This window comes from Parasaccharibacter sp. TMW2.1882, from assembly GCF_023337635.1.
In the GTDB taxonomy this organism is placed as follows: domain Bacteria; phylum Pseudomonadota; class Alphaproteobacteria; order Acetobacterales; family Acetobacteraceae; genus Bombella; species Bombella apis.
Window position 1 is genome coordinate 571,217 of record NZ_NWUT01000001.1, and the last position, 230,686, is coordinate 801,902.

At 60.4% G+C, this 230,686-nt stretch carries 192 protein-coding genes and 2 tRNA genes (2 of these 194 cut by a window edge); 66 read left to right on the forward strand and 128 right to left on the reverse strand.

Going from position 1 to position 230,686, the window contains the following annotated elements; translation table 11 throughout:
• From CO583_RS02725 to CO583_RS02735, 3 genes are all read right to left on the reverse strand, one after another.
• Positions 1 to 273, reverse strand: partial view of a site-specific DNA-methyltransferase gene (locus CO583_RS02725; RefSeq protein ID WP_086431081.1) — the 5' portion only. The gene continues 567 nt to the left of window position 1, outside the view; the window shows 273 of its 840 coding nt (coding positions 1–273); it begins with the start codon at positions 271 to 273; the stop codon falls past the left edge of the window.
• Positions 270 to 1,505: a murein transglycosylase A gene (locus CO583_RS02730; RefSeq protein ID WP_227449642.1), complete on the reverse strand. Its 1,236-nt coding sequence runs from the start codon at positions 1,503 to 1,505 to the stop codon at positions 270 to 272. Before CO583_RS02730 ends, CO583_RS02725 begins: the two co-directional genes overlap by 4 nt.
• 95 nt (positions 1,506 to 1,600) lie before the next feature.
• The gene (locus CO583_RS02735) at positions 1,601 to 2,296 is read right to left on the reverse strand and encodes a Tim44/TimA family putative adaptor protein (protein ID WP_081563043.1); all 696 of its coding nucleotides are present in this window, start codon (positions 2,294 to 2,296) and stop codon (positions 1,601 to 1,603) included.
• A 276-nt stretch (positions 2,297 to 2,572) separates the two neighbouring features.
• On the opposite strand from CO583_RS02735, the gene secB reads away from it, so the two are divergent.
• Positions 2,573 to 3,091 (forward strand): protein-export chaperone SecB, encoded by a 519-nt coding sequence (gene secB / locus CO583_RS02740; RefSeq protein WP_043560554.1) that lies wholly within the window; start codon positions 2,573 to 2,575, stop codon positions 3,089 to 3,091.
• A gap of 69 nt (positions 3,092 to 3,160) precedes the next feature.
• Here secB and CO583_RS02745 read toward each other — a convergent pair whose 3' ends face one another.
• Both CO583_RS02745 and hemC read right to left on the reverse strand, forming a co-directional pair.
• A complete protein-coding gene (locus tag CO583_RS02745; protein WP_248630424.1) occupies positions 3,161 to 3,841 on the reverse strand; it encodes a uroporphyrinogen-III synthase in 681 nt (226 codons plus the stop codon).
• Between the two features lie 5 nt (positions 3,842 to 3,846).
• The gene (hemC, locus tag CO583_RS02750; RefSeq protein ID WP_043560559.1) at positions 3,847 to 4,896 is read right to left on the reverse strand and encodes a hydroxymethylbilane synthase; all 1,050 of its coding nucleotides are present in this window, start codon (positions 4,894 to 4,896) and stop codon (positions 3,847 to 3,849) included.
• A gap of 69 nt (positions 4,897 to 4,965) precedes the next feature.
• Between hemC and tsaD the strand changes: the two genes are divergently transcribed.
• The 4 genes from tsaD to murJ are packed head-to-tail and all read left to right on the forward strand — an operon-like array spanning position 4,966 to position 9,127.
• Complete coding sequence (tsaD, locus tag CO583_RS02755; protein WP_248630423.1) at positions 4,966 to 6,093, forward strand: tRNA (adenosine(37)-N6)-threonylcarbamoyltransferase complex transferase subunit TsaD; 1,128 nt, start codon at positions 4,966 to 4,968, stop codon at positions 6,091 to 6,093.
• Complete coding sequence (locus tag CO583_RS02760; protein ID WP_043560562.1) at positions 6,090 to 7,061, forward strand: NAD(P)H-dependent glycerol-3-phosphate dehydrogenase; 972 nt, start codon at positions 6,090 to 6,092, stop codon at positions 7,059 to 7,061. Before tsaD ends, CO583_RS02760 begins: the two co-directional genes overlap by 4 nt.
• Before the next feature lie 8 nt (positions 7,062 to 7,069).
• Positions 7,070 to 7,567 (forward strand): glutathione peroxidase, encoded by a 498-nt coding sequence (locus CO583_RS02765; RefSeq protein ID WP_043560564.1) that lies wholly within the window; start codon positions 7,070 to 7,072, stop codon positions 7,565 to 7,567.
• A 3-nt stretch (positions 7,568 to 7,570) separates the two neighbouring features.
• Entirely contained in the window at positions 7,571 to 9,127 is a 1,557-nt protein-coding gene (gene murJ / locus CO583_RS02770) for a murein biosynthesis integral membrane protein MurJ (protein WP_248630422.1), read from the forward strand.
• A gap of 18 nt (positions 9,128 to 9,145) precedes the next feature.
• Here the strand turns inward: murJ and CO583_RS02775 are convergent, their stop codons facing one another.
• Positions 9,146 to 9,613 carry a GAF domain-containing protein gene (locus tag CO583_RS02775; RefSeq protein WP_081563459.1) on the reverse strand — a complete coding sequence of 156 codons (468 nt, stop codon included), beginning with the start codon at positions 9,611 to 9,613 and terminating at the stop codon, positions 9,146 to 9,148.
• Between the two features lie 185 nt (positions 9,614 to 9,798).
• Between CO583_RS02775 and mutS the strand changes: the two genes are divergently transcribed.
• Both mutS and CO583_RS02785 read left to right on the forward strand, forming a co-directional pair.
• Positions 9,799 to 12,516 (forward strand): DNA mismatch repair protein MutS, encoded by a 2,718-nt coding sequence (gene mutS, locus CO583_RS02780; RefSeq protein WP_248630421.1) that lies wholly within the window; start codon positions 9,799 to 9,801, stop codon positions 12,514 to 12,516.
• The gene (locus CO583_RS02785) at positions 12,506 to 15,382 is read left to right on the forward strand and encodes a [protein-PII] uridylyltransferase (RefSeq protein WP_248630420.1); all 2,877 of its coding nucleotides are present in this window, start codon (positions 12,506 to 12,508) and stop codon (positions 15,380 to 15,382) included. Before mutS ends, CO583_RS02785 begins: the two co-directional genes overlap by 11 nt.
• Positions 15,383 to 15,428: 46 nt before the next feature.
• On the opposite strand, the gene CO583_RS02790 is transcribed toward CO583_RS02785, so the two are convergent.
• The gene (locus CO583_RS02790; RefSeq protein WP_248630419.1) at positions 15,429 to 17,690 is read right to left on the reverse strand and encodes a TonB-dependent siderophore receptor; all 2,262 of its coding nucleotides are present in this window, start codon (positions 17,688 to 17,690) and stop codon (positions 15,429 to 15,431) included.
• 205 nt (positions 17,691 to 17,895) lie between these two features.
• Here CO583_RS02790 and CO583_RS02795 point away from each other — a divergent pair, with 205 nt between their 5' ends.
• The 7 genes from CO583_RS02795 to CO583_RS02825 all read left to right on the forward strand — a co-directional run bounded on the left by CO583_RS02795 (position 17,896) and on the right by CO583_RS02825 (position 25,888).
• A complete protein-coding gene (locus CO583_RS02795) occupies positions 17,896 to 19,350 on the forward strand; it encodes a PepSY domain-containing protein (RefSeq protein ID WP_248630418.1) in 1,455 nt (484 codons plus the stop codon).
• Positions 19,347 to 19,667, forward strand: coding sequence for a hypothetical protein (locus CO583_RS02800; RefSeq protein ID WP_043560575.1), 321 nt, complete (start codon positions 19,347 to 19,349; stop codon positions 19,665 to 19,667). The genes CO583_RS02795 and CO583_RS02800 overlap by 4 nt, the downstream gene beginning before the upstream one ends.
• Complete coding sequence (locus CO583_RS02805) at positions 19,664 to 20,701, forward strand: hypothetical protein (RefSeq protein WP_192848060.1); 1,038 nt, start codon at positions 19,664 to 19,666, stop codon at positions 20,699 to 20,701. Before CO583_RS02800 ends, CO583_RS02805 begins: the two co-directional genes overlap by 4 nt.
• A 26-nt stretch (positions 20,702 to 20,727) precedes the next feature.
• Positions 20,728 to 22,125, forward strand: a complete 1,398-nt coding sequence (thrC, locus tag CO583_RS02810; protein WP_043560577.1) for a threonine synthase — start codon at positions 20,728 to 20,730, stop codon at positions 22,123 to 22,125.
• 163 nt (positions 22,126 to 22,288) lie between these two features.
• Positions 22,289 to 23,557, forward strand: a complete 1,269-nt coding sequence (locus CO583_RS02815; protein WP_248630417.1) for a pitrilysin family protein — start codon at positions 22,289 to 22,291, stop codon at positions 23,555 to 23,557.
• On the forward strand, positions 23,554 to 24,903 hold the full coding sequence (locus CO583_RS02820; RefSeq protein ID WP_248630416.1) for a TldD/PmbA family protein: 1,350 nt from the start codon (positions 23,554 to 23,556) through the stop codon (positions 24,901 to 24,903). The genes CO583_RS02815 and CO583_RS02820 overlap by 4 nt, the downstream gene beginning before the upstream one ends.
• A gap of 7 nt (positions 24,904 to 24,910) precedes the next feature.
• A complete protein-coding gene (locus CO583_RS02825) occupies positions 24,911 to 25,888 on the forward strand; it encodes a TIM44-like domain-containing protein (RefSeq protein WP_043560579.1) in 978 nt (325 codons plus the stop codon).
• A gap of 234 nt (positions 25,889 to 26,122) precedes the next feature.
• Here CO583_RS02825 and CO583_RS02830 read toward each other — a convergent pair whose 3' ends face one another.
• The 3 genes from CO583_RS02830 to CO583_RS02840 all read right to left on the reverse strand — a co-directional run bounded on the left by CO583_RS02830 (position 26,123) and on the right by CO583_RS02840 (position 29,065).
• Positions 26,123 to 27,088, reverse strand: a complete 966-nt coding sequence (locus CO583_RS02830; RefSeq protein ID WP_081563033.1) for a heme o synthase — start codon at positions 27,086 to 27,088, stop codon at positions 26,123 to 26,125.
• 11 nt (positions 27,089 to 27,099) lie between these two features.
• Positions 27,100 to 28,239 (reverse strand): hypothetical protein, encoded by a 1,140-nt coding sequence (locus CO583_RS02835; protein ID WP_248630415.1) that lies wholly within the window; start codon positions 28,237 to 28,239, stop codon positions 27,100 to 27,102.
• Between the two features lie 169 nt (positions 28,240 to 28,408).
• Positions 28,409 to 29,065 (reverse strand): class I SAM-dependent methyltransferase, encoded by a 657-nt coding sequence (locus CO583_RS02840; RefSeq protein ID WP_103765432.1) that lies wholly within the window; start codon positions 29,063 to 29,065, stop codon positions 28,409 to 28,411.
• A 181-nt stretch (positions 29,066 to 29,246) separates the two neighbouring features.
• Between CO583_RS02840 and CO583_RS02845 the strand changes: the two genes are divergently transcribed.
• Entirely contained in the window at positions 29,247 to 29,552 is a 306-nt protein-coding gene (locus CO583_RS02845) for a hypothetical protein (protein ID WP_248460483.1), read from the forward strand.
• 40 nt (positions 29,553 to 29,592) lie between these two features.
• Here the strand turns inward: CO583_RS02845 and gshB are convergent, their stop codons facing one another.
• The 4 genes from gshB to uvrB are packed head-to-tail and all read right to left on the reverse strand — an operon-like array spanning position 29,593 to position 34,174.
• Complete coding sequence (gene gshB, locus CO583_RS02850) at positions 29,593 to 30,579, reverse strand: glutathione synthase (RefSeq protein ID WP_081563030.1); 987 nt, start codon at positions 30,577 to 30,579, stop codon at positions 29,593 to 29,595.
• 59 nt (positions 30,580 to 30,638) lie between these two features.
• A complete protein-coding gene (gene greB, locus CO583_RS02855; RefSeq protein ID WP_043560592.1) occupies positions 30,639 to 31,139 on the reverse strand; it encodes a transcription elongation factor GreB in 501 nt (166 codons plus the stop codon).
• Between the two features lie 6 nt (positions 31,140 to 31,145).
• Complete coding sequence (locus CO583_RS02860) at positions 31,146 to 32,054, reverse strand: aldose 1-epimerase (RefSeq protein WP_248630414.1); 909 nt, start codon at positions 32,052 to 32,054, stop codon at positions 31,146 to 31,148.
• Positions 32,055 to 32,056: 2 nt separating this feature from the next.
• Positions 32,057 to 34,174 carry an excinuclease ABC subunit UvrB gene (gene uvrB / locus CO583_RS02865; RefSeq protein ID WP_052349096.1) on the reverse strand — a complete coding sequence of 706 codons (2,118 nt, stop codon included), beginning with the start codon at positions 34,172 to 34,174 and terminating at the stop codon, positions 32,057 to 32,059.
• A gap of 182 nt (positions 34,175 to 34,356) precedes the next feature.
• Between uvrB and CO583_RS02870 the strand changes: the two genes are divergently transcribed.
• Entirely contained in the window at positions 34,357 to 34,713 is a 357-nt protein-coding gene (locus tag CO583_RS02870) for a hypothetical protein (RefSeq protein WP_081563028.1), read from the forward strand.
• 63 nt (positions 34,714 to 34,776) lie between these two features.
• Here CO583_RS02870 and CO583_RS02875 read toward each other — a convergent pair whose 3' ends face one another.
• From CO583_RS02875 to CO583_RS02890, 4 genes are all read right to left on the reverse strand, one after another.
• Positions 34,777 to 36,135 (reverse strand): AarF/ABC1/UbiB kinase family protein, encoded by a 1,359-nt coding sequence (locus CO583_RS02875; RefSeq protein WP_043560600.1) that lies wholly within the window; start codon positions 36,133 to 36,135, stop codon positions 34,777 to 34,779.
• Between the two features lie 72 nt (positions 36,136 to 36,207).
• Positions 36,208 to 38,067, reverse strand: coding sequence for a M3 family oligoendopeptidase (locus CO583_RS02880; protein ID WP_248630413.1), 1,860 nt, complete (start codon positions 38,065 to 38,067; stop codon positions 36,208 to 36,210).
• A 93-nt stretch (positions 38,068 to 38,160) separates the two neighbouring features.
• Complete coding sequence (gltB, locus tag CO583_RS02885; RefSeq protein WP_408902052.1) at positions 38,161 to 42,720, reverse strand: glutamate synthase large subunit; 4,560 nt, start codon at positions 42,718 to 42,720, stop codon at positions 38,161 to 38,163.
• Positions 42,720 to 44,150, reverse strand: a complete 1,431-nt coding sequence (locus tag CO583_RS02890) for an NAD(P)-dependent oxidoreductase (protein ID WP_248630412.1) — start codon at positions 44,148 to 44,150, stop codon at positions 42,720 to 42,722. Before CO583_RS02890 ends, gltB begins: the two co-directional genes overlap by 1 nt.
• 324 nt (positions 44,151 to 44,474) lie before the next feature.
• On the opposite strand from CO583_RS02890, the gene CO583_RS02895 reads away from it, so the two are divergent.
• The 7 genes from CO583_RS02895 to CO583_RS02925 all read left to right on the forward strand — a co-directional run bounded on the left by CO583_RS02895 (position 44,475) and on the right by CO583_RS02925 (position 48,986).
• Positions 44,475 to 44,561, forward strand: a tRNA-Leu gene (locus CO583_RS02895).
• Positions 44,562 to 44,621: 60 nt separating this feature from the next.
• A complete protein-coding gene (locus tag CO583_RS02900; protein WP_043560607.1) occupies positions 44,622 to 45,272 on the forward strand; it encodes a ribonuclease D in 651 nt (216 codons plus the stop codon).
• A 12-nt stretch (positions 45,273 to 45,284) separates the two neighbouring features.
• The gene (locus CO583_RS02905; RefSeq protein WP_043560609.1) at positions 45,285 to 46,262 is read left to right on the forward strand and encodes an SIS domain-containing protein; all 978 of its coding nucleotides are present in this window, start codon (positions 45,285 to 45,287) and stop codon (positions 46,260 to 46,262) included.
• The gene (gene lptC, locus CO583_RS02910; protein ID WP_249103121.1) at positions 46,259 to 46,999 is read left to right on the forward strand and encodes an LPS export ABC transporter periplasmic protein LptC; all 741 of its coding nucleotides are present in this window, start codon (positions 46,259 to 46,261) and stop codon (positions 46,997 to 46,999) included. The genes CO583_RS02905 and lptC overlap by 4 nt, the downstream gene beginning before the upstream one ends.
• 7 nt (positions 47,000 to 47,006) lie before the next feature.
• Entirely contained in the window at positions 47,007 to 47,936 is a 930-nt protein-coding gene (locus CO583_RS02915; protein ID WP_227449644.1) for an LptA/OstA family protein, read from the forward strand.
• Positions 47,937 to 47,938: 2 nt separating this feature from the next.
• Positions 47,939 to 48,679: an LPS export ABC transporter ATP-binding protein gene (gene lptB, locus CO583_RS02920; RefSeq protein WP_227449645.1), complete on the forward strand. Its 741-nt coding sequence runs from the start codon at positions 47,939 to 47,941 to the stop codon at positions 48,677 to 48,679.
• A 70-nt stretch (positions 48,680 to 48,749) separates the two neighbouring features.
• Complete coding sequence (locus CO583_RS02925; protein WP_249103123.1) at positions 48,750 to 48,986, forward strand: hypothetical protein; 237 nt, start codon at positions 48,750 to 48,752, stop codon at positions 48,984 to 48,986.
• A gap of 46 nt (positions 48,987 to 49,032) precedes the next feature.
• Here CO583_RS02925 and CO583_RS02930 read toward each other — a convergent pair whose 3' ends face one another.
• On the reverse strand, positions 49,033 to 49,296 hold the full coding sequence (locus tag CO583_RS02930; RefSeq protein WP_227656560.1) for a DUF1150 family protein: 264 nt from the start codon (positions 49,294 to 49,296) through the stop codon (positions 49,033 to 49,035).
• On the reverse strand, positions 49,283 to 49,798 hold the full coding sequence (locus CO583_RS02935; protein ID WP_043560630.1) for an Hsp20 family protein: 516 nt from the start codon (positions 49,796 to 49,798) through the stop codon (positions 49,283 to 49,285). Before CO583_RS02935 ends, CO583_RS02930 begins: the two co-directional genes overlap by 14 nt.
• Before the next feature lie 182 nt (positions 49,799 to 49,980).
• Between CO583_RS02935 and def the strand changes: the two genes are divergently transcribed.
• From def to truA, 3 genes are read left to right on the forward strand one after another with little or no spacing between them, the layout of a single operon-like run.
• On the forward strand, positions 49,981 to 50,532 hold the full coding sequence (gene def / locus CO583_RS02940) for a peptide deformylase (RefSeq protein WP_052349200.1): 552 nt from the start codon (positions 49,981 to 49,983) through the stop codon (positions 50,530 to 50,532).
• 3 nt (positions 50,533 to 50,535) lie between these two features.
• Positions 50,536 to 51,468: a methionyl-tRNA formyltransferase gene (fmt, locus tag CO583_RS02945; RefSeq protein ID WP_248630410.1), complete on the forward strand. Its 933-nt coding sequence runs from the start codon at positions 50,536 to 50,538 to the stop codon at positions 51,466 to 51,468.
• Positions 51,461 to 52,252, forward strand: a complete 792-nt coding sequence (gene truA / locus CO583_RS02950) for a tRNA pseudouridine(38-40) synthase TruA (RefSeq protein ID WP_248630409.1) — start codon at positions 51,461 to 51,463, stop codon at positions 52,250 to 52,252. The genes fmt and truA overlap by 8 nt, the downstream gene beginning before the upstream one ends.
• Positions 52,253 to 52,265: 13 nt before the next feature.
• Here the strand turns inward: truA and CO583_RS02955 are convergent, their stop codons facing one another.
• The gene (locus CO583_RS02955) at positions 52,266 to 53,084 is read right to left on the reverse strand and encodes a sulfotransferase (RefSeq protein WP_248630408.1); all 819 of its coding nucleotides are present in this window, start codon (positions 53,082 to 53,084) and stop codon (positions 52,266 to 52,268) included.
• A gap of 254 nt (positions 53,085 to 53,338) precedes the next feature.
• Between CO583_RS02955 and rfaE2 the strand changes: the two genes are divergently transcribed.
• Entirely contained in the window at positions 53,339 to 54,829 is a 1,491-nt protein-coding gene (gene rfaE2 / locus CO583_RS02960; protein WP_043560640.1) for a D-glycero-beta-D-manno-heptose 1-phosphate adenylyltransferase, read from the forward strand.
• Positions 54,826 to 55,959 (forward strand): AGE family epimerase/isomerase, encoded by a 1,134-nt coding sequence (locus tag CO583_RS02965; RefSeq protein WP_248630407.1) that lies wholly within the window; start codon positions 54,826 to 54,828, stop codon positions 55,957 to 55,959. Before rfaE2 ends, CO583_RS02965 begins: the two co-directional genes overlap by 4 nt.
• Before the next feature lie 24 nt (positions 55,960 to 55,983).
• Here the strand turns inward: CO583_RS02965 and CO583_RS02970 are convergent, their stop codons facing one another.
• The 28 genes from CO583_RS02970 to rpoZ all read right to left on the reverse strand — a co-directional run bounded on the left by CO583_RS02970 (position 55,984) and on the right by rpoZ (position 83,027).
• Positions 55,984 to 57,762 carry a chloride channel protein gene (locus CO583_RS02970; protein ID WP_249103126.1) on the reverse strand — a complete coding sequence of 593 codons (1,779 nt, stop codon included), beginning with the start codon at positions 57,760 to 57,762 and terminating at the stop codon, positions 55,984 to 55,986.
• 113 nt (positions 57,763 to 57,875) lie between these two features.
• Positions 57,876 to 59,021, reverse strand: coding sequence for a succinyl-diaminopimelate desuccinylase (gene dapE, locus CO583_RS02975; protein ID WP_081563017.1), 1,146 nt, complete (start codon positions 59,019 to 59,021; stop codon positions 57,876 to 57,878).
• 8 nt (positions 59,022 to 59,029) lie between these two features.
• Positions 59,030 to 59,860, reverse strand: coding sequence for a 2,3,4,5-tetrahydropyridine-2,6-dicarboxylate N-succinyltransferase (dapD, locus tag CO583_RS02980; RefSeq protein ID WP_081563016.1), 831 nt, complete (start codon positions 59,858 to 59,860; stop codon positions 59,030 to 59,032).
• Between the two features lie 54 nt (positions 59,861 to 59,914).
• A complete protein-coding gene (argB, locus tag CO583_RS02985) occupies positions 59,915 to 60,811 on the reverse strand; it encodes an acetylglutamate kinase (RefSeq protein WP_043561420.1) in 897 nt (298 codons plus the stop codon).
• Between the two features lie 72 nt (positions 60,812 to 60,883).
• Positions 60,884 to 61,549 carry a ribosome biogenesis GTP-binding protein YihA/YsxC gene (yihA, locus tag CO583_RS02990; protein ID WP_408580063.1) on the reverse strand — a complete coding sequence of 222 codons (666 nt, stop codon included), beginning with the start codon at positions 61,547 to 61,549 and terminating at the stop codon, positions 60,884 to 60,886.
• A complete protein-coding gene (yidC, locus tag CO583_RS02995; RefSeq protein WP_249103128.1) occupies positions 61,549 to 63,333 on the reverse strand; it encodes a membrane protein insertase YidC in 1,785 nt (594 codons plus the stop codon). The genes yihA and yidC overlap by 1 nt, the downstream gene beginning before the upstream one ends.
• A gap of 124 nt (positions 63,334 to 63,457) precedes the next feature.
• Positions 63,458 to 63,688 carry a membrane protein insertion efficiency factor YidD gene (gene yidD, locus CO583_RS03000; protein ID WP_248460467.1) on the reverse strand — a complete coding sequence of 77 codons (231 nt, stop codon included), beginning with the start codon at positions 63,686 to 63,688 and terminating at the stop codon, positions 63,458 to 63,460.
• Positions 63,685 to 64,035, reverse strand: a complete 351-nt coding sequence (gene rnpA, locus CO583_RS03005; RefSeq protein WP_043560650.1) for a ribonuclease P protein component — start codon at positions 64,033 to 64,035, stop codon at positions 63,685 to 63,687. The genes yidD and rnpA overlap by 4 nt, the downstream gene beginning before the upstream one ends.
• A gap of 2 nt (positions 64,036 to 64,037) precedes the next feature.
• Positions 64,038 to 64,172 carry a 50S ribosomal protein L34 gene (gene rpmH, locus CO583_RS03010; RefSeq protein WP_081563011.1) on the reverse strand — a complete coding sequence of 45 codons (135 nt, stop codon included), beginning with the start codon at positions 64,170 to 64,172 and terminating at the stop codon, positions 64,038 to 64,040.
• 174 nt (positions 64,173 to 64,346) lie between these two features.
• Positions 64,347 to 64,742 (reverse strand): lactoylglutathione lyase, encoded by a 396-nt coding sequence (gloA, locus tag CO583_RS03015; protein WP_043560652.1) that lies wholly within the window; start codon positions 64,740 to 64,742, stop codon positions 64,347 to 64,349.
• Positions 64,743 to 64,748: 6 nt separating this feature from the next.
• The gene (locus tag CO583_RS03020) at positions 64,749 to 65,600 is read right to left on the reverse strand and encodes a UDP-2,3-diacylglucosamine diphosphatase LpxI domain-containing protein (protein ID WP_248630405.1); all 852 of its coding nucleotides are present in this window, start codon (positions 65,598 to 65,600) and stop codon (positions 64,749 to 64,751) included.
• The gene (lpxA, locus tag CO583_RS03025) at positions 65,597 to 66,451 is read right to left on the reverse strand and encodes an acyl-ACP--UDP-N-acetylglucosamine O-acyltransferase (protein ID WP_086431108.1); all 855 of its coding nucleotides are present in this window, start codon (positions 66,449 to 66,451) and stop codon (positions 65,597 to 65,599) included. The genes CO583_RS03020 and lpxA overlap by 4 nt, the downstream gene beginning before the upstream one ends.
• 5 nt (positions 66,452 to 66,456) lie before the next feature.
• Positions 66,457 to 66,876 (reverse strand): 3-hydroxyacyl-ACP dehydratase FabZ, encoded by a 420-nt coding sequence (gene fabZ / locus CO583_RS03030; RefSeq protein ID WP_154981692.1) that lies wholly within the window; start codon positions 66,874 to 66,876, stop codon positions 66,457 to 66,459.
• Between the two features lie 174 nt (positions 66,877 to 67,050).
• Entirely contained in the window at positions 67,051 to 68,082 is a 1,032-nt protein-coding gene (lpxD, locus tag CO583_RS03035; protein ID WP_043560663.1) for a UDP-3-O-(3-hydroxymyristoyl)glucosamine N-acyltransferase, read from the reverse strand.
• A gap of 11 nt (positions 68,083 to 68,093) precedes the next feature.
• A complete protein-coding gene (locus CO583_RS03040) occupies positions 68,094 to 69,038 on the reverse strand; it encodes an OmpH family outer membrane protein (protein WP_408863024.1) in 945 nt (314 codons plus the stop codon).
• Positions 69,039 to 69,122: 84 nt separating this feature from the next.
• Complete coding sequence (gene bamA / locus CO583_RS03045; RefSeq protein ID WP_043560665.1) at positions 69,123 to 71,618, reverse strand: outer membrane protein assembly factor BamA; 2,496 nt, start codon at positions 71,616 to 71,618, stop codon at positions 69,123 to 69,125.
• Positions 71,619 to 71,842: 224 nt separating this feature from the next.
• Positions 71,843 to 72,928, reverse strand: coding sequence for an RIP metalloprotease RseP (gene rseP / locus CO583_RS03050; protein ID WP_103765399.1), 1,086 nt, complete (start codon positions 72,926 to 72,928; stop codon positions 71,843 to 71,845).
• Entirely contained in the window at positions 72,921 to 74,105 is a 1,185-nt protein-coding gene (dxr, locus tag CO583_RS03055) for a 1-deoxy-D-xylulose-5-phosphate reductoisomerase (RefSeq protein WP_249103131.1), read from the reverse strand. Before dxr ends, rseP begins: the two co-directional genes overlap by 8 nt.
• A 95-nt stretch (positions 74,106 to 74,200) precedes the next feature.
• Positions 74,201 to 74,971, reverse strand: a complete 771-nt coding sequence (locus tag CO583_RS03060; RefSeq protein ID WP_043560672.1) for a phosphatidate cytidylyltransferase — start codon at positions 74,969 to 74,971, stop codon at positions 74,201 to 74,203.
• Positions 74,968 to 75,705: a polyprenyl diphosphate synthase gene (gene uppS, locus CO583_RS03065; protein ID WP_227449647.1), complete on the reverse strand. Its 738-nt coding sequence runs from the start codon at positions 75,703 to 75,705 to the stop codon at positions 74,968 to 74,970. Before uppS ends, CO583_RS03060 begins: the two co-directional genes overlap by 4 nt.
• Before the next feature lie 11 nt (positions 75,706 to 75,716).
• The gene (gene frr, locus CO583_RS03070; protein WP_043560677.1) at positions 75,717 to 76,283 is read right to left on the reverse strand and encodes a ribosome recycling factor; all 567 of its coding nucleotides are present in this window, start codon (positions 76,281 to 76,283) and stop codon (positions 75,717 to 75,719) included.
• Positions 76,284 to 76,357: 74 nt separating this feature from the next.
• A complete protein-coding gene (pyrH, locus tag CO583_RS03075) occupies positions 76,358 to 77,095 on the reverse strand; it encodes a UMP kinase (RefSeq protein WP_043560680.1) in 738 nt (245 codons plus the stop codon).
• Positions 77,096 to 77,188: 93 nt separating this feature from the next.
• Complete coding sequence (gene era, locus CO583_RS03080) at positions 77,189 to 78,115, reverse strand: GTPase Era (RefSeq protein ID WP_192848040.1); 927 nt, start codon at positions 78,113 to 78,115, stop codon at positions 77,189 to 77,191.
• Positions 78,108 to 78,860, reverse strand: a complete 753-nt coding sequence (gene rnc / locus CO583_RS03085; protein WP_154981595.1) for a ribonuclease III — start codon at positions 78,858 to 78,860, stop codon at positions 78,108 to 78,110. Before rnc ends, era begins: the two co-directional genes overlap by 8 nt.
• A complete protein-coding gene (gene lepB / locus CO583_RS03090) occupies positions 78,857 to 79,699 on the reverse strand; it encodes a signal peptidase I (RefSeq protein ID WP_043560682.1) in 843 nt (280 codons plus the stop codon). Before lepB ends, rnc begins: the two co-directional genes overlap by 4 nt.
• 123 nt (positions 79,700 to 79,822) lie before the next feature.
• The gene (acpS, locus tag CO583_RS03095; protein ID WP_081563005.1) at positions 79,823 to 80,227 is read right to left on the reverse strand and encodes a holo-ACP synthase; all 405 of its coding nucleotides are present in this window, start codon (positions 80,225 to 80,227) and stop codon (positions 79,823 to 79,825) included.
• A 4-nt stretch (positions 80,228 to 80,231) separates the two neighbouring features.
• Positions 80,232 to 82,553, reverse strand: a complete 2,322-nt coding sequence (locus CO583_RS03100; RefSeq protein ID WP_248630404.1) for a bifunctional (p)ppGpp synthetase/guanosine-3',5'-bis(diphosphate) 3'-pyrophosphohydrolase — start codon at positions 82,551 to 82,553, stop codon at positions 80,232 to 80,234.
• Positions 82,554 to 82,661: 108 nt separating this feature from the next.
• Positions 82,662 to 83,027 (reverse strand): DNA-directed RNA polymerase subunit omega, encoded by a 366-nt coding sequence (rpoZ, locus tag CO583_RS03105; protein WP_043560688.1) that lies wholly within the window; start codon positions 83,025 to 83,027, stop codon positions 82,662 to 82,664.
• Between the two features lie 340 nt (positions 83,028 to 83,367).
• On the opposite strand from rpoZ, the gene CO583_RS03110 reads away from it, so the two are divergent.
• The 3 genes from CO583_RS03110 to CO583_RS03120 all read left to right on the forward strand — a co-directional run bounded on the left by CO583_RS03110 (position 83,368) and on the right by CO583_RS03120 (position 85,764).
• Entirely contained in the window at positions 83,368 to 83,973 is a 606-nt protein-coding gene (locus CO583_RS03110) for an NYN domain-containing protein (protein WP_043560690.1), read from the forward strand.
• 140 nt (positions 83,974 to 84,113) lie between these two features.
• The gene (locus CO583_RS03115; RefSeq protein ID WP_248630403.1) at positions 84,114 to 84,989 is read left to right on the forward strand and encodes an NAD(P)-dependent oxidoreductase; all 876 of its coding nucleotides are present in this window, start codon (positions 84,114 to 84,116) and stop codon (positions 84,987 to 84,989) included.
• 166 nt (positions 84,990 to 85,155) lie between these two features.
• Positions 85,156 to 85,764, forward strand: a complete 609-nt coding sequence (locus CO583_RS03120) for a superoxide dismutase (protein WP_043560695.1) — start codon at positions 85,156 to 85,158, stop codon at positions 85,762 to 85,764.
• Between the two features lie 106 nt (positions 85,765 to 85,870).
• Here CO583_RS03120 and yajC read toward each other — a convergent pair whose 3' ends face one another.
• Positions 85,871 to 86,227 (reverse strand): preprotein translocase subunit YajC, encoded by a 357-nt coding sequence (gene yajC / locus CO583_RS03125; RefSeq protein ID WP_043561439.1) that lies wholly within the window; start codon positions 86,225 to 86,227, stop codon positions 85,871 to 85,873.
• An 85-nt stretch (positions 86,228 to 86,312) separates the two neighbouring features.
• On the opposite strand from yajC, the gene CO583_RS03130 reads away from it, so the two are divergent.
• Complete coding sequence (locus CO583_RS03130; RefSeq protein WP_081563002.1) at positions 86,313 to 87,188, forward strand: ATP-binding protein; 876 nt, start codon at positions 86,313 to 86,315, stop codon at positions 87,186 to 87,188.
• Between the two features lie 56 nt (positions 87,189 to 87,244).
• On the opposite strand, the gene CO583_RS03135 is transcribed toward CO583_RS03130, so the two are convergent.
• Positions 87,245 to 89,782: a TonB-dependent receptor gene (locus CO583_RS03135; RefSeq protein ID WP_248630402.1), complete on the reverse strand. Its 2,538-nt coding sequence runs from the start codon at positions 89,780 to 89,782 to the stop codon at positions 87,245 to 87,247.
• 218 nt (positions 89,783 to 90,000) lie between these two features.
• On the opposite strand from CO583_RS03135, the gene mutT reads away from it, so the two are divergent.
• On the forward strand, positions 90,001 to 90,420 hold the full coding sequence (gene mutT, locus CO583_RS03140; RefSeq protein WP_043560701.1) for an 8-oxo-dGTP diphosphatase MutT: 420 nt from the start codon (positions 90,001 to 90,003) through the stop codon (positions 90,418 to 90,420).
• Positions 90,421 to 90,483: 63 nt separating this feature from the next.
• Here the strand turns inward: mutT and CO583_RS03145 are convergent, their stop codons facing one another.
• The gene (locus CO583_RS03145) at positions 90,484 to 91,383 is read right to left on the reverse strand and encodes an SMP-30/gluconolactonase/LRE family protein (protein ID WP_086441246.1); all 900 of its coding nucleotides are present in this window, start codon (positions 91,381 to 91,383) and stop codon (positions 90,484 to 90,486) included.
• Positions 91,384 to 91,515: 132 nt separating this feature from the next.
• On the opposite strand from CO583_RS03145, the gene CO583_RS03150 reads away from it, so the two are divergent.
• Positions 91,516 to 92,277, forward strand: a complete 762-nt coding sequence (locus CO583_RS03150; protein WP_248630401.1) for a molybdopterin-binding protein — start codon at positions 91,516 to 91,518, stop codon at positions 92,275 to 92,277.
• Positions 92,278 to 92,338: 61 nt separating this feature from the next.
• On the opposite strand, the gene CO583_RS03155 is transcribed toward CO583_RS03150, so the two are convergent.
• The 3 genes from CO583_RS03155 to CO583_RS03165 all read right to left on the reverse strand — a co-directional run bounded on the left by CO583_RS03155 (position 92,339) and on the right by CO583_RS03165 (position 94,561).
• Entirely contained in the window at positions 92,339 to 93,307 is a 969-nt protein-coding gene (locus tag CO583_RS03155; RefSeq protein WP_043560709.1) for an acetyl-CoA carboxylase carboxyltransferase subunit alpha, read from the reverse strand.
• An 81-nt stretch (positions 93,308 to 93,388) separates the two neighbouring features.
• Positions 93,389 to 94,342, reverse strand: a complete 954-nt coding sequence (locus CO583_RS03160; protein ID WP_081562999.1) for a tyrosine recombinase — start codon at positions 94,340 to 94,342, stop codon at positions 93,389 to 93,391.
• A 12-nt stretch (positions 94,343 to 94,354) separates the two neighbouring features.
• The gene (locus tag CO583_RS03165; RefSeq protein ID WP_043560710.1) at positions 94,355 to 94,561 is read right to left on the reverse strand and encodes a hypothetical protein; all 207 of its coding nucleotides are present in this window, start codon (positions 94,559 to 94,561) and stop codon (positions 94,355 to 94,357) included.
• Positions 94,562 to 94,712: 151 nt separating this feature from the next.
• Here CO583_RS03165 and aroB point away from each other — a divergent pair, with 151 nt between their 5' ends.
• The 6 genes from aroB (at position 94,713) to CO583_RS03195 (ending at position 103,079) form a co-directional block, all read left to right on the forward strand.
• The gene (gene aroB, locus CO583_RS03170) at positions 94,713 to 96,389 is read left to right on the forward strand and encodes a 3-dehydroquinate synthase (RefSeq protein WP_248460454.1); all 1,677 of its coding nucleotides are present in this window, start codon (positions 94,713 to 94,715) and stop codon (positions 96,387 to 96,389) included.
• A gap of 211 nt (positions 96,390 to 96,600) precedes the next feature.
• Positions 96,601 to 97,758, forward strand: coding sequence for an OmpA family protein (locus tag CO583_RS03175; RefSeq protein ID WP_043560711.1), 1,158 nt, complete (start codon positions 96,601 to 96,603; stop codon positions 97,756 to 97,758).
• Positions 97,759 to 97,972: 214 nt separating this feature from the next.
• Entirely contained in the window at positions 97,973 to 98,389 is a 417-nt protein-coding gene (locus CO583_RS03180) for a GtrA family protein (protein ID WP_166651622.1), read from the forward strand.
• Positions 98,390 to 98,532: 143 nt separating this feature from the next.
• Positions 98,533 to 101,172 carry an alanine--tRNA ligase gene (gene alaS, locus CO583_RS03185; RefSeq protein ID WP_249103135.1) on the forward strand — a complete coding sequence of 880 codons (2,640 nt, stop codon included), beginning with the start codon at positions 98,533 to 98,535 and terminating at the stop codon, positions 101,170 to 101,172.
• A 280-nt stretch (positions 101,173 to 101,452) separates the two neighbouring features.
• Positions 101,453 to 102,145, forward strand: coding sequence for a carbonic anhydrase (locus CO583_RS03190; protein ID WP_043560716.1), 693 nt, complete (start codon positions 101,453 to 101,455; stop codon positions 102,143 to 102,145).
• The gene (locus CO583_RS03195; protein WP_248630399.1) at positions 102,138 to 103,079 is read left to right on the forward strand and encodes an endonuclease/exonuclease/phosphatase family protein; all 942 of its coding nucleotides are present in this window, start codon (positions 102,138 to 102,140) and stop codon (positions 103,077 to 103,079) included. The genes CO583_RS03190 and CO583_RS03195 overlap by 8 nt, the downstream gene beginning before the upstream one ends.
• A 64-nt stretch (positions 103,080 to 103,143) precedes the next feature.
• Here the strand turns inward: CO583_RS03195 and CO583_RS03200 are convergent, their stop codons facing one another.
• Both CO583_RS03200 and rpsD read right to left on the reverse strand, forming a co-directional pair.
• Complete coding sequence (locus CO583_RS03200; protein WP_043560717.1) at positions 103,144 to 104,685, reverse strand: peptide chain release factor 3; 1,542 nt, start codon at positions 104,683 to 104,685, stop codon at positions 103,144 to 103,146.
• Positions 104,686 to 104,775: 90 nt separating this feature from the next.
• The gene (rpsD, locus tag CO583_RS03205) at positions 104,776 to 105,393 is read right to left on the reverse strand and encodes a 30S ribosomal protein S4 (RefSeq protein WP_043560719.1); all 618 of its coding nucleotides are present in this window, start codon (positions 105,391 to 105,393) and stop codon (positions 104,776 to 104,778) included.
• Positions 105,394 to 105,723: 330 nt separating this feature from the next.
• On the opposite strand from rpsD, the gene CO583_RS03210 reads away from it, so the two are divergent.
• Entirely contained in the window at positions 105,724 to 106,926 is a 1,203-nt protein-coding gene (locus CO583_RS03210; protein ID WP_248630398.1) for an MFS transporter, read from the forward strand.
• A gap of 16 nt (positions 106,927 to 106,942) precedes the next feature.
• Here CO583_RS03210 and CO583_RS03215 read toward each other — a convergent pair whose 3' ends face one another.
• The 5 genes from CO583_RS03215 to CO583_RS03235 form a co-directional block, all read right to left on the reverse strand.
• Positions 106,943 to 108,640: a TolC family protein gene (locus CO583_RS03215; protein WP_052349106.1), complete on the reverse strand. Its 1,698-nt coding sequence runs from the start codon at positions 108,638 to 108,640 to the stop codon at positions 106,943 to 106,945.
• Positions 108,640 to 110,517: an FUSC family protein gene (locus CO583_RS03220; RefSeq protein ID WP_081562996.1), complete on the reverse strand. Its 1,878-nt coding sequence runs from the start codon at positions 110,515 to 110,517 to the stop codon at positions 108,640 to 108,642. The genes CO583_RS03215 and CO583_RS03220 overlap by 1 nt, the downstream gene beginning before the upstream one ends.
• Positions 110,495 to 111,547, reverse strand: coding sequence for a multidrug transporter subunit MdtN (mdtN, locus tag CO583_RS03225; protein WP_081562995.1), 1,053 nt, complete (start codon positions 111,545 to 111,547; stop codon positions 110,495 to 110,497). Before mdtN ends, CO583_RS03220 begins: the two co-directional genes overlap by 23 nt.
• Before the next feature lie 15 nt (positions 111,548 to 111,562).
• Positions 111,563 to 111,859, reverse strand: coding sequence for a YtcA family lipoprotein (locus CO583_RS03230; RefSeq protein WP_081562994.1), 297 nt, complete (start codon positions 111,857 to 111,859; stop codon positions 111,563 to 111,565).
• A gap of 272 nt (positions 111,860 to 112,131) precedes the next feature.
• A complete protein-coding gene (locus tag CO583_RS03235) occupies positions 112,132 to 113,529 on the reverse strand; it encodes an MATE family efflux transporter (protein ID WP_232086312.1) in 1,398 nt (465 codons plus the stop codon).
• A gap of 92 nt (positions 113,530 to 113,621) precedes the next feature.
• Here CO583_RS03235 and cysS point away from each other — a divergent pair, with 92 nt between their 5' ends.
• The 3 genes from cysS (at position 113,622) to CO583_RS03250 (ending at position 116,857) form a co-directional block, all read left to right on the forward strand.
• Complete coding sequence (gene cysS, locus CO583_RS03240; protein ID WP_248630397.1) at positions 113,622 to 115,010, forward strand: cysteine--tRNA ligase; 1,389 nt, start codon at positions 113,622 to 113,624, stop codon at positions 115,008 to 115,010.
• Positions 115,011 to 115,018: 8 nt separating this feature from the next.
• Positions 115,019 to 115,801: an RNA methyltransferase gene (locus CO583_RS03245; protein WP_043560726.1), complete on the forward strand. Its 783-nt coding sequence runs from the start codon at positions 115,019 to 115,021 to the stop codon at positions 115,799 to 115,801.
• 72 nt (positions 115,802 to 115,873) lie between these two features.
• Positions 115,874 to 116,857: an ion channel gene (locus tag CO583_RS03250; protein WP_248630396.1), complete on the forward strand. Its 984-nt coding sequence runs from the start codon at positions 115,874 to 115,876 to the stop codon at positions 116,855 to 116,857.
• 27 nt (positions 116,858 to 116,884) lie between these two features.
• Here CO583_RS03250 and gltX read toward each other — a convergent pair whose 3' ends face one another.
• The 4 genes from gltX to CO583_RS03270 form a co-directional block, all read right to left on the reverse strand.
• Positions 116,885 to 118,222 (reverse strand): glutamate--tRNA ligase, encoded by a 1,338-nt coding sequence (gltX, locus tag CO583_RS03255; RefSeq protein WP_081562991.1) that lies wholly within the window; start codon positions 118,220 to 118,222, stop codon positions 116,885 to 116,887.
• A gap of 60 nt (positions 118,223 to 118,282) precedes the next feature.
• Complete coding sequence (locus tag CO583_RS03260) at positions 118,283 to 118,732, reverse strand: hypothetical protein (protein ID WP_043561474.1); 450 nt, start codon at positions 118,730 to 118,732, stop codon at positions 118,283 to 118,285.
• Between the two features lie 107 nt (positions 118,733 to 118,839).
• Positions 118,840 to 120,015, reverse strand: a complete 1,176-nt coding sequence (locus tag CO583_RS03265; RefSeq protein ID WP_086431121.1) for a nicotinate phosphoribosyltransferase — start codon at positions 120,013 to 120,015, stop codon at positions 118,840 to 118,842.
• A gap of 59 nt (positions 120,016 to 120,074) precedes the next feature.
• A complete protein-coding gene (locus CO583_RS03270; protein WP_043560743.1) occupies positions 120,075 to 121,454 on the reverse strand; it encodes a class II 3-deoxy-7-phosphoheptulonate synthase in 1,380 nt (459 codons plus the stop codon).
• 286 nt (positions 121,455 to 121,740) lie between these two features.
• Between CO583_RS03270 and CO583_RS03275 the strand changes: the two genes are divergently transcribed.
• On the forward strand, positions 121,741 to 122,187 hold the full coding sequence (locus CO583_RS03275) for a hypothetical protein (RefSeq protein WP_043560745.1): 447 nt from the start codon (positions 121,741 to 121,743) through the stop codon (positions 122,185 to 122,187).
• Positions 122,188 to 122,263: 76 nt separating this feature from the next.
• On the opposite strand, the gene CO583_RS03280 is transcribed toward CO583_RS03275, so the two are convergent.
• The 3 genes from CO583_RS03280 to CO583_RS03290 form a co-directional block, all read right to left on the reverse strand.
• A complete protein-coding gene (locus CO583_RS03280) occupies positions 122,264 to 124,357 on the reverse strand; it encodes an FUSC family protein (RefSeq protein WP_249103137.1) in 2,094 nt (697 codons plus the stop codon).
• 28 nt (positions 124,358 to 124,385) lie between these two features.
• Complete coding sequence (gorA, locus tag CO583_RS03285) at positions 124,386 to 125,777, reverse strand: glutathione-disulfide reductase (RefSeq protein WP_249103139.1); 1,392 nt, start codon at positions 125,775 to 125,777, stop codon at positions 124,386 to 124,388.
• A gap of 203 nt (positions 125,778 to 125,980) precedes the next feature.
• Positions 125,981 to 126,874 (reverse strand): ferredoxin--NADP reductase, encoded by an 894-nt coding sequence (locus CO583_RS03290; protein ID WP_081562988.1) that lies wholly within the window; start codon positions 126,872 to 126,874, stop codon positions 125,981 to 125,983.
• Between the two features lie 194 nt (positions 126,875 to 127,068).
• Between CO583_RS03290 and CO583_RS03295 the strand changes: the two genes are divergently transcribed.
• Entirely contained in the window at positions 127,069 to 129,555 is a 2,487-nt protein-coding gene (locus CO583_RS03295; protein ID WP_248630395.1) for a helicase-related protein, read from the forward strand.
• Between the two features lie 69 nt (positions 129,556 to 129,624).
• Here the strand turns inward: CO583_RS03295 and CO583_RS03300 are convergent, their stop codons facing one another.
• The 9 genes from CO583_RS03300 to CO583_RS03340 all read right to left on the reverse strand — a co-directional run bounded on the left by CO583_RS03300 (position 129,625) and on the right by CO583_RS03340 (position 139,564).
• Positions 129,625 to 130,731 carry a hypothetical protein gene (locus tag CO583_RS03300; protein WP_052349118.1) on the reverse strand — a complete coding sequence of 369 codons (1,107 nt, stop codon included), beginning with the start codon at positions 130,729 to 130,731 and terminating at the stop codon, positions 129,625 to 129,627.
• A 195-nt stretch (positions 130,732 to 130,926) separates the two neighbouring features.
• Positions 130,927 to 132,192 (reverse strand): serine--tRNA ligase, encoded by a 1,266-nt coding sequence (gene serS, locus CO583_RS03305; RefSeq protein WP_248630394.1) that lies wholly within the window; start codon positions 132,190 to 132,192, stop codon positions 130,927 to 130,929.
• 79 nt (positions 132,193 to 132,271) lie between these two features.
• Entirely contained in the window at positions 132,272 to 133,051 is a 780-nt protein-coding gene (gene tatC, locus CO583_RS03310) for a twin-arginine translocase subunit TatC (RefSeq protein ID WP_249103225.1), read from the reverse strand.
• A 118-nt stretch (positions 133,052 to 133,169) separates the two neighbouring features.
• The gene (gene tatB / locus CO583_RS03315) at positions 133,170 to 133,793 is read right to left on the reverse strand and encodes a Sec-independent protein translocase protein TatB (RefSeq protein ID WP_052349119.1); all 624 of its coding nucleotides are present in this window, start codon (positions 133,791 to 133,793) and stop codon (positions 133,170 to 133,172) included.
• Positions 133,794 to 133,809: 16 nt separating this feature from the next.
• The gene (scpB, locus tag CO583_RS03320) at positions 133,810 to 134,442 is read right to left on the reverse strand and encodes an SMC-Scp complex subunit ScpB (RefSeq protein WP_081562985.1); all 633 of its coding nucleotides are present in this window, start codon (positions 134,440 to 134,442) and stop codon (positions 133,810 to 133,812) included.
• Entirely contained in the window at positions 134,435 to 135,196 is a 762-nt protein-coding gene (locus CO583_RS03325; RefSeq protein WP_081562984.1) for a ScpA family protein, read from the reverse strand. The genes scpB and CO583_RS03325 overlap by 8 nt, the downstream gene beginning before the upstream one ends.
• An 18-nt stretch (positions 135,197 to 135,214) precedes the next feature.
• Positions 135,215 to 136,393: an SPOR domain-containing protein gene (locus tag CO583_RS03330; protein WP_248630391.1), complete on the reverse strand. Its 1,179-nt coding sequence runs from the start codon at positions 136,391 to 136,393 to the stop codon at positions 135,215 to 135,217.
• A gap of 3 nt (positions 136,394 to 136,396) precedes the next feature.
• Entirely contained in the window at positions 136,397 to 138,208 is a 1,812-nt protein-coding gene (gene argS, locus CO583_RS03335; RefSeq protein ID WP_408902051.1) for an arginine--tRNA ligase, read from the reverse strand.
• Positions 138,209 to 138,388: 180 nt separating this feature from the next.
• Positions 138,389 to 139,564 carry a deoxyguanosinetriphosphate triphosphohydrolase gene (locus tag CO583_RS03340; RefSeq protein WP_248630390.1) on the reverse strand — a complete coding sequence of 392 codons (1,176 nt, stop codon included), beginning with the start codon at positions 139,562 to 139,564 and terminating at the stop codon, positions 138,389 to 138,391.
• Between the two features lie 145 nt (positions 139,565 to 139,709).
• Here CO583_RS03340 and CO583_RS03345 point away from each other — a divergent pair, with 145 nt between their 5' ends.
• Together CO583_RS03345 and xth are read left to right on the forward strand one after the other, a co-directional pair.
• Complete coding sequence (locus CO583_RS03345; RefSeq protein ID WP_248630389.1) at positions 139,710 to 140,045, forward strand: iron-sulfur cluster assembly accessory protein; 336 nt, start codon at positions 139,710 to 139,712, stop codon at positions 140,043 to 140,045.
• Between the two features lie 27 nt (positions 140,046 to 140,072).
• Positions 140,073 to 140,843: an exodeoxyribonuclease III gene (gene xth / locus CO583_RS03350; protein WP_248630388.1), complete on the forward strand. Its 771-nt coding sequence runs from the start codon at positions 140,073 to 140,075 to the stop codon at positions 140,841 to 140,843.
• On the opposite strand, the gene CO583_RS03355 is transcribed toward xth, so the two are convergent.
• The 5 genes from CO583_RS03355 to CO583_RS03375 all read right to left on the reverse strand — a co-directional run bounded on the left by CO583_RS03355 (position 140,840) and on the right by CO583_RS03375 (position 147,639).
• Positions 140,840 to 141,655, reverse strand: a complete 816-nt coding sequence (locus CO583_RS03355; protein ID WP_248630387.1) for a nucleotidyltransferase domain-containing protein — start codon at positions 141,653 to 141,655, stop codon at positions 140,840 to 140,842. The two genes, xth and CO583_RS03355, sit on opposite strands and share 4 nt — an antisense overlap.
• A gap of 135 nt (positions 141,656 to 141,790) precedes the next feature.
• Positions 141,791 to 143,611 carry an aspartate--tRNA ligase gene (gene aspS / locus CO583_RS03360; protein WP_248630386.1) on the reverse strand — a complete coding sequence of 607 codons (1,821 nt, stop codon included), beginning with the start codon at positions 143,609 to 143,611 and terminating at the stop codon, positions 141,791 to 141,793.
• Positions 143,612 to 143,803: 192 nt separating this feature from the next.
• The gene (locus CO583_RS03365; protein ID WP_081562980.1) at positions 143,804 to 144,754 is read right to left on the reverse strand and encodes a GNAT family N-acetyltransferase; all 951 of its coding nucleotides are present in this window, start codon (positions 144,752 to 144,754) and stop codon (positions 143,804 to 143,806) included.
• Positions 144,755 to 145,086: 332 nt separating this feature from the next.
• Positions 145,087 to 146,703 (reverse strand): FAD-dependent oxidoreductase, encoded by a 1,617-nt coding sequence (locus CO583_RS03370; RefSeq protein WP_081562979.1) that lies wholly within the window; start codon positions 146,701 to 146,703, stop codon positions 145,087 to 145,089.
• 150 nt (positions 146,704 to 146,853) lie between these two features.
• Positions 146,854 to 147,639: a DUF2076 domain-containing protein gene (locus CO583_RS03375; RefSeq protein ID WP_043560769.1), complete on the reverse strand. Its 786-nt coding sequence runs from the start codon at positions 147,637 to 147,639 to the stop codon at positions 146,854 to 146,856.
• 278 nt (positions 147,640 to 147,917) lie between these two features.
• Between CO583_RS03375 and CO583_RS03380 the strand changes: the two genes are divergently transcribed.
• Together CO583_RS03380 and glyS are read left to right on the forward strand one after the other, a co-directional pair.
• The gene (locus CO583_RS03380) at positions 147,918 to 148,814 is read left to right on the forward strand and encodes a glycine--tRNA ligase subunit alpha (protein WP_081562978.1); all 897 of its coding nucleotides are present in this window, start codon (positions 147,918 to 147,920) and stop codon (positions 148,812 to 148,814) included.
• On the forward strand, positions 148,807 to 150,912 hold the full coding sequence (gene glyS, locus CO583_RS03385) for a glycine--tRNA ligase subunit beta (protein WP_248630385.1): 2,106 nt from the start codon (positions 148,807 to 148,809) through the stop codon (positions 150,910 to 150,912). The genes CO583_RS03380 and glyS overlap by 8 nt, the downstream gene beginning before the upstream one ends.
• A gap of 77 nt (positions 150,913 to 150,989) precedes the next feature.
• Here the strand turns inward: glyS and CO583_RS03390 are convergent, their stop codons facing one another.
• The 8 genes from CO583_RS03390 to CO583_RS03425 all read right to left on the reverse strand — a co-directional run bounded on the left by CO583_RS03390 (position 150,990) and on the right by CO583_RS03425 (position 160,603).
• On the reverse strand, positions 150,990 to 151,646 hold the full coding sequence (locus tag CO583_RS03390; protein ID WP_043561507.1) for a LysE family translocator: 657 nt from the start codon (positions 151,644 to 151,646) through the stop codon (positions 150,990 to 150,992).
• Between the two features lie 88 nt (positions 151,647 to 151,734).
• On the reverse strand, positions 151,735 to 152,889 hold the full coding sequence (rodA, locus tag CO583_RS03395; protein ID WP_052349127.1) for a rod shape-determining protein RodA: 1,155 nt from the start codon (positions 152,887 to 152,889) through the stop codon (positions 151,735 to 151,737).
• A 16-nt stretch (positions 152,890 to 152,905) separates the two neighbouring features.
• Positions 152,906 to 154,741, reverse strand: coding sequence for a penicillin-binding protein 2 (mrdA, locus tag CO583_RS03400; protein ID WP_227449652.1), 1,836 nt, complete (start codon positions 154,739 to 154,741; stop codon positions 152,906 to 152,908).
• 172 nt (positions 154,742 to 154,913) lie between these two features.
• Positions 154,914 to 155,480: a hypothetical protein gene (locus tag CO583_RS03405; protein ID WP_043560774.1), complete on the reverse strand. Its 567-nt coding sequence runs from the start codon at positions 155,478 to 155,480 to the stop codon at positions 154,914 to 154,916.
• 230 nt (positions 155,481 to 155,710) lie between these two features.
• Positions 155,711 to 156,643, reverse strand: coding sequence for a rod shape-determining protein MreC (gene mreC / locus CO583_RS03410; RefSeq protein ID WP_043560775.1), 933 nt, complete (start codon positions 156,641 to 156,643; stop codon positions 155,711 to 155,713).
• A gap of 67 nt (positions 156,644 to 156,710) precedes the next feature.
• Complete coding sequence (locus CO583_RS03415) at positions 156,711 to 157,757, reverse strand: rod shape-determining protein (RefSeq protein ID WP_043560776.1); 1,047 nt, start codon at positions 157,755 to 157,757, stop codon at positions 156,711 to 156,713.
• Positions 157,758 to 158,012: 255 nt separating this feature from the next.
• The gene (locus CO583_RS03420; RefSeq protein WP_043560779.1) at positions 158,013 to 159,584 is read right to left on the reverse strand and encodes a 2-isopropylmalate synthase; all 1,572 of its coding nucleotides are present in this window, start codon (positions 159,582 to 159,584) and stop codon (positions 158,013 to 158,015) included.
• 194 nt (positions 159,585 to 159,778) lie between these two features.
• On the reverse strand, positions 159,779 to 160,603 hold the full coding sequence (locus tag CO583_RS03425) for an N-acetylmuramoyl-L-alanine amidase (protein ID WP_043561514.1): 825 nt from the start codon (positions 160,601 to 160,603) through the stop codon (positions 159,779 to 159,781).
• A gap of 597 nt (positions 160,604 to 161,200) precedes the next feature.
• Here CO583_RS03425 and CO583_RS03430 point away from each other — a divergent pair.
• Positions 161,201 to 163,999, forward strand: coding sequence for a ribonuclease E/G (locus tag CO583_RS03430; RefSeq protein WP_181005191.1), 2,799 nt, complete (start codon positions 161,201 to 161,203; stop codon positions 163,997 to 163,999).
• A 91-nt stretch (positions 164,000 to 164,090) separates the two neighbouring features.
• Here CO583_RS03430 and CO583_RS03435 read toward each other — a convergent pair whose 3' ends face one another.
• On the reverse strand, positions 164,091 to 164,492 hold the full coding sequence (locus tag CO583_RS03435) for a hypothetical protein (RefSeq protein ID WP_052349135.1): 402 nt from the start codon (positions 164,490 to 164,492) through the stop codon (positions 164,091 to 164,093).
• An 85-nt stretch (positions 164,493 to 164,577) separates the two neighbouring features.
• A complete protein-coding gene (gene xseA, locus CO583_RS03440; RefSeq protein ID WP_248630384.1) occupies positions 164,578 to 166,029 on the reverse strand; it encodes an exodeoxyribonuclease VII large subunit in 1,452 nt (483 codons plus the stop codon).
• Between the two features lie 75 nt (positions 166,030 to 166,104).
• Between xseA and purD the strand changes: the two genes are divergently transcribed.
• Entirely contained in the window at positions 166,105 to 167,343 is a 1,239-nt protein-coding gene (gene purD / locus CO583_RS03445; RefSeq protein WP_248630383.1) for a phosphoribosylamine--glycine ligase, read from the forward strand.
• Positions 167,344 to 167,424: 81 nt separating this feature from the next.
• Here the strand turns inward: purD and CO583_RS03450 are convergent, their stop codons facing one another.
• Genes CO583_RS03450 through polA form a run of 3 tightly spaced genes read right to left on the reverse strand, consistent with a single transcriptional unit; the run spans position 167,425 to position 171,599 of the window.
• The gene (locus CO583_RS03450) at positions 167,425 to 168,102 is read right to left on the reverse strand and encodes an HAD family hydrolase (RefSeq protein WP_103765371.1); all 678 of its coding nucleotides are present in this window, start codon (positions 168,100 to 168,102) and stop codon (positions 167,425 to 167,427) included.
• An 18-nt stretch (positions 168,103 to 168,120) separates the two neighbouring features.
• Positions 168,121 to 168,783 (reverse strand): SCO family protein, encoded by a 663-nt coding sequence (locus CO583_RS03455; RefSeq protein ID WP_043561521.1) that lies wholly within the window; start codon positions 168,781 to 168,783, stop codon positions 168,121 to 168,123.
• A gap of 35 nt (positions 168,784 to 168,818) precedes the next feature.
• Positions 168,819 to 171,599, reverse strand: coding sequence for a DNA polymerase I (gene polA / locus CO583_RS03460; RefSeq protein ID WP_248630568.1), 2,781 nt, complete (start codon positions 171,597 to 171,599; stop codon positions 168,819 to 168,821).
• A gap of 97 nt (positions 171,600 to 171,696) precedes the next feature.
• On the opposite strand from polA, the gene CO583_RS03465 reads away from it, so the two are divergent.
• Positions 171,697 to 172,677: an alpha/beta fold hydrolase gene (locus tag CO583_RS03465; protein ID WP_249103141.1), complete on the forward strand. Its 981-nt coding sequence runs from the start codon at positions 171,697 to 171,699 to the stop codon at positions 172,675 to 172,677.
• A gap of 70 nt (positions 172,678 to 172,747) precedes the next feature.
• Positions 172,748 to 172,824, forward strand: a tRNA-Arg gene (locus CO583_RS03470).
• A gap of 366 nt (positions 172,825 to 173,190) precedes the next feature.
• On the opposite strand, the gene CO583_RS03475 is transcribed toward CO583_RS03470, so the two are convergent.
• From CO583_RS03475 to CO583_RS03490, 4 genes are all read right to left on the reverse strand, one after another.
• Entirely contained in the window at positions 173,191 to 176,928 is a 3,738-nt protein-coding gene (locus CO583_RS03475; protein ID WP_249103142.1) for a hypothetical protein, read from the reverse strand.
• A gap of 524 nt (positions 176,929 to 177,452) precedes the next feature.
• Positions 177,453 to 178,649 (reverse strand): Dyp-type peroxidase, encoded by a 1,197-nt coding sequence (locus tag CO583_RS03480; RefSeq protein ID WP_249103144.1) that lies wholly within the window; start codon positions 178,647 to 178,649, stop codon positions 177,453 to 177,455.
• A gap of 10 nt (positions 178,650 to 178,659) precedes the next feature.
• Positions 178,660 to 179,826 (reverse strand): hypothetical protein, encoded by a 1,167-nt coding sequence (locus CO583_RS03485; RefSeq protein WP_249103147.1) that lies wholly within the window; start codon positions 179,824 to 179,826, stop codon positions 178,660 to 178,662.
• Positions 179,827 to 179,836: 10 nt separating this feature from the next.
• Entirely contained in the window at positions 179,837 to 181,324 is a 1,488-nt protein-coding gene (locus CO583_RS03490) for a carbohydrate porin (protein WP_081562965.1), read from the reverse strand.
• Positions 181,325 to 181,571: 247 nt separating this feature from the next.
• Between CO583_RS03490 and CO583_RS03495 the strand changes: the two genes are divergently transcribed.
• Positions 181,572 to 182,000 carry an EamA family transporter gene (locus CO583_RS03495; RefSeq protein WP_043561539.1) on the forward strand — a complete coding sequence of 143 codons (429 nt, stop codon included), beginning with the start codon at positions 181,572 to 181,574 and terminating at the stop codon, positions 181,998 to 182,000.
• Positions 182,001 to 182,119: 119 nt separating this feature from the next.
• On the opposite strand, the gene CO583_RS03500 is transcribed toward CO583_RS03495, so the two are convergent.
• The 6 genes from CO583_RS03500 to CO583_RS03525 form a co-directional block, all read right to left on the reverse strand.
• Entirely contained in the window at positions 182,120 to 183,535 is a 1,416-nt protein-coding gene (locus CO583_RS03500; RefSeq protein WP_052349139.1) for an amino acid permease, read from the reverse strand.
• A 134-nt stretch (positions 183,536 to 183,669) separates the two neighbouring features.
• Positions 183,670 to 185,199: an alginate export family protein gene (locus CO583_RS03505; RefSeq protein WP_248630375.1), complete on the reverse strand. Its 1,530-nt coding sequence runs from the start codon at positions 185,197 to 185,199 to the stop codon at positions 183,670 to 183,672.
• Positions 185,200 to 185,447: 248 nt separating this feature from the next.
• Positions 185,448 to 186,896 carry an alginate export family protein gene (locus tag CO583_RS03510; RefSeq protein ID WP_227449654.1) on the reverse strand — a complete coding sequence of 483 codons (1,449 nt, stop codon included), beginning with the start codon at positions 186,894 to 186,896 and terminating at the stop codon, positions 185,448 to 185,450.
• Between the two features lie 201 nt (positions 186,897 to 187,097).
• Positions 187,098 to 187,280: a hypothetical protein gene (locus CO583_RS03515; RefSeq protein WP_348984442.1), complete on the reverse strand. Its 183-nt coding sequence runs from the start codon at positions 187,278 to 187,280 to the stop codon at positions 187,098 to 187,100.
• Entirely contained in the window at positions 187,277 to 187,678 is a 402-nt protein-coding gene (locus CO583_RS03520) for a hypothetical protein (protein ID WP_081562962.1), read from the reverse strand. The genes CO583_RS03515 and CO583_RS03520 overlap by 4 nt, the downstream gene beginning before the upstream one ends.
• A 237-nt stretch (positions 187,679 to 187,915) precedes the next feature.
• The gene (locus tag CO583_RS03525) at positions 187,916 to 189,184 is read right to left on the reverse strand and encodes a glutamate-5-semialdehyde dehydrogenase (RefSeq protein WP_248630567.1); all 1,269 of its coding nucleotides are present in this window, start codon (positions 189,182 to 189,184) and stop codon (positions 187,916 to 187,918) included.
• Positions 189,185 to 189,365: 181 nt separating this feature from the next.
• Between CO583_RS03525 and CO583_RS03530 the strand changes: the two genes are divergently transcribed.
• Positions 189,366 to 190,571 carry a multidrug effflux MFS transporter gene (locus CO583_RS03530; RefSeq protein WP_248630374.1) on the forward strand — a complete coding sequence of 402 codons (1,206 nt, stop codon included), beginning with the start codon at positions 189,366 to 189,368 and terminating at the stop codon, positions 190,569 to 190,571.
• Between the two features lie 15 nt (positions 190,572 to 190,586).
• Here the strand turns inward: CO583_RS03530 and CO583_RS03535 are convergent, their stop codons facing one another.
• The 3 genes from CO583_RS03535 to CO583_RS03545 all read right to left on the reverse strand — a co-directional run bounded on the left by CO583_RS03535 (position 190,587) and on the right by CO583_RS03545 (position 195,375).
• Positions 190,587 to 191,243, reverse strand: coding sequence for an invasion associated locus B family protein (locus CO583_RS03535; protein WP_043560795.1), 657 nt, complete (start codon positions 191,241 to 191,243; stop codon positions 190,587 to 190,589).
• 81 nt (positions 191,244 to 191,324) lie between these two features.
• Positions 191,325 to 194,012, reverse strand: a complete 2,688-nt coding sequence (acnA, locus tag CO583_RS03540) for an aconitate hydratase AcnA (RefSeq protein ID WP_408902057.1) — start codon at positions 194,010 to 194,012, stop codon at positions 191,325 to 191,327.
• Between the two features lie 52 nt (positions 194,013 to 194,064).
• Positions 194,065 to 195,375, reverse strand: a complete 1,311-nt coding sequence (locus CO583_RS03545; protein ID WP_052349211.1) for a citrate synthase — start codon at positions 195,373 to 195,375, stop codon at positions 194,065 to 194,067.
• A gap of 279 nt (positions 195,376 to 195,654) precedes the next feature.
• Here CO583_RS03545 and CO583_RS03550 point away from each other — a divergent pair, with 279 nt between their 5' ends.
• On the forward strand, positions 195,655 to 196,713 hold the full coding sequence (locus CO583_RS03550; RefSeq protein WP_086431147.1) for an isocitrate/isopropylmalate dehydrogenase family protein: 1,059 nt from the start codon (positions 195,655 to 195,657) through the stop codon (positions 196,711 to 196,713).
• Positions 196,714 to 196,781: 68 nt separating this feature from the next.
• Here the strand turns inward: CO583_RS03550 and CO583_RS03555 are convergent, their stop codons facing one another.
• Entirely contained in the window at positions 196,782 to 197,321 is a 540-nt protein-coding gene (locus CO583_RS03555) for an HdeD family acid-resistance protein (RefSeq protein ID WP_081562957.1), read from the reverse strand.
• A 182-nt stretch (positions 197,322 to 197,503) separates the two neighbouring features.
• On the opposite strand from CO583_RS03555, the gene gpmA reads away from it, so the two are divergent.
• Positions 197,504 to 198,241 (forward strand): 2,3-diphosphoglycerate-dependent phosphoglycerate mutase, encoded by a 738-nt coding sequence (gene gpmA, locus CO583_RS03560; RefSeq protein WP_283163459.1) that lies wholly within the window; start codon positions 197,504 to 197,506, stop codon positions 198,239 to 198,241.
• Here gpmA and CO583_RS03565 read toward each other — a convergent pair.
• From CO583_RS03565 to CO583_RS03590, 6 genes are all read right to left on the reverse strand, one after another.
• Positions 198,203 to 199,105, reverse strand: a complete 903-nt coding sequence (locus tag CO583_RS03565) for a GIY-YIG nuclease family protein (RefSeq protein ID WP_086431210.1) — start codon at positions 199,103 to 199,105, stop codon at positions 198,203 to 198,205. The two genes, gpmA and CO583_RS03565, sit on opposite strands and share 39 nt — an antisense overlap.
• Positions 199,106 to 199,239: 134 nt before the next feature.
• A complete protein-coding gene (locus CO583_RS03570; protein WP_081562955.1) occupies positions 199,240 to 200,469 on the reverse strand; it encodes an SMP-30/gluconolactonase/LRE family protein in 1,230 nt (409 codons plus the stop codon).
• Positions 200,470 to 200,543: 74 nt separating this feature from the next.
• Positions 200,544 to 201,680 (reverse strand): asparaginase, encoded by a 1,137-nt coding sequence (locus CO583_RS03575; RefSeq protein ID WP_248630371.1) that lies wholly within the window; start codon positions 201,678 to 201,680, stop codon positions 200,544 to 200,546.
• Positions 201,681 to 201,696: 16 nt separating this feature from the next.
• Positions 201,697 to 202,920, reverse strand: coding sequence for a hypothetical protein (locus CO583_RS03580; protein WP_086431148.1), 1,224 nt, complete (start codon positions 202,918 to 202,920; stop codon positions 201,697 to 201,699).
• 127 nt (positions 202,921 to 203,047) lie between these two features.
• The gene (locus CO583_RS03585) at positions 203,048 to 204,253 is read right to left on the reverse strand and encodes a hypothetical protein (protein ID WP_154981628.1); all 1,206 of its coding nucleotides are present in this window, start codon (positions 204,251 to 204,253) and stop codon (positions 203,048 to 203,050) included.
• A 79-nt stretch (positions 204,254 to 204,332) separates the two neighbouring features.
• Positions 204,333 to 204,848 carry a hypothetical protein gene (locus CO583_RS03590; protein WP_043560806.1) on the reverse strand — a complete coding sequence of 172 codons (516 nt, stop codon included), beginning with the start codon at positions 204,846 to 204,848 and terminating at the stop codon, positions 204,333 to 204,335.
• Positions 204,849 to 205,298: 450 nt separating this feature from the next.
• On the opposite strand from CO583_RS03590, the gene CO583_RS03595 reads away from it, so the two are divergent.
• Positions 205,299 to 206,810 (forward strand): globin-coupled sensor protein, encoded by a 1,512-nt coding sequence (locus CO583_RS03595; protein WP_249103150.1) that lies wholly within the window; start codon positions 205,299 to 205,301, stop codon positions 206,808 to 206,810.
• A gap of 257 nt (positions 206,811 to 207,067) precedes the next feature.
• Here the strand turns inward: CO583_RS03595 and CO583_RS03600 are convergent, their stop codons facing one another.
• Both CO583_RS03600 and panC read right to left on the reverse strand, forming a co-directional pair.
• Entirely contained in the window at positions 207,068 to 208,186 is a 1,119-nt protein-coding gene (locus CO583_RS03600; protein WP_081562951.1) for a glycerol dehydrogenase, read from the reverse strand.
• A 284-nt stretch (positions 208,187 to 208,470) separates the two neighbouring features.
• Complete coding sequence (gene panC / locus CO583_RS03605; protein ID WP_248630369.1) at positions 208,471 to 209,301, reverse strand: pantoate--beta-alanine ligase; 831 nt, start codon at positions 209,299 to 209,301, stop codon at positions 208,471 to 208,473.
• Positions 209,302 to 209,439: 138 nt separating this feature from the next.
• Between panC and CO583_RS03610 the strand changes: the two genes are divergently transcribed.
• Together CO583_RS03610 and CO583_RS03615 are read left to right on the forward strand one after the other, a co-directional pair.
• Positions 209,440 to 210,681: a TIGR03862 family flavoprotein gene (locus CO583_RS03610; protein ID WP_081562950.1), complete on the forward strand. Its 1,242-nt coding sequence runs from the start codon at positions 209,440 to 209,442 to the stop codon at positions 210,679 to 210,681.
• Complete coding sequence (locus CO583_RS03615; RefSeq protein WP_086431152.1) at positions 210,678 to 212,147, forward strand: ATP-binding protein; 1,470 nt, start codon at positions 210,678 to 210,680, stop codon at positions 212,145 to 212,147. Before CO583_RS03610 ends, CO583_RS03615 begins: the two co-directional genes overlap by 4 nt.
• A gap of 142 nt (positions 212,148 to 212,289) precedes the next feature.
• Here the strand turns inward: CO583_RS03615 and CO583_RS03620 are convergent, their stop codons facing one another.
• The 7 genes from CO583_RS03620 to tkt form a co-directional block, all read right to left on the reverse strand.
• Positions 212,290 to 212,850, reverse strand: a complete 561-nt coding sequence (locus CO583_RS03620) for a gluconokinase (RefSeq protein ID WP_043561569.1) — start codon at positions 212,848 to 212,850, stop codon at positions 212,290 to 212,292.
• Positions 212,847 to 213,536: a ribose-5-phosphate isomerase RpiA gene (rpiA, locus tag CO583_RS03625; RefSeq protein WP_043560820.1), complete on the reverse strand. Its 690-nt coding sequence runs from the start codon at positions 213,534 to 213,536 to the stop codon at positions 212,847 to 212,849. Before rpiA ends, CO583_RS03620 begins: the two co-directional genes overlap by 4 nt.
• On the reverse strand, positions 213,533 to 214,273 hold the full coding sequence (pgl, locus tag CO583_RS03630) for a 6-phosphogluconolactonase (RefSeq protein WP_043560822.1): 741 nt from the start codon (positions 214,271 to 214,273) through the stop codon (positions 213,533 to 213,535). Before pgl ends, rpiA begins: the two co-directional genes overlap by 4 nt.
• Before the next feature lie 21 nt (positions 214,274 to 214,294).
• Positions 214,295 to 215,131, reverse strand: a complete 837-nt coding sequence (locus tag CO583_RS03635; RefSeq protein ID WP_248630368.1) for an HAD family hydrolase — start codon at positions 215,129 to 215,131, stop codon at positions 214,295 to 214,297.
• Between the two features lie 71 nt (positions 215,132 to 215,202).
• Positions 215,203 to 216,207 carry a phosphogluconate dehydrogenase (NAD(+)-dependent, decarboxylating) gene (gene gnd / locus CO583_RS03640; protein WP_043560825.1) on the reverse strand — a complete coding sequence of 335 codons (1,005 nt, stop codon included), beginning with the start codon at positions 216,205 to 216,207 and terminating at the stop codon, positions 215,203 to 215,205.
• A 2-nt stretch (positions 216,208 to 216,209) separates the two neighbouring features.
• Complete coding sequence (locus CO583_RS03645) at positions 216,210 to 219,059, reverse strand: bifunctional transaldolase/phosoglucose isomerase (protein WP_248630565.1); 2,850 nt, start codon at positions 219,057 to 219,059, stop codon at positions 216,210 to 216,212.
• Between the two features lie 20 nt (positions 219,060 to 219,079).
• Entirely contained in the window at positions 219,080 to 221,131 is a 2,052-nt protein-coding gene (gene tkt / locus CO583_RS03650; protein WP_232086305.1) for a transketolase, read from the reverse strand.
• A 371-nt stretch (positions 221,132 to 221,502) separates the two neighbouring features.
• Between tkt and CO583_RS03655 the strand changes: the two genes are divergently transcribed.
• From CO583_RS03655 to CO583_RS03675, 5 genes are all read left to right on the forward strand, one after another.
• Entirely contained in the window at positions 221,503 to 222,006 is a 504-nt protein-coding gene (locus CO583_RS03655) for an ankyrin repeat domain-containing protein (RefSeq protein ID WP_043560832.1), read from the forward strand.
• A complete protein-coding gene (hisC, locus tag CO583_RS03660) occupies positions 222,003 to 223,067 on the forward strand; it encodes a histidinol-phosphate transaminase (RefSeq protein WP_086431155.1) in 1,065 nt (354 codons plus the stop codon). Before CO583_RS03655 ends, hisC begins: the two co-directional genes overlap by 4 nt.
• 44 nt (positions 223,068 to 223,111) lie before the next feature.
• Positions 223,112 to 224,350 carry an aminopeptidase gene (locus CO583_RS03665; protein WP_248630367.1) on the forward strand — a complete coding sequence of 413 codons (1,239 nt, stop codon included), beginning with the start codon at positions 223,112 to 223,114 and terminating at the stop codon, positions 224,348 to 224,350.
• Between the two features lie 22 nt (positions 224,351 to 224,372).
• Positions 224,373 to 224,825, forward strand: coding sequence for a hypothetical protein (locus CO583_RS03670; RefSeq protein WP_081563440.1), 453 nt, complete (start codon positions 224,373 to 224,375; stop codon positions 224,823 to 224,825).
• A 483-nt stretch (positions 224,826 to 225,308) separates the two neighbouring features.
• The gene (locus CO583_RS03675; RefSeq protein ID WP_248630366.1) at positions 225,309 to 226,052 is read left to right on the forward strand and encodes a response regulator transcription factor; all 744 of its coding nucleotides are present in this window, start codon (positions 225,309 to 225,311) and stop codon (positions 226,050 to 226,052) included.
• 101 nt (positions 226,053 to 226,153) lie between these two features.
• Here the strand turns inward: CO583_RS03675 and glmM are convergent, their stop codons facing one another.
• The 3 genes from glmM to tilS form a co-directional block, all read right to left on the reverse strand.
• Positions 226,154 to 227,518: a phosphoglucosamine mutase gene (glmM, locus tag CO583_RS03680; protein WP_248630564.1), complete on the reverse strand. Its 1,365-nt coding sequence runs from the start codon at positions 227,516 to 227,518 to the stop codon at positions 226,154 to 226,156.
• Positions 227,519 to 227,715: 197 nt separating this feature from the next.
• A complete protein-coding gene (gene ftsH / locus CO583_RS03685) occupies positions 227,716 to 229,602 on the reverse strand; it encodes an ATP-dependent zinc metalloprotease FtsH (protein ID WP_043560846.1) in 1,887 nt (628 codons plus the stop codon).
• A 149-nt stretch (positions 229,603 to 229,751) separates the two neighbouring features.
• On the reverse strand, positions 229,752 to 230,686 hold the 3' portion of the coding sequence (tilS, locus tag CO583_RS03690) for a tRNA lysidine(34) synthetase TilS (protein ID WP_249103152.1). 355 nt of this gene lie beyond the right edge of the window; the window shows 935 of its 1,290 coding nt (coding positions 356–1,290); its start codon lies beyond the right edge, outside the window; its stop codon occupies positions 229,752 to 229,754.

Below are 230,686 nucleotides of genomic sequence, written 5' to 3' on the forward strand. Positions count from 1 at the left end.
CCATGGCTGGGCAGATGACCCGGCTATATTGAGAAAAAAAGACCCATCATCCCGCATCACACGGGCTACCTTGGAGCAGATGATCTCCATCCAGTCGAGATAACTCTCCTCGGAGAGGCTGTCCCTGTAGCTGCGGTAAGCAAGCCCCAGATTATAGGGAGGGGATGTCACCACCACATCCACACTGCCTGCGGGCATACGCCGCATGACACTCAGACAGTCTCCCCGGATGAGCGTATGCATCCCCAGCGTCTCACGACGCGCACGAATCATCTGGCTGTCTGCCCCGCCCCTGCTGCCATGACCTCCGTTGCCGTACCGACGACCGGCTGCTCACCAGCCTGCTTTGCCTCAGGCAGGGGGACGAGAACCATCATCTGACCGTGATTCTTCATGTCCCCAGCAATCCTGGCGGCCTTCTCACCCCACCCGAGGAACAGGTCCCCACGCGCTGCACCCCGTATGTCGCTCCCGGTATCCTGCGCAAAGACCATCCGGGACCATGTCACGAAACGCCCCTGCGCATCCTTGCCACTGATATTCACCCAGACAGGCATCCCATACCCCACGAAGCGCCTGTCCACGGCAAGAGAACGCTGAGGAGTCAGCGGCAGGCCAAAGCCCCCTGTCGGTCCTTCATCAGCCGTGCGCTGCGTACGGCGGAAAAAGACATAACTGGGGTTTGCCTCCAGGACAGAAGCAACCTGATCCGGATTGTTGGCCAGCCAGTCCCGGATGCTCTGGGCATCCACATCTTCCGACTTCATCAGCCCACGTTTGACCAGCACGCGGCCAATCGGAACATAAGGCCGCCCATTGCGGCCATCATAACCAAGAAACACCTGCTGGCCGTCCGGCAGGCGCAAACGGCCAGAGCCCTGCGTCTGCAGGAACAGCAGATCGACAGGGCTTTTCAGCCAGGCCAGCTCCAGCCCCTTCCCCTCCAGAGAACCAGAATTGATGGTTGCCCGGTCATCATAGGGCCGGAACACGGAATTCACCCAATGGCCATATTCCAGCTCGCCATTTTCATCCCGCCCCCGCAGGAGGTCTTTCGGGCGGGCATAAACAGGAATCTGATACTCTCCACCCTGTGTAAGCGAGGCAGAAACCTCAGGGTCATAGTACCCCGTATAGAAAGCATCCTGCTGGACGAGGTAGGGCTGGAACCAGCTCTCGAAGAACTGTCTGGCCTCCGTCCTGTTACTCCGCACCGACGAGGCTGCCACGCAGACATTCTTCCAGTCTTTCATGTCACGGCCATAAGGCAGGGTAACGGCGCCTCCAAGAGAAGTCCCCGCAGGCAGATGGGCGATACGCAGGCACTCCAGCCGCACCATGTTGACCAGCGCCGTATGGTCCTCTCCCTCCCAGCCGGGGAGCTGGCTGAAGCTGACAGGAGCAACATCCATCCTGCCCTTGGGAGCGCCGGGCATACACCCGGCAAGAAGAAGCATCAGAGGGCCCAGCACCAGACCAGCAGAGGAGAAACGACGTTTCATCATGACAGAGTTACCCCACCCCGGCATGAACAAGCACCGGGTCTTCATCATACCCGGCCTCCCCGTGCGGGAGACCAACCTTACCCAGCGGGGTAGCCTCAGTCCGCTTCTGTGGCAACCACCTTCCACTGGCCATTTTCGCCCTGTTCAAAGGTCCAGCGATCACGAAACTCCGTCAGGGCTTCCGTTCCCTCGACGAGCATCCCCTTCTCATCCCGGCAGTAGCTGACCTGCCACGACACGATGCGGACACCGAGACGGCAGGCACCACCCTCCCCATCTCCCGGATGCACGGATGCATAATCCAGCCGCTCGATCCGTCGCAGTTCCAGATGAACCTGCTCATGACGCTTCTTCCGCTCCTCCAGAACGTGACTGAACGTTTCCAGCACGGCGGGGGAGAGAACCTTCTCCAGCGCAGGAAGATCAGCGCAGGCAAAGGCCTTGATGGTACGGGCGAAAATATCCTCAGCCTTCTTCAGGAAATATTCTGCCGAGAACCCACTGACATCCGTTCCGACTCGGGCCAGAGCCTGTCCGAGCTGCGTATCCGCCTCCGGGAGCCTGTATTCCGTCGCTTTCTGCTCTCCGCCGACACGGCCGGGCAACGGCGGCGGCTTGGGGGCATCGGCCACGCCCCCCTCCTGCCGCTGGCCAACAGCACGGGCTGCCGGCATCTGTTCCTGCCGGATGGCCTGCGCCCCCATGCGGCGCCCCAGAACAAAAAACACGGCACTGCCCACGGCCACGGCCAGCAGAGCCCAAAAAACGATATCCCAGGGGAAATCCGTCATCTCAAGTCCCAATCATCACACCCGGAGCCGGCCTGCACGGCCCTCTCCTCATCATGCCCTAAAGGTAGGCCGCCCCGTCGGCAATCTCAAGAGTGACCACCCTCTCGCACCGCAGCAGCAAAAGAAGAACCGCATCTGCTTGGCCCCTTCTTCAAGACATGCTACCGCCATAAAAGACGTGCGTACGCAGGAGGCGGGCCCATCCCCCCGTCGGAAAGCGGCTTCATCCCTGCGGGCGCCCCATCTAGAGTTACGTTCACGCAAGGATGATCCCGAATGTCCGACAAGACAAACCCTGAGGCCCCGCAGGACAACACCCCTCCCTCCCTGCCGCTGGCCATCAACCTGCAATATACCAAGGATCTCTCCTTCGAAGTTCCCCGTGGTGCGTCAACCTTCACCTCCCTTCAGGCTCCGCCGCAGGTTGGCGTGAACATCGACGTGCAGGCGAACCGCATCGAAAAAGAACAGTCCATCTATGAGGTCACGCTGATCATCCGCACCGAGGCCACCGAGGCCCCCGCAGAAGGAAGCCAGACCCCCGGGCCAGTGGTGTTCATCACGGAGCTCGCCTATGCCGCCATCGTCACGCTGGACAACCCGCCGCAGGAAATCATTGAGCCGATCCTGCTGGTGGAAGTACCCCGCCTGATCTTCCCCTTCGCCCGGGCCATCATCAGCGATGTCACACGGGATGGCGGCTTCCCGCCGGTGGCTCTCCAGCCCATCGACTTTGCCGCTCTGTGGCAGGCCAAGCAGGAGCAGAATTTCCCCGAGCCGGAAGGCGAAGCCTGAAGCCGGGAAACACGCTGTGGCCAGACCACAACAAGGAAAGGCGGACCCAATGAGGGTTCGCCTTTTTTCTTATCCTCTTCCCAGCAGCCTCAGAGGAGGACCAACCTCAACCTGCCCCCACAGGCCGCTCTCCCTGACACGCCCGGCGATGGCCTGGGAGAGACAGATGGCCCTGCAATGGCCAAGCTGCCGGTACAGGTCCGGCGGGCACAGCTCCATGAACAGGGAAACCGTCTCACTGGAATAAAAAAGGACAGCGCTCACCTCTTTGCTCGCCAAGGCGGTCCTTGCCGCCGCAGCAAGCTGTCTGACAGGCTGTACCTGATAGGCCTCAACACGCTGCGCCCCCAGATTGGCCGCCAGATCGGCCCCGTAGGGCTGTCCATGCCGCCCCCGCCCGCAGGCCAGCACAAGGCCGGAGCCAGACAACCCCTTCTGGCGGCAGAGCGTTTCCAGACCGGCCTGTGTCCCTGATGCCGCCTCGACACGCCGGAACCCCATCGCCACAGCCCGCTCCGCCGTACGGTGGCCCACTGTCAGCAGCAGCCTGTCACGGTCCTGATGGACCAGAAAAGGCAGGGCCTGACCGCTCGTTACCAGCAGAGCGTGACAGGACCGGTCCGCCATTGGCGGTTCCTGCCGTATGGTCATGACAGGGCTGGCAACAGCCCGCCAGCCCTGCGCCTGCACGGCACCGACTGTCTCGCTCAGCCCCGGCTCAGGCCGGGTTACCAGCACAGTCTGACGCATGGTCGTTATGGCTGGACGATCTTCGCAAAGATGGCAGGCGGTGTATCCCGCCGCAGCTCACAGGCCAGCTCATAGCCCAGACGAGCCGCATCTTCCGGCAGTCCTTCAGTTTCCCGGCGCAGCAGGAAGGTACCATCTTCGCTGGCCACGAGGCCGGAAAGATGAAGCCGCCCTTCCTTCAGCTGGGCATAACCGCCAATCGGAGTCCGGCAGGAGCCATCAAGTTCCGCCAGCAGGGCACGTTCCGCCGTGGCCACGGCACGGGCCTCCGGGTCCTCAATGGCAGAAAGCAGCTCCCTCAGCTCATGGTCGCTCTCCCGTACCGTCACGCCCACGATTCCCTGCCCGGAGGCCGGAAGCATCACCTCGGGGGAGAGCGGCACGTCGATGCGGTCTTCCATGCCGAGGCGTTTCAGCCCGGCGTAGGCCAGCAGCGTCGCATCGCACTGTCCTGCCCCCAGCTTGTCCAGCCGGGTCTGCACATTGCCCCGCAGCAGGGTGAAGCGGAGGTCCGGCCGGACATGAAGCATCTGCGCCTGGCGGCGGACAGACGCACAGCCCACGAGTGCTCCTTCTGGCAGACAGTCGAACGGCCTTTCAGGATCAACCGTCACGCCCCGTTTGCGCAGCATCAGCACATCACGGGCATCCTCACGCTTCATCGTGCAGGCCAGCACCAGTCCCGGCGGCAGGTGGGTCTCAAGGTCCTTGAGGCTGTGGACGGCAAAATCGATCCCGCCCACGGCCAGAAGTTCATGAATCTCTTTGGAGAACAGCCCCTTCCCACCGATCTCGGCCAGACGGTCCTTGAGGTTCAGGTCCCCGGAGGTCTGCATCTGCTCTTCCTTGAAGGCCCCCATGTCCCGCAGAACGGGACAGAAACGGGTCAGCCGGGTCAGGAAGTGCCGCGTCTGCACCAGTGCCAGCGGGGACGCCCGTGTCCCGACCCGCAGGGGAAGTTTGCGCCGGTCCGGTGGAGCCTGCGCATGGGAGCGGCGAGCCGCTTCGGCAGCAATTTTCTGAAGTGCTGCGGAGGAAAAGTTTGAAGCATTCATGGTGTTCCCTCCATAACCGATTCTGGAAGGGGTGTCATGCTCCGAAGAATCCGCCATAATGAACCAATCATGTCTGACATTTCCCACCTGACGCCGCTTCTGGCCATCGAGACCTCATGCGATGACACCGCCTGCGCCCTTCTGGACGCCCACGGAGCCCTGCTCGGGGAAAGCGTCCTCTCGCAGGAGGATCATGCTGCCCTGGGCGGTGTCGTGCCGGAGCTGGCCGCCCGTGCCCACCTGAAGGCCCTGCCGGAACTGGTGGAGCTGACCCTCCAGCGGGCCGGACTGGAGCTGGAGGACATCGCCCTTTTTGCCGCCACGACCGGCCCCGGCCTGATTGGCGGGCTGATTGTTGGCAGTTCCTACGCCAAGGGGCTGGCCATGGCCTGCGGGAAGCCTTTCATGGGCATCAACCATATCGAAGGCCACATCCTGACCCCCCGCCTGCCTGCGGCCCTGCGGCCGGATGAAACGGCCCCGGCTTTCCCCTATCTCGCCCTGCTCGTCTCTGGCGGGCACTGCCAGTGCATCACCGTGGAGGATACCGGCCAGTATCGCCGCCTCGGAGGCACGATTGACGATTCCGCCGGGGAAGCCTTCGACAAGGTGGCCAAGATGCTGGGACTGGGCTGGCCCGGCGGCCCGGCACTGGAGAAGCTCGCCAGAGAAGGCGACCCGCAGGCCTACAGCCTGCCTCGCCCGCTGAAAGGCCGCCCCGGCTGCGATTTTTCCTTCTCCGGCCTCAAGACGGCCGTCGCCCGCCACATCGAACCATACGGACGTGAGGCCCTGCCCCGGCAGGTGGCCGCCGACCTCGCCGCCTCCTTCCAGCAGGCCGTGACGGACGTGATGGCGGACCGCATCCTCAATGCTCTGGCTCTGGCACCGCAGGTCACCTCACTCGTGGTGGCCGGTGGCGTGGCGGCCAACAGCGTGCTGCGCCAGAGGCTGGAAGAAATTGCCAGCCAGCACGGGATCACCTTCCTTGCGCCCCCGCTACGTCTCTGCACCGACAATGCCGCCATGATCGGCTGGGCTGCGCTGGAACGGCTGAAACAGGGTGAAGTGCCGGACGACATCACCCTGGCCCCCCGCCCCCGCTGGCCGCTGAGTGAACGCCAGCCCTACCGGCCACATGCCACACAGGAAACGTCCTCCACCGGACACAGCTCTCTGATGGAACCATCCGCATGACCGTCCAGCCACATATTGCCGTCATCGGTGCCGGAGCATGGGGCATTGCTCTGGCCTGCACCCTCTCCCACATCGCCCGGATCACCCTCTGGACACGCACTCCCGTTCCGGCAGGCATCCGTGCCCTGCCGCACCTGCCACAGGTCACCCTGCCAGAGGCCGTCACCGTCACCAGCGACCTGCCGACGGAAGCCGACATCGTGGTGCTTGTTGTCCCCACGCAGGGGCTGCGGGATGTCACCATGGCCCTCCAGAAGCATCTGAAGCCTGACGTGCCGGTCATCACATGCTGCAAGGGGATGGAGCGGGGCACCTTCCTGCTCCCTCTCCAGATCGTGGAGCAGACCATGCCCGGCCGACCGGCTGCCGTTCTCTCCGGCCCCAACTTCGCCATCGAGGTGGCCCGGGGCATGCCCGCCGCAGCCACGCTGGCCGCGCATGATCTCGCCTTCGTCACGGCGCTGACCGAACGCCTCACCACCCCCACCCTGCGCCTTTATGCCAGCACGGACCCGCTGGGCGTGCAGATCGCCGGGGCAGCCAAGAATGTCATCGCCATCGGGGCGGGCATCAGTGTCGGTGCCGGGATGGGTGAAAATGCCAGAGCCGCCATCATCACCCGTGCGCTGGCCGAAACGGCCCGCCTTGTCGATGCCATGGGGGGGCAGGGCCGTACCATGTACGGTCTGGCCGGGATGGGCGACCTGATCCTGACAGCCACGGGGGCTGGATCCCGCAATTACAGCCTGGGCGTGGCCATGGGGAAAGGCGAGAACATACAGGACATCCTCGCCCAGCGTGACACGGTGGCCGAGGGCGTTCTGACAGCCCCGACATTGCAGGAGCTTGGCCAGCGTTTCGGCATCGAAACCCCCATCATCAATGTCATCACCCGTCTCCTGTCCGGGGAGCTGACCCCCCATCAGGCCCGTGACGAGCTGCTGGACCGCCCCACCCGTTTTGAATAGGCCCCATCATGACCAGCTTTTATGATTTCCGGCTCCCCGCCCTTGAAGGCGGCGAGATTGACCTCTCCCAGTGGCGGGGCCGCCCCGTACTGGTCGTCAACACAGCCTCCGAATGTGGCTTCACCAAACAGTATGAGGGCCTCCAGACCCTGTGGCGTGACATGGGACATTCCACGCCGGATGGCCTCATCGTGCTTGGCGTGCCCAGCAATGATTTCGGCAGACAGGAGCCGGGGACATCGGAGCAGATCAGCCAGTTCTGCCAGCGTCGTTATGGCGTGAGCTTCCCTCTGGCGGCACGCTCCGTCGTCCGGGGAACGGAAGCCATTCCGCTGTTCCGCTGGCTGGCGAAGGAAGGAGGCTTCCTCTCCCTGCCCCGCTGGAATTTCTACAAATATCTCATCGACCGTCAGGGAAAGCTGCACCGCTGGTTCACCCCGCTGACAGACCCCCAGGCCCCCCGCCTGCTGGAGGAGATCCGCCGGGTAAGCCGGAAACACGCCTGAACGATGCTGCGTCACCTTCTCACCGTTGGCAGCTGGACCATGCTGTCCCGCCTGCTGGGGCTGGTGCGGGACCAGCTTCTGGCCATGTTTCTGGGGGCCGGCCCCGTGCAGGATGCGTACCAGATCGCCTTCCGCCTGCCCAACATGTTCCGCCGCCTCTTCGGAGAAGGGGCCCTGAACGCCGCTTTCGTTCCGCTTTTCACATCCCGTTATGAGAAGGAAGGCCCACCGGCTGCCCTTCTGCTGGCCGGGCAGGCCTTCTCCCTCCTGCTGCTCTGGCTGAGCCTGCTGACCATTCTGGCAGAAATCTTCATGCCGTGGGTGATCGACCTCATCGCCCCCGGCTTCCGCTCCCACGGCACGGGCCGTTTCGCCATCGCCGTGCAGCTCACCCGCATCACCATGCCCTATACGGTGCTGATCTGCGGGGCAGCCCTGGTCGCCGGCATCCTCAATGCCCGCAACCATTTCGCAGCCGCCTCGGCGGCGTACATTTCCTTCAACATCGTCGGGATCGCCGCCATTCTTGTGGGGGCCTTCTGGGGGCACCAGCATGTCGCCCCGACCAGCGCATGGGGCATCACCCTCTCCGGTATCGCCCAGCTTGCCGGGCTGCTCTGGGCAGCCCGAAAGGCCGGACTGACGGTGCCACTGGTCCGCCCGGCGCTGTCGCCCGACATCCGGCTGCTACTCCGCCGGATGCTGCCGGGGCTGGTCGGCTCCGGCGTCACGCAGATCAACCTGACCATCGACACCATCATCGCCACCCTGCTGCCAACAGGCTCCATCTCGTGGCTCTATTTTGCAGACCGGGTCAACCAGCTTCCTCTTGGCGTGCTGGGGGCGGCCCTCGGCACGACGCTGCTGCCGCTCTTCACCCGTCACGTCGCTGCCAATGACCGCTCCGCCCTCCAGACCAGCCTGAACCAGGCCCTGAACTACGCCCTGCTGCTCAGCCTCCCCGCCATGATCGGCCTGTTCAGCCTGGCACCGGAGATCATGGCCACCCTGTTCGGCTATGGGCATTTCACACCCCATGACGTGCAGAATTCCGCCGCAGCCCTCCGCATGTATGCGCTCGGGCTGCCCGCCTTCATCATCATCAAGCTGCTGGCTCCGGCCTTTTTTGCCGAAGGCGACACCACGACACCGGTCCGCATCGGCTTCGTCACGATGGGGATCAATCTGGCCCTCAACCTGCTGCTGTACCGCACGCTGGCCCATCTGGCTCCACCACTGGCCAGCACGCTGGCCGCCATCGTCAACATGGGGGCACTGGCCCTGCTGCTCTGGAGACGGGACTCGTTCCGCCCCACCGTCACGAGCCTGTCACGGGCCATCCGCATCATGGTGGCCGCTCTCATCATGGGCGTCTGGGCCTGGGGCTGTGCCCGCTTTCTGGCCACCGGCCTGCCGGAATGGCACGCCCTGCCCCGACTCTGCGCCCTGATCATCCTGATCGGCAGCAGCGCCGCACTTTATGGCGGGCTGCTCGTGGCCCTGCGGGTGCTGGGACTGGAGGAGCTCCGTACCCGCCTGCTCCGGCGTTTCAGGCGCTAGGCAGGCGGAAAAACAATTTCAGAGATGCGATTCCAGAAGCCGGACAAGGGCTTCCAGCTGTGCCTGATCTTCTGCCGAAAAGCGATTCTTCACGGGACTGTCGATGTCCAGCACGCCATGCACTTCCCCACCCTTCATGATGGGCAGGACGATCTCCGATTCCGAGGCTCCATCACAGGCGATGTGACCGGGGAAGGCATGAACATCCGCCACACGCTGCACGGCCCGTTCTGCCACGGCAGCCCCGCAGACACCCTTGCCCACGGCAATCCTCGTGCAGGCCACCCGGCCCTGGAACGGACCAAGGACCAGCTCACCACCTTTCATCAGGTAAAAACCGACCCAGTTGACCTGCGCCATCGCCTCGAACAGCAGGGCAGCAATATTGGCCAGATTGGCGATTTCGTCCCGTTCGGCTTCCAGCAGTCCCTGAGCCATCGGGAGAACATCTTCAAAAACAACATGATTTTCCGGTGCAGTACTCATGAGGCCACCATGCCGCCCCGGGGCAGGTTGTGGCAAGGGAAACCACTCTACCCTGCCCTGCCATCATGACTCTGGCCTTCCCCTCACCATTTCATGATAATAAGAAGCATCGCATCTCAACTTAACCTTCTATTAATCTTCATGGGCTGCCCAGCCACGACAAAGCGGTGAGGTCTTTTTTCTGCATGGTCGACCAGAAACCATCCGTCCCTCCCATTCCCCCGCAGGTAACGGGGAAGGTCACGCCGACCATGGAGCAGTGGTTCACCCTGAAAAAGCAGGAACCTGATGCCCTGCTCTTCTTCCGCATGGGAGACTTCTACGAGCTTTTCTTTGGCGATGCCCATGCGGCCGCCCTTGCGCTGGACATCACCCTCACCCACCGGGGAACTCATGATGAGGAACCCATCCCCATGTGTGGCGTGCCCGTGGGCACGGCGCAGGTCTACCTCTCCCGGCTCATCCGCCGGGGCTTCCGGGTAGCCGTGGCCGAACAGACGGAAATCCCCCGCAAGGGCCAGAAAGGCCCGCTCCGCCGGGAGATCGTCCGTGTCATCACGCCCGGTACCCTGACGGAAGATGAGCTGCTGGAAGCCGGACGGGCCAACACGCTCCTGGCCATCATCGCCCCGGACAGACGCCGCAGGCACTGCCTCGGTGCGGCCTGGATCGACATTTCCACCGGTACGCTGGAACTGCTCCGGCTGGAGGCAGACACCCTGGCCGAGCTGCTGGCCCGCCTCGCCCCCTCGGAAATTCTCTCCGACCCGGCCCTGATCCCGGCGGACCATGCCGGAATCATCACCCCCTCCACGGCCGCCCCCAGCCGGGAGGCCGCAGAACGCACCGTGACAGACGCCTATCAGGTCGCCCAGATGGATGCGCTGGGGGATTTCCGGGATGAACAGATCATCGCCTGTGCCGTGCTGCTGGACTATGTCCGCCGCAGCCAGGCGGGCAGGCTGCCCCGGCTGGCCCCTCCCATCGACCACGGGCTGGACAGCATCATGGGGCTGGACCCGGCCACCCGCAGCAGTCTCGACATTCTCCAGTCCCGGGATGGCGGCAGCAGGCACACGCTCTTCACCAGTGTCAATCAGACAGCCACAGCGGCCGGTACCCGCCTTCTGTCCCACTGGGTCAGCACCCCCAGCACGGACCTCACCCTCATCACGCAACGGCAGGAGGGCTGGAGCTGGCTTCACCAGCATCCCCAGCCCACGGGAACATTGCGGGACATCCTCCGGCAGGCTCCCGATTCCGCCCGTGCCCTGGGGCGCATCTCCAGCGGCCGTCCCCTGCCACGGGACCTTGCCGCCATCCGGGACACGCTCCGGGCAGCGGATCAGATCACCGGGATACTCGGCGGACTGACAGAAACCGGCATGCCCGAGCGCATCCGCCATGTCGGAGCCAGCCTGTACGGGCGGGCCGACGCCCTGCTGGAACGGCTTGAGGCCGCCCTAAATGCCGAACTGCCCGTCAAGATCGAGGATGGTGGGGTCATCGCTCCCGGCTTTGATGCCGAGCTGGACCGCCAGCGGGACCTGCGGGACAACAGCCGCCGCCTGATCGCCCAGCTGCAGGTCCGCCTGTCGGAAGACTATGAGATTTCCAGCCTGCGCATCCGCCATCACAACCAGCTCGGCTACGTCATCGAGGTTCCTGCGGCGGCAGGCCGGAAGCTGCGCCAGCATGAGGGGCTGAGCCTGCGGCAGGGCACGGCGAGTCTCGCCCGCTTCTCCAATGAAGAACTCTCCTCGCTCAACCAGGCCATTCTGGAAGCATCGGAAAAGGCTGACGAGCTGGAACGTCACCTCTTTGCCGACCTGGCCCAGCACTGCCTCAACACCCCTGCCCTTGATGATGTCGGCCGTGCCCTGGCCGAGCTGGATGCGCTGATCTCCTGCGCCCGCATCATGGACCGTGGCACATGGTGCCGCCCCACCATGACGGACGGGCAGGACTTCACGCTCCGTTCCTGCCGTCACCCCGTGGTGGAAGCCGCCCTGCACGATCAGGCCGCCCATGACACGGCCTTCATCGCCAATGACTGCACCCTGCCACCGGAAAAACACGCCATCCTGCTGACAGGCCCCAACATGGCCGGGAAATCGACCTTCCTGCGCCAGAACGCCCTGGCCGTCATTCTGGCACAGGCCGGGCTGCCCGTCCCGGCACAGGAGGCAACGATCGGCATCGTGGACCGGCTCTTCTCCCGTGTGGGGGCGGCCGACGATCTGGCCCGTGGGCGTTCCACCTTCATGGTGGAAATGACGGAGACCGCCGCCATCCTCAATCAGGCGGGGCCACGCTCCCTTGTCGTGGTGGATGAGATCGGGCGGGGCACCTCGACGCTGGATGGCCTCTCCATCGCCTGGGCCACGCTGGAGGCCCTGCACTCCCAGCTGCGCTGCCGCACCATCTTCGCCACGCACTTTCATGAGCTCGGTGCCCTGCTGGAAACCCTCCCCCGGCTGGCCCCCTGCACCATGGCCGTGCGGGAATGGAAGGGGCATGTCGTCTTCCAGCACGAGGTCCGACCCGGGCTGGCCCAGAAAAGCTGGGGCCTGCATGTGGCAAAGCTGGCGGGCATTCCAGCTTCCGTCCTCCAGCGGGCACGGGTCCTGCTGGCACGCCTCGAAAACGAACGGGGACAGACCCGCCAGCCTGCCAGCCTGCCCCTGTTTGAACAGGCCGCCATGGAAACCCCTCCACCGGATGCCCCCCTGCCCACTGGCCATACCTCCACCGACGGACTGGCCACCCTCCATGCCCTGCGTGACGAACTGGCAGGGCTGGACCCGGACTCCCTCTCCCCCCGGGAGGCCCATTCAGCCCTCTATCAGCTGAAAAGCCTGATGGATGGCCTTGCCAAAAAGGATGTTGCGGATGCAGAATGACGCAACGGGTACCCTGCAAAACCTGCCAGAGCCTGCCGCCAACAAGAGAGCTGTCATGTCTGCTCCCCTCACCTCCACCCCTCCATCACACATGAGCCAAGCCTGGCAGCCCGTCGTGCCCCGCCAGGAAGCTCTGGAACGGCTGAGAACAGAACTCGGCCTGCAACGGGAGCGTATCCGCCAGCAGTTTGAAAAACGGGAAACGAGCGGTGTGGAAACAGCCCGCAACCTCGCCCTGCTGATGGACCATGTCATTGCAGAACTGGCCCGCCATGCCGGGCTGCCCTCTGCTCCACAGGAAGATGGAACAGGTGAGGCCTTCTGCCTCTGTGCCACGGGCGGACATGGTGCGGGACTGCTGGCTCCCTTCAGTGATGTGGACCTGCTCTTCCTGACCGAGGCCCCTCCCTCTGCGAACCTCATCAAAGCCATCGAGTACATCCTCTATACACTGTGGGACCTCGGGCTGCGGGTCGGCCATGCCACACGCACCATCGACAGTGCCATGGAGATGGCCAGAACAGACCAGACCTCCTGCACGACCCTGCTGGACATACGCCCTCTCCACGGACAGAAATCACTCGTCCTGGCTCTCCAGGAAAAGCTGGAAGCCTATCTGAAAGGCCCTGCACTGGAGCGCTTCGTCCTCCAGGCCATCACCCAGCGGGAGGAGCGGCACCAGAGGTTTGGTGATACACCCTATCTGGTCGAGCCACACATCAAGGAAGGCAAAGGCGGGCTGCGGGACCTTCAGGTCCTGAACTGGATTGGCTATGCCGTGCTGGGAAATGGTCTTTCAATAAAATCCAACCTCCAGCGTGCCCAGGGGCTGGCCCCGGCCTGTACCCTGCTCGGCCTGCTGACACAACGGGAAATATCCCGTACCCGCAGCCTCTGGAACTTCCTCTGGACGGTGCGGCTCAACCTTCATTACATCACCGGCCGGAATGAAGAACGTCTGACATTTGATGTCCAGCCCATTATCGGGGCCAGGATGCGCTATGGCAATCATGGTCATCAGCGAGGGGTGGAGCGCTTCATGCGCCACCATTTCCTCATGGCCCGGGCCGTGATGCGGCTGACCCATGTCTTCCAGCCTGCCATCCTTCTGCACCTGCGCAACCAGCTCCAGCAGCGCCCCCCGCGGGTGGAACCGGGGCCAGACGGGTTCCAGCGCATTGATGGCTGCCTCAGTTTCCCCAACCCGCTGGCCCTTGTCCGGGAACCTGTGACCGTCCTGCGTTTTCTGGACTGTGCACGCCGCCATCAACTGGCTCTGCACCCTGCTGCCATACAGCATATCATCCGTTTTGAACGGCACAGCGCCTTCCTCCGCCATGATGATGAGGCCTCCGCCCTCTTCATCAGGCTGCTCTGCGAACCGGCTGCTGAACTTCCGGCACCAGGCACAGCTACTGTACCGGAGCAATATCCCGAGCAGTGGCAGGACCGCCTCTTCTGGCTGCCACTGCTCAACGAGACGGGCATCCTCTCCCATCTCCTGCCTGGCTGGTCCCGCATCCTCGGTCGGACGCAGTTTGATGGCTATCACATCCATACCGTGGATGCCCATACGATCGAAGCCATCCGTATCCTGCGGATGATTGAGCAGAACCGCATGGCAGACGAGCTGCCGCTGGCCTACAGGCTGGCCCGTACCATGACACAACGGCCCCTGCTCTATCTTGCCACGCTGATGCATGACATCGGCAAGGGCCGGGGCGGCAACCACTCCGAGATCGGGGCCGAAATCGCCACACATATCTGCCAGCAGCTTGGTCTCTCCGCCAGCGACACGGATACGGTCTCATGGCTGGTGCTCCACCACCTGCTGCTGTCCCGCACGGCTTTCAGCCGGGACATTGATGACCCCCAGACCATTCTTGACCTCGCTGACACCATCCAGTCCCCCAAGCGGCTGCGGATGCTGCTCCTGCTCAGCATTGCCGACATCCGGGCCGTTGGCCCACGGGCATGGAACGCATGGAAGGCCACCCTGCTGGGCCGCCTCTATGCCCGCATAGCCGATGTGCTGGAAGGCGGCCTGCAGGCCCGGGAAGATGATGAACGGGTGGAACACAACAAGGCCTTCGTCCGGCAGGAGCTGATGGACAAAGACATGGCCCCCGCAGACATCGCCTCCTTCATGAAGCTTGGCAGCCCCGGCTACTGGCTGAGCTTCGACCCGCAGAGCCATGTCCGCCATGCCGGATTGATCAGCCAACACCGTGAGGACGGGCGTGACAACGCCATCATCATGGACATCGTCCCCCTCCCGAGCCGGGGAATCACGGAGCTGACCGTCTTCTGCAAGGACAAGCCGGGCCTCTTCTCCCGCATCACGGGGGCACTGGCCCTCTGCGGGGCCACCATCGCCGATGCCCGCATCCATACGCTCCACAATGGCATGGTGCTGGACACATTCTGGTTCCAGACCCCCCACGGCGAGGCTTTTCTGGAGCCGGAACATGTAGAACGCCTGCGTGAGACAATCAGGCAGGTCATGGAAGGGGATGTCAATCTGGACGAGACGCTCAGTGCCGCCAGCTTCCCCCTCGTCCGGCGGCTGGAAGCCCTTCCCATTCCCTCCCGTGTTCTCATCGACAATGATGCGTCAGAAAATCACAGCATCGTCGAGGTCAACGGGCGGGACAGACCGGCCCTGCTGTACAACATCACCGCCACGCTCAGCCGCCTGAAGCTGCACATTTCTTCCGCCCACATCATGACCTACGGGCTGCGGGCCGTGGACGTATTCTATGTGACGGATGCGGAAGGTCACAAGCTGGCAACGCCAGAGCAGGAAGAGGCCCTTCAGACGGCCCTGCTGGAAACGCTCCGCCACACGGAGGCGGACATCTCCTGACGGGAACAGGGCCGTGCCTGCATGGCATGGCCCCGTCCGGTTCGACTCACATGTCGGTCGAGAAAGACGCCTTGAAGGTCCGTGGCAGCCCCTGGGTCAGATAACCGTTCACGCTGCTGAACGCCGTGTAGGATGAAGCCCAGTAATGGCTGTTGGTGAGATTTTCCACACCAAAACGGAAGGTCATCGGGCGTTTCGGTGTCATCATGAAGGTGTAGCGGGCTCCGAGATCGTAGGTCGTCCAGTTCGGAATCCGCAGGGAGTTCTGGACATTGACCCACTGATGGCCCGTATGGGTGACACGCCCCGTCAGGGTCAGTCCCTTCACGAAAGGAATGTCATACTCCAGATTCCCGTTGATCGTATAACCGGGAATGCCGACAGCCCTGTTGCCGACATAGTCCCCCTTGACCTGCTTGGCCTGGATGAGGGCACTGCCCCCGTTGAAGCGCAGCCCGTGAATGATCTCACCATTGACGTTCAGCTCGATGCCCTGGTTGCGCTGCCTGCCACTGGCCTTGAATATCTGTTCCGTCCCATAATCCTCGACCAGCCCTGTCGGCCGGTCCAACCGGTAAAAGGCCAGGGACGCACTGAAACGGCCAATGTCATATTTCCCGCCAACTTCATACTGGACGGTCCGTGTGGGTGACAGGAACTGCTGCGCATTGACCAGATTGGGATAGAGGGAACTCCGTGCCGGGGCCTGAAGCCCCTGGTTCAGCCCCTCCACCCGGTTGAAATAGAGAGAAGCATGGCGGGCCACATGCACCACCAGCCCAACCACAGGCGTGATGGCATCCCGGGAATAATGGGTCGGCGTGTACTGGTAGCTGTTCTGGAGAATGTGCTGGTACCGGAAGCCTCCCGTCAGGGCGATGCGGTCATGCCAGAAAGACATCGTATCCGAGAAGAACAGGCTGTAAAGCTGCGTCTTCGTGGCTGGCGTTGCCGAAACGTGATGGACCGACGCCGGCTTGGCCTGGACCCCGGGAGCATACAGGCTCGTATCGCCGACCATTCCGCCCGCATAGCCCGTGGAGGCCTCCGACCACAGGGCCGACCCACCGGCATTGACCTCATGCTTCAGGAAACCTGTCCTGAAATGCGCCCGCACGCCACCCCGGGTGCTTTCATTGGTCTGCTGGTAGGGGATGTAGGACCCGTATCCAAAGCCGGTGCCCTTCAGCCCGTCCGAGACATAGACCGTATCGTAATTGCCTTCCTCATGGCCTGTCATGCCCCCGAACGTGCCATAGAGCATGACATGGCTGTTCAGGTCATGCTCGACATTGAGCAGCCCGAACACATAGTGCATGTCCTCATAGCTCCAGCCCTGGCTCCAGTTGCGCCCCGGTCTCGTGGGTCTGGGAACGGCCGTCAGACCGGAATTCAGCACCACGGACCCCCGCCCCTGCTGGACGTTCTGGTTCTGGTAGTTGATGTCGAGGCTGATCCGGGTGTCGTCATTGTGCCAGTCCGTATCCAGGCCCAGCGCAACGGAATGACGCCGCTCACCAGAAATGGAGGTCTGGCCATCCATGCCCGCCGCATTGAAACGGATGCCGAACTGGTCATTCCTGCCAAAGCGACGCCCCACATCCAGACTGCCGCCTCCCTGACCCCTGCTGGTATAGTCGCCCGTCAGACGAGCGAGCGGTTCGCTCCCCGCATGTTTGAACTGGAGGTTGATGTTGCCACCGACCGACGTTCCCCCCGGAGCGGCCCCGTTGATGAAGGCACTTGCCCCATTCAGCACCTGCACCGAATCATAGAGCTGGGGAGAGATCAGCTGGCGGGGGCTGATTCCATACAGGCCGTTGATGGCCACATCATCCCCATAAACCGGCATCCCCCGGATGATGAACGTCTCCGAGAAATTGCCAAAACCATAGGTCGTCCGCACGGACGGGTCGTTCTGAAGCACCTGCCCCAGTGTCTGGGACTGCTGGTTCAGGATCATGCTGGACGTATAGCTGCGCAGGTTGAAGGGCAGGTCCAGCCCCTTCTTGTTGCCCAGCACGCCGGCCTGCCCGCCCAGCTTCACTTCCATCTGCTCCCGCCGCCGTGCCTTGACGAGGATGGTTTCCACCGGGGGGGCGTCCGCCTGCTGACGGTCCTTTCCGACGCTCTTCTTCCTGATGTCAGCCTTGCCGTCCGGCTGGCCGGGCCGGGCCATCTGGCCCTTTGCCGTCTGTTCTCTGCCCTCATCTCCGGCAGCCCAGACGGGATGCCCCGTCAGCATGCTGCCTGCCAGAAAGCACCAGAGAGTGACGGTTCTGCGGGAAAAACGGAAAGGAATAACCATGCGTGCCCATCCTGAACTGTGAAACTGAATGAGTGCCGCTTTATATGTTAACGATAATTATTCTCAACTTTTTTTCATAAAAAAACCTTTTTCCTCTTACCGTTTTTTACACCCCTGTCATTTTTGCGTCCTGCCCCATTTACAGAACTGCCAAAACCCCGTAATAAATGAGAATCATTCTCATTTATGCCGTGTTGCGTCCATCATGTCTCCAAGGCTCCGCACCGCACTGCGCCTTTTCCATCGCTGGATCGGCTTCCCGGCTGGCCTTTTCCTGTTCGTTCTCTGCTTCACCGGCTCGCTGGCCTGTTTTTCTCCGGAAATACAGGGCTGGATGCAGCCCCGCACCGCCCTCCACAGTCCCCTGCCCGCCATGACACGCACCGGCCTGCTGAAGGCCGGACAGAATCTGAAGACACAGCTCGACACGGGCATCTTCGCTTTCCTGAAACTTCCCTCTCCACGGGACCCCGTTTTCCGCCTCTGGCACTATGATGGGCGCATCTTCCTCGGCCCGGCCCTTGCGCCTGACACGGGCCTGCCGCTGACAGACCATGACATCACCGGCGGCACGTTTTTCGTGACCCTCCATGCCAGCCTTCACCTGCCCAACCCATGGGGGCAGATACTGACAACCACCGTAGGCATCGGTCTGCTCGTGACACTGTTGACCGGCCTGTGGCTCCAGCTGCGCCGCTTCCTGCCGGACCTGCTGCTTTTCCGCCCCCGGGCTGCCTCCCAACGCCGCTGGCTGGACCTGCACCTGCTGTGCGGCACGCTGAGCCTGCCCGTCCTGTTCATCATCGGCCTGTCCGGCGTGATCCTTCAGTCCCAGAAGCTCATCCACATGATGAACCCGCCCCATCACCCCGCAGGCCATGCCAGTCGCCATCAGGCCCACACAGCCATACCTCCGTCCCTGTCTCCCGCCATCATCAGCAGCCTGACCGAAAACGGCCTGCGGCAGTGGGGCACGGTAGCAGATGGATTCTTCATGCAGACCGGCAGGGAAATCGGCCTTTATGGCCCTGACACCCTGCATTTCTGCCTCCAGAGGCAGGCCCTGACACCTTCCCACCCCACCCTGCCGCCCCGGTCCGTCTGCCCGACCGTACACAGCTTCTTCGTGGGACTGCACAACCTGCGCTGGGCCGGACTGGCAACACGCTGGTTCTACTGCTTCAGCGGTCTGATGGGCTGCATCATCATCGGGTCCGGCCTGGTCCTCTTCCTGCAGTCGGAAAGGAACAGCATCACCCATCACCCTGTTTCCTCCACAATCCGGCAGCGCCTCCAGCGCAGTCATGAGGCCGTCACCATCGCCACCACACTGGGGCTGCCCCTGGCCACGCTGGCCCTGTTCTGGAGCACACGCCTCCCCACGCCGTTTTCCCTGTCGCCCATTCTCTGGGAAGAAAGTGTTTTCTTCGGTCTCTGGAGCCTCTCACTGCTCCATGCCTTCATCATCAGACCGGCAACCTGCCAGCAGCTCGCCCTTGTTGCTGTTCTGGGCACTGGCACTACAGGACTCGACCTGCTGACTCGCCCTTTTCATACGGGGCGACCTCTCCTCTTCGGCGCCGTGGACCTTCTGGCAGCCTGCCTTGGACTGGCTGCCCTGTCCGTTCTTCTGCATCTTTTCCGAAAGCAGGCGGCATGATCATCCTGTTCCTCATGGGCCTCTGGGCTGCTGTCTGGCTGCTCCATCTCAACAGACTGCCCACCTACAGGCGACAGAATCCCTGCCATCTTCCCCCTGCCGGAACGCTACAGACGCTTCTCCGCCTGGCCCTGCCTGCCGCCGGCCTGACCGGAGCCTGCCTTCTGGAAGGACTGGACGGACTGTTCCTCTGGGCCTTCACAGCTCCAGCCACGGGCTTTCTGCTCGGCCTGACCCTCCCCCATCTGCCACACTCACCAGCTCCCAAAGGCCGGAACTTGCAAAACCATCGGGGAACACCCAGATACCTGCCATGAAAATACGTCTGTCCTCACTGCTGACCTCAGCCCTTATCATGTCGGCCGCCGTTCTGGGGCTCAGCCCCGCTGCCAGAGCAGACCGCCCCTGGCAGGACGCCCATGTGCAGGCCCGGATTGTTGGCGAACATGAGCTGAGCCTGCCGCTGGCCCCCTCGCTGAATTCCCTTCCCGATGGGTCCCCCTTCGCCTTGGGTATGACGGGCAAGATCTATCGTCTGGACCCCGTGGACAGCCGCCTCACTCTCCTGATGGACGAGTTGCCCGCCATCACGGCCCTGACGGCGACATCCCAGGGCCTCTGGGCCGTAACACAGGCGCCCACGCCCGCACTGCTCAATATCGCACCGGATACAGGGGTCATCCTCAACCATATCGGCTTCAGCAACGCCCTGGCCGTCGGCAGCCACATTTCGGCCCTTCAGGTCACGGACAGCAAGGCTTTTCTGGTCGATGACGGCGTTCCGGCTTTCGTCATCATCGACCTCAGGAGCGGTCATGCAGAGCGTCTGCTGGAAGGCGCCCCCTCCCTCAGCAGCCATGCCCCTCTCATCCGGCATGGCCAGCCCGTCACGACGGCACAGGGGCAGCCCAAAACGGGGGGCAACGTACGCTTCCTTCTACTGGACCACGGCAAAAACTGGCTGTTTTATCAGACCCCGACAGGACCACTTTACCGAATCGGAACTGACATTCTGACCGATTCCAGCCTTGGCCCGGCGGAACGGATAGAAGCCATGACAAACTGGCGCCGTACCCCCAGCCTTGGCGGCATGACCATCAGCCGGGATGACACGATCTACATGATCGACATCGAACATGGAGACCTGCTCGCCTTTGGTGCCGACCGCCTGCCCTGGCGCCTGCTTCATGATGAGAAACTCTATGATGCCCAGGCCGTCACACTGCTCAAAGGCCGCTCAGGCGTGCCGGGACGACTGGCTGTCCTGACCGGTTCCGCCATGCCGGAAAACGGCACGAATCCGGCCCCAATAACCAATCACCAGCATCTTCTGGAAATTACCCTGCCCTGATGGCGTTTCGGTGATATAGTGAGGGCATGCGTTATCGATCTACCCGCGGCACACTGGATGCCGCTGCCCCCGACTTTTCCGATATTCTGCTCAGCGGTCTGGCTGGTGATGGCGGGCTCTACATGCCCGATCACTGGCCGCATATCCCCCGCGAGACCCTGACAGGCTGGCGCACCCTCTCCTATGCCGACCTTGCGGCAGAGGTCATCGGCCTGTTCACCGAGGGCAGCATAGACCGTGACACACTCCGTACCATGGCGCACGACGTCTACGGACAATTCGACCACGCCGCCGTAGCACCGCTGGTGGAAGTGGAGGATGGTCTCTTTTCGCTGGAGCTGTTCCACGGCCCGACGCTCGCCTTCAAGGACATGGCCATGCAGATGCTTGGCCGCCTCTTCGAACATGTACTGAAACAGCGCAACCACCATGTGACCATTGTCGGTGCCACATCGGGCGATACAGGATCCGCCGCCATCGAGGCCTTCCGTGGCCGGGAACATGTGTCCATCGTCATTCTCCATCCCCATGGCCGGACGTCGGAAGTCCAGCGCCGCCAGATGACCACAGTGCTGGAGGACAACGTCCTCAACATCGCCGTGGAAGGCGACTTTGATGACTGTCAGGACATGGTCAAAGCCATGTTCGCCGATGAATCCTTCCGTACGGACTGCGCCCTCTCCGCCGTCAACTCCATCAACTGGGCCCGCATTGCAGCCCAGATTCCCTATTATGTCCGCTCCGCCCTCGCTCTTGGTGGGCCGGACCGCCCGGTTTCCTTCGCCGTGCCAACCGGCAACTTCGGCAACATCCTGGCCGCCTGGGTGGCCAGCCAGATGGGGCTGCCTGTCGATCATCTCTGTGTCGGCTCCAACCGGAACGACATCCTGACCCGCTTCCTTCTGAACAACGACATGACGAAGCGGCAGGTGGAGCCGAGCCTCTCCCCCTCCATGGACATTCAGGTTTCGTCCAACTTCGAGCGTCTGCTGTTCGAGATGCTGGGCCGTGATCCCAACCGCTGCCGTGCCATCATGGAAGAATTCCGGCAGACGGGCTGCATGGCCGTGCCACATGACGCCTGGGAGCAGATCCGGGAAACTTTCCACGGCGTTGCCCTGAGTGACGAGCAGACGACCGCCACGATGAAGGCACTTTACGCTGAAAGCCATTATCTGGCAGACCCTCACTCCGCCATCGGCTTGGCAGCGGGGCGGCGCTTCCGTGAAGCAGGCGTGCCGATGGTGGCCGCCGCCACGGCCCACCCGGCCAAGTTCCCCGATGCCGTAAAGAAAGCAACCGGCATCCATCCGGAGTTGCCGCCGCATCTGGCAGACCTCTTCTCCCGCAAGGAACGTTATGAGGTTCTTCCCAACGACCTCGAAAAGGTCAAAGCGGCTGTCCGGGCGCATCGCGGACGCTGAGTCCTGCGCTGGCTGCTACACATGGGCAAAAGGGGATGGCCCTGTCAGGCTGTCCCCTTTTCCGTCTGCCCCGTGAAAAACGGGGGGACTGGAAAAAGACTCCCGGCACCCCATATTGCAAACACTTTCCGCTTCTTCTCACATCATGGACACGCAGAACTGCATGAGCGAACAGATCAGACGTACGACTCTTGAAAATGGCCTCAACATCGTGACGGAACGGATGGAGCGTGTCGAAACCGTCTCGTTCGGAGCCTATGTGGCTGCTGGCACCCGCCATGAAAGCGAAGCCACCAATGGAGCAGCCCATTTTCTCGAGCATATGGCCTTCAAAGGAACAGGGCGTCGTTCTGCCATCCGCATTGCCGAGGAAATCGAAAATGTGGGCGGTTATCTCAACGCCTACACGGCCAGGGAGAATACAGCCTATTACGTCAAGCTGCTGAAGGATGATCTGCCACTTGGCGTGGACCTCATCGGCGACATCCTCACCCACAGCACCTTTCTGCCAGAAGAAGTGGAGCGGGAACGTGGTGTCATCCTTCAGGAAATCGGTCAGGCGAATGATACGCCTGATGACATCGTCTTTGACCATTTCCAGGAATGTGCCTACCCCGATCAGCCCATGGGCCGCCCCATCCTTGGCACGGAAGATGGCATCGCCAGCATGAGCCGGGAGACGCTCATGGCCTACATGCATGAGCATTACAGCACGCAGAACATGGTCATCGCCGCAGCGGGCAATCTCCACCATGATGAGGTTGTCGACCTCGTCCGTACCCATTTTGCCGACCTGCCCACGCACACGCCACCACAGGCCGTACCGGGCCGGTATGTCGGCGGGATAAAGCAGACGGACCGCAAGCTGGACCAGGTCCACCTCCTGCTGGGTTTCCCCGCCCCCGGCTATCGGGAAAAAGGCTATTACAGTGCCATGATCCTCTCCACCCTGCTGGGAGGTGGCATGTCGTCCCGTCTGTTCCAGGAAATCCGGGAGCGGCGCGGGCTCGTCTACAGCGTCTACACCTTTGCCAGCCCCTTTGCGGACAGCGGCATGTTCGGCCTCTATGCCGGGACCGGGCCAGACAAGACGGACGAACTGATTCCTGCCGCCCTGACTGAGCTCAGCACCCTCCAGAAGGGAATCAGCAAGGAAGAACTGGACCGTGCCCGCACGCAGCTCAAGGCCTCGCTGCTCATGTCGCTGGAGAGCACAGGCAGCCGCTGTGCCCAGATCGCCCGCCAGATCCAGGTCCATGACCGCATCATTTCCACCAGCGACATGATCCGCAAGATCGATGCCGTAACGGAAGAGGACGTCCTGGCCATGGCCCGGACCATCTTCAACGGGGCTCCGACGCTGACCACCATGGGACCAGCCCGCAACATCCCCGGGCCAGATGCCATCCACGCCGCACTGAAATCCGCATGACCGATCTGCTCCCCCATCTTGAGGCCGCCCTGAAGTTTGCCCGCCAGCACGGTGCCGACCATGCCGATGCGGTCATGCTCCGTGGCCGGAGCCGCTCCGCCATGATCCGGCAGGGTCAGGCGGAAGGCCTCCGCCATGCGGAGAGCCTGTCCCTCGGGCTGCGTGTCTTCCATCAGGGCCGTGTGGCCACGGTCTCCGGCAATGACGTAACGCCGGAAGCCCTCTCACAGCTTGCAGAACGGGCCTGTGCCATGGCCAGGGTCGTTCCTCCATCCCCTGATGACGGTCTGGCAGACGAACCGCTCATGCCTGTTCCTGCCAGCACGATTGCAAAGCTCGACCTGCTCGACCCCTCTGGCACGCCGGATACGCCGGCCCTGCTGAACAGAGCCCGTGAGATGGAAGACGCAGCCCTCTCACATGCAGGCATCACCAACAGCAGTGGTGCCTCAACCAGCACGACCCTTCAGGACATCGCCCTGGCCACCAGTGCCGGCTTTGCCGGCCAGTATCAGCGCAGCGGCCACAGCTGTGGCGTCAGCGTCCTGGCGGGAACAGGAACAGGGATGCAACGGGATTATGCCCTGCACAGTGCCGTGCATCAGGCCGACCTAGAAAATCCTGCCCGGCTGGGCCATGAGGCGGCCCGCCGTGCCCTTGCCCGGCTGAACCCTACCCGCCCCAGAACGGGCCTCTATCCGGTCCTGTTCGCCCCCCGCGTGTCCGGCTCCCTGCTGGGGCATCTCGCTGGGGCGATCAATGGATCCGCCATCGTGCAGGGGACTTCCTTCCTCAAGGACAGGCTGAATGAAGCGGTATTTGGGTCTGGCGTCACCATCACCGATGACCCGACCCTGCCCCGTCTTGCCGGTTCCCGCCCCTTTGATGGTGAGGGCACGGCCTGCCTGCCGCTGGACCTTGTGAAAGACGGGCAGCTTCGCCACTGGCTGCTGGACAGCCGCTGTGCCCGCAGGCTGGGTCTGCCCGCCAGCAATGGCCGGGCCAACCGGACCGGCGGGGGCAATGTCCACCCCGGTCCGTCCAACCTGTTCCTTCATGCGGGCACCCACTCCCCTGAAGAACTGAGACGTGATATCAGGGAGGGTGTGCTCATCACCGAACTGATGGGCAACGCCATCAACATGCTGACAGGCGATTACAGCCGGGGCGGTTCAGGCTTCATGATCCGCAATGGCGAGATTGCCGAGCCTGTATCAGGCATCACGGTGGCAGGTAATCTGCTTGACATGTTTGCGCGGCTCATCCCCGCCAATGACCTCAACCTGATGACGGGCCATCACGCCCCAACCATCCGTATTGACCAGATGAGTCTTGCTGGAGACTGACCAGATTATGCGTATTCGTCTTTTCCCCCTAGCAGCGGCAGCCCTGTGCCTGCCACTCTTTGCCCTTGCTCCGGCTGCCGATGCCAGAGCTGGCATGGGGTCTTCCCTGGGCAGCCGGGGCTCCCGCACCTATAGCCCCCCGCCCCGCACCAGCCTCACCCCCAACTGGACCCGGCCCATGGACCGCAGCATGACGCCCCGCACGCCGTCCTATGCCTCTCCGGCACCGGAGAGCGGCTTCAGTCGGCCAAACTTCGGCAACAGCATGCGACCACCCTTTGCCATGCGGCACCCCTTTCTGACCGGGCTGGCTGGTGGCTTCCTTGGGGCCGGGCTGTTCGGAATGCTGAGCGGGCATGGCTTCTTCAGCGGTTTCAGCGGGGGCGGCGGGTCCTTCTTCGGCTTCCTCATTCAGGTGCTGGTCGTTGCCTTCATCATCAATTTCCTCATCAAACTCTGGCGGAAACGGTCTTCCAACAACACCATGTCCAGCAATGCAGGTGGCTCTGGCCTGTTTGGTGCAGCCGGTGGCGCTTCCTCCCCCTTCACCAGCCAGCCGCAGCAGGCTCCTTCGCAGGGCGTGACCCTGACGCCTGATGATTACAGCACCTTCCAGCAGTTGCTGATAAACGTACAGGCTGCCTGGAGCGCACAGGACATGATGTCCCTCCAGCGCATGGCGACGCCTGAAATGGTCAGTTACTTCAACAACCAGCTTTCCGAGCTGACAAGCCGTGGTGCCCGCAACATCGTCTCTGATATCCAGTTCCTGCGGGGTGACCTTGCCGAAGCCTGGCGGGAAGGCACAATCACCTACGCCACCGTGGCCCTGCAATATTCCGCCATTGATGTCACGACCGACAGCATGGGCAATGTTCTGGACGGCAGCAAAACCGAACGCCAGACCATCACGGAACTCTGGACCTTCCTCCGTGCCGATGGCCGGGGCAACTGGATCCTCTCCGCCATCCAGCAGGCCGGGTGACCACTCCCCTGGGCGAGAGGCAGCCACCCTGCCTCTCAGCCGCCCTCACCTGAAAGAAAAACCCCGCTTGCCTGAACCTTTCATGGACAGGCAGGCGGGGTTTTTCTTTCCCATCTACGAGAAGACGTCACAGTCGGTACAAAGCCACCACGAACAGGGCCAGCGTGAAAAAGGAAAGCCCGAGAACGATGCCGAAGAGACGGCCCTGGCGGCGGGAAGGAGTGTTATGATCGCTCATGCCAGAAGAACCCTGTCAATCAGAAGGCCACAGAAGAGGAAGAACAGATAGGCCAGTGAATAGCGAAACGCATGACGGGCCGGTTTATCTTTCGTCAGGCTGTTCCCCTTCTCATCCTGTCTGTCGAACAGGACCCGCAGGCCGTAATAGATGAAACCGAGGTCCAGCAGGCTGGCACAGACCGTGTAGAACCAGCCACACTGCCCGACCACGCTCGGCACGAGAGACACGGCGCCCAGAATGAAAGTGTAGATGACGATCTGCCAGCGTGTATGGCGTGCGCCCTTCACGACTGGCAGCATGGGGATGCCCGCACTCTCGTAATCCTTGCACGCATAAAGGGAGAGCGACCAGAAATGCGGAGGCGTCCACAGAAAGACGATGGCGAACATCACCACCGGCAGCACGTCCAGCGATCCCATCGTCGCTGCCCAACCGATCATGGGGGGAAAAGCTCCGGCTGCACCGCCAATCACGATGTTCTGCGGCGTGCTGCGCTTGAGCCACATGGTGTAGATCACACCATAAAAAAAGATGGAAAAAGCCAGAATCCCTGCCGCCAGCAGGTTGGTCGCCAACCAGAGCAGCACAACGGAGGCTACCGACAGCACAACCGCATAAACCAACGCACTCGTTGGTTCGACCCGCCCTCCGGGAACAGGACGGATGCGGGTCCGCTTCATGATCGCATCAATGTCACGATCATACCACATGTTGATGGCACCCGCCGCACCGGCCCCGATGCAGATGCAGGCAATGATAACCAGCCCGACAGGTACGGACGGCCATTTCGGCGCTACGGCCATGCCCGCCAACCCGGTGAAGACCACAAGTGAAATCACTCGTGGTTTGAGCAGCGCCACCCAATCTTGCAGAGCCGTATCACCAGCATGTCCCTCGACACGCAGCGCCCCCAGAAAACGGGCCAGTGGAGAGGCCGAAAGACCGGATGATGCCTGCATGGAAAAACACCTTACTCTTCAGGAAAAAGCCCCATTGTCCCCTGGGTCCGCTCTACCAGCAGGCCATACCAGACCATTCCGGCAGACAGGGCGAACATGAGCAGGCTGCAGCCCATCAACAGCACGGCAGGCACGACCAGCTGCGGCAGAATGGAACAGAGCGCCCCGACAAACGTGATGAAAGCATGAATCATGCCAAAAATGGAAAAAGATCGCCCCCACCGTGCCAGTCTGGCCCCGCACCAGCCATAGAAAGCTGCACTGAGAGCAAGAAGGCTGCCGAACATCACAAGCTGATGCCCTGCCGCCCCCAGAACGAAGGCCCCCGGCGGCACCCCCTGTATGCCCCAGACTGGTTCGGTCAGCATGGCGGCCCAGCCAGCGAGCAGCAATACAAGCCCACCGGAAGCCCAGGCCGCCACTGGCCCCGATGGCAGGGCAGTACGCCATATATCCCTGGCAAAGGCTACGAGAAGAACCAGACAGGGAACCCCTAGCCCGATGCTCAATCCAGCACTGTAAACCGATGACGGAAACCCGCCGAAGAGATGGTCAGCCCAGAGCAGAACAGGCACCACACCCATGACGCCAAACGCATGGGGAGCACAGCGGGGTACCCACCCCTGCTTCTTCTGCCCGGGCAGAAGAGCAGCCATGATGATGCCAAGCGAAGGCACGCTCAGCAGGGTCATTTCCACACTGCCACGCAGAACCGTCAGAAGGGCTTCAGGCCCGGCACCAGCCAGACCACTCCGCAGCAGAAAAGCCAGCAGAACGGGAGCGATGATGAGCACAGACAGAGCATTGGCCAGAAACGCCCAGACCAGCGGCGGACAATCACGGAAGGGGATGGACCGCATCTCCAGAACCGTGGCCAGCACATTGAAAGCCAGCGCCAGCACGCCAATGCTCCAGAGAGCCAGCCCGACAAACGGCATGACCGGCAGCAGAAAGGCACCTACAGCCAGCACGCCAAAACCGGTACGGACCGCAAACGGCAGAGCCATGCCCTCGCCTTTCAGCAGGTCCGGCAGGAACCAGCGGGCCATCCCGCCCAGAAAAGCCGGGCATACAACATAAAATGTCATCAGCACGGCATGGGACACAACGACACCAGGAGACGGATGCACATGCAGGAAAGGCAACCCCATGGCGCCCCCCAACATGCCAGCAAACAACGCCAGCAGAAAAAACGCCCCACCGCTTCTCCCATGACGGGATGAAGATACTGTCTGAAATAACGGCCTTGAAGTCACTCTATTCCGCCAGCCTGTTGCCACCATGAAACATCTGCCTTTCTCGAAGGCAGATGGATTTCCCCTACTTAGTCTTCTCAGGCGGCAATGTCACGAGGGTGAACAGACCCGCCGGAGGGACGGGCACGATGGTCGCCCGGGCCATATCCTCCGGTGGAAGCAGGGATTCAATGGCAAAATCAGGATGCCAGCCCAGCGCACGGGAGGCCCGGGCCATGACCTTCTCCACCTTCAGCCGAAGGCCCCCACGGGCAAGGAAATGGTTGACAAAAAGGATGTGTCCCCCCGGTTTCACCACCCTCTTCAACTCTGCCAGAAGCAGGTCCGGATGAGGCACGACAGAGGCCACGAACATGCCGACGGCGATATCAAAGCTGTTATCGGCAAAGGTGGTATGTTCGGCGTCCATCACCATAAGTTCATCAACATTACGGAGACCTTCCCTCTTCACACGCTCCCGGGCAAGGGCCAGCATGTCTTCCGAGAGGTCGATTCCTGTAATGCGTTTGTCGGACCTGTAGGAAGGAAGGGCCAGCCCGGTTCCAACTCCCACCTCCAGCACACGCGTGCCCGGAAGCGCATTGACAGCCGCCACGGCCCGCCGTCGCCCGAAAGCAGATACACCGCCAAAAACCTTGTCGTACATGCGGGCCCAACGGCGATAGGCATCACGTACGCTGTCAGCATCGAGGGAAGAACGGGGTTTAAGGGAAGACACCATGAAAATGCAGCCTCAACTGTCTGCCCCCAACAAAGCGGGGAGCATTATCGCTACTGATACCGATCAGTCCGCCCCTTTCTTGCCCCCCAACGCCCTTGGCTGACAAGGTATTCTGACGATATTATGCGAAAAAATTTGGTCTACCTGTCCAGAACAGAACCAGAACTCATGACTGGATCACATGATGAAGCATCTCGATCTCATATTGGCCCTTCTCTGCCTGTTTTTCTGGGTGGCCCTTTATGTCGTCTATTACCATGAAAGACTGTTTCCATGGCTCATCAACAGGTTCAGCCGGGACAGACCATCCAGGGACCTGAAGGTGGAAAATGGATATTTCTCTGATGGCGTACCCATTCCATTCCGGGACAATCTCTATCCTTCCGACCCTGAAAAAGATGCCAGGACAGAGGACGGCTCCACATCACCGGAAGAGCCTCCCCACGAGACCGTAACACGGAAAACGGACCAGACACCAAACAGGTGAAAGGCCTGACCATAGGGCCAGGCCGCTTCCATGTTTCCTTTCAGGAAAGACGGGCCTCGATGCAGTCCCAGATCATCCCGGCACTGTTGATGCCATCAAAACGGTCCAGTTCCTGTAGGCCCGTCGGGGAGGTGACGTTGATCTCCGTCAGCCAGTTCCCGATCACGTCAATCCCCGTGAAAATGAGGCCATGTTCCTTCAGGTACGGACCAATGGTCCGGCAGATTTCCCTGTCACGGTCCGTCAGTTCCACACGCTCGGCACGGCCGCCGACATGCATGTTGGACCGGGCATCACCCTGCGCAGGAACACGGTTGATTGCCCCGATCGGCTCGCCATCCACAAGGATGATGCGCTTGTCCCCCAGCCGCACGGCAGGCTCATAACGCTGCACCATCAGCGGTTCACGGGAGCGGGAGAAGTGCATCTCCAGCAGGGAGGAGAAATTCTCGTCATCCTCCTTCACCCGGAAGATGCCCGCTCCGCCATTGCCATAAAGCGGCTTCAGGATGATGTCCCTGTGCTTCTGCCGGAAAGCGGCAATCGCCTCCCGGTCCCACGTCACCAGCGTTGGCGGCATGAGCTGGGGAAAATGCGTGACCAGCAGCTTCTCCGGTGCATTGCGTACGGATACCGGATCATTCACCACGAGGGCCTGCCCCTCGCCCGTGCCATGAACATGCTCCAGCATGTGGGTGGCCGTGATGTAGCCCATGTCGAAAGGCGGGTCCTGCCGCATGAGCACGACATCACATGAGCCGATGTCCAGAACCTCCTCCGGGCCAAAGGCAGCATGATCGCCTTTCTTCCGCTGTACGGTCACCCTGCGGCTCCGGGCCTGAAGACGGCCTGCCGTGCCCTTTCCTTCCAGCAGGGACAGGGTGGTGGGGTGATAGACATGCAGCTCGTGCCCACGTCGCTGGGCTTCCAGCATCAGGGCAAAGGTGGAATCACCATCAATGTTGATGTCTTCCAGCGGGTCCATCTGCACGGCAACACGCCGCCGGGAGGAAGAGGACTGGACCATAAGAATAACTCCGCAAAAGCAGTTCAGGACCGAACGGTTTCTTTCAGGCCCCCACCATATCAGGCCGGGTCTGGATAGGCGATGGACAGCACTTCCACAAGGACAGGGCCGGATGGTGTCTGCATGGTGACCTCATCATGCACGGCAGCTTTCATGAGAGCACGGGCCACCGGAGCCTGCAGGCTGACCTCCCCATGCTCCAGCCGGGACTCATCCACGCCAAGGATCGTCACGGTATAATGACGGTCCTCCTCATCCGCATAGCAGACGGTGGCGCCGAAGAAGACACGGTTCCGGTTGGTCTGGGCTGCCGGGTCCACAATCACGGCCTGATCCAGCCGTTTCGTCAGGAAGCGGATGCGCCGGTCGATCTCCCGCAGGCGGCGTTTGCCATACTGGTAGTCCGCATTCTCCGAACGGTCGCCATTACTCGCCGCCCATGAGACGACCTCCACGACCTGCGGCCGCTCCTTCTGGGTCAGCTCTTTCAGCTCAGCCCGCATCCGGGCCGCACCCTGTGGGGAAAGATAACGGTGCAGGGCAATCTTCTCGGCGGCCATGCGGCGTCAGCCTTCCGCCGGACGACGTGAGACATCAGCACGGAAGCGGATCATGCCGCCAAGGCTCTGCCCCGGTGCCAGCACATGCACGCCACGCCCGGCGATCTCCGGCCTGTTGAGGGCATCCGTCATGCTCGTGACCGGCTCGATGGCCACATAGCCCTCCTCCGGCTGGGAGAAGACCACCAGATGCGAGAAAATCCGGTCCGCTTCCACCGTCAGGTCTGGCAGCCCCCCGGGCTGCTCCAGCCGGGCCTGACCGGCAAACCCGGCAAACCCGTTATCCAGCTTCAGCTCCTCAAGGGCCTGCCCTTTCGAAAAATCCCACTCACCTTCGCAGGATTTTTTTTCGGTCGGCAGGCCGTGACCGTCCGTCAGCCAGACCGAGTCCGCTGCGAATTTCAGGCGGGATTTGGCCTCCGAATGGAAGAAAGGATGGAACCCCAGACCGACCGGCTGATCGACCGTATCGCTGTTCCGGATCACGATGGAGACATGCAGCCCGTCCGCCCGCAGCTCGTAGGACATGACGGCCCGATAGGCATAGGGCCATTCCCCCCGACCGGCTTCATCATCAGAAGGCGTGTGATCGAAAGTCAGGATGGCGTGACTGTCCGTTCTGTGCGCCACCTGCCATTCATGCTCCCAGCCATTGCCATGGATGGGATGCGGGCAGCCCTCCATGTTGGGGACAAGCCTGTGCTCCTCTCCCCCGAAGGCAAAATGGCCGTCTGCAATCCTGTTGACATAGGGCAGCAGAGGATAGGCCCCCACGGCCACGCCCTTCTGGTTCCGCAGGGCCGGATTGGCGACCGGACGGAGCATGTCATGCCCCTGCACCTGCCACTGGCCAAGGGCAGCCCCCGTCTCCGGCAGGATGGTCAGGCTCTGCCCGTCTCTCTTGAGTTCCAGCATGGTCAGTCCTTCTTTTTCCGTCTGGTCGTCTTGCGTTGTCTGGCCTGCGAAGCTGCCGGGGCCGGAGCAATGAGGCCAATGTCGCTGGCCTCCCGCCGGTGAATCTCGTCCCGCAGGGCGGCGGCCTGTTCAAAGTCCAGCTCAGCTGCTGCTTCACGCATTTTCTTGCGCAGATCGTCAATGGTGAGCTGTGGATCAGACTCCGGCGGAGCTTCCTTGCCCGCCAGCTCTTCCTGAAAGAGCGTGTCGCTGATGCGGCTGCGGACCGTCTGCGGCGTGATGCCGTGCGCCTCGTTCCAGGCCATCTGCTTTTCCCGGCGGCGGGCCGTTTCCTCGATGGCGTAACGCAGGCTGTCCGTCTCCTTGTCCGCATAGAGCAGGACACGGCCATTCACGTTGCGAGCGGCTCGGCCGATCGTCTGCACAAGAGAGGTGCGGGACCGCAGGAAGCCTTCCTTGTCTGCATCGAGAATCGCCACAAGGGCACATTCGGGAATATCCAGCCCTTCCCGCAGCAGGTTGATGCCCACAAGAACATCAAAGGCCCCCAGCCGCAGGTCCCGGATGATCTCCATGCGCTCCAGCGTATCAATGTCGGAATGGAGATACCGCACCTTCACGCCATGTTCGGAAAGATATTCCGTCAGGTCCTCAGCCATGCGCTTGGTCAGGGTCGTGACGAGGACACGGCCATTCTCGGCAATGGTCGCCCTGGCCTCATGCAGCAGGTCGTCCACCTGCCCTTCCACGGGTCGGATGATGGTGATGGGGTCTGTCAGGCCGGTCGGACGGATGATCTGCTCGGCAAACACGCCTTCCGTCTGTTCCATCTCCCACGGCCCCGGCGTGGCGGACACGAAGATGCTCTGCGGCCGGAAGGCATCCCACTCCGAAAAAGACAGGGGCCGGTTATCCAGACAGGAGGGAAGACGGAACCCGAAATCTGCCAGCGTTTCCTTGCGGGCACGGTCTCCCCGTTCCATCCCGCCAATCTGGGGCACACCGACATGGCTTTCATCCACGATCAGCAGGGCATCTTCCGGCAGATACTCAAAGAGGGTTGGCGGCGGATCACCGGGACGGCGACCTGAAAGATAGCGGGAGTAGTTCTCAATTCCCTTGCAGACGCCTGTCGTTTCCAGCATTTCCAGATCAAAATTGGTCCGTTGAAGGATGCGTTCTTCCTCCAGCGGCTTTCCCTTGTCCCTGAAATACTGGATGCGGTCCTGCAGTTCATCCTTGATGCTGACCATCGCCTGATTGAGCGTGGGGCGGGGCGTCACATAATGGGAGCTGGCATAGAGGCTGACCTCTTCCAGATCAGCCGTCTTCTCCCCCGTCAGCGGGTCGAATTCGGTGATGCTTTCCACCTCATCCCCGAAGAGCATGACACGCCACGCCCTGTCCTCGTTCTGGATGGGGAAAATGTCCACCTGCTCCCCCCGCACCCGGAATGACCCACGCTCGAAGGCCAGATCATTCCGCTGGTATTGCAGCTCCACCAGATGGCGGATCAGGTCGTCCCGATCGATGATCTCCCCCGGCACGAGGCGGATTTTCATGCGGGCATAGGATTCGGGCGAGCCGATACCATAAATGCAGGACACGGAGGCCACGATGATGACATCGTTCCTTTCCAGCAGGGCCTGCGTGGCAGCATGGCGCATCCGGTCTATGCGCTCGTTGCGCTGGCTGTCCTTCTCGATGAAGGTATCCGAGCGGGGCACATAGGCTTCCGGCTGATAGTAATCATAGTAGGAAACGAAATATTCCACCGCATTGTCGGGGAAGAACTGTTTCATCTCACTATAGAGCTGGGCCGCCAGGGTCTTGTTGGGAGCCATGATGAGCGTGGGCCGCTGCGCCGCCTCGATCACCTTGGCCATGGTGAAGGTCTTGCCCGACCCTGTCACACCCATCAGCACCTGATCCCGCTCCCCGGCCTGCAACCCGTCCAGCAGGGCGGCAATCGCCTGCGGCTGGTCCCCGGAGGGTTCGTAATCCGATTTGACGACAAACCGGTTGGTCTTCGGTTTGGCGGGCTGTTTTTCAGGGAAAAAATCCGTCTGACGGGGCGCGACCGGTTTTTTCTTTTTGCGGGACGACGAAGAAACTGCCATGGCCCCTAGATGGGAGCATGTTCCTGCCACCACAAGATGCCTCTGACGGAATAAATGGAGCCACCCGTTTCCGGCTGTTCATTCCTCATAAAAAGACTGGCAGTTTTTACAGGGTCGTTTACCATCACACCGCCTCTTCACTGCCCAATGAGGCTCCACTTCCACAAAAAGGTCAGAACCTTATGGATATCGAACAGATCGAGCAGAGCTACACGCAGTTCCGCAACACGGCGCAGCAGGCCTTCCAGCTGATTGACCGGCTGATCGGCCAGATGCAGGACGCCTCGCAGAATGGCGACGCACAGGCCGGGGAATGGGCTGCGAGCCTCCAGCAGATTTCCTCCATCTTCCAGAATGGCCAGGGCCATGCCGGAGACCTCGTCGGCCAGCTGGCCGGTCTGGTGAGCCATCTCGGCGAGAAAAACGGGGGCGAAAGCTCCGGTGAGCAGAGCAGCGGCTTCGCCAGCTTCGGCAAGGCCCTCCAGCAGGACGTGATCCAGGAAATCGGCGGCAACCTGCTGAGCAAATTCTTCCGCTGACAGTTCCCTGCCCATCCTGACAGGCAAGGCCGGACCGGTATGCTCACCCGTCCGGCCTTGCCTTCATCTGGCGGGCTGGACCTGCGCCTTCCGCAGGGCATCCTTCTGCCGGGCCGCCAGAACATCCACATTGAAATCCTGCGTCAGCTCCATGAAGAGCCGGTGCCAGTTCACCCGTGCTCCCAGCCGCAGGAAGGCACTGCCCAGCCCGATGGCCGAGCGGTCCAGCATAACGAATTCCCGTGGCAGAGTGATGCCGCCCGTGCGCTTCAGCCCGTCATAGACATGCTCCAGCACCCGGCGGGCCTCCTGCGGGTTGTTGCTCTCTTCCACATTGCAGATTTCATCCGTCATGAGAGGACGATAGAAGAAGCGTGCCCACTCATTGAGCACGGCAGCCCGCTCCCGTGAAATGTCCCTGAAGCCCCAGTCATGATAGGCCTCGTAGGCCCGTTCCTCATCGCCATCCCGCAGGGCATCGAAGAGAGACAGGACACCACCGACAAACCGGGGCGAGAAAATGCGTACGGAACCGAAATCCAGCAGGTTCAGCCCACCATCCTGCCGCACGGTGAAATTGCCCATATGCGGGTCACCATGCACGACACCATAATGATAGACGGGCCTGTACCAGGCCTTGAACAGCGCAATCGCAATGGCGTTGCGCTCTTCCTGCGGGAGCTGTTCCTCCAGCACGGACTTCATGGAGCGGCCCCCCACCCAGTCCATCGTCAGCAGCCGTTCCGTGACCAGCCCGGGTACGGGGGCAGGCACGGTAACTTCCGGCACGTCCGCCAGCATGAGCCTGTAGAGCCGCAGGTGGCTGGCCTCCCGTGTGTAATCCAGCTCTTCCCGCATCCGTTCGGCCAGTTCGGCATAGACCTCATCCTGCCGGATGGCATTACCCACGAGGCTGAACACGCCCAGACCCCGCTTCAGCTGCCGGAGGTCCTGCTCCATGGCTCCCGCCATGCCGGGATATTGCAGCTTGCAGGCCACCTCCCGCCCGTCGGCCAGAGCCGCACGATGCACCTGCCCCAGTGACGCCGCCGCCACGGCCTCATGGCTGAAAGACCGGAAGCGGGATTCCCACCCCGCCCCCAGCTCGGCCCTCATCCGCCGCTGGACGAAGTTCCATCCCATTGGCGGCGCATTGGCCTGGAGATGGGCCAGCTCCTCGGCATAGTCATCAGGCAGGGCACCGGGAATGGTCGAGAGAAGCTGGGCAGCCTTCATCATCGGGCCTTTCAGGTTGCCCAGAACGGCCCGCAGCTCCTCCGCATGGCTGGTCGTGTTGCTCCGCAGGCCCAGCTTGTGCCCGGCCATGCGGGCCGCAACACCCCCCACCATGCTGGAGGCCCGGAACATGCGCTGCATGTTATCGACAAAGCCCGTCCTGTCGATGTCACGTTCACGTGCCATGATCTCAACCCTTACCTGTTGCCCTGTCAGGCAGTGTGCCAGCCTGCATGGCGTGCAGGCCGGCTTTCATCCTCATGCAGCCGGTTCAGCCTCAAGCTGGTCGATCAGCCCGGAAATGACATCCAGACCACGGTTCCAGAAGGACGGATCACCGGCATTCAGCCCGAACGGTGCGAGCAGCTCCTGATGGCGCAACGTGCCACCGGCGGCAAGCATCTCCTTGTATTTTTCCGCAAAGCCTGCCGGGCTGTCCTGATACACGCCATAAAGCGCATTCACCAGACAGTCGCCAAAGGCATAGGCGTACACGTAGAAGGGCGAGTGGATGAAATGCGGAATGTATGACCAGTAGAGGTCATAATCCGGGGTGAAGCTGAAGGCCGGGCCAAGGCTGCGTGTCTGCACGTCCCGCCAGATTTCACCAAGACGCTCGGCAGGGATTTCTCCCCTGCGGCGTTCATCATGCACCTGCACCTCGAACTGGTAGAAGGCGATCTGCCGCACGACCGTGTTCAGCATGTCCTCCACCTTGGAGGCCAGCAGATGATGACGGCGTTTCGGATCACTCTCCGCATCCAGCAGGGACTGGAAGGTCAGCATCTCCCCGAAGACAGAGGCCGTCTCGGCCAGCGTCAGCGGCGTGTCGGAACGGAGATAGCCCTGCTTCTTCCCGGCCAGCATCTGATGGATGCCGTGCCCCATCTCATGGGCCAGCGTCATGACGTCACGGGGACGGCCATGATAGTTCATCAGCAGATAAGGATGCACGGAGGGCACGACCGGATGGGCAAACGCCCCGGAAGACTTGCCCGGTACGGCTGCCGCATCGATCCACGGGTTGTTGAGGAACGTGCTGGCATGGCGGCCCATCTCCTCATCAAAATCCTGATAGGCACGCTGGACGATCGCCTTGCCCTCATCCCAGCTCAGCCGCCTGTCCTGCACATCGGGCAGCGGGGCATTGCGGTCCCAGTGTTCCAGCTTGTCCAGCCCCAGCCAGCGGGCCTTCATGCCGTAATAACGGTGGGAGAGACGGGAGAAGGACGACTGCACGGCATCCACCAGCGCATCCACCACCTCGTCTTCCACCATGTTCGCCCGGTTGCGACTGCTGACAGGCCGGGGGTAACCCCGCATGGTATCAATCGTGGCCTTGTCCTTGGCCAGCGTGTTGGTGATGCCCACCAGCAGCTTGTTGTTGGCTGCCAGCGTGGCACTGATGGCCCTGGCCGCCCCTTCCCGCTTTTTCCGGTCGCTGTCCGTCATGTAATTGAACACGTCGCCCAGCGGCTGCTCTTTCCCCTCGAAGGAGACCATCAGCCCGGCCATGGTCTCGTCAAACAGCCGCACCCACGCATTCCGGCCAGAGACGGCCATGTCCATCAGAACACGCTCAACCTCATCGGAAAGCTGATAGGGGCGGAAGACCCGCAGGTCCCGCAGATAAGGCTTCCATGAGGCCAGCTCCGCATTCTCGCTGAAGCCTTTCTCAAGGGCTGCATCATCCAGCCGGTTCAGCTCCAGCGGGAAGAACAGCAGAAAGGCTGAAATGGCGGTCAGACGTTCCCGCACGCTCTGGGCGAAACGGCCACAGGCGGGGTCGGTCGTGTGGGCTGCAAAGAGAAGCTGGGAATAGGAGCCGATCTTCCCCAGCCCCTCCTCGATCACCTCATAGCCCTGGAGGGCATGGGCCAGATCGGCCGGAGAGGCCTTGCCCAGCGTACCCTTCCAGCGGCTTTCAAATGTCCGGGCCTCATGGTCCAGCCGGACGAAATCCGATTCAATGGCTGGGTCCTCCGGGGAGGCATAGAGGTCGGAAAGGTCCCAGCGGGGGGCGGCCACGGGCGCAGCCGCCTCACCTTCCGGGGCGGAAACCTGCCTGCCTTCCGGCAGACGGGCAAAGGAGCGTGTCTTGAGAAATGATGTCATCATCCCTGCAGACTAGCCAAGCGAGGGGGCTGTGAAAACTCCCTTTTCTGTCACGGTCCATCCTCCAGCCCCGCAGCCCTGCCCGGGTGGCCCCTGTCAGGCTGACAGGCTTCTGAGATCGGCCTCCTCATACCCGATGATGCGGGCATAATCCTTCGGCACGACATGCCAGAATTTCGGCAGAACCTCCTCCCAGTGGTGCAGGATATCCGCCGCATAGGCACTGCCCGTCTCACGCTCGTGCCGCTCCACGAGGCCCCGCAGCTCATCTTTCCACCGTCTGGCCGTCACGGGCTGGCACATGACCGTGTCGTGATTCACCCGTTTCGGAAAGTCGCCATCACGGTCCAGCACATAGGCCGTACCACCCGTGAAACCTGCCCCGAAATTGTCCCCGGCCTTGCCCAGAACAGCGACCGTACCGCCTGTCATGTATTCGCAGCCATTGGAGCCACAGCCTTCCACCACGGCCACGGCACCGGAGTTCCGCACGGCGAACCGTTCCCCGGCCTGCCCGGCGGCAAAGAGTGCTCCCGCCGTCGCACCATAAAGCACCGTGTTGCCGATGATGGAATTCTTCTCCGTGGCGCAGGGTGTCGCACTGCTGGGCCGCAGCACCAGAGTGGCCCCGGAGAGGCCCTTGCCGACATAATCGTTGGCATCACCTTCCACCTCGATGCGCAGCCCCTGTACGGCGAAGGCCCCAAGGGACTGACCGGCAGACCCACGCAGGGAGAGCGTCAGATGCCCTTCCGGCAGGCTGGCCATGCCGAAGCGACGGGTGATGAGGGATGACAGCCTCGTCCCCACCGCACGATGCGTGTTGCGGACGATATAGTGCAGATGCAGCTTCTCCCGCCGCTCGAACAGCGGCTGCGCATCGGCGATGATCTGTGCATCCAGCGTGTCCGGGACCTCATTGCGGCCCTCCAGCGTGCAGTGACGGGCAAAGCCGCCCGTATCCGCCTGCACCAGCAGGGCGTTGAGGTCCAGATCATCCAGATAATCCGAGCCACGATAGACCTGATGGAGCAGGTCCGTCCGGCCGATGATCTCCTCAAGGGAGCGGTATCCCAGACGGGCCAGAATGTTGCGGACATCCTCGGCGATCAGCGTGAACAGGTTGATGACCTTCTCCGGCGTGCCCTCGAACTTCTTCCGCAGCTCCTCATCCTGCACGCAGACACCGACAGGGCAGGTATTGGTATGGCACTGCCGCACCATGATGCAGCCCATCGCCACGAGGGCCGCCGTACCGATGCCGAACTCCTCGGCCCCCAGCATGGCGGCGATCACCACGTCACGCCCGGTCTTGATTCCACCATCAACACGCAGCTTCAGCCGGTGGCGCAGACGGTTGAGCATCAGCACCTGATGGGTCTCGCTCAGCCCCATTTCCCACGGCAGGCCGGCATAATAGATGGAAGACTGGGCACTGGCCCCCGTCCCGCCGGAATGGCCGGAGATCAGGATGGCATCAGCCTTGGCCTTGGCCACACCGGCAGCGATGGTCCCGATGCCCGTCCGTGCCACGAGCTTCACCGTCACGGTCGCCTCCGGGTTGATCTGCTTGAGGTCGTAGATCAGCTGGGCAAGGTCCTCGATGGAATAGATGTCATGATGCGGCGGCGGCGAGATCAGCGTGACGCCCGGCGTGGCATGACGGAGACGGGCGATCAGCTCCGTGACCTTGAAGCCCGGAAGCTGGCCTCCCTCACCCGGCTTGGCCCCCTGTGCGACCTTGATCTCCAGCTCCCGGCAATTGTTGAGATATTCCGCCGTCACGCCGAAGCGGCCGGACGCCACCTGCTTGATGGCCGAGGACGCATTGTCCCCGTTGGGCCGTGGTGTGGCCCGGGCCGGGTCCTCGCCTCCCTCGCCGGAATCGGACTTCGCCCCGATGCGGTTCATGGCGATGGCCAGCGTCTCATGCGCTTCCGGACTCAGCGCACCGAGGGAGATGCCCGGGGCAACCAGCCTGCGGCGGATCTGGGTGATGCCTTCCACGTCATCCACGTCAATGGACCGTGCGCTGGAACGGAAATCCAGCAGATCACGCAGGGCGACCGGCTCCTGCGCCTCCAGAGCGTCCGCATAACGGCGGAAGAGCCTGTAGCTGTTGGCCTGCACCGCCGTCTGAAGCATGTGGACCGCACTGGCCGAAAAGGAGTGCGCCTCCCCACCCGGGCGGATCTTGTACCGCCCCCCGATGGGCAGCGGAGACACGTTGGCGGGCTGCCATGCCTGCCTGTGCGCCTTGATGACGTTCCGGGCGATACCGGGCAGGCCGATGCCCGAAATGCGGGACGCCATGCCGGGGAAGAACTCGGCCACAAGCGCACGGGAGAGGCCGATCGCCTCGAAATTGTACCCGCCACGATAGGCCGAGACGACCGAAATCCCCGCCTTGGACATGATCTTGAGCAGCCCCTTGTCCACGGCCTTGCGGTACTGCTCCATGGCCTGCCGCAGGGTCATCTTTCCGAACAGCCCCCGCTGGAGACGATCGGCAATGCTCTGCTGGGCCAGCCACGGATTGACCGTGGAGGCCCCCACTCCGACCATCACGGCGAGGCTGTGCACGTCCAGCACATCGGAGGCCCGGACATTCACGGAGGTGAAGGTCCGCAGGCTGTGATTGGTGAGATGGACATGCACGGCCGCCACGGCCAGCACCATGGGAACCGCCACACGGTCCTCCGTGGCGTGTTCATCGGTCAGAAAGAGATGGGCACAGCCACCCCGCACGGCATCCTCGGCCTTCTGGCATATCTGCGTCAGGGCCGCCCGCATCCCGTCCTCGCCCTCGGCCAGCGGGAAGGTACAGTCGATGACCTCACCCTGCCTGCCGCACATCTCCTGAAGACGGCTGAATTCGCCATTCGTCAGGATGGGGCTGGAAAGCTGGAGAAGCTGGCACTGGCCCGCTTCCTCGGCAAGGATGTTGCCCAGATTGCCCAGCCTCGTCACCAGGCTCATGGCCCGTGTTTCCCGCAGGCTGTCGATCGGCGGATTCGTCACCTGGCTGAATCCCTGCCGGAAATAGTGGGACAGCCCCCGATAATGCCGGGACAGCACCTGAAGCGGCGTGTCATCCCCCATGGAGGCCAGAGCCTCGCTGCCATTCTCCACCATCGGCTGGAGCGTGGCCTCCATGTCCTCATAGGTCAGGTTGACGGCCAGCTGGCGACGGCGCAGCGTCTCCGCATCAATGCCGTCCGGTTCCGTCACCCGAGCCATCAGCGGCCCGACATCCTCGATGCCGTCCCTGATCCAGCTTTCATAATCCTGCCGGTTGATAAGCATGTCCAGCACGTCATCCGGCGTGTAGAAACGGGCTTCATCAAGGTCCAGCGCAAGGGTCTGCCCCGGCCCGAGCCGCCCACGCAGGGCGATGGCCTCATCCGGCACACGCACCATGCCCGTCTCGGACCCGACGATCAGCAGCCCGTCCTTCGTGATGCTGTAGCGCAGCGGCCGCAGACCGGCCCTGTCCAGACCGGCGATGATCCAGCGGCCATCCGTCCCGCACAGGGCCGCCGGACCGTCCCACGGCTCGATGACGGCATTGCAGTAGCGGTAGAATGCCTTGGCCCGGGCGGACAGGGAAGAATTCGCCCCCGCCGCTGCCGGGATCAGCAGGGCCTTGGCCGATGGTGCCGTCCGTCCAGCGAAGGTCAGAAGCTCGAAGACATTGTCCAGAGCGGCCGTGTCGGACCCCGCCACCTGCACGACCGGCTTGAGGGCCTCCATGTAGTCATCCAGCACCGGGCTGCTCAGCCGTGTCTCATGCGCCCGCATCCAGTTGACGTTGCCGGAGAGCGTGTTGATCTCCCCGTTATGGGCGATCTTGCGGAAAGGCTGGGCGAGCTTCCATTTCGGGAAGGTGTTGGTGGAATAACGCTGGTGATAGATGGCAAAACGGGAGACAAACCGTTCATCCAGCAGGTCCGGGTAAAAATCCGTCAGGTTCTCCGCCAGAAACATGCCCTTGTAGATGAGGGAACGGCAGGACAGGGAGCAGATGTACAGCTCCACCTGTGCCCGTGTCGCCGCCTGCTCGATCCGACGACGGATGACGTAGAGGTCCCGTTCCAGCGTTTCCTCATCACGCCCCAGCGTGTTGCGGATCATGATCTGCTCAATCTCGGGGCGGGTCTCGTTGGCCTTCTCGCCAATGCAGGCCGTATCAATCGGCACCTGACGCCAGCCATAGATGCCATAGCCGAACCGCAGGATTTCCGTCTCGATGATCTGGCGGCAGCGTTCCTGCGCTCCCAGGTCCGTGCGGGGCAGGAAGACCATCCCGACGGAGATGCGTCCCTCGATCCGCAGGTCACCCGCATTATGGATGGCATCCTCAAAGAAATTCTGCGGGATTTCCACATGGATGCCAGCCCCGTCCCCCGTCTTGCCATCAGCATCGACGGCACCACGGTGCCAGATGTTGCCCAGGGCCTCGATGCCCGCCTGCACCACGGCACGGCTGGGCCTGCCATCCATCGCCGCCACAAGCCCCACACCACAGGCATCATGCTCCTGCGCCGGGTCATACAGCCCTTCCAGCCGTTCAACATTGGCCTGATAGGCCTTCACGAAGTCCTGCGCCGTTTCCGGAGCGGATGTCATGGTCGTGGTTTCGTTCATGGTGGTCATCAGGCACACTCCCCGACAGATGTTGCGGTCCGGGCAGCCCCGGCAGACAGATGGTTCATGATGGAATCGGCGGCGTCCCGCCCGTCCCGGATGGCCCAGACGACGAGGCTCGCCCCCCGGACGATGTCCCCACCGGCAAAGACACCCGGCAGGCTGGTTTCATGCCCGCTGCCGGAGACCTCCACCGTGCCCCACCGTGTCACGGCAAGGTCGGGCCGGTTCCAGAGGTCCGGCAGGTCTTCCGGCTCGAACCCCAGCGCACAGATGACCAGATCGGCCTTCAGTTCACGAGTCGATTCCGTCGGCTCCACGGCCCGGCGGCCCGCCGCATCAGCTGCCCCGAGGCGCATCTCCCGCAGGCGGACGGCCTTCACCCTGTCATCGCCAAGGAAGGCCTCCGGTGTCAGCATCCACTCAAAGCGGGCTCCCTCTTCCTCCGCATTGAGAACCTCCTGACGGGAGCCGGGCATGTTGTCACGGTCCCGACGATAGGCGCAGACCACTTCCTTCGCCCCCTGCCGGATGGCCGTGCGGACGCAGTCCATGGCGGTATCACCGCCCCCCAGCACCACGACACGTTTGCCTTTCGCTGTCAGGCCAGCAGTCTCATGCTCCGTCTGGGAGGCCTTGAGGTAAGGAAGGGCCTCCACCACGTTGGCCAGACCGGCCCCCGGCCCCTTCACCTGCCGGGCACGATACACACCCGTGGCCAGAAACACGGCATCATGCCGCTGACGCAGTTCCTCCAGAGGCAGAGCACCATCGCCATGCCCGACGGACTGCCCCAGATGGAAGATGATTCCCTGTTCCTCCAGCAGCTTCCAGCGACGTTCCACGACGCTCTTGTCCAGCTTGAAGCCCGGAATCCCGTACATCAGCAGCCCGCCGGGTTTTTCCTGCCGTTCATAGACGTGCACCTCATGCCCTGCGGCCCGCAGACGCTCGGCACAGGCAAGACCGGCCGGGCCGGACCCGACAATCCCCACGCTCTGCCCTGTTTCCTCGGCGGGCAGACGGGGCAGGACCCAGCCTTCCGCAAAGGCCGTCTCGGTAACATACCGCTCCACGGCCCCGATGGTCACGCTGCTGAAACCCGGACGGATGACACAGTTCCCTTCACAGAGACGGTCCTGCGGACAGATGCGGCCACAGATTTCCGGAAAGCTGTTGGTGCTGGAGGAAAGTTCATAGGCTTCCTTCAGCCGCCCTTCCGTCGTCAGGCGCAGCCATTCGGGAATGACATTGCCCAGCGGGCAGTGGACCGTGCAGTACGGAATCCCACACTGGGAACAGCGTGACGCCTGCTCCTGCGCCCTCTGAGGGCTGAACCCGGCGTAAATCTCGCCAAAATCCTTCCGTCTCTCGGCAGCCGAGCGTTTGTCCGGGAGTTTCTGGGAGCAGTTTACGAACCGCAGCATCTGTTCAGCCATTATGACATCAATCCCTGTCTTGCCTGCACCGTGAAGCGCAGAATGGTCCTTGTCGCCCCAGCACTAAACAGCTCAACCATAAAAGACCAGACAGTACCGCTTACCTAATGAGCATCATAACATCCTGAAAATGCGCATGATTGTCATTTTCATTTTACAAAATAAGTCCGAAACGGACCTATTGTCACCCTGACATCATTCCATTCGTTTTTTTTCAAAAGGACGCATTTTCCTCATTGACGTCCCCCCTCCTGCGCCGTAAAAGCATCCTCAACAGAGCTGAGGCGGCTTCCTCACGGAGACAGCTTCCTCTTACAGCTTTATGCCCAGATGGCGGAATTGGTAGACGCGCAGGCTTCAGGTGCCTGTGTCCGCAAGGACGTGGAAGTTCGAGTCTTCTTCTGGGCACCAAGGCTTTCTCCCCTGACATGCAGGGCAGAATTGTCCCCTCTCAGAAAATCCGGTGAATCTATGAGCACTCCGCGTAACGCCATTCATCTATATGAGGGCGACCTCCCGGACAATCTTGAGCTGGGCTCTTCCATCGCCATTGATACCGAGACCATGGGACTCAACCCCCACCGGGACCGCCTCTGCCTCGTGCAGATTTCCGCCGGGGATGGTCAGGCGCATCTCGTACAGTTCGTGCCGGAACATCTGGGCGGGCGTGGCTACGGGCACTGCCCCAACCTCAAGGCGCTCCTTCAGGACAGTTCTGTCACCAAGCTGATGCATTTTGCCCGGTTCGACGTGGCCGTTCTCCAGCATTATCTCGGCATCACGCTGAATTCCGTCATCTGCACGAAGATTGCCGCCCGTCTTGTCTATACCTTCACGGACCGGCATGGCCTTGCCTATCTCAGCCGGGAGCTGCTGGGCGTCGAGATGTCCAAACAGCAGCAGAGCTCCGACTGGGGCAGCCCGACGCTGACAGAAGAGCAGCGCCAGTATGCAGCCTCCGATGTGCTGCATCTCCATGCCCTTTGGGAAAAGCTGGAAGCCATGCTCATCCGGGAAGGGCGGCGTGATCTTGCGCAGAGCTGCTATGATTTCCTCCCTGCCCGTGCAAAGCTGGATCTTCTGGGCTATGATGTGTCGGACATTTTCGCCCATCGTGCCTGACATAGCTGCTCCATGACCTCATCTTCCCTCTCGACCGCCTGCCGTGCCCTCCAGACAGAACGTCAGGGGCTTGAGCAGCTCGAGGCGTGCCTGCGTGGCCCCATGCAGGAAGGGTTTGAAGCCGCTCTCACTGCCATACTGTCCATGAAAGGCCGCCTCATCCTGACAGGGATGGGGAAATCCGGCCATATCGGTCGCAAGATCAACGCCACCCTGGCCTCCACGGGAACACCATCACTGTTCCTTCATCCTGCCGAAGCCGCCCACGGGGATCTCGGCATGGTAGAGGCCGATGATGTCATCCTCTATCTCTCCAATTCCGGCGAGACCAACGAGCTGGCGCCAGTCCTGCTTCATGCAGCCCGCCTGAATCTCACGCAGATCGCCTTTACGACACGGGCCTCATCGACACTGGCCCAGTCGGTGCAGATTCCCCTCATCCTCCCTGCCGCGCCGGAAGCCTGCCCGATGGGACTGGCCCCGACGACCTCCTGCCTGCTCCAGCTGGCCCTGGGGGATGCGCTGGCCATCGCCCTGCTGGAACGCCGTGGCTTCAATGCGCATGATTTCGGTCTCCTGCATCCGGCAGGGACGCTGGGTGCCCAGCTCCGCCCCGTCAGCAATTTCATGCATACAGGGCAGGACATGCCACTGGGCCATGAAAACATGTCCCTCCGTGCCGTGATTCTGGAAATCACCCACAAGAGTTTCGGCTGCATCGGCATTCTGGATGACGAAGGCCGCCTTGCCGGGCTCATCAGCGATGGTGACCTCCGCCCCGCTTTGGACCGTGATCTCGACAACACCACGGCCGTGGAGATCATGAACCGCACGCCCCTGACGGGCACGGCAGACATGCGGGCTCAGGACATACGGCACCTCATGAATGACCGCCCTGTCCCCGTGAACAGTCTTTTCATTCTGGATGAAGAGCGTCGCCCTGTCGGGATTCTTCATCTGCATGATCTCCTGCGGGCAGGTCTCTCATGAACGCACCGCAGCCCAACCGGGAAGATTTTGACCCGGACCGTCTGGAAAAGACCCGCCAGCTGGATGCCATGCGACAGGAAAGCATGGCCAGACGGCGCACGCCCCCTTCAGCCGAAGCCATGGCCAGACGGAGCCTGCTGCTGAAGCGGGCCAAATGGGGTCTCCCCGGTCTTGCGATGTTCCTGCTGTTCTCGGTCGCCATATGGCCGGAAATCAATCATCTGATCCACCAGAACAGCGCCATTCTGGCCAGCATGCGTCATGCCCATACGGATAGCGGCATGATGGAACATGCCGCCTACCACGATCTTGATTCGCAGGACCGCCCCTATACCATCACATCCCGCATTGCCCGCCAGAGCGAGCCGGACCGCATCGACATGACCGAGCCTGAGGCAGACATCCTGCTGCACAATCATCAGTGGGTCCATGCCCGGGCGGATAGCGGCATGTATCTCCAGCACGAACAGACGCTGACACTGAACGGCCATGTCGTGATCTACCGCAGTGACGGCGTCCTGCTGAACAGCCCTTCAGCCGATATTGACCTGCCCCAGCAGGTCATCGCCACGCATGACTGGGTCCATGCCGAAGGGCCCTTCGGCACACAGGATGCAGAAGGCGCCTTCATGGACCAGCAGACAGGGACTCTTCAGTTCCTCGGTGCCGGACGTACGGATCATTTTGAGGATTTATCACCCGCCCCCTCTTCTCCCGCAACGCCGAGAAGCCCATAAAGGAAGCATGATGCGTCTCCCTGTTTTTTCCCGCCCTCATGCTTTTCTTGCCGCTGCCGGTTTTCTTCTGGCCGAGGCCCTGGCCCCCTCTCCCACTGCTCTGGCAGCCGACCCGACACCCGGGGATCAGGCCCATGGGCAGGTCGTCCATCTTTTCTGGAAGAAAGAAGAGATCTACGACCATAACCGCCAGACCGTTACCCTGACGGGAGGTGCCCGTGCCCAGCGGGGCGACATGACTGTCGATGCCGATACACTCATCGGTTATCTGCGCCCGAAAAAGCAGGCCGCAGGCACATCCAGTACTGATGAGAGCCAGAAAAATGGTGGCAGCAGCGACATGGAACTGTACCGTGTTGAGGCCTTCGGCCATGTCCATATCTACAATCTGGAAAATCAGGGCTGGGGCGATCACGGGCTGTACGATGTTGACAGGGCCGTCCTGCTGATGACGGGCAAAGCCATGAAATTCACTACGCCCCGTCAGCTCATGACAGCTCGGGACCTTGTGGAATATCACCCCCAGACCCATACCTCCATTGGCTGGGGAGAAGCGACCGTCAATACCAGTGACGGCAAACGCATCACCGCTGATGTCATGCAGGCTGTGGAACTTTCCGATGCCCAGAAAGCCGCCAACAGGGCCAGCCAGGCTGCTGGTGGGGAAAAAGCGAAGAGTGGCAATCTGGACCGGGCCTATGGCTGGGGCCATGTGGTCATCCGTACGGACCGGCAGACCGCTACCGGGGACCGTGGCGTCTATCTGGCCGGACCGGAGCTGGCCCGGCTGATCGGCCATGTCCGTGTCACGCAGGGGCAGAACCAGAACAATGGTTCGCAGGCCATCGTGAACATGAAGACCGGCGTCTCCCATATGCTCTCCGGCTCCAGCGATCCCGTACAGGGGCTGATCGTCCCCAATGAGGCAGGCAAATGACCATGCAGGAAAATCAGGGGAAACCAGGCCTGGCTGCCCGGGGTATCGGCAAAAGCTACAAAAAGCGCACCGTCGTCCATGATGTCTCTCTCCACGTGCAGCGTGGCGAGGCTGTCGGGCTGCTTGGCCCGAATGGTGCAGGAAAAACGACCAGCTTTTACATGATTGTCGGGCTGGTGCAGACAGACATGGGCAGCATCACGCTTGATGGTGCCGACATCACCCCCCTGCCCATGTACCGGCGGGCCAGGCTGGGAGTCGGTTATCTGCCGCAGGAAGCCAGCATTTTCCGAGGGCTCAATGTCGAGCAGAACATCCTTGTTGCTCTGGAAGCCGTCGAGAAGGACCGGGACAGGCGGCAGGCCATGCTGGACGGCCTGCTGGCTGAATTCGGCATCACCCGTCTGCGCCACTCTCCTGCCCTGGCTCTCTCGGGGGGTGAACGCCGCCGTCTCGAGATCGCCCGCGCCCTGGCAAGCCAGCCAAACTACATCCTTCTGGATGAGCCACTGGCCGGGATCGACCCCATTGCCGTCAGTGAAATCCGTGCCCTCGTCTCCCATCTGAAGGACCGTGGCATCGGCGTTCTCATCACGGACCACAACGTGCGTGAAACGCTGGAGGTCATCGACCGGGCCTATATTCTTCATGGCGGCCGTGTCCTGATGGAAGGAACACCGGAAGCCATCGTCGCCAACGAGGACGTGCGCCGGGTCTATCTGGGAGAGAATTTCTCCCTGTAAAGAAAAAAAACTCTTTCACACCCCTGCCATAATGAGCTGCCAGTATCTGTCAGGAAAAGTGGATGTACCCATGTCCACTCCGGATGCTGGGGAGGCCATGAAAAAAATCCTGTTCGAAGGTTCACAGACCTGCTCTTTCGTCACGTGCAGCATGATCTCGGACCGTACCTCCCACCAGCTGAGCCTCTACTGGGGCATCGGACACAGTGACCTCCTCGACCTCGCCTGCATGGTCGTCATAGTCCTTCCCCTATGCCTGCTGTCTGACTGGATTCAGACACGTTGCCGCTCGCAAAACAGACGATGATCCAGCCTTCCCTCCGCCAGGAAAGGGCAGCCCCACGGCTGGCCCTTCATTGCAGGAAGGTCGGCACCATGTCCTGCTCCAGGATGGCATCCACGGCACTGTCCTCATCCTCGGCAATGCCAACCGGGGTGCCGTCCGCTGCATGAATGGCCACCAGCGTGGCCCCCTCATGCGTTATGGTCCGGAAATAGGCAACTTCCTTCATCCCCCAGTCCCGCAGCTCCGCACCCGTCATGGTACGGGCCCGGACCTGCATGTCCCCTGCCAACCCAGCGTCGGCAGAGGCTCCCCTCTCATCATTCCCGGCCAAAAGGCTCCTCCTCTGCGACAGGAGGAAGATCACGGGCCAGCTCCACATCACGGGCTGGTGGTGCCGGGGCCCGTACGGCTCCCCCGGAACTGCCCTGCTGGATGGCAATATGCTTCACCCGCACCTCCGGCTCCGGGCGATGAAGGTCGATGTGCAGCAGGCCATTATCCAGCCAGGCTCCAGCAATCTCGATTCCCTCTGCCAGAACAAAGGCCTTGTGAAACTGCCGTGCTGCAATCCCACGGTGCAGGAAAACGCGCCCCTGCGTGTCATCCGCCTGCCGCCCACGAATCACGAGCTGGTTGTCTTCCTGGGTGATCTGGAGATCATCCATGACAAAACCTGCAACAGCCAGCGTGATGCGGAGTGCCGTGCGGCTCAGCTGTTCGATATTGTAGGGCGGGTACCCATCCGATGCTGTTTTTGATGCCCGTTCAAGCATTTGTTCCAGATGATCAAACCCCAGAAACATGGGGGAAGTGAAAAGACGTCCAGACGACATGGCTCTAAAATGCCTCCTCAGGGAGCGAGACGTGAATGAAGACGAACGACCCTACACAAGGCATCGCCCGTCCCCGCTGATATGAGGATGGAAAGACGATGATGCAAGGCCCGCCATGCCCCGGCCTGCCGCATCAAAGAACAGGCTGGCATTACACACAGCCAGCCGCTAACATGCCTGCCATGAAAAATTTAGAGTTTCTCGACCGGCTTGATGACATCGCCCCGACATCAATCCTTGTTGCCCCCCAGCCCGTGCTGAGCCAGGTGGCCCATGAGGTCCGCCCGGAAGACATGACGGCCCTCCGTGAGGCCCTGCCGGGCATGTTCTCCGCCATGTACAAGGCCCCTGGCATCGGTCTGGCCGCCCCGCAGGTGGGGCTCAGCCAGCGTTTCGTGCTGGTTGATGTCGCCCGGGAGGATGAACCCCGCCGACCGATGGTCCTCATCAATCCCGAGATCATCGAGTCCACCGAGACCCTGGCCGTGCGGGAGGAAGGCTGCCTCTCCCTCCCCAACCAGTATGCCGAGGTCATCCGGCCGGAATCCATCCGTGTCCGCTATCGTGACCTGGACGGCCAGACCATCGAGCAGGATGCGGACGGCCTGCTGGCCACCTGTATCCAGCACGAAATCGACCATCTTGATGGCATCCTGTTCGTCGATCATCTGTCCTCCCTGAAGCGCAACATGATCATGCGCCGTCTGGCCAAGGAACAGAAGCGGAGACGATAACCCATGCGCCTCGTTTTCATGGGATCGCCGGATTTTTCCGTCCCGGCCCTGCACGGCCTGATCGAGGCCGGGCATGAGATTGTCGCCGTCTATACGCAGCCCCCCCGTCCCGCAGGCCGGGGCAAGGCCCTGCGGCGTCAGCCCGTTCATGAGGCAGCCGATGCGCTCGGCATTCCCGTGCGGACCCCGGAAAAACTGCGCCACAATGATGAGGAGCTGGCCTTCTTCCAGAGCCTGAAGGCCGATGCCGCCATCGTGGCTGCCTACGGCCTCATCCTGCCGGAAGCCATCCTGAAAGCTCCCCGGCTGGGCTGCCTGAACATCCATGCCAGCCTGCTCCCCCGCTGGCGGGGGGCCTCGCCCATCCAGTCCGCCATCCGGGCTGGAGATGCCGAAAGCGGCGTCTGCATCATGCAGATGGACAAGGGGCTGGATACCGGAGCCGTCCTTCTCTCCGAGGCCACCCCCATCACACCCGAGGACACGGCAGGCAGCCTGCATGACCGGCTGGCTGGGATCGGTGCCCGGCTGGTCGTCCGCACGCTGGAGGAACAGCCAACTGCCGTTCCACAGGATGATTCCCGGACCTGCTACGCTCCAAGACTGGAACGCAAGGACGGGCAGATCGACTGGGGCCGTTCTGCCGTGGAAATTGAACGTCAGGTACGGGCCTTCATTCCGTGGCCCGGCAGCTACACGCTGCTGGAGGGGCAGACCTACCGCATCGGAGCCGTCAGCCTGCCTGACGAGGCCGAAACTGCCGCCCTCATGGCCTCGGCTCCTGCTCCGGGCACGGTTCTGGATGACAGGCTGACCATTGCCTGCGGGACAGGCTGCCTGCGGATCGAACGCATCCAGAAACCGGGCCGGGCCATGATGGACCGGGAGGCCTTCCTCCGTGGCACGAAACTGGACAGAGGGATGCGCCTTGACTGACGCCGCCCCGCCCGGCATCAGCCGCTGGGCCATCCGCATCGAATTTGACGGGCGGCCCTATGTCGGCTGGCAACGCCAGAAAAGTGGCCTTTCCGTCCAGCAGCTCATCGAGGAGGCCGCCGAGCATCTCACGCAGGGCCGCAAGGTCAGCAGCGTGACGGCGGGCCGGACCGATTCAGGCGTCCATGCCGCCGGACTCGTGGCCCATCTGGACTTTCCCGATGATGCCCCCCTCAGCCGCAAGGCCGTGCGGGACGCCATCGGCTACCATCTGAAGCCCCACCCCATTTCCATTCTGGAAGCCGCCCCGGCCCCCGAGGGCTGGAACGCCCGCTTCTCCGCCACATGGCGGCGTTACCGCTATACCATCCTCAACCGTCCGGCCCGTCCGGCCATGCAGGAAGGGTTCGTCTGGCACATCCGTGCCCCACTGGATGTCGAGGCCATGCAGGAGGGAGCCAACCATCTGCTGGGCGGGCATGACTTCACCTCCTTCCGGGCGGCGGCCTGTCAGGCCCGGGACGCCCTGCGGACGCTGGATGAACTCACCATCACCCGCTCCGGCGACCATGTCCATGTGGACGTGCAGGCCCGGTCCTTCCTGCACCATCAGGTCCGCAACATGGTCGGAACGCTGGCTCTGGTCGGCCATCACCAGTGGCACCCGGACCGTGTGAAAGAAGTACTGGAAGCCCGGGACCGCTGCAAGGCTGGCCCCACCGCTCCCCCCGATGGCCTATGCCTGATGGATGTCGGCTACCCGGATGATCCTTTCCGGCCATAAATTCTGCTGGTTTTCATATGATCCGTACCGACTTCGGGTTCATGCTTCTGTCCCTCCAGAATGCACCCCCAGCAAGACGGTTCACGACATCGGGTGGCAATATGAGAGGATGCTTCTGGGGCTCCACCTTCTGGGCAATTTCATGCAGACCCGGCGTTTCCAGAGCCTTGTCGTATGCCGTAGGAGGCGTGTAACGGACGTTGTTCATGTCGTAAGTGGCAGCAGGAACGTTCAGTTCCTTTTCCAGAAGACGCATGACGGACAGGGGCTGTGTCACCAGGCTGTCATAATCAACCAGTACCAGTTTGGACGAAAACTGTCCGAAAAACGCCTCCTGCAAGGCCTGATACGCAAAACCGAAAGCCCCCGCAGGAGACAGCAGATAATTCACCCGCTGATGAAGCGTGGCCCGATGTTCCACGGGCACGAGATAGGATGAAAGCATCGGGTCCCTGCCAATGATGCGCTCAAAGGAGTTGATCACCCAGACAGGATCACGCACACAGCAGATCACTTTTGCATCAGGGTAGAGATAGTCCAGAAGCTGAAGCTTGCTGCACCAGGCCCGGTTATTGTCAATGACCAGATTCGGCCTTGATGGCATGTCGTGATATGTATCCATTGTCTTCTTAAGAATATTCATGACCTTTTCATCGCTGAATTCAGTTTTATATTCACCTTCTGAAATAACGGAAAGCATCTTTGTCATGAGAGAACAGACAGGCGTTGAATATTCTGCACAGTAAATGTCAGGATGCTGCCCTAAAAGAACACTAAGAAGGGTACTTCCTGAACGGGGAAGACCGGATATAAAGTGAACATGACGAGACATTACGTACTTCCCGGCCCTGTTTTTTTTGTTTCAGTCTGTATTGCATGAGTATGTGTCATAATTATCACTGTCAACTTCAAAAATGTATAAAATTTATTTATTATGCCACAGACCCTCTTCCGGGCTGGATAAGACCCTTTCCCTGACGACAGAGTGGTAAAAACATCCTAAACTTTCCTCTCCAGACATGAGGCCACGGACGCTGCCGAACGCCACTCACGGGCAGTGCTGTCTCCTGAAGGGAGGGACGTTTTTTGACTGACACGCTGATTGACGGTGCCATCACCATTCTGGGTGATCTGCTGCTGGACCAGTACATCACCGGGGATGTCACCCGCATCTCGCCGGAAGCCCCCGTCCCTGTCCTGCTGAGCAGCCACCAGCGGTCCACGCCCGGCGGAGCCGCCAACGTGGCCGTGAACGTGGCCGCCCTCGGTCATCCGGTCCATCTGGTCGGCGTGGTGGGTACGGATCAGGCGGCCAGAACGCTCCGTCAGGCCCTTTCGGTCTGGCAGGAGATCAGGCTGGATGGTCTGGTCGATGATGCCAGCTGGACAACCATCACGAAGACCCGTGTCCTCAGCGGGCGGCAGCAGATCGTCCGGCTGGACAATGAAAAGCTCGTCCCTTTCTCCAGGGCCACCGAGGAGGCCCTCATCGCCTCCACCCTGAAGGCACTGGAAACATCCCGGATTCTCATCTGCTCCGACTATGCCAAAGGTGTCCTCTCCGACCGTGTCCTGCACGCCGTCATGGAGGCCGCCCGCAGCCGGAACATTCCCGTTCTGGTGGACCCCAAGCGGGCCGATCTCTCCGCCTATCGGGGGGCCAGCCTGCTGACACCCAACCGGCAGGAACTCGGCAAGGCCCTTGCCGCCTCCGGCATCGCCCTCCCGGCAGGCCGCCCGTGGACACTGACGGATGATGAGGAGGTGGAACAGGCCTGCGCCGCCATCGCCCCGCTGACGGGCGGCGACATTCTCCTCACACGCTCCGAAAAAGGCATGACGCTCTGGCAGCAGAAGGCCGCCCCGCTGCACTGCCGTGCCCATCCTTCGGAAGTCTATGACGTCTCTGGGGCCGGAGACACCGTCATCGCCACGATCGCCTGCGCCCTGGCCAGTGGCCGCTCCCTGGCCAGCGCCGTGACCATGGCCACCACGGCCGCCGCCATTGCCGTCAGCAAGCTGGGCACGGCCTTTGTCACCCGGGACGAACTGCACCAGAAGCTGCTGGAAGAAATCGCCGACAGCGGAGCCTGCCTTCCCCTGCCCGACGCCTGCGCCATCGTGGAGAACTGGAAACGGCACGGAGCCTCCGTCGTCCTGACGAATGGCTGTTTCGACCTGCTCCATCCCGGCCATGTCTCGCTCATCCAGTTTGCCGCCAGCCAAGGTGACAAGCTGATCGTCGCCCTCAACACCGACGCCTCCATCAGGCGGCTGAAAGGCCCCCGCCGCCCACTCCAGACCGAACAGGCCCGGGCCACGGTCATCCGTGCCCTGCGGCATGTCGATCTGGTCGTCCTCTTTGATGAGGACACACCACTGGACATCATCTCCGCCCTGAAGCCCCACGTCCTCGTGAAAGGGGCCGATTACCGGGAAGATGAGGTCGTCGGGGGTGATGTCGTCAGGGAACATGGCGGGCGTGTCTGTCTGGCCCCGCTGCTGGACGGACATTCCACAAGCCGCATCGTGCAGACGATGGATGACAGCCACCCGGCAAAGGACACCCAACAATGACATACAGACAGACATGGCAGGACTGGCTGCTCCACAAGGCTCTGCCCCTCTGGTCCCTGGCCGGTTTCGACAGGGATGCAGGCCTCTATCACGAACGGCTGACCTTTGAGGCCACCCCCATCACCCTGCCCCATCGCCGCCTGATGGTGCAGGCCCGGCAGATCGCCACCTACTGTCAGGCCGCCCTGAACGGCCATTACGACGCCGGGGAACAGGCCCTGACGGTGCTGGACCATGTCACGCAGCGATATCACCGGGCTGATGGCAGCGCAGGCTGGGTCTTCGCCCTTGGGCCTGATCTGGCCCCTTCCGACACGAAACGGGACCTGTACGGCCACGCCTTCATCCTCTTTGCCCATGGATGGGCCTACCGCCTGGGCAAAGACCCCGCCCTGCTGCACAGGGCTGAGGCCAGCCTGGCCGAAATCGACCAGCTCTTCCCCTCCACACATGGCGGATACCGGGATGTCCTGCCTGCCACGTCGGACCGGCACTCCCAGAACCCCCACATGCATCTGCTGGAAGCCTGTCTGACACTTTTCGAGGTCTCGGATCGGGAGGTGTTCCTCCATCATGCCGATGCCATCCTGAAACTGGCCCTGCATTCCTTCATCCCGGCCGGAACGGATGCCCTGCTGGAATTCTTCACGCCGGAATGGAAGCCGGAACGGCCTGCGGGCCAGAACCGTGTCGAACCCGGCCATCAGGCGGAATGGTGCTGGCTACTGGGCGAGTATCTCCGTCTTGCCCCCGATGGCAGGCACGCCGCTACTGCCCGTCAGGCGCAGCAGCGCCTCCATGACCGCCTTCAGAAGACCGCTCCCGGCCCTCTCCTGCCGGATGCCCTGCTGGATGATGGCTCGATGCTGGAAGCCTCCACACGCATCTGGCCCCAGACCGAAATGATGCGCCTTCTGGCCCAGCATGGTCCGGCGGATCTCCAGTCCCGGCAGGAACGGCTCGCCACCATGAGCCAGCTCTTCTTCACCCATTATGCCCCGGCCCCGCTCAATGGCGGGTGGATCGACCGGCTGGATGAGCAGGGCAAGACTGCCACGGACCACATGCCCGCCAGCAGCCTCTATCACATCTACAGTGCCGGACAGGCCATCCTCGGCACCACTCCATAAGTCCGCTCCACCGGGGACGGACCATCACACGGAAAAACGTCCATCCCCGGCAAGGTCCCGGCGGCTGCGCTCCAGCTCCACGGCGTAGCAGCGCAGCGTGTGCCGTTCGCTCAGCTGCCCGACAAGCTGGCGGGACTGACGATCCTCCACCACGGCCAGCACGTCAGCTTCCGCCTCTGCAAACAGGTCGGCTGCCTCACGGATGGTCATGTGCGGCTCAAGCATGATGTCCCGATAGCAGGCCAGACTGGAGACAGACTCCTCGCCTGCGCAGGCCGCCGTGATCTCGGACACCAGGACAATGCCCTGATACCGGCCCTCCTCATCCACCAGCACGAGCCGCTCCTCAATCCCCAGTGTCAGCTGCGCCTGTGCCTGCCGGATGGTCATGGCCGCCGGAAAGCTGCGGACCTGTGCCCGCATCAGCTTCTGCACGGTCAGGGTACGGAAGCGGCCCACATCCACGGCAGAGCGGATGGTCTCTCCCCTCAGGTGAAAACGCCATGTCGCGAAATTGTATCCGAAGAGCCGCCGGACCGTCAGCAGGGACAGGGTGGCCGACAGCACCACGGCACTGCTGAGCGGCATGATCCCCGTCATTTCCAGCACCATGCAGATCATCGTCATGGGGCCTCCAATGATGGCCGTGGCCATGGCCGCCATACCGAGCACGGAGCAAACATGACCATCCACCGGGGCCAGACCGTAAGGAGCCAGCAGAGCCCCGAACGCCTCACCGGCCAGAACACCCAGAAACAGCGAGGCAAAAAACAGGCCACCCCGGAAACCCGACCCGATGGACAGGCACGACGCCACCGCCTTGAGGACCAGCAGCAGAAGAGCCAGGGACGGCACGATCTCCCCCTTCAGCACCAGCCCAACCCCACCATGCCCGGCCGACAGGACCGAGGGGAAAGGTGCCGCCAGACAGGCCACAAGCAGACCACCAGCGACAGGCCGTAGCCAGACCGGTACAGGCAGCTTCTGGAACACCGCCTGGGTCTGCGTCACGCAGTACATGATGAGAATGGCCACGAAAGCACACAGAATGGCCAGCAGGCTGACCCCGGGCACATCAGCCCAGCCCATCTGCCAGCTGGTCACCAGCGGTGGCAGGCCGCCATCCATCCGCATGAGATGCCGGACACCCAGCCCGGCCATGGCCGCCAGCGCAATGGGGAACAGGTTGGCAAGACTGTACGTTCCCAGCACCAGCTCGAACGCATAGAAGGCTCCGGCAATCGGAGCATCAAACCCGGCACTGACAGCCCCGGCCGCCCCGGCTCCCACCAGAATCCGCATGTCCTCCCGCCGGACATGGAAGACCCGCCCCAGCCACGAACCGAAAGCAGCGGATATCTGCACATAGCCAGCCTCCAGCCCGATGGAGGCCCCCACGCCGTTGGACAGGACCGTCTGCACGGCAAGACTGATACTGTCCCGGACGGACATGCGCCCGCCATGCAGGGCATTGGCCTCCACCGGGTCCACCGGGCGCCGCTTCATCCAGCGACGCAGCAGGGCACTCAGCCCGCCAACCGCCAGACCACCACCGCCCAGCACCAGCAGACAACGCCATAGTGGCAGTGCAGGCAGTTCCGACAGTCTGCCACCATTATGCAGGCCATAGAACACGACATGCAGGCCGAGGGTCACGACATTGATCAGCAGGACACAGCAGCCCGCCAGTCCCCCCGTCAGCAGGGCCAGCAGGAACAGCCCCAGCCCGTCACGCCGGACGAAGGACCGCAGCGTGGCAGGGGCCAACAACCTCATCCGTGATGACCCGTTCCCTCTGGACATGCGGGGCTCTCTCCTCTTTCCAGTATCGGCCGTGCTACAGAGTCCCGCCCTGTATACAGAAAACCCGCCTCAGACGGGCGGGTTTCCCAGACATCCATCATTGTGAAAGAAGCTCAGACACCAAAACGCTGCATGAACTCCAGATAAACCTGTGTCAGCTGCTCCACGGAGGCCAGAGACACATGCTCGTCACGCTTGTGCATGGTGGCCCCCACAAGCCCGAACTCCGCCACGGGGCAGCAGTGCGTGATGAAGCGGGCGTCGGATGTTCCCCCGCCCGTGTCGAGCTTCGGCGTCCTCCCCGTCACGGCCTGCACGGCCTGGGAAAGTTTCTCCACCTCGGCACCGGGTTCCGTCAGGAAAGATTCCCCGCTGACAGCCACATCAAGATCAGCCTCCGGCGCATGGCAGGCAACGACATCCTCAATCCAGTTGCGCAGGCTGCCGCTCGTATGAAGGTCATTGAAACGGATGTTCACCCGGGCCTGTGCCGTGGCGGGAATGACGTTGGTGGCCGGATTCCCGACATCCACACTCGTGATCTGCAAGGAAGACGGAGCAAACCAGTCACTGCCGTGATCCAACGTGCGGGATGTCAGATCATGCAGGATCGGCACAAGGCGGTGAATGGGATTGTCTGCCAGATGCGGATAGGCCACATGCCCCTGCGTGCCCTTGACGGTAATCACCACATTCATGCTGCCACGGCGGCCGATCTTGATGACCTCGCCCATTTCAGCCGGATTGGTCGGCTCGCCCAGCAAGCAGAAATCCGGGGCCTCGCCCTGTTCTTTCATCCATTCCAGCACGGAACGGGTGCCATACCGGGCCGGTCCTTCCTCATCCCCCGTTATGAGGAAGGCCAGACTGCCCTTCAGCGGTCCGGCCTCCAGCCTGCGGGCTACGGCAGCCAGAGCAGCGGCGACACCGCCCTTCATGTCCGCCGTGCCACGGCCGTAGATATGCCCGTCCCGGATATCTCCGGCGAAAGGGTCGCAGCTCCAGCCCTCACCGGGAGGAACGACATCCGTATGCCCTGCGAAGCAGAGACAGGGACCGCCCTGTCCCAGCCGGGCATAGAGGTTGGGCGTCTGCCCGCCTTCGGGACCGAAGGCAAGGCGTGTGACCTCAAACCCCATCATCTCCAGCGACCGGGCCACGACGCCCAGTGCCCCGTCATCCGCCGGAGTGACGGAGCGGCACCGCAGAAGGTCCTGCAACAGGGCGACGGGATTGGAAGGAGATGATGGATGGCTCATGAGGTCACTCAGTCACGCAGCAGCTCATTGATGGATGTCTTGGAGCGAGTACGCTCGTCAACACGCTTGACGATCACGGCGCAGGCCAGGGACGGCCCGCCCGGAGTCTTCGGCGGCAGGGTTCCCGGCACGACCACGGAATAGGCCGGAACACGCCCCATATGGATCTCACCCGTCGTACGGTCCACGATCTTGGTGGAGGCCCCAAGGAACACGCCCATGGAGAGGACTGAGCCACGCTCCACGACCACGCCCTCGGCCACCTCGGAACGGGCACCGATGAAGCAGTCATCCCCGATGATGACCGGTGCGGCCTGGAGCGGCTCCAGAACACCACCGATCCCGGCACCACCGCTGATATGGCAGTTCTTGCCGATCTGTGCACAGGAGCCGACCGTGGCCCATGTATCGATCATCGTACCGCTCTCGACACGGGCACCCAGATTGACGAAGCTCGGCATCAGCACGACACCCGGAGCGATGTAGGCGGAACGGCGGACGACAGCCCCCGGAACGGCCCGGAACCCGGCCTTCTCGAACTCTGCCTTGCCCCAGCCGGCGAATTTCAGCGGCACCTTGTCAAAACCCGGAGCCCCACCGCAGCCATTGGCCATCGGCTCGGATTCATACAGACGGAAGGACATGAGGACGGCCTTCTTCAGCCATTCATGCACGACACGTCCATCTTCCTGCTGCTCGGCAACGCGGAAGGTCCCGTCATCCAGCCCGGCAAGAGCGGCTTCCACGACATCACGGGCCTGACCCTGCGTCTGCGGGGACAGGCTGGCACGGTCTTCCCAAAGGGTTTCAATCTGCTTGCGAAGCTCTGCGTGATCCATAAAACGCTCCTTATTCTACAACCATAATCCAGGCAGGCTGCCCTGCCCCATCTCTCAGTCCGCCTTGATGAGCGTACCCTGCCCTGCCCTGGTGAAGAGTTCCAGCAGGCAGGTATGTGGCACCCGGCCATCCAGAATGACGGCCGCCTTGGCCCCGGCCTGCACGGCCTTGAGGCAGGTCTCCACCTTGGGAATCATGCCGCCCGTGATGTGCCCCTCCCGGATGAGACGGCGGGCTTCCTCGGCTGTCAGCTCCTCGATGCGCTGGCCATTCTCATCCAGCACGCCGGGAACATCCGTCAGCATCAGCAGGCGGGAGGCCCGCACGGCACCGGCAACCGCACCAGCAGCCGTATCCGCATTGATGTTGTAAATCTCACCTTCATCCCCAGCCCCGAGCGGCGCCACGACCGGGATCAGGCCAGCCCCCAGCAGGGCATACAGCACCCGGGGGTCCACATGCTCCGGCTTGCCGACAAAGCCCAGATCGACCGCTTCCCGCCCGTTTCCTTCCGTCCGGTGATAATGGACAAGACGGCTGGCCTGGATCAGACGCCCATCACGCCCCGAAATGCCCACGGCCAGCGCTCCAGCGTGGCTGATGAGATCGGCCACCTGCTTGTTCACCGTGCCGGAGAGAACCATCTCGATCACGTCGATCATCTCACGGTCCGTGACACGAAGGCCATCAATGAAGCGGGACTCAACACCAAGCCGCTTCATCATGCTGTTGATCTGCGGACCACCGCCATGCACCACGATCGGGTTGATGCCTACCAGCTTGAGCAGGGCAATGTCCCGGCCAAAGGTGGCGGCAAGGCTGTTCTCGACCATGGCGTGACCACCATACTTCACCACGATGGTGTCGCCAGCATAACGGCGCAGATAAGGCAGCGCACCGGCAAGGACGGCAGCCTGCTGCTGGTCGCTCAGCAGGCCACCATGGGCCATCAGGGCATCCGGGAAAGCGGTAGAAGAGGTATCAGAAGAAGACATGGGCATTTCACTATACAGAAAAACTTTTCAGGGCCGTGTACCGGCGGGCTCGGCAAAGCGGGCCATTATGCCACGCAGCTCGGCAATCCCCAATGATGTCGTGCTGCTTGTTGCCACAATATGCGGGAAAGCCGCCGCATGGGTCTTTGCCAAAGCCTCCACCTCTTTCTGCCGTGTGGCCAGAGCGGAAGCCGACAGAGCATCACATTTCGTCAGTACAATCTGGAACACCACAGCGGCCCTGTCCAACAGGTCGCAGACCTCCCTGTCGGAATCCTTGAGGCCCACACGCCCGTCAATCAGCAGGATCACGCGGGCCAGATTCGGCCTGCCCCGCAGATAGGCGAACATCGTCCTCTGCCAATCTTCCTTCACCGCTTTGGAGGCCTTGGCAAAGCCGTAACCGGGCATGTCCACGAGGGAGAGCCTCCCCCCCAGATTGAAGAAATTGAGCTGCTTGGTCCGCCCCGGCTCGGACGAAGCCCGGGCCAGAGCCTTCCGGCCTGTCAGCGCATTGATGAGGCTGGACTTGCCCACATTGGAGCGGCCAGCAAACGCCACCTCCGCCCGGTCGGGCGGGGGCAGCTGCTCGATTGTCTGCGCCCCGAAGAAGAAATCACAGGGACCTGAAAAAAGTCTGCGTCCTTCCTCCAGCTCATCCTCGCTGGGCAGGACTGTCTGCATCTGCTCCATCACGAGCCTTTCTTCTTCTCACCGCCCTTGCGCGGTGCCTTGCCTTTGCGACCGATCAACGGCACGGGCAGGCTGGTCCGACGCTCGATGTAATGCTGCTGAAGGAAAGTCAGCACGTTGTTCCATGTGTAGTAGACCAGCAGGCCCGCCGGGAAGCTGGACATCACGAAGACATACACGATGGGCATGAACTGCATGATGCGGGCCTGGGCCGGGTCCATGCTGACCATGCTGTGCTTCTGGAGCAGCCAGAAGGTGATGCCCAGTGCCGCCCCCCAGATGCTGAGATGCAGGAAGGAGAAGATGTGCGTGGGATCAAACGGCAGCAGTCCGAACAGATTGAACAGATTGGTCGGGTCCGGTACGGAAAGGTCCTTGATCCAGCCAAAGAAGGGCGCATGGCGCTCATCGATGCTGAGATTGAGCATCTTGTACAGGCAAAAGAAGATCGGTGCCTGGATCAGCATGGGCAGACATCCACCTGCCGGGTTGATCTTCTCTTCCTTATACATGGCCATGACCTTCTGGTTCATGGTTGCCGGATCATTCTTGTATTTTTCACGGATCTCCGTGACCTTCGGCGCAATCATGCGCATGCGGGCCGAAGACTGCGCCGCCTTGGAGGCCAGCGGGAACAGGACAATCTTGACGATCAGCGTCATGGCCATCAGCCCAAGACCGAAATTGCCGATATGCGCATAGAGCCAGTGCAGCAGAAACAGGATCGGCTTCGTCAGGAAGCTGAACCAGCCGAAGTCGATGCTGTCATCAAAACGGGGCAGCCCCAGCTTGCGACCATAATAGCGCAGCAGGCCCGGCTCCTTGGCCCCGGCAAACAGGTAACTGCCCTGCCCGAGGCGGGCCCCGTCCTGAATGACCTGCGGCTCCTGCGAAGTGAAGGTCACACGATAGGACCCGTGCTCTTCCGGCAGGTAACTGTACCGGATGCGCACGTTGGCAGACGCATCTGCCCCAACGGCTGTCAGCCAGTACTTATCCGTGATGCCACCCCAGCCGCCTTTTCCGGCGTCTGTCCATGACACATGGTCCGGGCCGTTGCCATCAGTCCGCAGGGACTTGTACCCCTTGTCCGCCAGACGGCCATTCATGACGGCGATTGGCCCCTCATAAGCCGTGAAGGAACCGGTATCCTCCGGCAGATAGTCACGCTGGACACGCTGGAACGGATAGACCGACACGGGTTGGCCGGAATGGTTCTCCACCTCCTGCCGCACCGTCACCATGTAGTGGTGGTCCTGCTCCAGACGAATGAGAAAGCGGACCCCTGCCCCATTGTCCCAATGCAGGCTGACCGGGGATTCCGGCGTCAGGCTGGTCTGCTCCCCATCAACCTGCCAGAGGGAATGGTCATTGGGTAGACGGGTGGTGAACCCGGCAGCATTTTCCCAGCCAATGACCAGATAGGTCGGCTGGGCACTGCCTGCCCTGTCCAGCAGACGGACCAGAGGGCTGTCCTTGGCAATCGTCTCACGATAGCGGGTCAGCTCCAGATCATCCAGCCGTGCACCACGAAGGTTGAAGGAACCCTGCACATCCGATGACGTAACCTTCAGCCGATGTTCCTGGTGATCATCCGCCTCATCCACAGGGCCAGCAGGCGCCGGAGATGCCAGAGCGGGTTGCTGCACGGCAGACGCTGGTGCCGGAGCAGACCCCTGATCCTCCACCGGTTTGTGTCTGTCCGGCGGAAGGAAGATGTTGAAACCGATCAGGATCATGGCCGACAGGATGACGGCCAGAATAATACGTTTGCTACTTTCCATCGGGCTGGAGCCGCTCTTTCTTCATGCTGGAAGGGTAGATTGCCTCTTCACTGGCGTAAAATCGTCCTCAAAACAATAGCCACGCCATTTTTTTTACATTTTCTGCCAGAGCATCAGAGGCGGATCAGGGGGGATAGTCCACGCCACCCGGATGAAAAGGATGGCATCTGCAAATGCGGCAAAGTGTCAGCCACCCACCCCGCACAGGACCATGACGGCGGATGGCTTCCTCGCCATAAACGCTGCAACTGGGATAAAAACGGCACTGCCGTCCCATGAATGGACTGAGGAACAGGCGATAGAGCCTTATCAGCCCCAACAGAAGAAGCGAAAACAGCCCGCTGGCCGCCCTCACTCTGCCTCTTCCCGGCCAAGGGCCTGCAGAACCCGACGCACGTCATGCTTCAGAAGGGGGAAAGGCCGCTTTCTGGTTGCGGCGCGTCCGATCAGGACGAGATCACCAGAGGAAGAACAACCTTCCTCTTTCACCACCAGGCGGAGAGCCTCCCGCAGGCGGCGACGGGTACGGTTGCGCACGACAGAATTACCGACCTTCTTGGTCACGGTAAAACCGGCCCGTACCGTCACGTCCCCCGGCTCCGGCAGAACCTGGCCAATCAGCCCGGGAGACACGACCTTATGGCCCTTGCGGGCCACACGCAGAAACTGCGACCGCTTCTTCAGGCGGTCAGGCTGTTTCATGCTCAGGCAGAAAGTTTCTTGCGGCCCTTGGCGCGACGGCTTGCCAGAACACGACGACCACCAACAGTAGCGGAACGCGTGCGGAAACCGTGGCGACGCTTACGAACCAGACGGGAAGGCTGATATGTGCGCTTCATCTTTTCAATCCTCTAATCTCAACAACACACCTGTGAAGGCGTGTATCAGAACAGGACGCACCCAGTAACGCCCCTCCACTCAGGGAGTGGCTTTTAAGGGGATGGCCCTGCCCTGTCAATCCTGCAATTCCATCCAGAGCGGACAGATCCCGAAGCTGTACCCGGCTTTTGAGCTCAGGCGTCCTTCTTTTCAATCAGCTCGATCTTGTAGCCATCAGGGTCCTGCACGAAGGCAATGACAATACCCGTATTGCCCATCGGTCCGGCCTCACGGGTGACACGCCCACCGCCCTGGCGGACCACGTCCACGGCTGCTGCGACATCACGCACGCCAACAGCAAAATGCCCGAAGCCTGTCCCGTGTGTGTAATCCTCGGTCTGATCCCAGTTATAGGTCAGTTCGATCTCGGCCTCACCACGGGCATTACCCTCATAACCAATATAAACCAACGTGAAACGCCCCTCCGGCACCTCCAGCCGACGGAGTTCACGCATGCCCAGAAGGTGATAAAAAGCCAGACTGCGATCAAGGTCCCGCACACGGACCATCGTATGAAGATAGATGCTCATATATCTTTATGTCCTTTTGTCAGAAAGGAAGTCTGGTCCCAGCCCGTAGAGAAACAGTCCCAGACGATCCGCCTCCTTTATACAGCGATCTGGCTCCATGACCAAGGTAAGCCGCGCGGGAAAGGCGATCCCCCGCAACCCGGCTGCTGCCGCATTCCTGATAGTGACCGGCCCAATGGCAGGCATGTCCGCCCGCAGCTCCTGTCCTGCCTTTGGCATTTTCACGAGCACCCCACCAGCCACCCCATCCTGCCGCAGACCTCCACAGCGATGCAGCATGGCATCCGTTCCTTCAAGGGCCTCAACAGCCAGTGTCAGGCCATTCTGCACCACACATCCCTGCCCTATGTCCAGAGGCCCCATGACAGACAATATGCGCACGGCCTGATGAATGTCGGCCATGGCCTGACGGTCAGGGAGAACCCTGCCCCACGCTCCCCAGCGGTTGCTCTCCGTATCCAGGAATTCATGCGCTCCCCGCACCCGGAAGCCTTCTTCTTCCAGCAGCCGGATGATGGATGCCAGCAGGCCGTCATCACCGGCAAACAGGGCACGCCCAAGCCGGGCCAGCAGGCGCACCCCCTCCGCATCTGGCCGCAGAGACCGCCATGAGGGCCGGCGGACAGGTCCTATCAGGACAAGTTCGGAACATCCCTGCCGACGCAGAGACCGAAGGATCGCACCGGCCGCTGCCAGACGGATCATTTCATGAGAATAAGGGGCCAGCAGGGCTTCATCAGCAAAACCCTGGAAGCCTATGAGAAAAGGCTCCCGCCCTCTTTTCCTGAGAGCCTCTGCCACCTGGGCTGGAAGCGGCCCGCCACCGGCCAGGATCCCAACCCGTGCAGGCCTGCTCACCTGTCAACATCCCTGTCACTGCCAGCCTGCCCCGGCCGCGTCAGCCCACGGCGGCTGGGAGCCTCCATGAAGCGTAGCATTTCCCGTACACGCTCAATGTGACCATAACGCTGACGCACCTGGTCCATGCGTTCTCCCAAAAGCGGCCCACCACGGCCAGACCGTGGATAAAGCTCCCGGAACGCCAGACGCATCTGCTGGATCTCACTGGCCTCCACGCCAGACCGCTTGAGACCGATCCAGTTCAACCCAACCAGCCTGGCCCGGTTACCCAGGACGCTGCCGTACGGGATGACATCCATCTCCACACCGCACAGCCCTCCGACAACAGCCCCATGCCCGATGCGGACAAACTGATGCAGGGCCGCAGAGCCCATGATCCTGGCATTGTCCCCGATCAGGACATGCCCCCCCATGACTACGTTGTTGACGATGATGACACCATCACCCAACACACAATCATGAGCGATATGGGCATTGGCCATGAGCAGGCAGCCCCGGCCAATCCGGGTTTCTCCCGTGCCTTGTGCCGTGCCCCGATGGATGGTCACATTCTCCCGTACAACCGTCCCTGCACCAATATGGCACCTGGTCGGCTCTCCAGCATATTTCAGGTCCTGCGGGGGATAGCCTACGGTCGAAAAGGGGTAAACCTCCACCCCATCCTCCAGCACCGTATGCCCGTCCACCATGACAGAAGCGTGCAGCCGGACATGATCTCCCAGCCGCACATCCGCACCGACCATGCACCAGGGACCAATCCTCACTCCCTGACCGAGGGACGCCCGTGGATCCACAAGAGCCGTGGGATGAATCTCGGTTTTTCCAGGGCGCTGTCCCGGTTCTGGCATCAGGATCAGTCCACGATCATGGCGCTGAAAGATGCTTCCGCCACCGTGGTTCCATCAACCTTGGCAACCCCACGGAACCGCCAGACCGTTCCACGGGCGCGTTCCTTGTTGACATGAATGCGCAGCTGATCCCCCGGCCCGACCGGGCGACGGAATTTTGCATTCTCCACCGTCATGAAATAGACCAGCTTGCCCTCGAAGGCCTTGCCCAGTGTCAGCACGACAAGCGTGGCCGCCGTCTGGGCCATGGCCTCAACGATGAGCACACCCGGCATGACAGGGCGTGCTGGGAAATGCCCCTGGAAGAATGGCTCATTGACTGTCACGTTCTTGATGCCAACGGCTGATTCCGCCGCCTTGATCTCTTCCATCCGGTCCAGCAGGAGGAAAGGATAGCGATGAGGAATCGCCTTCATAATCTGCATCACATCTACGCTCTCAGGCACCTGATGTGTCTGCCCAGCAGCATCACCCACTTATCTCATCTCCCGGTTTTTTTTCGACAAAATGCAACCGTCCGCCCCTGTCCCCGCGGGGAGAGGCAGTCAATGTCTACACCTTATTACCAAAAAAAATCCCGAAACACCAACTGGATCATCTTACTTGCGCGAAAGCTTACGCAACGTCGCCACATTTCGGAAGAATTCCCTGAACGGCATGGCCGGGCTGCCGATGACATCAGCCCCGGCTTCCACATCATTCATCACGCCACACTGCGCTCCGATACGGGCCTTGCTGCCAATGTGAATATGACCGATGAGCCCAGCCTGGGCTGCAATCGTCACGAAATCCTCAATCTCGGTGGAACCTGAAACACCAGCCTGCGATACCACGATGCAGCACCGCCCCAGACGGGCATTGTGACCAATCTGCACCAGATTATCGATCCGGGTCCCGGCCCCGATGACCGTATCCCGCATGGAGCCTCGGTCAATCGTTGAATTGGCACCGATCTCCACACCATCCTCAAGGATGACACGCCCCAGCTGGGGAACGGTCTCAAATCCGTCAGGCCCCACCGCAAAGCCGAAACCATCCTGCCCGATCCGGGCCCCGGGATACAGGATGACCCGCTCCCCCAGCAGAGCATGAGTGAGAGTTACATGCGCCCCGATCCGACAGCCATCTCCCAGCACGACATGGTCCCCCAACATGGCATGAGGCCCAATGACACAGCCATCACCAATCTGCACGCCATCGCCGATGACCGCAAAAGGACCTATCTCCACCCGGTCACCAATGACGACATTCTCACCAATGACAGCCGTCGGATGCTGGCTGGCCCGTGCAGGCGGAAGAGGATGGAACAGACGGGCAACCCGGGACCATGCCAGATAGGGCTCCCGACTGACCAGAGCGGCACAGCCTTCTGGCACCTTGTCCGCAAAAGCAGGGGCCAGCACGACGGCGCCAGCCTTCGTCTCCTTGAGAAGGGGCAGATAGCGGCGGTTGTCCAGAAAGGAGATGTGCTGCGGGCCAGCAGCATGAAGCGGGGCCACGCCCTCAAAAGACGCCCCCATCTCAGCGCAACCTGCGGCCTCCGCTCCCGTTACTTCCAGAAGGTGCTTCAACGCAAAAGGGCCACACCGCCTGAAAAAACGGGAATCACCCGGGAGCTGGTCCGCCACCATCGCCCTTCCCCTTACTTCTGGCGACGCAGGATGGACCCCTTGGCCTGTGCCGGAGCCTCGGCAGGCTGCTGCGGAGCCGCCTGATTCATCAGGCGTTCTTCATCAGCCGTTGTCGGCATCTTCCCGGATTTTGCCAGAACCTCCGGGTCCACCCCGTCATCCGGAATGAAGACATGCGGCAGAACCTTGTTCAGACGGTCTGCTACCTCCTCGGTTATGTCCTGACCATCCACATGCAGGACAGCCTGCTCGGCATGCAGAACAAGATTCATGCCATGGGCCGCAGCCACCTTGGCAATGATTCCATCACGCTGCTCCAGCACACGCTCGATCTGATGGAATGCCACCTGATAGGCTTCCTGAATGATCCGGGCCTTGTTGCTGAAATCCCTCTGATCCTTCGCACGCCGCTCCTGCAGATGACGGACACGGAGCTGGAGCTGGTCGGATGTCAGAGTGCGAGCCTGAACCTGAAGCTTCTGCTGCTCTTCCCTCCAGGCGCCCTCTTCCTTCTGCACCGCACGGGCCAGACGGTCACGACGCTCACCAAGCACCTGCTGCATTTCCTGCGCAGCCGTGGAAAGCTGCATCACACCCTGAACGCTGATGAGGCCAAGCACAACCGGCGGCGGGGCATCTTCCTTCGGAACAGCCGGAGAAGACGGTACAGGCGGCAGAGGCAGCACGGGCGCTGCCTGCTGCTGGCCTTCCCCATCCGGAGCGCCAGCATCACCACCATCATCCAAGCCTGCCATGTCCGGCACAGCAGCCGGAGCAGGAGCAGCAGCCGGAGCCGCATGATGATGGGAGGCGGCTGGAGCCGATGGCTGGGCCGTTTTCGGAACAAACCAGGCACCGTTTCCATCATTGCCATCAGCAGCCACGGAAGAACCAACCGCCATGAAAGCCAGAGCACTCACGGTCATCAGGGTCAAAGGCAGTGAAAAACGTGACATGAAAAACCTCTTTATGAAAATGGGCATCCCCCAGGTCACCCTGCCAGCCCGGAATGAAGCCGGCATCGTGGCCTGCACCTTTCCTCAGAACTGCTGCCCGAAGCCAAAGCGAACCGGATAAAGCCTGTCCCCATGCTCACGATGGATCGGGACCGCACCGTCAATATTGACCAGGCCGAAGGGGCTCTTCCAGGAAATACCAAGACCACCAGAGACACGGGGCGTCATGGTGCTGCCGCCAATCGGCGTATAGTACGGGTCGTTCCAGTTACGGTAATGGTTGCGGTCCTTCACACGCTTGCCGGAAAGACTACCGGCATCGATGAAGCCACGCCCGGAGATGCCAAGGCTGTCACCCATCGGCAGCGGGAAATTCAGCTGGACAGATGCCGTGTACATGAAAGTACCACCGATCAGGTCCTCCTGTCCGGCACCCGGGCAGTAGCCATTGCGGGCCTGCCCCAGCGGCGTATTGGCGGCACCGCTGTGGCAGGGCGCCTTGTAATGACTGCTGCGGGGCCCGACACCACCCTGGAGGAACCCGCGCAGGTTCTGACCACCGAGGTAGAAGTTGTCGACGATGTTGCGGTCGCCGCTGGAGCTCCAGTCATGCATGTAGCCAACACCGCCCTTGAACTGGAAGCCCCAGCTGTGGCTGCCTGTCAGGTCATCCAGCGGCAGATAATAGCTGCCATTGGCTTTGACACGGTAATATTTCTCGTTGCCACCCAGACCGGCAAAATCACCTCCGGCACTGAGAACGTAGCCAGACCGTGGATTCATGCGGTTGTCACGACGGTCATAAGTGATGTTCGTGCCAATCTGGGAAAGGAGCGACCAGCCTGCGGCATCACGCACATAAACGGACGGCGTGTCATCTTCCCACCCCGGATACTGCGACCCCGGCACCCCGTTACCCACGTGACGGTCCACGACCGTATAGGTCCAGGACTGGGAAAGATACCGGTTATAGGCATAACCAAGCCGGACAGACGCACCATACTGGCCTTCATTATAGCTCTGATACGTCTGGTAATTGTTCTGGATCGTATAAATGTCGAACCCGGCCACGAAATTGCGCCCGAGGAAGTATGGGTCCGTCACGGACAGGTCGGCCTGTTTCTCATAATAGGCAACCGTACCGGAGAACCCGGCATCAATCCCGGTCCCCAGCAGGTTATGCTGCTTCAACCCGAGATTCCCCATGATACCGGCATCGGTCGAGTACCCACCGCCGAGGGAGAACTCGCCGGTTGGCTTCTCCACCACATTGGCACTGACATTGACCTTGTCCGGCGCAGACCCCTGGGACTGGTCCACATTGGTGCTACTGAAATACCCCATATCCTGAAGGGCCAGCTTGGAATATTTGCGGTTGAACGGCGTATAGGCATCGCCCTCGACCATCGGCAGGTTGCGGCGGATCACATGGTCACGTGTGATCGTATTGCCGTTGATGTCGATCCGCTCCACATAAACATGCGGCCCCTCGACAATATCAAACAGCAGGTCAACGACCTTCTTTTCAGGATTGCGGGCAATCTCAGGCCGGACCATGGCAAACGGGTGCCCGTTGGCCTGGAGCCACTCCTGCATGTCCGTCGCATTGTCCTGCACGGCCGTACCGTCATAATACTGGTTCTTGTAAACCTCGATGTGCCTCTTCATCGTGTCAGCCGTGACATGATGCACATTGGAACGCACACCAATCTTGCCCAGACGGTACCGTGGCCCTTCATGCAGGGTGTAGGTGACGTAGAAGCTCTTGTGGTCCGGAGAGAGCTCACCCGTGGCATCCACCATGTGGAAATCCACAAAGCCGCTATGCAGATAGAAACGTCTCAGCAGTTCCGCATCGTAGCGGATACGCTCCGGGTTATACTCATCCGAGGAAGAAAAAAAACGGTACCAGGCATGTTCCTTGGAAGACACGACATGAGACAGGGCAGCTTCGCTGAAACTGTCATTGCCAACAAAAGCAATCTTCCGGACCAGTGTCTGCTGGGATTCATTGATGTTGAAGATCACATCAACACGATTGTGGGACAGACGGATGACCTGCGGCACCACCGTGGCCCCATAGCGGGCACGGGCCGCATACATGTTCAGGATTTTCTGCCTGTCCACAGCCACGGTCTGGGCCGAAAAGACGGCACGGGTCCGCAGGCTGATCTCCTTCATCAGGTCCTTGTCCTTGAGGGCATGGTTCCCCTCGAAGACAATCCGGTTCACCACGGGATTTTCCGTCAGTTCCACCAGCAGGGTGCTGCCTTCACGCCTCAGCGTCACATCCCTGAAGAGACCTGTAGCGTAAAGTGTCTTCAGCGAACGGTTCAGCGCATCACGGTCAAAACTGTCGCCCGGCTGCACGACCATGTAGGAAAGGACGGTACTGGTCTCGATCCGGGTATTGCCGTGGACTTCGATGGCCTGGATCAGACCACCGGCCGGCGCATAGCCATCCCCCGCAGACCGGCGGGCATGATGGATGCTGCGCCCCTTCTGGGGGGCTGCCTCTGCCGCACAGAGCAAAGCCGGTGCCGTACAGACAGAAGCCAGCAGAGCCAGTCGAACGGCCATCGGCCGGAACCTTTTCGTACGCAATCCTGACAAAACCGGTATTCCTCGTCCCAAATTTCTACGAACGGCCATCCCGCCACACAACCCTGATGCAGGAGGTCCAGACAGTCCCATACGCACAACCGCACCAGACAGACTCCCACGACATCACAATGAAGGGAGCTGCCTGTTTCAGTTATATACTCTACCCTAGAAGGTCTTTTCCATCATTGGAGGGGGAAAGATCAACCCCCATGTGCAAACAACCAGTGAAAAACTCCCAACCCTCTGAGATCATTCACCGTTGAGAAAATGAAAAGCCCCACGACCAGCAGCAGCCCGAACTGGAGGGCATAGCTCTGTGTCCGCTCGGAGAGAGGCCGCCCCAGAACTGCCTCAAAAGCATAGAAAAGCAGATGGCCGCCATCCAGCATCGGCACGGGGAACAGGTTCAGCAGGCCAAGATTGAGGGACAGGAGAGCCACGAACCCCAGCGCACTGGCCACGCCATAATCCACGGCCTGCCCGGACATGTGAATGATGCCGATGGTCCCGGAGAGCTGCCTGGCGCTCCGCTGCCCGCTGATGATCTGCCAGATTCCCTCCAGCATGTTGCCGCACATGTCCCACGTCTGCCCGATGGCCGCCGGAACAGCCTTGTAGACAGGCAGGGGCGCACTGTGGCTGACGGCAAAGCCGACCCCCAGCCGACCGACGTCATGCCCCCCCTGCTGGATACGGTCCAGCGTGACCGGAAGCTCCAGGCTCTGCCCCTTCCGCAGCAGACCAACCTTCATGACCTCACCCGGATGGGCCGCCACCTGCGCCTGGATGTCGCCAATGCTCAGGATGTGATGCCCGTCCAGACGCTGTATCTCGTCACCCACCTGAAGCCCGGCCTTCATGGCTGCACCATTCGGGGCCAGCGTGCCGATGTCGGGCCGGGCCTCCGGCCTGCCAAAGCAGGACAGCAGCACCACGAACAGAAGGATCGTCAGCAGGAAGTTGAAGACAGGCCCCGCCACCGTCACGATTGCCCGCGAGAGGACAGACTTGCGGTTGAAGGCATTCTCGTCACCTTCTTCCCGGGGCGCATCGGGACGGTTCTCAAACCCGTGGAGTTTGACATACCCTCCCAGCGGCAGCAGGCTGATCTGCCAGCGTGTTCCAACCCGGTCCTTCCATGATGTCAGTGCAGGACCGAACCCGATGGAAAAGACGGTCACCTGCACACCACGCCAGCGTGCGGCCAGATAATGGCCCAGCTCGTGAATGAAGACGACGATCCCGAAAACGGCCAGACCGGCAAGGATGCTCTGAAGACTATGCATGGTCGGCCATCCGCTTCATCTGTGTCCGGGCCAGCTCACGCCCCATTTCGTCCCAGTGATAGACATCCTCCAGAGATGTCGGCACCGGGTTTTCCGGCATGGCCTGAAGGCTGGCATCAATCAGCTCACCAATGCCAAGGAAACGGATCTTCCCGGCGAGGAAAGCCTCCACGGCAATCTCGTTGGCAGCGGAGAACACGGTCGGGGCCACGCCACCAGCCCGCAGGACCTGACGTGCCAGACGCAGCGGGATGAAGCGGTCCTCATCCACTGCCTCGAAATTCATCTGCCCGAGCTTCACGAAATCCAGACGCTCGCATCCCGTCTGCATCCGGGTCGGGGCGGCCAGCGTGTGTGCGATGGGAATCCGCATGTCCGCCGTCCCCATCTGGGCCACGAAGCTGCCATCACGGAAACAGACCATGCCATGCACGACTGACTGCGGGTGAACCAGCACGTCTATCTGATGTTCAGGCAGATCGAACAGGCGGGCGGCCTCGATGACCTCCAGCCCCTTGTTGGCCATGGAGGCGGAGTCAATCGTGATCTTGGCCCCCATGGACCATGTGGGATGCTTCAGGGCCTGTTCGGGCGTGGCTTTCGCCATCTCCTCCTTCGTGGAGCAGCGGAACGGTCCGCCAGAGGCCGTGAGGACGATCTTCTCCACGAGGGACATGTCCGCTCCGCCCAGGGACTGCACGATCGCATTATGTTCGGAATCAACGGGCAGCAGCTCGGCTCCGGCAGCACGCACAGCTTCCAGCATGACGTTGCCAGCACAGACGAGAGCTTCCTTGTTGGCCAGAGCCACCTTGTGCCCGTTGCGGACGGCTTCCAGCGTGGGGGCCAAGCCGGCAGCCCCAGTGATGGCGGCCATCGTCCAGTCCGCTTCCAGCGCACCGGCCTCGATGACAGCCTGCCGTCCGGCAGCTACCTTCACGCCGGTGCCAGCGAGACGCTCTTTCAGCTCCTCGTAATGCTGCTCATCATTCAGGACGGCCAGCTCGGCGTTCAGCTCACGGGCCTGTTCGGCCAGAAGGGCGGCGTTCTTTCCCCCCACGAGAGCCCGCACCTGGATGGAGTCTGCCTGCTGCTTCAGAAGATCGACTGTCGAGACACCAATGCTGCCTGTACTGCCAAGCACGCTAATGCGCCGACGCCCGGAACCTCCCCCCATGGAATACCTCTCCCTTGATGATTTCAACATGATACGTGATGGCGGGTCTGCCTCATGACAGACCTATAGCAGAGACTGCCGCTCCAGAATAAGACTTAACGGAAAAGCTGCCAGAATGGCCCCTCTCCGGCCATGAGGGCCAGGATGGCTGCAACAGGGGCCGCCAGCAGGAGGGCATCCAGCCGGTCCAGCAGTCCCCCATGACCGGGGATGAGCCGCCCTGAATCCTTGACGCCCAGACGCCGCTTGAAGGCACTCTCCAGCAGGTCGCCTGCCTGGGCCGCCACGGCAATCACTCCACCCGTCAGGCAGGCAGAGAACGACCAGCCATGACCCGACCAGTGCCCGACCAGCCCGCCGAGGATCACGGCTCCCACGATGCCCCCCAGCGAGCCGGAAATGGTCTTGCCGGGAGAAATGGCCGGGGCCAGTTTCGGCCCGCCAATCAGACGCCCGGTGGCGTAGGCGCAGCTGTCACTGGCTATGACGGCGAAAATGACGAAAAAGGTCTCCAAAAAACCGTCAGGCCGCCCCCGCAGCCAGAGCAGGGAAAAACCACCCAGCATGGCCACCAGAACCGGACCGCAGGCCCGCCTGCCAAACAGGACGCTGGACACCAGAAGGTAAAAGGCCGCAAACCACTGCCCTTTGATGGCGATCAGTCCACCACAGAGAGGCCAGAGCAGAAGCAGAGCACCCCGCAGACTTTTCATCGGCTGGCCAAGCAGGGTTTCCCCTTCCCAGACAATCCCGACCATGACGAGCAGCACCAGTACCCGATAGGCCCATCCACCAAACCAGAGACAGAGGAGCACCACCGGAACAATCACAAGGCTGGAGAGGATGCGTTTCTGCAACTCTGTCATTCTGGCCGCCCACCGAAACGCCTCTGACGGCGCATGTACCGCATCATGGCCTCGGCAAAATCCTTCTCACCGAAATCCGGCCAGAGCACGTCAAGAAACACAAGTTCTGCATAGGCGGATTGCCAGAGCAGGAAATTGGAAAGTCGGCTCTCCCCACTCGTCCGCATGACAAGGTCGGGGTCGGGCATGTCATGCGTCTGGAGGGCACTGGCGAACAGGGCTTCGTCAATCTCATGCGGCTCCAGCGTGCCCGCCCGGACCCGTTCGGCCAAATGGCGGGCACTTCCGGCAATCTCCGCACGACTGCCATAGGAAAGAGCCAGAGCCAGAGTCAGCCGGGTATTGTGGCGTGTCTTTTCCTCTGCCCGACGCAGCTCCCGGCAGAAAGACACCCCGAAACGTTCAGGATCACCAATGATGCGCAGCCGGACACCCTGCTCATCCAGCTCCCGGAAACGATGCCGCAGATAAAACTGCATCAACCCTGTCAGGTCGCTGATCTCCTCACCGGACCGGCGCCAGTTCTCTGATGAGAATGCATAGAGTGTCAGATAATCCACCCCATGCTCCATGGCGGCACGGACGCAACGCTGCACGGCCTCGCCTCCCTCACGATGGCCCTGTGCGATCGGTACGCCACGTGCTCTGGCCCAGCGTCCGTTACCATCCATGATGACGGCAACATGACGTGGGAGTGTGCCAGCCGGGCGGGAAGAAGGGTGAAGTTCCGACAATGTTCTGGCGATCAGACCTGTTTGATGTCCCGCTCCTTGTCAGCCAGCAGGCTGTCCACACGGCCGATATGCTCATCTGTCAGCTTCTGGATGGCAGCCGTCCAGACCTTCATGTCGTCCTGACTGATATCGCCATTCTTTTCCAGGGCCTTGGCCTTGTCCATACCATCCCGGCGGACACCACGCACGGCCACACGGCCACCTTCGGCGTAACGGGCAGCGGCCTTGGCCATCTCGTTGCGTCGTTCCTCTGTCAGCTGCGGGATGGGCACACGGATGGTCTGCCCTTCAGCAGCAGGGTTCAGCCCCAGCCCACTGTCACGGATGGCTTTCTCAACAGAGGAAACAACACTGGCATCCCAGACAGAGACCGTCAGCATCCGGGCTTCCGGCACGGCAACGGAACCAACCTGGGAGAGGGGCACCACGGAGCCATAAGCCTCCACACGTACCGGCTCCAGAAGGTTCGGGCTGGCACGGCCGGAGCGCAGGCCAGAGAGATCACGGCGCAGGCTCTCCAGCGCCCCTTCCATGCGACGTTTGAGGTCATCAAGCAGGTCGTTCAGTTCTGTGCTCATGGCAAATCACTTCCTCAGTAATCGTTCCGTTCGTCAGCCGGTGCGGGCTGACATGGTAATCTGGTCGCTCGCTCTCAACCCTCAACAATCCGGGTGAAGCGCCCTTCACCTTTCATGGCTGCCGCAAAAGCCCCCGGCGCATGCATGTTGAACACGATGATCGGCAGAGCATTCTCCCGGGCGAGACTGACAGCTGCTGCATCCATGACCTTCAGATTGCGGGCCAGGGCATCCATGTAGGTCAGCTGTTCATAACGCTCGGCATCGGGATTCAGGCGAGGATCATCGGAATAGACACCATCAACCTGCGTCCCTTTGAAGAGGGCATCGCACTCCATCTCGTTCGCCCGCAGGGCAGCAGCCGTATCAGTTGTGAAGAACGGATTGCCCGTACCGGCTGCGAAGATGACCACACGGCCCTTCTCCATATGACGGACGGCCCGGCGGCGGATATAAGGCTCGGCAATGGAGGCCATGTGGATGGCCGTCATCACCCGGGTCTCCACATGACGCTTCTCCAGCGCATTCTGGAGCATCAGGGCATTGATGACCGTTGCCAGCATCCCGGCATAGTCCCCCTGCACCCGGTCCATTCCCTTGGCGGCAGCGGCCAGTCCACGGAAGATGTTGCCTCCCCCCACGACGAGACAGACCTGCCCGCCCAGAGCGGCCACACCGGCGATGTCCGCAGCCACCATGTCCACCATCTCCGGGTCAACACCGGCAGTTCCCTTGCCCATCAGCGCCTCGCCAGACACTTTGAGAAGGACCCGTTTATAAGGGAAGTTCGGCTCTTGGGGGGCGGTGCTCATGATCGTACCGGCTCTCTGGTTGATGATGTCCTGAAATCTGTCTGCTCCCTCATACAGAGCTACCCTTGCATGAACAAGCGAAACTCGTGCGCTTCAGCCATAATCTGCAAGACCGAGGGCCCGCAGGCGGGCTGTTTCCTTGTCCCACGCAGCCCTCTCCTTCACATTGAGGAAAAGATGGCAGGGAGCATCCAGAAGGCCTTCCAGCTGTTTCCGGGCCCGCATCCCGATCTCCCGGATGCGCTGCCCCCGCTCCCCGATGAGGATGGCCTTGTGCCCTGCCCGTGACACGTAGATCGTCACGTCGATGCGGATGGATCCGTCCTTGCGTGTCTTGAAGGATTCCGTCTCCACCGTGGCATGGTAGGGAATCTCCTCATGGGTCTGGAGGAAGACCTGCTCCCGCACGATTTCCGCTGCCAGCAAACGGTCTGGCAGATCTGTCAGATCATCTTCAGGGTAATGGTAAGGCCCAACGGGCATGGCCCTGGCCAACCCGTCCAGCAGGCCCTCAACCCCATCACCGGACCGGGCACTGACCATATAGACCTCTTCCACCGGCAGGAGGTCCGTGATGGCCTTCGTCAGGGGCAGAAGCTGATCCCGCTGGATGAGGTCTGTCTTGTTCAGCACCAGCCAGACAGGCCGCTTCCCCTCTTTCAGTCGAGCGATGATCTCCCTGATCTCGTCTGTCAGACCGATGCGGCTATCCACCAGCAGCAGGTTGAGGTCAGCATCCTGCGACCCGCTCCAGGCAGCATTGACCATCGCCTGGTCCAGCCGTCGGCGGGGCTTGAAGATGCCCGGCAGGTCCACAAACACGATCTGCGCCGTATCCCGCATCACAATGCCAAGCGTACGGAACCGTGTCGTCTGCGCCTTGGGGCTGACAATGGACAGCTTGGCCCCAGCCATGCGGTTCAGCAGGGTGGATTTTCCTGCATTGGGAGCCCCGACAAGAGCAACAAAACCGCAGCGTGTCTCTCCGCCCGTGGCGGTCTTTTCTGTATCCTCAGGCACGTTCTGTCTCCTGCCCCATCTTCTTCAGCAAATCTGTCGCCGCCGCACTTTCAGCCAGCCGCTTGCTGCCTGCACGGCCAACACCCACCTGCCCCAGTGCCCGGACCTCCACACGGAAGATCGGTGCATGGGACGGCCCATCAGCGGCAGTCAGTTCATAATGCGGCAAGGCCTCGCCACGCCCCAGCAGAAACTCCTGAAGCAGCGTTTTCGGCTCCTTGTGGGGCTGTCCACTCTTCTCGATGTCCCTGTCCCAGAGGCGACGGACCACATGCCGGGCCGGGTCCAGCCCGGCATCCAGATAGAGTGCGCCCAGCAGGGCTTCCATCGCATCGGCCAGAACGCTGGCCAGAACACGTATGCCGGCACTTTCCTCATGCTGGGCAATCTGTATCGCCTCGGAAAGCTCAATCCCTTCCGCAATCCGGGCCAGAACAGGACGGGAGACCAGATGGGCGTGGCGGGCCCCCAGAGCGCCTTCCTGCTCCTCCGGATAGCGCTCAAAGAGCCATTCCGCCATCAGCAGGCCAAGCACCCTGTCCCCCACGAACTCCAGACGCTCGTTGGACCCCTGCCCCCGTGGCGTTTTCCCCGAAGGATGCCCCTTCTGCCGCCCCCGGTTCCGTCCCTGCCGCCGTGGCACGGCGGACCGGTGGGTCAAAGCCTCATGCAGAAGTGCGGGGTCAGCAAAACGGTGTTCCAGCTTCGCCTCGACATGGCGGACAGCCTCATCACGTGTCATCATTCGTCAATACCACGCAGGAAACGGCCCCAGCGTATCTCTGTCGGCCAATACCAGAACTGCCAGGCCGGATGCCGCATATCAACGGAGAACAGCACCATCTTTGCCCGTCCGACCAGATTGATCACAGGCACGAACCCCAGATCATGACCGCCGCTATCCGTCAGATAATCACGCCCGGCAGGGACAGCACAGGCACCGCTCTCATGCCCTCCCTGAAAGCGGCTGTCCGAACTGTCATCCCGGTCATCCCCCATGGCAAACAGGCAGCCCTCTGGCACGGTATATTCAGGCGTATTGTTGGCAAGGTCATCATCCCGCATCTTCAGGATATCATGCGGTACCGTCTTGCCATCCTCCCGGGGCAGCATTTCCCGATAACGGGTCCCAGACAGCACATAGCCCCGCTCATCCATCACGCTGTAATGCCCCCGGTCCTCCCGCGGCACTTCCTGACCATTGATGAAGAGATGCCCCTGTTCCATGCGGATGCGATCCCCGGGCAGGCCGACAATCCGCTTGATGTAATCGACTGACGTATCCTTGGTGAACCGGAACACCGCCACATCCCCACGGTGCGGCATGGAAGCGAACACACGTCCCGAAATGAACGGCGGCGAGAACGGAAAAGAATACCGGGAATAACCATAGCTCATCTTGGAGACCGCCACAAAATCCCCGACCTGAAGGGTCGGGATCATGGAGGCAGACGGAATATTGAACGGTTCGACCAGCAGTGAACGTACGGCAACCACCAGAATGAGCCATAGAAGAATCTGTCTTATGGAGGCCAGAAGGCTTTCCGGCTTTTCTGTCTGTTCTTCCTGTCTGTCTTCGTTCATGGTCCCTGTTCATCCTGTTCTGGCAAGAAGCAGGCAGACTACCCTGCCCGTTTCTGCCATAGCCTGCCTGACCCGCCGGGTCATGCGTTAATTCCATCCTGACGATATTTCAAGCCGCCAAGACTAAAGGGCAACAGCCTGTATCAGCACCTGTGCCATGGCCATGGGCGGCTCATCACTCAGGCTCAACAGCAATTCGGCCCGATGCCCTGCCGGCAGGCGCTGGTCCAGAAGGGTCGCCGCTGCGCCCGAAAGGCTGAGCACAGGAGCCCCCAGATCATTCCGCCCCACGGAAATATCCTGAAGCTGCACCCCTTGGGCAAAGCCTGTCCCCAGAGCCTTGGCGCAGGCCTCCTTCGCTGCCCAGCGTTTGGCACAGGCCCCTGCCCGGGCCGCCCCCCGCAATGCCTGCACATACTGACGCTCCTCCAGCGTGAACACACGCTCCAGAAACGCATCCCCATGGCGGGCCAGGGCCCGTTCGATCCGCCCGATGGAGCAGAGATCAACCCCGATCCCCAGAATCATGAGGTCATCCCTTTGTCCGTTCGGCCTGAAGAACACCCTTCTCGGCCCGGAACCCTGCCAGAACCGTTGCCAGATGCCCCTTGCTCCGCACCTCGAGGTCCACCAGAATTTCCATGAAATCCAGCTGGCGGTTCACGATCCGCAGATTGATCACGCTGGCCTCGTGCCGTGTGGCCAGGTTGGTCAGCGCTGCCAGAACAGCCGGGTCATTTCCCGCCACGACGGAAAGGCGGGCCGTGTAACGGGGGGCATCCCGCCCTGTCCGCCCAAGGGCCTCCTCACTCCATGAGATTTCAAGAAAGCGCTCGGGCATGTCCGAAAACATGCTGAGATTGTGGCATTTGCGCCGATGTACGGTCACTCCCTTGCCCTGGGCAATGATGCCCACGATGCGGTCCCCCGGCAAAGGACGGCAGCAACCCGCAAAGTGCAGTTCAATACCCCGCCCGACACCATTGACCAACGTGCCCTCATAACTGGAAGGCCGTCTTGGCGGCAGGGGCTTCTGGTCCAGCCTTCCCTCCAGCCGGGGGGACAGGCCGGGCACGATACGGGGCACCTGCCCCTGACGGGACAGCTCCGGATAGGCCGCCCCTACAACATCCCTCGGGTCCAGCTGCCCGGCCCCGACGCTGCCATACAGCTCATCAAGGCTGTTCTGCTTCAGCGTGCCAAGAAGGCACTCCAGCACTTTCTCCGACCCATCAACACCTTTCTGGCGGAACGCACGGGCAACAGCACCACGGCCATTCTCAACGTTGTTCTGCCGCTGCTGGAGGGCCACGAAGCGCCGCACACGGGCACGGGCCTTGCCCGTGACGACAAACCGCTCCCATGACGGGGACGGCGTGCCCCCCCGTGCCGTCATGATGTCGATCTGGTCGCCATTCTCCAGAACATGCTTCAGCGGGACAAGACGCCCATTGACCTTGGCCCCCACACACCGGTCCCCGACCTGACTGTGTACGGCATAGGCAAAATCCACCGGCGTAGCCCCACGAGGCAGGGAAATGAGCTGTCCCTTGGGGGTGAAGCAGAAGACCTGATCCTGATAGAGTTCGAGCTTGGTATTCTCCAGAAACTCGTCTGGCCCCTGACTGTCCTCCAGAATGTCCAGCAGGTCCTGCACCCAACGCAGCTTGCGGGTATAGGCCCCGAATGTTTCCGAAAGAACGGCCGTCTCATGCTCGCTGGGGCTGCTGCCATCCTTGTAGCTCCAGTGGGAGGCCACGCCATTCTCTGCCAGATCGTGCATCTCCGGTGTGCGTATCTGCACCTCGATCTTCTGGCTGTGCGGCCGATAGAGCGTCACCCCTGTATGCAGGGACTGGTAGCCGTTCGTCTTGGGGGTGGAGATGTAGTCCTTGAAGCGTCCGGCAATCATGGGGTAGGCCCCGTGCACCGCCCCCAGCGCCGCATAGCAGGCCTCTCTCGTGGGCACGAGAATGCGGAACGCCATGATGTCGGAAAGCTGCTCGAAAGCAACATTCCGCCGCTTCATCTTTTCCCAGATGGAATAGGGGGATTTTTCCCGCCCGATGACGGTCGCCCCCTCCACCCCGGCTTCCTTGCAGAGTGTGGCCAGCTCGCAGCGTATCTGCTCGATCATGTCCGCACCCTGCCCACGCAGGTAATTCAGCCGGGCCCGGATGGTAGCATCAGCCTCCGGCTCCAGATTGACAAAGGCAATATCCTGGAGTTCCGTCTTCACCCGGTCCATGCCGATGCGTTCAGCCAGAGGGGCGTAGATGTCCAGTGTTTCCCTGGCGATACGCTGCCGCCGGTCTGTCCGCTGGACATAATGCAGCGTCCGCATGTTGTGCAGCCGGTCCGCCAGCTTGACGATGAGCACACGGATGTCCCGCGACATGGCGAGCACCAGCTTGCGGAAATTCTCCGCCTGCTTGGTCCTGTCGGACTGAAGCTCCAGCCGTGTCAGCTTGGTCACGCCATCAACGATGGCCGCTACATCCTTGCCAAAACGCCCTGCCAGCATCTCCAGAGAGATGCCCGTATCCTCCACGGTATCATGCAGGAAACCCACCATGATGGACACGGGGTCCATACGGAACCCGGCCAGTATGTTGGCCACGGCAATCGGATGGGTGATGTAAGGATCACCATTGTCCCGGCACTGACCCTCATGGGCTTTGGCGGCCAGATCGTAGGCCTCCTGCATCAGGGCCAGATCAGCATGGGAATCGTAACAGCGGACCCGCTCCAGCAGGCCGCTTATGGAGGGGTGGAAATCCTGCAAGAGGGCGTCCCCGGCACCAGCCACCGTCTCCGCCGGGAGATCGGTGGAAAGCAGCGTTTCATCAGCCATGGATCAGCCCCCATTCTTCACTGATGGAAGAACCTGCATCCCATCCCCGCCCGAAGGCGAAGAAAAGGGGGCCCTTCCCCAGGGCGCACACCTCAGTTCCTGAAAGGCTTAGCGACGCCCCCGGCCGGAGCCGGCTTCATCAGCTGCCATGTTGGCAGCTTCCTCTTCCGCAGATACATCCTGAAGACCGAAAATGTTCTGATCTGTCGGGATGAGGTCCATCACTTCCTCATCGGAAGGCTCGACTTCCGGCTGGTTGCTCATGGAGCGGACAATGCCGTTCTTCAGCCCCTCGAGGCTCACATGATCCTCGGCGATCTCACGCAGGGCAACAACGGTATTCTTGTCATTATCCCGCGGAACCTGCATCTCCTCCCCGCGGGAAAGACCACGGGCCCGCTGGGCGGCCAGCAGCACCAGGTCAAAACGGTTCGGAACCTTCTCGATGCAGTCCTCTACGGTCACACGTGCCATAAAACCGGCGCTCCCCACTCACATGCTGAAATGGCCCCTGCAAACGGGCCGGACAGCCCCACCTGCCGAAACAGGCAGCCTGTCCCATTGCTATCTCACAATCTGGACTTTTGTTACCACAAAGGCCTTTATTGACGCAACGCAAAGCTGTAAGAGGGAAGCAGGAGGCTGTCCTGCTTTCTCCACCCGACATGCCTTCCATCATCAGATCTGGTGCTGAGTCCGCCATACATACGGAACAGGGAAACAATCAAAGGGCAGCCCTGCCCGAGACTGACAGGACATTTCTTGATCAACACTCCCCGCACCCAAGACTAACCCAAGACCATATGTGAGCCATATGTCCAACCTTCTCCTACGCAAAAACGATCGCACATCACTTTTCATCAACGGGGCCAGCCTGCACCACGCCGCACGCAACCTGGGGTTCGAGGTCGATTTCCTCGCCCTGCGGGACCTTTTCGAACAGCAGTGTTCCTTCCAGCGGGCCTTCTATTATGCGGCCATGCCGGAGACGGAAGATTACTCCCCCCTCCGCCCGCTGACAGACTGGCTGGCCTATAACGGCTATCATCTGGTCACCAAGACGGCACGGGAATTCACCAACCAGTCCGGCCAGCGCCGCGTAAAGGGCAACATGAATGTCGAGCTGGCCGTGGACCTGATCGAACAGGCCCCCCGGCTGGACCATATCGTGATCGTCAGCGGGGATTCCGACCTGCGCCGTGCCGTGGAGGCCGTGCAGTCCCGTGGCGTGCGGGTCACGGTCATTTCCTCCGTCAAGACGACACCACCGATGATTGGTGACGACCTGCGCCGCCAGACAGACCACTTCGTGGAACTGGCTGACATTGCTCACCACTTCACCCGCCGCAATGCGGACAACCGGTCCCGTCCCCCCATCCGCCACCCGGCCGATGCAGAAGATTACGACGACGAGGAATGATCCTTTTCCAGCCCCGCTCCGGCGGGGTTTTTTCATGGCGGCTTTCCATCACGCTTCCGCCATCCCTCTTTAATCCTTACCCGCCCCGGTCCATCTCCCCCGTAAAGACTGACTCAACAAACCCTGAAAGGAACCCGCCCATGTCCATCAAGACCATCGGTTTCATCGGTTATGGTGCCATGGCGTCCCTCATGGGGCGCAATCTGGTCCGGGCCGGATACGATGTCGTCGCTCACACGCCATCAGGCCGGAGCAATGGCGCTGAGGCGGATGTCCCCATGCTGGCCTCTCCCCGCCTCGTGGCAGAAAGGAGCGACGCCATCATCATCTGTGTCCCGAATGACGAGGCGGAAAACACGACCCTGCATGGCCCGGATGGCCTCCTGGCGGGATTGCGGAGCGGGCAGCTCGTGCTGGACACCTCCACCGTCTCACCGGAACAGGCCGACCACCTCGCAGCCCTGCTGGATGAGCGCAATGTCGCCGTGCTGGACGCCCCCATGTCAGGCAGCACGCCGGAAGCCGAAAAAGGGGCCCTCATCATGCTGGTGGGAGGCCCGGAAGCAACCGTAACGCTCGCCCGCCCCATTCTGGACCACATCGGCCGCATCACCATCCATGCCGGTCCGGCCGGGAGCGCAGCCCGGCTGAAGCTCGTCGTCAACGGCATCATGGGGGGCACGCTGAACATCATTGCTGAAGGGATCGCCTATGGCCTGGCCGCTGGCGTGGAGCGCAGCGTCCTTTTCGATGCCCTTCAGGAACTGGCCGTCATCAGCCCCCATCACAAGCGCAAGATCGGCATGGGCAAGGCAGGGCATTTCCCCTCCCAGTTTCCAACCCGCCTGATGAGCAAGGACATGGGCCTGCTGATGGAGGCCGCCCGCCGCTGTGGCGTCCCGATGCACGGCATGGCGGCAGCCTCCCAGAATCTGGCCGCCTCCAATCGGAATCATGCTGATGACGATTACTCCGCCCTGATTGCCCGGATGGAACGGGAGGCTGCCAACCGCTGAAAGGTACCCAGCGGTCCTTCTTCCCACTATTGGGACTGTTTTACTCTTTTTTTAAGACACTCCGCCCCACACACCTTGACGTTGCCGCCCGGCAACCATAGCTAGAGGGGGTCATGAATTGGCAGGAGGGATGCCTCCTGCCCCTCATATGTCAAGGAAGATTCACATGGCTTTTGAACTCCCAAAACTCCCCTATGCCGAAAACGCCCTGGCCGATGCCGGCATGTGCCAGGAAACACTGGAGCTGCACCACGGCAAGCACCATCAGGCCTATGTCACAGCCCTGAACGGCTTCGTCGAGAGCAAGCCGGAACTGGCAGGCAAGGCCCTTGAAGAAATCATTGCCCTGTCTCACGCTGATTCCTCCCTGGCCCCGGTCTTCAACAATGCCGGCCAGCACTGGAACCACTGCATCTTCTGGAACTGCCTCTCCCCCAACGGCGGCCGCATCCCCGGTGCGCTGGAGAAGAAACTGACCGAGGATTTCGGCTCCGTTGATGCCTTCAAGGCCGCTTTCAAGCAGGCTGCCACGACACAGTTCGGGTCTGGCTGGGCATGGCTGGTTCTGGGCTCCGATGGCAAGCTCAAGGTCACCAAGACGGCCAATGCCGCCAATCCGCTCTCCGAGGATGAGGGGCGTACGCTGCTGGGGCTGGATGTGTGGGAGCACTCCTACTATCTGGACTTCCGCAACCGTCGTCCGGACTACGTCACCAACTTCCTCGACCGTCTCGCCAACTACGAGTACGCCGAGAGCTGCCTGAAGGGTGCCTGATCGTCCGGCCCACCCGACATGAGAAAAGGCCCTGCCACGGTTCATCGTGGCAGGGCCTTTTCTTTATGGTGCCAGCTGGGCATGAAACCCGCTGAGGAACGTTCCCTTACGCCTCGTTGGCAGGCTTGCCCTCACGCCGCAGGATGGTCGTGATCGTACTGCGGATGACCTTCACCTTCACGCCCTGTGCGATTTCCACATCCACTTCCTGCGAATCATCACGGGTGTTCTGTACCGTCCCCACGATGCCACCTGCCGTGACAATCCGGTCACCACGACGCAGGCTGTTCTGCTCCTCCCGCAGTTCACGCTGGCGCTTCTGCTGTGGGCGGATCAGGAAGAAATAGAAGACCACAAAGATCAGCACGAAAGGTGCATACTGCACAAGCGCTGCCGAACTGAAGGCGCCGCCATTGGTACCGGCATCAGCGGCATAAGCCGTGGAAAAAAGAATATTGTGCATAGGTGGTGTTGGTTCCATCTTGATGAGATAATTGCGGACCATATCGTGCCAGACCGTCACGTCAAGCTCATTACACAGGAAGACCATGCCAGCAACCGCTCTTCTCCCCCTCCTGACCCGCATTGCCGAAAGTCTGGAACGCATGGCTCCTCCACCAGCAGACCCTGCCATGCTGGATGACCCCACGCAGGACAGCTTCATCTGGCAGGGCGGGAGCGGCCATCTGCTGCCCATCCCCCACATGCAGGCCGTCCCGCTGAAGCTGCTGAAGGGCATTGACCGGCAGATCAGGCAGGTCATGGGCAACACACGCTTCTTTGCCCACGGACTGGCAGCCAACAACGTGATGCTCTGGGGTGCCAGAGGCATGGGCAAGTCCTCGCTCGTCAAGGCCTGTCTTCTGGCCGTCAATGAGGAACAGCGCAGGAACGGCCACCCCCCGCTGGCACTGATCGAGATTCCACGGGATGACCTCGCCACCCTGCCGCAGCTTCTGGCCCTGCTGCGCCGCACCTCCCGCCGGGTCATCCTGTTCTGTGACGATCTCTCCTTCGAGACTCAGGATGCGGATTACAAGTCCCTGAAATCGGTCCTGGATGGAGGCATCGCCGGACGGCCTGACAATGTGCTGGTCTATGCCACCTCCAACCGCCGCCACCTCATGCCGCAGAACATGATCGAGAATGAAGCGGGGGATGCCATCAACCCGGGCGAGGCCATCGAGGAGAAGGTGTCCCTCTCCGACCGGTTCGGCCTGTGGATCGGCCTCTATGGTGCTTCCCAGCCCCATTATCTCAGCATCATCGATGCCTATGCGGAGGAGAGGCAGCTCCCCATCGCCAGGGAGGAGCTGCACCGCCGTGCCCTGCAATGGGCCATGCAGCGGGGCAGCCGCTCCGGCCGGGTCGCCTCGCAGTTCATCACCGCCCTGAGTGCCGAACTGACCGAAGAAGCCCGCTGAACAGCAGAACGGCCCGCCTGAAACCAGAGCGGGCCGTTCTTCATGCTGCGGACCAGTCAGAAGGCTGCACTGATCGTTCCGAAATATTCCCGTGTCGCCCCGCGCTCCAGGGACTGGTAATCCCCCACGGGCGGGTTGTTGTTCTCACCCATCATGGCGATATATTTGTTGTTGAACAGGTTGTAGACGTTGAAGCTGACCGTCAGGTCCCGCACGCCTGCCAGTTTCCTGAACGTATAAGTCACCCCCGTATTGGCCAGCCAGTAGCTGCCGATTGAGGTGTCGTTCATGAAGCTGTAATACCGCCTGCCAAAATAGTTGGCATCAAAATGCGCATTCAGCCCACGCCATGTATAGGCGATGGAAGCCTTGTACATCCATGCCGGGTAATTGACGATGTTCTTGCCCTTCAGCGGGTAATAATTCCCGGCACTGGAGGTCACGTTCCGGTCATAGGTGCCCTTGTTGTAACTGAGCGTATTGGTGATGATCAGCCCCGGCAGGGGACGGACGGACACGCTGCCATTGGCTCCCGTCATGGAAATGCGCCCGAAATCGAATTCTTCAGAAATCGGATTGAACATCGTTCCCCGTGCCCCGGCCAGAAGCTCGTGCATCAGGGTGGAGTGATAGACGGTCGCATCCAGCTGCACGATGGAGGACGTGAAACGATACCCCCCCATGTAGGTCCAGGCCCGGGCCGGTTTGGTCTGCGCCTTCTGCCGCAGAAACTCCTGCTGGTTGGGCACGGAGAAGAGCGAGTTTGCCACACCCGTGCCGGAGACCTCATAGGCCCGCATGTTCTTGGAGACATCGATGTAGAACTCGTTCTGCCGGTTCAGACGCCAGTCCAGATTGAAATGGGGCAGGAAAGCTCCCGTGGCATGAAGGGAGCCGGAGGGCAGGCCACCGGCATCCAGAGCCGCCCATGAGTCGTCATTCTCATGCCCGCCACCGGATGTCTGGGAGATCAGGGAGCGGAAGCCCGCTGTCAGCGTCAACCCCTTGAGGATGGTGTAGGTGTCCTGAAGGTGGGTCTGCACCACATTGGTACGCCATCTGAAATTATAGACCCGGTCGGCCGGCCCATACACATTGTAAGGCCCGACCGCCTTGACGGGCGCACCCGCCCCCAGCTCCGGCTCCAGATAATTGTAAAGCCCGGCGGTCTGGTTGTTGTTCTCGTACCAGACACCCGTATTGATCCTGTGATGCCTCCAGCGATAGTCCAGACTGCTGTTGATGCCGAAACGCTGCTGGCTGTTCTTCCAGACTTCCTGATAGAGCGGCACGCCATTCGGCGTGGCGACCTGCAGGTCCGGGTCCTCCGAAGCGGCGGATGCGGCAGCCGTGTAGCTGTAATTGCCGGACTGGGCATGACCATAGGCCGTGGTATGCCATGTCAGATGGTCCGTCAGGGCAAGATCAAGATTCAGGCCACCCAGAAAATTGGTCTCATGCTGCCCACCGTCATAATAGGGCATCTGACAGGCATTCACCTGCCCGTTGGACCCCGGATAGGCCATGAAATTGTTCGGGCTGTTATTGCACTGCTGCGCCCACTGATAGGCCTTGCCATAATCCGGGTAGAGATGCGGGACACGCCAGCCCAGATTGTTGATCATCCCCAATGAGAGGTCCGGATAGTTCTGCTGCTGAAGGTCCGTCCAGTCGAAGAAGGCCGAAACCCTGCTGCGCTCGCCAAGCGGCTGCACCAGCTTGGCATTGACCTGCTGAAGGAACTGGTCCCCCTTCCCCTCCCACATGCCTTCATCCGTACGGGCGTAGGAGGTGTAGAATTTCGTGCCGGAGTCATTCAGACGGCCGGAATCAAACCGGGCATAGGTGCGGTAAGACCCGTAACTGCCAAAAGCCTGGCTGACCTTGCCCCCCAGCCTGTCGGACGGATCGCTGGAGGTGAAACGGATGGTCCCGCCCAGCGTGTTGGTGGACGGCACGTCCACGCCACCTCCGCCCTGCGACATCGTCATGCTGCCGATGTCATCAGGAATGATGGCCGAGGCAAGGCTCAGACCATTGACGGACTGATAGGTCTGGTCATTCAGGGGAATGCCATCCAGCGTCACGCCCAGCTGGTTCATGAAGAAGCCACGGACGTACAGATTCGCCCCGAAACTGTCGATTCCGAACGGGTCCGTGGAGGTGAAGCTCACGCCCGGCATACGGTCCAGTGCCTTGTAGGGGCTGGTCCCGGGCACATATTCCTTCATCACGCTTTTCGGTACGACCAGCTCCGCCGCCCTGCTGACGTGCGAGGCGTGGACGGACAGGCTCTGCACCCCATGAGCAGACACATATTTCGGCCTGTGATGGCTGGCCGCCTTCACACGCCCTGCACCAGTCCCTGCCGCTGCTGCCTGGTTTCCACCCTTGCCTGTCATGTCCCGGCGACTGCCATGCCGGTGCCCCGTCAGGGTGTGCCCACCATGCTGTGCGGCAGAAACACCTGCCGTTTTACCAGCGGAACTCACCGGAGTTGATGAACGGGTCTGGGCAAAGGCAGTTCCACTCCCCATTCCCAGAAAAATGGCAGCAGAGGACAGAAGAAGATGGCGGCGCAATGCGTCTGGCACTCCCAACAATATTGGCACACAATAAAAAGCCCATGTCAGGGTTGTCTCCCTGTCAGGGCAGCTATCAACTCATGTTATGGTGGACTTCCTACAGAGCAGCAGCCTCTGCCGCAAAGGTTATGACGTTTTTTTAACGTTTCCTCTTTCCCCTGTGACATAAAAGGCGCATTTTCAACTGGCATCCCATACAACAGGACATTCTGGATACGGAGCCTCTGATGACCTCACCTTTCCGTCCCCACACTCTGCTTGTCGTGGCAGCCATCCTCATCCAGCCGGATGGCTCTGTCCTGCTGGCACAGCGGCCGGAGGGAAAAACCTTTGCCGGACTGTGGGAATTTCCCGGTGGAAAGGTGGAAGTACCCGAATCCCCGGAAACCGCCCTGGCACGGGAGCTCCATGAAGAGCTGGGCATTACCGTTCAACCCGACCGCCTGGAACCCTTCACGTTTGTCAGTGAAGACTGTGCTACCTTCCACCTGCTCATGACGCTCTATCTTGTCCGGGAGTGGGAGAATGACCCTGTCGGGCGGGAAGGCCAGACACTGGCATGGGTGCCTGCCTCAAGGTTGGATGAATACCCCATGCCCAAGGCCGATGCCCCTCTTGTTCCCCGTATTCAGGCCCTGCTGGGCTGACATGGACGAAAGGGGCCCTCGAAAGCCCCTTTCCTGGCAGGTCTACCCTCAACAGACGAAGGATCAGACACCTTCCAGCACGAAACTGTGCTGCGGATTGCCCGGAACGTCCGTCCGGAACGCAAAAATGCCACCAGCCTGCGGCTGGGCTGCCAGCTCCTCGGGGTCCAACCCCTTGCGGGCTGTCGTCACGAACACGGTCCTGTAATCATCCCCACCAAACGCCACCTTCGTGACATTGGCGACCGGCAGGGCAATCGGGTCCATCATGGTGCCATCCGGGCGGAAGCGGGTGATCTGTCCCCCTGCCCATGTCCCGCACCAGAGATTGCCCTCGCTGTCCGTCACAACCCCATCTGGATACCCTTTGGTGAAAGTGGCAAAAATGCGCTTGCCTGTCAGGCGGCCATCTGCTGCGACATCAAAGGCGTAGATACGCTGCCGGGGACTGTCGCAGGCATAAAGCACCCGACCACAAGGTGACAGGGCCGGACCGTTGGAAACGGTATAACCACTATCCCAATGTGAGATATCCAGCTGGCCGTTCCTGTGGTCAACCCGGTAGAGAGACCCGCTCTCCCGACTTTCCCCGTCATCCATCGTACCAAACCAGATGCGCCCCCGCTGGTCGACACAGCCATCATTCAGCCGGTTCCCCTCATCGTCCGGCTCGATGACGCAGGCCCGCTCGAAATAGCCTTTTTTCACATCAAACCGATGCAGACCATCCGGCAGACCGGCCAGAAATGTCCCGTCACTGACAGGCAGAAGAAAACCCGTACGATTGGGAGCATCCCAGCCTGACAGGGAGCCATCCGTCAGGCTGTACCGATGAATGCGGTGGCTCACAATATCGACAAAATAGAAAGAATTTTCTGCCTTGATCCAGACCGGCCCCTCCCCCAGCACTGCTCGAAACTCTGACAGGCACACGGGCTTATGGTGTTCCAGCTTCACAGGCATCTCTCCCTTTCTAAAAGGCCATACCCTCCCATATAATGAAGAAGGTTCAATTTCCACACCCCCGGATGCCACGCCCGAGGGCCCCAAGCCCGCAGAAAAACAATGCGGCCAGCACCAAGGTATTACAGGCTCATGGCTCCCCGTACTGCATGTTTTCTTGTCATCGGCAATGAAATCCTTTCAGGCCGCACGCAGGACGCCAACATCCGTGTCCTGGCCCAGGCCCTGAATGGCCGAGGCATCCGACTTCTTGAAGTCCGGGTCATTCCCGACATCCCGGAACACATCATAACCACCATCAATGACTGCCGGGCCCGATTCGATCTTCTCTTCACCAGCGGCGGCATCGGCCCCACCCATGACGACATTACCGCTGCATGTATGGCCGAGGCCTTTGGGGTCCCCCTGACATGCCATGAAGAGAGCTTCCACCAACTGGAAGCCCTCTTCCCGGCGGGAGAATTCAACAAGGCCAGACAGCGCATGGCATGGCTGCCCAAAGGCGCAACGCCCATAGAAAACAGCGTGTCCACAGCACCCGGGTTCTCGTTGGGCAATGTCCATGTCATGGCCGGAGTCCCCCGCATCTTTCAAGCCATGGTGGGCTGGCTCATGCCACGTCTTGAGGGCGGAGCTCCACTGACCAGTGCCAGCTGGTACAGTTACAATGTCTATGAAGGCGATCTTGCCGAGGCACTCACGGCCATCCAGCATGACTTCCCTACACTGGATATTGGCTCCTACCCGTTTGACGAAGGACAGAAACGGGGTGTGGCCCTTGTTGCAAAAGGCTATGACGCTGAGGCTGTCACCTTGGCTGGGGCGGCCCTGCGCACCCTTCTTGCCAGCCTGGGCTTCACCCCCCTGGAGGGAGATCCTCCACGAGGAGCCTGAAAAAAAAAGCCGCCTAAAAAGGCGGCTTTCCCAAAAACTCCATACCAGTCAGGCGGAACGGTCAGCCTACCCGTGTCATTTCCAGATAACGCTCCCGACGCCGGGCCAACAGCTCTTCCTTTGAGAGCCCCTGGACGGAGGCCAGTTCTGCAGCAATGGCCTCACCCACGCGATTGATGGCTTCAGCAGGAAGACGCTGGGCGCCCCCCACCGGCTCATCAATCACATGATCGATCAGGCCAAGTTTTTTCAGATCCTGCGCCGTCAGACGAAGCGCTTCGGCAGCGGCTGGCGCCATCTTGGGGTCACGCCAGAGAATGGAAGCGGCCGCCTCGGGAGAGATGACAGAATAAATGGCATGTTCCAGCATCAGAACACGATCGCCTGCGGCAATGGCAATGGCACCACCAGACCCGCCCTCGCCGATCACCGTAGCGATCAGCGGAACCTTGACCTGAAGGCAGGTATCAATCGCCCGGGCAATCGCCTCTGCCTGCCCGCGGGCCTCGGCATCAATCCCCGGCCACGCACCGGCCGTATCCACGAATGTCAGAATCGGCAGGCCAAAACGCTCTGCCATGCGCATCAGACGCTGGGCCTTGCGATACCCTTCCGGTCGGGCCATGCCAAAATTGTGACGGAGACGACTCTCCGTATCAGAACCACGCTCGGTCCCGATGACCACGACCGGCTGCCCACGGAAACGGGCCAGCCCCCCTACAAGAGCCTGATCATCCCCAAAAACACGGTCCCCGGCGAGCGGGGTATAATCCGTCATCAGCGACTGGATGTAATCCAGCGCATGAGGCCGCTGTGCGTGACGGGCCACCTGCACTTTCTGGAGAGGGGTCAGCTTGCTGTAGAGCGTGCGGAGCTGCTTGTCCGCTTTCTCCGCAAGGCGGGCTGTCTCCTCATCAATGTTCAGACCATCCAGACCAGCGCCATCCTCCTGGCGACCAACCTGACGAAGTTCACCGATCTTGGTCTCAAGCTCGGCAACCGATTTTTCGAAATCTAGGAACTGGCGCATGTTCTGCCCGATAGCACGCAAACAGGACGCAAGACAGCCCTAAATTGACACGAAGCAGGAAAACTCTGCCGGAGCCGGCTATCACCCCCGCTTTCCCGCCTCCCCGCTCTGCCTGTCCTGCCCCAGGGGATGATGCTGGCGGACAACTTCTTTCAGCCGCTCCGTCATGACCTGCGTGTAAATCTGGGTCGTCGTGATATCGGCATGTCCCAGCAGCACCTGAAGCGCCCGCAGGTCCGCCCCCCTGTTGAGCAGGTGGGTCGCAAAGGAATGACGCAGCACGTGTGGGCTGACACGCAGGGGGTCCAGCCCGGCCTTGAGCGCACAGGCATGAAGTATCTTGTCGAATCCCTGCCTTGTCAGTGGCTTCCGGGGATTGCGCCCCGGGAACAGCCACGGGCTGTCCAGCACGGCATCATAGGCCAGCAGCGCCTCTGCCGCTTCCCTGGCTGCGCTGGAGAAAGGCACGAGCCTTTCCCGCCCGCCCTTGCCCCGCACGGGCAGCATGCCGCCTCTCTGCCGGACACAGCCCGCTGGCAGGCTCAGAAGCTCGCTGATGCGCAGGCCTGTCGTGTACAGCATCTCCAGCGCCACACGGGAGAGAAGGTCCCGGCGCAGATCCGCATGGCCGCAGGTGCCCTTTTCCAGAAGTCGCCTGACCTCATCCTCACTCAATGGATGAGGCAGACCACTCTGATAGCGGGGAGATGCCTGCCCGGCGGTCAGCTCGTCCGCCCGCACGCCCATCTGGAGCATGAAACGGGCAAACTGCCGAAAGCAGGAAAGACGGCGGGCCTGTGTCCGGGCGGAAATGCCACGGCGCCCCTGATCGGCAAAATAGGCCTGTACACTGCCCCGGGATACATCTGCCAGCGACAGGGGCGCACACCAGCAGGCAAAATCTTCCAGATCAGCCCGATAGGCCGCTCTCGTCTGCTCTGCTGCTCCCCGTTCTGCCACGATGGCCTCAAGAAACGCCTCTATCAGGGCAGCAGATTCTGCAGGGCAGCGCCGGACCTCCCGCCCGTCCGTCATGAGGGCCGCTCCTCAATGCCCTCCAACAGGTGGAAGCTCCGGCAGGCCCGGGGCCGCCTTCTGGGCAGAGGTGGCAGGGGACACGGCCTGCGGTGTCAGGTCACGATGCACCATCACCGGTGCCGGGGGCTGCGTATCGTGAGCCGTCAGGACGTACCCACCCCCCACCAACACCACAAGAACCAGCAGGACCAGCACCAGACGGGCAACGGTTTTCATAAGACGGCTCCATGTCAAAGGATACGTCCCGTTTATAGAAGGATCATCCCGTTTTAAAAACCCTCTTCTCTTCCACCGGAGACACACTCTCCCAGAGACATGGGCGATGAGAGACCTACCCCACCTCTCTCACCCGTGATAGAGGGACAGCATGTCCCCTTCCTTGCACGCCCCGCAGCCAGCCAGACCACCGTTCCGCATCATTGTCCTTGTCGGCCTCATGGGGGCCGGAAAAACGACTCTGGGACGGATGCTGGCCCAGCATTATGGCATCCCCTTCATCGATACCGATGCCGAGATCGAAAAAGCCTCCCGCCAGAGCATCCCGGAAATCTTCGCCCACCATGGCGAAGCCCATTTCCGTGCCGGGGAACATCGGGTCATACGCCGCCTCCTGAAGAACGGCCCCTGCATTCTGGCCACCGGTGGTGGCGCCTGGATGCATCCGCAGACCCGTGCCCTCATCCACGAGGCAGCAGATGTCTGTGCTGTCTGGCTGCATGTCCCCATGGCTGTCCTGCTCAGACGCCTGCTCAACAACCGTGGAAGCCGCCCCCTCCTCGCCCAGGGCGACCCGGCAGCCACCCTGCGTCAGCTCGCCACCGTGCGGTATCCGCGCTATGCCGAGGCAGACATCATTATCGACTGTGGAGATGAAAGCGTGGAACAGGCCACCCGGACCATTACTGATACCCTTGCCAATACGAGTCTGCCCCATCATGTCCCGGTTGCTCTCGCCGGCCACAGTTATGAGGTCCTCATCGGCCGTGAGCTGCTGGCGCAGGCGGGCCTGCGGGTAAAGCCCCATCTGCCCAATGGCCACGCCATCATCCTGACCGACGAGACAGTTGCCACCCATCACCTGGCCACGCTGGAACGCAGTTTCCGTGAGGTCGGCATCCGCTTTCACACCATCATCGTGCCTCCGGGAGAGGGCAGCAAATCTCTCGCCCGTTTTGAAGCCGTCATGGAAGAAATGCTCGAACGGGGCATCGAGCGTGGCACCACCGTCATTGCCCTGGGTGGGGGGGTCATTGGTGACCTTGCCGGATTTGTGGCGGCTACGGCGCTGCGCGGGATTCCCTTCATCCAGATTCCCACAACATTGCTGGCACAGGTGGACAGTTCTGTCGGAGGCAAAACAGGAATCAATGCCCGGGCCGGAAAGAATCTCATCGGAGCCTTCTGGCAGCCCCGGCTCGTGCTGGCCGATACGGAAACGCTGGCCACTCTCCCCCGCCGCCAGCTCGTGGCGGGTTATGCAGAAATCGTCAAGGCAGGCCTCATCGCTGATGCCGAACTGTTTGCCTGGTGCGAAGCCAATGGTCAGGCCGTTCTGGAGGGAGAGCCCGGGAAGCTGGGTGAAGCTGTCCGCCGGGCCTGTGCCTTCAAGGCCGGAGTCGTACAGGACGATGAACGGGAGCAGGCAGGATCAGGCGGTCGGGCCCTGCTCAATCTGGGCCACACCTTCGCCCATGCCTTTGAAGCCGAGTTCCATTATGACGGCCGCCTCCTGCATGGGGAAGCCGTCTCCATCGGCCTGCACATGGCCCTGGCACTGTCCGTCAGGATGGGGCTTGCCCCCGAGGATGACCTGGCACGGCTTGACACCCATCTCCACGCCCTGGGAATGCCCGCCGGTGCAGCAGACCTGCCCCACGGCCTCAGTACGGAAACCCTGCTGAACCACATGGGCCGGGACAAGAAGTTGCGCGACGGGAAGATCACCTTCGTTCTGCTCCGCGGAATCGGCATGGCTTTCACCTGCCGTGATGTCGCCATGGATGATGTCCGGGCCCTGCTTCTGGCTGAAGGTTTTGCCCCCTGATACCGCCACATTCCAGCCTTTATTCCGATAATGTGTTGTATTGGTCACAGTGTATGTTCCATCGCAAACGCAGGGCGGAAAACCTCTTAACTTCCCACCAGCTTTCCATTACATCTCGGTTATCGGCCGCGCTGGCTCCATACGGTGATCGTTCCGACGCCCGCCAACCGTAATGGCCGTAAGTATACAGAATTAAGGACTGAGGAAGTAAATGCGTATTCGTAATGCACTTCTCGCCATGACCTCAATGGTGGCCCTGCCGTCATTTGCCATGGCCAGCACGATCACCGGCCCGTATGTCGACATGGCAGGCGGTTACAACCTGGTTCAGCACCAGCAGTTCCGTCAGGGTAACCCTGGCACCTCCCACGGTCGTGGCATCGGTGGCAACGCCCACTCCGGCACCGGCTTCAATGGCTACCTCTCCACTGGTTACGGCTTCGGTAACGGCCTGCGCCTCGAAATCGAGGGCACCTACAACCAGACCCACATCACCCGTCTGGGTGGCGCCTTTGCCGCTGGTGGCAACCGCAAGGCCCACGGCAAGAGCGAAGGCTGGGGCGGGTTCGCCAACGTGCTGTATGACATCGATCTCGGCATGTTCGGCCTGAACGATGTTCCGGTTACACCGTTCGTCGGTATCGGTGCTGGTTACATGTGGCAGCGTTACCGCAAGGTCTACAACCGCAGCACCGGTCGTCCTGACCCGAACTTCAACAACACCCAGGGTGGCTTCGCTGCTCAGTTCATCGCTGGTGCCGCTTACGACATCCCGGGCGTTCCGGGCCTGGCTCTGACCACGCAGTATCGCTTCATGGGCCAGACGGGTTCCATGAGCGGCGTGACCAGCGGCCGTCAGTACCTGCACAACAACAACGAGAACCATGGCAAGGGTGACCGCGTAAGCTTCAACACGCGCTACACGCACCAGTTCATGCTCGGCCTGCGTTATGCCTTCAACAATGCTCCGCCGCCGCCGCCGCCGGCTCCGCATGTTGTCGTTCCGCCGCCGGCTCAGGCTGCCCGTACTTACCTCGTCTTCTTTGACTGGGATAAGTCCAACCTGACAGGCCGCGCCCGCGACATCGTTGCCCAGGCTGCCCAGGCTTCCACACACGTGCAGACGACACGCATCGAAGTTAACGGTTACACCGATAACTCCGCTGCTCATCCGGGTCCGCGCGGTGAGAAGTACAACATGGGTCTGTCCCTCCGTCGTGCAAACAGCGTCAAGGCTGAGCTGATCCGTCTGGGCGTTCCGGCTACGGCCATCGACATCCACGGTTACGGCGATGCCAACCCGCTGGTGGCAACTGCCAAGAACACGCGTGAGCCGCAGAACCGTCGCGTTGAGATCATCCTGAAGTAATCTTCAGAGCTGATTTTCAGCCCGGGCCTTACGGTCACGGAAAAGGGTGCCTTCGGGCACCCTTTTTTTATGGCCCGTTCCTCCTGTGCAACCTTTCACAAGAAAAGATTTACCTCTCCCCTGTGAAGCTGTGTTAGGGTCCCCTCCGCCTCTGCAACAATCCTTATGGTTTTCCAGCTGAAAAATGCTTGAACAGTTCATTCCCAGAAGCCTGATGAAGTTCCTTCCTCTCATGCAGCGCTTCTTCTATTTCGGAGTTGTGGGAGCTGTCGGCTTTCTCGTGGACTGGGCAAGCCTCTCCCTTTTCCGCCATGTTGTCGGGCTCCGTGCTGCCGCCCTGCTCGCTTATGTCATTGCCTCAAGCAACAACTGGATTCTGAACCGTTACTGGACATTCCGGGACTGTTGCCGCAAACGCCACAAGGTGCATCATCAATGGGGGCGCTTTGTACTGGCCAATCTTCCCGGTTTCATCATCAACCGTGGGATCGTGCTGGCCCTCTTCAGCCTTTGGCCGCTGACACGGCATTACACCGTCATTGCTCTGCTCTGCGGGACAGCAGGCGGCATGTTCATCAATTTTGCCCTCTGCCATCACTTCGTCTTTCACAAGAAGACCCCCCAGTCATAAAGCCCCATTCCCCGGTTGGTGGTCTTCTTTTCCTGCACGCTTCCCTGCATCTCCTCCATAGGACCTCCATTTCCAAAAGCCAGAAAATCGGCTAGAAAACAGGAACCATCCTTTCTTTCTCCGGAACCCGGACCTACAGACTCATGATCAGTACCAACGATATCCGCGCACAATTCCTTCAGTATTTTGAATCCCACGGGCACCGCATCCTTCCGTCTGCCTCTCTGGTTCCGCAGAATGATCCGTCCCTGCTCTTCACCAATGCGGGGATGGTGCCTTTCAAGAACGTTTTTACCGGGCAGGAGACCCTGCCTTTCAAGCGGGCCACAACAGCCCAGAAGGTCGTCCGTGCCGGTGGCAAACATAATGATCTGGACAACGTCGGTTACACGGCACGTCATCACACATTCTTTGAAATGATGGGGAATTTCAGCTTTGGAGATTACTTCAAGGCTGAGGTCATCGAATTTGCCTGGACGCTGCTGACCAAAGGCTTCGGCATCCCGGCCGAGAAGCTGCTCGTCACCGTCTATGCGGACGATCATGAGGCCGCTTCCCTATGGAAGAAGATCGCTGGCCTCTCGGATGACAAGATCATCCCCATCGCCACGTCCGACAATTTCTGGCGTATGGGCGATACCGGCCCCTGCGGTCCGTCCTCCGAAATCTTCTACGATCATGGCCCGTCCGTGGCCGGTGGCCCTCCAGGCAGCCCTGATGAAGACGGCGACCGGTTCGTCGAGATATGGAACCTCGTCTTCATGCAGTTCTTTGAAGAAGGCGAAGGCAAGCGGACCAATCTTCCCCACCCTTCCATTGATACCGGCATGGGGCTGGAGCGTTTCGCCGCTGTCATGCAGGGCAAGAAGGACAATTACGACACGGACACGATCCGTGCCCTCATCGAGGCCTCTGCCGACCTGCTGAAACAAGATGCGGATGGCCGCTTCAAGACCAGTCATCGTGTGGTGGCCGACCATCTGCGGTCCACCGCCTTCCTCATCTCCGATGGTGTTCTGCCCTCCCGTGAGGGACGTGGCTATGTGCTGCGCCGCATCATGCGCCGTGCCATGCGTCACCTCCACCTGATGGGAGCGAAGGAGCCGGTCTTCTACCGTCTGCTGCCTGCCCTCATCCAGCAGATGGGCCATGCCTATCCTGAGCTGAACCAGCACAAGGCCCTCATCACCGAAACCATGAAGGGTGAGGAAGAACGCTTCTCCGCCCTTCTGGGCCGTGGCATGGCCCTGCTGGAAGACGAGATGGGCCGCCTCTCCAGCAACGGTCATCTGCCCGGTGACGTGGCCTTCAAGCTCTATGACACGTTCGGCTTCCCGCTGGACCTGACGCAGGACGTGCTACGTGAGCGTGGCCACAAGGTCGATGAGGCCGGTTTTGAAAGTGCCATGGCCGAGCAGCGCCAGCGTGCCCGTGCCGCCTGGGTTGGCTCCGGTGACAGTGCCGTGGAGACCGTCTGGTTCGATGCCCGTGACCGCTTCGGCAGCACGGAGTTCCTCGGCTATGTGAGCGAGGCTGCCGATGCCCAGGTGCAGGCCGTCTTCCGTGGCAGCGATGAGCTTGCCGAAGCCAAAGCCGGTGACGAAGTCGCCATCCTGCTCAACCAGTCCCCCTTCTATGGAGAAAGCGGCGGACAGGTTGGCGATCATGGTACGCTGACAGCCCCGGGCCTGCGGATCGAAATCACTGACACGCAGAAGAAGAACGGCTCCCTGATCGTCCATTATGGCCGCATCGTGGAAGGCACGCTCAGGCCGGGCATGGATGTTCATGCCGAGATCGACCACGTGCGCCGCACCGCCGTGCGGGGGCATCACTCCGCAACCCATCTCCTGCATGAGGCCCTGCGCCGCCATATCGGTGAGCATGTCACCCAGAAGGGCAGCCTGAACACGCCGGACCGTCTGCGCTTCGACATCAGCCAGCCCCGCCCTCTGACGGAGGATGAGCTGAAAACCATCGAGGCCGAGGTGAATACCCGCATCCGCCAGAACAGCCCGGTCGAAACCCGCCTGATGACGCAGGAACAGGCCATTGAAAGCGGCGCCATGGCCCTCTTCGGTGAGAAATATGGCGATGAAGTCCGTGTCGTCTTCATGGGCAATGAGGATGAGAAAAACCGTCAGGCCTATTCCATCGAACTCTGCGGCGGTACGCATGTGACCCGTCTGGGTGAGATCGGCCTGTTCCGCATCGTCTCCGAAAGTGGCGTCTCCTCCGGCGTCCGCCGTATCGAGGCTGTCTGCGGGGCTGCGGCCGAGCAGACCATCCGCACCAGTGAGGAACGGCTGGCCGAAATGGCTGCCCTCCTGAAGGTCACGCCTGCCGAGGCTCCGGCCCGTCTTGCCGCCCTGCTGGAAGAACGCAAGGCCCTCAATGCGCAGATTTCCTCCCTCCAGCACAAGCTGGCCACGGGGGAAGGGTCTGCCTCCAGCGAGACCATCAATGGCGTCACTCTGGCGGCCCGCTTCCTTGAGGATGTCAGCCCCAAAGACCTCAAGGGGCTGGCTGATGGCCTGCTGAAGCAGATCTCCTCCGGCGTGGTGGCCCTGATCTCCGGCGCCAATGACCGGGGCAGCATCGTCATCGCCGTCAGCAAGGACCTTACGGACCGCTTCGATGCCGTGAAGCTGGCCCGGGAAGCCTCCGCCCTGATGGGCGGCAAAGGCGGCGGTGGCCGCCCTGACATGGCGCAGGCTGGTGGCTCCGAACCGGCTGCCGATGCCGTATTCGCCATGCTGCGCAAGACACTGGGCGAAGGCTGAGACCTGCGAGACCTCTTTTCTGACGAAAAGAACTACCCTGAAGAGAGCGTCAGGCCTGTTATGGAGGGCCTGACGCTTTTTTCTTGCAGATGATCCTGCTCTGGCCTTGCCCGCCCAGGTCATGAAAGACATTTCATGAATCAGGAGGGGCTTTCGTCTGGACGCTTCTTAAAAAGATTTTTAATATATGGCCTATGGGCACCGTGACCTGCCTCGCCCATAGTGGGCTCGCTAGGGCTTTGCCCCGCATGATGCGTCTTTGATCAGGAAACATAACGCTATGGTCTTCCACCGTAACACTCTTCTGGAACTCCTTGATGGCGTCCGCACCTTTGAAGAAGAGGTGTATCCGGAAAAAAAGGATCTCTTCCAGAGTCTGGCTTACGATCAGAACCCACCAACGCTATTCATCACCTGCGCCGACAGCCGCATCAGCCCGAGCCTGATCACCCAGACAGAACCGGGTGAGCTGTTCCTCATCCGCAATGTCGGCAACATCGTTCCGGCCTATGGCAACATGGTCGGGGCCGTGGCTTCCGCCATCGAATACGCCGTCGGAGCTCTGGGGGTAAAAAACATCATCATCTGTGGCCACTCCAACTGCGGGGCCATGTCCGCCCTCATCAATCTGACCACAAACCCGGAAAAGCTGGCCGACATGCCAACCGTCCGCCGCTGGCTGCACAATGCCGAGGCCGCTGCTGCCACCATCGGCGATCTGCGGGCTGAAGATGTTGGCCCCAAAGATGTCCGCGATCTGGCTGAGGCCAATGTCCGCCTTCAGCTCACCCATCTGAAGACACACCCGATCGTTGCCAAGGCTCTGTCCCGTAACGAGCTGAACGTACAAGGCTGGTACTACGACATCCAGAATGGACGCATGTACATTCTCCACGAGAATAACAAGACGGAATATTCCGTTGAAGAGGCCATCGCCCTTCTCAAGGAAACCGGCACAGCCAACCATGCCTGACAGCGTGCCCTTTCTGGCACCGGAGAGCCGTCTGTCCCCCGGGGCAGGCGGTTTTTCATGCCACGCCCTGTCCCTTGCACTCTCTCTGCTGTGCAGCCTCATCCTGCTGCTGTCCCCAGCACAGGCTTCGGAAAGCCTGAAGCTGACCAGCTGGAACATGGACTGGCTCACCCTCCGCCCTGCCAGTGACCATACCCTGCCCCCTGATGCCCCCACACGCACGGCTACAGACTTCGCAGCCCTGCGTCATCAGGCACACCGTCTCCACAGTGACATCCTCGCTTTTGAAGAAGTGGACAGTCTTGCGGCGGCCCAGCTTGTTTTCCCTCAGGACGAGTATGACCTCTACATCACGCCAGACCCTATTCCCCAGAAGGTCGGGCTGGCGATCCGGCGGACGGCCGGCCTGAGCGTCACCGTCAATCCCGAGATCACGGCTCTCAATATCCCGCAGCCGGGGCATCATCACCCCCTCCGGGGTGGCATGGATGTCACCCTCCGCAAAGGAGCCTCCAGCCTGAGACTGCTCATCGTCCATCTGAAGACCGGATGCTGGGCACAGCCTCTTGCTGCCAGAAAACGTGCCTGTTCCCTACTTTATCAACAATTCCATGTCATCGAGGACTGGATACTGGACAGGGTGGATGACGGGACGCCCTTTGCCATTCTGGGAGATTTCAACCGCCGCCTGACACCGGCTGACCCTCTCATGCAAAATCTCCAGAACGACGCCAGCCTGACTCTCACCACGGCGGGCTTTACCAGCCCCTGCCGCCGCAGTGGTGACCTGTTCATCGATCACATCCTGCTCGGCAATCAGGCCCGGGAGTGGTTCATTCCGGGAAGTCTCCGTGTCATGCTCCTGCGCAATGTGGCACAAGGGCTGACCCTTTCAGACCACTGTCCTGTCTCCGTGCAGATCAGGCTGCCCTGAAAACAGAAAAGCCCGGGACGGTCTCCCGCCCGGGCCTTTCCTCATGTTTCGGGCAGGAAGAACTTCAGGCCGTTCCAGACATCCCGATCTGCTTGATGTCATGGAAACTGAGAGCCTCATTCATCTCGATAGCCCGGTTCATCATGAAGCCAGAACCGGCAAGGAAGACTGGATCACCATCCAGATCATCAGCCATCGCACTCCGGTTTAGGGCCACAAACTGCTCCAGGGCAGCTTTATCGCCCGTGACCCAACGGGCAAGCGTGAAAGGCGTGCTCTCAAAACCGACCGGCACGTTATATTCCGCCTGAAGGCGGGACTGCAGCACGTCCAGCTGGAGGGTCCCCACCACGCCCACGATTGGCGGGGCTCCATCCTGCGGGCGGAACAGCTGGACGACCCCCTCTTCCGCCAGCTCCACGAGGGCCTGACGCAGCTTCTTCGCCTTCATGGCATCATCCAGCCGCACACGACGCAGGATTTCCGGGGCAAAATGCGGAACCCCCGTGAAGCGCAGGTCTTCACCATCCGTCAACGTATCACCAATGCGAAGTGTCCCATGGTTGGGAATCCCCACCACGTCCCCGGCAAAGGCTTCCTCCACCAGCTGCCGGTCCTGCGCAAAGAAAAACTGTGGCGTATGAAGGGCGAACTGCTTGCCGATACGCACATGCTTCAGACGCATCCCACGGGTCAGCTTCCCTGAACAGACACGGGCAAAAGCCATGCGATCCCGGTGATTGGGGTCCATATTGGCCTGAATCTTGAAAATCAGGGCCGTGACATTCTCTTCCGTCGCCTGCACATCCCGTGTCTCAGAGGGCTGGGCACGGGGCGGCGGCCCATAGGCAGCCAGAGCATCCAGAAGGTCCGTCACCCCAATCTCTTTCATGGCTGAACCGAAGAAAACGGGTGTCAGATGTCCTTCATCGAAAAATTCCTTCTCGAAAGGAGGAAGGGCCACCTCGGCCAGTTCTACTTCTTCCCGCATCTGGGCCAGCCGCTCATCATCCTCGGGCAGCTCTTCCTTCAGGTGCAAGGACTTCGTACGAAGGTCATAAATACCGGCAAATTTCGCCGCACGCCCGACCGGCCATGTCGCCGGGGAGACGTCCAGAGCCAGCGCACTGGAGATTTCATCCAGCAGGGCAAAACAGTCCTGCGCCTCACGGTCCATCTTGTTGATGAAGGTGACGATGGGAATATCCCGCAGACGACAGATCTCGAACAGCTTGCGGGTCCGGGCCTCGATGCCCTTGGCGGCATCAATCACCATCACGGCGCAGTCCACCGCTGTCAACGTGCGGTAGGTATCCTCGGAGAAGTCCTCATGGCCCGGCGTATCCAGCAGGTTGAAGACACATCCACCATAATTGAAGGTCATCACCGAGGTGACGACCGAAATGCCACGGTCCTTCTCGATGCTCATCCAGTCCGACCGTGTCCGCCGCCGCTCTCCCTTGGCCCGGACATTCCCGGCCATCTGGATGGCCCCACCTGCCCGCAGGATGCGCTCTGTCAGCGTGGTCTTACCGGCATCAGGATGGGAAATGATGGCAAAAGTGCGCCGCCGGGGAATCTCCGCAGCGATGGTAGGGTCGGACATATCAGCCTTCCTGGGAAGAGAGCGTAAGAAACGGCAAACGCCGGACGGTAAAACCGCCCGGCGCCTCCATATACAGCCAGTAGCCGTATCTTAGCGGGAGTAGAACTCGACCACCAGATTCGGTTCCATCTGCACCGGGTAAGGCACATCGGAGAGCTGCGGAACACGGATGAAGGTACCCTTCATCTGGCGATGATCCACCTCGATGTATTCCGGCACATCACGCTCGGCACTCTGGACGGAATCCAGAACGATGGCGAGCTGCTTGGACTTCTCACGCACCTCGATCACATCACCTTCCTTCACCAGATAGGAGGGGATATTGACGCGCTTGCCGTTGACCAGCACATGACCGTGGCTGACGAACTGACGGGCAGCGAACGGCGTCATGGCGAATTTCAGACGGTAGATGACGGCATCCAGACGACGCTCCAGCAGGCCGATCAGGTTCTCAGAGGTATCACCCTTGCGGCGCACGGCCTCGTCATAATAGCGGCGGAACTGCTTCTCGCTGATGTTGCCGTAATAGCCCTTCAGCTTCTGCTTGGCCATCAGCTGCACGGAGTAGTCAGACGGCTTCTGACGGCGGCGCTGACCATGCTGACCCGGGCCATATTCACGACGGTTGACCGGGGACTTGGCACGGCCCCACAGGTTGACGCCGAGGCGGCGGTTGATCTTGTACTTGCTCTCAAGACGTTTTGACATCGGTTAAACCCGTATTCTCTCAGACCGGCGGCTCTGTGCGACAGCCCTTTGTTGCACCGGTAGGTTCCCCTCCCCCATCACGGGGTACTTGGAGAACGGAACAGCCTGCGAACCTCATGGAACAGTGCGCCACAGCACGCATCATCCCGGCCAGACCATCCAACATTCCCGGCAATGGCACTGCCGTTACACGAGGCAGGACAGAGTGTCAAGAAATCCGACCATGTGGGAAGGTCGTACGCCATGCCTGAACGGCAAGAAGAGATTGGAAAAAACAGGCCATATCCCGTATATCCTCGTCATCCCCAATCAGACTGGAGCACTCCCTTTATGGAGCAGACCGAAACGGTTACAGGCCCACGCCTGACCCCGCCTCATGGCGTCGCCCCGGCCATTGCAGCCCTCATGCTCGGGACCTTTACCATTGGCACGGGAGAATTCGGAATGATGGGCATCCTGCCTGCCTTCTCCCATGCCCTTGACATTTCCATCGGGCAGGCCAGCGTCGTCATCTCCGCCTATGCTCTTGGCGTGGTAGTGGGTGCCCCCATCATGGCCATCGCCGGAGCCCGCCTGCCCCGCCGGACAGTCCTGCTGCTTCTGCTCTCCCTGTTCTGCATCGGCAATATCGGCACCATCCTCTTTACCTCACTCCTGCCCATCGAGGTCATGCGCTTCATCACAGGGCTGCCCCATGGGGCCTATTTCGGTATCGCTGCCCTGACGGGTGCCTCCATGGTCGAACGGGCCCGGCGGGGACGGGCCATCAGCATGGTCCTGTCCGGCATCATGATCTCCACCGTCATAGGCGCACCACTCAGCACGTTCCTCTCCCAATATGTTCCGTGGGAAGTGATTTATGGAGCCCTGTCCGTTCTGGGGCTGATCTGCGTGGCCGGGGTAGCCTTTTTCATCCCCGCTGACCGCCCGCAGAACAACATCAATGCCCGTTCCGAGCTGTCCGCCTTCAGGAACCCCCACGTCCTGCTGACCCTGCTGACCGGGGCCATCGGTTTTGGCGGCATGTTCGCCGTCTATACCTTCCTGACCTCCGGGCTGGGACAGGTAACGCATCTCAGCCCCTGGATGGTCACGCTCTATCAGGTCATCTGGGGATGCGGAATGGTCGCCGGCAATGCCTTCGGCGGGGCCATGATTGACAGGAACCTGAACCGCACGACCATTTTCAGCCTGATTGCCAGCGTTGTCTTCATGCTGGCCTTCTGGCTGCTGCTTCCCTCCAGCACTGCCATGCTGGTTGTCTGCTTCTTCCTGCCTGCTGCCACGATCATCCTCAGTCCCGCCATGCAGGCCCGTCTCATGGATGTTGCCGGAGATGCCCAGACGCTGGCAGCCTCGCTGAATCACTCGGCCTTCAACATCGCCAACGCTCTGGGGGCATCCCTGGGTGCCATGCTGGTAGAGCACGGCCTGGGCATCAGCGCCGTTGGCTGGGGCGGGGCCATCCTCTCAGCCAGCGGGCTGCTGATCTACCTCGTCACGCTCCAGATCGCCCGCCTTCACAAGCCATGAAAAAACGGCAGGCCCCTCAGCCGGGGGCCTGACCGCTGGAGACCGGCACAGCCGGAGCTGCTTCTTCCAATGAACCTTCAATATTGGACAGAACACTGCTGCTGCCCAGCGTACCAGCCGCATAAGCCAATGATGCGGCTGCACTCAACATGCCGTAATAGCTGTCCGAAACGGACAGGCGGGCATTAAGCAGCGTATTCTGGAGCTCCAGCATCCGGGTCATCGTACCATCACCCGAACGGTAGGCTGTAAGGGCGGCATCAAAGCCGGTCTGGCTAGCCTTCTGGAGGCTCAGTGCCGCCTGATAGGCCGTGATGCCCGTATGCAGCATGGCCTCTGCACTCACGATCGTCCGGACAGCATTGTTCTGCGTGTCCTGCAGCGCAGCACGGGCACTGTCTTCCCGCTCATGCGCCTGCCGCAGACGATTGCGACGCAGCCCGCCATCATAGATCGGCACGGAAATACCTGCCGTGATGAGACCCCCGAATGTATGCACACGATCGTTGATCGAGTTCACATTGACAAGCGGCAGATTGCGAAAATGCAGGTCATCAAAGTTGTACCCGACATTGCCACTCATGAAAATCTGCGGCCTGTAGCTGGCACGGGCGCCTTCCACCGCACTCTGGGCGGCACGCAGGCTCGTATAGGCTGCCAGGACATCCGGCCGACGGGCCACAGCCTCATGCACCATCTCATCACTCAGGCGGATATCCTCAACGCGGATGTTCCTCCCGCTGTCCGTCTGCACATGCAGTGGCTGGGATGGATTCACGCCCACGGCAGCCAGCAGCTCCAGCCGGTATGTCTCCACATCCCCTTCCGTTCTGGCCAGCACCAGCTCGGCTTCCGCCACGGCCTGCTCGGCCTGTGACGTATCAATGACCGTCCCTTCCCCGTTTCTCAGGTTGGCATCTGCGGCCCGGGCAATCGCATGGGCATTCTCAAGAGACTGGCGCACAAGTGCCACATTGTTCAGAGCAGCCGCATAACGGTAATAAGCCAGAGCCACCTTGTGGATGACCTTCTGGTGTTCACCAGTAAAGAGGATGTTCTGCCCAATGCTCTTCTGGGTCGCTTCCTCCATCACGGCACGACGTTTGCCGAAGTCGAACAGCAACCATTCCAGCCCGACCTGCTGACGTTCCAGTGTGCCCTGAAGGCGGGTATTCAGACTCGCATGCTGGCCTGCCACCCGGAAGCGGTTGTGTGGCTCCAGCAGGCCATACCCCCCCATGGCTACGGCTGTCAGATGCGGCAGATAGGCCGAGCGGGCAATGCCCGTCTCTGCCGCACTGACCCGTGCTGCATCCCAGGCCTGACGTGTAGAGGGGTTGATGGACTGGGCCATGTCGATCAGATCGGCCAGATCGTAGGAATGATCCACCTGCACGGTGCCCAGTGCAGCAGGCTGCGGCAGGACACGGTCCGATGCGAGGCGGTACCCCGCAGGCATTTTCAGGACACGTCCCCCCTTCTGGCCCGGTGCCCCTTTTTCATGCCCCTCGATGATATGACCATTCACATCAACCGGTGCATTCCATGGCTGGTTGGGGGCAGGCGGCATATTCCGCATGGCCGTTGTCTGGCAACCACTCAACGCACTGCTGCAGAGAAGGGCACTACAGACCAGCACGGCCCTGCGCCATACCTTCCCCGGCTGCTGCATTTTTTTACGCTCCATGACCTGTTTCCACTCAAAACCATCCATCAGAGACCTCCTCCTTCCTTAAGGGAAGCGGTCTCTCCCCCCTTCAGTATCTGCCCCAGACGAAGAGACTGTTTCTGCTGGCTGGCAGCAATATCCCCGAACAGACACCCGGCACTCATGGCCGCACGCCGCAGGAACAGCATGTACTGCCTCATGCGATGTTTTGTCGGACGCATGGCGGCCGGTTCTATCATGACCTGCCGCAGCTGGCTCATGGCCCCACTGGCCGTTTCCTGTATCCGTGCCGCCTGAAGCATGCGCTGGTCGTGATTCCAGTCCGTGATATCCTGCGCCAGCAGGCCATCAAGCGCCTTGAGCTTTTGCAGGGCCCCACCCATCGCACTGTGTGGCCAGAACATGGTATGCACGACATATGTGATGGCCAGACCGATCAAGATACCGATGATACGGTCACGGGGCACCGTCAGATCCGTCGTTGGCGCATATTTGGCAAGATCAGCCAGCGTGAAGGTCACGATGATCTGCAACCCAAGGTAGGAAATACGCTGGTCGCCGGCCTTGACCCATGCCCCGATGAAAATGACCACACCCATGACCAGCATGATCTCGGCTATGTCCGTCATGTGTGGCATGAGCCATACGATGGTGCCCATGGCCATGAAACAGCCTATCAGAGCCCCGACAATACGCAGCCGCTGTTTGTCCAGCACAGCCCCCATCGTCGGCAGGGACACGATGAAGCAGGTGATGATGCACGTATGCACCCCCGGCCAGTTCAGCATCTTGTATGTGATGATGGAGAGGCAGACAGAGACGGTCCCCTTGACGGCAAAACGGACATGCTCCGGGTCCGTAAAGGCACCAGGAAGGAAAAAGCCCGATTTCTTTTTCGGTGCGGCATTTCCGGACTGACTGGAAGGCAGCTGCACGTCCTCGGCTGTCAGGGGCTGGTCCAGACTGTTCAGCAGGCGCTCCATCTCCTGGGCGATATCACCTGAGCAGACCTGATCCGTGCCCGTTTCGGCCGGGCGGCCACCTGTTTCAAAACACTCCGCCGCTTCTTCCAGCCGCTTGGCCAGATACGCACAATCCTCCATGGAAATGGGGGCGTTGGGCTTCAGGCAGCGTTCAACAAATTGCAGGATGCCAAAACTGTTCAGAGCTGCCCGGCGCAGGTAGGACAGGTCTTCCGGGCTCCAGCGCTGTTCCGCAGTGGCAGCACCGAGCATGCCGAACATGCCGCTGACCCCCTCACCCACGGTATCCATGACGGCATCCTGCCAGGCCTGAGGGATGCCGCGCCCCTCGCCCCGCCGTCCCAGACATTTCGCCGACAGGCGCAGCCGCTCGATGATCTGGTCCGTGAGGACATGCTCTGGAGACGGAGAAAGACAGCTCCCCACAAAGGCCATCATGCCGGCGATGATGAGAAACACACGCCATGCCGACAGAACAAGACGGGCGATACTGTCACCGCTCTGCACATTGTCCAGCGCCACCAGCATGTAGGAAAGGATCAACCCGCCAATGACACTGATCATGCCAAGGATGGTTGTCGTGCTGAGGAAGAAAAAGACGAAGCTGAGAACAAGGTTGAAAATGAGCGTTGCCAGAAAATTGTTGATTGTCGTGGCAACCCCCACATAGAGAGCCCCCGTCACACCGGAAAAGAAGATGATGTACATGACGGAGATCTTCATGTTCGCCACCCTGTTCCCCTGCCACAACGCCCCCAGGGTGAGCGTGAGCAGGGTCAACATGGGCAGCTGCCATATCTCACCTATGAGGACGAGCGCCATGCATACGATGGCGGTCCGCAAGGCCAGCGCCGTGCGCCCACGGGTTGGCCTTACGGCCAACCGCCAGAGACGCATGAAGGCGTCCAGATAGGGTTTAACCATGACAGGCAGCACCATGGAGAATTTCCACGTTGGCTGTTGCCCCCAGTCTCATCAGATGTTCAGGAGCATGTTCGATCCTGATGCGCACAGGGAAGCGCTGGGCAATATGCACCCAGTCCATCTGCCGCTCGACAGACGGCACACCACGTTCGCTTTCCCTCATGTAATCGGTCGTCACACCCCGGCCAATGCTCTCGACAACCCCGTGGATGGCATGGCTGCGGTCGATCATGGAATACACGGTGGCGCAGTCACCCGGACGGACCGGCTTCAGGTTGATTTCCCGGATTGGGGCAATGGCATACCACTCATCCTTGGAAACCAGCGTAAACAGGTTCTCGTTGGCAGCCAGCACCTCGCCTTCCCGAACATTCAGACTCGTCACATAGCCATCTATGTTGGCCGTCACACGGGTCTGACGCAGCTCATAGCGGGCATGTTCCACCGCCACGGATGCTTCCTGCAACATGGCCTCGGCGTGTTTGACATCACCGACAGCCACCTGGCTGGCCTGCTGTTCGTGCTGGGCTTCTGCCAGGGCATCCACGGCAGAGTTGAACTTTGTCACGGCCTGGTCATAGACCTGCCATGACACATAATGCTGCTCGGCCAATGGCTTGAGACGGGTCACCGTACGCCAGGCAAGGTCCTTCTCATCCTCGGCCTGGTGCCGCTTGCGCTCGTTGGTTGCCGCATTGGCCATGCGGACGGCCAGAGCACGGCGGGCGTCGTTCAGGTCGGCCTGTGCCTGTGTTTCACTGGCCTCAGCCTTGTGCAGGGCAATCTCATAGGGTTCGGGATCAATCTGGTACAGCAGATCCCCCTTGTGGACGACCTGATTCTCCCGGACAGAAAGAGTCTGGAGGCGCCCACCCACCAGAGCGGCCACATGTACGCTTTCCGTATAGATGACAGCACTATCACTGTTGGGATGCTGGCCTGACCGGTGATCCACATACAGGACACCGAAGAGAGCACATAACAGCGTGGCTGCTGCAATCACGCTCCCCACCGGGAAGCGGCCTTTAATCCGTTCTTTTTTCATGAAACCGCCCCTGAATTACCCGTAGAGAAGAAGCCAGCCGACAAGCCCTATCATCGTGCCCATGGAAAGGTAGGTGACCAGATGATACCGCAACAGGCCATCAATATGCAGGATCAGAAAGACCAGCCGCAGCAGGGCGGCGGACACCGCACCGATGAACAGGCAGATGAGCCAGGCCGGAAAATACGCACCGGCCAGAGGAAAACTCGGCGCCCCGATCCCGGCACAACCCTGCAAAGGCACCATGAGCAGGGCCAGTCCCCACCTTGGGGCTCCATGAGCCCTGAAAGAAAATACTCCGGGCAGCTTCATGCACGCTCCTGTTTCCAGCTACGGGGACAACACACAGCCCTGAAGGGCCTGCCCCCGTACATACGGAAACACCTGCCCTCGCAAAGCATCTGACCAACCAGACCACTCATCTTTTTTACACATCAAAGCGCCCGACGATACGGGAGCATGACCCCTTTTTTCAAACGAATTGAGACAACCAGCATCTCAATCCCTATAAAGTAACATTTAACAACCTGAAAAATGTTTCAGATTACCTATCCTCCCGCAGGGTCTTCCCGCAAGTGACCTTTTTAAGGCCGTGCATCCCCCGTCCTGTACAGCAGAAGGTAAAGCCGTGCCCCAAGGGCAAAGGCCGTCACACCCAGCCCGGCCGCAAGGCCGATCCATAGCCCCTCCACACCATAGCCCTGGTGGAAAGCCAGCCAGTACCCCAGACCGATCCCCACGACACCATAACTCACGATACTGATCACCATCGGAACAAAGGTATCCCCACAGCCCCGCAACGCCCCGTTGCAGACAGCCTGCACCCCGTCGACGATCTGGAAAATTCCGGCAATCTTCAGCAGCAGGACGGTAGTGGCGAACGTACCGGCATCCGGTGGTCCACCAGTATAATAGAGGCGGGCGATCCAACCCGGCAGCAGCATGAGGACAAGGCCCGTCAGAATGGTCCAGGCCAGCACCAGCAACAGGGCACCGCTGGAAGCCCGACAGGCTTCTGCCCTCTTCCGGGCCCCCCGCCAGTAAGCCACCCGTACGTTCGCCGCCTGCCCGATGGCCAGACACACCATGAAAAGCAAAGAAATCGTGTTCAGTGCAACCTGATGCGCCGCAAGGCTGCGTGTCCCCAATCGCCCTGCATTGAGAGTCGTGATCTGGAACAGCAGCAGTTCGGAGGCTGCCGTGACCATCATGGGCAGACCCAGCACCAGCAGTTCCCTGAAGAGCGGCCAGTGGACCCTCGCAGGCTTCAGCAGGTGCCGGAGCTGTGGCCGCCCGAGGCAGAGAAGCAGCAGGACGAGGCTCATGGCCCAGCCCGTCAGCATCGTGGCATGAGCGGATCCGAACAGCCCATAGGCTGGCAGGCCGAACCAGCCGTGAATCAGGGCCGCATTGAGTACCCCATTGCACAGGGCCATGGCTGGCATCGTCCACAACAGCAGGGATTCCGCTCCCAGGGATGGCAGAGCCACACGACACAGGCCAAGCAGAACCAGATTGGGCCACAGGGCATAGAGCAGCACATTGATGAACTGCCCTCCCTGCCTGGTCACCATCTCCGGCTCCCCCATCAGGCTGAAAATACCGCTGGAACAGAGAAGAAGGAGCAGACAGGGAATAAACGCCACCATGCCCAGCACGACCCCTGCACTGATGATGCTGCGCCTGTCATGCCCGCCCCCATGGCCATGCTCCACACCACCACGGGCATGGGACAGCAACACGCCGACTCCACCAAGCACGGCCTGAAAGGAGATCATCGTCGTGAAAAAGAAATTGTTGGAAATTCCCCCGATGGCGACTGCATCCACCCCCAGGCTGCCCAGCAGAACGGTATCCGTCACCGCCATGGCCATCTCCGAAAGCTGGGACAGCGCAAGAGGCAGACCAACCTGCACAAGAGTGCGGATATGGGTCGGCATCCCCACAATCTGGGGGCCCTGTTTCATACGTGATGCAGACATGAGACCGTCTCTATCGCATATAAAGCAAAGTGCAAATTCTAAAAATAAATTCCCCTGTTGCACCAAACGCATCTCTGTCGCATTGAACAGACATGAGCACGCAGAAGAGCAATACAGCCCCCATCTCCCCCCGGCCCGGCCTGAGGCTTCACAACAGCCATCAGCGCACCACTGTTCCCTTCACCCCCGATGATGCCAGCAATGTCCGCCTCTATTTCTGCGGGCCAACCGTGTATGACCGGGTCCATCTCGGCAATCTGCGCTCCATGCTGAGCGCAGACGTGCTTGTCCGGCTGCTCAAGGCGCTCTACCCACAGGTTACCTACGTTCGCAACATTACCGACATTGATGACAAGATCATCCAGCGGGCACGGGAGAATGATGAAGACATCTCCCATCTGACAGAACGGACCACGAAAGACTTCCACGACGATCTTGCTGCCCTGAACATCCTGCCTCCCACTGTGGAACCCAGAGCCACCCAGCACATTCCCGACATGCTGGAGATGATCGGCCGCCTCATCACGCAGGGCCATGCCTATGAGACGGAGGGGCATGTTCTCTTCGACGTCACATCATTCCCCAGTTACGGGGCCCTGTCGGGCCGCTCGCTGGAGGACATGCTGGCCGGTGCCCGAGTGGACGTGGCCGACTACAAGCGCAACCCTGGCGATTTCGTCCTCTGGAAACCTTCCCGCAACGATGAGCCGGGCTGGGACAGCCCATATGGCCGTGGCCGCCCCGGCTGGCACATTGAATGCTCTGCCATGGCAGAACGCTATCTTGGGGAGAGTTTCGACATTCACGGCGGTGGAAACGACCTGCTTTTTCCCCACCACGAGAATGAACGGGCACAATCCCTCTGCTGCTATCCGCATGGCCATTTCGCCCGGCACTGGGTCCATACCGGGATGCTGCTCTCCAATGGTGAGAAGATGTCCAAATCCCTGGGCAACTTCCATACCATCCATGAAGTGCTGGAGCGTGCTCCAGCCGAGGCCCTGCGGCTGCTCTTTCTTGGCTCCCATTACCGCTCCACGCTGGACTTCACATGGGAGAAGCTGGACGAAGCCCGCCGCATCATGGACCGATTCTACCGGGCGCTGGAGAAAACGCCACCAGCCAGCACGGACAGCATTCCGGCCGACATGCTGGAAGCCCTGTGTGACGACCTCAACACGCCGCTGGCCCTCAGCGCTCTCCACCGTTACGCCGATGCTGCGCTGGAAGGCCAGCAGAGTGCTGCGAACCACCTCTGGGCCGGCGGGCAGCTGCTTGGGCTGTTCACCATGAAACCGGCAGACTGGTTCCAGGGAGGGACAGACCTTGACCCCGCCACCATTGAAGCCCTGATTGAAAAACGTCTGGCCGCCCGCAAGGCCCGTGACTTTGCACTGGCCGACCAGATACGCAACGACCTGGCAGAACAGGGCATCCTTCTGGAAGATGGACCTGCCGGCACAACATGGCGGAAAGGATAAGTCATCCCATGACAGGCCGTAATGGTGGAGCTGATCTGGCTCCGCCCGCTCCCTTTGACCCCGTCGTCATCCTTGTCCGCCCGCAGCTGGCTGAAAATATCGGGACCACCGCCCGGGCCATGGCCAATGGCGGGCTGTTCCATCTCCGCCTCGTGGCCCCCCGTGACGGCTGGCCGCAGCCCCGGGCCTGGTATGCCTCCTCCGGTGCCGACCGCATCCTTGAAGAGGCCACGGTCTTCGAGACGGTGGATGACGCCATCGCCGACCTCCACCGTGTTTTTGCCACCTGTCCACGCCCCCGCCACATCATCAAACCGGTCATGACAGCCCGTGGAGCAGCAGCAGAACTGCGGGCCACCAGCAGCCGGAAGCTGAAAAGCGGCATCCTCTTCGGTCCCGAACGGGCAGGGCTGGACAATGAGGACATGGCCCGGGCGGACACACTCATCCGCTATCCGCTCAATCCCCGCTTCATGTCGCTGAATCTGGCCCAGGCGGTGCTGGTCATGGCCTATGAATGGTACCTGACCGAAGATACGGTGCCGGAGCAGTATCTCATGACCAACGAGACGCATGTGGCGACCAAGGGCGAGGTGGAAAATTTCATGACCCACCTGCTGCGGGACCTCGATGAGTGCGGTTTCCTCCACCACGAGCAGAAAAGGCCGGGCATGATCCGCAACCTGCGCCATCTTTTCGCCCGTGGAGAGGTAACGGAACAGGAACTGCGGACACTGCATGGTGTCGTCAGCGAACTCTCACGGGCCCGGAAAATCCGCCATATGAAATGACCCGTCCCGGTCTGCCCGGCCAGATTCCGGGCAGGCAGCATCTCCATCCCCCCATCCTGCCATAGGCTCCCCATGCATCTGAAACTGCCAGAAACCCTGCTCCACCAGCATAAGACGGCACCACAGACACCGGGTCTGAGCCTTCTCTCGCAGGACAACGTCCTGAACATCGTCACGCGCAGGAAAACAAAGGGCCGCCTGCTGGGAGACATGTATCACAACTGTCTGACCATGGGGTGGCTGCCCTTCTTTGCCACGATGACAGCCGCCTATCTGCTGCTCAACCTGCTGTTCAGCGTCGGTTTCTGTCTCGTGCCGCATGGGCTGAGCAACGTGCACAGTGGAAATTTCTGGGGAGACTTCTTCTTCAGCGCCCAGACCCTCTCCACAGTCGGATATGGATATATCTACCCCCAGAGCCCAGCGGCCAATGCGCTCGCCACGTTCGAGATGCTGGTGGGGGTCATCTCGACCGCCATCATCACCGGGCTTGTCTTCGCCCGTTTTTCACGCCCGCAGGCCAGGGTCCTGTTCAGCAGCATCGTCACGATCTTCCAGGAGGGGGAGAATCTCAAACTCAATTTCCGGCTGGGGAACCTGCGCAATACACCGTTGATGAATACCAGCGTGGAGGCCATTCTGGCCCGTACGCGATGCGACGAAAATGGCCATACCTCGCTCCAGCTGGAAATACTGCCACTGGTTTACAACCATTTCCCGGTTTTTCCGGTCAGCCTCTCCTTCACCCACCACATCACGGAAAGCAGTCCACTCCACGGGCTGGACAAAGCCACCCTTGAGGAACAACAGGCCCGCATTTTCCTCATCTTCAATGCCACCGATCCCGTTTCAGCGCAGGATGTCTTCGCCCACCATACCTACATGGCACAGGACATGCTCTACGGGGCACGCTTCGTCAGCCTTCTGAGAGCCTCCGGACAGGGCCTGATGGAAGTGGATTTCAGCCTCTTCCACACGACATCTCCAGACCCGCTGCCCGCCAGGGATGAGGAGCCCATCACCGTGACAGATGAGACCTCTGCCGGGACAGACTGATGAACAGCCCGCCCCGGTCTCATCAGGTCAATGCTGCACGGCGTCCTTCAGACGATGCAGGACCCGCTCCCGCCCCATGAGCGGCAGAAGGGCTGCCAGTTCCGGCCCGGCATCCTCGCCTGTCAGGGCCAGACGCAGGGGCAGGAAGAGCGTCTTTCCCTTGCGGCCGGTTTCACTCTTCAGCACGTCAGTCCAACGCTTCCAGACCGTCCCATCCCACGGTCCTTCCGGCAGGAGACGGGCTGCTTCCTGAAGAAACCCTGCCTCTTCAGGCTGGGACGGAGCCACGATGTCCCCCTGCACGACAGACCACCAGTGAGCGATCTCCACGGCCAGATCGATATTGCCCCGGATGGCCAGCCAGAAGGCCTCATCAGCCCCTTCCGGCAGGTGAGGCCGTATCTCTTCGTAGGACATGCCATGCAGGACACGGCGGTTCAGCCCCAGAAGCTGCGGAACATCGAACCGGGCCGCTGACCGGGACACATGGCCGATGTCATAACCCCGCACAATCTCATCCATGCTGGAGGCAGCCTGCGGGTCATCCGAACTGCCCAGACGGGCCAGATAGGCCACGAGGGCACGGGGTTCGATCCCGTCATTACGCAATGTGGAAAGGGCCAGCCCGCCCAGACGCTTGGACAGCTTGCCACCATCCTGCCCCAGCAGCAGCGGCAGATGCCCGAAGGTGAAACGTCCCTCCTTCGCCCCAAGGGCCTCGGCAAGGTCAAGCTGCACGCCCGTGTTGGTCACATGGTCCTCACCCCGCAGGATGTGGGTGATGCCCATGTCCAGATCATCAATCACCGAGGCCAGCGTGTAGAGGATGCTGCCATCCGCCCGCACCAGAACAGGATCGGAAACGGCGGTCAGCTTCACATGGCAGTCCCCCATCACGAGGTCAGTCCAGCGACGGGTGGCCCCGCTCAGCTTGAAACGCCAGTACGGCACCTTGCCGTTGGCCTCTGCCCGGGCACGCTGCTCGGCCGTCATTTTCAGCATGCCACGGTCATAGAGCGGCGGCTTGCCGGCCCGCAGACGCTGCTCCCGCTTGTATTTCAGCTCCAGCTCACTCTCAAAGCAGGGATAGAGCCGCCCCGTTTCCTTGAGGTGCTCGATCACCTCCTCATACCGGGCAAGACGTTCCGACTGGCGGGCGTACTCGTCCCAGTCCAGCCCCAGCCAGGTCAGGTCCCGGCGGATGGCTTCCTCATAGGCACTGTTGCCACGCTGCGTATCCGTATCATCCATCCGCAGCAGGAACCGGCCACCATGCCGACGGGCAAACAGCCAGTTCGCCACGGCAAGACGGGCATTGCCAACATGAAGATGCCCTGTTGGTGAAGGGGCAAAACGTACTTTCATACCGTACTCTGTTCTCATTCTCTCATGGGACGCATGGCTGCAGGACCGGTTCCCGGTCCCTTACTGCTGCCCGTTCTGACGGCGGCGGATGACTTCTGCCACGAAGGCCTCATCATCATCGTCATCCTGACCGTCCTCATCAGGCGGTCCGGCCAGCTCCTCGTCACTCACGAGGCGGCGGGGGTCCAGTGCCCGCCAGTCACGTTCCATCGGCGTGGCCGGGCTGGAAACGAAATCATCCAGTTCCGTGCTGGACTTCCATCCGTCTTCCCCAGCATCCACAACCTCGGCATTCTCGCCAAAAGCAAACCAGCTCTGCAACACATCCCGATCCGCCGCACCGGGGACACGGCACCGCTCGATGCTGTCCCGCACATAAGCCCGGGCAAAAGCGTTGGCGTGGGCGAGGTCGAAGAAGCCCTTCACCTCTTCCACCACATCATCGTCACCCTCACTGGCGCCGGACTGATCCAGAATACGGACAACCCAACCGGCTTCATCCTGCTTCATGGTTGCCTCGGCCTCTGCCTGCACGGCTTCCTCAGTACTCTGCCCGCTTTCTCCGCCCCGGATTCCATTGATGAAAGCCCGTCTGGCTTCTTTATCCTCGTCATTCATCATCCGGCCCTTTCCTGAATTTTCTGAAGAAGGAACTCACGCCCGATCTTCACCCTCGGCTCACCGTCGTAGGAAACAATATCAGCCGTGGCGTAGGTTTCTGACCAACGATCCGGCAGGAACGACCCCGTCCCCACAATGTCGATCGGTGCAGAAGCATCATGCATGGCCATGCATTTGGAAATACCGAACCCGGACGAAACGACAATTTTCACCTTCGGAAAACCTGCCTCATCCAACGCTTCCCGCATCCGCCAGATGGCGGCCGCAGAAACGCCCGTCCCTACCAGATAGCGCAGCTCCTTTTCCGACCGGTAGCGGCGGATGGTGCCTGGCGTGTTCCGCTCCAGCACCTCATAGGAACGCTGCGGGTCCAGCCCTTCGAGGAAGCGCCCTCCGTGCGTGTCCAGCCGCACACTCAACTCACCTGCGGCGGCCCTTTCCGGAAAGCGGCGACAGACTTCCAGCATGTCCGTCACTTCCTGCCCAAAATAGTCCACCAGCACAGTCAAAGGTTCATCAGGGAACCGCTCCACATACATTTCCGCCGCCCGCAGGGTAGACCCGGCATAACCGATGAAGGCATGAGGCATGGTCCCCAATCCACGCTCCTGCCCGAAAAAACGGGCCGTGGCATGGTTGGCATTGCCGATGAAGCCCACGGCCCCTTCCGCCTGTGCCGCCCGTGACCCCACGGCAGCGGCATAGGCCATCAGCTCCTGCATCTCACCACCGGCACAATGACGGGCATCCATCGCCAGAAAAGGCACCTTCGGCAGGGCAAGGGCCATCTGGTAGGCGTTATGAGCTGCCACGCAGGCAGCACCCGTCTTCTGGAGCAGCAACGTCTCCAACGGCGCCAGCGCAACAAGCGACCCTGTCAGATAGAAGAGCGGATCCCCTGCTCCGACCCATGTACCTTCTGGATGCACCTCCGTGATCCTGACGGAAAAACCCTGATGACGGGCGACATTCTGCACCCATTGCAGGGCCAGCCCATAGGCCGCCACGACTGGACGGCGGACGAACACGGCATAGGTGACCTCACAATCGCCAAACTGGCTGACGATGTCCCGCATCCGCAGGAAATAGGCATCCGTCCGTCCCTCGATCTGCGGCGCATCCAACGCCTCCTGCGGGCTGCAGGCCTGCTCGAGAGTCTGTTTCCAACTCATCACGCTGTCTCCCCTGACAGAACTGGGCCGATCCTGCGCTTACGGCCGGGCGGACACCTTCAGCGTTTTCCGAAAATACGCTTCAGCCGGTCTGAAAGCTGAAAGGCGATCTCCAGAGACTGCTCGGCATTCAGCCGCGGGTCACAGAATGTCGTGTACCGGGTCGGCAGATCGGCATCCGTCAGACACCGGGGACCACCCGTACATTCCGTCACGTCGCTGCCGGTCATCTCAAGATGGATACCACCAGGCACCACACCGGCCTGCTCGAACACATCAAGGAAGCCCATGATCTCGTCCAGAACATGCTCGAAAGCACGGGTCTTGTATTTGTTGGACGACGTGGTGGTGTTGCCGTGCATGGGGTCACATATCCATGTCACGGTCCGGCCTGTCCTGCGCACGGCCTCCAGCAGCGGGGGCAGGAGCTCACGCACCTTGCTGTGGCCCATGCGGGAAATGAGCGTGATGCGGCCTGCTTCATCCTGCGGATTAAGGATTTCCAGAAGTTTCTGGAGGTCCTCAATGGTCGTGGTCGGCCCGACCTTGATGCCGATCGGGTTGTCCACCCCACGCAGGAACTCCACATGCGCCCCCTCCGGCTGGCGGGTACGGTCGCCAATCCAGAGAAAATGGGCCGACAGGCCATAATGGCGGCCTGTCACCTCATCCACACGGGCCAGAGCCTGCTCATACGGCAGGAGCAGGGCCTCATGAGAGGTATAGAACTCCACCTCATCGTAATGCGGGGCATTGTCCTCCACGCCACAGGCTTTCATGAAGGCCAGCGTATCCTCCACCTGGGAGGCCAGCTGTTCATAACGCTCACCCTGCGGGGAGTTGCGGACATAGTCCAGATTCCAGCGATGGATGTCATGCAGATTGGCAAACCCGCCCCGGGAATAGGCCCGCAGCAGGTTCAGCACGCCTGCCGCCTGAAAATAGCCCATCTCCATACGGGCCGGGTCCGGCCTGCGGGCCTCGGCAGTGAATTCCGGACTATTGACATTGTCACCACGGTAGCAGGGCAGCTCCACGCCATCCCGCTTCTCCACATCGGAAGAACGGGGTTTGGCATACTGCCCGGCCATGCGCCCGATCTTCACGACCGGAACCTTGGCGGAGAAGGTCAGGATGGCAGCCATCTGCAACAGGACACGGAACGTATCCCGGATGATGTCCCCGGTGAACTCCCCGAAACTTTCGGCACAAGGCCCTCCCTGAAGAACGAAGGCCTCCCCGCGGGAGGCAGCCGCCAGACGCTCTTTCAGGCGGCGGGCCTCCCCGCCAAAAACGAGCGGCGGATAGCGATGCAGACGTTCTTCTACTGCGGCAAGGGCTGCCCCATCCTCATAGGTCGGGGCCTGACGGATCGGACGCAGGCGCCAGCTGGCCGGTGACCATTGTGTCGTGCTGCTGTGCCCGTCTGACTGCTGCATCTTGTTCTCCTGCGACAAGGGAAGCGACCCTGCTCATGGGATGGGCCGCCCGTAACGTAATGGTTGGAGCTGTCATTCCAGTGGGTGATTTTATGACCGAAATGCCCGCTGAATGGTAGAGGAGGCCGCAAAATATTCAACCCGGCTCCTTTCGCCCATGCGGCCATGCCATGACCGCCCTGCGGCTCCTTCATCATTTTACCCTGAAAAGGCTTGATCATCCCGCCGCCTGAAAGGATATATGGGGGAAGGAAGTACTTCCCATCTACGCAGGAACAGAACACACATGGCTTCGCCTTTTCATTCAGTCTCCAGATGCCTGACAGCCGTGACGGCTGCCCTCGGTCTTGCGGCTCTTGTTCCGGCTGCTATGCCGGGTGCCATGGCCCAGACGGTCCACTTCAGCACCCCCTATCAGGACAACCCCGCCACTACCTCCTCAAAACAGGCTGCCCAGCAGGCACAGAAAAACGCCGTGAAAGGTGGTGAGCACTTCCGTGCCCGGGGGCATCGTCCGCCGCCGCCGGGCTATCAGGATGTTCCCTCCACGGAGTTCGAAAATGGCCCGGACCCGGAGCACGAGGCCCATCTCCGCTCCAACCGTGATGCTGTCACGGGCAGCAATCTCGGCAAATTCGGCAGCTCCTATCAGGATACCAACCCCATCCAGAGTGGCCAGGTGGGTGACGCTACCGGCAATGGCTGGGTCGCCCCGCGCGGCAATGGTTTCTGAGGGGAAAAGCGACCTGTAAACGGTCAGCCCGCCCCCGGAAAAGCCCCGTCTCCCCACTGGGGGACGGGGCTTTTTTTCATCCTGCCCCCAGTACCTGCCCTGCTGCGGCGCCATACCCCCTGAGAAAGAACGTCCGGCTTGTCTGATACTCAAAGCGGATGATCCTGAGGCAGCCTATCCCGGCAGCAAGGTCCCGCCGGCGGGACAGCCCTCTACTGCCATGGAAGACAGTTTCCAGATGGGCCTGTTCCTGCGTGAACTCTTCCACCGTCATCGGGCTGCTTTCCTGCCCCTGTTCAGTCAGATGGATGATGTCCCGGACCATATGCTCCCCGGCGGCCAGGGCACTTGGGGGCAGACGCCCGAGCGCAACAAGGTCCCGCAGGGTCAACAGGTTCCGCCCGACCGTCATGACGGCCAGCGTGCCACGAATCATGCTGTCAACCTCATCCTGCGGGATCTGGCCCGCAAAACGGATGATCTGCTCCATCCGCAGGGTTGTCTCGTTGGTCCAGAGCCGTTGGGTCTGGGCCCGTCCCCGCAGGGGCTCTTTCAGCTTCTGAATCTCCTTGACCAGCTGCCGCCGCAACTGTGCCCATGCCTGTGTCACGGAGAAAGGCAGAACCGTGCGGAACACCTGCACACCGCTCCACAAGGCAAGCAACAGGGCAAATGACTGGTTGAACCATGTCACCTCATCCACCCTGGCCTGATTGTCCAGAGTTAGAACCCACGGAAAGAAATTGACATAGGACGCTGCAACCCCTGCCAGAGCGGGTATACGCAGTGCCAGCCCCCCGAGGAACATCAGCACGGCAACCGGTATGGCGAAAACAGCATAGTCCGACGTGATGGGCATGACCAGGAAAACCGGAATGATGCTGGCCAGTACGGAGCAGACAGCCCCATAGAAGAAATATTTGCTGATCAGGATCATGTTGTTCATGATTGCGAACCGGGCGCACACCACGCTGAGCAGGCTCATGTAAGCCCCCCCATAGGACCATGCCGTCACCTCCCAGACAAAGGCGCCGATCAATATGGCCACGGCAGCCCGGATGGCGTTGATGGTTGCAAGCCGCCCATCCGCCTGACGTTTTATGCGATGGCGTTTCAGGGCGGGCAGTTTCCGCAGACCTGCATAGTGGGACTCCACCGCCGAGCGGAAATCAATGAGCATGATCTCCACCCCTACCCCAACAATACCCTGCTGGAGAGCATCCTCATCATCCCGGGAGAGGCAGCGTTCCAGCTCGTCATGATTTTCCTGGAGCATGGTTTCAAGCTGGCCCAGCCCAGCCATGACATGAGCCGTGTCCTGCCTGAGCAGGGCTGCGATGCCATCCAGCTCCCCGGCGACACGTTCCAGGCCGGCTGCCAGCCGGGCCGGTATGTGCGGTGCTGATGCAAGACGGGAGCGGCCCCCCACCCCACGGGCCAGCACGAAGGACACACGCTCCAGCGTCACATAGGCCTGATCCGCCTCTTCGCCTGCATGACGGGAATCAATACGGATGAATTCAAGCTGATCATTGAACCCCTGCAACGAGCCAAGAATGCGGGTCATCTCCGCCACACCCTTCTCGTCCTGACGCAGGATGAGGGCCAGAGCCGCGGCTGTCTGGCTGAGCAGGGCAGCCATACGCTGCTGGAGGTCCGTACGGGCCACCCGGTCTGCCCCCGGCACGGTGACCATTCCTGCCACCATTTCACACACCACACCCAGCAGGATGTAAGACCCGCGGGCCATGGCAATATAGAAGACCTGATCGGGATGTTCCGAAGCACCGACAGCAATGATGGCCCCGGTATAACCGGCCAGAACCATGGCATAACCCCGGAAATTCTCCAGCATGCAGGCCATGCCGGTACACCAGCCAACCCAGCCGGCCAGCAACACAAAGAAAATCCACGGATGCTGCGGGGCTACCGCTATCAGGCTGATGCCTCCCACCATGCCCAGCAGGGTTCCGGCAATGCGCCAGCGCCCTTTGGAAAGGCTCATCCCACGGGAATTCTGCGCCACGATCCAGACCGTCATGGCAGCCCACTGGGGCGATCCCATCTCCATCCAGAAGGCGATGGCAAGCGCCACAAGCGAGGCGATGGTCGTCCGCAGGGAGAACAGAACGGCACTCAGGGTATTCGGCTGTAACTTGAGCCAGTTCATGATCCGCCCTGTCCTCCTGCCAGCCCGATCAGTGGCGGTCCACCAGACGGGTGGGCGTCCTCATCGTCACGAACTCCTCTGCTGTGCTGGGGTGCAGGGCCACGGTCTGGTCCAGCTGCTTCTTTGTCAGCTTCGCCGTCACGGCAATGGCCAGCATCTGGATGATCTCAGGAGCATCCGGCCCGACCATGTGGGCACCCAGCACCACATCACTGTGACGGTCCACCACCAGCTTCATCAGTATCTTCCCGGCCCGTTTGGGCAGCGTCTGCCGCATGGGGGTGAAGCGGGACGTATAGATGGCAAGATCATGCGTTTTGGCTGCCTCTTCCTCGCTCATCCCCACGACACCCACGGGGGATGAGAAGAAGACGGCCTTCGGCAGGGTCTCGAAGGACCATGTCCGCCCCTGCGGATTGAAGAGCTGCTCGGCCAGCATGTGACCTTCCGCAATGGCAGTAGGCGTCAGGTTGTACTGATCCCTGACATCCCCGATGGCATAGATGGAGAGCACATTGGTCCTGCCATCCACCCCCGCCACGACATGTCCTTTCTCCACCGCCACACCTGCGGCATCCAGCCCCAGAGAATCCACGGCAGCCCGGCGCCCCGTAGCCATGATGACCGCATCGACCTCGTAAGAGGCCCCGTCATCCATCACCAGACGGACGGCCCTGCCGCCACCAATATCCTCCAGACGGACCGGCGAGGTGCCCGGATGCTGGGTGATGCCATGCAGGTCGATCAGCTCCCTGAGATGCGTACGGACTTCCTCATCAAATCCACGCAGTGGCAGGGGCTGGCGGTAGAACAGGTCCACCTGCGAGCCCATGCCCGCCAGAATCCCGGCGAATTCCACCCCGATATAACCGCCGCCAATGATGGCAACCCTCTGGGGCCGCTCGGGCAGATGGAACAGCTCATCAGAGGTGATGGCCAGCTCAGCACCCGGAATATCCAGCCGCACGGGGGTGGAGCCGGGTGCCAGCACGATCTTCCTGGCCCGGATGCGCTGGACCGGAGCCTCCGGTGCCAGAACGGACGGGCCGATCTCCAGCGTATTGGCATCCAGCAGCCGGGCATCACCCGTGTAGAGGTCGATCCCGGCCTTCTCCAGCATGGAGACATAAATGCCATTCAGCCGCTCGATTTCCCGGTCCTTGGCGGCAAGGAAGCCGTACCAGTCAAAGGAGGACGGGCGCTGCACATCCCAGCCGAACGCCGGGGCATCCTCGATCATCCGGCCCGTTTCGGCTGCATAGACCATCAGCTTCTTGGGAACACAGCCCAGATTGACACAGGTACCACCCCAATGTCTGCGCTCGGCAATACCCACACGGGCACCATTCTGGGCTGCAATGCGGGCGCAGCGCACCCCACCCGACCCCGCACCGATCACAAAGAGATCATAATCCTGCATAACGTTCCTCCCACCTCTCCCCCTTCAGCCAGGGGAAACAGGCCCTGATTATCGCCACACCTGCATGACCCGTTTCCACCAGATAGCAGAACGGGCAGGCCCGAGGGGCTTCAACGATGCGTGAGGGGCCCCGCCACACATCGCCTACTCATACCCGCTCGAACCTGCCCGCTTACGGGTCCGCTGATTTTACAGCCTCGCCTTTACCGCTCGGCAAAAGCCTTTTCGACCACATAGGAGCCCTGACGGCTCATGTTGCCTTCCTCAAAGCCACGCTCTTCCAGCAGCTTCTGGGTATCGGCCAGCATCTCCGGGGACCCGCAGATCATCACGCGGTCATGCTCGGGGTCCAGCTCGTCAATGTTCAGGTCACGGAAGATGCGCCCGTTATTGATCAGGGCCGTGATGCGCTCCTGCACGGGGAACTCCTCACGGGTGACAGCCGGATAATATTTCAGCTTGGCGGCCACGTCCTCACCGAGGAACTCATGTTTGGGCAGGATGTTCGTGATGTAGTCCCGATAGGCCAGCTCGCCACGCTCACGCACCGTATGGGTGAGAATCACGTTCTCATAACGGTCATAGGCGTCCGGGTCCTTGATGAGGCTCAGGAACGGCGCAAGACCTGTCCCGGTGGAGAGGAAATACAGATTGCGGCCCGGCTTCAGGTTGTCCAGCAGCAGGGTCCCCACCGGCTTGCGGCCGATCAGCACCGTGTCACCCACCTTGACGTGACGCAGGCGGGAGGTCAGCGGACCATTCTCCACGGCAATGGAGAGGAACTCCATCTGGTCCTCATAGTTGGCGGAAGCAAGAGAATAGGCACGCAGCAGCGGCTTGCCCTCCACCTCGATGCCAATCATCGCAAACTGGCCGTTGGAGAAACGCAGGCCAGGGTCACGAGTCGTTGTAAAGCTGAAAAGGCGGTTCGTCCAGTGATGGACCTGCTGGACCTTGGCCGGATAGAGATGACCATATTCCTTGGTCGGTTCGGCAAGGCGGTACTGGCCCTCGTGCCCCTCAAAGGGAACCAGGCCGGTCAACGGCTCATCAATCACAGGTGTGGGGGCGGATTCAGCGGGGTAAGGCGTGCTCATGATCCGTCGTCATCTCCAGAAATGCAAAAATCACATCATGTTCAGTCAACAGGGCACGGCACCACCCGGAGACCGGGGGCACCGACCGGCATGTTCGACAACATGCCTTTCTTTTACCCGATTGTCACCAGAAACGGGACGCCATGCCCCCTTTTCTCTTGACTTCCCGGCCCTGCCCTCCTGAAAACACCTGCATGACAGACAGTTCCCAGCCCCACGATCCCTCCTCCTTCACCCCCGCCTCCCCGGCAGAACGTGCCCTCGAACAGGCTGAATCTGCCTTTGGGGCGCACCTGGCCATCACCCCACGGGAACGGGCCTCCCTCCTGCGGCAGGTCGCCCGCCGGCTGGGAGCCGACAAGACGGAGATCAACGAGGCCGAGCTGCTCCATGCGCTCTGCCAGGTCCGCCGCCGCAGCTGGGCCAGTGGCATGATGAACCGTGCCCATCGCAACGGAGATGTCTGGGTCCGCAAGGCCGATGTCCTTCTGGCGGCCGAACGCATCAGCGATCCGCTGATTGACGAGAACGGCCAGAACGCCGTGCTGGAAAGCGTGCTGGAAGAACGCTGGCGGGACATGGCAGACACCCCCCTGCGGGTGCTGGACGACATGCGGGCGGACTTTGCCGATGTCGGCACCTTCCTCTCCGGCACGCAGATTGAACGGCTCTCCCACAGCATCGCCCGGGCCTTTGGTGGCGTGGACCTTGGCTTCGAGGATGAGATGATCCTTGAGGAGGAACGCCGGGCACGGGAGCAGGAAGATATCCGGGCTAGGGCCGAAGCCCGCCGGGCACGGGAACTCCAGAAGATCAGGGACTGGGAAGCCACCCTTGTCGGCTTCGAGAAGGTTCCTGCCCTGCTGCACTGCTCCCGCCGGGAGGCCCTGCGCTGGATCGCCGAGAACCGCATCCCCGTCGCCAAGCGGGACATGCAGCCGGACGGGCTGGAAATTTTCCATTTCGACCCGGCAGAGCTGAAAAAATGCCGCCCCCTGCTCAACAGCTGGCGACGTGGCACGGGCCAGAAGGAGAGTGACGGCTATGATGACAGCCCGCAGGCCCGCAAGGGCAATGCGGCCATCGCCCGTGTCGCCGCACTGGACCGCTTCGCCGCCCATTTCCGCACTGCCCGTGCGCTGAAACGCCGCATCACGCTGGTGACCGGCCCGACCAATTCCGGCAAGTCCCACACGGCACTGGAGGCCCTCTCCCAGGCAGAGAGCGGTCTGGCCCTCGCCCCCCTCCGGCTGCTGGCCCATGAATTCCGGGAAGCCATGCTCAGCCGGGGTGTTCCGGCCTCACTGACAACCGGAGAAGAACGCATCATCGACCCCACGGCCCGCCATCTGGCCGCCACGGTGGAGATGTGCCCCTTCAGCAACCCTGTTGACGTAGCCATCATTGATGAGGCCCAGATGCTCAGCGACCCGGACCGGGGAGCGGCGTGGACGGCCGCCATCATGGGCGTTCCGGCACGGCACGTCTTCATCCTCGGAGCGGCGGACTGCATCCCGCTCGTCAAGCGCATTGCCGAACTCTGCAATGACCCGGTGGATGAGATCCATCTGGAGCGCAAAAGCCCGCTCCGCCCCGCCGGAACACTGGCCCTGACGGACCTGCGGGCCGGTGATGCCCTCATCGCCTTTTCCCGCCGGGACGTGCTGGACCTCCGGGCCGAACTGATGGCCCATAACCGCCGGGTCGCCGTCATCTATGGTGCCCTAAGCCCGGAAGTCCGCCGGGCCGAGGCCGCCCGCTTCAACCGGGGTGAAGCGGACATCCTCATCGCGACGGATGCCATCGGCATGGGCCTCAACCTCTCCATCCGCCGGGTGGTGTTCAGCACGCTGCGCAAATATGACGGACGGCAGACACGCAACCTTGTCTCGCAGGAAGTCAAACAGATCGGTGGACGGGCAGGCCGTTTCGGCAAGCATGAGGAAGGACTGGTCTGCGTGCTGGAAGGGGCAGGCCGCCCCAGCTTCATCCGCCAGATGCTGGACGCTCCGCCGGAACCCACGCTGGAACTCCGCCCCCTCGTCCAGCCCGATGCGGACATCGTGCAGGCCGTTGCGCAGGAAATGGGATCAGACAGCCTTTACGGCGTGCTGACCCGCATCAAGCGGGCCGTCCTCCGCCCTGATGACCCAAATTACCGTCTGGCCGACATGGAGCAGGCTCTGGAAATTGCCGCCGCACTGGAAGGCGTGGACGGGCTGGACCTCTCCACCCGCTGGACCTACGCCATGTGCCCGATCAACACACGGGACAACGGCATCCCCCGCCTTGTGGAATGGGCCGCCCTCCATGCCCGTGGGCAGCGCATCTTCCCCCCCGGCACGGGCCGCCTCCCCGCTGCGGCCACGGCCGGGCGGGAAGAGCTGGAACGGGCCGAGAAACGCCATCGTCGCCTTGTCACATGGCGGTGGCTGGCCATGCGCTTCCCGGAGAACTATCCGGAACTCATCGTTGCCGAACGCAATGCCGCCATTCTCGATGAATGGATCGAACAGGTTCTCCGCACCCAGAGCCGGATGCGTGAATCCTCCCGCCGTCATCAGGGCCGCCGGACTGGCCCTCCCGGGCGCCAGGAAAACCATGGTCGGCCCAAAGGGCCACGAGGCAAGGCTGGAGGCTTCGAGAAGAAAAAACCACACAAACGGCGCAGGAAGGAATAATCCACCACAAAAAACGGGCGGGCCTTTCACAAGGCACGCCCGTTCCTGTTTCAGGTCAGCCAGTCAGCCTCAGCGGCTGGGAATGGTGACCATGGCCCCCTTGGCAGAAGCTGTCTCCGCAATGGCATGAATGAACTGAAGCATCGAAAAAGCCAGCTTGCTGGCCAGATCATCCTTGGCAATCCAGTACCATGATCCCTCATACTCGACGGAGGTATAAGCCTGCTCGTTGCTGGGTTTCTCCGGACTGCAATGAATGATGATGGCCGGCTGCGGTTCGTTCGGACCACGGACCACGGACGGAGCCGTCACGCCCTTGTCCACCATCTTCTGCGGCACTTCCATCGTGCTCGCAACGTCTTCCCAGATCGACAGCATGGAACGTGTCACCATCGCCACCTGGCCCGGATGATCCGCCGTACGGCCATAGATGACCTCGGCCTGTTCACAGCCCGGCGGAAGCTGGAGAGCCTGCCGCACCTGCCCCTGAAGCTCGGTAATCTCCGGCGCACTGCTGTGGGGCAGCAGGATGAAGGTCCGTTCTGGCTGAGCGGGTTGCGTCTTGGTTGCCGGTGTCGGCGCAATGCTCCGGATACTCAGCGCATTGCCTGCCTGGAGTTTCCGCAGTGCCCGCAGCAGATAGGTGAAACGGATGGAAGCTTCCTTGCCTTCCGTCCCGGCAATCGTGCTGGTCGTGTTGCTGGCTGGACCGATGGACTGCATCGTCATCTGCAACAGCGTATCGACCGGCAGACCGCTGGAAATCAGCGGCAGAAGCGTCTGCGGTGAGATGGGCCGCAGGATGTTGACCGAGAACTGCATCCCGGAAACCGGCTGATACGTCACCGTCGGGCTGTCACTATAGGAATAGCCCAGCGAGCCGCCCAGTGTTCCCCCGGCACCCTGAATCCAGGGCGTACCGCTGATGTTCGCACTGGTATTCGTCTCTGCCGTATAGGCCGAGATGATCTGTGTCGGTTCGATCAATGTAGGTGACAGGGAATAGCGGAGCTGCACGATGTTGAAGAGCATCTCCTGATTCTGCTGCCGACTCATCTCCTTCTCATAATCCAGCCGGTCGCGCCGCATGTTGTGTGGCCCGATAGATGATGAGCAGGCAGACAGGGCCAATGTACCCACAGCAAAGGCACATCCCAGAGAACGAAGCAGTGTCATGAGTTATCCTGAAAAACAAAATATGCCAGAGCGTCCATGCCGCCTGCACATGATCAAGTCCACGACATCTATCACACGCCCCCCGCCACTGACCAGCAAGCAGGCTCATGACTCAATGGAAATATTTTTCAGGCCTCAAGCACCATCAGGCAATCATCCCTATCCCAGCCGATACGGATGATCCCTCCTGCTTTTTCAGGCCCGGATGACGTCCAGACCACCCATGTAGTGGCGCAGAACCTCCGGCACCCTGATGCTGCCATCTTCCTGCTGGTGGACTTCCATCAGGGCGATCATGACCCGGCCCACAGCAAGGCCGGAGCCGTTGAGGGTATGGACGAAAACCGTCGTCTTCTCCCGGCGCATCCGGGCATTCATGCGGCGGGCCTGAAAGTCCCTCGTGTTGGAGCAGGACGACACCTCACGCCATGCCTGCTGCCCCGGCAGCCAAGCTTCCAGATCGTACGTCTTTGCCGCACCAAAGCCCGTATCCCCGGCACAGAGCAGCACCCGGCGGAAGGGCAGGCCCAGCCTTCCCAACACCGTTTCCGCAGCACGGGTCATGCGCTCATGCTCCGCCTCGCTCTCCTCTGGTGCCACAACGGACACCAGCTCACATTTGGTAAACTGATGCTGACGGAGCATCCCCCGCACGTCCCGCCCTGCCGACCCGGCCTCGGACCGGAAACAGGTGGAAAGGGTCGTCATGCGGCGTGGCAGGCTCTCGGCGGGCAGGATGTCCCCCATGACGGAGGCCGTCAGCGGCACTTCACCGGTCGGGATCAGCCAGCGGCCATCATCGGTATGGAAGGAATCCTCGGCAAATTTCGGCAGCTTGTCCGTGCCATACATGGCTGCATCATTGACGAGCAGAGGGACAGTCACTTCCTCATAACCGAATTCACCCGTATGGGTATCCAGCATGAACTGCCCCAGTGCCCGCTCCAGCCGGGCCAGGGCGCCCCGCAGCATCACGAAGCGGGACCCGGCAATTTTTCCCGCGGAGGGGAAGTCCATCATGCCCAGAGCCTCGCCCAGCTCGAAATGCTGCTTCGCCTCGAAAGCGAAGGACGGTACCTCCCCCCGCTGATGCACGACCACATTATCGTTTTCATCCCGGCCATCAGGCACGCCCGCATCCAGCTGGTTCGGCAGGCTCTGGAGAACGTCATCAATACGCTTCTGTATCTCATTGGCCCGGGCTTCCAGCGTGGTGATCTGGTCCCGCAGGGCGGCACCACGGGCCTCGATCCCGGCCGTATCCTCACCTTTGCGCTTGGCCTGTCCGATTTCCTTGGCCAGCCCTTTTCTCTGTCCCTGTGCCTCCTGCAACTCGGCCAGGGCGGCACGGCGCTGCTCATCCTCCTTCACGAGGGATTCAGCCACGGCGGGCAGGCCACGACGGGCAAGGGCGGCATCAAAAGCGGCGGGGTCTGCACGTAGGGCTTTGAGGTCATGCATGGGTCGGGATACTCCGCTGGGTCTCTACAACTGTCAGGGTCTGTCTATACCAGTTTCCCCTGCCGGGGAAATGTCGCCTTCAGGCGGCGTCCCCACGCTCGGGCAGGGCCTCATCATCATCGGCCGTAACCGGCTTCGGCTCGACCATGCGGGCGGCAAGGATGGACACCTCGTACAGCCCGACCAGCGGTATGGCCAGCCCAAGCATGGTGATGGCATCCGGCGGGGCGATGACCGCCGCAATGGCGAAGGCGCCGACATAGGCATAACGGCGGATGCGCCGCAGCAGGGCCGTACCCACCAGTCCGGCCCGGACCAGAAGGGTCAGCACCACAGGCAGCTCGAAACAGATGCCAAAGGCCATGATCATCTTCGTGACCAGATTCAGATATTCCGACACGCGGGCCTGAAGTTCAATCCCCATCTGGTTCTCACCACCAAGCTGCTGGAAGGACAGGAAGAACTTCCACGCAAACGGGAAGACCAGATAATAGGCCAGCGCCGCCCCGGCCAGAAACAGCAGCGGCGTGGCGATCAGGAACGGGGCGAACGCCTTCTTCTCATTGCGGTACAGACCCGGCGCAATGAATATCCATGCCTGGATGGCCATCATGGGAAAAGACAGGAAGAACGCCCCGAACACGGCCACACGCACATAGGTGAAGAAAGCCTCGTACAGGGCGGTATAGATGAGATGCGGCTGCTCGCCCTTCTGCCGCATGATGCTGGCCAGAGGCGCCGCCAGAAACCGGTATATCTCGCCGGAAAAATGATAGCAGACGAGAAAGGCCACCACAAAGGTTGCCAGAGACCAGATGAGCCGCCGCCGCAGTTCCATCAGATGATCAAGCAGGGGCATGGGCGTATCACCGGCCACGCTGCGCTCCTGCGCCTGCCCTGGCACCGTTCCGCCCCCCGGCGCCCCAGCAGGCTGCTCCACCTGCTGGGCGGGTGTCCGTGCCGTATCACCGGATGTCTCAGGCTGAACCATGCTGCGGCTCTCCTTTCATGCTCTCAGAGGGCTGGGCTGCTGTCAGGATGGCCGCACGACGACCATTATGCAGGGCAATCTCCGGCGGAAGAAATGCCGGACGGTGCCAGTAACGGGATTCCTCGATCAACCGCAGGGCTGTTGTCGGAGGAAGGATGGCCGGGGCACGCTCCAGCGCTTCTGCCTGTGCCTGCATACGGGCGTTATGAGGCTGGGCGGGGGGAACATGGGACCGGGAGCCCCCCAACTCCTCACTGCCCGGTGCGGGCGGTGGTGGAGGTGGTGGTGGTGGCGGTGGAGGCGCCATGGGCATCCCTTCCTGCCGCCCAACATCCAGCTGCCTGTCCAGCGAGCGGTCCGGGTCAATGGCCCTGCGCAGCTGCTCCCGTGGGCTGAACTGCCTGATCTCCCGCAGCTGGTCCCTCGCCTCGCTGAGATCCGCCTCCTTGACCATCTCATCAATATGCTGCTGGAACTCTGCCCCCAACCGACGGATGCCCTTTATGGCTCTGGACAGGGTCCGCATGGCTACCGGAAGGTCCTTGGGGCCGATGCAGACGAGGGCCACGATCACCAGAAGGGCAATTTCTGTCCAGCTCAGGTCGAACATCGGTGGCCATCTCCCCTCATGAAGGCTGTATGGTGTCTTCTAGCCCAGTTCCCGCCCCATCGGAAGAAGGCTCGAAAAGCAATTCCTCCCTACGGGGCAGGTCTGCAAGGCTTGCAAGGCCAAACAGTTTCAGAAACTGGGGCGTCGTTCCCCACAGTACGGGACGGCCCGGTACCTCCTTGCGACCCTTGGGCGTGATCAGCCCTTCCTCCAGCAATGTATCAAGAATGCTCTGCCCCAGCCGGACCCCGCGGATCGTCTCGATCTCCACCCGGGTGCAGGGCTGGTGATAGGCCACGATGGCCAGAGCCTCCAGTGTCCCCTGGCTCAGCCGTCTCGGCCGCTCGATCACCCGTGCCAGAGCCGGGCCGAACATGGCTCTCGTCCGAAACTGCCAGCCACCGGAAATGGCCTGAAGCTCCACCGCATGGCCCCTGTACCGCTGGGCTACCCCATCCAGCACGGCACCCGGACTGTCGGCCTGTGCCTCCAGCCCCTGCTCCCGCAGAAGCCCCACAATGCTGCTGGCCGTCACCGGCCCTGCACTGGCAAAAAGCAGAGCCTCCACGAGGCTCACAGCTCTGGCAAACTCATCCTGCCCGGCCATGTCCGGCGGGAGCTCCTGAAAGGCTGGCCCTCTCTCATTCATGCCCGGTCTCCTCTCTTTCCCGCCATTCAATAGTGCCGAAGGCCCTGTCCTGCCGCAGCTCCAGCCTGCCGCCACGAGCCATTTCCAGCCCGGCCATCAGGGCACCGGCCAAAGCAGCCCGCTTCTCCAGCGCTCCACCTTCCATCAGCTCTGGCAGAACATCTGTCAGGGACTGCCAGCCTGCCACCCGCCTGCGCCCCAGCAGGCGAGCCAGAGCCTCCCGCGCCTGCTGGGCACTCCAGTACCGTGCCACACGGGGGGAATAGGTCCGCTTGCGCCCTCCCCGCCGCCGTGCCGCCAGATAGGCCAGAACAAGGGACGGCACATCCCCCTTCAGCGGTGCCATTTCAATCCGTGTGTGATTTTCCGCCTCGGCCCGGGCGAAAACATCCCGTCCCAGCCGTGGCTGTTCCTCCAGCCAGGCGGCCGCCCGGTGCATCTGCTCCAAGTCGATCAACCGCTCATGCAGCTGGCCCGCAGCATCCTCCGCTTCATCATCCTGCTCGGCCGAGGGCAGAAGAAGGCGGGACTTCAGCCACGCCAGCCAGGCTGCCATGACGAGCCAGTCCGCCGCAATTTCCAGCCGCAGGGCCGCCGCCCCCTGCCGGGCCCGCTCCACAACCTCCAGATACTGCTCACTGAGCTGGAGAATGGAAATCTGCTGGAGGTCCACCTTCTGGGAACGTGCAAGGTCAAGCAGAAGGTCCAGCGGTCCCTCGAATCCCTCCAGCACGAGATGCAATGCGTCACTCACTGGCTGATGCTGCCACGATCAGTTCGTCGCCACGGCGCAGGCCTGTGCCTGTGCATGCAGCCGGACACAGAGCTGGCGTGCCGCCGCCCTGTCTTCGAACCCGCCTATGCGCAGCCGAATGAAGGTTTTCCCGTCCCGTTCCACCTTCCGGTAGACCGGATCATACCCTCCCAGAAGGTCGGGCAGCCTGTGGCGCAGGCGGCTCCATTCCTGCCGGGCCTGATCCTCACTGGCCAGAGCAGCAAGCTGGACCTCATACCGCCCTGCCGCACCTGTTTCAGCAGCCTTTCTGCGGGGTCCCTCAGAAGACACCATCGGGGTGGCAGGCTTTGCCCGGGCGGGTACAGGCGGCGGCAACGCCTCATCAGACACATCATCCCCAGCAGCCTTGCGGGCCGGCGGTGTCTTCCGCTTTGGCGTCTCCACCCTGCTGCTGGCCTCATCCGGGCTGTTGTCCGCCTCATCGGCCTCATCCCCAGCATCGGATGATGGCTCACGCTTCTTCGGTGCGGACACTGTGGCTGAGGACGCCCCCTTATCCGCCACATCTCCCTTTGCCGTCTGATCCGCCGTATCATCTGGCGGCAGGGACGTGCTCTGGATGTCCCCGCCCTGGGTCACGCCACCTTTTCCAGCATCCGCGTCCCCTCCGGGGGCAGCCACCTGTTTCCCGGGCGACACTGCATCCCCTGCCGGCCCGCTATTGGCAGACGCTACCTTCTGGGCCGCTTCTCCTGCCCCAGGCTCGGAGGCGGACGGTGCCAGACGACCGGCCAGCAGGCTGGCATCCGGCTGTTCAGGCGGGGGAGCCAGATGCACGGCTCCACGACCGGTCACATCGCTCTTCGTGGTGTCATCGCCCATGACCATCATGCCACCCGGATCAGCCGGACGATCCTTCACAGGGTAAGGTGGCGGACCGATGACCGGAACACCAGACGGATGATGGCTGGCCATCCAGCTCCAGACCCCACCAATCCCCAGCAGCAGCGCAGCCCCGATCACGCCAAGCAGCATCAATCCCCGTGTGCCGGACTGCCCCCCCATGAGCGACGCCAGCAGGCCTGACCGTACCTCGGCCCGTTCTCCCCGAGATTCATCAGGGCGGCTGCGGGGCGGCCTGCGGCTTCCTCCCCCCAGGCGGTCATCAGCCTGAGGGGGCGCTATGTCGTTATGGTGATCGTCCGGCATGGACATGGTTCAGCGCAGCTCCTCTACGGCTTCGACACCAAGGATGCCAAGGCCGATCCGCAATGTTGAGGCAATGGCGGCCACGAGGGCCAGCCGGGCCTTGCTGGCCTCCGGTGCATCATCCTGGATGAAACGCAGGCTGGTTTCCTCACGTCCCCGGTTCCAGAGCGCATGGAAGTCCGATGCCAGATCGATGCAGTATGTGGCGATGCGGTGCGGCTCCCGGGCAAGAGCGGCAGCCTCGACCTGCCGTGGCAGGCTGGCAATGCGGCGCAGGACGGCCAGCTCCTCATCCGCTGTCAGGATGGACAGGTCCTGCCCGGCGAGCGCCTCGTCCGTCACGGCGGCGGCACCATAGGTTTCTTCCCCCAACCGCAGGACGGACCGACAGCGTGCATGGGCATAGTTGACGTAGAAGACCGGGTTGTCCCGGGTCTGCGCCACGACGGCGTTCAGATCGAACTCCATCTGCGCATCGGCCTTGCGGGTCAGCATGGTGAAGCGCACGGCATCCCGGCCCACCTCATCAATCAGATCCCGCAGCGTGACGAAGGTTCCGGCCCGCTTGGACATGCGCACCGGCTCACCGTCCTTCACCACACGGACGATCTGGCACATGACGACCTCAAAATCCGTCTTCCCTTCCGTCAGGGCGGCGACGGCAGCCCTCATGCGGGAGACATACCCGCCATGATCGGCTCCCAGAACATCGATCAGCAGATCGGAGCGGGACGCCTTGCGGGCGTGATAGCCGACATCATTGGCGAAGTAGGTGTTGGACCCGTCAGACTTCCGCAGGGCACGGTCCTGATCGTCACCGAATTCGGTGGAACGGAACAGCGTCTGCGGGCGGGCTTCCCAGTCTTCCAGCTTCTTGCCCTTGGGGGGCTCCAGCACGCCTTCGTAAAGCAGGCCACGCGTCTCAAGGCTGGCAATGGCGGCATCAACCTCGCCGCTCTTCAGCACTTCGGCCTCGCTGCTGAAAATCTCGTGATGGATACCCAGAGCGGCAAGATCATCCCGGATCATGCCCATCATGTGCTCAAGGGCTTCCGCACGGACGGTCCCGAACCATGTGTCTACCGGGGCCACGCCACCATCGGCGGATGCGAGGGAGCGACCATGCTTTTCGGCCAGTGCCTGCCCGACGGCAATGAGATACTCACCCTGATATTGCAGTCCGCTGGGTGCCAGCTCTCCGAATTCCTCGGCAGGAATATCCGTACCGATGGCCTGAAGGTAGCGCCAGTAGGCGGCCCATGTCAGGGCGATGACCTGTGCCCCGGCATCATTGACATAATACTCCCGTGTGACCCTGAAACCTGCCGCCTCCAGCAGGTTGGCCAGCGCATCCCCCACAACAGCACCACGGCAATGACCGACATGCATCGGGCCTGTCGGGTTGGCGGACACATATTCCACATTGGCACGGCGCCCCGCCCCGAGGGTGGACCGCCCATAGGCGGCCCCACGCTTCAGCACGGCCCGGGCGACATCGTGGAACAGCTCCGGCTTCAGCGTCATGTTCACGAAGCCCGGACCGGCCATCTCCACATGGGCGATCTCCGGCAGGGCGGCCAGCTCGGCCACCAGCTCCCTGGCGATTTCGAACGGCTTGCGCTTTGCGGGCTTGGCGGCCAGCAGGGCGGCATTGGTGGCCATGTCCCCATGGGCGGCATCACGGGGAGGCGTGACCTCCACCCGGGCTGCGACATCGTCCGGCAGGTCTGGCAGAACGGCCTTGAGAGCTGTTACGACCTTCTCCCGCATGATGGCGAAAAGACAATCCGGGGATGATGCTGTCGGGGCAATGCCGGCCATATTCTGCAACTTTCTCTATCCAACCTGTCAAAATCCCCTGAAAGGGGGTCATGATCCACTACATGACAGGCCACCAGAACTGCCTGCCATCCTTGTTCCGTGCCACTATAAAAGCCACCGCCTCTTTTTGGAACAGCCCAGCAGGCACTCGCTGCCAGAACAGGCGATTCTTGCAACCTCTTACCCCAGAACGGACAGGTCCATCAGGCGGCGATGTTCCTCCATGGCGAAACGGTCTGTCATCCCGGCAATATAATCAGCCACGACACGACGTGCAGCAGCCTCGTTGCCTGCACGTCGCCGCTCCAGGGCCAGCTCCTGCCAGGGCGTGGGCAGAAGTTCCGGCTCATCCCCCAGAATGGCACATATGTCGGCCAGAGCGATGCGGGCCTTGCGGGTCATCCGCCGGACACGCCAGTGGCGATACATCCGGGCGTGAAGGAATGTGCGGATTTCCTTGTTCCGGTCTGCCATTTCCGGAGAGAATTCGACGATGGCACGACCCGCATGGCGTACGTCATCGGCACTCTGCGGCTTCAGCTCATCCAGAACTTTCCGGCTCTGTTCAATCAGGTCGCTGACGAGCCGATTGATGACACGCCGGACCGTTTCATGACGGATACGCTGGTCACGGTCGAACGCTCCATGCCCTGACCAGTTCAGAGACCGGGCCTCCTCGAGGCAGGTTTTCAGCAGGGGAACCGCCTCGATGTCCTCAAAACTCAGAAGACCGGCACGGAGACCATCATCAAGGTCATGCCCGTGATAGGCCACGTCGTCACAGATGGCGGCTATCTGCGCTTCCACGGAGGCATGGCTGGAGAGTTCCAGCGGGTAGCGCCCATCAAAACTGGCCAGCCACGGTGCAGGACGGCGGACAGGCCCGTGATGTTTCGCCAGCCCCTCCAGCGTTTCCCATGTCAGGTTGAGGCCGTCGAAACCATGATAGCGGGCCTCGATCTCGGTGACCTGCCGGAGGGACTGGATATTGTGGTCGAACCCGCCCCAGTCCTTCATGGCGGCCTGCAACGCATCCTCACCGGCATGACCGAAAGGCGTATGGCCAAGGTCATGCGCCAGGGCGATCACCTCCGCAAGGTCCTCGTTGACACCGAGTGTCCGGGCAATGGAACGGGAAATCTGGGCAACTTCCAGCGAATGGGTCAGGCGGGTACGGAAGAAATCCCCCTCGTGATTGAGGAAGACCTGCGTCTTGTACTGCAGCTGGCGGAAACCGGATGAATGAAGCACCCTGTCCCTGTCCCGCTGCCACGGCGTGCGGGTGCGGCTTTCCTCCTCGGCAAACTGACGCCCACGGGCACCCTGCCGCTGCACTGCGTATCTGGCCATTTCCATCTGCCATCCCCATATCCGAGCGGGCCGCACGAAGCATACAGCCTTTCCGGTTTCGATTCTTGGCGGCCGGCCTTATAGTGTCAACATCTCTCCGCCATGTATGCTGCAATGGCGTGAAATTTTGTGATGATTATGGAGATTGTCCGTGGCCGATTTTAGCATTTCAGGGGCGGCAGCTGCCCGCATTGCAGAGATCATCAGCCAGCAGTCCGAACCGGACGGCATGGCCCTGCGTGTGTCCGTTCTCGCCGGAGGATGCAATGGCTTCCAGTACCAGTTCAAACTGGTGCGGGAGAAAAAGGTTGGTGACCATCTGATCGAAAAGGACGGGGCCCGCGTGTTCATCGACCCCGTCAGCTTCGACCTTCTGGAAGGGGCCGAGCTGGACTTCATCGACAAGCTGATGGGTGCCCATTTCACCGTCAACAACCCCAATGCCGCCTCATCCTGCGGGTGTGGCAGCAGCTTCTCCCTCGCCTGACTTTTCACTCTGGAGGCCCGCCACCCCATGTCCCTGACCTTTGCCAGCTGGAACATCAACTCCATCCGCACCCGTGCCCATCTGGTAAAGGACTGGCTGGACCGTAACCCGGACTGCACCCTGCTGTGCCTTCAGGAGATCAAGTGCGAGGCGCACCAGTTTCCGAAACTCTTTGAGGAAGCCGGATTTCACGTCGCCGTGGCGGGGCAGAAGGCCTATAATGGAGTGGCTCTCATCAGCCGTGTCCCTCTGACCGTCACGACCGATCATCTGCCCGGCTTCGAGAGTGACGAGGCCCGCTACATCGAGACGGAGCTTGAAGGGGTCACCATCGGCAATCTCTACCTGCCCAATGGCAATTCAGGCGGGGACGCCGGTTTCGCCAAAAAGCTGAACTTTCTTGAGGCCCTGCACCAGCGGTCCCTGACCCTGCAGAAAGAGGAACGATCCTTTGCCTTCATCGGGGATTACAATGTCTGCCCGACAGAAGAGGATTACGCCCCCAAGGCCCTGTCCCCGGGCGATGCCCTGCTCCGCCCGGAAAGCCGTGCGGGCTTCCGCCGCCTTCTCTGGTCCGGTCTGACGGACGCCTTGCGCTGCCTGCACCCTGCGGGGCGGCATTACACGTTCTGGGACTATCAGGCCGGAGCCTACCAGCGCAATTCCGGCCTGCGGATCGACCATGCCCTGCTCTCCCCCCGCCTTGCCGACCGCCTGACCGGCTTCACCATCGACAAGGACGAACGGGGACGGGAAAAGCCATCCGACCATGTGCCGGTAGTGGTCAGCCTTTCCTAGAACTCGGCTTTCACCAGCTTCCGAAACAAGGCTTCGGCCTGCTCGTGCACGTCCATGCCCGGCCTTGGCAGGGTCATGGCCTCGGCGTAAGCAAATTCGGCTTCGATCAGCTCATTCACGGCAGGAATGGAGGGGCCGCTCTGCTGCTCCCGGCTTCTGGACTTGAGGTGCAGCAGCTCCCGGATGGGCCTGAGCACGGCGGCCGGAAGGTCGCAGCCCTGACAGAGGGCCTGAAAGTTCATCGGAGGCTGGCCATGCTCATGCAGGCGCATCCAGCGTAAGGCCATGGCTGGACGAAGTGCATAGAAGAGCCGCTTGTAATGCGTGCTGCCATCCTCCCGGATCGCCCGTCTCCAGCTGTTGCGGCCCAGATTCAGGTAGTGAAGCTGGCAGCTCAGTCCAGCTTCGACCTGTCTGGCAAAAGCAGCCAGCTCATCCGCTTCCTCCCGCCACAGATAACGCACCGGGCTGACCAGCCACTCCATCAGGGTTGGATTGGGTTTCGTCAGCAGGTTCAGGGCCTTGCGCAGGTCCCAGCCATTCACGTCCAGATCATCGGAAATGGGCAGCTCGATCACGTCCCGGCCCGGCTTCAGGGACAGGTACCAGTCCAGCCTGTGACGGTAGATGAAGCGGACATCGTAGTCACTGTCCGGTGAGGGAAAGCCCCAGGCCCGGCTACCACTTTCCACAGCGAACAGGATGTCAACATCATGGTCCCGCTCGATCTGACGCAGGATGGTCATGACCTCCTCCCGTATGTCCGGTGCAATTTCCGGCGCATAATCCGGCATGATCTCATCAAAATTCATGACAGGTCTCCTTCCCTTTCTTTCCCAGAATGGGACAGAGCGGCGCAGGAAGAAACACCTGACACGAAAAAGGCCGGAGCGGATCGCGCCGCCCCGGCCTTGCCCGGATCAGATCAACAGATCAGAGAACCAGAATCAGCCCTGCTTTTCCTGAGCTTTGCTGCCACCAGCAGAGGGCTTCGGCTTGGGCAGGTCCAGCTTGAGGGAAAGTTCCTTCAGGCGGGCAGGCTCGACCGGAGCCGGAGCTTCCATCATCAGGTCCTCACCGCTCTGGTTCAGCGGGAAGAGAATGACCTCACGGATGTTCGGCTCATCGGCCAGCAGCATGACGATACGGTCCACACCTGGCGCAGCGCCACCATGCGGCGGGGCACCATAACGAAACGCATTGAGCATCCCGCCAAAGCGGGCCTCCACCACATCCGGGCCATAACCGGCGATCTCGAAGGCCCGCAGCATCACGTCCGGCAGGTGGTTACGCACGGCACCGGAGGACAGCTCCACACCGTTACAGACGATGTCGTACTGATAGGCCTTGATGGTCAGCGGGTCCTGCGTGTTCAGGGCTTCCAGACCGCCCTGCGGCATGGAGAACGGATTGTGGGAGAAGTCGATCTCGCCCGTTTCCTCGTTGCGCTCATACATCGGGAAGTCCACGACCCAGCAGAAGCGGAAGGCATTCTTCTCGATGAGATCCAGATCGGTCGCCACCTTCGTCCGCACCACGCCGGAGAACTTGACGACCTCATCCCCCTTGCCCGCTGCAAAGAAGACCGCATCACCGGCCTTCAGGCCGCAGATTTTACGGATTTTCTCGACACGGTCAGCTTCCAGGTTCTTGGCGATCGGCCCCTTGCCACCTTCCTCATCAAAGATGATGTAACCGAGGCCCCCAGCCCCCTGATCCCGTGCCCAGTTATTGAGCTTGTCGAAGAACGCCCGGGGGCGGCTGCCCGCACCCGGTGCGGGGATGGCACGCACACGGCCACCAGAGGCTGCAATGCGGGCGAACAGACCGAAGCCGGAGTCAGCGAACTGTTCCGTCACGTCCCTGATGATGAGCGGGTTGCGGAGGTCCGGCTTGTCAGACCCGTAATCCCGCATCGCATCGGCATACGGGATGCGGGGGAAGGCCCCGTCCGTGATCTTCCAGCCTTCCGGTGTGAATTCGTTGAACACGCCAGCCAGAACCGGCTCCAGCACGCTGAAGATGTCTTCCTGCGTGACGAAGGACATCTCGAAATCGAGCTGATAGAACTCGCCAGGGCTGCGGTCCGCACGGGAGGCCTCATCACGGAAGCAGGGGGCGATCTGGAAATAACGGTCGAACCCGGCCACCATCGCCAGCTGCTTGAATTGCTGCGGAGCCTGCGGCAGGGCGTAGAACTTGCCGGGATGCAGACGGGCCGGAACGAGGAAGTCCCGTGCGCCTTCCGGGGAGGAGGCCGTCAGGATGGGAGTCTGGAATTCCGTGAAGCCCTGCTCGACCATGCGGCGGCGCAGGCTGGTGATGACCTGGCTGCGCAGCATGATGTTGCGGTGCATCTTCTCCCGGCGCAGGTCGATGTAACGGTATTTCAGGCGCAGGTCCTCGGGATAGTTCTCCTGCCCGGCCACCTGGAAGGGCAGAACCTCCGCCCGGGACTGCACGTCAATCCCGCTGGCCCGGACCTCCACATCACCCGTTGGCAGGGAAGGGTTGCGCTGCCCCTCCTCACGCACCACGACCTCACCCGTCACGGTGATGACGCTCTCTACCCGCAGACGCTCGGCCTGTTCCAGCAGCGCCCCTTCGGACGGAACGACGATCTGCGTCACGCCATAATTGTCCCGCAGGTCGATGAAGAGCAGCCCGCCATGGTCACGCTTGCTGTGAATCCAGCCCGACAGCCGTACGGTCCTGCCTGCATCATCAGCACGCAGGGCGTTGCAGAAATGGGTACGGTACTGATGCATGAATTCAAACCTCGTCAATCTGTCTGTGACCCGGCTCCGCACAGGCTGTGCCCAATGCTCCGGCTCGCTACATGGAATGGCGGCCACGCCCTGAACGCAGCTCTCCCCGTAAGGGATTTCCTACCCCAATCGTGGTGGAAAAGCCAATCCTAATCAGCGCCACCACCCCGGAACCAGGGCCAGATGATGACCTCAGAAAAGATCGTAACCCCGGTACTTCCTGAGCACATGCCGCCGGACAACATTGATGAGACGGCACTTCATGGCGTAAAGGGGCGTCTCGAAGCGGATTTCCGGCCTTATGACCGGCTTCTGCCCGAAACTGGCCAGCATCTTGGCCGTTCTGACAGACCCGAAACCATCGAAATCAAAAATCAGGTTGCGCCTCTTGGCTTCCTCGATCGCCTTCCAGATCAGCAGCATGTTCATGCCCGGCACTCTGGAGCGGCGGACACGGACGGCCTGCCAGTAGTACAGCACCCTGTCATCCCAGACGAGCAGGGCTGCCGAGACGGGCACGCCCCCATCATGAGCATAGAGCGCCATGGCCTGGTCCCGATTACGGGCCTCCGTAAACAGGTCTTCCAGCAGGGCATAGTCATGATGGTTCTGTGGCAGTTCCTGCCTGACCAGGTCGATGAACGGAGCCACATCCCCAGACTGCTGGACAGTGAGTTTTTTATCCGCCGTGCGGATGAGGTTGCGGGTCTTCTGGTCACAATCCTGCCAGGCCATGTCCAGCGTTTTTTCAGGCATGATGCGGAAGGTGAAATCCTGGTACACCCTGAACCCAGCCAGCCTGAACGCAAAGGAGGACGCATTGTCGGGGTCCAGATAGAAATGGACACCATGATATTTGGGCAGGCTGGCAACGGTCCTGTCCACGACATGCCTGATATTTTGCTCCTGGCGAAATGTTTTTGAGGGGGGCAGAGCAAAATCCGGCCCCAGCGTGCGGGTATATTTGGGCATCCTGATGACAGGAGAGCCAAGCCTCTTTTTCATTACGAAAGGAAAACGGGAAACAACCCTGCCCCCCATTTCCACATCAATGAAGGACACTGCCTGCCGACTGGCCGTAGCAAGCCACCATTCCTGATGAAAAATGGAAGTATGCGGACGAGACGGTGCAGTATCTGGCATAATATCTCAATACATGTTGTAACAAAAGAATGGATGGCGCCTCATAGCACTTGCATAATCATATAAAAATTAATTATTTTTTTAATTTGCAAATCCAGACCACATGATACATCCATAATGTATCATGAATATTTCTCTTTTGTAAAAACAGTACTTACAATTATTGCAGAACAGATACGAAGACTCTCACTTGTACCCACGGCATGAGCATGAGCTGACAGTCATGCCATCCCATGTCCCCCTCTCCCGACAAAACAGCTGCGGAAACAGAAAACGGCTGCCCTGCAGAAGGCAGCCGTTAACCATGTGGAACAAACAGGATGCAAGCCCTATCACACGATGCTTGTCCGCACCTCTTTTGCAACGAACCCATCAAAATCGACCGCAGCACGAGCCATGGCGGAAGACCGGCCAGCCGAAACCAGCGCCACCACCTTCTGCCCCCTCATGTAAGCCGCCATGAAGTCGAACCCGCTCAAGTCCCCTTCTATCAGGACCCGGTCGAACGGCTCTCCCCACCCCATATATTCCAGCTTTTTGCCGAACTGCTGGGTCCAGTACCAGGGGATGGGCATGGGCTGCCGGGACAGACCAAGAATGGTCCGGGCAGCGGCCCGCCCCTCTATCTGCGCCTGACGCCAGTGTTCAATGCGACAAAGCGTTCCTTCATGCTGGAAGGCGGCCACATCCCCCGCCGCATAAATGCCGGGCAGAACCCGCATGTCCTCATCCACAACAATGCCAGACACCCCACCATCAGCGTCCGTCCCAACATCATCAGGCAGGAAACTGCGGCATGGCTCATTGCCGACAGCCACCAGAACATGGGTGCAGGGCAGCTTCATGCCATCATCAAGCTCGATGCCCTCCACATGGTCCTTTCCGTATATGTTCACCACTTCACTATCCGTGATGAAAGCTACGCCATTGTCAGCGTGCAGGCGCAGCAGGATGCGCCCGACCTCCCGCCCCCACTGGGCCTCCATGGGAATGACCTGCTCCGGGGCAATCACCGTCACACCAGCCCCTTTCTGCCGCAGGGCAGAAGCCAGCTCCAACGTGGTCAGCCCGCCACCTATCAGCACGACAGCCTGCTCCCCCGTGATCTCCTCTGCAATCTGGCGGGCATCTTGCACGCCATGCATGGTCATCACCCCGGTCAGCTCGATGCCGGGAAGATCCGGCTTCGCAGGCCGCCCCCCTGTCGTGATCAGCACATGGTCCGCACTGTAATCCCGCCCGTCAGCCAGTTCGACACGCTTTGCCGTGCAGTCCAGACTGGTGATTGTCCCCTGCACACGGGTGATCTCATGATGGGCAAAAAAAGCATCATTCAGCAGCAGCGGAGGCTGAACCTTGTCCGGCCCCCCAAGAAAAATGCCCTTGCTGAGCGATGGACGGTCATAAGGAGGCAGGCTCTCATCTCCGATGAGGATGATGCTACCGGCAAAACCCTCCTCACGCAGGGTATAGATGGCACTGGCTGCCGCCGCACCACCACCCAGCACCAGCACGGAACTGTCCTCCATGCAGGGCTCAGGAACTCTGGCAGGCAAAGGACTGACCCCGACCAGCACCCGCCCCTCCACGAGGCGGACAGGATAGACGGGCAGGCCAGAAAAGGCGACCGGCTCCTTCACCCGGCCATCCCGTACGCCAAACACCGCCTTATGCCACGGGCAGACAATCACATCACCGTGAGCCTTGCTGTAACAGTGCAGACGCCCCCGCAGCGGCGCCCCCTTGTGCGGGCAACGCCCCCCCAGCGCATGAACCTCCCCCCCGACACGCACGAGAGCAATGGACTGCTCCTTGATGATGACAGAAAAAACCTCTCCTTCCCTGACATCCTCAACAGCAGCCACATCATACAGGGTCCGGTCCGGCTGCTGGTCCGGTGTCTCAGCGCTGGCATCAGGCCCGAGAACGGGCTGGGGGGCTTTTTCCATAACTCTCTGTCCTGTCCCTTTCTGTCAGCCCCCGGCGGTCACATAGCCTGTTCCGAACAGGGGGCCATCACGGCCGGAATATGTACTCCATGATGACAAGACGGGGCCCCTGAAGGCCCCGCCTGCATCATGCTCCGTTCGGAGCCGATCTCAGAAAAAATCGTCCCTGTCGATGTCATCACCACCGAAGCCACCGCCATTATCAACCGGCGCATCCTGCGGGCCAAAATCCTGCGGAGAGAACCCTGCGGCATCTGTCCCGCTTCCGGCAAACGGATCAGAATAATTGTCCCCATAATTGTTGATGATGGTCGTTTCACTGCCAAAACCATCGCCAGCACCACCGACACCTTCATGGCCATGCTCCCCGGAGAACAGACCCTCCAGCGCATGGGCCGCCATCATCCCGCCTGCGACACCGGCCGCCGTGGACAGGGCAGACCCCAGAAAGCCGGAACCGGACCGCCCGAACATACCCGGCTGATAACCCGGTGGCGGGGCATAACTCCGCCCCATCTCCGGCGCAGCAGCACCAGAGGCAGGCCCCCAGCCCGGTGGCAGGGAGGCCCCGCGAGGCGGTGGAGCGGACGCAGAAGCCCCCCGACCGAACAGCCCGGAGAAGAACCCACCTGACTGCTGCCCCGGCTGACTGGCCTGCTGCTGGAGCTGGGCGATCTGCCCCCTCGCCTGCTGGAGCTGGAACTCCAGATCACGGATGCGGGCCTGCGCCTGGGAGAGAGCCGCCTCCTGCACGACAGCCAGCTGCGTGATACGGTAGCGGGCCTCCGGGAAACGCTGGAAATTCTCGGCGATGAAACGGTCTGCCTCCGGGTCGATCGGCGGCAGGGACGCCGGGCTCTGGCCATTCGGCAGCCCCACGCCTCCCCCAACACGGGCAACAAAGCGACTTATGAGATCACGTTCTTCCGAGTTCATGGGCGTGCTGTCCTTCACAACTGCTCAGCAGCCCCCGCCCGCCCGGGCGGGGCGCGACATGGGCGCTGTCTCTTCATGCCACATGATATGATACAGCTCTCCATCCCCCGCAAGGGTCTTGGCCCCCTCTTCTCCCGGCAGAGGCCCACAGAATGCACCTGCCGTAAAGACCATCTTAAGAAACCACCCTGCACGGCGGCAACTTCTTTACCCTCTCCCACCCCTACCCGCTGGTGATCCGGCCTCTCATCCTGTAATATGCAGACATCTTTACGTTAATGGAGCCTAGTGAATTGTCCACATCCCGGCCCCCCTGCTTTCAGGATCTGATCCTGCGCCTTCATCAGTTCTGGTCACAGAAGGGCTGTGCCATTCTCCAGCCTTACGATACTGAACTGGGTGCGGGTACACTGTCCCCTCACACGACCCTGCGTGCACTGGGCCGCAAGCCGTGGGCTGCCGCCTATGTGCAGCCCTGCCGCCGCCCGTCCGACGGCCGTTATGGCGAGAACCCGAACCGCCTCCAGCATTATTACCAGTATCAGGTGCTGCTCAAACCCACCCCGCAGGAAAGCCAGGACCTGCTGCTGGAAAGCTACCGGGCCATCGGGATCGACCCGGAAAAGCACGACATCCGTTTCGTGGAGGATGACTGGGAAAACCCCACCATCGGGGCCTGGGGGCTGGGCTGGGAGGTCTGGTGCGACGGCATGGAAGTCACACAGTTTACCTACTTCCAGCAGGTTGGTGGCATCCCGACCGTCGTTCCCTCCACCGAGCTGACCTACGGGCTGGAACGTCTGGCCATGTATGTGCAGGGGGTCGAGAATGTCTATGACCTCGACTTCAATGGCCGGGGCCTGACCTATGGAGATGTCTTCCTCCGGGCAGAGCGGGACTATTCACGGCACAATTTCGAGCTGGCCGATACGGACATGCTCCTTGCCCAGTTCCGGGCGGCCGAGGCTGAGTCCATCCGCCTCTCCGAAGCTGGCGTGGCCCAGCCCGCCTATGACCAGTGCCTGAAGGCCTCCCATCTGTTCAATCTGCTGGATGCACGAGGGGTCATTTCTGTTTCAGAACGTGCCTCCTATATCGGGCGTGTACGCACCCTGGCCAAAGCTGCCTGCGAAGCATGGCTTGCTGGAGACGAGGAGGAAACCACCCATGGCTGAACTGCTTCTTGACCTCTTCTGCGAGGAAATCCCCTCCGGGATGCAGGCCCGTGCTGCCGAGGACCTCGCCCGCCTGCTGGAACAGGCCCTCGCCGATCTGAACCCCCGCAACATCCGCAGCTTTCATGGTGCCCGCCACATTGCGGCCAGCCTCGAGGTGGATGAGAGCATCCCCACCCGCACCATTTCCGAGCGTGGCCCCCGGGAAAATGCCCCGGAAAAGGCCCTTGCCGGGTTCTCCCGCAAACATGGCGTCAGCCCCGATAAGCTGACGAAGGAAAACGGTTTCTGGGTTCTCAACCGTACCCTGCCGCCAGTCAGGGCGGCGGAGCTGGTTGCCGAACAGCTGCCGGACCTCCTCTGGAAGTTCCCGTGGCCCAAGGCCATGCGCTGGGGCAATGGCTCCCTCTTCACCTGGGTACGCCCGCTCCATCACATTGTCTGCCTGCTGGATGGCCAGACAGTTCCCTTCACCCTGGCCCGTCAGGATGACGACGCCCACGGGCTGAAGAGCGGCAACGTGACCGAAGGCCACCGCATCCTCTCCCCCGGCACGTTCACCGTCACCGGCACGGAACAGTGGCTGAAGGAGCTGGAAGCCCGCCACGTCGTCATCAACGAGGAGAAACGGGCCGATCTCATCCGTCAGGGTGTCCATGCGCTCGCTGATGAGAAGGGGCTGGCGCTTGTCGAGGATGAAGGGCTGGTCCGTGAGGTCAGCGGGCTGGTGGAATATCCCGTGCCCCTGCTGGGCCGCATCGATGATGCCTTCATGGACCTTCCACCGGAAGTCATGCAGGTCTCCATGCGGGTCAACCAGCGGTACTTTGCCCTGCGCACGAAAGACGGCAAAGCCGCTCCCTATTTCGCCTTCGTGGCCAACCAGACCTTCAGCGATGGCGGCACGCTCTGCATCGCCGGAAATGAGCGTGTCCTGCGGGCCCGCTTCGCCGATGCCCGCCATTTCTGGGACCTCGACCGCAAGACGAAACTGGCCGACCGTGTCGAGGCCCTGAAGCCCGTCACCTTCCATGCGAAACTGGGCACTCAGGAAGAGCGGGCACGGCGCATCAGCACTCTGGCAGGCATCATCGCCACGGCCATGCAGCTGAGTGACGCACAGATGAAACACGCCGAACGGGCCGGTCTGCTCGCCAAGGCCGACCTGACGACCGGCATGGTCGGTGAGTTCCCCGAGCTTCAGGGCGTGATGGGCGGCTATTACGCCGCCCATGATGGTGAAGCCCCGGAAGTAGCCCAGGCCGTTGCCGAACATTACATGCCCCGTGGGTTGCAGGATGGCACGGCCAATGCTCCCGTCTCTGTTGCCGTCGCTCTGGCGGACCGGCTGGACATGCTGGCGGGGTTCTTCGCTATCGGGGAAACCCCCACCGGCTCTGGTGATCCTTATGGTCTGCGCCGTGCCGCCCTTGGGGTGATCCGCACCATCCGGGACAATGGCCTGCGTATCGATCTCGGCAGCCTGCTCTCCAGAGCAGCCGAGGCCTATGCCGGGAAGGAGGGCAAGGATTCCGCTCTGGGTGAGCTGGAACCCTTCTTCACCGACAGGCTCCGGGTCCAGCTCCGCAATGAAGGACGCCGTCACGACGTGCTGGATGCCACGCTGGCCGTCACACAGGTGCAGGAAAACAGGAGCCTCTTCACCGATCATCTGGATGGCGACCTGGTCCGCCTGCTCAGCCGTGTGGAGGCCCTGTCCGACATGATGGGCACGGAAGACGGGCAGAACCTTCTGGCAGCCTACCGCCGGGCCACGAACATCCTGCGCATCGAGGAGAAAAAGGACGGCCCGCACCATCAGGCCCCTGAAGCGGCACTCTATGTACAGGATGAGGAACGTGACCTGGATGCGGCCCTGAATGAAGCCGGGCCGAAGATCACGGCCAGTCTGGCCGATGATGACTTCACCAGTGCCATGCAGCATCTCGCCGCCCTGCGTCCGATCATGGACCGCTTCTTCGAGGCTGTGACCGTCAATGCGGAAGATGCTGGCCAGCGTCTCAACCGTCTGCGCCTGCTGTCGGCCTTCAGCCGCAGTGGCCAGCTGATTGCTGATTTTGGCCGGATCGAAGGCTGAGCTTCAGTCTCACAAACAGGCTACGATAAAAAGGCCGGTGGGAGCGTTCTCTCACCGGCCTTTTTTATGTGTCCCTCTCAGTGCGAGGGACTGTCTGTCAGGAATATCTTGGCTCCGAAACCGATGAAGACCAGCCCGGTCAGCCGGTCCAGACGGCGCACCACGACAGGCCTGTTGAAGAACTGTGCCAGCGGGACCGTCAGGGCCACCAGCAGCCCCAGCCATATGAAGGTCAGCACGACCTGGATCACCACCTGCACGAGCGTAAACGCCACCACATCCGTGGCGGGCGGGATGAACTGAGGGAAAAAGGTGATCACGAAAATACCCGCCTTGGGGTTGAGCAGGTCCGTCAGCATCCCACGGCGGAATCCCGGCCAGAAGGCGTTGCGATGTTCCACCCGCCGGGCCTGCTCCGGCCCGGCCTCCGTCGTCAGTGCCATACGGGGGCGCAGAAGCTGGCTGACGCCCATCCAGACCAGATAAACCGCACCAACACATTTGACGACGAAGAACGCCGTGGAAGACGCCGCCAGAAGGGCTGTCAGCCCGAAGGCCGCTGCCAGCCCCCAGAGGCTCAGCCCCACGGCAATGCCAAAAATGGCCCCGATCCCAGCACGGCGCCCATCGGAGGCAGCCGTCCGCAGGACCATGACGGAGTCCAGCCCCGGCGTGATGGTGAAAATTGCCGCTGCGGTCGTAAAAGCCAGCAGGGGAAGAAGCCACTGATGCATAAAAAACAGACACCTGAAAAAAACCGGCCACGATACTCCGCAACCCGACCTCCTCCAGGTGGGGTCTCGGCCCTACGGTTCCAATAGATCAGTCAGGGTCATCCCGATGCACCCAGCTGGAAAGCAGCAGACCGAAACCGAACATCATGGTCAGCATGGCTGACCCTCCATAGGAGATCAGCGGTAGCGGCACGCCTCCCACCGGGATGACCCCCATGACCATGGAGAGATTGACCACGCAATACAGGAAGAAATCCATGGCGATGCCCAGCCCGACCAGCCGGCCAAAGCGGTTCCGACAACGCAGGGCAATCAGCATGCTGCTCAGCAGGATCAGGAACAGTAGCCCGATGACGGCCACACCCCCGACATACCCCCATTCCTCCCCGATCATGGTGAAGATGAAGTCTGTCTGTTTCTCCGGCAGGAAGCTCAGCTGTCCCTGCGTGCCATGCAGGTAGCCTTGCCCCCAGCGCCCACCCGCCCCCAGAGCAATACGGGACTGGAGAATGTTGTACCCTGCCCCCAGCGGATCATGCTCAGGATGCAGAAAGGTATCAATCCGAGCCTTCTGATAATCATGGAGATGATTATAGATGAAGGGCCCCAGAAACGGCAGGGGCGCAACAAGGATGATGATCTGCCACCACCGCATCCCCGCCGCAAAGAACAGTGAAGCCCCGATCACACCAACAATGGTTGCTGTCCCCAGATTGGGCTCCTTCAACACCAGCACGACCGGCAGAAGTGTCAGAAGCGCCGGGATGATGAGCCGCAGCGGATTGCCCATACGGTCCCGCCCGATCCGGTAAAACCATGTTGAAAGCATGAGGACCAGGGCAATCTTGGCAAATTCGGAGGGCTGGAACTGGAAGCCGCCCAGATTGATCCAGCGTTCCGCCCCCTTGCCCACATGCCCCATCTTCAGCACCAGTACCAGGAGCAGGATGGATAGCCCATAAATGGGCACGGAGAGCATCCTCAAGACCCGTGGGCTGGCCAGCGCCACGCCCAGCATCATCAGAAGCCCGAAACAGAAACGGATGAGCTGGGGCTGGGCAAAAGCCTCCGCACGCCCGCCACCGGCTGAATACAGGGCAACATACCCCACACCGGCCAGACAGCAGACCAGCAGAACAAAGAACCAGTTGATCTGCCAGAGCCGGGAGAACATGCGCAGGTTCGGCTCTGCCCGCAGCAGGCGGCGGGCCGTACGGGGAACGGTGAAGTCCTTCAGCGGCATGACGTCCTTCTATCCCTCAGTCATCCAGGCCGTCAGCCCTCGCCACGACCCCCCGGGACAGGGAGGTCCGGCTGGCCGGGTCCCTGATGAGAGTATCCGTCATGATCTGTGCAGCCAGAGGGGCCGCCTCGGTCGCACCCGCATTGCCATGCTCCACCACGACAGACACCGCATAACGGGGATTGTCATAAGGTGCAAAGCAGATGAACAACGCATGAGGACGATACTGCCACGGCAGGTTCATGGAGTTGAAGTGCCCGCTCTCACGCAGGGCTCTCGGCACGTTCCGCACCTGTGCAGAGCCGGTCTTGCCAGCCATCTGTACACCAGGCAGGCTCAACCGGGCAGCCGGAGCCGTGCCCTGTGGCTCATTCACCACAGCAAACATCCCCCCCCGGGCAGCAGCGAGGGCCTCCTTTGCGAAAGGCAGGGGATCCAGAACCGGTGCAATGCCCTGCCCGCTCACCGAGCGCAGAAGATGTGGCTGCACAAACCGCCCCGTTGCCAGACGGGATACATAAGTGGCCAGTGCCAGAGGTGTTGTCTGCACCAGCCCCTGCCCAATACCGGCATTGACGGTATCACCACCATTCCAGTGGTGACCATGGCGACGGCGCATCTCCGGGGTCGGAACGGACCCTGCCCGCATGTGGGGCAGCTCTATCGGCAGCTTCCCATCCAGCCCCAGGAAGGCGGCGGCTTCATGAATCGCCTCCATGCCACAGCGCCGGGCCACCTGATAGAAATAGACATCGCAGGAATATTTCAGTGCCTGATGCAGGTTGATCGACCCATGCCCGTAACGGCTCCAGCAGTGGAAGCGCACGCCCCCCATGTCGTAATAACCCGGACAGGAAAAACGGTCCGACGGGGTGATGGCATGGGCCTTCAGGGCGGCCAGTGCCACGGCAGGCTTGAAAGTGGAGCCCGGCGGATAAAGGCCGGAAACGGCCTTGTCCACCAGCGGCGTGCGCTGGTCGGTGATCAGACTGTTCCACTGTGTCCGGCTGATGCCACCATCAAAAAGGGTCGGGTCGAAAGAAGGTGTGCTGACCAGCCCCATCACCTCGCCATTGCGGCAGTCCATCACCACGGCACTGGCCACACGCTCACCAATCCGCTCCCGGATGCGGGTCTGCAAGGCGCTATCCAGCGTCAGCTCCAGCCGGGCCCCGGGCTGGCCTTCCACACGCTCAAGCTCGCCCATGACACGGCCATGGGCGTTGACCTCCATCTCCACCGTGCCGGGCTGTCCACGCAGATGGCTTTCCTGCGTCTGCTCCACCCCGGCACGCCCCACCTTCATCCCCGGCAGGGCCATGATGCCATCCCGCTGGACATCCGTCTCATTGGGAGGGGCCACATACCCGATGATATGGGACAACAGGTCCTTGAACGGATATTCCCGTGTTGTTCCCACATCGATCAGAACACCGGGCAGGGTCGGAGCATTCAGCCCCAGCCGGGCGACATCATCCCAGGAGAGGAATTCCTTGAGGGTCAGCGGGACGTAACGATGGATATGTTTGCGATCATGCTCGATACGGGCCCGGTCACGGTCATCCAGCGGCACGATCGTAGCAAAGCGGTCCACCACGGCCTGGAGGTCCGTCGTTTCCTCCGTCATGATCAGCGCACGCCAGTTGGGACGGTTGCCGGCAAGCAGCACACCGCAGCGGTCGTAGATCTCACCACGGGCTGGTGCAATCTGGCGGCGGCTGGTCCGGTTGCGGCGTGCCTGCTCCTTCAGCTCATCGCCATGAACGACCTGCATCTGATAGAGATGATGGGCAAGCGTCCCCATGACCCCTGTCTGCGCTGCCAGAAGCAGCAGGGCACGGCGTGTGAACATACCCCCACCGACAGCCTGTTCTTCTGAAAAAGACAGGTCAGCCGCTGGCCCACTTCGTTTCCGAAATGGCGGACGAGTTTCATCACGCCGGAAGAACATCTGCAATATACGCTTAAAAAAAGATTAAGGAAGGAAAACTCAAGGCTTCCACACTTCAGATGGCCATAGTCTATTACAGTCTGTCATGCTTTTCCATAACAGAAAGCCCCCATAAATACAGAACATGCAGAAAGGGATAACTCCCTACAGCGAGAGCCTCCTGAAAAACAATGGGATAGACCGACAGCGCCCCCCGGACCCGGATGACCATCAACACCCAGTCTGTCAGGGCCTCTCCCAGCACAATCAACCCATACAGGCTCCAGGAAAGCAGGAATCCACGACGGGACAGACCAACACGGCAGCCATGAGCCACGCCATAGGCTACCAGCATCCAGAACAGGAGCACGCCGGGCGGATTGGCACTGAAGAACTCGATCACCACCCCACTACAGAACAGCCCGAACAGGGGCATGAAAGCAGGACGGTAAAGCGCCCAGAACCAGACCGTCCCCAGTGTCAGGGCTGTCTGGAGTTCGGTCTGCCCGAGTATGCCAAACGGGGCGGACAACACAAAAGCCAGAACCACCATGATGACACAGGGGGACAGCTTGCGCCGCACACGAACCATCAGCTTGCGCTGCCGTGTTCCCTCCAGCGCCTCATGATCCAGACGCCCCTGCTCCAACCGTAATGCCATAGCCCCGTACCCGTTGCTGCTCCACCGCCCCCGTGCCTTCCCGGAAATAGTGCTCTCTTCTACAGAAAGCAAACCTCCCTGGAGGGCAGATCACGCCTTCGGGGCAGGTTTCATGCCATTACCCGAATCGTGCCACAAATGCCACCTGACCACCTTATAAGGCATTGATGATAACAAACGGCTTAATTTGAGACCGTATATCAGGAACGCCGACCGTCCAGAAAGTACCCTCAGCCGTTCCTGAGAGACGAAAATGGCAGAAAGCGGCGCAGATTCTGCCAATTCGAAGGGGCTTCCCCATCCCGATGATCCGGCAGGAGCGGAGGCTTCTCCCGGACCCTTCCCGCACTGGGTGGGGCCTCCAGGGTAAAGCCACCATCAAAAATACGAACCAGCTCCAGTTTTCCCAGAGCGGCATCAGGGATGACAACCGGCTGCCCTGGCGCCAGATAATGCACATGACCAACGGCAACACCGCCTGTCAGGCCTGTCTGCCCCCGTGTGACGATATGCTCGCCTTCTTCCGGCATGAGGCTCTGATTGTAATACATGAGACGGGGATAAGGCGTGTTGTCGCCAATCATCATGGCATCCCCTCCGCTGCTCTGTAACGTGACGGGAATCCGGCTGGCAGCATCCTCAATCAGCAGCACTCGCACCACATGCGGTCCCACCTCACTGACACGCCCGACAAGCCCGAAAGAATCAACGGCCAGACTTCCCTGCTGCACCCGGTGTTCCCCCACCTGCAACAGAACCGCCCGCAGGTAAGGGCCACTCTCATCCCGAACGACCCATCCGCTGACATAATCCCGGGTATCTTCCGCTCCCCAGTGCAGCACAGCCTTCAGGCGGGCATTTTCCTGCCGAAGAGTCTGGGCCTCACCATGCCAGTAAGCAAGTTTCTGGTTTTCCTGCCGAAGCTGCGCATTGGCGGCCAGCAGGTCCCCCACCCCCTGCAGGGTGATCTGCCATTCATGAAACTGCCGCTGAGGGAACAACAGAACCTGATAGATGGCCCCGGCCTTCTGCGCCGCCGCCATGCGAATCTGTATGGCCCTGCCCGGCCATATCTGCCCGGCCAGAACAGTCCCCACAGCCAGAAAAACCATGACCGGCAGAACAAGCCCGGACAGAAGCTGACGTGTGTGAATGGAGACCATGGCCCGCCTTTTCCCTCCGCTCAGCCCCCGGTCACGGAGGATACCATCCCCCGCCGGAGACCAGGGATCAATACATGCTGCTCAGGACACTGCGGAGCTGCTGCATGTGCTCCAGCGTGCGGCCAGTCCCCACAGCCACGCATGAAAGCGCATTCTCTGCCACGAAAACCGGCAGGCCGGTAGCCTGACGCAGGACATCATCCAGACGCCGCAGCAGCGCTCCCCCGCCGGACAGGACAATGCCCTTCTCCACGATGTCAGCGGCCAGCTCCGGCGGTGTATGCTCCAGCACGGTGGCTACGGCATCAATGATATGCCCGACAGGCTCCTGGAGGGCTTCGGCAATCTGGGCCTCACTGACGGTGATCTCCCGGGGGACGCCATTCAGCAGGTCACGCCCCTTGAGCGGCATGGTCCGCTCTTCCGTCTGTATGTTGGCGTCAAAAGACGCAGCGCCGAGATCAATCTTGATCCGCTCGGCGGAGCTTTCCCCGATCATGAGGTTATAGTTGCGACGGATATAAGCCATGATGGCCTCATCCATCTGGTCGCCACCAACCCGGACAGACCGGGCATAGACAATCCCGCCAAGGGAGATCACGGCAACCTCGGTCGTTCCCCCACCGATATCCACGATCATGCTGCCGGAAGGCTCCGTCACGGCCAGACCGGCCCCAATGGCTGCTGCCATCGGCTCCTCAATCAGATAGACCTTGCGGGCACCAGCACTCTCTGCACTCTCCTGGATGGCACGGCGCTCCACGGCAGTGGAACCGGACGGCACGCAGATGACGATCTGGGAACTGAAGAAGGAACGGCGGTTGTGAACCTTGCGGATGAAATGCTTGATCATCTCCTCCGCACTCTCGAAGTCGGCGATGACACCGTCACGGAGAGGGCGGATGGCCTGAATGTTCCCCGGCGTACGGCCAACCATCAGTTTGGCTTCATTTCCCACGGCCAGGACCTGTCTGCGCCCGCGCACTTCCGTTACAGCGACGACGGAAGGCTCACTCAGCACCACGCCACGCCCCTTGACATAAACGAGGGTATTGGCAGTGCCGAGATCGATCGCCATATCAGCGGAAATGAGCCCCAACAGACGAGAGAACATTCAAAACTCCTGGCCGGATAACCCCGCACGCACGGGGAATGAAAATAAGCAGAACACCACCCACAGCATTCGCCACAAATTATAGAGCCCCACAACAGTTCAGCAAGGCCATATTCCTGCCAGAGACAATATTTTTCGCAGAAAACTCCGCTTCAATTAACATGCGGTAACGTTTCATCCCCACCATGACAGAAGGAAAACAGCAGCCGACATGCAGGCATGGCAGTATCGGCTACCGGTCCCCTTCTCTCATCTTCAGGCAGACATTTCTTCCGGTTCACCCCGCAGACGTTTCACCAGCAGCTTGTTCAGGGCATGGATATAGGCCCGGGCTGCCGAAACGACCGTATCCGGGTCACTCCCCTGCCCGTCCACCAGGCGCCCCCCTTCCTGGAGACGCACGGTCGTACGGGCCTGCGCATCCGTACCTTCTGTCACATTGGCCACGGAGAACAGCGCCAGCGTCGCCTGATGCGGGAAGGCCTCACCGATGGCCCGGAACACGGCATCCACAGGCCCATTGCCCGTGGCAGAGACATGACGGGCCTCACCATCCACCTCGATATCCAGAACGACCTGGGCAGCATGCTGCGTACCGCCCTTCAGTTCCAGCGAGGTCAGACGGACACGCTCATGGTCACGGCTCTCATCATCCACCAGTGCCCGCACATCATCATCAAAAACGATCTTCTTGTGGTCTGCCAGGGTCTTGAAACGCTGGAAGGCCGCATTGACCGTCTCTTCAGTCAGGTCATCATAACCCAGAGCCTTCAGCTTGTCCCGGAAGGCCGCACGGCCGGAATGTTTGCCCAGCACCAGCGAGGTGCTCGTCCAGCCCACGCTTTCCGGCGTCATGATCTCATAAGTCCCGGCATGCTTCAGGATGCCATCCTGATGGATGCCACTCTCATGGGCGAAGGCATTCCGCCCCACGATGGCCTTGTTCGGCTGGACATCGAAGCCCGTGATGGTCGCCAGCAGACGGGACATGCCCAGCAGGCGGGGCGTTTCAATGCCGGTTTCCATGCCATAACGGTCATGACGGGTCCGCAGGGCCATCACGACTTCTTCCAGAGCGGCATTACCAGCACGCTCGCCAATGCCGTTGATCGTACATTCAATCTGTCGGGCACCACCTTCAACCGCTGCCAGCGTGTTGCCAACAGCCAGCCCCAGATCATTGTGGTTGTGCGTGGAGAAAATGACCTGATCCGCCCCCGGCACACGCTCCCTCAGCATATTGAAGATGCGCTCCATCTCATCGGGGGTTGCAAACCCGACCGTATCGGGAATGTTGATGGTCGTTGCCCCGTTGGCAATGGCCGTTTCCACACAGCGGCACAGAAAATCCGGGTCCGTGCGGGATCCATCCTCAGCAGACCATTCCACGTCATCCGTGTAACGGCGGGATTCCTTGTTGCCGAAAGCGATCAGCTCCAACACCCGCTCCGGCTCCATCCGCAGCTTGTACTTCATGTGCAGTGGAGACGTGGAGATGAAGTTGTGGATACGCCCACGCCGTGCGCCCTTGATGGCCCTTCCGGCAGCCTCGATGTCTTTGGCGGCGCTGCGGGCCAGACCACAGATGACGGGGCCATCCACATTATCGGCAATCTGCTTCACGCTCTCGAAGTCTCCTTCCGATGCAGCCGGGAAGCCTGCCTCTATGACGTCAACGCCCAGAGCTGCCAGCGCATGGGCCATCCGCAGCTTCTCGCCCAGATTCATGGAGAAACCAGGGGACTGCTCACCATCACGCAGGGTCGTGTCAAAAATGATGACACGGTTATCGGCAACATGACCAAAGGAAGGATGCTGAAAAGACATAACTACGCTCTAACTCCAGATATCTACGAAAACCCGAAATGGGAAAAAATACCCCTGAACGCAGCAAAGCAACCTGCTCGCCTGTATGGCGTTCAGGGGTTCATAAGTCGTAGAAGGAGGGCGTGAAAAAATGTCATTACCCCTCCACGCTAGCGAGCAATGACAGGGAATGCAAGCGGAACTCTCTGTTTTTTTTACAGCATCCCTTTCCGCTGCCGCAGGAAATAGCCATCAATGGCCTGTTTCATGGCCTGGGTGATCTGCGTACGGTGGGCAGCACGCCGCAGCGCCTGTTCATCCAGATGGTTGGACATGAACCCCATTTCCACCAGAACAGACGGAATGTCTCCAGACTTCAGAACCCGGAAGGCCGCATGGCGGGATGGATGATGCAGGAGCTGGATGCGGTTCTGGAATGACCGGATCACACTGGCCGCCATATGCGCAGACCCCCGGCGCGTCTCTTCACGAACAAGACTGTTGAGTATTTCCTCCACATCCGGCGGCACGTCGGCCATGCCCGGCCCGGCAAAACGGTCGGCACTGTTTTCCGTCTCTGCCAGCAGGGCGGTCTGCCTGTCCGAAGCGTTGCCGGACAGCGTATAGACACTGGCCCCACGCACATCAGACTGATGCAGCGCATCGGCATGCATGGAGATGAAAAGATCCGCCTTGTGCCGATGGGCCAGCTCCACCCGCCCGGCAAGGGGGATGAAACGGTCATCCGTCCGGCTCAGCACCACATCATACCGGCCAGACGCCATGAGAAGCGCGCGCAGCTCCGTTGCTGCAGCCACAGCAATATGCTTCTCATATGTTCCTGAGACACCGATGGCCCCGGGGTCTTTTCCGCCATGGCCGGGGTCCAGCATGATGACGGGTCTGGGCGGTGATGCTCCACGCAATACGGCGGGGGCCTTCCGCAAGCCATGCCGTGCTGCCGCAGCCTTTCCCGCTCCGCCCGCCAGCAGCCCGCTGGCAGCCGCACCAAGAAGATGACGACGTGTCAGCTTTGCCATGGTGATCCTCCTCCCTCTCCGGTCCAGGTCCTGCCTGTCACACCCCATTAGGCGATCATTCCTGCCACGGGAACAATCTTCCTGCTTTCTTTGGTTAACAGCCTGATACAGACAGGAAAAAATGGCTTTATTCTGCCCCTTTCACCACCCCCCAACTACCCACTTGCCATGAAGGCCGATTTAGGCCATTGTCGCTTTGCAGAAGCCCGGATCTCCCATGCATCCCCGCCCCTGACAACGGGCAGGCAGGACAGCATCAGACAGGGCCCGCACATGCAGTACCTTTCGCGCCGTTTGGTGCAGATAGCCCGGGACGGTTGTTCCCGGTGTGCTCACACCCTGGCGGAGACACTGCATCCGAACCACAGGCAGCCTACCCGGATGGCCACACCATCCCCCGGCGGGCTGCGTCAATTCCCGATGGCAGGACCTGCCATCAGCGTGTTTACCAGAGGCTGCAATGCTGTTCTGTGTTATCCAATCTGGCGACCCCCTCAGGGTATCTGCCCGCAAGAGACCGGACCACCTGCCCTCTGCTGACCAAGACAATCGGCGCAGACAGGGCCATGACCCGTGCGCCACGGAGTCCAGTCCTTCATGACAAAGCAGATGCTCATAGACGCCACACACGCCGAAGAAACCCGCGTTGTGGTCATGAACGGCAAGCGCATTGAAGATTATGATGTCGAGACATCAGCGCGCCGTCAGCTCAAAGGCAACATCTACCTCGCCAAGGTCATCCGTGTAGAGCCCAGCCTCCAGGCGGCCTTCGTGGATTACGGCGGCAACCGCCACGGCTTTCTGGCCTTCAGCGAGATCCACCCCGACTATTTCCAGATCCCCGTTGCGGACAGGGAAAAGCTCCTTGCCCTGCAGGAAGAAGAATACGCTGCCGAGCAGCGGGGCCGGGACAGCGATCCAGAGGCTGATGATGACGAAGACAGCCTTCCCGAGGATGACGAGCCCGGCCCGGAGATCGTCAGCGGGGAACATGATACCGGTGAGGAACAGAGCGCCAGCCGCCGCATGGCCCGGTTCCTCCGCAATTACCGCATTCAGGAAGTCATCCGCCGTCGGCAGGTGATCCTTGTCCAGGTTGTCAAGGAAGAACGTGGCAACAAGGGCGCCGCCCTGACGACCTACCTCTCCCTTGCCGGACGATATGGCGTGCTGATGCCCAACGCCCTGCGTGGCGGTGGGGTCTCCCGCAAGATCACCTCCGAAACGGACCGTCGTCGCCTGCGGGACATTGTCGGCAAGCTGGACCTGCCCCGGACGATGGCCATGATCATCCGCACGGCCGGTGCAGGCCGCCCGGAAGCGGAAATCACCAAAGACTGCGACTACCTTCTCCAGCTATGGGACAACATCCGCAACCACGCCCTCTCCTCCATCGCCCCGGCGCTGATCTATGAGGAAGCAAGCCTGATCAAGCGGGCCATCCGGGACCTGTTCACCCGTGATATCGAGACCGTACTGGTGGATGGGGAAGAGGCATGGAAAAACACGAAGGAATTTGCCCGCCTGCTGATGCCCCACAATGCCAGCCGCATCCGCATGTGGCAGAACAGGGGGCAGAATCTCTTCGCCCATTATCAGGTGGAGAGCCACCTGGAGGCCATGTTCTCACCGACGGTAAAGCTGGAATCCGGCGGATATCTCGTCATCAACCAGACTGAAGCTCTGGTGGCCATTGACGTCAACTCCGGCAAGTCCACCTCCCAGCGCAATATCGAGGAAACCGCCCTCCGCACCAATCTGGAAGCGGCCGAGGAGGTCGCCCGCCAGCTGCGCCTGCGTGATCTGGCCGGGCTGATCGTGATCGACTTCATCGACATGGAAAGCCGCCGCCACAACAGCCAGGTGGAAAAGCGCCTCAAGGATGCCCTCCGGGTGGACCGTGCCCGCATCCAGCTGGGCCGCATCTCCCATTTCGGCCTGCTGGAAATGTCCCGGCAGCGTCTGCGCCCCTCCATTGCCGAGAGCATGCTCAGCCCCTGCCCGCACTGTCAGGGTACCGGCTTCATCCGGGGTGTGGAAAGCATGGCCCTCCAGGTCCTCCGCAGCGTGGAGGATGAAGCCAGCCGCCGTCGCTCTTCGGACATTATCGTCCATGTCAGCCCCAGCATCGTTCTTTACATGCTCAACAGCAAACGGGCTGCCATCAGCCAGCTTGAACAACGGCATGACATGACCATCCGTTTCGAAAATGACGACAGCCTGCCGGAAGGCGAGCTCCGCATCGAACGGCTGGCCGCACGCCAGAAACCCTCCCGTGAGGACAGCCCTGTCAACACGGTCCGTACGATCGACATCACGGAAGGGGCTGCCCCTGCAATGGAAGCCAGCCTGCCAGCCGAGGCCGAAGATACCCGGGACGAACAGGAAACGGGCAGTGAAAGCATCTCCCGTCGCCGCCGCCGCCGCCGTGGTGGACGTCGCCGCAACGAGCAGGAGACCCGGGACGAAACGGCAGAGACCAGCCTGCAGGAGGCGAGCCCCGCAGCGCCAGAGGCTGACAGCACGGCAGATACCAATGATGACCAGGCTCTCATGCCCGGTCGTCGCCGGACAAGGACACGGCGTGTCACGACCGCCGCTCCGTCTGCTCCAAGCCACCGTGAGGAAGAGACCGAGCAGCCCAGCCGCCGCCGTGAACGCCCGGCATCCCGTCGCCGCCCGGCACGCCATCAGGATGAACCGGCCCCCAGTCAGGCATCTTCTGGCTATCAGGGACCAACACCGGCCAATCCCTTCCAGGGGGCTGGCATCGACATCTTCGACATGATGGAACAGCAGGAGGCCCGCCTGAGCGGACGTGCTGAAGCCCCTCCTGCCACAGAAGAAGAACCTGCCGTTTCCTCCCGCCCCCACAGGCAGCCCGTGGAAACGGGAAGCCCTGCAGAAGGGGATGATGAAAAACCGGCCCGTCGCACCCGTACCCGTCGCCGCCCGGCTACACGCAGCCGCATCGTGGTGGACGAAGAGCAAGAAGAGGACGACAATCGTGTCGTGAAGATACCGGCCCGTCCAGTCGATCCTGCCGAAGCTGAAGAGGAAGCCGCTCGTCGTCAGGCGCGCCGCCCCCGTCCCCGCCGCCGCCCGGCACGGAACGAAACGGCAGAAGCGGACGCTGCCCCGGCTGCGGAAGAGGCGCCTGTTTCTGTCGCTGAAACCGGTGTGGACAATGAGACACCAACCGAGACAGAGGCAAAACCAGCCCGTCGGCGGCGCCCAGCTCGCCGCAAAAAGGCGGACACGGCAGAAGAGGCCCCTGTAGCAGCCGCCCCCAAGGCTGAGGACACAGCCCCGGTCGAGAATGTGGCAGCACCGCAGCCTGTCAATATCGATGAGGCAAAGCCCAAAAAGCGGCGTGTCGGCTGGTGGAAGCGCTAAAGGCGCCTCCTCCCCCTCCCATCGGAGCCCATGAAAAAGGGCGGCCAGATCACTCTCTGGCCGCCCTTTTCACATCCACACAAATATGATGTTAGCGACAGACGCTATTGTTGCCATCCTCCGCAATGAACGTCCCCGTCAATGGCTGGAAGCAGGCATTACGGGTACAGCTGTTGCCTGTAGCCAGACTGCGACCATAGATTTCGCTCCCCGTACTGGCCTGCTCACGCAGGGCCGTACCACAAAGCGGTGTATTGACGGGAGCAGATGGCAGGTTCGTCTTCATCTGTGGTGAGGACGAACTGTCCCCGCTCCCCCCACCAGACGGCGCCCCGGCAAAGCTCTGGATGGCCGGATGTTGCGCTGCCTCGACCTGCCGGGCTGTTGGCTGGCTGCTACAGCCTGCCAGGACACTCCCTGCCACAAGAAGCAGGCCACAGCCCAGTCTCTGCAAGCCACATCTGTGGCGGCCCCTCGCAATGTTACGCACCATATCCCTCCTCCACATCCTCATGGATGTCCTGTCCTTCCTCGGGACGCCATGATGGCTCCCGGGGCTCCGAAATCTCCTGTGCAGACTATCTGCGGCCTTCATCCGGGTCCAGCCGGGCCTGCCGGACACCATCCGCAAAGGAAAGCTGCACATGGCTCCCCACTGGCAGGGCAGCGGATGATGTCACGGCATGACCTGCCTCATCCTGCACCAGAACATAGCCCCGTTCCAGAATGGCGAGGGGTGAGACGGCCTTCAGATGCCGGGCCACCCCTTCCAGCCTCGTCCGCTGGAGGGCAAGCCGGGACTGCACCGTCTCCAGCCGCAATGGCGCCCGCAGCAGACGCATCTGGCAGCCATCCAGATACCGCTCCCAACCAGACTGCAACCGCCCGGCCTGTGCCTCCACGAGGCCACGCCGCTGCCCCATGACGGTCTCCACGGCGGGCAAATGATAGGCAGCCTGCCCCAGCCGGGCACGGGCACGCATCACAAATCCCGGCAGGGCCAGCTCCAGCCTCTGGGCACGATCATCCAGCCGCATCCGGGCTGTGTCCAGAAGCCCCGGAAGGTCCGGCATCCGGGCCACCACGGCCTGGAGCCGCAGCCCCTGCCGCTGCAATATCCCCGCCAGACCACCAGAAAGCCGTGCCGCCCGATGGGCGAGGTCCGCCATCAGCTCGGACCGCAGGGGCACCGCCATTTCAGCGGCGGCAGTCGGTGTGGGGGCCCGACGGTCGGCAGCGTAATCAACGAGGGTCGTATCCGTCTCATGCCCCACGGCAGAAATCACCGGCAGGGGGCAGGCCGCCACGGCCCGTACCACGGCTTCATCATTGAAGGCCATCAGGTCCTCCAATGAGCCACCACCACGGGCCACGATCAGCACATCAGGCGGATTGGGAAGGTTCCCCATGGCCTGCACGGCATGGGTGATCTGACGGGCTGCCCCTTCCCCCTGCACTGCCACGGGCCAGAGCAGGACATCCCGCGGGAAACGGCGGGATATGGTCGTGCAGATGTCGTGCAGCACCGCCCCGGACCGGGACGTCACCACCCCCACGCAACGGGGCAGGAACGGAATGGGCTTCTTGCGCCCCTGATCGAACAGCCCCTCATCCCGCAGGCGGACACGCAGGGCTTCGATCCGGGCCAGAAGGGCACCTTCCCCTGCAAACTCCATGCTGTCGATGATGAGCTGATAGTTTGAGCGTTCGCCATAGGACGAAATCTTCCCGGTGGCGATGACCTCCGTTCCATTCTCCGGCACCATCCCCAGCCGGGAAACGTTCCCCCGCCAGATGACACCCGATATCTTCCCGCCCTCATCCTTGAGGGAGAGATAGACATGACCGGAAGCATACCGCTTCATCTCCGTGATCTCGCCACGGACACGTACCCGCCCGAAGGTGCCTTCCAGCACACGTTTGATCGCCGAGGAAATGGCTCCTACGGAATATTCCGGTATGTTGCTGCTCCCCGGCCCCGTACCGCCCTGCGGCCCGGCGGGAGAAAGAAGGCTCTCTCGTTCCATCATGCGGCCATTCTATGCTAAATGGCAGATGACGTGAAAGCGGCTATCTGCATCACACGAGATATAAAAGGAAACAGGATGCGCGTACTTCTGGTGGGTTCAGGTGGGCGGGAACATGCCCTTGCCACAGCCATTGCCCGGTCCCCTCTGCTGGACACACTCTTTGCCGCCCCCGGCAACCCCGGCATGGCAGCCTGCGCACGCTGTGTTCCCATTGCGGCTGATGACATTGCCGGTCTTGTCGAGTTCGCCCGGAAGGAAAAGATCGACCTCGTCGTACCGGGGCCAGAAGTCTCCCTCGTGGCAGGGCTGACCGATGCCTGCCAGAAAGCGGGTATCGCCTGCGCTGGCCCCTCCCAGGCTGCCGCCGCTCTGGAAGGCAGCAAGGCCTTCACCAAGGAAGTGGCCGATGCTGCCGGTATCCCCACCGCCCGCTGGCAGCGTTTCGACGCCAGCAGCAGCAAGGAGGCCGCCAAGTCCTACGTCCGTGAACAGGGTGCTCCCATCGTCATCAAGGCGGATGGTCTGGCCGCCGGCAAAGGCGTGGTCGTGGCCCAGAGCGTGGATGAGGCTCTGGAAGCCATCGACCGCCTCGGCCTGCCGCTGGTGATCGAGGAATGTCTTGTCGGACGGGAAGTGTCCCTCTTCGCCTTCTGTGCGGATGACAAAGCCAGCCTGATCGGGGCTGCACGGGACCACAAGCGGGTCGGTGATGGCGATACCGGGCCAAACACCGGCGGCATGGGAGCCATCTGCCCGCCACCGGATTTCGACCGGGCGGCGCAGGAAGCCGCACTGGACCTCACGGTCCGCCCGATGCTGGCCGAGATGGTCCGCCGGGGCACGCCGTTCCGTGGCGTCATCTTTGCTGGCCTGATGCTGACGGAAGAAGGGCCGAAGCTGATCGAATACAACGTGCGCTTTGGTGACCCGGAAGCACAGGCCCTGCTCATCCGTCTGGAAAGCGACCTTCTCCCTGCCCTCAAGGCTCTGGCGGAAGGCACGCTGTCCGAGGACAGCATCCGTTTCTCGGACAAGCCGTCCATTTCTCTGGTGCTGGCCGCCAAGGGATACCCGGATGCGCCCGTCAAGGGCGGTGTCATTTCCGGGCTGGACCGGACGGAACAGCTGCCCGGCGTGTCCGTCTTCCATGCGGGAACGAAACAGGATGGCGACCGGCTTCTGGCCAATGGCGGGCGTGTCCTGACCATCTGCGCCACGGGTCCCACGGCAGCCAAGGCACGCTCCCGGGCCTATGAAGCTGCTGCGACCATCCAGTGGGATGACAAGATGCTCCGCAGCGACATCGGGCTGTAAGATTTTCCGCACCTGCAAAACAGGCCCGGCCCATGAAAATGAGCCGGGCCTGTTCCGTATGAACCTGTCCGCCGAGTTCTGTCAGCTTTCCGTTTCTGACAGCAGATTCGGCAGTTCCCACAAGCTGTCAAACTGATAGGTAGGTTTCATCTCCCTGCAAACCTCTGCCACACCGTGACCGTAACTGGCCCAGCAGACATCCATGCCAAGGGTCTGGGCAAACCCGATATCCGCTGTCGTATCACCCACCATGAGGCACTGCTCCGCCCCCCAGCCCGGCAGCATATGGGCCAGACGCTGCGTGAAAACCTCCTTCTCCGGCTTGCGGGGCAGCCCCTCTTCAGCACCGATGGACGCCTCAAAAAACGGCTCCAGCTGAAACCGGGCAAGGCTGTGCCGCAGGGTCGGACCGTGCTTGTTGCTTACGGCAATCATCCTGTAGCCCCGCCCCTGGAGAATCTGGAGCACCTCATGGGCTCCGTCATACAGATAGGTTTCTTCCTCATCCGCCTGGGCATAACGCTGGCGGTAGGCAGCCACATAACGCTGGGCCTCATCCATGGATGCCCCTTCATCCACAATGCTCTGATAGAACCCCTGTAGCGCATCCCCCTTACCCAGCCGCTCCTTCAGGTAGGAACGGGGCGGTGGCGTCCGGCCAATATCCGTGAAGGCCTCCTCCAGACTCCGCAGGATGGCAGGGCGGGTCTCGGCCAAAGTGCCGTCATAATCCAGCAGAAGAATGGGGTAACGTAGCATGTGGGCTCTTCCTTGCTCTCAATTCTGTCCTGAACGGGCCATGATCTGTTCCAGACCCGCCGTCAGACCAGCTGCATCATCCGTCACGGGCAGCGTGTCAGCGTAATGACCTTCCGGTGTCATGACCACAAAAGATGGAGCCGACTGATAGTAACTCTGCCCCGGCTCCAGCGCATAGGGCGCATGGTAGAGGCGTGTCATGGCCTGTGTCATGTTCGGGGTCGCAAAGACCGGGAAGATGTGCGGGGCTACGCCCATCACATAGTCCTTCAGCGTGTCCGGGTCTTCCGCCCGGGCATCCAGCGAGACGACCAGAGGCAGGACAGGCTGGCCTTTCTGCTTCATCGTCACGAGGGTCTGGTCCAGAGCCTTGAGCGGAGGCTGGCAGCGTTCCGGCGGGCAGCGTGGGTCCACAAACCAGACGACCGTCCATGAGCCCCGGAAATCACCTTCCGTCACCATGCCACCACCAAGGGAAAAGACCCGGAAGGAGCCGCCCACCACATTGCCCTGTGCGTGAACCCGTGCCCCTTCATCCGCCCCTGTGGAGAGCCAGTAACCACCATAGCCCAGCAGCCCTGCCAGCAGGATCAGCCCCAGAACGACCAGGCCGGCCCGACGGACGACTGTTTTCTTCGGGTCAGTTTCCGGGCCTGCCCCGGTCTTCGAACGGTCCGTCATGTCTGTTCCTGTCTCCTCATTCCTGTCCGGCTGCATCAGTGCGCCTCAGCCCAGTTCTGGCCAAGCCCCGTTTCCACGGAGAGGGCCACATCCAGCCTGGCCACAGATTCCATGACCTCCCTCACGAGGGCCGCCGTCTCCTCAGCCTCGGCTTCCGGGACTTCAAAAAGCAGCTCATCATGTACCTGAAGCAGCATCCGGGCCTTCAGCCCGGCCTCGGCCAGACGGTCCGGCAGGGTGACCATGGCCTTCTTGATGATGTCCGCCGCTCCACCCTGCAGGGGAGCATTGATGGCCTGACGCTCGGCATAGGACCGCTGCGCTGCCTGCTTTGCCGTGATTCCCGGCACATAACAGCGGCGACCGAAGGGGGTCAGCACATAGCCCTTCTCCCGGGCCTCTTCCTTCATCTTTTCCATATAATCCCGGATACCGGGATAGCGGTCGAAATAGGCCTCGATATAGCGTCTGGCCTCACCCTGCGGCACCTGAAGCTGCCGGGCCAGCCCGAAGGCTGAAATGCCGTAAATGATGCCGAAATTGATGGCCTTGGCCCGTCGCCTTGTCAGCGGGTCCATCTCTTCCAACGGGATGCCGAACACTTCAGACGCCGTGCGGGCATGGATGTCCTGCCCGTGACGGAAGGCATCCAACAGTGGCTCAATCTGCGCCACATGGGCCAGAAGGCGCAGCTCGATCTGGCTGTAATCGGCAGACAGAAGCCTGTACCCCGGAGCCGCCACGAAAGCCTGACGGATGCGTGCCCCCTCCTCCGTGCGGATGGGAATGTTCTGGAGGTTCGGCTCGTTGGAGGAGAGACGCCCCGTGGTCGTGGTCGTCATCTGGAAGGTCGTATGCACACGCTGGGTCTTCGGGTCCATCAGCTTGAGCAGCGCATCCGCATAGGTGGATTTCAGCTTGGCCAGACGCCGCCAGTTCAGGATTGCCGTTGGCAGATCATGGCCCTGCTCGGCCAGCTCTTCCAGCACACGGGAATCCGTTCCCCACGAGCCCGTTTTGGTGCGCTTGCCACCGGGAAGGCCCATCTCATCAAACAGGATTTCCCCCAGCTGCTTGGGCGACCCGATGTTGAAGGGCCGCCCCGCCCGATCATGAATCCCCTGTTCCATCTCCGCCATGCGGATGGCGAAATCCTCCGACAGGCGGCGCAGCTCATCGGCGTCCACCCGCACGCCAGCTTCCTCCATGCGCTCCAGAACGGTGATGAGCGGGCGTTCCATTTCCTCATACAGGGCCGCCGCCTTCTGGCGGGGCAGCGTCACACGCAGCACCTCCCAGAGGCGCAGCGTCACGTCGGCATCTTCCGCTGCATAGGCAGTCGCTTTATCCAGCGGCACCTGCGTGAAAGGCACCCGGTTGCGCCCCTTGCCCGTCACGTCATCATAGGGAATGGGGGTATGATCCAGATGCAGGCGAGAGAGTTCATCCATGCCCTGCCCGTGCGCCCCGGCGGACTGGGCGTAGGACAGCAGCATTGTATCATCCAGCGGGGCAATGACCTCCAGACCGGCCTGCCGCAGGATGGTAAGGTCATATTTTGCATTCTGGAAAATCTTCAGGACGGCCTCATCGGCCATCAGCGGGGCCAGCTGATCCAGCGTTGCCTTCACGTCCAGCTGGTCGCCCACGGGAGCTTCCAGCGTGCCTTCATGACGGAACGGCACATAACAGGCCCTGCCCGGAGCCACGGCCAGAGACAGGCCAACAATTTCGGCCGTGCGGGCGTTCAGGCCGGTTGTTTCCGTATCCACGGCCACACGTCCTGCGGCACGGGCGGCGTCGATCCACCGGGCCAGCGTGTCCCTGTCCGTGACGGTCTCATAGGGACCGAAAGGAGCCTCACTGCGGGGTATCTCCCCGACATCCTGCCCCTCTGCCGCAGCTGAAGCCGGGCTGGCCTCGGGCCTGCGCTGTGCCGGGTGGCGGGCCTTGCCGCCAAAACCCATGCGCTGGAGAATGGAAGAGAACCCCATGCTCTCCAGCCAGCTCCGCAACGTTTCGGCGTCCGGCTCACGGGGCCGCAGCTCATCGACAGGTGTCGGCACGGCCACATCATCCGCCAACAGGACAAGCTGCCGGGAGATGCGGGCACCTTCGGCGTGATCGATCAGATTCTGCCGCCGCTTGGAAGGCTTCATCCCGGGGGCTGCGGCCAGAACGGCCTCCAACGATCCATATTCATTGATCAGCTGCGCCGCTCCCTTGGGGCCGATGCCCGGCACGCCCGGTACGTTGTCGGTGGAATCCCCCATGAGGGCCTGCACATCCACCACCTTGTCCGGCGTGACGCCAAACTTGGCTTCAACCTCGGCCAGACCGATGGGCTTCTGCTTCATCGGGTCTTTCAGGGAGACACCGGGGCGGACAAGCTGCATCAGGTCCTTGTCTGACGAGATGATGGTGCAGCTGCCGCCCTGCTCCACGACCAGGCGGGCATAGGTCGCCAGCAGGTCATCCGCCTCCCAGCCCGGCAGCTCGATGGCCGGAATCCCGAACTGGTCGGTTGCCTGACGGATGAGGTCGAACTGGGGGCGCAGGTCTTCCGGCGGTTCGGGGCGATGGGCTTTATAATCGGGGTAAATGTCGTTACGGAATGTCCTGCGGCCTGCATCGAAGATCACGGCCATCGGCTGACCTTCATGCTCCTTGATGAGCCGGGAGAGCATGTTGGTGAAGCCATAGACGGCATTGACGGGCACACCCTCCGGGCTGCTCATGGGAGGAATGGCAAAGAAGGCACGGAAAATGAACCCCGAACCATCCACCAGAACCAGATGTGTGTTTTCTGACGTCACGCCGTCTTTCTCCCCTGCCCGTGCTGGCAGATCAGTCTTGCAGATGCTTTCTTCTCTAGCCGATTTCCGCCGTTTTAAAAACGGCCCCCTGTCCGTCATGTCCGCATTTCTGCTCATGGGCCTGCCCGGAGGATGCCAGACACCCCCAGCCCCCCGGAGCCTGCCCCACCGCCCGGCCGAGGCGGCTTACATCCCAGCCAGTGCGACAATTGCCCTCTCCGATGGCCGCAGAGCACCGGTACGGCTCTACCCGGCAACTGTTCCCCAACGTGGTATCATTCTGGCCTTTCATGGCTTTGGAGACAGCCGGGACGCCTGGGAAGTCATGGCCCCGGCCCTCAACAGGGCGGGCTTTCTCATCGTCGCACCGGACGTGCGTGGCTTTGGCGAATTCCCCGCCAAAGGGGGATGGAGCACGACCGACAGGATGGTTGCCGATGCCGTGGAAGAAGCCCGCTGGTGCCAGCAGCGCTGGCCCGGCCAGCCCCTCCATCTGATGGGGGAAAGCATGGGGGGTGCCCTTGCCCTCCTGACCAGCACGGCCCTGACGGCTCCCCGCCCTGACGGGCTGATCCTTCTGGCCCCGGCCATCATGACGATTGGTGAGCCTTGGCAGACCCTTCTGGAAGGCTGGAACCTCGTCACGCCACAGGCACGGCTGACGGGTGCGCATATGCCGGGGCATCATGTCGCCACGGCCAATCTTCGGGCCATGCGCCGCATGTTCTTCGACCCGCTGACGCGCCACGGCACGAACGTGCACGCCCTGCGAGGGCTGACGCATCTGATGGCCCGTGCGCTGGAGCAGGCACCCTCCGTACAGATACCGACCCTGCTCGTCTGGGGAGACAGGGACCAGTTCGTCCCCGCCTCTGCCACACGTCGGCTGATACGGCAGGCCCCACCGTCCCTCTTCCGGCTGGATGAGCTGCCCCGTGGGTATCACCTCATCACCCGTGAACCGCAAGACCGTCCAGCCAAGGACATCATCTCATGGATCGAGCGGCCTGACCGCTTTCTGCCCTCTGGCGGGGACAGTGCCGCCACCATGTGGCTCTGGCTGGAACAGACACGCTGACATGGATGAAAAAAGAGTGCCGCAAGGGCTAGGCAAGCACGCCACTTGCCGTTAAAAGTACCGCCAACGGGGACCCGTAGCTCAGCTGGATAGAGCGTTGCCCTCCGAAGGCAAAGGTCGCGCGTTCGAATCGCGCCGGGTCCACCATGGATTTTCCCAGTTCTCTGATGTCTTGCCGTCGAGTCCGGCATCACTCCACAAGGAATTGATCCGATTTGAACTAAGCCATGGTATTTTTTGATCAGATCGAAAATGATTCTGAAGAAAAATAGCCTCGATCGTTCATTCCTACAAAGGAATCCTCTAACGAGAACAAGCAAAACAGCACTGAAGAATAAATTTATTATTTAAGTCAATCCAAGCGACATTTCTTACAGCGGCTGATCAGCAAGTCCCATATAAAGTAAATTTTATGCTCCTTTTAAAGGAACAATCCCACCATCTAATAAGAGTTAGAGGGTATAATCATATGTTATGGATATAAACTCCATCTCTTGATCTTGGTATTTACTATCATGAATTTCTCATTCGTTTCTTATTCACCCTTATGCTGTCTTTCTCCGCTTTTTTCCAAGAACTTACAATATTTTCATTCCGAAGACGCTCTAATATTTTAATGTTCTCCTTACTGTCCTCAATACGAAGCCTGCTGGTACTTTCATCAGAAAGCTGAAGATAAACCCCCCCTAAACCACACAGAATACGCAAGAAGACATCTTTTCCAACCTGATCAATCACTCTTACCAAGAGTCCTACAAAAATTTTATCATCAATCCTCTCAAGGCTACGTACAGCCCTTTCCAATACCGCTCCAACAATAGGAATATTTTTTTTATAAGCATATTTTATTATTTCCTCCCAAGAAGATCCATCAAAAACTTCCATGAAGTTTTCTGCGTTCTGGACAATATACTTTTTAATATCCGATGGAATTTTCTTATCTTTAAAGAGTTGAGTTAGATCTCCTGCAACGAGATCAGGAGTCATATACGACCGAAAATTCTTGGACTTACTTATGAAATCAGAACGTGCTGACCATTCCATTTGGGAGAGTCGTTCATAAGATTTTTCATCATCAACAATAATATCCCTCTCAATCAGCCATCCAAAGAGCTTGTTGTCTCGTGAAACAATTTTATCAACTTGTAGATACTTTCCTAACTTCAAATCAGAGACCAATTTCGTCCGTAAGTCGGATGAAAAGAAATTATCAGGACAATTAAGAATACAATATGCTATATTTTCACGCTTCGTTTCCTCTTCGTCAGAATTATTCTCATCTATCACTTCAACTTCCGATATACCCCCTTTGGCCTTAAGTAAAGAAGCAAGATTTTCATCCACTTCTCCATTTCCTCCAATATATAAACAGATATTATGAAGTGTCGGTTGAAATCTTCCAGTTTCCGCCAAAAGGGGCCAGACATCATCAGGAAGAGACTCTATTTTTTCCACCGCACAACTATCATGAACATTAATTAATACATCTTTAAGGCAAGAAACATTACACGAAAAAATCTCTTTAACTACTTCAATGAAAAACTCATTATTGTCTATAGAAAAAACTTTTCCCTTGATAACTTCAATATACTCGGAAATTTTGGACAATACATAATCATATACTTCCTTACTATTTCTTCTAATTCTATTAAGGGAAATACTATCCTGTGAAAGGTCTGCGGCTAGAGAAATATTTTCACATGTAAGCTTATAAATATTTTTCCTTACGAAAGCCTCCTGAAGTTCCTCACCAAGATACCGCAATGCAGGCACGCATACCTTAGCTCTCCTATAGAGTTGAGAAATACTCTCAGCATTCTCATGAGACATTTTACCAGACAGAACAGAAAATTTATCATAATTTTCCAACAAATAATCTGCCACAGATTCATCTATGCTTTGCTCTTTGAGACAAGATATGTCGGACAATATCCCATTTATTAAAATTATCCGAATGTTATTATTAAAGTCCTCTCCACCTATGAAGTGAAAAATAATCTCAGATGAGAATTTAGCCAGTTTTTGAGCAAGTTTTATCTTGTCCTCATTCGTCACCGAATCTGAATTATAATAAGAATTAAGAAACTTTTTTTCATGTTTTCCTAGAATACTCAATTTTCTAGAGATAATATCTAAAGCATTCTCTTCCTTATCTAGAAGATATTTTAGAATATCAATATTATAAAAAGAACATTTTGAGGAAATTTCATCCCTATAATCATTAATGATATTCTCAACATCACAATGATCCAGATGAAAATATTCATCCATAACGTCACACTCTATATGATGGATGATAAAATTCATTGCATTGGAACTAAAATAGGAATCATGGTAACGGGTCGTATATAAAGAAAAATTGCGTCCAACATAGCCGTGCTCGACAAGTTGATAAGCCAGCTTGCTCTGCAATAGTGTACGAACTTCTGTTATAAAATCTTTGTCACCTTCCTCCAGATTGGAGACCTCCATAGAACTTGAATAAGTTATCAATTCATGAAAGTCACATACATTCAAATATCTATTTTCTTTATCTAATTTCTCTATCTTCTTTTCCAGATCCTCTCTATCCAACTCCATCAACTTTAGAAAATCCACCTCACGCCCTACCAAATCACAGATACGATCTCTCGATAGATTTATTTTTAATTCTTCAAGCTGACTTCGATAAGCTAACCTACTTATACGTTCATTACATTCCCAAACAAGATTATAAGCCCCCTGTTCAATATCCATCCAGAATTTAGAAGATTTCATCTCATCCATAGAATGATGAACACTACCAACAGTAAAATTCTCAACATTTACAGAAACACCCATATCCCTCCCCACATTTTCTATGTATTTTTTTATTATATCATGTAGACGCACACTATTCCCTTCTAAATTTTCAATTTCATTCAAATTATCTCTCATCTCTTTTATCTTAGTAGCATTCAAATTTATGCGTCTATTAATAAATTCACGGCTCATCCTATACAAATCATCTATCCTGCTTTTTCTAAAGCGTATGTTTTCAAAATCTTCTAAATGAGTATTTTTATACACAACCATCGCAAAAAGCTCATTATCCTTCAATTTAAGAGCTTCACCACCTCCTGAGAAAATCATTTTTCTGAATACAATAAATTCATTCAATATATTCTTTAGTAACCTCATATCCGGAATGGCTGACATGGCTATATTGATCAACTTATTATCAATCTTATGATCTTTAATTTTCTCATCAATTATATCTTTTGCAAGACTCTTGGATGTCAAATATGTCACGAAAGGGACAATAGGAATGATTATATCAAAAAATTTTGTTCTATTAGAGTTGACCGCTTCCTTATGAACAAATCCGTCCAAATCCGTCTCACCTTCTCTCCTTTCAAAAATACTATCCTTTACAGCATAAATAAATCTAATATTCTTTTTTATTTGAGGAGAATTATTTAACAATGTATTCAATGAACGTAAAGTATCAAAAATATGACAGTCATCAAAACGATCGATATCCTCAAAAATTACTATATCCTTTTTAGAAGTATCAAAAAAATAGACAATCTCATCAAGATATTGATCAAAATACGACGCAGAATTTTCATCCAATGAAACAGTAGCTGATCCTGCTGATAACTGCTTTACTCTAATTCGTCCATCAAAAATCTTAAACAGACAAAATATAGAAACAGAAAAGACAAACGGAAATACCGCATATGACAAAGGTTTATATGCATATAATAAAGGAAACTCCTTTAGAATTTTCTCCACCCACCCCGCAAGAAAAAAGATAACGGTTAATATCACGCTTGCCCAAAAAGATATGAATATACATCTCATACATTGAAAACGCTCAATTCGCCTGAAACGTGACGCAGGAGCCTTTTTAGGACTTTCTCTATATAAAAGCTGCTTGACAATCTCTTTCTGAATCTGGTTTGTTAGCGTCATTGCTTGTGGAGGCAAAGTAGCTTGCTCCTCATTATCTGGAATATTACTTTCTTTTATTTTCTCATATGTGCTTTTCCCAAATAAAGATAGAGTGGATAAGGACAACTCAATTACACCATTCTTACCTGCTGTAAATTTCTTTAGAATACTGCTTTTCCCCGTTCCATAAGGACCGGATAGAGCTATATTAAGATTTTCCTTATTCTTGAGAGCTTCCTCAAGTGCTTTTACATATGTGCCATGTTCCTCTTCTATGTAGGCAGGTTTCAGCGAAACCAAAGAAACATCAAAATCACAACAATTTTCATCAATCATATTTTTTACTCTCCAGCCATAGACTCACAGTCGTTCACTGTCGTCTCAAAGCTCCATTTTCAGCAACATGACCTAACACATTTCTCATGTCCGGCTCCACACGCATCACCCTCCAAAAGAACAAGAAAAAACAGACATTGGGAGCATTTATAGTGCCGATACGTGTATTGATTCCGAAATGAAGATTCCCATGCATAAATAAAATATAATTCATCATCGAATAAATTAAAAATCGAAACTTTAATGAAATTACAAAATAGTATAAGTCAAGCTGGGGATACACTTGTAAAATCCATTAAAAAATTTTGACAAAATCATTTTCTTGACACTAGAAATCTACCTCCACGCCAGAATAATTCTCACTTTAAGAGACGTATACATCGTCAGCCAATACAAAATAACCCCTCCCATCTCACATCCCAGAGAACACTCTACGGCCCCCACACTCAACCCGCCATGGAAACTTTACCCTCCAGATTTGCCTGAGCCTTGGAGCCTTCCCCACACAAGAGGGGAACCAGCCCTCACCCCAGCAGCTCCTCGCCCACATAATGACCATCAAGACGCCCCGGGCAGGCGAACAGGCCACTGCCTATGTGGGTCGTGTACTGGTTCATCATGTCGAATTTCGACATACGCTCGAATATCCTGGTGAAGGCCGTGCGGGGGTCCTGCTGATAGGCGAGGAACATCAGCCCGGCGTCAAACTCGTTGCCCTGCCGCCACGGGGGCCAGCGTTCGGCAATGTAGCTCAAACCGTTATCATAGGAATAAGACCGCCTCAGCAGCTCCGCACCGCCATTCTCCTGCGGGGCGGCAAGGCGGGCGTGTGCATTTTCAGGCGTAATGGGGTTACCGTCTTTATCCGTCTGCTTCAGCGTTAGTGGTTCATATTCATGATGGCCCCCAATGGGGGCACCGCTCTGCTTCTGACGCCCCATCGTCTCCTCCTGAAAGCCCGTCCTCGTACGGTCCCAATGCTCCAGGGCAATGCGGATGATGCGGGCCACAAGATAGGTTCCCCCCTGCATCCACGCTTCGTCCGTCGGAGCTGCCCAGAGGACCCGCTTCGCCACGGCAGGATTGGCGATATCGGGCTGTATGGTGCCATCCTTGAAGCCCATCAGATTGCGGGGTGTCTGATGCCGGCCAAACTCCGGTGAAAAACCGGTCTGTGCCCAGCGTGGGGTTGCCCTGCCGTCGGCCAGACGGGCCAGGATGCGGATGGCATGAAAGGCCGTCTGCGGATCCGTCGCACAGCTCTGGATGCAGACATCACCTCCCGTATGGGCCGGAACGAGCTGATCCCCCGTAAAGCGGGGCAGGTCGGCCAGCGGAGCCGGACGCCGGTCCGCAAGACCATACCGGTCTTTCCCCTCCTTCGTGAACAACCCCGGCCCGAAGCCGAAGGTCAGGGTCAGGCTCGCCTGCTCCAGACCATCCACATCACCGGAATCAACAAGATGCGGGGCGGGCCGGTGCGCCATCAGGGCCTCGGCAGCCTCCGTCCATGCCCTCATCATGTCGGCCACATCGGCCTTCTTCTCCGCCGTGAGATCAAACGTGATGAAATACAGGAACGGCAGCTGCGGCAGCATGATGCCGGGCTGATGACGCAGGGAAGAGGCCATCGCAAGGCTGGTGGCGGGGCGCATCAGCTCCAGCCCTGCCAGCCCCAGTGCACCCCCCAGAAGAGTGCGGCGGGAAAGAGAAAATGTCATGGTTCTACTTTCACGGAAGGGCAACATTGAGCGTGTTCATGTCATCTTCGACATAATAGAATCCCCTGTTGTCAGGGGTCATCGCCAGACCGAACAGGTCGCCATTGCCCGGGGGCTGCTGGGCCTGGTCATTGTCCACCCACTGGGCATAGAGCTGTTTCTTCGCCACAGGGTCTATCTCGACAACCTGCCCGTTGCGCCCGTTGGCCACCAGCAGGTGATGCCCCGGCACCCAGATCATCGCCAGTGGCCAGTTGAGCAGCTGCCCTCTGGTGATGATGCGCCCTACGGCATCATTCTGACGTGTCACGGGGGTCGTGCGGTTCACGGCATCATCAATGGCCGTGACCTCCTCATCATAGCCATCCGTGACATACAGCGTGCCGTCACTGTCCAGAGCCAGTCCGGTTGGCCCAAAAAGAAAATTGTCACGATCGGCACGACCGGCAAACCCGGTCGCTATGATTGACTGTCTGTCCAGCACAGGGGGCTTACCCGGCGGAACATGCAGATTGAAACGCATGACCGTCGCATTGTGCAGGATGGGTGGATAATGCGTTGCCGGGTCCAGAACATAGGGGCTTGGCAGCCCCGCCGCCGCCATGGAGATGAAAAGCGTGGCCGTGTCTCCGTTATCAATGCTGGCAATATTCCCCCACGGCCCCGTAATGTCCGGTCCTTTCCACGCCGTGGCGAATTTTCCGTTGGCATCAAAAACCAGAAGGCAGCCATCCCCCTTCGTGCCTGTTGTCCCGTCCTTGCTTGGCGTGCTGCCAACAATGACCCAACCCGCCTTGAGCACCGTCAGGGCCGTCGTGAAGCCGATCCCCCCCGGGCAGGCCGCCAGATTGGCCGGAGCACTGGCAAACAGGCGTATGTTTTTTGTCACGGGCGAATAGGCCACGATGGTCGTGCCGGTTCCCTGAAGATTGTTCACATTGTTGAAGTTGGTGATGAGCACCTCATCCTTCTTCAGGCTGCCCATGTCCTGCGGCACCAGATAGATCGCATAGGGATTGAGATCGCCATTGCCCGGACTTGTGGAGGCCAGCATGGCATGGCGGTGGATGGTCTCCAGAAATCCCTTCGGAGCAGCCTCCCCTCCCTGTGGAGCAGACACGGCGGCGAAAACGAGGCAGGCCAGGCCGGGCAGAACTCTGCGTAGAAACTGTTTCATGAAGCACCTCCTACAGGGCAATGATCGCACGCAGACCAAGGACGGCAATGTCCTTCACGCGCCTGTCAGGGTGGAGAGTGTTCGGCACCCCACCTGACGGATTGAAAATGTACTGGAAGTCCGGCTGGAGCTGGAGCCAACCTGTCATCTGGCACTGATACATCAGCTCCATGTAGGTTTCCCCGCTCTGGGACGGCATGTAGCTCCCGTTGTAGAACCGGGTCGCCCTGTCAAATTTGGCCAGCGCCTTGCTGAAATGCGTGTAGCCCATGGCAAGCCCCAGCGTGTCATCCTGCCGGTATGGCAGCGGGTCCTTGAACGTGAAGCCGAAATTCAGGCTGAAATCGTTGGGCGCACGGTCGGACTGCGGCGTCCCCATCGCCCGGCCAAAGACATTGAATGTCCGGTTGGGATCGTAATGGCTGTGCCACAGCATCTGGTCCACCACCGCATACAGGCTGAAAAGGCCACGGTGACGGCGGGCCACGCCACTGCTGGCCGGAGACGCAAGCGGCACGTGCATGTTGTCCCAGTACTGGTCCGCAAAAGGCTCGGAATCATACCAGGCCCCGATGCGATAGACCCGTGAGAGCGCATCGGCCTGATCTGGCGAGACCATGGCCCCCAGGGCGGGATAGACATACTGGAACTCCACCAGAGCCAGCACACCCCGGTTCAACACGAAACTCGTCCCGGATGGATTGCTCTTCTGAGCATCCACACTGACATTATGAGCAGGACTGCCACTGAACACGCCAGCCTGCACATATAATGGCGTGGCCATCCAGTATTTCGCCCTCACCCCCAGTGAGGAGAGCGGATAGGCTGGTCCGCCACCGGGCATGTCCGCCGAAGGCACCATGGGCCAGCCGAACATGGTGTTGGCAAACACGAGCGCATTGCTGCTCACCATCCATTCCTGGTCCAGGCTCTGCTGGCCAATCTTTATGTCCAGAGCCTGCTGGTCCAGAAATTTCTGGTCAAACCACATTTCCCACAGGCGGGTGGAACGGTCTGCCTCGATCCCGCTGATGGTCTGGGCCACCTGAAGATTGTCATCACTGAGACTGCGCCCATGTATCTGTTCCATGCTGACCTGAAAGGTACCGCCGTACCAGCCAAAGGCCCGCTGCGTATTCAGTTGCAGCACCGCAACAGTCAGGCCGTCATAGGCGGCTCCCCGCCGTGTTCCGCCCGTGACATTGCCGAAAATCTCCGACGTCTCCTGAAGGGCAAAAACCAGCCCCGCCTTCCCCATGGCTGTCCGCAGGCCCCACATGCTGCCGAGCAGGTTGGAATCCCGTTTCCAGTTTGACAGAAACCCGAAGAGGCCGTCTGCACTCTCATCCCCTGCCGCTGCGGCATTGCCCAGATTGACCACGGGGGCACGGGCCTGAGCTGTACTTTCCATGAAAAACGAGAGCAGGCCAATCACTGCAACCTGCACAGCACAATAACGGGACCGGGTGAACAGCCTTCTGAAAGTAAGGGTGGGCATGGCGGCTCCGATAACTGTTAATGATTCTTATTATTGATATCGGAAAAATTTTTCGATTCAATTAAAAATTGATTCTCATTCGCATTTGGAAAGCATCACCAGCACTCTGAACAGCCCATTCCCGTCAAAGAAGCAGAATTGCCATGATGTCTACTCCCCACCATGATTGAAACACGAAGACAGCCCGCAGGCCCATCCGATCATCTTTCAGAACGTCTCTGCCACAATATCAGGAGGACACATCATCATGCTTTCCACCTCATGGGTCTTCTGGGCTCTGCTTTCAGCAGTTTTTGCTGCACTGACAGCTCTGTGCGCCAAGATTGGCGTCAACAACATTGATTCCGACCTGGCCACCTTCATCCGCACGCTGGTCATACTCGGCGTACTGGGGATGATCTTGCTGATTACAGGCAAATTTCACGAGACCAGAGGCTTCAACATGCGGGGCTGCCTGTTCCTGCTATTATCCGGTCTGGCAACGGGGGCCTCATGGCTCTGCTATTTCCGTGCCCTAAAGCTGGGCGATGCTGCCCGTGTTGCCCCCCTTGACAAACTGAGCGTTGTTTTCGTGGCCATACTCAGTGTCACCGTCCTCGGGGAGCAACTCTCCCTCAAGGGCTGGCTGGGAGTCCTGTTCATCGGGCTGGGAGCCATTCTGGTCTCCCTAGGGTAGACCTTTCTCCCTTTATCAGTCGCCACAAAAAAACGGACCCACCCAGAGGGTGGGTCCGTTTTCTTCAGAAAAGACTCTTCCGTCAGAAGAGGGAGGCAGGCCTTCCCTCTTCCTCCAGCTTACTCGCCTTCTTTACCGGTTTCTTCTTCAACCGCAGCCGGCTCTTCCGTCGTTACGGGAGCCAGACGGCTGGCAAAGTTGCAGGCCATCAGGTAGCAGACGACCGCCGTACCGAGAGAAGCAAAAGCCGTGTTGCGCTCACCCGGATTGATCAGCATGGCCACGAATACCAGAATGATGGCACCCAGGCACAGGAGGCTGAGATACGGGAAAAGCGGCAGGGTGAAGTGCTTGCTCGTCCCAGAGCGTTTGCTCCGGCGGCGCAGCACGATGTACGTCGTGGAAATCAGCGCATAAGTCAGCAGGATCAGACCACCACTACAGTTCAGCAGGAAGCCGAAAATCTCGCTCGGTGCAAAGATCGAGGAGAAGGCGACCAGAAGACCAGCCACGGAGCTGATGGTAATGGCCATGCGGGGCGCCTTGTCCGGCGACGTACGCACCAGAAACGCCGGGGCATCCCCCTGGATGGCCAGCTCTGTCAGAATGCGGGACGTGATGTACATGCTGGAGTTCAGGCAGGACAGCACGGCGCTGAGGATGGCGATCTGCATGATCAGCGCAGCACCCGGCACACCCATGGTCTGAAGCACGGCCACGAACGGGGACTTGCCCGGATACAGGCTCCACCACGGCACGATCATCGTGATCAGGCAGATGGAGGAAACGTAGAACATCATGATGCGCAGGCCGAGTGTCCGCGTCACACGGGAGACATTCTGCCCCGGATCAGACGTCTCGGACGCCGCCACGGTGGAGATCTCGGAGCCCATCATGGTGAACAGCACGGTCGGCACCAGCGCCAGCAGCGGCACGATCCCGTTGGGGAAGAGCCCACGACGACCAAACAGGTTGTGATGGACCGGCACACCCGGACCAAAAACATGCAGGACATACAGCAGCGCCAGCAGGATGAAGGCCACGATGGTGAAAACCTTGATGCTGGAAAGCCAGAACTCGCACTCACCAAAAATCTTCGGGGCAAAGAAATTCACAAACTTCATGCTGAGGATGAGGATGATCGACAGCAGCCAGACAGGCAGGTCGATCCAGTCCCGCAGCATCATGGCACCAGCGATGGCTTCCGAGCCGATCACGACCACCCAGAAGAACCAGTAGAGCCAGCCGGAGGCAAAGCCGATCCGGTCACCATGCGCAAGGCGGATATACTCCACGAAGGAGCCACGCCCCGGGTCGCTGACAACAATCTCGCCAAGCATCCGCATGATCCCCATGATCAGGAATCCGACGACAACGAACACAAGCGCAATGCCTGGTCCCGCTTTGGCAATGGCGGCACTGCTACCAACAAAAAGCCCGGCGCCGATCACGCCGCCGAGGGCAATCATCGCAATATGACGACTCGAGAGCCCCTTATCTTCGGCCTGAGCCTGGTCAGTGGTGGGTTCCTTCATGAAAAGGTCCTTATGAATAGTTGGCTGTGCAAATCGCCCATCCAGTAGATGACGGGTTCTCCGCTAAGTCATTCCCATTTTGTAACATCTACTGTCAAAATGGAAGCCGGAACAGATTAAAACTCCGTTCCTTCTCAGAAGTGACGGTAAAAATAAAGCTCCAGCACACCTGATGTCCCATGTATGGGCGGCATAGGCATGCCTCCCGGAACACCGGCCTTTGCCAGTGCCTTTCCCGCTGGCCCCGCAAAAGCAACACCGCCAGCAATCGCTCCTGATGTGTTGCCATCAAACGTGTATTCTGCGGAGAAATCAAGCTCATCCGACATGTGGCTCCCCACATTGCGGGACAAACCCGACCCTGTGGGGTAGAGAAAAGACAGGTCGTAGAAATGCAGGCCGAGCTTCAGCTCGTCCGCCTTGCGCAACAGATGGACGGGTGGGACACCTGTCAGATCCACCTGATGGATCTCCATATTGGACAGGGGAGACAGATACATGCCCGTGATTTCCCCCGGCCAGTAGCCACCATAGGTATACCGGCGCCCATCGTACAGAAAGTACGTATCATAATTGTGCTTCGTCCGGCTATGTGGGTTTTTCCCCCCGCTGAAACGGGTGTAACGGTAAAAGACGTGCGGCTTCCATGGCAGGCTGGTGAACGTATAGCCTGGCTCGATATATGTCGAATAGGCACTGACCCCCTTGTAACCATTGCCCGCATGGCTGTTCTGCTCGGAAACGAATGTGCCATAGAGCGTGAAGTGCTTTGAGATGCCCAGCGCCCGGATGGGCACGAACGTACCACCCCAGCTCAGCTGACTGACATTCATCCCCTGCCTGTCCCCACGATTGGCGTAGTCGTAGGCTGAACCGATATTCGCCTTCCGCACATGAAAATAGGTCAGGGTCAGATAAGCCGCCCTGTCCTCGTAGACGGACCCGCCATCCCCTCCTAGCCTGCTGCGAAACCATGTGATGTCAAACCCCTCAAACTTGGTCTCCGGCCTGTCATTATTGCGGGTCTGCTTGTTGTTGGTGTTGTTCTCCAGCATGAAGACATCCGCCCGCAGCGCCTTCCCCTGATATTTGATGACACCAGGGCCGGAAAAGGCAAACCGGGGCGCATACCACCAGGCGCCACGATCCCCGGAGCTGTAAGCACCCTTCCCCATCAGAAAGCCATCATCAATCTGGAACTTCTGCCGTCCTCCCTCAATGATCAGCTTCCGCTCCTTGGTGAAGGGCAGGTCTATGCCCAGATTGGCCTCCTCCAGCGTGACTGCACGAGGGGTCCGTGTCGTCTGGGAAATGCTCTCGGCATCGCCATCCCCCAATGTCGTGGAGCCAATGGCCGATGCCTGCCCGAATACGCTGAACCCCCAGGGCGTTTTCCACTGCCCTGCAAGAATGGGTTTGCCGTACAGCTCGGCATATGTCGTATCCTTGATGAGGGCATAGCCGCCCGTCCGCTTTTCACGGTACGACCCTGTCCCGAAGTTGGTATTGGGCAGAAAGAACGCATCCCCCCCAATATCCAGAGAGGCCTTGAGAGAAATGTTTCTGGTCGCAACAAGTGTCTGGTCAGCATAAGCGTCAGAAATCACATAAACGTTGCCCAAAACGGCCAACGAAACGAAGAGTTTCCGCAGTTTTGATGACATATGAGGAACCTTTTGGAAATTTTCCTCACAATTTTATTACAGAAGAACCGTTCCTTGTCTATCGACCGTCTGACTTGTTTATCAGTACAGTCTATGAAATGGAGACAATATAAAATTTATTCTTTTTCTTCATCATGACGATACTGCCTCACGAAAACACGCTCTAAATGGCAGTTTATTAACCCTTCCACGCCCTGTTCCGTATCAAACCGGACAGAAGAACAGAAACGGAATGATGGGCGCTAATATTAAAAATGTTTATAAAAATAAATTTCCATTACACCGGAAGCTCCATGGATCTTCGGCATGGTCTGTCCATCCGGCACGCCAGCCTTGGCCAGTGCCCGCCCTGCTGGACCAGAAAAGGCAGCACCCGCTGCAATCGCACCGGATGTATTCGCATCAAAAGCATATTCTGCTGAAACGTTGACTTCATCCGACATATGTCGCTTCGTACCCGCAGGCAGGCCTGCGCCCGTGGGATACAGATAGGCAAGATCGTAAAAATGCAGGCCAAGCTTCAGCTCATCATCCTTCTTCAGCAGATGGACGGGCGGCACACCGGTAATGTCAAACTGATGAACCTCCATGTTGGAGAGTGGGGACATGTTGTTCCCCACAATCTCCCCCGGCCAGTAACCGCCGTACGTGTAACGGGCACCATCATAAAGAAAAAACGTATCGTAATTGTGCTTCGTCCGGCTGTGGGGATCCCGCCCCCCGCTGAAGCGGGTGTACCGGTAGAAAACATGAGGCCGCCACGGAACCCGGGAAAACGTATAGCCCGGTTCCACATAGACGGCATAGGCACTGACCCCCTTGTACCCATTGCCTGCGTGGCTGTTCTGCTCGGAAACAAAATTGCCATAGAAGGTGATGTTCTTCGTGAAGGGGCGGCTCTTCATCGCAAAGGGCGTTCCCCCCCAGCTCAGGGCCGTCACGCTCATGCCCTGACGGTCCGCCCTGTTGGAGTAATCGTAGGCCGCTCCCTTGTCGGCATGGCGGACATAAAAATAGGTCAGCGTGACATAGGCCGCCCGGTCTCCGTAGGACGAGCCGCCATCTCCATCCGGACGGCTGCGAAAGAGCGTCACGTCAAAACCGACAAACTTCGTTTCCGGCTTGTCATTGCCGTAGGTCTGCCGGTTGTTGCTGTTGTTCTCCAGCATGAACACATCGGACCGGATGGATGTCCCCTCATACTTGATGACCCCCGGCCCGGAGAAAGCAAACCGGGGCGCATACCACCAGGCCCCACGCTCACCAGAGCTGTAGGCTCCCTTCCCCATGAGAAAACCGTCATCAATCTGGAATTTCTGCCGTCCCCCCTCGATGATCAGACGTCTTTTCCCATTCAGCGGAATCTTCACGCCCAGATTGGCATCCTCAAGATTCACCTGCCGGGGCGTGCCGGAGGTCTGGCTCACGCTCTCTGCATCGCCGTCACCCAACGTCGTGGACCCGATGGCCGAAACCAGCCCGAACACCGAAAAACCCCACGGGGTCTGCCATGTGCCTGAAAGCATGGGCTGGCCATACAGCTCACCAAGACCAACATTTTTCGTGCGTGTGTAATAACCCGCCTTGTGCGGTGCATAAGAGCCCGTGCCAAAATTGGCATTGGGGAAATAAAAGGCATCACCCCCAATATCGAGAGCGGCATTCAGGGTGATATCCTTGCGGGAAAACAGGGTCACGTCCGCAGATGCTTCAGAAGCGGTAAAAACACCAGCCGACATTGCAGCTGTACAAAGCAGTTTCCGCACCCTTGCCGCCATGACCATCCTTATTCTCAGGCTGTTCTGGCGGCTTATTACCTCATGTCTGCCATATAATCCAGAGAATGCAGCCCAGAGAATGTTACGATCTCGGAAAAATATCTCGAAAGAGCCTGCGCCTCATGTTCTCCACAGGCAGCCCGCCTTCCCCCAGCCCGGTACGCCGTCACCGCCGGTGATGCCCCAGACCCGCCCGGTCACGTAGCTGCTCTCCTGAGAGGCCAGGGTGACATAGACCGGCGCAATCTCCACCGGCTGTCCGGGACGGTAATAGGGTGTCTCCTGTTCACACAAGAACGTCATGACTTCCTCCGTGACCACAGCTTCCGAAGAAAGAAGGCAATGCCCTCAATCAGAAGAACAAGAAGGACGATGCCAACCACTTCGAAAATCCCTGCCATTATCAGGAACTTCTTGACGACCTTCTCAGTAGGACGACAAGCAACCTGTACGTCCGAAAGATTCAACTTGGACGTACAGACCATGACTGTCTCGCTACCCTTGGGCATGGTCATGGTAATGGTGGCAGGAATGGAGAGGGGAGCAGCTTCGGCAACTACAGGAGCGGCGAGAAGCAAACCAATGACAAAAGCCGCCACACCGGAGAAAAACGCCCACCTGCCCACGGATGACACGCCCTCGCCTTCATGGCTGGCAGCAGCCTCACCTGGCCGGGTCGTATCCATCTCATCTCGGAACATGGGGCATCTCCTGTTCAACAGCTCTTCCTGATGAAGACGACCTTCTGCGAATATCGGCCATCACGTCAAGCTGTTTCAGTTCAACAGCTCTTCCTGATGAAGACCACCTTCTGCCCCGCCCCGCACGTCAACCGCCCTCCCGGAGCGCATCAAACGGTTTCACGTCACGATCCGTTTACATGACCATGCACGGCCCGTTCCGGTTCAGGAATGGTCTGGAAGGGTCATCCCGGTCCGTCACGGGCGCAGCTGCCCTGTTCCGTGCACCTCATAACGCCATGTCATGAGCTGGGCCGGGCCAACCGGGCCACGGGGCGGCAGGCGGCCTGACATGATGCCGATTTCCCCACCCAGTCCGAATTCACCACCATCACTGAACTGCGTCGAGGTGTTCCACATCACGATGGCACTGGGGACACGTTGCATGAAATACTGCGCCACGGCCTCATCTTCCGTCAGGATCGCCTCCGTATGACGGGACGAGAAGCGGACAATATGCGCCAGTGCCGCATCCACCCCTGCCACAACGGAAATGTTCAGAACCTTGTCCAGCCATTCCGTGGCAAAATCTTCCTCCGTGGCAGCGGGCAGTTCCGGCAGGATGCTGCGGGCGGCCTCGTCAGCCCGGAAGGTGCAGCCCTCCGCTGCCAGATCGGCCACAAGCTGCGGCAGGAGACCCGGAGCAATGGCAGCGTCTATCAGGAGCGTTTCCGTGGCCCCACAGATGCCGGGACGGCGCAGCCTGGCATTGCGCACGACCCTCCGGGCCAGCTCATGATCCGCCGCCGCATGGACGTAGCTGTGGCACAGCCCCGCCGCATGGGCCAGAACCGGCATCCGTGCCTCGGCCTGCACACGCTCCACCAGCGTACGCCCGCCACGGACCACAGTCACGTCGATCAGCCCTGCCGCACGGAGCATGTCTCCCACATGCTCCGGTCCGGCATCCGGCACCATGAGCACGGCATCCTCCGGCAGGCCAGCACGGGCCAGCCCCTGCTGGATCACATGATGCAGGGCCTGTGTGCTGTGAAAACTCTCCGGCCCGCCCCGCAGCAGCAGGGCATTGCCGGACCGGATGGCCAGAATGGCCGCATCCACCCCAACGGTGGGCCGCCCCTCATGGATCATCCCCAGCACGCCAAGTGGCGTGGCCACACGGCGCAGCTTCAGGCCATTCGGCTGCTGCCATGCGGCCAGAACCTGTCCGACCGGGTCTTCCATGCCCGCAAGGGCGTCCACGCTGCGGGCCACGCCCTCAAGCCGTTCCGCCGTCAAGGTCAGCCTCTCCTGAAAGAACGGGCTGAGACTGGCCTGCTCAAGGTCCCGGCGATTGGCAGCCAGCAAGGTTTCCGTTCCGTCCCGCAAGCCTGCGGCCACATGGCGCAGTGCCGCCGTCCGCTGCCCTGCCGGACATACGGCCAGAATCCCGGCTGCCTCACGGGCACGCCGTGCCAGCACATGCATGGGCGGGACGTGAGCGTCCGTCTGCGTTCCTGTCGGCATGGGTCTTTCTCCTCCATTTCCACCGGCCCGGCCTCCCGCTGCCGGATGATCCGCACCATCCATCACCAGCCCCATCGTGCCGATCTGGACCGGCATGGCAAGGTCACTCCGGCAGAAACCCGCCGTGCCCATGTACCGCCCCTGCTTGACAGGCCGACAACGGCCCCGCATCTCTTGAGGCATGTCCTCCACCGCCACACAGCCACCAACCGTCCACTCCCTCCGCCTGCTGGGGATTCTCAGCGTCCTGATGGGGTTTGCGGCCATCTCCACCGATTTCTACCTGCCAGCCATGCCCACCATGGCGCAGGCCCTGCAGGCGCCGGGAGGTGAGATGGCCTGGACGATCTCCGGCTATCTGGTGGGGTTCAGTTTCAGCCAGCTCATCTGGGGGCCGGTCAGTGACCATTATGGCCGACGGCTGCCCATTGCCATCGGGCTGGTCCTGTTCACTCTCGGGTCGGCAGGCTGTGCCGCTGCTGGTTCCATCACGACGCTCATCGCCTTCCGCCTCCTTCAGGCCATCGGGGCCTGCGCCAATGTCGTGATCGCCCGGGCCATGGTGCGGGACCTCTATCACGGCCACCGTGCCGCCCAGATGCTCTCCACACTGATGACCGTCACGGCCATCACGCCTCTGCTGGCCCCGCTGGTTGGCGGACAGATTCTGGCCTTCTGGGGCTGGCGGGCCATCTTCGTCAGTCTGGTCTGTGTGGGCCTCATCATGCTCGGCAGCCTGTTCTTCCTGCCGGAGACTTTGCCGAAGCGGGATGAACGCCCCCACTCCGTTCTCCATGCCTTCTCACACTATGCCCACCTCATCCGCCGCCCCCGCCTGCTGGGCTATGCCTGTGCCGGCGGCTGCTACTATGCGGGGACGTTCGCCTACATTTCCGGCTCCCCCTTTGCCTATATCAGCTACCACCACGCCTCCTCCCTGCTCTATGCGCTGCTCTTCGGAATGGGCATCGTGGGCATCATGACGGCCAACATGATCAATGCCCGGCTGGTCCACGCATGGGGCAGCGACAGGCTGCTTGTCATGGGGGTCATCATCAGCGTTCTGGTCTCGCTCTGGCTGGTCGCTGATGTCTGGACTGATTATGGCGGGCTGTGGGGGCTGTTCCTGCCGCTCTTCCTCTATGTCGCCATGGCCGGATTCATCGTGGCCAATTCCCTCTCCGGTGCCCTGCATGATGACCCCGCCCATGCGGGCACCGTCTCCGCCATGACGGGAGCCGTCCATTATGGCAGCGGCATCATCGGGTCCGGGCTGGTGGGGCTGCTGGCGGATACCACACCCCGCCCCATGGCCACGATCATCTGCGTGGCCTCGCTGTTCAGCCTCGTCTTCCTGCTGCTCATCCGTGATGGCAGGAAGGGCTGAAGGCCGGCCCGCTTCTTACGGGTTCAGCTCGCCCCGCTCCAGCCAGCCTGCAATCTGCTGCATCCCCGTCTGGATGTCGGAGAGCGGGAACTCATAGGCCCATGTCTCGCCCGTTTTCGTCTTCGCCGTCAGCTGTGCCGTCTTCCCCGATGACAGAGCCTGCACGGCACTGGCCGGAAGCTCCTGCTGGGCCATGCAGCCTGTCTCGTCACAGGATTGCAGAGGCAAAGGCACGGCCTGCCCGTTATCCACGCTCAGCTGAAGAGTGGCCTTCATGTCGAACGGCAAGCGTGTCGGCAGGTTCAGGCTGATCTGCCAGGGCTGTTGGGCCAGCGGCTTCCTGATGAGGTCTGGCGTGGCATGAGCCAGCAGGAAAAATCCGCTATCCATCGTCGTCCCCGTCATGCGTTCCAGCTGGATGGTGCAGAACTGCGTCCCCTGTCGGCTGCCCTTGGCCGGATAGGCACAACCATAACGCCATGGCCCGGCAAAAGCGGACCGGGCCGTTACTCCCGGATGTTCAGCCGCCATGATTTCCGGCAGACCTCCCCCTTTTTCCGTCACGGCTTCCACAGCTGCGGCCCGACCATCCTTCGGCCCAGCCGCAGAAGCTGGCACGGCAGACAGCAGACCAAGTGTCATCACCATGACGGCATGAGGGCGTCTGAACATCTTTCTTTCTCCTTCTACGGTCATGCCGCCACCGTAACACCAACCGGCACACACATCATCAGGAAAACATGGACCATGCCGTCACCGCACGCTCCCGCCATCCGCAATGCGCTGCAACACATAAGGCAGGATACCCCCCTGGGCGACATAGGCCAGCTCAGCCCCCGTCTCCAGCTGGAGGGTGGCCTGCATGACCTGCTCCATGCCATCCGGTGCCGTAAAACACACACGGACAGGCTGCCGGGGCTCAAGCCGGGCCGGAAGGTCGATGCTCACTTCTTCCTGCCCCGTCAGGCCGAACGTCTGACGGGTCACCCCCTTGGGAAAGGTAAGGGGCAGAACCCCCATCCCTGCCAGATTGGCCCGGTGAATCCGTTCGAAATCCTCGGCAATGACAGCCTTTACCCCCAGGAGACGGGGGCCTTTCGCTGCCCAGTCCCGTGATGACCCCATGCCGTAATTCCGCCCCGCTACCACCACCAGCGGTACCTGCTCCTGCTGATACCGGGCAGCAGCATCGAAAATGGCTCCTTCCTCCCCATCTGGCCAGTGCCGGGTCACGCCACCCTCACTACCGGGGATCATCTCATTACGGATACGGATATTGGCAAATGTCCCCCGTGCCATGACACGATCATTCCCACGGCGGCTGCCATAAGAGTTGAACTGCGCCGGTGAGACGCCATGCTCCTCAAGATACCGGGCAGCAGGCGAACCGATGGCAATCGTTCCGGCCGGAGAAATATGATCCGTCGTGATGTTGTCCCCGAACAGGGCCAGAATCCTGGCCTTGCGGATTGGCCCCGTCACGCCGGCAGCCTCCTCCAGCCACGGCGGTGACTGGATGTAGGTTGAAGACCCATCCCACGCAAACGTTGCACCGGCCTTGCCGTCTCCCAGTGCCTGCCACTGGGCAGGCCCCCGCTCCACAGTCGCATAGCCACGGGCAAAGGCCTCCGCCACGACGGACTGCGCCATGAGATTCGCCACCTCATCCCCGCCGGGCCAGATATCGGCCAGCATGACAGGCTGACCGGCCTCATCATGGCCAAGAGGTTCCACCGCAAGATTCCGTGTCACGGTCCCGGCCAATGCATAGGCCATCACGAGCGGTGGGCTGGTGATGTAATTCAGCTTCGTATGAGGGGAAACACGCCCCTCGAAATTACGGTTCCCGGACAGCACTGCGGCAACTGTCAGATCATGCTCCGTGATCGTCCGGGCAATGTCAGCCTGCAAGGGGCCGCTATTGCCGATGCAGGTCGTGCAGCCATAACCAACGATCTCAAACCCTAACGCACTGAAATCCTCCAGCAGACCGGCCCGTTCCAGATACCGGGTTACGGCCTGGCTGCCCGGGGCCAGAGAGGTCTTGAGGCGCCGTGCCACCTTCAGGCCCCGCTGACGGGCCTTCCGGGCCAGAAGCCCTGCTGTCAGCATGGCCGCAGGGTTGGATGTATTGGTGCAGGATGTAATGGCTGCCAGCACGACATCCCCGGCACCAAGGCTTTCCCCCGCAAGGGCGGCATCCTTCGTGCAGATGGGGAAACGGACATCCCCCTGTCCTTCGGCCGCCAAGGCGGCCCGGCTGGTCTCTGCCACGGCAGGAAGGTCATGACGCTGGGAGGGTGTTTTCGGCCCGGCAACAGAAGGCTTCACAGTCCCCAGGTCCAGACTCAGCACAGTGGTGAAAAGCGGTGTTTCATTACCCTCCCGGAACAGTCCCTGCTGCCGCAGGTACGCTTCCACGAGCCGGACATGATCCGGCGAACGGCCTGTCAGGGTCAGATAGTCCATGGCCAGTGCATCGGGTGGAAAATAGCCGCAGGTCGCTCCATATTCAGGTGCCATGTTGGCAATGGTGGCCCGATCCGCCACCGGCAGGTGATCCAGCGCCGGACCGAAAAACTCCACAAACTTGCCGACAACCCCTTCCGCCCGGAGTTGTTCTGTCAGGGTCAGCACGATGTCCGTCGCTGTCACGCCGGGAGCGGACCGTCCCTCCAGATACACCCCCACCACATCGGGCAGACGCATGGCAATGGCCTCTCCCAAGGCGGCGGCTTCGGCCTCGATGCCACCAACACCCCAGCCCAGAACACCAAGGCCGTTGATCATGGTCGTATGGCTGTCTGTTCCGAAGACCGTATCCGGGAAAAGGGTTGTCACGCCCTCTTCCTCCTTCCGCATGACCAGCGGAGCCAGATATTCCAGATTCACCTGATGGCAGATGCCGGCCTCTGGCGGAATGACCCGGAAATTGTCGAATGCCTGCTGCCCCCAGCGCAGAAAACTGTACCTCTCCCGGTTGCGGCTGAACTCGTGGGCCACATTCTGCTCCAGAGCATCTGTCTGCCCCGCCACATCCACTGTCACGGAATGATCGATCACAAGATCTACAGGGATGAACGGATTGACCTCCTCCGGATCACCACCCAGCCGTTTCATGCCGTCACGCATGGCGGCAAGATCGACCACAGCGGGAACACCTGTAAAATCCTGCATCAGGATACGGGCCGGACGGAACGGAATCTCACCTTCGGCATGGCAGGTCTCAGCCCAACCCGTCACCAGCGCCGCCGCATCATGCTGCCCCTGCCTCAACACGTTCTCCAGAACGATCTTCAACACATAAGGCAGGCGTTGCGCCTTCTCCCCCGCTCCGGCCAGAGCCTGGGGGAGCGATACATATCGATAACTCTGCCCCTCATGCTCCAGCCTCTGCCATGGAATGCCCCCCTGCCCGGCTGTCCTGTCTGTTCCAGTCATCATGCCCTCCCGCTTGCCAGTCTCGTGCCCTGTTTCTTCAGCCGGCTGCTCCTCAGGACGCCGGCACATCCCGCCTGTCCGGCCCGACATAAAGGGCACGGGGACGGCTGATGCCTGCGCGGCTCTCCAGCATTTCCTTCCACTGGGCAACCCATCCCGCTGTACGGGCCACAGCAAAAAACACCGTGAACATGGAGGACGGAATCCCCATCGCCCGGAGGATGATTCCGGAATAGAAATCCACATTGGGATAAAGCCGCCGGGAGATGAAATACTCATCATTCAGGGCTGTCTCTTCCAGCTTCATGGCCAGCTCGAGACGGGGATCATGATCCATCCCGAGCTCTGCCAGCACTTCATGGCAGATGTTCCGCATCAGCCCGGCCCGTGGGTCCAGATTCCTGTAAACACGGTGGCCAAAGCCCATCAGCCGCGTACCATCCTCCTGATTCCTGACACGGTTCATAAAATCCGGAATGCCGTCCACCGTACCGATCTCATCCAGCATATCCAGCACGGCCTCGTTCGCACCGCCATGTGCTGGCCCCCAGAGCGCCGCCACACCAGCAGCGACACACGCAAAAGGATTGACCCCCGTGGCCCCCACCGTCCGCACGGTGGATGTAGAAACATTCTGCCCATGGTCGGCATGAAGGATCAGAATCCTCTCGAAGGCCCGTGCCAGAACCGGATTCACCTCCCAGGCTGCTTCCGGCATGGAGAAGAGCATGTGCAGACAGTTCTCCGCATAGCTCAGTCCCGGACGGGGGTAAATCAGCGGCAACCCCCGGCTGTAGCGGTAGACCCAGGCTGCCAGAGTCGGCATCTTGGCCACAAGCCGCAGGGTAGACATCTCCCGCTCCTCTGATGTGATACGGTGCCGCTGGTCCGCTCCCTGATTGCCATAGAAGCTGGAGAGGCCAGCCAACGTCCCGCAGAGCATGGCCATGGGGTGGGAATCCCGCCGGAACCCGTTGAAGAAGTTGCGTATCTGCTCATGCAGATGTGCCTCAGCCATCAACCCATGTTCGAAACGGGCCTTCTGCCGTGCATCAGGCAGCTCTCCGTGTGACAGCAGCCAGGCGACTTCCGGGAAACTCGCTTTCTGGCAAAGCTGCTCAATCGGGTAGCCACGATGCAGCAATATCCCGGCCTCACCATCAATATAGGTGATGGCACTCATGCAGGATGCCGTATTGGCAAAACCGGGGTCATAGGAAAACACACCCGCCCGCCGGTAGAGGGTCCGCATGTCCACCACATCCGGCCCCAGCTGCCCCTTCATGCTGCCCAGCGGCACCTCCTGCGCGGTTCCCTCCACCCTGCGAAGCACCCACTGCCCGGCATCCTGCTGTGCTGCCATTACTTCACGGATCCCCATGATGTGACCTCCCTGCGAAACGACACCGGAACAGTCCATTTAATTTCGGTATCGTTATATTTGAGTAACGCACATAGTTCCTGCCCCCGCAAGCATCATGCTCTACAAAAAAATCTTCATCTTCCAGCTCTTGTCACATTCCCATGAAGCATGATGAGCTGGTGCTCTCTGGCTGGATCATGCCACCGGCCAGACAGAAAGGTTCACCCACCACGGGCATGAAGAGGGCACACAGCCCCATTTTCAGGGAGAATTCCCCCCATGTCAGCCCACACATCCTCCACAGCAGGACAACCCATACCCGTAACACTGATTCCCGGTGATGGAATCGGCCCGGAAATCACACGGGCCACAAAAGAGGTTCTGGCGGCCCTTGGCGCCCCCTTCCTCTGGGACGAGCAGAAAGCCGGAGTCCATGCTCTGGAAGACGAAGGAACCCCTTTGCCGGACGCCACCCTCCGCAGCCTGGAACGCACCCGCCTTGCCCTCAAGGCACCGCTGGCCACGCCCAGCGGCACGGGATTCCGCTCCGTCAATGTCACACTGCGTCAGAAATTCGACCTTTACGCCAACATACGCCCTGCCCGTACTCTTCTCCCACGGGATGACCTGCGCCGCTATGACGGGCTGGACATCGTGCTCATCCGGGAAAATATCGAGGGTTATTACGCCGCCCGTGACTATTATCTTCCCCAGGGCGATGACCCGCAGGGCATGGCTCTTTCAGCTGGTTATACAACACGGGCCGAATGCGAACGCATCGTGACCCATGCCTTTGACTATGCACTGGCCCATGGTCGCAGAAAGGTAACGCTGGTCCACAAGGCCAACATCCTCAAGCTGATGAGCGGCCTTTTCCTGGAAACAGGACGCAAGGTTGCCGCCCGTTATGAAGGGCGCATCGCCTGTGATGAACGGATCGTGGATGCCTGCGCCATGCAGCTCTGCCTCGACCCCTCCCAGTTTGATGTGATTGTCACCACCAATCTGTTCGGTGACATCCTTTCCGACCAGATATCCGGTCTGACAGGTGGGCTGGGACTGGCTCCGGGGGCCAATATTGGAAAAGACATGGCCATCTTCGAGGCCGTCCATGGCTCCGCTCCCGACATTGCCGGACAGAACAGGGCGAACCCCACGGCTCTCCTGCTCGCAGGCGCCCTCATGCTGGACCACACAAACCATGCAGCCCTGGCCACCCGCCTGAGAACCGCCATCATCCAGACACTCCAGAACGGCACACGCACGGGCGACCTCGGTGGCACGGCCACAACAGACCAGTTCACCAGAGCCGTCATAAACGCCCTGGAGAAACCCTGAACCGGAACATGAAAAAACCCGGCCTTTTCTGGCCGGGTTCTGACCTCATCCAGGCCTGAAAGCAGGGCTCAGACCAGATGCTTGAGCAGGATGCTGCGATGGATGACCGAAAAGCCCCAGAACATCAGGCTGATAGCCACATAATAGCCCAGCGCCGCCTGTGCCGTGATCGGGTTGATGCAGAACAGTGTCACGCCCAGAACAATATTGACGATGGCATCCAGCGCCATGAAGCTGCGGCCATAAGGCGAAGCCCCCATTCCGGCCAGCTCCATCACGCCACGCACGATGAACCATGCAGCAACCCAGATCGTCAGCCCGATGGCCGACCCTACGGGGTTGAAGAAGATCAGGATGGCCAGGATGATGAAGAAAATACCCAGGAGACCATCCAGCATCCGGCGTTCCATGCCTGTCCGGCGGAACACATCCACCAGCGTGAAAACCCCGACGAACAGAAGCCCGACCGCAATGAGGGCCGTAAGAGAGATGATGCTCAGCACGGGTGTCATGGCCACAAGCACACCCGTGAGGACGATCAGGGCCCCCATGACGATTCCACAATTACCTTCCTGCTTTACCAGATTTTTCTGCTGATTATCAGTCATGAGCCTTATCCCTCCATAATCTTCCCTGAAAAGGATGACGTATATTCACATCTCTGACAAGTATCAGAAGCCATGCGTAATAATGATGCCTGCCATCTTTTCCAGCCTGACATATCCTGCCATCTTGGCCTGCCATGCGCACATGCATGACAGTACGGCATGGAGCAGAAAGGAGGACCCTCATGATGACGGAGGCAAAGCTGGTGCTGATGCGCCACGGGCAGAGCCTGGGCAATGAGGCCAACCTGTTCACGGGCTGGAATGATCTGGACCTCTCCGCCAACGGCCATGAGGAAGCCCGCAGGGCAGGCCGCCTGATGCGGCACCACGGCTTCCGCTTCGATGCAGCCCACAGCTCCATGCTGAAAAGAACCATCCACACACTGCATCACTGTCTGGACGAGCTGGACCAGTCATGGCTGCCGGAATACAGGAGCTGGCGGCTGAATGAACGCCATTATGGTGCCCTGCAGGGGCTGAACAAGGACGACACCATCGCACGCTACGGCCGGGAACAGGTGCAGCAATGGCGCCGGAGTTTTGACGTCACACCGCCAGCTGTAAAGCCGGACAGCCCGCACCATCCGAGGAACGACCCCCGCTATGCCTCCATCCCTAGATGCGATCTTCCCTGCGCCGAAAGTCTGGCCATGACCATGAAGCGGGTGCTGCCCTACTGGCAGGATACGCTGCTGCCAGCCCTGCGGCAGGGCCAGTCCCTGCTTGTCATCACGCATGGGACTGTCATGCGGGCCCTCATCGGCCATCTGGACGGCCTGTCCCCCGAGGAAACGCAGACGCTGGAAATCCCGACAGGCACGCCACTTGTCTATGAAATGGATGATACCGGCAACCCTGAACAGCCCCACTATCTGGAACCTTCAGACATCATCCTCGACGACATCCCGCATCCGTTGTGACAGGGTACGCCCTTCTCCATCTTTCCATTCTATCCAACCGTTGGCAGAACGTCCCAACAAAAAGCTGGCAGCTGGCGAAGGATTCTTGAAAAGCGTGTCCCGTGTCAGCACCAGCCTTTCTCCCTCCAACCGCAAAAGACCGTTGTCAAGAGCTTCCTGACGCCCCTCCGCCGCACGGGGAGCATATTCCTCATATCTCGGAGAAGACCTGCGTCCATAAGACCCTGCCAAAATCACCATGCCTTCTTCGGTATAGTGGCCCCGCCCTTCAACACCAGTCCCTCGACAGAAAAACAGTTCCGGTACATCATCCTGCACTTGGGCAACCTGCCCTTCACCTAAAGGAAACTGCTCCAGGACCGGTTTAAAAACAGGATACCCCAGAGTCGTCAACAGAATGCTGATGGTCTCAAAGAGTTCATCACAGACAGCCCTCATGGAGGGAGACATGTGCGGGAAATCCCCGCCTTTCTGTCTGTTGTCCAGCACATACCGGCCGACCGCCTCTGCCTGCCTGAGAGACCACACCTCCAGAAAACGGGCATGCACCTCGGTCAAGACATCCGTCGACGTGACAGCCACCACAGCCCTGTTCCAGAAATCCTTTTCCCCGTTATGCTGCTTCAGCCGCTCCCCCAACTTTCCGGTCTGACCAACATATACTTTCGGCCGTTCCGTCTTATCTTCCTCCCCGAAAAGAAAATAAAGACCCACCCGCCCTGCTTCCGGTCTTTGTAAAAAAAGACGCAGCTGTGACCGGGGAATTTCAACCAGACTGACAGTACGGGTCACAACCGAGGCGACACGCAAACTCTGGGGATCCCCAGACGGCAAAAAAATCTCGATGGTCTGAGGATGTGGCATGAGCATTCCGTCCTGTCCTTCCAAAAAACATCAGAAAACGGACTGCCGTTTTCCATACCCGCTATTCACACGCTCATCCCCAGATCATCCACCATTCCATCCGCGGAAACTGTGGGTAAACTCTACAAAGGACTTCAGCTGTGCCCCGCACCCTGCGTGGCGGTGATGAGGCTGAACAGGGCCGTCCCGCAGCACATATAGAGGATATTGCGCTTCGGCCCCCCAAAAGTGAGGTTCGAACAGCCGACAGGCAGGCGGATACGGCCAATCATCTGGCCATGTGGATTATAGATGAACACACCGCAAAGCCCCAGCGGCCCCCAGGCACCGCACCAGAGGTTGCCCTCCACATCGGTGCGCAGGCCATCAGGGCGCATGGCCCGGCCAGCCAGCGTAAAATCCGTGAAGAGACGCCCGTTGGTCGGCCGCCCCTGTTTCAGGTCGAACACATGGATGGCATGGTCCGGCAAAGGCGGCTGCGCACCAGGGCCCACACCAGAGGACGCCACATAGAGCCGGCTACCATCAGGGGAAAAACAGAGACCATTGGGCCCTGCCACATCCTTCTGCCCCAGCACGGCCTCCACCTTCCCGGTTTTTGCATCCACCCGGAAGGTATGATCCTCCTGCCGACGCAACCCGCCATACTGGCTTGTCAGCTCCGCATCCAGATAAGGATTGAGATGACGCTGGGGATTGGCAGGACCATCCACATCGGCGTGGCCTTCTACCACTCCGTCCCCGTAGGCCGGGTCTGTGAACCAGATGCTGCCATCGGGTGCTGCCACGACATCATTGGGAGAGTTGAGCGTCCTGCCCCTGTACCGGTCCGCCAGCACGGTGACACTGCCATCATGCTCCCAGCGTATGACCCGGCGCATCCCATGCTCACAGGTCACCAGCCGCCCTTCAGCATCAAACGTGTTGCCATTGGCATTAAAACTTTCCCGCCGGTACAGGCTCACATGACCCTGCGGCCCATCCTCCGGGTCGTAGCGATACTGGCACCCCGTGATCGTATCGCTCAGCAGCAGAAAACGCCCGACCGTACACCAGGCCGGGCCTTCCAGCCAGCCAGCCCCCTGCCAGAGCTTCCGCAAGGGAGCATTGCCGTAATTCACAAGCCCGAAGGATGGATCAAGCGCCAGCACGTCAGGGTCGGGCAGATTGACCGGTGTCTCCTCCGCACCCCATGTCCGGGGCGGGGAGGAAATCACACTCGGGCCCGACACGATGGACCCAAGAGCATGTCCCGCCACGGGAGACGCCGCTACCCCTGCAAGACCCGCCAGCAGACCGCGGCGTGTCAGACGGCCGGCAGAACCACCAGCCCCTGCTTTTCCATCCCGCATCGGTTCATCCATATTCACATCCTCCCCCGGCCCGTTTCATGCCGACATCCAGCACTCACACCAAGGTAGAACTCAGCACGACGCAATCAATACCCGAAGGCAAAAGCACGCTGCACGGCCTGGACATCCTGCACCCCACCGGCCAGGAGCAGCTGCAGCAACAGACGGGCCTTCTGCGGGTTGAGGTCATACGACGCCACGAAGTGATGGGCCTCATCATCCACTTCCACATCACGGTTGACAAACCCGTCACCGACACGGCTGGAACGTACGACTACAATCCCCGCCCGGACGGCCCTGTCCAACGCCTGCATGGCCTGGGCCGACACATTGCCATCCCCCATTCCAGCAATGACGATCCCCTTCACACCGGCACGGATGGCATCATCAATCTGGCGACCATCCATATCCGCATGCGCATACACCACATCCACAGCAGGCAGCGTTGCGCCATCCGGCAGGGACAGGAACAGACGGGGCCGCGGCGGCCCGTAAAAGCGTACGGCGGCAGGGTCCACAATACCCACAGGCCCTGTCTGTCGGGACACGAAGGTCTGCAGGACCGTGCTGTCCGCCTTGCTGACCCAATGGGCCGCATGGATGGTATCATTCAGCACGACCAGCACCCCCCTCCCCTTCGCCTGCGGATGGGCTGCCACCTTGACTGCCTCATAAATGTTGGCCGGACCATCCGCACTGATGGCCGAGCCCGGACGCATGGCCCCTGTCATCACCACAGGCTGGTCATGATGCAGGACGGTATCCAGAAAGAAGGCTGTCTCCTCCATCGTATCCGTCCCGTGGGTGATGACTACGGCATCGGCCTCATGACGGGCAAAAGCCTGATTGATGCGCTCCATCAACCGGAACCAGACCTTGTGATTCATGTCCTGCGAAGGAATGTTGGCGATCTGCTCCACCTGAAGCTGGGCCAGCCTGTCCACACCCGGCACAGCGGCCACAAGCTGCTGCCCCGTTGTCGAGCCTGCATCATAACCGATTGCAGAACGTGGGTCCGCCTTTCCCGCTATGGTCCCCCCCGTGGCCAGAACGAGCACACGGGGCAACCGCCCCATGCCCTGCCCTGCCTGCGCCGAAGCCGGGGTGGCGGCCACCAGCCCGGTACCAAGCGGAAGAACCCTGAGAGCGGAAAAAGCCAGCTTCAGGCAGCGCCGGGCCCCCTTATGGGGTCTCAGACTGTTCAGCGTGTGTCGGATGGTCATGATGGACGGCCCTTTCTTACACGAAAGCCACGATGAGCGGACCAAGCAGGGTCAGCAGCACATTGGCCACGGCATAGGTAATGGCAAAGGGAACAGTAGGGCTGCCATGGCCAGCCTTGGCCAGAACCTCACCAAAAGCCGGATTGGAGCTGCGTGTCCCCGCAAGAGCCCCTGCAAAGAGGGCAACATTCCGATACCCCAGCAGAAAACGCCCGACAAGAGCCGTGATCACCAATGGCACGATGGTGACGATCATGCCCAGCAGCAGAATCGTTCCCCCCTGGCGGGTAATGATCGCCACGACCTGTCCACCTGTCTGAAGGCCTGTCACTGCGACGAAACCTGCCAGACCGAAACTGCCCCAGAGCAGGCAGACAGAAGACGGCATGGCGCCGTAGCCCGGATGTCGCCCATGCCACCAGCCAAAAAGCAGGCCGGACAGCAGGGCCCCACCACCACTGCCCAGCGTGATGGGCACCCCGCCCAGATGGACGACCACAAGCCCGAACAGCAGCCCCAGCGCCATGCCCAGCATGTTGTAGACAAGGTCCGTCGTAACCGGCACGGCAGTCCGCTGGACCGTCCCATTCTGGACAGCAGGCAGCGTATCCTCCGTCGCATCTTCTGGCAGGGATTCTGCCTTCAGCGCATCATCCCGCAAATTGCGACGCATGCAGAGTGGCAGAATGGTGGCGCAGAAAATGATGGTGCCGATGGACCCGAAGATATAGGTCACGGCATAGCCGACAGCAACATCCGCCTGCATCTGCTGCACCTGCGCCAGAGGGAGGCCGAGCTTCTCCAGAGCGGAACTGGCAGTGCCAATGATGGCAGACTGCGTCAGCCCCCCTGCCGCCAGACCGGCGGCTATGCCTTTGTCCAGATGGAACAGCCGCGCAACCCCGATAACGGTCCCGAACGCACTGATGGCCATGATGACCGCCAGAGCCACCTCCCGCAGGGACTGCCGCCCCAGAGAGCGGAAAAAGTTTGGGCCACTGCGATATCCCACAGCGTAGATGAACAGGATGAACAGTACTGTCCTGAGGCTGGACCCCACATGCACACCAAACTGGCTGATCAGCACGGCCACCAACAATGACCCTGCCACGCCCCCAAGCTGAAACACGCCTATCCTTATGCGCCCGATCAGAAAGCCAAAACCGACGGACAGGAAAAAAGCCAGCTCTGGATTCTCTCCAAAAAGATGAGACAACCCGTGAAACAGACGCTGGAACATGCCGTGACCTTTTCTCCAAACAGTCATGGAGAAAGCCTGGCGGTTTCCCAACCAGGCTTTCTCTACAGAACATTACTTACCGATTATGGGACGTTCCATCCAGACGGGATGGATGCCAGCGAACAGCCTACCCGAAAGCCACAATGAACGGCCCCAGAAGAGTCAGCAGCACATTGGCCACGGCATAGGTAATGACAAAAGGGATGGCCGGTGTGTTGTTGCCTGCCTTGGCCAGGACCTCACTGAAGGCCGGGTTGGCACTACGTGCCCCCGACAGGGCCCCGGCAAACAGGGCGACATTCCGGTACCCCATGAAGAAACGGCCAATAAGCGCCGTAATGACCAGCGGCAGGATCGTCACCACCATACCGAGCAGCAGGAGGAGCACCCCCTGATGGACAATGACTTCCACAGCCTCCCGGCCTGTCTGCAACCCCGTCACCACCACGAAGCCAGCCAGACCGAAATTGCCCCAGAAGGAACAGACAGACGACGGCATCTCCCCATAACCGGCGTGCCGCCTGTGCCACCAGCCGAACAGCAGGCCGGACATCAGTGCCCCACCCCCACAACCGAGCGTCAGGGACATACCCCACACACGGATGACCACAAGGCCAATGACCAGCCCGACAGCCACGCCGAGCATGTTGTAGACGAGATCGGTCGCCGCTGGAACAACGCCACGCTGCTCGGTCTCACCCCCCACATCCTCCGGCAGTCCCCCTGCCTCTGCCGCCAGGGCATCGGCCTTCATGTCACGCCGCATGAAGAAGGGCAGGATATCCACGCAGAAAATGATGGTACCGATGGAACCGAAAATATAGGTCACGGCATAACCTGCGGCCACATGGGCCTGCATCTGCTGCAACTGTGCAGCGGACAATCCCAGCTCTGCAAGGGCCGAACTGGCCGTACCGATGATGGCAGACTGGGTCAGCCCTCCTGCCGCCAGACCGGCCGCCATGCCCTTGTCCAGGTGGAACAGACGCCCTACCCCGACAACCGTTGCAAACCCGCTGACAGCCAGAATGACGGACAGCATGATCTCTCGCAGGGACTGCCGCCCCAGAGAGCGGAAAAAATCGGGCCCGCTGCTATACCCCACCGCATAGATGAAAAGAACGAAAAGAACGATCTTGAGGTCAGAATCCATCTTGACGCCAAACTGACTGATGAGGACCGCCATCACCAGTGACCCGGCAATACCGCCGAGCTGGAACGTACCGAACTTTATCTGACCTATCCAAAAACCAAGACCGATGGAAAGAAAAAAAGCCAGCTCCGGACTCTGCGCAAAAAGCGACGACAGACCGTGAGACAGAAACTGGAACATTTCGGGACCTTTCTCCCAAACACTCAATGAAAAGCCACACACGTATCACGGCCCATGGTGGCTTTTCTGCGACCTGTTTTTACTCAGCTGCTGTAAAAATTTCCTCGAGATGTTCTAGGGAGACAGCCTCGCGGGTATCGGGAATGGGCTTGCCCTCGTGGTCCAGTTTTTCAATCTCGTACACAATGAAACCCTCATCATCATAATGTACATCGATGACGAGGAAGCGGTCGGACGCATCGCCTTCACCACGATGCTCTTCCGTCTTCACCAGCTTCTGGTCCTTGGCGAACGGCAGGTCAGCCAGCTTTTCTTCGTCGATCTGACGGACGGCATGGTTCCATTCTTCGTAGGTCTTCCGGATGGCCGCATAGATTGCTGCCGTATCGGGAAATTCTTCAACATCCTCTGTCGTGGTGACATCCACCGTAGCAATGTCGGACCCGAAATTGGCCTGAACCTGATAAGGCTCGGGCGCAATCGCCTTCACAGCCTCCAGAATACGCTCAAGGAACTCAGGCCCATACATGGATGAATTGAAATTCAGCATCTTGGAACGATCAAGAGTAACACTGATTTTGGCGGTTGTGGCCATGGCCCCCTCCTGGATAAAAAATTGCCGGGGCCCATTCTACCAGAACAGGGGGCCTCGCACACCCCCTCAGGGGTCAGTCACGCCCCACGCACAACCTCATCCTCATGCTGGAATCTGGCTTTTTCCCTGATGAATACTGGCAATTCATGACATGAACGCCATAAAACACACCTGCGTTACAAAAACGTAACATGGTTGCTGATGGGCCAGCCTCATGCCCCTCGCCCTCGCCAACAGCCACACAGCCGACGGGATTGGCCCTCAGAGATGGAACGGCATGAGATGGTTAACGCAACATGCTGAAGAAGGTAACATCAGGCTACACGAACACCAAATATATTAAAATAAGATTTCTTTTAATACTTCAGAAAGCTTCCATCCGCCATAAGGCTTTAAAAAGGCTTTTTTAAGTCTTATCCATGATAACATCTGTTACTTCACGAGGGAATCATGTCAAAATTTTCAGCTATCATGCATAACCCGAATGAAAGCCTTGAGGATACTGACGACCTGAGAGAGCGGCTGCATTTCCTCCAGCTGGATGAACAGGACTGCCTGGCCATCCGCCGTATTGAAAAATACGTCATCAGATGCCTGCCCAAGGCATTGGATACCTTCTATGACACGGTCCGCCGGACCCCCCAGACCAGAAGCTTTTTTTCCTCAGAAGCACAGATACAGAAAGCCAAAAAGGCGCAGCTGACTTACTGGAAGAACATCGCAGCTGCCAATTTCGGCCTGCAATATGCCAATACGGTGCGCCGCATCGGCCGAACCCACGCCGAAATCGGGCTGGAACCACGCTGGTACATCGGCGGCTACGCCCTGCTGCTTGCCAGCATCATCGCAGATGTCTCAAATCAGCTGGCCCCTCCGGCACCGCTGTTGCCCCCAAAGATGTCCTTCTCCAAGCTGACGGACTCCCTCGCCAGCCTCAGCAAGGCCGTCTTCCTAGACATGGACCTCACCATTTCCATCTACATTGATGAAGCCAGAAAGCTCAACAAGGAAGAAATGAGCAAACTGGATGAGGCCATTGAAGAAGAACGCCGGTTTGTGACCGAGCGCTTTGGCCACATCATCGACGCCCTTGCCAACAAGAACCTCTCCCACACGGTGGATGGGAACTTCCCCAATACCTACCTCCCCATGCGGGACAACCTCAATCACGCCATCTCGTCCCTCTGCCAGACGCTTCATACCATCAGCGAGGCAACGGAGAGCATCGACAATACCGCTGATGAGATCAACAGCGCGGCACAGGACCTCGCCCAGCGCACGGAACGGCAGGCTGCCTCTGTCGAAAAAACGGCCGCTGCCGTGGAGCAGATCACCGCTACGGTATCTTCCACCGAATCCCGTGTCAGCGAGGCGACCCAGTTCGTTGAGGAGTGCCAGGCCATCACGGAACGTTTCGGCACCATGATCCGCCGTGCCAGCACGGCCATGGAAGAGATTGAACGTTCTGCCGAAGCCGTGAACAAGATCACCAACGTCATCTCCAACATTGCCACGCAGACCAACCTTCTGGCACTGAACACCGGTGTTGAAGCCGCCCATGCGGGCGAAGCTGGCAGCGGGTTCCGTGTCCTGGCGCAGGAGATCCGCAAACTGGCCAACCGGGTGGGCGATGCTTCCGAAGAGGTGAAGGACCTCATCAATACCTCCCAGACCCATGTTGATTCCGGTTCAGCCATCATGAAGGATGCCAGCAGCGCCATCGACACCATCATCTCCAGCGTGGCCAATATCGGCACACATCTCAGAGAGATCTCAAAGGCCACATCTGAGCAGGCATCGGCCCTGCGGGACGTGAATGGTGCCGTCGTCACCATCGACCAGGGCACCCGGGAAAACGCCGCCATGGTGGAAGAAACCTCTGCGGCCACCTCCAACATGGCCCAGCGGACACGCCAGCTACGGCAGCTGCTGGATGGGTTCGTTCTCCGGGGACAGAAATGATACGGGGGGCCTCCGTGCCCCTCCAGCCGGTCGGCATACTGCACCATGGAGCAGTACAGGACAGACAGGACAACAAACGCCCTTCTCTGACCATCCACCCGACCTGAAGCCACACTGGCCAGACAGCGGAAGACGGCCCCGCTGAACAACAGATCACTGATGGTGTCCATCCCCCATGAAAAAAGGTCCGGAGTCTAGCACCCCGGACCTTTTCCCTAATGGGTCATGTTGCCATGACCTCACCCTGTCGGACCTTTTCAGGCCTGATGGGCGGCACGATAGCGCTCACCAAGGGCGTTCGCAGCCACCATGGCATGATAGACATCATCCGGCGTGACCTTGAAGGGCAGATTGCCCATCGTGTCGTCCTTGTCGCAGGCGATCTCGGCCACCTTGCGCCAGTCAGCCTCCACAAACTCCTTGACACCCAGCTCCTTGAGGGTCATCGGCAGGCCAGCTGCCCGCACGACACGCAGCACCTCTTCAATCTCTTCCTTCGGTGCATTCTCCAGCACCAGCTGGGTCATCAGACCAAAGACCACCTTCTCACCATGCTGGGCATGATGGAGATCCTCGATAGCGGTCATGCCATTATGCACGGCATGAGCAGCGGCAAGACCACCCGTCTCGGCACCGGTCCCGCTGAGATAAATGGTTGCCTCGACCATTTCTTCCAGAGCCCGGGTCGGCACCTTGTTGCGCACAGCATCCATGGCGAGATCAACATTCTTGCAGACCAGGTCATAGCACATGCGGGCCAGACCGAGTCCCGTACGGGACGGACGCTTGCAGGAAAGGTTCACCCCATCAGACCGGTAGCAGGCACGGGCCTCAAAGTATGTGGAAAGGGCATCACCGATACCAGCAGCAAAGAAGCGCACCGGGGCACCGGCAATCACACCCGTATCAGCCACAACGACATCGGGATTCTGCGGCAGGAAGAGGTACCGGTCGAACTCGCCCTTCTCCGTATAGATCACAGCCAGCGCAATGCAGGGTGCATCGGTGGAGGCAATGGTCGGATAGAGGATGAGTGGCAGCTTGTAATAATGGGCAACGGCCTTGCTGGTATCCAGCGTCTTGCCACCACCAATACCGACAATGACATTGGCACCACGTGTCTTGGCCAGCTCGCCCAGACGCTTGATCTCGGCATCCGTACATTCACAGCCGAACCTCTCGGCTGTGCCTTTCAGCCCGGCTTTCTCCAGCCCAGCCACGGATTCCTTCTGGACACGCTCCACAAAGAATTCATCGCTGATGATGAACGCGTTGTCGCCAAAATCTTTTACATAGTCATGCAGCTGGGCCAGCAGACCCGTACCGATGATGAATTTCTTGGGGGCTGAAACGGTGCGCGGGGTTTTCTCAACCATGCTCGATATCTCCTTCAAGCATATGTAAATGCCTTGTTACCCCGCCACGCTACCCCTTCGCCCGCCACTTGACCAGAAGACATTACTGGCTTTCACAACATGCCAGCATGTATTGCCATGCATAGGTGACAGGCGTGGCCCGCCCCCTCTCTGATCTCACCTCATGGCTGGCAAATAACAGGACAAATACAACCCTCTTTATTGAGGGATGAATATCCGGCAAACGCAATTACCAATATGAGAATTATTGCATCCTGTTCTCAACAAAAGGTCAGGACCACTTTTCAGAACAGCGGCATATTGTCGATCAGCCGCACGGCCCCCAGCTGCACGGCCAGCAAGGCCAGAGCCCCCTCCCGGACCTCCTCTTCAGCCTGGAACGTATCCGGATTCACGATGGTGACATAGTCAATATCCACAAGCCCGGCCTGCACCAGCACATCCCGCATGGCCCCCTCCAGCACGGCACGGCGGCGTTCACCAGCCTGCACCAGGGTCCGGCCCCGGCAGAGAGCCTGATGCAGCACCGGGGCCCTGTGGCGTTCCGCCTCCGTCAGACGACTGTTGCGGCTCGACCCGGCAAGACCGTCCGCCTCCCGCCATGTTGGCAGGGTCACAATATCTACCGGAATATTCAGGTCCCGCACGAACCGCTGGACAACAGCACATTGCTGGGCATCTTTCTGCCCAAAATAGACCCGCTGCGGCTGGATGATGTTGAAAAATTTCGCCAGCACCGTCGCCACACCCGCAAAATGGCCGGGACGGGACGGCCCCTCAAGCTCCAGCGCCACACCACCAACATCCACCTGCGTGGCGAACCCTTCAGGGTAGAATTCTGCCGCTTCCGGCGTAAAAACACAGGCCACGCCCTCCCTGCGCAGCAGGGCAATATCCCGTTCCAGCGCCCGGGGATAATTGGCAAGATCATCCGCCGACCCGAACTGTATGGGATTGACAAAGAGACTGACGACAACAGCATCAGTCTCCTCCCGGGCACGGCGAACAAGCGAAAGATGCCCCTCATGCAGGAAGCCCATCGTCGGTACAAAGCCGACCCTGCCAAGCTGCGCCCGCTCCTGCCGCATCTCCTGAACCGTCGTGCAGAGTTTCATGTCGTCCCTTTCCCGGATGATTGCCCTCGCAGGCTACGCCTTTCCATACCCTGTCTGCCTCCTGTCTGTCTTCCCCGACAGGCCGGAACAGGCTAACAACACCTCACCGCCGCCACACCCAGCCAGAACGGACTGCCCATGCCCGACACCAGTACGGCCCGTACACTCCCCATTGCCATCATCGGGGCTGGCCCGGCAGGGCTGTTTGCCGCTGAATGTCTGAGCCGGAAGGGCCATGAGGTCCATCTGTTCGACCACATGGCCAGGCCGGGACGGAAATTCCTCATGGCAGGCCGCAGCGGCCTGAACCTCACCCACAGTGAACCGCTGGAACCATTCCTGCAACGCTACGGGACAGCACGGGACTGGCTGGAACCTGCCATCCGCCACTTCCCGCCCGAGGCTCTCCGCCTCTGGGCTGAAGGATTGGGCGAACCCTGCTTCACCGGCAGTTCTGGCCGGGTCTTTCTGAAATCCCTCAAGGCCTCTCCCCTGCTGCGCCGCTGGCTGGTCCGCCTTCAGGAACAGGGCGTGCAATTCTTTCCCCGCCACAGGCTGACAGATATGCAGGGCCTGTCTCTCACCTTCCAGACACCGGAAGGCCCGGTCCAGCAGACAGGACGTGCCGTCATCCTCGCCCTGGGGGGCAGCAGCTGGGCACGACTGGGCAGTAACGGGCAATGGGCATCGCTGCTGGAACAGCACTGCACGCCTTTTGCCCCCTCCAACTGCGGCTTCATGCCGGACTGGCCTGCCGAATTCCTGCTCCGCCACGAAGGCGAGACCCTGCGGGGAGTCACGCTCAACTTCGCCGGCCAGACACATCGTGGCGATCTCATCATCACGAAACGGGGGCTGGAGGGAGCACCACTTTACGCCCTTTCAGCTCCACTGCGACAGGCTCTGGCAAAATCAGGCGGAGACACCGTAACCGTCCACCTGAATCTCCGCCCGACTCTGACGCAGGAACGCATACTGGAACGCCTCGCCCGCCAGCGTCTCCGTGAAAGCCGGAGCAACAGGCTGCGCAAGGCTCTGGGGCTGGACCGTACCATGCGGGAGCTGCTCACCCAGCTCTGCCCGGACGCCCGCACACCCGGTGAGCTGACAGACGCCATCACGCAGGCCCCCCTGCACCTTGTGGCTCCTGCTGCGCTGGACAGGGCCATTTCCACCGCCGGAGGGCTGAAACAGGCAGCGCTGGATGAAGGCTTCATGCTGCGCCACCAGCCCGGCCTGTTCGCCTGTGGTGAAATGCTGGACTGGGATGCTCCTACAGGGGGCTATCTGCTCCAGGGCTGTTTTTCCACCGCCTGCTTCTGTGCAGAGGCTGTTCATCACTGGCTCTCCCGTCCATTGCCCGGTAAAGTGGCGCCATGAGTTCATCACATTTTGGCCCCCTTCTTCTTGGCACCACAGCCCGTGGTGAGGATGCCCACATCGACCTGCCTGAACTGCTGGCTACCCGCCTGCTCGTGCAGGGCAATTCCGGCTCTGGGAAATCCCACCTCCTCCGGCGTCTGCTGGAGCAGAGCGCAACTCTCGTCCAACAGGTCATCATCGACCCGGAAGGGGATTTCGTCACGCTGGCAGAAAAATACGACCATCTCGTCATCGAGACGGACACACAGTCCGAAGCCAGCCTGCGAAGTGCGGGGGAACGGGTCCGGATGCACCGGGCCTCTGTCGTGCTGAATCTTGAGCAGAGCGAGCCGGAAGGGCAGCTCCGTTCTGTCGGTGCCTTCCTGACCGGCATGTTCGAAGCGCCAAGGGCCTACTGGTATCCTGTCCTCATCGTGGTGGACGAAGCCCAGCTCTTCGCCCCCATTGCCGGGGGTGATACCTCTGACGAGGCACGCCGCCTCTCCCTCAATGCGATGACCAACCTCATGTGCCGGGGACGCAAAAGGGGCATGGCAGGCATCATTGCCACCCAGCGTCTGGCCAAGCTGGCCAAGAATGTCGCCGCCGAGGCTTCCAACTTCCTGATGGGACGGACCTTTCTGGATATCGACATGGCTCGTGCCGCCGACCTTCTGGGCATGGAGCGCCGTGCTGCCGAAGGCTTCAGGGACCTTGCCCGTGGGCAGTTCATGGCGCTGGGACCCGCCCTCGCCCGTCGCCCCCAACGTGTCACCATCGGTCCGGTCGAGACAGCCAGCCATGCAGGTGGCCCTGCCCTCATGCCGCTTGAACAGCCCAACATTCCTGTGGATGAGCTGCGGGATCTCATCCTCGAGGCCCCGCCGGAACCCGCTTCCCGCCCCCGCAAGGAACCGGCTGCCCCCAAACCGGACCTGCTGGCGCAGCTTGATGCCTACAGCTCCTCCCGTGACGCCAGAGAGCAGCAGCAGAGCCAGCAGATGGCTGCACCAGACCCGGAAACTCTCTGGACTCTCGTCGCCGAAGCCGGACAGGATGAGGATGCCGCCTACCGGCCACTCGCCACCCTGTATCAGGACTTCCAGATGAGGGCACGGCTGGCCGGGTTCTCCCGCAACATCCTGCCCATGCCGCAGTTCCAGACCATGCTGAGCACCATCCGCTGCGGTATCACCCGTGAACGGGCCGAAAGCGAGGCCTGGCAGGACATCCAGCAGCGGGCCAGCCGCCTGCCGGACGACATGCAGCCTGTCTATTTCCTGCTCGCCCATGCAGCCATGGAAGGCAAACCCTGCCCGGATGATGCCGCTCTGGCCCGGGCCTATGGCACCCATTCTCTAGGGCGGGCACGGCGGCAGCTTACTTATCTTGAGAAATGCGAGGCCATCATCCTTCAGGGCACGGGCCGCCACCGTCGGATCGCCATTATTGGCCCGGGCTGGCAGACAGCCTCCCCGGCCTGACCCCCCTGAACAGCCCCCATGGGAAGGAGCCGCCCGGGCAAGGGTCTCCTTTCCCCACGAAAAATGGCGGAGCCAGAGGCCCCGCCATTTCCTGATGCCCAAAGAAAGGGCCATCACTGAACCGGTAATAACCGACCCTGTATCAGTCCACCACCTTCGGCGGGGGGACAACACGCAGACGCTCAATCACACGGTCCCGCAGCTCTTCCGGCGTTGCATCACCAGGAACACGGATCACCGGCTCGTCATCTGTCGGCTCCTCCAGAGTGGCCAGCTGGCTCGGCAGAAGGGTCGGCGGCATATAATGCCCGACACGGTGCTTCAGCCGGTCCTCTATGATCTTCGGGTCCACCTTCAGGTAGACGAACTGGACCGGAATATGCTTGGCCAACGCATCACGATATTTCTTCTTCAGGGCGGAACAGGTCAGCACGGCACCGGTCCCCTTCTCGGCGCACTTGGCCAGCCAGTCGTGGCACAGCTCCAGCCAGGGGGCACGATCTTCATCCGTCAACGGGTGGCCACTGCGCATCTTTTCCACATTGGCTTTGGGATGCAGGTCATCACCTTCCTGAAACGGCCAGCCAAGGCTCTTGGAAAGCAGCTCAGCCACAGTGGTCTTGCCGTTGCCGGAAACCCCCATCACCACAATGTAATGCGGAGCAATACCCGATGCAGCCTTGGCGGCTTCTTTTTCTGTCATGGCGTCCATTGTTCAACCTCCCGTTCGGTGGCAACCAGCACATCGGTTGCCATATTGGGGAACAAACCATGCTCCACCACGCCTACCGTACCATCCAGACGCGTGGCGAGAGCCTGCACGTCACTGATCGGACCGAAAGCGCAATCAAGTATCCTGTTCCCGTTATCGGTAATAAGCAGCTCGCCTGTCAGATGCCGACGGGGACGGATGACCTTTGCCCCCAGAGCCTCCAGACGGGCTGCCGTTGCCTCGTAGCCAAATGGAACAACCTCCACTGGTACAGGCACCCGCTGGCCAAGCTGGTCAACCGGTTTGGTTACATCCACGATCACGACAAAACGCCGTGACGCCTGGGCAACGATCTTCTCACGCAGCAGAGCAGCCCCCAGCCCCTTGATGAGATTCAGCGTCTTGCGCTCCACCTCATCTGCGCCATCAATGGTGATGTCGACTACGGAATGTTCTGCAAACGTCGTGATCGGAATCCCCGCTGCACGGGCAAGTCTTGTCGATTCCTCGGAGGTCGGGATGGCATGAATATCCAGCCCTTCCCCGGCAACACGCTCACCGAGCCTTTCAATCATGAATGCTGCGGTACTGCCTGTCCCCAGCCCGACGACCATCCCCGGTTTGACGAGGCTTGCAGCAAGATGGGCAGCAGCACGTTTACAGTCATCTACATTCATGAAAGCTCTCCAGCAGCGGCTTCATCGGCCAGTATGAGGATTTTCCCCTCGGAAACAATACGCCCTGATGGGATGCTGCCATCCCCCTGACGCAAACGGGCCAGCATTGGTACTTTATTTTCCCCGGTGACAAGGAAAACGACCAGTGCACTGGAGGCAATGGCCGGGTAGGTCAGCGTAAGGCGCTCATGCGGGGCCGTACGGGGCGCTGCGACGCCAACCCAGGCCTTCTTTTCCTCAAGGACAGGCTCCCCCGGGAACAAGGATGCCGTATGCCCATCCGTACCCAGGCCAAGCATGACGATATCAAACAGCGGGCGGCCTGCTTCCAGCTTCGTGGCACCATAGGCCTGTTCCAGAACGCTCTGGTAGCTGGCAGCATCTTCCGCAACCGTAGCGGCTGTCGGCATCGGATGGACCTGAGCCGCCGGGATGGAGACCCTGGAGAGCAGCAGCTCCCGGGCGCTGGCATGGTTGCTGTCCGCATGGCCCTCGGGCACGTGACGTTCATCCCCATAGAAAATTTCGACACGGGACCAGTCCACCTGCCGGGCCATGTCGGGCTGGGCAAGAATCGCAAAAAGCTGCTTGGGCGTGGATCCACCAGAGAGAGCAATGCGCACCCTGCCCTGTTGCTTTTCTTTCACCGTCCTGATCAGCAGTCTGGCCATTTCCATAGCCACGGCTTCTGAGTCCTTCAGAACCTCTACGACCGCATGGCGCATGTCTGTCGTCATACCCGTACCCTCCGAATCACGTCATCTCCCCTGCTGGCAGGGGGCTAGCGGCATAATGAACGTCTCGGCAGCATATGCCCAGCCACCTTCATCAGGTTTTCCGGTCACATGGGTGGCTTCTTTCTTCACGGAATCCGGCGCCTGCCCCATGGCGATGCCCATGCCAGCCGCCTGCAGCATCGGGATGTCATTGGGGGCATCGCCAAGAGCAGCCACTTCCTGCGGTGTTACGCCATACAGTCTGGCCAGCTCTGCCACCGCCTTGCCCTTCGTGGCCAGGGCAGGTGTGATGTTCAACTTGTGTGGGGCCGAACGCAGCAGGCTCGCCCGCCCGGCAAAAGGAGCCGCCAGCTCGGCTTCCAGCCGGGCAATCAGGGCTGTATCGTCAGAACAGACCATAAGGCGGTTCACGGTCTTCGGCGTGACGGGCCATGAAGATACTGCCCGGGGCGTGATGCCCGTCAACTCCTGCTCCCGCTTTGCCAGCAGCGTCCGACTGTCACGCACCAGCCATTCCTGTTCTGTCTGAAACCAGACCTCCACAGGGAAAGGAGACAGAGCTTCGAGAATGGCCGCAAGATCCCCGACAGAAAAATGGTGGCTCTTCAGAATGGTGCCATCCGGCATGAAAAAGACGCCCCCATTAAATCCGGCACAGGGCCCTTTCAGCCCGAGCTGCCGGACATAAGGCAGCACAGCCGCCGGGATGCGGGCACTGACGAGCGCCAGAGCCACACCCCGCTCTGCCAGATGCTGGACGGCCGTGCCTGTTGTGGGAGAAATGGTTCTGTCAGAACCAAGAATGGTGCCATCCATATCGGACAGCACCAGCCTGATCCTGGGGGATGTTTCTGTCATGAGTATCTTCCTCCCTCACGGGGGAAGAAGGGGTGCGGCCCCCTACCGCATCCCCCATTCTCCAGAACAGTTTATTTCTTGCGCTCGGTATGGCCACCAAATCCATACCGCATGGCCGAAAGAGCCTTCTCGGCGAAATTGTTGCCGGTACGGGACCGGAAACGGGTATAAAGGGCTGCGGTCATTACCGGGGCAGGCACGGCCTCCTCAATGGCGGCTTCGATCGTCCAGCGGCCTTCACCGGAATCCTGCACCTCGCCACTGAACTCGCTCAGATCACCAGAACGGGCCAGCGCCTCGGCTGTCAGGTCCAGCAGCCAAGAGGACACGACACTGCCACGGCGCCACACCTCGGCAATATCAGCCAGATGCAGGTCATAACGCTCATCTTCCGGCAGCTTTTCGGAGTTCTTGCTGGCCAGCACATCAAAACCCTCAGCGATGGCCTGCATCATGCCGTATTCGATGCCGTTATGGATCATCTTCACGAAATGACCAGCCCCGGCCGGACCACAATAAAGATACCCCCTCTCGGCCCGCGGGTCGTGGCGGCCATCATCCTCACGGTCCGGCGTGCGGGGCACATCACCCATGCCCGGAGCCAGCGCATCCAGAATGGGGTCCACATAATCCGCAGCGTGCTTCTCGCCGCCATACATCATGCAGTAGCCACGCTCCAGCCCCCAGACACCACCAGAGGTCCCGACATCGATATAATCGATGCCACGCTCGCCCAGCTCTTTCGCCCGGCGGATATCTTCCTTGTAATAGGTGTTGCCACCATCGATGATGATGTCACCTTTGCCCAACAGCGGGGCGAGCTTCTGTATGCAGTCTTCCGTCACCTTGCCAGCTGGCAGCATGACCCAGATGACACGACGCTCCTCACTGGAAAGGAGTTCGGCCATTTTCTCGAAGGTCTCGGCCCCCTGGGCACGCCCCTTCTCTGACCGCTCGACAATCTTCTCGGTGACAGCGGGAGTCCGGTCGAACACGACAACATCATGCCCCTTGCGGGTCAGGCGGACGGCAATATTGCCACCCATGCGGCCAAGTCCGATAATTCCGATACGCATCCTCAAGCTCCTTTTAGAATATCTGTCACCAGCTGAGCGAGACGGTCCAGTCCTTCATGCAGGGGACCGACAACATGCACACGCAGCGCACGACGGCCACGAGCGGCCAGAACGTCGAAATCCCCCCGGGCCTGAGCGGCCTTGACGACACCAAAGCTGTAAGCGTGTCCCGGTATGGGCAGGTCCGCAGCATCATCCGCCGTCACCTGCAGGAAGACACCGCTGTTGGGCCCCCCCTTGTAAGCCTGACCTGTCGAGTGGAGGAACCGTGGACCAAACTGCGCCGCCGTGGCGACATGAAGCCGATCCCTCAACTCTGTTCTCACCGTCTGCTCCCAGGCGATATGGGCTTTGTTCCGCTCAATGTAAGCGAGGAGGCCAATATAGTCGTTCTTGCCCACACGGTCAAAATGAGCTTTCAGAATGGTTTCTGCACTACCGCTGCCCAGCGCCTCACGGTTGCGCTCATCAGCATAAAAAGCGAGGTTTCCATCCTGGGCGAACGGCGTCTCTTCCGGCAGATGGCCCGTCTCGGCATAGGCTTTGGTCAGCTTGCGGGTCTCAACCTTGCTGAATTCCACATCAGGCTGGTCAAAAGGATTGATTCCCAGCACGGAGCCAGCCACCGCCGTGGCAAATTCAAACACGAAGAACGCCTGCACGATCTGCCCGACATCCTCGAGATGCAGGGTCACGACAGGATGTCCCGCCTCCCGCAGGGCCTTGATCCCCGGGCTGACGGGCTCATGCCCCAGCCGCAGTTCCACGAACATGCGGTCATCACCATAAACCTCCGGCGCCCCCAGCGGCTCGCCATCAATAGGGATGAGCCCCGTGCCGTTCTTGCCGGTGCTTTCAGCCAGAAGCTGCTCCAGCCAGGCACCGAGGGAGGCGATCTTCTCCGAAGCCACGAACGTGACCTTGTCCCGCCGGAAACTGGTGGCCGCCACCCCAAGGGCCAGCCCCAGACTGACACCAGGGTTTGTCACAGGCGGAACGGAAGCATCGCACGCCTCGATCATCAGCTGCGTGCTGTCCAGCAGGGCCCGGACATCGTACCCTGCTGCCGCCGCCGGAGCGAGACCAAAGGCGGACAGAACGGAATACCGCCCGCCGATCTCCGGGTTGCCGTGGAAGATATGGGCAAAGCCACGGTCTCTGGCCAGTGTTTCCAGCGATGAGCCGGGGTCCGTCACGGCGACGAAACGCTCACCGGGCTGACGGCCAAGGGCCTTCTCCGCCTGATCCCAGAAATAGGCGAACAGGATGTTCGGCTCCAGCGTACTGCCGGACTTGCTGGACACGATGAACAGCGTGTTGGCCGGGTCGATGACCCGGCCGAAGCTGGCAACCTGCTGAGGGTCCGTACTGTCCAGAACATGCAGCTTTGGGCCACCGGGGGCTCGGCCAAAGGTTTCCTCCAGCACTTCCGGTCCGAGGCTGGAACCGCCCATGGCCAGCAGCAGCACGTCGCTGTAGCCACGTTCCTTCACCTCACGGCCCAAGGTCTCATAAGACTCAAGAGCCGCACGGCCATTCTTGACCACATCCAGCCAGCCGAGCCATCGGCTTTCCGGCCCACCGGTCCAGACGGACGCATCACGCTCCCAGATGCGCCGCACCTTGCCATCCTGGCTCCAGCTCTTGCCCGCCGCAACCACGGCATTTTCCAACTCACCCGACAATGCCAAGGATACTCGCATAAGACGTTCCCCCAAAACAGCTTCCCGGCGGGCTGCCACCGCACCGAGCAATCCATCAAAAGCGACCTCGAAAGCCGTCACACCTTCTTCCAACAAGGTGGTGGTCACACTGTCCAGATCAAGCCCCAATCGCCCTGCTTCTGCCAGAATCAGGCTGGCGCTCTCTCCACCCTGCGCAAGGCGCTCCTCCGGGATGCCATGATCCCGGAAGGCTTCCAGCGTACGGGGTGGCAATGTATTGACCGTATCAGCGCCAATCAGCTCCTCCACGTACAGCACGTCACGATAGGCCTTGTCCTTCGTGCTCGTACTGGCCCAGAGAAGACGCTGCGTCTGCGCTCCTTTCCCTGCCAGAGCTTTCCAGCGCGGGCTTTCCGTTACCCTGAGATAATGCTGATACGCCATGCGGGCATTGGCAATGGCCACCTGCCCCCGCAGGGCCTTCAACGCCTCGGCTTCCGGGTCACCGGCGGCCAGACGGCGGTCGATGCGGGCATCAATGCGCCCATCAATCCGGCTGACAAAGAAAGACGCCACACTACCAACGTGATTCACCGGCAGACCGGCCTTCACCCTGGCCTCCAGCCCCCGCAGATAGGCGTCCAGCACCTTCTCGTACATGCCCAGCGCAAAAAGGAGCGTGACATTGACGTTGATGCCCTCGGCAGTAGCCTGCTCAATGGCTGGAATGGCCTCTTCCGTCGCCGGAATCTTGATCATCACATTGGGGTGACCAACACGCTGCCAGAGCCTGCGGGCTTCTGCCAGCGTGCCTTCAGCATCATATGCCAGGTAAGGAGAAACCTCGAGACTGACATAGCCATCCCGTCCGCCGGTTTCGTCAAACACGGGCCGCAGAACCTCGCAGGCCTGACGGATATCTTCCACGGCCAGCGCCTCATAAAGCGCACCGGCTGTCAGGCTGCCGCTGGCCAGGAGGGCCTGCACGGCTTCCTCATATTCCGCACCGTGGCCAATGGCCTGCTCGAAAATGGCCGGGTTGGAGGTCACCCCTTTCAGGGCGTCCTCCTTCACCATGGCTGCCAGACGGCCATCCTCGATGAAATCCCTCCGGATGAAATCCAGCCAGATGGACTGCCCATGGCTGACCAGACGGGTCAAAGGTGTCTCTGGCGGGGTGTTTTCCATCACTCTCACTCCTTATCCAGTCAGTCTGCCTTCTGTAACAACTGGCGGGCCTGTTCATAAACAGAGTCTACCGTAAAGCCGAACTTCGCCATCAGCTCTGCTGCTGCGCCGGATTCCCCAAAGCTGTTCATGGCAATGACGACACCATCCAGCCCCACATAGCGGTCCCACCCAAAGCCGGAAGCCATCTCTACACCGACACGCCTACGGACAGAAGGTGGCAGGACGGTGTCACGATAGGCCCTGTCCTGGCTCTCGAACAGATCGAAGCTTGGCATGGAGACCACACGGGCCCGCACGCCTTCAGCCTTCAGCCGCTCATAGACACCGACCACGAGCGAAACCTCGGAGCCGGACGCCATCAACAGAATCTCCGGCTCACCCTCACAGTCCGCCAGAACGTAGCCACCACGGGCCACACCCTCGGCCGAGGCATACCGGGTACGGTCCAGCGTTGGCAGGTTCTGCCGTGTCAGGGCAAGGGCCACGGGGCCAGCACGATGCTGCATGGCCACACGCCAGCTTTCCACCACCTCATTGGCATCTGCCGGACGCAGCATGGTCAGCCCCGGCATGGACCGGAACTGGGCGAGCTGCTCGATGGGCTGATGGGTCGGGCCATCCTCCCCCACGCCGATGGAATCATGCGTGAACACATAGATCACCGGCAGGTGCATCAGCGCTGCCAGACGGATGGCGGGCTTCATGTAATCAGAAAAGATCAGGAAGCCCGCACAGAAAGGCCGCAGGCCACTCAGGGCCAAGCCGTTGCAGATGGCGGCCATCGCATGTTCACGCACACCGAAGTGCATGTTGCGGCCATCATAGCCAGCCCCTTCCTGCACCATGTTTGAAGGGGCCTGCACCGACCGGGCGCCCTTGATGAGTGTCTTGGTAGAAGGCGCAAGGTCCGCCGCCCCGCCAACCAGCCAGGGGAACTGGGATGCCACGGCATTGAGCACCTCCCCGGAACTCTGGCGGGAGGCCAGCCCTTTCTCATCCGCCGGATAGACAGGCAGCTCCGTTTCCCAGCCTTCTGGCAGGGTTCCGGCAAAAATGTGCCGCAGCTCGTCCCCTTCCTTCGGATAACGGGCGCAGTACTCGGCAAACCGTGCCTCCCATTCCGCCTGTGCTCTGGCCCCACGCTGCCCGGCCAGTGCCTCGAAATGCTCCTGCACGCCATCCGGCACGGTAAAATGCGGCGCATCTTCGGGCCAGCCATAGGCCTTCTTGGCCCCTGCCAGCTCCTCCATGCCAAGCGGCTCACCATGGGCAGAGGCCGTTCCCGCCTTGCCCGGTGCCCCATAACCGATGATCGTCCTGAGAATGATCAGGGTCGGGCGGGAGGTTTCCTCCCGTCCCTGTTTCAGGGCTTCACAGATGGCAGGCACGTCGTTGCCATCAGCAACTTCCAGCACCTGCCAGCCATAGGATTCAAACCGCATGGCCACATTCTCCGTGAAGGTCACATCCGTGGAGCCCTCAATGGAAATGCGGTTGCTGTCATACACCCATGTCAGGTTGCCCAGCTTCAGATGTCCGGCCAAGGATGCGGCCTCGGCCGCAACCCCCTCCATGATATCCCCATCACCACAGAAAGAGGTAATGTGATAGCCAAAGAGGTCGAACCCCGGGCGGCCGTAATGTGTGGCAAGCCATCGCTCGGCCATGGCCATGCCCACCGCACTGCTGCACCCCTGCCCCAGCGGGCCGGTCGTGATCTCCACCCCGGCTGTCAGCCCGTATTCGGGATGGCCCGGTGTGCGGGATTCAAAACGGCGGAAATTTTTCAGGTCTTCCAGCGTCAGGGCGGGGCGATCGACCACCTGCCCGTTCTCAATATCCTTCACCCCGGCCAGAAACACCGTGGCATAGAGAAGGATGGACGCATGCCCACCCGAGAGGATAAATCGGTCACGCCCCGGCCAAAAGGGATCAGCCGGGTTATAATACATCGTAAACTGCCAGTAAGCATACATGGCCGGGGCCAGAGCCATTGCGGTACCCGGATGGCCGGATTTTGCACGCTCCACACTATCCATCACCAATGTGCGGATCGTGTCTATGCTCATTTTCGACAGCATACTGTTCACTGATCTAACGTCCTCAATTCAAACAATCATCCGATCACCCACAGCAGGCTCATGCCCCTTAACACGGCCCGATGCAGTCCGGATATTTCACAAGTGGCCTTATCCTGCGAAAGAACGCAATGCCCTACCGGCAAATAAGATCAATTTTCCTACCCATCCCTTACAGACAGGCTGGACCTGTCAGACCCGGCGGCAGATTCCGGTCAGCCTGCCCTCTTCCATCAGGCCTGCCGCAACCACATATCCTGCACGCCAGAAAGGCCTTTTCCCCCTTGACCTGACCACCGGCAGGCAGGACATTCAGAGGCCTCTGACACGACCCATTCTTTTACCGCAAAGGCAGCCCATCCATGACGCAGCCCGAAATGTCCTTCACCCCGGAGCAGATCACCGCTCTCTTCATCGATGCGGCCCGCAATGGTGAGAATGATCTGGTCAGGCAGTTTCTTGAGGCCGGCATGCCGGCAGACTGTGCCGACAGCCGGGGCTATACACCCCTCATCGTCGCCACCTACAACGACCAGCTCGACACGGCCAGCCTGCTGCTGGACAACGGGGCCGACCCGAACGGCGTGGACGCCAAGGGGGCCACGGCGCTCTCCGGTGTGGCCTTCAAGGGGTATGAGGCCATTGCCCGCCTGCTGCTGGAGCGTGGCGCCAATATCGACCAGGCCAACCATGCCGGGCGCACGCCGCTCATGTTTGCCATCATGTTCGGACGGCAGGGCATGGCCCGCCTGCTGCTGGAACGTGGCGCCAACCCGGACATCCGGGATACGGAAGGCCTTTCCGCCAGAGACCTTGCCCACCGCCAGGGCCTTGGCAGCCTCTTTGCGGAGGCCACCGCCCCATGAGCCGTTTCTGGAACCGGCAGGTCCACGACCTCCAGCCCTACATCCCCGGTGAACAGCCCCGCATGACCAATCTGGTCAAGCTGAACACCAATGAGTCCCCCTACGGTCCGTCCCCCCGTGCGCTGGAAGCGATGAAGGCCAGCGTAACTGATGACCTGCGCCTCTATCCAGACCCGACAGCCCTGGCCCTGCGCACGGCCATTGCTGAACAGGAAGGAGTTCCGGTCGAGTGCGTCTTCACCGGCAACGGTTCTGACGAGGTCCTGGCCCACGCCTTCCGGGCCCTCTTCCGTGACGATGCGCCGGTCCTGTTCAGCGATGTGACCTATGGCTTCTACCCGATCTACTGCCAGATGTTCGGGCTGGATTACCGCACCATTCCCCTGCGGGATGATTTCACCATCGCACCAGACGATTATGACGGTCCGGCTGGTGGTGTCATAATCGCCAATCCCAATGCCAATACCGGCATCAGCCTGCCCCTGCCAGCCATTGAAGGACTTCTGAAGCGCTTCAATGCCCAGACGGTCATCATCGATGAAGCCTATGTCGATTTCGGCGGGACCAGCGCCGTGGCCCTGACACAGCGTTATCCCAACCTTCTCATCGTCCGTACCTTCTCCAAATCCTCCGGTCTGGCGGGGCTGCGCGTGGGCTATGCCATCGGCTCTGCGGAGCTGGTGGAAGGGCTGACACGGGTAAAAGACAGCTTCAACTCCTATCCGCTGTCCCGCCCGGCACAGGCCGGGGCTGAAGCCTCCATCCGGGACACGGAGTGGCTGGAACAGACCACCACCCGCATCATCGCCACACGGGAGCGCACCGTGGCAGCCCTGCGGGAGCGTGGCATGACGGTCCTGCCCTCCACGGCCAATTTCATTCTGGCCCATCACCCCTCATGCCCAGCTGACACGCTTTTCACCGGCCTGCGGGAGCGGGCCATCATCGTCCGCCATCAGGGCGGCAGCCCCCGCATCAGCGACTGGCTCCGCATCACCATCGGCACGGATGAGGAGATGGACGCCCTGCTGGCCGCACTGGATGACCTGCTGCCCCGCTGACGCATCAGCCCCCTCATCATTTTACAGATTAACAGGACAGACCCATGCCCACATCCTCTTTCACACATGACCAGCTTCTGGACCGTCTGGCCGAAGTTTCCGTCCGTACGGGGCTGAACATCACACCTGGCCAGCAGCTCATCATCACGGCAGGGCTGGAAGCCGTACCCCTCATCCGGCGCATCACGGCCCATGCATACAAGGCTGGAGCGTCACTGGTCACAACCCTGTATCAGGATGATGAGACTACGCTGGCCCGCTTCCAGCACGGTCATGAAGACAGCTTTGACACGGCAGCGGGCTGGCTGGCCAACGGCATGGCGGAAGCCTTTGGCAAAGGAGCCGCCCGCATGGCCATCACGGGGGGGAACCCGACCCTGCTGAAGGACCAGAACCCGGACCACATCTCCCGTGTCAGCCGGGCCAGCTCCACGGCCTATCGTCCGGCCATGGAACGCATCACCAATTTTGACATCAACTGGAACATCATTGCCTGCGCCACACCGGCCTGGGCCGAGCAGGTTTTTCCACATCTGCCAGCAGAGGAAGCCCTCACCGCCCTGTGGAATGGCATCTTCCAGGCCTCCCGCGTGGATGTGGCCGACCCGGTAGCCGCCTGGGCGGACCATAACCGGACCCTCCATGCCCGTGCTGCCATGCTGAATGACCGCCGCTTCGACGCCCTGCACTTCACCGGACCGGGCACAGACCTGACGGTCGGGCTGGCGGATGGCCACCTCTGGGCCGGTGGTGCCGAAGAAGCCAAGAATGGCATTGTCTGCAACCCGAACATCCCGACAGAGGAAGTCTTCACCACCCCACACTGTGCCCGTGTGGAAGGGACCGTCTCCAGCACCAAGCCACTCTTCCATCAGGGATCGCTGATTGACGGAATCCGGGTCCGCTTCGAAAAGGGGCGCATCGTGGAGGCTCATGCCAGCAAAGGCGAAGATGTGCTGAAACGCATTCTGGACAGTGATGAAGGCGCACGCCGCATTGGCGAGGTTGCCCTCGTACCCCACTCCTCCCCCATCTCCCGGAGTGGCATCCTGTACCAGAACACCCTGTTCGATGAGAATGCCGCCTGCCACATCGCTCTTGGGCAGGCTTACACGAAATGCATGACCAACCCTGAAGGGCAGAGTGAAGAAGAGCTGATCGCCCGTGGAGCCAATCATTCCATCATCCATATCGACTGGATGATCGGTTCCGACAGGATCAACATTGACGGCCTGAAGGATGGCCAGCGCACACCCATCATGCGCTCTGGCGAATGGGTCTGACCCCTCCGAGGAAACAGTAACCGTGACCATTGCTCTTGACCCCGCCCGCCTGCCAAAGCTGGACATCCTCTCCCTCGCCCGGACCGGCCTCATCCTCCGTGCCGAGCGGGAGACACCCGATACGGGTATCCCCAGTTTCCTGACCCGGTCAGGCTGGGTCGAGCTGGTCACCCATCACCGTCGCTCCACAACCGACGGAATTGAAACGGAGGAGCAGACAGCCAACCGCCTGCTCCCCGCACTGGAGCGCATCTGCGCCCGCCTCCTCAGCGAGGCGGCCCGTGGGGCAAAGGCACAGGACAGGCAGGATGCCTCCGTCTTTACCGTGGAAACAGACCTTTTCCCCAGCTCTACGCAGACACGCATTGTCCTGGTTGCAGACAGGACCCATCCCGTTGCCTGCGCCCTGATCGGCACGCCAGAACAGATCACCCAGCTTCTGGCCTCCACCGATACGAAGAGCGGTGAAGCCTGAAACGATTCGGACCTCCTACATCCTATTTCCAAATGTTTTACCCTCGAAATAGGATTAAAACAGTTTTATTTTATCATTAAAAGAATTGATGACCTGCCCCGTTCCCATAAAAAAAATTAGGAACGTTCTATAACCCTTGTTCGACAGGCCCATTTAGCAAAACTATATTGTTGCTTAATTTTTCACTTATATTTAAATAAAATTTTTTACTATGGTAATTGCTGAGAATAATTTCAGTATGTAAAAAAAAATTATAAATTAAATGTAAGTATAACTTCATATTACCTTATCAGAAGCCCGTCATATTCTTCTTTTCTGTAAAGAAAAACATCAAAAAACCCCTTATTTGACACAAAAAAGTCCTATGATTCTGACATATACGACGAAAGTTCTGGTTGTATGGATTGCTAAAAAAACAATCAAAGGTTGCATTTCATAAAAAATCTCTTCCATAATACAACCGTTCCAAGGGGAGTTGAAATTATGCGTATTCTCATCGCTGATAGCGACAGCGGCGCTGTAAGCCATCTGGTAAAGGTACTGGGGAAGTCCTCTTACGCGGTCGACCATGTCAAAACCGCCGATGAAGCCCTCAACATGTTCAAGCACTATGAATATGATCTCTTCATAACCGAGCTGGTGCTGAGCGACCTGCCGGGAGAAGAGCTCATCCGTCAGGTCCGGCGCTCCCGGATCTCCACGCCCATCATGGTTCTGTCCGTCCGGACAGACTCCCCGACCAAGGTGGCCGCCTTCTCAGCTGGGGCTGATGACTACGTTACCAAACCCTTCGACATGAGCGAGACCCAGGCGCGCATCCAGGCTCTGACCCGCCGTTCTTACGGCATCGCTGAATCACGCCTGCGCGTTGGCCCGCTGGAACTGGACCTTGAAAGCCGGATGGTCAGCGTCAATGGTCACTTCCTGCACCTCACCAGCAAGGAATATTCCATTCTGGAGCTGCTGCTCCTGCGCAAGGGTGCAGTCCTCACCAAGGACATGTTCCTGAACCATCTCTATGGTGGCATTGACGAACCCGAAATGAAGATCATTGATGTCTTCATCTGCAAGCTGCGGCGCAAGCTTCAGCGCTTCGGTGCCGAACACATGATCACCACCGTCTGGGGTCGGGGTTACATCCTTCAGGATCCGGCCGTGGCGGCTGGTACCTCTGCTTCTTCGCAAGGCTTTACCGAAGGGTCGGCTCCCCTGCGTCAGGCAGGCTGAAATCCAGGCACGGAGCAGCCCTCCCATCTCCCGTGAAGTAAAGAAAAAGGCCCTTGCCCCATGGTGCAGGGGCTTTTTCTTTACTGAAAGGGAAAGGCTTTTCAGGCTCCGGCCAACGTCTGGATATGGGCACTGACCCGGTTCACGACCTCGGCTACCAGAGCCCTGTCCCGGGCCTCCACCATCACGCGGATCAACGGTTCTGTCCCGCTGGCCCGCAGTACAAGACGCCCCTTCCCCTTCAGCCGTTCTTCCGCCCAGCTGACAATCTCCCCAAGGGCCGGATGCTTCATGGGATTATCACCCTTGTAGGCCACATTTTTCAGGGTCTGGGGATAAGGCTCAAAAAGATGACACAGCTCACTGGCTGGCTGGCCGGATTCCACCAGAGCTGCCAGAACCTGAAGCGCCGCCAGCAGGCCATCCCCTGTTGTGGCGTGATCGGACAGCACCATATGGCCGGACTGCTCCCCGCCAAGATTGCCTCCCGTCTGGCGCATGCGCTCCACAACATAACGGTCCCCGACAGCTGTGCGATACAGGCTTAGCCCCTGCTTTGCCAGATAATCCTCCAGCCCGATATTGGACATGACAGTCGCCACGATCTCGGAACCATTCAGCCGCCCCATGCGCTTCCAGAGTGTAGCGATGAGAGCCAGTATCTGGTCCCCGTCCACCAGCTCGCCCCGCTCATTGGTGAACAGGACACGGTCCGCATCCCCATCCAGCGCAATACCGCAATCTGCCCCATGAGCCCGCACAGCTTCACAGAGTGCCTGCGGATGGGTAGAGCCGACACCATCATTGATGTTCAACCCATCCGGTGAGGCCCCTATGGTTATGACCTCTGCCCCCAGCTCCCAAAGGGCTGCAGGTGCCACACGGTAGGCAGAACCATGCGCACAATCGAGCACGATTTTCAGGCCATCCAGCCGCAATCCCCGCGGAAAGGACGATTTGACACTCTCAATATACCGGCCTGCCGCATCATTCAGGCGGGAGGCCCGCCCTATGGCCGCAGGCGATGCCAGCTGTCCGCTCAGATCGTCCCCCATCAGGGCTTCGATCTCTGCCTCAACAGCATCGGAAAGCTTGAACCCGTCCGGGCCGAACAGCTTGATCCCGTTATCCGTGAAAGGATTGTGGGATGCCGAAATCATGACACCCAGATCAGCCCGCAGGGAGCGGGTCAGAAAAGCAACAGCAGGCGTAGGCAGCGGCCCCAGCAGGACGACATCCACACCTGCCGAGAGAAAACCGGACACCAGGGCACACTCGATCATGTAACCGGAAAGACGCGTATCTTTGCCCAGCACAACCGTGTGGCGATGCTGGCGCCCTGTCTGCCGGCAGAAATACAGACCCGCCGCCTGCCCCAGCTTCTGGGCTATCTCCACCGTCATGGGTGCCGTATTGGCCTCGCCACGGATCCCGTCAGTCCCGAAAAACTTCCGCCCGTCTGCCATGACTTCCCCCTCCGTCTTCCATACCATATGCGGCTTCTGCCAACAGCTGACAGGGCTTGCCTTCCTGCACCAGATGCTCCCTGCAATGCCAGCCATTCCCCCGATACGCAAGCCTTTCATAAACAGAACGGGCGCATGGCCAGTGCTGCCATGCGCCCGTCATCCCTGTCAGTCAGACCAGAATAGCCTCAGCCCGATCAGGCCGGCTGGGAGGCCACTTCTCCCCCACTGGCAGCGCCCGACATGGCACCGGAAGATGGCACCGACGGACGACGCCCATTGAAGGAATATTCCTCCTCTTCTTCCTTGCCCAGCGGTTCCCCCCGGATGACCTTTTTCACTTCCTCGCCCGTCAGCGTCTCATATTCCACCAGCGCCGCAGCAAGGGCATGAAGGGCATCAATATGGGTCAGAAGAGTATGCTTGCACTGGCCATATGCCTGATCGATCAGCTTGCGGACTTCCTGGTCGATCTCACGACCTGTCTGGCCGGAAATCTGACTCCTGTCCGTGCAGTCCACCATGCCGATAAGCTCGCTCATGCCGATCTGTGCCACCATGGACCGGGCTGTGCTGGTCGCCTGGCTGATGTCGGAGGCCGCACCGCTGGTCACGGCATCATGACCATAAATGATCTCCTCCGCCACACGCCCGGCCACGGCCACGACGATGCGGGCATAGGCCTCCCGACGGGATATGACATCAGGGTCCTTGTCCGGCAGGCTCATCACCATGCCAAGAGTCCGCCCACGAGGCACGATCGTAGCCTTGTGGATGGGGGTTGTCCCCGGGGTCAGCACGGAAGCAATGGCATGGCCAGCCTCGTGATAGGCTGTCATGCGCTTTTCTTCCTCCTCAATGACGGCAGACCGGCGCTCGGCACCCATCCATATCTTGTCCCGGGCCTCCTCAAACTGGGCCATGGAGACGACCTTCCTGTTCTGCCGTGCCGCAAACAGGGCGGCCTCATTGACAAGATTGGCCAGTTCCGCACCCGAAAAACCGGGCGTACCCCGTGCAATCACCCTTGGGTTGACATCCGCAGACAGGGGCAGCTTCTTCAGATGAACCTGAAGAATCTTTTCACGCCCCAGCATGTCCGGGTTGGGCACGACGACCTGCCGGTCGAACCGACCCGGACGCAGCAGAGCCTGATCCAGCACATCGGGACGGTTGGTCGCTGCAATGAGGATGACCCCCTCGTTACTGTCGAAACCATCCATCTCCACAAGCATCTGGTTCAGTGTCTGCTCACGTTCATCATTGCCACCTCCCAGACCAGCACCACGCTGGCGGCCTACGGCATCGATCTCATCGATGAAGATGATGCAGGGCGCATTCTTCTTCCCCTGTTCGAACATGTCACGGACACGGGATGCACCAACACCGACGAACATCTCGACAAAATCGGATCCGGAAACGCTGAAGAACGGCACATTGGCCTCGCCAGCCACGGCACGGGCCAGCAGGGTCTTCCCTGTACCGGGAGGACCAACCAGCAGAACACCCTTGGGCAGGCGTCCCCCCAGACGGGTGAATTTATGCGGGTCCTTGAGGAAGTCGACAATCTCGACAAGGTCTTCCTTGGCTTCATCCACCCCGGCCACGTCGGCAAAGGTGACACGCCCCTTCTTCTCCACCATCATCTTGGCACGGGACTTGCCGAAGCTCATCGCCCCCCGCCCGGCCCCGCCATTCTGCATCTGGCGAAAGACCATGAAGCCCAGGCCCAGCATCAGGATGATCGGCAGATAAGCCGCAATGTAACGAAGAACGGGATTGTCATCACTCTGGGGCGGGTGGGCAGTCACCTCAACTCCAGCTGCCGTCAGCCGGGACACCATCGAGGGGTCGGACGGAGCATAGGTCTCGAACGACGTACCATTGGTCAGCACGCCGGAAATGTTCTGCTCCCGGATGGTAACGGACCGGACCTCATGACGCTCCACATCATGCACAAAGTCAGAATAGGCGATCTTCTGAACGGCCTGTCGGCTGCCCCCAGGCTGGAATGCCGCCAACATGCCGATGACCGCCAGGACGATGACCACCCAGATCGCAACATTACGGCCAATGTTTTTCATCTCTTCAAAAACCTCACAAATCGGGACGCACAGGCCGGGCCGGCGTCACACTCAGTGCCTTCAAGATAGGTATTTCTGGCAGCGTTCCCACCCCCATCAGGCCAAAATGGATGAAAAACCCTGATTCCGCCTCATTCGCACGGCCTGTTTCATCCCGTCCAGTCCCGTTCCCCTGTCAGGGGCGTTCCCCCATCCCAGACAAAAGTCACACGGGGCAGGTCGGGCCGCAGCCCTCTCATGCCCTCTGGAACTGCAACAGGTTCACCCCCAACCCACAGGGCAGGCAGAGCGGGCAGAACACAGGCCGGAACGGCCCGGCCCGCCCGCTGCCACGGCCCCAGAGCCGCCACGACCGCATCCGTATGATCAGGCCCCAGATACCGCCAGCGCCCGTCCCAGCACTGCCCATGCCGGGCCGGACGCTTTTCCGTCAGATTCCTAGCCTCGCGGTACAGCATCCAGCCTGTTTCCCGCCCCCGGAGAGGATGCAGGCAGACCCGCCCCAGAGAGCCTTTTCCAGCCCGCCGCAGGGCCACAACAGCCTGACGGGAAGGCACATAATCCTGCCCCCCCACAAGGCGGATCAGCCGCCCCAGCAATTCATCCTCCAGCAACGGCTCCATGTCATGATCCTCACCGCCCCCCAGCTGAAGAATTTCCGGTGCAAGTTTCAGCCATCCTTCCGGCTGCCAGGCTGCCCCACAGGCCATGAGAGCCGCCAGCCGATCCTCAACCCTCTTCTGTCTGGCACAGGCACCCTGCCTTAGAACATGCATCGCCCGCCGCCCGGCATCTGTCAGATCCTGCCGGACTTCCACACGGCGGAAACGGCGGTTCTGATTTGATGGGTCCTCACACCAGGACACCCCAGCGGTGCGCAGCGTCATTTTCAGCCGTTCCGGCCGAATCCCCAATAACGGCCTCAGCAGAGTGATCCGCCCCCGCACAGTCCGGGCCGCCATGCCACACAATCCCCGGGGTCCACTGCCCCGCTCCTGACGCATCCAGAGTGTTTCCTCCTGGTCCGCCTCATGATGCGCCACCAGCAGAACGGAGCCTCCAGCGTCGATACAGGCACTTTCCA

Excerpts from the sequence above, each read along its gene's own strand:
- CO583_RS02730 (WP_227449642.1), bottom strand. The coding sequence starts at position 1,505 with ATGATGAAACGTCGTTTCTCCTCTGCTGGTCTGGTGCTGGGCCCTCTG.
- CO583_RS02735 (WP_081563043.1), bottom strand. The coding sequence starts at position 2,296 with ATGACGGATTTCCCCTGGGATATCGTTTTTTGGGCTCTGCTGGCCGTG.
- secB (WP_043560554.1), top strand. The coding sequence starts at position 2,573 with ATGTCCGACAAGACAAACCCTGAGGCCCCGCAGGACAACACCCCTCCC.
- CO583_RS02745 (WP_248630424.1), bottom strand. The coding sequence starts at position 3,841 with ATGCGTCAGACTGTGCTGGTAACCCGGCCTGAGCCGGGGCTGAGCGAG.
- hemC (WP_043560559.1), bottom strand. The coding sequence starts at position 4,896 with ATGAATGCTTCAAACTTTTCCTCCGCAGCACTTCAGAAAATTGCTGCC.
- tsaD (WP_248630423.1), top strand. The coding sequence starts at position 4,966 with ATGTCTGACATTTCCCACCTGACGCCGCTTCTGGCCATCGAGACCTCA.
- CO583_RS02760 (WP_043560562.1), top strand. The coding sequence starts at position 6,090 with ATGACCGTCCAGCCACATATTGCCGTCATCGGTGCCGGAGCATGGGGC.
- CO583_RS02765 (WP_043560564.1), top strand. The coding sequence starts at position 7,070 with ATGACCAGCTTTTATGATTTCCGGCTCCCCGCCCTTGAAGGCGGCGAG.
- murJ (WP_248630422.1), top strand. The coding sequence starts at position 7,571 with ATGCTGCGTCACCTTCTCACCGTTGGCAGCTGGACCATGCTGTCCCGC.
- CO583_RS02775 (WP_081563459.1), bottom strand. The coding sequence starts at position 9,613 with ATGAGTACTGCACCGGAAAATCATGTTGTTTTTGAAGATGTTCTCCCG.
- mutS (WP_248630421.1), top strand. The coding sequence starts at position 9,799 with ATGGTCGACCAGAAACCATCCGTCCCTCCCATTCCCCCGCAGGTAACG.
- CO583_RS02785 (WP_248630420.1), top strand. The coding sequence starts at position 12,506 with ATGCAGAATGACGCAACGGGTACCCTGCAAAACCTGCCAGAGCCTGCC.
- CO583_RS02790 (WP_248630419.1), bottom strand. The coding sequence starts at position 17,690 with ATGGTTATTCCTTTCCGTTTTTCCCGCAGAACCGTCACTCTCTGGTGC.
- CO583_RS02795 (WP_248630418.1), top strand. The coding sequence starts at position 17,896 with ATGTCTCCAAGGCTCCGCACCGCACTGCGCCTTTTCCATCGCTGGATC.
- CO583_RS02800 (WP_043560575.1), top strand. The coding sequence starts at position 19,347 with ATGATCATCCTGTTCCTCATGGGCCTCTGGGCTGCTGTCTGGCTGCTC.
- CO583_RS02805 (WP_192848060.1), top strand. The coding sequence starts at position 19,664 with ATGAAAATACGTCTGTCCTCACTGCTGACCTCAGCCCTTATCATGTCG.
- thrC (WP_043560577.1), top strand. The coding sequence starts at position 20,728 with ATGCGTTATCGATCTACCCGCGGCACACTGGATGCCGCTGCCCCCGAC.
- CO583_RS02815 (WP_248630417.1), top strand. The coding sequence starts at position 22,289 with ATGAGCGAACAGATCAGACGTACGACTCTTGAAAATGGCCTCAACATC.
- CO583_RS02820 (WP_248630416.1), top strand. The coding sequence starts at position 23,554 with ATGACCGATCTGCTCCCCCATCTTGAGGCCGCCCTGAAGTTTGCCCGC.
- CO583_RS02825 (WP_043560579.1), top strand. The coding sequence starts at position 24,911 with ATGCGTATTCGTCTTTTCCCCCTAGCAGCGGCAGCCCTGTGCCTGCCA.
- CO583_RS02830 (WP_081563033.1), bottom strand. The coding sequence starts at position 27,088 with ATGCAGGCATCATCCGGTCTTTCGGCCTCTCCACTGGCCCGTTTTCTG.
- CO583_RS02835 (WP_248630415.1), bottom strand. The coding sequence starts at position 28,239 with ATGGGGTTGCCTTTCCTGCATGTGCATCCGTCTCCTGGTGTCGTTGTG.
- CO583_RS02840 (WP_103765432.1), bottom strand. The coding sequence starts at position 29,065 with ATGGTGTCTTCCCTTAAACCCCGTTCTTCCCTCGATGCTGACAGCGTA.
- CO583_RS02845 (WP_248460483.1), top strand. The coding sequence starts at position 29,247 with ATGATGAAGCATCTCGATCTCATATTGGCCCTTCTCTGCCTGTTTTTC.
- gshB (WP_081563030.1), bottom strand. The coding sequence starts at position 30,579 with ATGGTCCAGTCCTCTTCCTCCCGGCGGCGTGTTGCCGTGCAGATGGAC.
- greB (WP_043560592.1), bottom strand. The coding sequence starts at position 31,139 with ATGGCCGCCGAGAAGATTGCCCTGCACCGTTATCTTTCCCCACAGGGT.
- CO583_RS02860 (WP_248630414.1), bottom strand. The coding sequence starts at position 32,054 with ATGCTGGAACTCAAGAGAGACGGGCAGAGCCTGACCATCCTGCCGGAG.
- uvrB (WP_052349096.1), bottom strand. The coding sequence starts at position 34,174 with ATGGCAGTTTCTTCGTCGTCCCGCAAAAAGAAAAAACCGGTCGCGCCC.
- CO583_RS02870 (WP_081563028.1), top strand. The coding sequence starts at position 34,357 with ATGGATATCGAACAGATCGAGCAGAGCTACACGCAGTTCCGCAACACG.
- CO583_RS02875 (WP_043560600.1), bottom strand. The coding sequence starts at position 36,135 with ATGGCACGTGAACGTGACATCGACAGGACGGGCTTTGTCGATAACATG.
- CO583_RS02880 (WP_248630413.1), bottom strand. The coding sequence starts at position 38,067 with ATGATGACATCATTTCTCAAGACACGCTCCTTTGCCCGTCTGCCGGAA.
- gltB (WP_408902052.1), bottom strand. The coding sequence starts at position 42,720 with ATGACCACCATGAACGAAACCACGACCATGACATCCGCTCCGGAAACG.
- CO583_RS02890 (WP_248630412.1), bottom strand. The coding sequence starts at position 44,150 with ATGGCTGAACAGATGCTGCGGTTCGTAAACTGCTCCCAGAAACTCCCG.
- CO583_RS02900 (WP_043560607.1), top strand. The coding sequence starts at position 44,622 with ATGAGCACTCCGCGTAACGCCATTCATCTATATGAGGGCGACCTCCCG.
- CO583_RS02905 (WP_043560609.1), top strand. The coding sequence starts at position 45,285 with ATGACCTCATCTTCCCTCTCGACCGCCTGCCGTGCCCTCCAGACAGAA.
- lptC (WP_249103121.1), top strand. The coding sequence starts at position 46,259 with ATGAACGCACCGCAGCCCAACCGGGAAGATTTTGACCCGGACCGTCTG.
- CO583_RS02915 (WP_227449644.1), top strand. The coding sequence starts at position 47,007 with ATGATGCGTCTCCCTGTTTTTTCCCGCCCTCATGCTTTTCTTGCCGCT.
- lptB (WP_227449645.1), top strand. The coding sequence starts at position 47,939 with ATGCAGGAAAATCAGGGGAAACCAGGCCTGGCTGCCCGGGGTATCGGC.
- CO583_RS02925 (WP_249103123.1), top strand. The coding sequence starts at position 48,750 with ATGTCCACTCCGGATGCTGGGGAGGCCATGAAAAAAATCCTGTTCGAA.
- CO583_RS02935 (WP_043560630.1), bottom strand. The coding sequence starts at position 49,798 with ATGTCGTCTGGACGTCTTTTCACTTCCCCCATGTTTCTGGGGTTTGAT.
- def (WP_052349200.1), top strand. The coding sequence starts at position 49,981 with ATGAAAAATTTAGAGTTTCTCGACCGGCTTGATGACATCGCCCCGACA.
- fmt (WP_248630410.1), top strand. The coding sequence starts at position 50,536 with ATGCGCCTCGTTTTCATGGGATCGCCGGATTTTTCCGTCCCGGCCCTG.
- CO583_RS02955 (WP_248630408.1), bottom strand. The coding sequence starts at position 53,084 with ATGTCTCGTCATGTTCACTTTATATCCGGTCTTCCCCGTTCAGGAAGT.
- CO583_RS02965 (WP_248630407.1), top strand. The coding sequence starts at position 54,826 with ATGACATACAGACAGACATGGCAGGACTGGCTGCTCCACAAGGCTCTG.
- CO583_RS02970 (WP_249103126.1), bottom strand. The coding sequence starts at position 57,762 with ATGTCCAGAGGGAACGGGTCATCACGGATGAGGTTGTTGGCCCCTGCC.
- dapE (WP_081563017.1), bottom strand. The coding sequence starts at position 59,021 with ATGAGCCATCCATCATCTCCTTCCAATCCCGTCGCCCTGTTGCAGGAC.
- dapD (WP_081563016.1), bottom strand. The coding sequence starts at position 59,860 with ATGGATCACGCAGAGCTTCGCAAGCAGATTGAAACCCTTTGGGAAGAC.
- argB (WP_043561420.1), bottom strand. The coding sequence starts at position 60,811 with ATGGCCCATGGTGGCCTGCTGAGCGACCAGCAGCAGGCTGCCGTCCTT.
- yihA (WP_408580063.1), bottom strand. The coding sequence starts at position 61,549 with ATGGAGCAGATGCAGACAGTCCTGCCCAGCGAGGATGAGCTGGAGGAA.
- yidC (WP_249103128.1), bottom strand. The coding sequence starts at position 63,333 with ATGGAAAGTAGCAAACGTATTATTCTGGCCGTCATCCTGTCGGCCATG.
- rnpA (WP_043560650.1), bottom strand. The coding sequence starts at position 64,035 with ATGAAACAGCCTGACCGCCTGAAGAAGCGGTCGCAGTTTCTGCGTGTG.
- rpmH (WP_081563011.1), bottom strand. The coding sequence starts at position 64,172 with ATGAAGCGCACATATCAGCCTTCCCGTCTGGTTCGTAAGCGTCGCCAC.
- gloA (WP_043560652.1), bottom strand. The coding sequence starts at position 64,742 with ATGAGCATCTATCTTCATACGATGGTCCGTGTGCGGGACCTTGATCGC.
- lpxA (WP_086431108.1), bottom strand. The coding sequence starts at position 66,451 with ATGCCAGAACCGGGACAGCGCCCTGGAAAAACCGAGATTCATCCCACG.
- fabZ (WP_154981692.1), bottom strand. The coding sequence starts at position 66,876 with ATGCAGATTATGAAGGCGATTCCTCATCGCTATCCTTTCCTCCTGCTG.
- lpxD (WP_043560663.1), bottom strand. The coding sequence starts at position 68,082 with ATGGTGGCGGACCAGCTCCCGGGTGATTCCCGTTTTTTCAGGCGGTGT.
- CO583_RS03040 (WP_408863024.1), bottom strand. The coding sequence starts at position 69,038 with ATGTCACGTTTTTCACTGCCTTTGACCCTGATGACCGTGAGTGCTCTG.
- bamA (WP_043560665.1), bottom strand. The coding sequence starts at position 71,618 with ATGGCCGTTCGACTGGCTCTGCTGGCTTCTGTCTGTACGGCACCGGCT.
- rseP (WP_103765399.1), bottom strand. The coding sequence starts at position 72,928 with ATGCATAGTCTTCAGAGCATCCTTGCCGGTCTGGCCGTTTTCGGGATC.
- dxr (WP_249103131.1), bottom strand. The coding sequence starts at position 74,105 with ATGGGGGGAGGTTCCGGGCGTCGGCGCATTAGCGTGCTTGGCAGTACA.
- CO583_RS03060 (WP_043560672.1), bottom strand. The coding sequence starts at position 74,971 with ATGACAGAGTTGCAGAAACGCATCCTCTCCAGCCTTGTGATTGTTCCG.
- frr (WP_043560677.1), bottom strand. The coding sequence starts at position 76,283 with ATGAGCACAGAACTGAACGACCTGCTTGATGACCTCAAACGTCGCATG.
- pyrH (WP_043560680.1), bottom strand. The coding sequence starts at position 77,095 with ATGAGCACCGCCCCCCAAGAGCCGAACTTCCCTTATAAACGGGTCCTT.
- rnc (WP_154981595.1), bottom strand. The coding sequence starts at position 78,860 with ATGATGACACGTGATGAGGCTGTCCGCCATGTCGAGGCGAAGCTGGAA.
- lepB (WP_043560682.1), bottom strand. The coding sequence starts at position 79,699 with ATGAACGAAGACAGACAGGAAGAACAGACAGAAAAGCCGGAAAGCCTT.
- acpS (WP_081563005.1), bottom strand. The coding sequence starts at position 80,227 with ATGATTCTGGGGATCGGGGTTGATCTCTGCTCCATCGGGCGGATCGAA.
- CO583_RS03100 (WP_248630404.1), bottom strand. The coding sequence starts at position 82,553 with ATGGCTGATGAAACGCTGCTTTCCACCGATCTCCCGGCGGAGACGGTG.
- rpoZ (WP_043560688.1), bottom strand. The coding sequence starts at position 83,027 with ATGGCACGTGTGACCGTAGAGGACTGCATCGAGAAGGTTCCGAACCGT.
- CO583_RS03110 (WP_043560690.1), top strand. The coding sequence starts at position 83,368 with ATGTCCAACCTTCTCCTACGCAAAAACGATCGCACATCACTTTTCATC.
- CO583_RS03115 (WP_248630403.1), top strand. The coding sequence starts at position 84,114 with ATGTCCATCAAGACCATCGGTTTCATCGGTTATGGTGCCATGGCGTCC.
- CO583_RS03120 (WP_043560695.1), top strand. The coding sequence starts at position 85,156 with ATGGCTTTTGAACTCCCAAAACTCCCCTATGCCGAAAACGCCCTGGCC.
- yajC (WP_043561439.1), bottom strand. The coding sequence starts at position 86,227 with ATGCACAATATTCTTTTTTCCACGGCTTATGCCGCTGATGCCGGTACC.
- CO583_RS03130 (WP_081563002.1), top strand. The coding sequence starts at position 86,313 with ATGCCAGCAACCGCTCTTCTCCCCCTCCTGACCCGCATTGCCGAAAGT.
- mutT (WP_043560701.1), top strand. The coding sequence starts at position 90,001 with ATGACCTCACCTTTCCGTCCCCACACTCTGCTTGTCGTGGCAGCCATC.
- CO583_RS03145 (WP_086441246.1), bottom strand. The coding sequence starts at position 91,383 with ATGCCTGTGAAGCTGGAACACCATAAGCCCGTGTGCCTGTCAGAGTTT.
- CO583_RS03150 (WP_248630401.1), top strand. The coding sequence starts at position 91,516 with ATGGCTCCCCGTACTGCATGTTTTCTTGTCATCGGCAATGAAATCCTT.
- CO583_RS03155 (WP_043560709.1), bottom strand. The coding sequence starts at position 93,307 with ATGCGCCAGTTCCTAGATTTCGAAAAATCGGTTGCCGAGCTTGAGACC.
- CO583_RS03160 (WP_081562999.1), bottom strand. The coding sequence starts at position 94,342 with ATGACGGACGGGCGGGAGGTCCGGCGCTGCCCTGCAGAATCTGCTGCC.
- CO583_RS03165 (WP_043560710.1), bottom strand. The coding sequence starts at position 94,561 with ATGAAAACCGTTGCCCGTCTGGTGCTGGTCCTGCTGGTTCTTGTGGTG.
- aroB (WP_248460454.1), top strand. The coding sequence starts at position 94,713 with ATGTCCCCTTCCTTGCACGCCCCGCAGCCAGCCAGACCACCGTTCCGC.
- CO583_RS03175 (WP_043560711.1), top strand. The coding sequence starts at position 96,601 with ATGCGTATTCGTAATGCACTTCTCGCCATGACCTCAATGGTGGCCCTG.
- CO583_RS03180 (WP_166651622.1), top strand. The coding sequence starts at position 97,973 with ATGAAGTTCCTTCCTCTCATGCAGCGCTTCTTCTATTTCGGAGTTGTG.
- alaS (WP_249103135.1), top strand. The coding sequence starts at position 98,533 with ATGATCAGTACCAACGATATCCGCGCACAATTCCTTCAGTATTTTGAA.
- CO583_RS03190 (WP_043560716.1), top strand. The coding sequence starts at position 101,453 with ATGGTCTTCCACCGTAACACTCTTCTGGAACTCCTTGATGGCGTCCGC.
- CO583_RS03195 (WP_248630399.1), top strand. The coding sequence starts at position 102,138 with ATGCCTGACAGCGTGCCCTTTCTGGCACCGGAGAGCCGTCTGTCCCCC.
- CO583_RS03200 (WP_043560717.1), bottom strand. The coding sequence starts at position 104,685 with ATGTCCGACCCTACCATCGCTGCGGAGATTCCCCGGCGGCGCACTTTT.
- rpsD (WP_043560719.1), bottom strand. The coding sequence starts at position 105,393 with ATGTCAAAACGTCTTGAGAGCAAGTACAAGATCAACCGCCGCCTCGGC.
- CO583_RS03210 (WP_248630398.1), top strand. The coding sequence starts at position 105,724 with ATGGAGCAGACCGAAACGGTTACAGGCCCACGCCTGACCCCGCCTCAT.
- CO583_RS03215 (WP_052349106.1), bottom strand. The coding sequence starts at position 108,640 with ATGGATGGTTTTGAGTGGAAACAGGTCATGGAGCGTAAAAAAATGCAG.
- CO583_RS03220 (WP_081562996.1), bottom strand. The coding sequence starts at position 110,517 with ATGGTGCTGCCTGTCATGGTTAAACCCTATCTGGACGCCTTCATGCGT.
- mdtN (WP_081562995.1), bottom strand. The coding sequence starts at position 111,547 with ATGAAAAAAGAACGGATTAAAGGCCGCTTCCCGGTGGGGAGCGTGATT.
- CO583_RS03230 (WP_081562994.1), bottom strand. The coding sequence starts at position 111,859 with ATGAAGCTGCCCGGAGTATTTTCTTTCAGGGCTCATGGAGCCCCAAGG.
- CO583_RS03235 (WP_232086312.1), bottom strand. The coding sequence starts at position 113,529 with ATGTCTGCATCACGTATGAAACAGGGCCCCCAGATTGTGGGGATGCCG.
- cysS (WP_248630397.1), top strand. The coding sequence starts at position 113,622 with ATGAGCACGCAGAAGAGCAATACAGCCCCCATCTCCCCCCGGCCCGGC.
- CO583_RS03245 (WP_043560726.1), top strand. The coding sequence starts at position 115,019 with ATGACAGGCCGTAATGGTGGAGCTGATCTGGCTCCGCCCGCTCCCTTT.
- CO583_RS03250 (WP_248630396.1), top strand. The coding sequence starts at position 115,874 with ATGCATCTGAAACTGCCAGAAACCCTGCTCCACCAGCATAAGACGGCA.
- gltX (WP_081562991.1), bottom strand. The coding sequence starts at position 118,222 with ATGAAAGTACGTTTTGCCCCTTCACCAACAGGGCATCTTCATGTTGGC.
- CO583_RS03260 (WP_043561474.1), bottom strand. The coding sequence starts at position 118,732 with ATGAAGCAGGATGAAGCCGGTTGGGTTGTCCGTATTCTGGATCAGTCC.
- CO583_RS03265 (WP_086431121.1), bottom strand. The coding sequence starts at position 120,015 with ATGAGTTGGAAACAGACTCTCGAGCAGGCCTGCAGCCCGCAGGAGGCG.
- CO583_RS03270 (WP_043560743.1), bottom strand. The coding sequence starts at position 121,454 with ATGCAGCAGTCAGACGGGCACAGCAGCACGACACAATGGTCACCGGCC.
- CO583_RS03275 (WP_043560745.1), top strand. The coding sequence starts at position 121,741 with ATGGCTTCGCCTTTTCATTCAGTCTCCAGATGCCTGACAGCCGTGACG.
- CO583_RS03280 (WP_249103137.1), bottom strand. The coding sequence starts at position 124,357 with ATGAACTGGCTCAAGTTACAGCCGAATACCCTGAGTGCCGTTCTGTTC.
- gorA (WP_249103139.1), bottom strand. The coding sequence starts at position 125,777 with ATGCAGGATTATGATCTCTTTGTGATCGGTGCGGGGTCGGGTGGGGTG.
- CO583_RS03290 (WP_081562988.1), bottom strand. The coding sequence starts at position 126,874 with ATGAGCACGCCTTACCCCGCTGAATCCGCCCCCACACCTGTGATTGAT.
- CO583_RS03295 (WP_248630395.1), top strand. The coding sequence starts at position 127,069 with ATGACAGACAGTTCCCAGCCCCACGATCCCTCCTCCTTCACCCCCGCC.
- CO583_RS03300 (WP_052349118.1), bottom strand. The coding sequence starts at position 130,731 with ATGACACTGCTTCGTTCTCTGGGATGTGCCTTTGCTGTGGGTACATTG.
- serS (WP_248630394.1), bottom strand. The coding sequence starts at position 132,192 with ATGCATGACCTCAAAGCCCTACGTGCAGACCCCGCCGCTTTTGATGCC.
- tatC (WP_249103225.1), bottom strand. The coding sequence starts at position 133,051 with ATGCCCCTGCTTGATCATCTGATGGAACTGCGGCGGCGGCTCATCTGG.
- tatB (WP_052349119.1), bottom strand. The coding sequence starts at position 133,793 with ATGTTCGACCTGAGCTGGACAGAAATTGCCCTTCTGGTGATCGTGGCC.
- scpB (WP_081562985.1), bottom strand. The coding sequence starts at position 134,442 with ATGAATGAGAGAGGGCCAGCCTTTCAGGAGCTCCCGCCGGACATGGCC.
- CO583_RS03330 (WP_248630391.1), bottom strand. The coding sequence starts at position 136,393 with ATGTCCATGCCGGACGATCACCATAACGACATAGCGCCCCCTCAGGCT.
- argS (WP_408902051.1), bottom strand. The coding sequence starts at position 138,208 with ATGGCCGGCATTGCCCCGACAGCATCATCCCCGGATTGTCTTTTCGCC.
- CO583_RS03340 (WP_248630390.1), bottom strand. The coding sequence starts at position 139,564 with ATGGAAATGGCCAGATACGCAGTGCAGCGGCAGGGTGCCCGTGGGCGT.
- xth (WP_248630388.1), top strand. The coding sequence starts at position 140,073 with ATGTCCCTGACCTTTGCCAGCTGGAACATCAACTCCATCCGCACCCGT.
- CO583_RS03355 (WP_248630387.1), bottom strand. The coding sequence starts at position 141,655 with ATGAATTTTGATGAGATCATGCCGGATTATGCGCCGGAAATTGCACCG.
- aspS (WP_248630386.1), bottom strand. The coding sequence starts at position 143,611 with ATGCATCAGTACCGTACCCATTTCTGCAACGCCCTGCGTGCTGATGAT.
- CO583_RS03365 (WP_081562980.1), bottom strand. The coding sequence starts at position 144,754 with ATGCCAGATACTGCACCGTCTCGTCCGCATACTTCCATTTTTCATCAG.
- CO583_RS03370 (WP_081562979.1), bottom strand. The coding sequence starts at position 146,703 with ATGGAAAAAGCCCCCCAGCCCGTTCTCGGGCCTGATGCCAGCGCTGAG.
- CO583_RS03375 (WP_043560769.1), bottom strand. The coding sequence starts at position 147,639 with ATGAACTCGGAAGAACGTGATCTCATAAGTCGCTTTGTTGCCCGTGTT.
- CO583_RS03380 (WP_081562978.1), top strand. The coding sequence starts at position 147,918 with ATGGAGCCTAGTGAATTGTCCACATCCCGGCCCCCCTGCTTTCAGGAT.
- glyS (WP_248630385.1), top strand. The coding sequence starts at position 148,807 with ATGGCTGAACTGCTTCTTGACCTCTTCTGCGAGGAAATCCCCTCCGGG.
- CO583_RS03390 (WP_043561507.1), bottom strand. The coding sequence starts at position 151,646 with ATGCATCAGTGGCTTCTTCCCCTGCTGGCTTTTACGACCGCAGCGGCA.
- rodA (WP_052349127.1), bottom strand. The coding sequence starts at position 152,889 with ATGCCGCTGAAGGACTTCACCGTTCCCCGTACGGCCCGCCGCCTGCTG.
- mrdA (WP_227449652.1), bottom strand. The coding sequence starts at position 154,741 with ATGTTCACACGCCGTGCCCTGCTGCTTCTGGCAGCGCAGACAGGGGTC.
- CO583_RS03405 (WP_043560774.1), bottom strand. The coding sequence starts at position 155,480 with ATGGCATTACGGTTGGAGCAGGGGCGTCTGGATCATGAGGCGCTGGAG.
- mreC (WP_043560775.1), bottom strand. The coding sequence starts at position 156,643 with ATGGTCTCCATTCACACACGTCAGCTTCTGTCCGGGCTTGTTCTGCCG.
- CO583_RS03415 (WP_043560776.1), bottom strand. The coding sequence starts at position 157,757 with ATGTTCTCTCGTCTGTTGGGGCTCATTTCCGCTGATATGGCGATCGAT.
- CO583_RS03420 (WP_043560779.1), bottom strand. The coding sequence starts at position 159,584 with ATGTCTTTTCAGCATCCTTCCTTTGGTCATGTTGCCGATAACCGTGTC.
- CO583_RS03425 (WP_043561514.1), bottom strand. The coding sequence starts at position 160,603 with ATGGCAAAGCTGACACGTCGTCATCTTCTTGGTGCGGCTGCCAGCGGG.
- CO583_RS03430 (WP_181005191.1), top strand. The coding sequence starts at position 161,201 with ATGACAAAGCAGATGCTCATAGACGCCACACACGCCGAAGAAACCCGC.
- CO583_RS03435 (WP_052349135.1), bottom strand. The coding sequence starts at position 164,492 with ATGGTGCGTAACATTGCGAGGGGCCGCCACAGATGTGGCTTGCAGAGA.
- xseA (WP_248630384.1), bottom strand. The coding sequence starts at position 166,029 with ATGATGGAACGAGAGAGCCTTCTTTCTCCCGCCGGGCCGCAGGGCGGT.
- purD (WP_248630383.1), top strand. The coding sequence starts at position 166,105 with ATGCGCGTACTTCTGGTGGGTTCAGGTGGGCGGGAACATGCCCTTGCC.
- CO583_RS03450 (WP_103765371.1), bottom strand. The coding sequence starts at position 168,102 with ATGCTACGTTACCCCATTCTTCTGCTGGATTATGACGGCACTTTGGCC.
- CO583_RS03455 (WP_043561521.1), bottom strand. The coding sequence starts at position 168,783 with ATGACGGACCGTTCGAAGACCGGGGCAGGCCCGGAAACTGACCCGAAG.
- CO583_RS03465 (WP_249103141.1), top strand. The coding sequence starts at position 171,697 with ATGTCCGCATTTCTGCTCATGGGCCTGCCCGGAGGATGCCAGACACCC.
- CO583_RS03475 (WP_249103142.1), bottom strand. The coding sequence starts at position 176,928 with ATGATTGATGAAAATTGTTGTGATTTTGATGTTTCTTTGGTTTCGCTG.
- CO583_RS03480 (WP_249103144.1), bottom strand. The coding sequence starts at position 178,649 with ATGACATTTTCTCTTTCCCGCCGCACTCTTCTGGGGGGTGCACTGGGG.
- CO583_RS03485 (WP_249103147.1), bottom strand. The coding sequence starts at position 179,826 with ATGAAACAGTTTCTACGCAGAGTTCTGCCCGGCCTGGCCTGCCTCGTT.
- CO583_RS03490 (WP_081562965.1), bottom strand. The coding sequence starts at position 181,324 with ATGCCCACCCTTACTTTCAGAAGGCTGTTCACCCGGTCCCGTTATTGT.
- CO583_RS03495 (WP_043561539.1), top strand. The coding sequence starts at position 181,572 with ATGCTTTCCACCTCATGGGTCTTCTGGGCTCTGCTTTCAGCAGTTTTT.
- CO583_RS03500 (WP_052349139.1), bottom strand. The coding sequence starts at position 183,535 with ATGAAGGAACCCACCACTGACCAGGCTCAGGCCGAAGATAAGGGGCTC.
- CO583_RS03505 (WP_248630375.1), bottom strand. The coding sequence starts at position 185,199 with ATGTCATCAAAACTGCGGAAACTCTTCGTTTCGTTGGCCGTTTTGGGC.
- CO583_RS03515 (WP_348984442.1), bottom strand. The coding sequence starts at position 187,280 with ATGACGTTCTTGTGTGAACAGGAGACACCCTATTACCGTCCCGGACAG.
- CO583_RS03520 (WP_081562962.1), bottom strand. The coding sequence starts at position 187,678 with ATGTTCCGAGATGAGATGGATACGACCCGGCCAGGTGAGGCTGCTGCC.
- CO583_RS03525 (WP_248630567.1), bottom strand. The coding sequence starts at position 189,184 with ATGCCGACAGGAACGCAGACGGACGCTCACGTCCCGCCCATGCATGTG.
- CO583_RS03530 (WP_248630374.1), top strand. The coding sequence starts at position 189,366 with ATGTCCTCCACCGCCACACAGCCACCAACCGTCCACTCCCTCCGCCTG.
- CO583_RS03535 (WP_043560795.1), bottom strand. The coding sequence starts at position 191,243 with ATGTTCAGACGCCCTCATGCCGTCATGGTGATGACACTTGGTCTGCTG.
- acnA (WP_408902057.1), bottom strand. The coding sequence starts at position 194,012 with ATGACTGGAACAGACAGGACAGCCGGGCAGGGGGGCATTCCATGGCAG.
- CO583_RS03545 (WP_052349211.1), bottom strand. The coding sequence starts at position 195,375 with ATGGCAGCACAGCAGGATGCCGGGCAGTGGGTGCTTCGCAGGGTGGAG.
- CO583_RS03550 (WP_086431147.1), top strand. The coding sequence starts at position 195,655 with ATGTCAGCCCACACATCCTCCACAGCAGGACAACCCATACCCGTAACA.
- CO583_RS03555 (WP_081562957.1), bottom strand. The coding sequence starts at position 197,321 with ATGACTGATAATCAGCAGAAAAATCTGGTAAAGCAGGAAGGTAATTGT.
- gpmA (WP_283163459.1), top strand. The coding sequence starts at position 197,504 with ATGATGACGGAGGCAAAGCTGGTGCTGATGCGCCACGGGCAGAGCCTG.
- CO583_RS03565 (WP_086431210.1), bottom strand. The coding sequence starts at position 199,105 with ATGCCACATCCTCAGACCATCGAGATTTTTTTGCCGTCTGGGGATCCC.
- CO583_RS03570 (WP_081562955.1), bottom strand. The coding sequence starts at position 200,469 with ATGGATGAACCGATGCGGGATGGAAAAGCAGGGGCTGGTGGTTCTGCC.
- CO583_RS03575 (WP_248630371.1), bottom strand. The coding sequence starts at position 201,680 with ATGACCATCCGACACACGCTGAACAGTCTGAGACCCCATAAGGGGGCC.
- CO583_RS03580 (WP_086431148.1), bottom strand. The coding sequence starts at position 202,920 with ATGTTCCAGCGTCTGTTTCACGGGTTGTCTCATCTTTTTGGAGAGAAT.
- CO583_RS03585 (WP_154981628.1), bottom strand. The coding sequence starts at position 204,253 with ATGTTCCAGTTTCTGTCTCACGGTCTGTCGTCGCTTTTTGCGCAGAGT.
- CO583_RS03590 (WP_043560806.1), bottom strand. The coding sequence starts at position 204,848 with ATGGCCACAACCGCCAAAATCAGTGTTACTCTTGATCGTTCCAAGATG.
- CO583_RS03595 (WP_249103150.1), top strand. The coding sequence starts at position 205,299 with ATGTCAAAATTTTCAGCTATCATGCATAACCCGAATGAAAGCCTTGAG.
- CO583_RS03600 (WP_081562951.1), bottom strand. The coding sequence starts at position 208,186 with ATGGTTGAGAAAACCCCGCGCACCGTTTCAGCCCCCAAGAAATTCATC.
- panC (WP_248630369.1), bottom strand. The coding sequence starts at position 209,301 with ATGAAACTCTGCACGACGGTTCAGGAGATGCGGCAGGAGCGGGCGCAG.
- CO583_RS03610 (WP_081562950.1), top strand. The coding sequence starts at position 209,440 with ATGCCCGACACCAGTACGGCCCGTACACTCCCCATTGCCATCATCGGG.
- CO583_RS03615 (WP_086431152.1), top strand. The coding sequence starts at position 210,678 with ATGAGTTCATCACATTTTGGCCCCCTTCTTCTTGGCACCACAGCCCGT.
- CO583_RS03620 (WP_043561569.1), bottom strand. The coding sequence starts at position 212,850 with ATGACAGAAAAAGAAGCCGCCAAGGCTGCATCGGGTATTGCTCCGCAT.
- rpiA (WP_043560820.1), bottom strand. The coding sequence starts at position 213,536 with ATGAATGTAGATGACTGTAAACGTGCTGCTGCCCATCTTGCTGCAAGC.
- pgl (WP_043560822.1), bottom strand. The coding sequence starts at position 214,273 with ATGACGACAGACATGCGCCATGCGGTCGTAGAGGTTCTGAAGGACTCA.
- CO583_RS03635 (WP_248630368.1), bottom strand. The coding sequence starts at position 215,131 with ATGACAGAAACATCCCCCAGGATCAGGCTGGTGCTGTCCGATATGGAT.
- gnd (WP_043560825.1), bottom strand. The coding sequence starts at position 216,207 with ATGCGTATCGGAATTATCGGACTTGGCCGCATGGGTGGCAATATTGCC.
- CO583_RS03645 (WP_248630565.1), bottom strand. The coding sequence starts at position 219,059 with ATGGAAAACACCCCGCCAGAGACACCTTTGACCCGTCTGGTCAGCCAT.
- tkt (WP_232086305.1), bottom strand. The coding sequence starts at position 221,131 with ATGAGCATAGACACGATCCGCACATTGGTGATGGATAGTGTGGAGCGT.
- CO583_RS03655 (WP_043560832.1), top strand. The coding sequence starts at position 221,503 with ATGACGCAGCCCGAAATGTCCTTCACCCCGGAGCAGATCACCGCTCTC.
- hisC (WP_086431155.1), top strand. The coding sequence starts at position 222,003 with ATGAGCCGTTTCTGGAACCGGCAGGTCCACGACCTCCAGCCCTACATC.
- CO583_RS03665 (WP_248630367.1), top strand. The coding sequence starts at position 223,112 with ATGCCCACATCCTCTTTCACACATGACCAGCTTCTGGACCGTCTGGCC.
- CO583_RS03675 (WP_248630366.1), top strand. The coding sequence starts at position 225,309 with ATGCGTATTCTCATCGCTGATAGCGACAGCGGCGCTGTAAGCCATCTG.
- glmM (WP_248630564.1), bottom strand. The coding sequence starts at position 227,518 with ATGGCAGACGGGCGGAAGTTTTTCGGGACTGACGGGATCCGTGGCGAG.
- ftsH (WP_043560846.1), bottom strand. The coding sequence starts at position 229,602 with ATGAAAAACATTGGCCGTAATGTTGCGATCTGGGTGGTCATCGTCCTG.